The organism is Bryocella elongata, from assembly GCF_900108185.1.
Classification (GTDB): domain Bacteria; phylum Acidobacteriota; class Terriglobia; order Terriglobales; family Acidobacteriaceae; genus Granulicella; species Granulicella elongata.
On record NZ_FNVA01000002.1, the window covers coordinates 517,131 to 698,657 of the forward strand.

165 protein-coding genes, 1 tRNA gene and 1 other RNA gene (1 of these 167 cut by a window edge) are annotated in these 181,527 nt (G+C 63.1%); 69 read left to right on the top strand and 98 right to left on the bottom strand.

The features are described 5' to 3' along the window. Nucleotides 1-952, bottom strand: partial view of a glycoside hydrolase family 30 beta sandwich domain-containing protein gene (locus C4S68_RS08455; RefSeq protein ID WP_103932604.1) — the beginning only. It extends 971 nt beyond the left edge of the window; 952 of the gene's 1,923 nt are visible here — the first part of the coding sequence; the start codon lies at nt 950-952; the stop codon falls past the left edge of the window. Between the two features lie 185 nt (nt 953-1,137). Between C4S68_RS08455 and C4S68_RS08460 the strand changes: the two genes are divergently transcribed. Next, nucleotides 1,138-1,986, top strand: a complete 849-nt coding sequence (locus tag C4S68_RS08460) for a sugar phosphate isomerase/epimerase family protein (protein WP_103932605.1) — start codon at nt 1,138-1,140, stop codon at nt 1,984-1,986. A 3-nt stretch (nt 1,987-1,989) separates the two neighbouring features. Here C4S68_RS08460 and C4S68_RS22915 read toward each other — a convergent pair whose 3' ends face one another. Next, the gene (locus tag C4S68_RS22915) at nt 1,990-2,802 is read right to left on the bottom strand and encodes a helix-turn-helix domain-containing protein (RefSeq protein WP_160115065.1); all 813 of its coding nucleotides are present in this window, start codon (nt 2,800-2,802) and stop codon (nt 1,990-1,992) included. A 72-nt stretch (nt 2,803-2,874) separates the two neighbouring features. Between C4S68_RS22915 and C4S68_RS08475 the strand changes: the two genes are divergently transcribed. The 4 genes from C4S68_RS08475 to C4S68_RS08490 all read left to right on the top strand — a co-directional run bounded on the left by C4S68_RS08475 (nt 2,875) and on the right by C4S68_RS08490 (nt 9,716). After that, nucleotides 2,875-3,693 (top strand): phytanoyl-CoA dioxygenase family protein, encoded by an 819-nt coding sequence (locus C4S68_RS08475; RefSeq protein WP_103932606.1) that lies wholly within the window; start codon nt 2,875-2,877, stop codon nt 3,691-3,693. Between the two features lie 142 nt (nt 3,694-3,835). Further along, complete coding sequence (locus C4S68_RS08480) at nt 3,836-5,209, top strand: MFS transporter (protein ID WP_160115066.1); 1,374 nt, start codon at nt 3,836-3,838, stop codon at nt 5,207-5,209. Next, the gene (locus C4S68_RS08485; RefSeq protein WP_103932608.1) at nt 5,206-7,698 is read left to right on the top strand and encodes a glycoside hydrolase family 31 protein; all 2,493 of its coding nucleotides are present in this window, start codon (nt 5,206-5,208) and stop codon (nt 7,696-7,698) included. The genes C4S68_RS08480 and C4S68_RS08485 overlap by 4 nt, the downstream gene beginning before the upstream one ends. Continuing rightward, nucleotides 7,695-9,716 (top strand): right-handed parallel beta-helix repeat-containing protein, encoded by a 2,022-nt coding sequence (locus tag C4S68_RS08490; protein WP_160115067.1) that lies wholly within the window; start codon nt 7,695-7,697, stop codon nt 9,714-9,716. Before C4S68_RS08485 ends, C4S68_RS08490 begins: the two co-directional genes overlap by 4 nt. Before the next feature lie 44 nt (nt 9,717-9,760). On the opposite strand, the gene C4S68_RS08495 is transcribed toward C4S68_RS08490, so the two are convergent. Continuing rightward, complete coding sequence (locus tag C4S68_RS08495) at nt 9,761-10,180, bottom strand: hypothetical protein (RefSeq protein WP_103932610.1); 420 nt, start codon at nt 10,178-10,180, stop codon at nt 9,761-9,763. A 188-nt stretch (nt 10,181-10,368) separates the two neighbouring features. Between C4S68_RS08495 and C4S68_RS08500 the strand changes: the two genes are divergently transcribed. Beyond that, on the top strand, nt 10,369-11,202 hold the full coding sequence (locus C4S68_RS08500) for a methyltransferase, TIGR04325 family (protein ID WP_103932611.1): 834 nt from the start codon (nt 10,369-10,371) through the stop codon (nt 11,200-11,202). A gap of 38 nt (nt 11,203-11,240) precedes the next feature. Here C4S68_RS08500 and C4S68_RS08505 read toward each other — a convergent pair whose 3' ends face one another. From C4S68_RS08505 to C4S68_RS08520, 4 genes are all read right to left on the bottom strand, one after another. Then, entirely contained in the window at nt 11,241-11,459 is a 219-nt protein-coding gene (locus tag C4S68_RS08505) for a hypothetical protein (protein ID WP_103932612.1), read from the bottom strand. Between the two features lie 70 nt (nt 11,460-11,529). Then, the gene (locus C4S68_RS08510; protein WP_146072079.1) at nt 11,530-11,916 is read right to left on the bottom strand and encodes a hypothetical protein; all 387 of its coding nucleotides are present in this window, start codon (nt 11,914-11,916) and stop codon (nt 11,530-11,532) included. A 127-nt stretch (nt 11,917-12,043) separates the two neighbouring features. Beyond that, a complete protein-coding gene (locus C4S68_RS08515; protein WP_235011459.1) occupies nt 12,044-12,853 on the bottom strand; it encodes an ABC transporter substrate-binding protein in 810 nt (269 codons plus the stop codon). A 51-nt stretch (nt 12,854-12,904) separates the two neighbouring features. Further along, nucleotides 12,905-13,189: a DUF167 domain-containing protein gene (locus C4S68_RS08520; protein ID WP_103932613.1), complete on the bottom strand. Its 285-nt coding sequence runs from the start codon at nt 13,187-13,189 to the stop codon at nt 12,905-12,907. A 175-nt stretch (nt 13,190-13,364) separates the two neighbouring features. On the opposite strand from C4S68_RS08520, the gene C4S68_RS22920 reads away from it, so the two are divergent. Next, entirely contained in the window at nt 13,365-13,580 is a 216-nt protein-coding gene (locus C4S68_RS22920; protein WP_146072080.1) for a hypothetical protein, read from the top strand. On the opposite strand, the gene C4S68_RS08525 is transcribed toward C4S68_RS22920, so the two are convergent. Next, a complete protein-coding gene (locus C4S68_RS08525) occupies nt 13,567-14,268 on the bottom strand; it encodes a hypothetical protein (protein ID WP_103932614.1) in 702 nt (233 codons plus the stop codon). The genes C4S68_RS22920 and C4S68_RS08525 overlap by 14 nt on opposite strands. A gap of 171 nt (nt 14,269-14,439) precedes the next feature. Here C4S68_RS08525 and C4S68_RS08530 point away from each other — a divergent pair, with 171 nt between their 5' ends. After that, the gene (locus tag C4S68_RS08530) at nt 14,440-15,177 is read left to right on the top strand and encodes a TIGR03435 family protein (protein WP_103932615.1); all 738 of its coding nucleotides are present in this window, start codon (nt 14,440-14,442) and stop codon (nt 15,175-15,177) included. Between the two features lie 133 nt (nt 15,178-15,310). On the opposite strand, the gene C4S68_RS08535 is transcribed toward C4S68_RS08530, so the two are convergent. The 7 genes from C4S68_RS08535 to uvrB all read right to left on the bottom strand — a co-directional run bounded on the left by C4S68_RS08535 (nt 15,311) and on the right by uvrB (nt 20,760). Then, a complete protein-coding gene (locus C4S68_RS08535) occupies nt 15,311-15,508 on the bottom strand; it encodes a hypothetical protein (RefSeq protein WP_103932616.1) in 198 nt (65 codons plus the stop codon). A 282-nt stretch (nt 15,509-15,790) separates the two neighbouring features. Next, on the bottom strand, nt 15,791-16,135 hold the full coding sequence (locus C4S68_RS08540) for a DUF488 domain-containing protein (protein ID WP_103932617.1): 345 nt from the start codon (nt 16,133-16,135) through the stop codon (nt 15,791-15,793). Between the two features lie 104 nt (nt 16,136-16,239). Next, entirely contained in the window at nt 16,240-16,380 is a 141-nt protein-coding gene (locus C4S68_RS08545; RefSeq protein WP_103932618.1) for a HepT-like ribonuclease domain-containing protein, read from the bottom strand. 56 nt (nt 16,381-16,436) lie between these two features. Further along, nucleotides 16,437-16,796, bottom strand: a complete 360-nt coding sequence (locus C4S68_RS08550) for a nucleotidyltransferase family protein (protein WP_160115068.1) — start codon at nt 16,794-16,796, stop codon at nt 16,437-16,439. A gap of 70 nt (nt 16,797-16,866) precedes the next feature. Beyond that, nucleotides 16,867-17,583: a hypothetical protein gene (locus C4S68_RS08555; RefSeq protein WP_146072081.1), complete on the bottom strand. Its 717-nt coding sequence runs from the start codon at nt 17,581-17,583 to the stop codon at nt 16,867-16,869. A gap of 341 nt (nt 17,584-17,924) precedes the next feature. Next, nucleotides 17,925-18,641 carry a hypothetical protein gene (locus C4S68_RS08560; RefSeq protein ID WP_103932621.1) on the bottom strand — a complete coding sequence of 239 codons (717 nt, stop codon included), beginning with the start codon at nt 18,639-18,641 and terminating at the stop codon, nt 17,925-17,927. A gap of 124 nt (nt 18,642-18,765) precedes the next feature. Continuing rightward, nucleotides 18,766-20,760, bottom strand: coding sequence for an excinuclease ABC subunit UvrB (gene uvrB, locus C4S68_RS08565; RefSeq protein ID WP_103932622.1), 1,995 nt, complete (start codon nt 20,758-20,760; stop codon nt 18,766-18,768). A 223-nt stretch (nt 20,761-20,983) separates the two neighbouring features. Between uvrB and C4S68_RS08570 the strand changes: the two genes are divergently transcribed. After that, nucleotides 20,984-21,934, top strand: coding sequence for a DUF2157 domain-containing protein (locus C4S68_RS08570; RefSeq protein ID WP_103932623.1), 951 nt, complete (start codon nt 20,984-20,986; stop codon nt 21,932-21,934). After that, on the top strand, nt 21,931-23,136 hold the full coding sequence (locus C4S68_RS08575) for a hypothetical protein (RefSeq protein ID WP_103932624.1): 1,206 nt from the start codon (nt 21,931-21,933) through the stop codon (nt 23,134-23,136). Before C4S68_RS08570 ends, C4S68_RS08575 begins: the two co-directional genes overlap by 4 nt. A gap of 213 nt (nt 23,137-23,349) precedes the next feature. On the opposite strand, the gene greB is transcribed toward C4S68_RS08575, so the two are convergent. Then, nucleotides 23,350-24,003, bottom strand: a complete 654-nt coding sequence (greB, locus tag C4S68_RS08580) for a transcription elongation factor GreB (protein ID WP_103932625.1) — start codon at nt 24,001-24,003, stop codon at nt 23,350-23,352. 625 nt (nt 24,004-24,628) lie between these two features. On the opposite strand from greB, the gene C4S68_RS08585 reads away from it, so the two are divergent. Then, nucleotides 24,629-25,513 (top strand): RluA family pseudouridine synthase, encoded by an 885-nt coding sequence (locus tag C4S68_RS08585; RefSeq protein ID WP_103932626.1) that lies wholly within the window; start codon nt 24,629-24,631, stop codon nt 25,511-25,513. Nucleotides 25,514-25,550: 37 nt separating this feature from the next. Here C4S68_RS08585 and C4S68_RS08590 read toward each other — a convergent pair whose 3' ends face one another. Together C4S68_RS08590 and C4S68_RS08595 are read right to left on the bottom strand one after the other, a co-directional pair. Beyond that, a complete protein-coding gene (locus tag C4S68_RS08590) occupies nt 25,551-26,732 on the bottom strand; it encodes an acyltransferase family protein (RefSeq protein WP_103932627.1) in 1,182 nt (393 codons plus the stop codon). Between the two features lie 109 nt (nt 26,733-26,841). Further along, nucleotides 26,842-28,419, bottom strand: a complete 1,578-nt coding sequence (locus C4S68_RS08595) for a DHA2 family efflux MFS transporter permease subunit (protein WP_103932628.1) — start codon at nt 28,417-28,419, stop codon at nt 26,842-26,844. A 32-nt stretch (nt 28,420-28,451) separates the two neighbouring features. Here C4S68_RS08595 and C4S68_RS08600 point away from each other — a divergent pair, with 32 nt between their 5' ends. Next, on the top strand, nt 28,452-29,264 hold the full coding sequence (locus tag C4S68_RS08600) for an AraC family transcriptional regulator (RefSeq protein WP_103932629.1): 813 nt from the start codon (nt 28,452-28,454) through the stop codon (nt 29,262-29,264). Here C4S68_RS08600 and C4S68_RS08605 read toward each other — a convergent pair. Next, nucleotides 29,261-29,668: an ArsR/SmtB family transcription factor gene (locus tag C4S68_RS08605; protein WP_235011460.1), complete on the bottom strand. Its 408-nt coding sequence runs from the start codon at nt 29,666-29,668 to the stop codon at nt 29,261-29,263. The genes C4S68_RS08600 and C4S68_RS08605 overlap by 4 nt on opposite strands. 103 nt (nt 29,669-29,771) lie before the next feature. Between C4S68_RS08605 and C4S68_RS08610 the strand changes: the two genes are divergently transcribed. After that, nucleotides 29,772-30,503 (top strand): SDR family NAD(P)-dependent oxidoreductase, encoded by a 732-nt coding sequence (locus tag C4S68_RS08610; protein ID WP_103932630.1) that lies wholly within the window; start codon nt 29,772-29,774, stop codon nt 30,501-30,503. Nucleotides 30,504-31,464: 961 nt separating this feature from the next. After that, nucleotides 31,465-32,901 carry a DUF418 domain-containing protein gene (locus C4S68_RS08615; RefSeq protein WP_103932631.1) on the top strand — a complete coding sequence of 479 codons (1,437 nt, stop codon included), beginning with the start codon at nt 31,465-31,467 and terminating at the stop codon, nt 32,899-32,901. A 410-nt stretch (nt 32,902-33,311) separates the two neighbouring features. Here C4S68_RS08615 and C4S68_RS08620 read toward each other — a convergent pair whose 3' ends face one another. Continuing rightward, nucleotides 33,312-34,178 carry an SDR family oxidoreductase gene (locus C4S68_RS08620; RefSeq protein ID WP_103932632.1) on the bottom strand — a complete coding sequence of 289 codons (867 nt, stop codon included), beginning with the start codon at nt 34,176-34,178 and terminating at the stop codon, nt 33,312-33,314. A 162-nt stretch (nt 34,179-34,340) separates the two neighbouring features. Between C4S68_RS08620 and C4S68_RS08625 the strand changes: the two genes are divergently transcribed. The 5 genes from C4S68_RS08625 to C4S68_RS08645 all read left to right on the top strand — a co-directional run bounded on the left by C4S68_RS08625 (nt 34,341) and on the right by C4S68_RS08645 (nt 38,390). After that, entirely contained in the window at nt 34,341-34,736 is a 396-nt protein-coding gene (locus tag C4S68_RS08625) for a winged helix-turn-helix transcriptional regulator (protein WP_103932633.1), read from the top strand. Nucleotides 34,737-34,912: 176 nt separating this feature from the next. Further along, on the top strand, nt 34,913-36,031 hold the full coding sequence (locus C4S68_RS08630) for a methyl-accepting chemotaxis protein (RefSeq protein WP_146072082.1): 1,119 nt from the start codon (nt 34,913-34,915) through the stop codon (nt 36,029-36,031). Between the two features lie 67 nt (nt 36,032-36,098). Then, complete coding sequence (locus tag C4S68_RS08635; RefSeq protein WP_235011461.1) at nt 36,099-36,881, top strand: cytochrome b/b6 domain-containing protein; 783 nt, start codon at nt 36,099-36,101, stop codon at nt 36,879-36,881. Next, complete coding sequence (locus C4S68_RS08640; protein WP_103932636.1) at nt 36,878-37,639, top strand: molybdopterin-dependent oxidoreductase; 762 nt, start codon at nt 36,878-36,880, stop codon at nt 37,637-37,639. The genes C4S68_RS08635 and C4S68_RS08640 overlap by 4 nt, the downstream gene beginning before the upstream one ends. A 139-nt stretch (nt 37,640-37,778) precedes the next feature. Then, nucleotides 37,779-38,390 (top strand): protoglobin domain-containing protein, encoded by a 612-nt coding sequence (locus tag C4S68_RS08645; RefSeq protein ID WP_103932637.1) that lies wholly within the window; start codon nt 37,779-37,781, stop codon nt 38,388-38,390. Nucleotides 38,391-38,405: 15 nt separating this feature from the next. On the opposite strand, the gene C4S68_RS08650 is transcribed toward C4S68_RS08645, so the two are convergent. Continuing rightward, a complete protein-coding gene (locus tag C4S68_RS08650; protein ID WP_103932638.1) occupies nt 38,406-39,233 on the bottom strand; it encodes an AraC family transcriptional regulator in 828 nt (275 codons plus the stop codon). 102 nt (nt 39,234-39,335) lie between these two features. Between C4S68_RS08650 and C4S68_RS08655 the strand changes: the two genes are divergently transcribed. From C4S68_RS08655 to C4S68_RS08665, 3 genes are all read left to right on the top strand, one after another. After that, a complete protein-coding gene (locus tag C4S68_RS08655) occupies nt 39,336-40,757 on the top strand; it encodes a dihydrolipoyl dehydrogenase family protein (RefSeq protein ID WP_200821508.1) in 1,422 nt (473 codons plus the stop codon). 54 nt (nt 40,758-40,811) lie between these two features. After that, nucleotides 40,812-41,786 (top strand): zinc-dependent alcohol dehydrogenase family protein, encoded by a 975-nt coding sequence (locus C4S68_RS08660; RefSeq protein ID WP_103932639.1) that lies wholly within the window; start codon nt 40,812-40,814, stop codon nt 41,784-41,786. A gap of 124 nt (nt 41,787-41,910) precedes the next feature. Next, nucleotides 41,911-42,792, top strand: a complete 882-nt coding sequence (locus tag C4S68_RS08665; RefSeq protein WP_103932640.1) for an alpha/beta fold hydrolase — start codon at nt 41,911-41,913, stop codon at nt 42,790-42,792. Nucleotides 42,793-42,921: 129 nt separating this feature from the next. Here the strand turns inward: C4S68_RS08665 and C4S68_RS08670 are convergent, their stop codons facing one another. The 6 genes from C4S68_RS08670 to C4S68_RS08695 all read right to left on the bottom strand — a co-directional run bounded on the left by C4S68_RS08670 (nt 42,922) and on the right by C4S68_RS08695 (nt 48,525). Continuing rightward, a complete protein-coding gene (locus C4S68_RS08670) occupies nt 42,922-43,644 on the bottom strand; it encodes an MBL fold metallo-hydrolase (protein ID WP_103932641.1) in 723 nt (240 codons plus the stop codon). 66 nt (nt 43,645-43,710) lie between these two features. Beyond that, nucleotides 43,711-44,490, bottom strand: coding sequence for a TIGR03435 family protein (locus C4S68_RS08675; RefSeq protein WP_103932642.1), 780 nt, complete (start codon nt 44,488-44,490; stop codon nt 43,711-43,713). A gap of 4 nt (nt 44,491-44,494) precedes the next feature. Continuing rightward, entirely contained in the window at nt 44,495-45,319 is an 825-nt protein-coding gene (locus tag C4S68_RS08680) for an alpha/beta fold hydrolase (protein ID WP_103932643.1), read from the bottom strand. Nucleotides 45,320-45,392: 73 nt separating this feature from the next. Next, entirely contained in the window at nt 45,393-46,091 is a 699-nt protein-coding gene (locus C4S68_RS08685) for an alpha/beta hydrolase (RefSeq protein ID WP_235011462.1), read from the bottom strand. 505 nt (nt 46,092-46,596) lie between these two features. Continuing rightward, nucleotides 46,597-47,517, bottom strand: a complete 921-nt coding sequence (locus C4S68_RS08690) for an AraC family transcriptional regulator (protein ID WP_103932645.1) — start codon at nt 47,515-47,517, stop codon at nt 46,597-46,599. Between the two features lie 228 nt (nt 47,518-47,745). After that, the gene (locus C4S68_RS08695; RefSeq protein WP_103932646.1) at nt 47,746-48,525 is read right to left on the bottom strand and encodes an alpha/beta hydrolase; all 780 of its coding nucleotides are present in this window, start codon (nt 48,523-48,525) and stop codon (nt 47,746-47,748) included. Between the two features lie 55 nt (nt 48,526-48,580). On the opposite strand from C4S68_RS08695, the gene C4S68_RS08700 reads away from it, so the two are divergent. Next, nucleotides 48,581-49,603, top strand: coding sequence for an AraC family transcriptional regulator (locus C4S68_RS08700; RefSeq protein WP_103932647.1), 1,023 nt, complete (start codon nt 48,581-48,583; stop codon nt 49,601-49,603). 203 nt (nt 49,604-49,806) lie between these two features. On the opposite strand, the gene C4S68_RS08705 is transcribed toward C4S68_RS08700, so the two are convergent. Next, on the bottom strand, nt 49,807-50,859 hold the full coding sequence (locus C4S68_RS08705) for a rod shape-determining protein (RefSeq protein WP_103932648.1): 1,053 nt from the start codon (nt 50,857-50,859) through the stop codon (nt 49,807-49,809). A 219-nt stretch (nt 50,860-51,078) separates the two neighbouring features. Here C4S68_RS08705 and ald point away from each other — a divergent pair, with 219 nt between their 5' ends. Next, nucleotides 51,079-52,188, top strand: coding sequence for an alanine dehydrogenase (gene ald / locus C4S68_RS08710; protein ID WP_103932649.1), 1,110 nt, complete (start codon nt 51,079-51,081; stop codon nt 52,186-52,188). 378 nt (nt 52,189-52,566) lie between these two features. Here ald and C4S68_RS08715 read toward each other — a convergent pair whose 3' ends face one another. From C4S68_RS08715 to C4S68_RS23155, 3 genes are all read right to left on the bottom strand, one after another. After that, nucleotides 52,567-53,700 carry a c-type cytochrome gene (locus C4S68_RS08715; RefSeq protein ID WP_103932650.1) on the bottom strand — a complete coding sequence of 378 codons (1,134 nt, stop codon included), beginning with the start codon at nt 53,698-53,700 and terminating at the stop codon, nt 52,567-52,569. 360 nt (nt 53,701-54,060) lie between these two features. Next, nucleotides 54,061-55,923, bottom strand: coding sequence for a molecular chaperone HtpG (gene htpG / locus C4S68_RS08720; RefSeq protein WP_103932651.1), 1,863 nt, complete (start codon nt 55,921-55,923; stop codon nt 54,061-54,063). Between the two features lie 385 nt (nt 55,924-56,308). Then, entirely contained in the window at nt 56,309-57,343 is a 1,035-nt protein-coding gene (locus C4S68_RS23155; protein WP_160115069.1) for a VTT domain-containing protein, read from the bottom strand. A 195-nt stretch (nt 57,344-57,538) separates the two neighbouring features. Between C4S68_RS23155 and C4S68_RS23160 the strand changes: the two genes are divergently transcribed. After that, nucleotides 57,539-58,318, top strand: a complete 780-nt coding sequence (locus C4S68_RS23160; protein WP_160115070.1) for a hypothetical protein — start codon at nt 57,539-57,541, stop codon at nt 58,316-58,318. A gap of 75 nt (nt 58,319-58,393) precedes the next feature. On the opposite strand, the gene C4S68_RS08735 is transcribed toward C4S68_RS23160, so the two are convergent. The 3 genes from C4S68_RS08735 to C4S68_RS08745 all read right to left on the bottom strand — a co-directional run bounded on the left by C4S68_RS08735 (nt 58,394) and on the right by C4S68_RS08745 (nt 61,490). After that, nucleotides 58,394-60,295 (bottom strand): DUF885 domain-containing protein, encoded by a 1,902-nt coding sequence (locus C4S68_RS08735; protein ID WP_103932654.1) that lies wholly within the window; start codon nt 60,293-60,295, stop codon nt 58,394-58,396. A gap of 243 nt (nt 60,296-60,538) precedes the next feature. After that, nucleotides 60,539-61,117: an energy transducer TonB gene (locus tag C4S68_RS08740; protein WP_103932655.1), complete on the bottom strand. Its 579-nt coding sequence runs from the start codon at nt 61,115-61,117 to the stop codon at nt 60,539-60,541. 296 nt (nt 61,118-61,413) lie between these two features. Then, nucleotides 61,414-61,490: transfer RNA gene (locus C4S68_RS08745), tRNA-Met, on the bottom strand. A gap of 337 nt (nt 61,491-61,827) precedes the next feature. On the opposite strand from C4S68_RS08745, the gene C4S68_RS08750 reads away from it, so the two are divergent. The 5 genes from C4S68_RS08750 to C4S68_RS08770 all read left to right on the top strand — a co-directional run bounded on the left by C4S68_RS08750 (nt 61,828) and on the right by C4S68_RS08770 (nt 68,247). Then, a complete protein-coding gene (locus C4S68_RS08750; RefSeq protein ID WP_103932656.1) occupies nt 61,828-63,114 on the top strand; it encodes a BON domain-containing protein in 1,287 nt (428 codons plus the stop codon). 366 nt (nt 63,115-63,480) lie between these two features. Beyond that, the gene (locus C4S68_RS08755) at nt 63,481-65,463 is read left to right on the top strand and encodes a peptidylprolyl isomerase (RefSeq protein WP_103932657.1); all 1,983 of its coding nucleotides are present in this window, start codon (nt 63,481-63,483) and stop codon (nt 65,461-65,463) included. A gap of 376 nt (nt 65,464-65,839) precedes the next feature. Continuing rightward, nucleotides 65,840-67,354, top strand: a complete 1,515-nt coding sequence (malQ, locus tag C4S68_RS08760; RefSeq protein WP_103932658.1) for a 4-alpha-glucanotransferase — start codon at nt 65,840-65,842, stop codon at nt 67,352-67,354. Between the two features lie 117 nt (nt 67,355-67,471). Then, nucleotides 67,472-67,666 (top strand): hypothetical protein, encoded by a 195-nt coding sequence (locus C4S68_RS08765; RefSeq protein ID WP_103932659.1) that lies wholly within the window; start codon nt 67,472-67,474, stop codon nt 67,664-67,666. Between the two features lie 8 nt (nt 67,667-67,674). Next, nucleotides 67,675-68,247: a 3-hydroxyacyl-CoA dehydrogenase NAD-binding domain-containing protein gene (locus C4S68_RS08770; protein ID WP_103932660.1), complete on the top strand. Its 573-nt coding sequence runs from the start codon at nt 67,675-67,677 to the stop codon at nt 68,245-68,247. Nucleotides 68,248-68,494: 247 nt separating this feature from the next. Here the strand turns inward: C4S68_RS08770 and C4S68_RS08775 are convergent, their stop codons facing one another. From C4S68_RS08775 to C4S68_RS08790, 4 genes are all read right to left on the bottom strand, one after another. Next, nucleotides 68,495-70,483, bottom strand: coding sequence for a M1 family aminopeptidase (locus tag C4S68_RS08775; protein WP_103932661.1), 1,989 nt, complete (start codon nt 70,481-70,483; stop codon nt 68,495-68,497). Nucleotides 70,484-70,681: 198 nt separating this feature from the next. After that, on the bottom strand, nt 70,682-72,007 hold the full coding sequence (locus C4S68_RS08780; protein ID WP_103932662.1) for a lipid-A-disaccharide synthase: 1,326 nt from the start codon (nt 72,005-72,007) through the stop codon (nt 70,682-70,684). Between the two features lie 261 nt (nt 72,008-72,268). After that, nucleotides 72,269-73,294, bottom strand: coding sequence for a ferritin-like domain-containing protein (locus C4S68_RS08785; protein WP_103932663.1), 1,026 nt, complete (start codon nt 73,292-73,294; stop codon nt 72,269-72,271). Between the two features lie 23 nt (nt 73,295-73,317). Further along, nucleotides 73,318-74,214, bottom strand: a complete 897-nt coding sequence (locus C4S68_RS08790) for a ferritin-like domain-containing protein (protein WP_200821509.1) — start codon at nt 74,212-74,214, stop codon at nt 73,318-73,320. Between the two features lie 165 nt (nt 74,215-74,379). On the opposite strand from C4S68_RS08790, the gene C4S68_RS08795 reads away from it, so the two are divergent. From C4S68_RS08795 to C4S68_RS08810, 4 genes are all read left to right on the top strand, one after another. Next, nucleotides 74,380-75,195, top strand: a complete 816-nt coding sequence (locus C4S68_RS08795; RefSeq protein ID WP_235011463.1) for a YdeI/OmpD-associated family protein — start codon at nt 74,380-74,382, stop codon at nt 75,193-75,195. A 317-nt stretch (nt 75,196-75,512) separates the two neighbouring features. Then, nucleotides 75,513-76,127 (top strand): RNA polymerase sigma factor, encoded by a 615-nt coding sequence (locus tag C4S68_RS08800; protein ID WP_235011464.1) that lies wholly within the window; start codon nt 75,513-75,515, stop codon nt 76,125-76,127. A gap of 37 nt (nt 76,128-76,164) precedes the next feature. After that, the gene (locus C4S68_RS08805) at nt 76,165-76,530 is read left to right on the top strand and encodes a hypothetical protein (protein WP_200821510.1); all 366 of its coding nucleotides are present in this window, start codon (nt 76,165-76,167) and stop codon (nt 76,528-76,530) included. An 8-nt stretch (nt 76,531-76,538) separates the two neighbouring features. Then, nucleotides 76,539-76,742, top strand: a complete 204-nt coding sequence (locus C4S68_RS08810; protein WP_160115071.1) for a hypothetical protein — start codon at nt 76,539-76,541, stop codon at nt 76,740-76,742. Nucleotides 76,743-76,898: 156 nt separating this feature from the next. Here C4S68_RS08810 and C4S68_RS08815 read toward each other — a convergent pair whose 3' ends face one another. Next, nucleotides 76,899-78,191 carry an MFS transporter gene (locus tag C4S68_RS08815; protein WP_103932665.1) on the bottom strand — a complete coding sequence of 431 codons (1,293 nt, stop codon included), beginning with the start codon at nt 78,189-78,191 and terminating at the stop codon, nt 76,899-76,901. Nucleotides 78,192-78,330: 139 nt separating this feature from the next. On the opposite strand from C4S68_RS08815, the gene C4S68_RS08820 reads away from it, so the two are divergent. After that, nucleotides 78,331-80,010, top strand: a complete 1,680-nt coding sequence (locus C4S68_RS08820) for an alpha-L-fucosidase (RefSeq protein WP_200821511.1) — start codon at nt 78,331-78,333, stop codon at nt 80,008-80,010. A gap of 4 nt (nt 80,011-80,014) precedes the next feature. Here C4S68_RS08820 and C4S68_RS23595 read toward each other — a convergent pair whose 3' ends face one another. Further along, entirely contained in the window at nt 80,015-82,225 is a 2,211-nt protein-coding gene (locus tag C4S68_RS23595; protein ID WP_235011465.1) for an ABC transporter ATP-binding protein, read from the bottom strand. Between the two features lie 165 nt (nt 82,226-82,390). On the opposite strand from C4S68_RS23595, the gene hemW reads away from it, so the two are divergent. After that, entirely contained in the window at nt 82,391-83,623 is a 1,233-nt protein-coding gene (gene hemW, locus C4S68_RS08835; RefSeq protein WP_103932793.1) for a radical SAM family heme chaperone HemW, read from the top strand. A gap of 165 nt (nt 83,624-83,788) precedes the next feature. Next, nucleotides 83,789-84,838, top strand: a complete 1,050-nt coding sequence (locus C4S68_RS08840) for a threonine aldolase family protein (RefSeq protein ID WP_103932667.1) — start codon at nt 83,789-83,791, stop codon at nt 84,836-84,838. Nucleotides 84,839-84,840: 2 nt separating this feature from the next. Here the strand turns inward: C4S68_RS08840 and C4S68_RS08845 are convergent, their stop codons facing one another. The 5 genes from C4S68_RS08845 to C4S68_RS08865 all read right to left on the bottom strand — a co-directional run bounded on the left by C4S68_RS08845 (nt 84,841) and on the right by C4S68_RS08865 (nt 95,038). Continuing rightward, a complete protein-coding gene (locus C4S68_RS08845) occupies nt 84,841-86,631 on the bottom strand; it encodes an ATP-binding protein (RefSeq protein WP_103932668.1) in 1,791 nt (596 codons plus the stop codon). Nucleotides 86,632-86,639: 8 nt separating this feature from the next. Continuing rightward, nucleotides 86,640-87,017 carry a response regulator gene (locus tag C4S68_RS08850; protein ID WP_103932669.1) on the bottom strand — a complete coding sequence of 126 codons (378 nt, stop codon included), beginning with the start codon at nt 87,015-87,017 and terminating at the stop codon, nt 86,640-86,642. Nucleotides 87,018-87,211: 194 nt separating this feature from the next. Next, complete coding sequence (locus tag C4S68_RS08855; RefSeq protein ID WP_103932670.1) at nt 87,212-90,931, bottom strand: UvrD-helicase domain-containing protein; 3,720 nt, start codon at nt 90,929-90,931, stop codon at nt 87,212-87,214. Continuing rightward, nucleotides 90,924-93,770 carry a PD-(D/E)XK nuclease family protein gene (locus tag C4S68_RS08860; RefSeq protein ID WP_103932671.1) on the bottom strand — a complete coding sequence of 949 codons (2,847 nt, stop codon included), beginning with the start codon at nt 93,768-93,770 and terminating at the stop codon, nt 90,924-90,926. The genes C4S68_RS08855 and C4S68_RS08860 overlap by 8 nt, the downstream gene beginning before the upstream one ends. A 50-nt stretch (nt 93,771-93,820) precedes the next feature. Next, nucleotides 93,821-95,038 carry an MFS transporter gene (locus C4S68_RS08865; RefSeq protein ID WP_103932672.1) on the bottom strand — a complete coding sequence of 406 codons (1,218 nt, stop codon included), beginning with the start codon at nt 95,036-95,038 and terminating at the stop codon, nt 93,821-93,823. 272 nt (nt 95,039-95,310) lie between these two features. Here C4S68_RS08865 and C4S68_RS08870 point away from each other — a divergent pair, with 272 nt between their 5' ends. The 5 genes from C4S68_RS08870 (at nt 95,311) to C4S68_RS08890 (ending at nt 99,479) form a co-directional block, all read left to right on the top strand. Further along, a complete protein-coding gene (locus C4S68_RS08870) occupies nt 95,311-96,300 on the top strand; it encodes a copper-binding protein (protein ID WP_235011466.1) in 990 nt (329 codons plus the stop codon). A gap of 87 nt (nt 96,301-96,387) precedes the next feature. Next, entirely contained in the window at nt 96,388-96,771 is a 384-nt protein-coding gene (locus tag C4S68_RS08875) for a hypothetical protein (protein ID WP_235011467.1), read from the top strand. 143 nt (nt 96,772-96,914) lie between these two features. Then, nucleotides 96,915-98,822 carry an ABC transporter ATP-binding protein gene (locus C4S68_RS08880; RefSeq protein ID WP_103932673.1) on the top strand — a complete coding sequence of 636 codons (1,908 nt, stop codon included), beginning with the start codon at nt 96,915-96,917 and terminating at the stop codon, nt 98,820-98,822. A gap of 1 nt (nt 98,823) precedes the next feature. After that, nucleotides 98,824-99,093 carry a type II toxin-antitoxin system VapB family antitoxin gene (locus C4S68_RS08885; protein WP_160115072.1) on the top strand — a complete coding sequence of 90 codons (270 nt, stop codon included), beginning with the start codon at nt 98,824-98,826 and terminating at the stop codon, nt 99,091-99,093. Then, complete coding sequence (locus tag C4S68_RS08890; RefSeq protein ID WP_103932675.1) at nt 99,093-99,479, top strand: type II toxin-antitoxin system VapC family toxin; 387 nt, start codon at nt 99,093-99,095, stop codon at nt 99,477-99,479. The genes C4S68_RS08885 and C4S68_RS08890 overlap by 1 nt, the downstream gene beginning before the upstream one ends. Here the strand turns inward: C4S68_RS08890 and C4S68_RS08895 are convergent. Next, nucleotides 99,476-101,608, bottom strand: a complete 2,133-nt coding sequence (locus C4S68_RS08895; protein ID WP_235011468.1) for a S9 family peptidase — start codon at nt 101,606-101,608, stop codon at nt 99,476-99,478. The genes C4S68_RS08890 and C4S68_RS08895 overlap by 4 nt on opposite strands. Nucleotides 101,609-101,760: 152 nt before the next feature. Here C4S68_RS08895 and C4S68_RS08900 point away from each other — a divergent pair, with 152 nt between their 5' ends. From C4S68_RS08900 to C4S68_RS08910, 3 genes are all read left to right on the top strand, one after another. After that, complete coding sequence (locus C4S68_RS08900) at nt 101,761-102,273, top strand: DUF4142 domain-containing protein (protein ID WP_103932676.1); 513 nt, start codon at nt 101,761-101,763, stop codon at nt 102,271-102,273. 166 nt (nt 102,274-102,439) lie between these two features. Beyond that, nucleotides 102,440-103,237 carry a TPM domain-containing protein gene (locus C4S68_RS23380; RefSeq protein WP_200821512.1) on the top strand — a complete coding sequence of 266 codons (798 nt, stop codon included), beginning with the start codon at nt 102,440-102,442 and terminating at the stop codon, nt 103,235-103,237. 56 nt (nt 103,238-103,293) lie between these two features. Then, the gene (locus C4S68_RS08910) at nt 103,294-103,878 is read left to right on the top strand and encodes a LemA family protein (RefSeq protein ID WP_103932678.1); all 585 of its coding nucleotides are present in this window, start codon (nt 103,294-103,296) and stop codon (nt 103,876-103,878) included. Between the two features lie 59 nt (nt 103,879-103,937). Here the strand turns inward: C4S68_RS08910 and udk are convergent, their stop codons facing one another. Beyond that, nucleotides 103,938-104,690: a uridine kinase gene (udk, locus tag C4S68_RS08915; protein WP_235011469.1), complete on the bottom strand. Its 753-nt coding sequence runs from the start codon at nt 104,688-104,690 to the stop codon at nt 103,938-103,940. Between udk and C4S68_RS08920 the strand changes: the two genes are divergently transcribed. After that, complete coding sequence (locus tag C4S68_RS08920; protein WP_235011470.1) at nt 104,689-106,206, top strand: M20/M25/M40 family metallo-hydrolase; 1,518 nt, start codon at nt 104,689-104,691, stop codon at nt 106,204-106,206. The two genes, udk and C4S68_RS08920, sit on opposite strands and share 2 nt — an antisense overlap. A 216-nt stretch (nt 106,207-106,422) precedes the next feature. Here the strand turns inward: C4S68_RS08920 and C4S68_RS08925 are convergent, their stop codons facing one another. Together C4S68_RS08925 and C4S68_RS08930 are read right to left on the bottom strand one after the other, a co-directional pair. Next, complete coding sequence (locus C4S68_RS08925) at nt 106,423-107,289, bottom strand: purine-nucleoside phosphorylase (RefSeq protein ID WP_103932679.1); 867 nt, start codon at nt 107,287-107,289, stop codon at nt 106,423-106,425. A 102-nt stretch (nt 107,290-107,391) separates the two neighbouring features. Continuing rightward, entirely contained in the window at nt 107,392-107,805 is a 414-nt protein-coding gene (locus tag C4S68_RS08930) for a winged helix-turn-helix transcriptional regulator (RefSeq protein ID WP_103932680.1), read from the bottom strand. A 160-nt stretch (nt 107,806-107,965) separates the two neighbouring features. Between C4S68_RS08930 and C4S68_RS08935 the strand changes: the two genes are divergently transcribed. Further along, on the top strand, nt 107,966-108,718 hold the full coding sequence (locus tag C4S68_RS08935) for an SDR family oxidoreductase (protein WP_103932681.1): 753 nt from the start codon (nt 107,966-107,968) through the stop codon (nt 108,716-108,718). A gap of 54 nt (nt 108,719-108,772) precedes the next feature. Here the strand turns inward: C4S68_RS08935 and C4S68_RS08940 are convergent, their stop codons facing one another. Continuing rightward, entirely contained in the window at nt 108,773-109,210 is a 438-nt protein-coding gene (locus C4S68_RS08940) for an MmcQ/YjbR family DNA-binding protein (protein ID WP_103932682.1), read from the bottom strand. Between the two features lie 233 nt (nt 109,211-109,443). Between C4S68_RS08940 and murD the strand changes: the two genes are divergently transcribed. The 3 genes from murD to murG all read left to right on the top strand — a co-directional run bounded on the left by murD (nt 109,444) and on the right by murG (nt 113,155). After that, the gene (gene murD / locus C4S68_RS08945) at nt 109,444-110,865 is read left to right on the top strand and encodes a UDP-N-acetylmuramoyl-L-alanine--D-glutamate ligase (protein WP_103932799.1); all 1,422 of its coding nucleotides are present in this window, start codon (nt 109,444-109,446) and stop codon (nt 110,863-110,865) included. Between the two features lie 50 nt (nt 110,866-110,915). Continuing rightward, entirely contained in the window at nt 110,916-112,010 is a 1,095-nt protein-coding gene (ftsW, locus tag C4S68_RS08950; RefSeq protein ID WP_103932683.1) for a putative lipid II flippase FtsW, read from the top strand. Nucleotides 112,011-112,084: 74 nt separating this feature from the next. Beyond that, the gene (gene murG / locus C4S68_RS08955) at nt 112,085-113,155 is read left to right on the top strand and encodes an undecaprenyldiphospho-muramoylpentapeptide beta-N-acetylglucosaminyltransferase (protein WP_103932684.1); all 1,071 of its coding nucleotides are present in this window, start codon (nt 112,085-112,087) and stop codon (nt 113,153-113,155) included. Between the two features lie 123 nt (nt 113,156-113,278). Here murG and C4S68_RS08960 read toward each other — a convergent pair whose 3' ends face one another. After that, the gene (locus tag C4S68_RS08960; RefSeq protein WP_235011471.1) at nt 113,279-114,397 is read right to left on the bottom strand and encodes a YXWGXW repeat-containing protein; all 1,119 of its coding nucleotides are present in this window, start codon (nt 114,395-114,397) and stop codon (nt 113,279-113,281) included. Nucleotides 114,398-114,684: 287 nt separating this feature from the next. Here C4S68_RS08960 and murC point away from each other — a divergent pair, with 287 nt between their 5' ends. Then, on the top strand, nt 114,685-116,106 hold the full coding sequence (gene murC / locus C4S68_RS08965; protein WP_103932801.1) for a UDP-N-acetylmuramate--L-alanine ligase: 1,422 nt from the start codon (nt 114,685-114,687) through the stop codon (nt 116,104-116,106). A 143-nt stretch (nt 116,107-116,249) separates the two neighbouring features. On the opposite strand, the gene C4S68_RS08970 is transcribed toward murC, so the two are convergent. The 10 genes from C4S68_RS08970 to C4S68_RS09015 all read right to left on the bottom strand — a co-directional run bounded on the left by C4S68_RS08970 (nt 116,250) and on the right by C4S68_RS09015 (nt 125,800). Next, nucleotides 116,250-116,927: a class I SAM-dependent methyltransferase gene (locus C4S68_RS08970; protein WP_103932685.1), complete on the bottom strand. Its 678-nt coding sequence runs from the start codon at nt 116,925-116,927 to the stop codon at nt 116,250-116,252. Nucleotides 116,928-117,039: 112 nt separating this feature from the next. Further along, complete coding sequence (locus C4S68_RS08975; protein ID WP_103932686.1) at nt 117,040-118,134, bottom strand: alginate lyase family protein; 1,095 nt, start codon at nt 118,132-118,134, stop codon at nt 117,040-117,042. Between the two features lie 99 nt (nt 118,135-118,233). Next, complete coding sequence (locus C4S68_RS08980) at nt 118,234-119,184, bottom strand: Fpg/Nei family DNA glycosylase (protein WP_103932687.1); 951 nt, start codon at nt 119,182-119,184, stop codon at nt 118,234-118,236. A gap of 54 nt (nt 119,185-119,238) precedes the next feature. Beyond that, nucleotides 119,239-119,640 carry a hypothetical protein gene (locus tag C4S68_RS08985; protein WP_103932688.1) on the bottom strand — a complete coding sequence of 134 codons (402 nt, stop codon included), beginning with the start codon at nt 119,638-119,640 and terminating at the stop codon, nt 119,239-119,241. A 36-nt stretch (nt 119,641-119,676) separates the two neighbouring features. Beyond that, nucleotides 119,677-119,883 carry a hypothetical protein gene (locus C4S68_RS08990; RefSeq protein WP_103932689.1) on the bottom strand — a complete coding sequence of 69 codons (207 nt, stop codon included), beginning with the start codon at nt 119,881-119,883 and terminating at the stop codon, nt 119,677-119,679. 38 nt (nt 119,884-119,921) lie between these two features. Next, a complete protein-coding gene (locus C4S68_RS08995) occupies nt 119,922-120,305 on the bottom strand; it encodes a DUF779 domain-containing protein (protein ID WP_103932690.1) in 384 nt (127 codons plus the stop codon). 79 nt (nt 120,306-120,384) lie between these two features. Beyond that, nucleotides 120,385-121,908, bottom strand: coding sequence for an aldehyde dehydrogenase (gene adh / locus C4S68_RS09000; protein WP_103932691.1), 1,524 nt, complete (start codon nt 121,906-121,908; stop codon nt 120,385-120,387). A 194-nt stretch (nt 121,909-122,102) separates the two neighbouring features. Then, the gene (locus C4S68_RS09005) at nt 122,103-123,125 is read right to left on the bottom strand and encodes a carotenoid biosynthesis protein (protein ID WP_103932692.1); all 1,023 of its coding nucleotides are present in this window, start codon (nt 123,123-123,125) and stop codon (nt 122,103-122,105) included. Between the two features lie 12 nt (nt 123,126-123,137). Next, the gene (locus tag C4S68_RS09010) at nt 123,138-124,724 is read right to left on the bottom strand and encodes a sigma 54-interacting transcriptional regulator (protein WP_103932693.1); all 1,587 of its coding nucleotides are present in this window, start codon (nt 124,722-124,724) and stop codon (nt 123,138-123,140) included. 242 nt (nt 124,725-124,966) lie between these two features. Further along, nucleotides 124,967-125,800: a hypothetical protein gene (locus tag C4S68_RS09015; protein ID WP_103932694.1), complete on the bottom strand. Its 834-nt coding sequence runs from the start codon at nt 125,798-125,800 to the stop codon at nt 124,967-124,969. A 180-nt stretch (nt 125,801-125,980) separates the two neighbouring features. Here C4S68_RS09015 and C4S68_RS09020 point away from each other — a divergent pair, with 180 nt between their 5' ends. Next, a complete protein-coding gene (locus C4S68_RS09020) occupies nt 125,981-127,603 on the top strand; it encodes an amidohydrolase family protein (protein WP_103932695.1) in 1,623 nt (540 codons plus the stop codon). A gap of 73 nt (nt 127,604-127,676) precedes the next feature. Here the strand turns inward: C4S68_RS09020 and C4S68_RS09025 are convergent, their stop codons facing one another. The 4 genes from C4S68_RS09025 to C4S68_RS09045 all read right to left on the bottom strand — a co-directional run bounded on the left by C4S68_RS09025 (nt 127,677) and on the right by C4S68_RS09045 (nt 132,480). Further along, nucleotides 127,677-127,976: an ABC transporter gene (locus C4S68_RS09025; RefSeq protein ID WP_146072086.1), complete on the bottom strand. Its 300-nt coding sequence runs from the start codon at nt 127,974-127,976 to the stop codon at nt 127,677-127,679. Between the two features lie 383 nt (nt 127,977-128,359). Next, complete coding sequence (rho, locus tag C4S68_RS09035) at nt 128,360-129,610, bottom strand: transcription termination factor Rho (RefSeq protein WP_103932802.1); 1,251 nt, start codon at nt 129,608-129,610, stop codon at nt 128,360-128,362. A 394-nt stretch (nt 129,611-130,004) separates the two neighbouring features. Continuing rightward, nucleotides 130,005-130,217: a hypothetical protein gene (locus tag C4S68_RS09040; protein WP_103932698.1), complete on the bottom strand. Its 213-nt coding sequence runs from the start codon at nt 130,215-130,217 to the stop codon at nt 130,005-130,007. A 622-nt stretch (nt 130,218-130,839) separates the two neighbouring features. Then, nucleotides 130,840-132,480: a YifB family Mg chelatase-like AAA ATPase gene (locus tag C4S68_RS09045; protein ID WP_103932699.1), complete on the bottom strand. Its 1,641-nt coding sequence runs from the start codon at nt 132,478-132,480 to the stop codon at nt 130,840-130,842. 259 nt (nt 132,481-132,739) lie between these two features. On the opposite strand from C4S68_RS09045, the gene C4S68_RS09050 reads away from it, so the two are divergent. Together C4S68_RS09050 and C4S68_RS09055 are read left to right on the top strand one after the other, a co-directional pair. Beyond that, nucleotides 132,740-133,732, top strand: a complete 993-nt coding sequence (locus C4S68_RS09050; RefSeq protein ID WP_160115073.1) for a HEAT repeat domain-containing protein — start codon at nt 132,740-132,742, stop codon at nt 133,730-133,732. Nucleotides 133,733-133,866: 134 nt separating this feature from the next. Continuing rightward, nucleotides 133,867-135,360: an L-serine ammonia-lyase gene (locus tag C4S68_RS09055; protein WP_103932701.1), complete on the top strand. Its 1,494-nt coding sequence runs from the start codon at nt 133,867-133,869 to the stop codon at nt 135,358-135,360. A 94-nt stretch (nt 135,361-135,454) separates the two neighbouring features. Here C4S68_RS09055 and C4S68_RS22925 read toward each other — a convergent pair whose 3' ends face one another. Beyond that, nucleotides 135,455-135,727 carry a hypothetical protein gene (locus C4S68_RS22925; protein ID WP_146072087.1) on the bottom strand — a complete coding sequence of 91 codons (273 nt, stop codon included), beginning with the start codon at nt 135,725-135,727 and terminating at the stop codon, nt 135,455-135,457. 5 nt (nt 135,728-135,732) lie between these two features. Between C4S68_RS22925 and C4S68_RS23945 the strand changes: the two genes are divergently transcribed. Together C4S68_RS23945 and C4S68_RS09070 are read left to right on the top strand one after the other, a co-directional pair. After that, nucleotides 135,733-136,011, top strand: coding sequence for a type II toxin-antitoxin system RelE/ParE family toxin (locus tag C4S68_RS23945; RefSeq protein WP_103932703.1), 279 nt, complete (start codon nt 135,733-135,735; stop codon nt 136,009-136,011). Between the two features lie 90 nt (nt 136,012-136,101). Next, nucleotides 136,102-136,623, top strand: coding sequence for a hypothetical protein (locus tag C4S68_RS09070; RefSeq protein WP_103932704.1), 522 nt, complete (start codon nt 136,102-136,104; stop codon nt 136,621-136,623). On the opposite strand, the gene C4S68_RS09075 is transcribed toward C4S68_RS09070, so the two are convergent. Then, nucleotides 136,620-137,393, bottom strand: a complete 774-nt coding sequence (locus tag C4S68_RS09075) for a class I SAM-dependent methyltransferase (RefSeq protein ID WP_160115074.1) — start codon at nt 137,391-137,393, stop codon at nt 136,620-136,622. The two genes, C4S68_RS09070 and C4S68_RS09075, sit on opposite strands and share 4 nt — an antisense overlap. An 80-nt stretch (nt 137,394-137,473) precedes the next feature. Between C4S68_RS09075 and C4S68_RS09080 the strand changes: the two genes are divergently transcribed. Further along, nucleotides 137,474-137,854 carry a VOC family protein gene (locus C4S68_RS09080; RefSeq protein ID WP_103932706.1) on the top strand — a complete coding sequence of 127 codons (381 nt, stop codon included), beginning with the start codon at nt 137,474-137,476 and terminating at the stop codon, nt 137,852-137,854. Between the two features lie 22 nt (nt 137,855-137,876). Here C4S68_RS09080 and C4S68_RS09085 read toward each other — a convergent pair whose 3' ends face one another. Then, nucleotides 137,877-139,073 (bottom strand): acetyl-CoA C-acetyltransferase, encoded by a 1,197-nt coding sequence (locus C4S68_RS09085; RefSeq protein WP_103932707.1) that lies wholly within the window; start codon nt 139,071-139,073, stop codon nt 137,877-137,879. A 593-nt stretch (nt 139,074-139,666) separates the two neighbouring features. Between C4S68_RS09085 and C4S68_RS09090 the strand changes: the two genes are divergently transcribed. Beyond that, nucleotides 139,667-140,377 carry an RsmE family RNA methyltransferase gene (locus C4S68_RS09090; RefSeq protein ID WP_103932803.1) on the top strand — a complete coding sequence of 237 codons (711 nt, stop codon included), beginning with the start codon at nt 139,667-139,669 and terminating at the stop codon, nt 140,375-140,377. Between the two features lie 201 nt (nt 140,378-140,578). Here the strand turns inward: C4S68_RS09090 and dnaJ are convergent, their stop codons facing one another. The 5 genes from dnaJ to C4S68_RS09115 all read right to left on the bottom strand — a co-directional run bounded on the left by dnaJ (nt 140,579) and on the right by C4S68_RS09115 (nt 145,235). Further along, on the bottom strand, nt 140,579-141,718 hold the full coding sequence (gene dnaJ / locus C4S68_RS09095; RefSeq protein WP_103932708.1) for a molecular chaperone DnaJ: 1,140 nt from the start codon (nt 141,716-141,718) through the stop codon (nt 140,579-140,581). Between the two features lie 59 nt (nt 141,719-141,777). Continuing rightward, entirely contained in the window at nt 141,778-142,344 is a 567-nt protein-coding gene (locus C4S68_RS09100) for a nucleotide exchange factor GrpE (protein WP_103932804.1), read from the bottom strand. Nucleotides 142,345-142,504: 160 nt separating this feature from the next. Beyond that, entirely contained in the window at nt 142,505-143,572 is a 1,068-nt protein-coding gene (gene hrcA, locus C4S68_RS09105) for a heat-inducible transcriptional repressor HrcA (RefSeq protein ID WP_103932709.1), read from the bottom strand. 180 nt (nt 143,573-143,752) lie between these two features. Next, nucleotides 143,753-144,586, bottom strand: a complete 834-nt coding sequence (locus C4S68_RS09110) for an Mrp/NBP35 family ATP-binding protein (protein WP_103932710.1) — start codon at nt 144,584-144,586, stop codon at nt 143,753-143,755. 118 nt (nt 144,587-144,704) lie between these two features. Next, nucleotides 144,705-145,235, bottom strand: coding sequence for an acyl-CoA thioesterase (locus C4S68_RS09115; RefSeq protein ID WP_103932711.1), 531 nt, complete (start codon nt 145,233-145,235; stop codon nt 144,705-144,707). A 57-nt stretch (nt 145,236-145,292) separates the two neighbouring features. Between C4S68_RS09115 and C4S68_RS09120 the strand changes: the two genes are divergently transcribed. After that, nucleotides 145,293-145,586 (top strand): tetratricopeptide repeat protein, encoded by a 294-nt coding sequence (locus tag C4S68_RS09120; protein ID WP_235011472.1) that lies wholly within the window; start codon nt 145,293-145,295, stop codon nt 145,584-145,586. Nucleotides 145,587-145,773: 187 nt separating this feature from the next. Here the strand turns inward: C4S68_RS09120 and C4S68_RS09125 are convergent, their stop codons facing one another. The 4 genes from C4S68_RS09125 to ftsY all read right to left on the bottom strand — a co-directional run bounded on the left by C4S68_RS09125 (nt 145,774) and on the right by ftsY (nt 149,730). Further along, complete coding sequence (locus tag C4S68_RS09125) at nt 145,774-146,541, bottom strand: TIGR03435 family protein (protein WP_103932713.1); 768 nt, start codon at nt 146,539-146,541, stop codon at nt 145,774-145,776. Nucleotides 146,542-146,581: 40 nt separating this feature from the next. Beyond that, nucleotides 146,582-147,250, bottom strand: a complete 669-nt coding sequence (locus C4S68_RS09130; RefSeq protein ID WP_103932714.1) for a riboflavin synthase — start codon at nt 147,248-147,250, stop codon at nt 146,582-146,584. 234 nt (nt 147,251-147,484) lie between these two features. Beyond that, on the bottom strand, nt 147,485-148,660 hold the full coding sequence (gene ribD / locus C4S68_RS09135) for a bifunctional diaminohydroxyphosphoribosylaminopyrimidine deaminase/5-amino-6-(5-phosphoribosylamino)uracil reductase RibD (RefSeq protein WP_103932715.1): 1,176 nt from the start codon (nt 148,658-148,660) through the stop codon (nt 147,485-147,487). 65 nt (nt 148,661-148,725) lie between these two features. Continuing rightward, on the bottom strand, nt 148,726-149,730 hold the full coding sequence (gene ftsY, locus C4S68_RS09140; RefSeq protein WP_103932716.1) for a signal recognition particle-docking protein FtsY: 1,005 nt from the start codon (nt 149,728-149,730) through the stop codon (nt 148,726-148,728). 131 nt (nt 149,731-149,861) lie between these two features. On the opposite strand from ftsY, the gene C4S68_RS09145 reads away from it, so the two are divergent. Next, nucleotides 149,862-151,724: an APC family permease gene (locus C4S68_RS09145; protein WP_103932717.1), complete on the top strand. Its 1,863-nt coding sequence runs from the start codon at nt 149,862-149,864 to the stop codon at nt 151,722-151,724. 135 nt (nt 151,725-151,859) lie between these two features. Next, nucleotides 151,860-152,417 (top strand): Uma2 family endonuclease, encoded by a 558-nt coding sequence (locus tag C4S68_RS09150; RefSeq protein ID WP_103932718.1) that lies wholly within the window; start codon nt 151,860-151,862, stop codon nt 152,415-152,417. A gap of 23 nt (nt 152,418-152,440) precedes the next feature. Here C4S68_RS09150 and C4S68_RS09155 read toward each other — a convergent pair whose 3' ends face one another. The 3 genes from C4S68_RS09155 to C4S68_RS09165 form a co-directional block, all read right to left on the bottom strand. Continuing rightward, a complete protein-coding gene (locus C4S68_RS09155; RefSeq protein ID WP_103932719.1) occupies nt 152,441-153,436 on the bottom strand; it encodes an NAD(P)H-dependent glycerol-3-phosphate dehydrogenase in 996 nt (331 codons plus the stop codon). 8 nt (nt 153,437-153,444) lie between these two features. Beyond that, entirely contained in the window at nt 153,445-154,074 is a 630-nt protein-coding gene (gene plsY, locus C4S68_RS09160) for a glycerol-3-phosphate 1-O-acyltransferase PlsY (RefSeq protein WP_103932720.1), read from the bottom strand. Nucleotides 154,075-154,147: 73 nt separating this feature from the next. Further along, nucleotides 154,148-155,416 (bottom strand): competence/damage-inducible protein A, encoded by a 1,269-nt coding sequence (locus C4S68_RS09165; protein WP_103932721.1) that lies wholly within the window; start codon nt 155,414-155,416, stop codon nt 154,148-154,150. A 159-nt stretch (nt 155,417-155,575) separates the two neighbouring features. Between C4S68_RS09165 and C4S68_RS09170 the strand changes: the two genes are divergently transcribed. Next, nucleotides 155,576-155,989: a hypothetical protein gene (locus C4S68_RS09170; protein WP_103932722.1), complete on the top strand. Its 414-nt coding sequence runs from the start codon at nt 155,576-155,578 to the stop codon at nt 155,987-155,989. Here C4S68_RS09170 and C4S68_RS09175 read toward each other — a convergent pair. The 3 genes from C4S68_RS09175 to C4S68_RS09185 form a co-directional block, all read right to left on the bottom strand. Further along, a complete protein-coding gene (locus tag C4S68_RS09175; protein ID WP_146072088.1) occupies nt 155,958-156,782 on the bottom strand; it encodes a hypothetical protein in 825 nt (274 codons plus the stop codon). The two genes, C4S68_RS09170 and C4S68_RS09175, sit on opposite strands and share 32 nt — an antisense overlap. 128 nt (nt 156,783-156,910) lie before the next feature. Further along, nucleotides 156,911-157,984 (bottom strand): SMP-30/gluconolactonase/LRE family protein, encoded by a 1,074-nt coding sequence (locus tag C4S68_RS09180; RefSeq protein ID WP_103932724.1) that lies wholly within the window; start codon nt 157,982-157,984, stop codon nt 156,911-156,913. A gap of 46 nt (nt 157,985-158,030) precedes the next feature. Further along, nucleotides 158,031-158,531 (bottom strand): phosphatidylglycerophosphatase A family protein, encoded by a 501-nt coding sequence (locus C4S68_RS09185; protein WP_103932725.1) that lies wholly within the window; start codon nt 158,529-158,531, stop codon nt 158,031-158,033. A gap of 152 nt (nt 158,532-158,683) precedes the next feature. Between C4S68_RS09185 and dcp the strand changes: the two genes are divergently transcribed. After that, nucleotides 158,684-160,816, top strand: a complete 2,133-nt coding sequence (gene dcp, locus C4S68_RS09190) for a peptidyl-dipeptidase Dcp (protein WP_235011473.1) — start codon at nt 158,684-158,686, stop codon at nt 160,814-160,816. 282 nt (nt 160,817-161,098) lie between these two features. Next, nucleotides 161,099-161,407 (top strand): hypothetical protein, encoded by a 309-nt coding sequence (locus C4S68_RS09195; protein WP_103932726.1) that lies wholly within the window; start codon nt 161,099-161,101, stop codon nt 161,405-161,407. Between the two features lie 139 nt (nt 161,408-161,546). Here C4S68_RS09195 and C4S68_RS09200 read toward each other — a convergent pair whose 3' ends face one another. The 9 genes from C4S68_RS09200 to ffs all read right to left on the bottom strand — a co-directional run bounded on the left by C4S68_RS09200 (nt 161,547) and on the right by ffs (nt 171,296). After that, nucleotides 161,547-161,786, bottom strand: a complete 240-nt coding sequence (locus tag C4S68_RS09200) for a DNA gyrase inhibitor YacG (protein WP_103932727.1) — start codon at nt 161,784-161,786, stop codon at nt 161,547-161,549. 102 nt (nt 161,787-161,888) lie between these two features. Beyond that, nucleotides 161,889-163,193, bottom strand: coding sequence for a glycosyltransferase family 4 protein (locus C4S68_RS09205; protein WP_407641101.1), 1,305 nt, complete (start codon nt 163,191-163,193; stop codon nt 161,889-161,891). A gap of 185 nt (nt 163,194-163,378) precedes the next feature. Next, nucleotides 163,379-165,043, bottom strand: coding sequence for a 30S ribosomal protein S12 methylthiotransferase RimO (gene rimO, locus C4S68_RS09210; RefSeq protein WP_407641102.1), 1,665 nt, complete (start codon nt 165,041-165,043; stop codon nt 163,379-163,381). A 110-nt stretch (nt 165,044-165,153) separates the two neighbouring features. Next, nucleotides 165,154-165,483 (bottom strand): hypothetical protein, encoded by a 330-nt coding sequence (locus C4S68_RS09215; protein ID WP_103932730.1) that lies wholly within the window; start codon nt 165,481-165,483, stop codon nt 165,154-165,156. A gap of 64 nt (nt 165,484-165,547) precedes the next feature. After that, nucleotides 165,548-167,590 (bottom strand): M13 family metallopeptidase, encoded by a 2,043-nt coding sequence (locus tag C4S68_RS09220; RefSeq protein ID WP_103932731.1) that lies wholly within the window; start codon nt 167,588-167,590, stop codon nt 165,548-165,550. A gap of 68 nt (nt 167,591-167,658) precedes the next feature. Beyond that, nucleotides 167,659-168,801, bottom strand: a complete 1,143-nt coding sequence (locus tag C4S68_RS09225; RefSeq protein WP_103932732.1) for a hypothetical protein — start codon at nt 168,799-168,801, stop codon at nt 167,659-167,661. Between the two features lie 46 nt (nt 168,802-168,847). After that, nucleotides 168,848-169,885, bottom strand: a complete 1,038-nt coding sequence (locus C4S68_RS09230; RefSeq protein ID WP_103932733.1) for a pectinesterase family protein — start codon at nt 169,883-169,885, stop codon at nt 168,848-168,850. A 109-nt stretch (nt 169,886-169,994) separates the two neighbouring features. Further along, nucleotides 169,995-171,011: a beta-ketoacyl-ACP synthase III gene (locus tag C4S68_RS09235; protein ID WP_103932734.1), complete on the bottom strand. Its 1,017-nt coding sequence runs from the start codon at nt 171,009-171,011 to the stop codon at nt 169,995-169,997. A gap of 186 nt (nt 171,012-171,197) precedes the next feature. Further along, nucleotides 171,198-171,296, bottom strand: an RNA gene (ffs, locus tag C4S68_RS09240) — signal recognition particle sRNA small type. Nucleotides 171,297-171,444: 148 nt separating this feature from the next. Between ffs and C4S68_RS09245 the strand changes: the two genes are divergently transcribed. Then, nucleotides 171,445-172,122, top strand: coding sequence for a PadR family transcriptional regulator (locus tag C4S68_RS09245; protein ID WP_103932735.1), 678 nt, complete (start codon nt 171,445-171,447; stop codon nt 172,120-172,122). Continuing rightward, entirely contained in the window at nt 172,112-172,810 is a 699-nt protein-coding gene (locus tag C4S68_RS09250) for a DUF2306 domain-containing protein (protein ID WP_103932736.1), read from the top strand. The genes C4S68_RS09245 and C4S68_RS09250 overlap by 11 nt, the downstream gene beginning before the upstream one ends. Here the strand turns inward: C4S68_RS09250 and C4S68_RS09255 are convergent. The 4 genes from C4S68_RS09255 to C4S68_RS09270 all read right to left on the bottom strand — a co-directional run bounded on the left by C4S68_RS09255 (nt 172,807) and on the right by C4S68_RS09270 (nt 177,573). Next, the gene (locus C4S68_RS09255) at nt 172,807-173,487 is read right to left on the bottom strand and encodes a YqaA family protein (RefSeq protein WP_103932737.1); all 681 of its coding nucleotides are present in this window, start codon (nt 173,485-173,487) and stop codon (nt 172,807-172,809) included. The genes C4S68_RS09250 and C4S68_RS09255 overlap by 4 nt on opposite strands. A gap of 73 nt (nt 173,488-173,560) precedes the next feature. Further along, the gene (locus C4S68_RS09260) at nt 173,561-174,172 is read right to left on the bottom strand and encodes an outer membrane protein (protein WP_103932738.1); all 612 of its coding nucleotides are present in this window, start codon (nt 174,170-174,172) and stop codon (nt 173,561-173,563) included. Nucleotides 174,173-174,407: 235 nt separating this feature from the next. Further along, nucleotides 174,408-176,312 (bottom strand): hypothetical protein, encoded by a 1,905-nt coding sequence (locus C4S68_RS09265; protein WP_103932739.1) that lies wholly within the window; start codon nt 176,310-176,312, stop codon nt 174,408-174,410. Between the two features lie 169 nt (nt 176,313-176,481). Further along, entirely contained in the window at nt 176,482-177,573 is a 1,092-nt protein-coding gene (locus tag C4S68_RS09270; protein ID WP_103932740.1) for an energy transducer TonB, read from the bottom strand. A gap of 368 nt (nt 177,574-177,941) precedes the next feature. Here C4S68_RS09270 and C4S68_RS09275 point away from each other — a divergent pair, with 368 nt between their 5' ends. Further along, the gene (locus C4S68_RS09275; RefSeq protein WP_103932806.1) at nt 177,942-178,517 is read left to right on the top strand and encodes a DUF421 domain-containing protein; all 576 of its coding nucleotides are present in this window, start codon (nt 177,942-177,944) and stop codon (nt 178,515-178,517) included. Between the two features lie 7 nt (nt 178,518-178,524). On the opposite strand, the gene C4S68_RS09280 is transcribed toward C4S68_RS09275, so the two are convergent. Continuing rightward, nucleotides 178,525-178,719, bottom strand: a complete 195-nt coding sequence (locus C4S68_RS09280; RefSeq protein WP_103932741.1) for a hypothetical protein — start codon at nt 178,717-178,719, stop codon at nt 178,525-178,527. Between the two features lie 45 nt (nt 178,720-178,764). Continuing rightward, nucleotides 178,765-179,016, bottom strand: coding sequence for a hypothetical protein (locus C4S68_RS09285; protein ID WP_146072090.1), 252 nt, complete (start codon nt 179,014-179,016; stop codon nt 178,765-178,767). Between the two features lie 148 nt (nt 179,017-179,164). On the opposite strand from C4S68_RS09285, the gene acs reads away from it, so the two are divergent. Beyond that, complete coding sequence (gene acs, locus C4S68_RS09290) at nt 179,165-181,132, top strand: acetate--CoA ligase (protein ID WP_103932807.1); 1,968 nt, start codon at nt 179,165-179,167, stop codon at nt 181,130-181,132. Nucleotides 181,133-181,256: 124 nt separating this feature from the next. Continuing rightward, nucleotides 181,257-181,527 (top strand): helix-turn-helix domain-containing protein (locus tag C4S68_RS09295; protein ID WP_146072091.1); only part of this gene is annotated, 271 nt, incomplete at its 3' end.

Sequence of the window (181,527 nt, forward strand, 5' to 3'; positions counted from 1 at the left end):
GCTTCCACGGCACGATGGCCCACGTTGGCAGCGCCCACATCTCGTAGATCACCTCGCCGCCCAGAGCGAGCGCATGCTTGCTGTAGTCGAAGTCCGAGACCTCGCCGTTGGGGAAGTTGTCGCCGTAGTAATGCGGCGTTGCATCGGCGAGGGTGTCAATGTTGGAGAGATCGCGCTTGAGCTCCGTGCCCATCGGGTACTCACGATCGAGCAGCAGGTTGTAGCGCTTCATCATCTCCCAGTACTGCCGCTTGCCCGCAGCGCTGAGCCCTGCATACGCCGGCACGCTCGGGCTGCCGCCAAAGCCGAGCATCGTCTGCCGGTGCTCCTCGGGATGAACCGTCAGCGTGGCTTGTGCGATCTCGGGCTTCAGCAGATGTCCTGTCACTACGTCATGATGCGTGCGCGGCGCCCGGTACATCAGCTGGTGCCGCGTGAGATCGAAGACCAGGTGCGCCGTGAGAATCGTCTCGCCATTCAGCTGAACATTGACACTCAGATGCGAGTCCACCACGACGCGTAGCGAGCGAGCGGCGCCCGTATAGGCGCGCGATTCCTCCGCGATGGTCTTGCTCGGATACGTGCCTCCATCGCTCAGTGCCACGGAGTTGTAATAGCGTTCGTTCAGCCGAACCGTCGTTGGCGTCAGCGTCACCGTGAATCCGGCATGCGGACCGGTGAAGATCCATTCGAGCGAACCTCCGTCCGGGATCGGCGCATCCAGCTCCAGCGTTCTCGTGAAGAAGGCCGGCAGCGGCTCCGGAAAGTACACGCGCGCAATCTCGTCGGGCCTCGTCCAGCCCGGGCCCTTGGGGCCATCGGCGACGAATCGAAAGCTCTGCTGCGCCTCGGCAGCGGATGCGTGAAACGCGGGAACAGAGACAGCTACCTGCGCCAGAGATGGAAGCGCAGCCAGTGAGAGTGCAGAGAGGAGGAACGCATAACGCTTCATAGGAAGGGACGATCGAAGTTCGCTCGGTAGATGTGGAAGAACCACGGCAACGAGTCCTTGTTGCCGCGCCCGTCACGTGCACTTTGTACGTTTTAGTTTTGCGCATGTCAAATGCATCGCGAAGTTGAATTCAGCGCTGCCGAGCTTGCATGATAGGCAGAAGCGGAGACGCGGAAAGCAGACAGATGAAGACCATTGCAAATCTCTGGACCCTGATGGGCCACCCTATAGCGCAGGCGGAGTGGCCGTTGGAGTGGAAGCTGGACGCCATCGCCGAAGCCGGCTTCGATGGTGTCTGCTGGGGGCCGAGTGACGAGCTGACGCGGGGCGCAGCTGAGCGTGGCCTGATCTTCGTCGGAGGCATGGCCTCGGGGGATGCCGCTGCCTTTCCCGGGATCCTCGACGACCTGAAGCGCTCCGGCACGATAGACGTCAACGTGCAGCTCGCACATGATGAGACGTCCACAGAGGAAGCATTGCAGCTCACGCTGAGCCTTATGGAACTCGCTCATTCGTTGGGTCTGCGCCCTGCCATCGAGACGCATCGCGGGACCTGTACCGAGACACCCGAGAAGATGTACGCGCTCGCAGATGCCTACGAGCATGCGACCGGAGAGAAGTTGGACATCTCGTGGGACTTCTCGCATTTTGCCGTTGTCAAACACCTGCTGCCGCAGGACTTTGAGCGCCGCCTGCTGGTTCGACCCGACCTCATCCAGCAAAGCGTGCAGTTCCACTTTCGCCCCTTCAACGGTCATCACGTGCAGGTTCCGATCACGCGGCTCGATGGTTCGCTTACGGCCGAGGCTGAAGCCTGGCGGCCCTTCGGCAAGGCTGTGATGCGCTTGTGGCTGCAAGGCAATCACGACTCACGCCGCGAGATGTTCCTCTGCCCCGAGCTCGGCCCCGTTGAGGGAGGCTATGCGCTTGAGAGCTTCCCGAACAGCTGGGAGGATGCGAAGCGTCTCCGCGAAGAGATCGTTGCGATGTGGGACGAGGTCGTGGCTGAGGAGCCAGCGAGGAAGCCAGCTTAGAACTCACTCGAGGTCACGGCGGTAGTCGCGTGGAGAGCGCCCCATGATGCGCGTGAAGACCCGATGAAACTGCGGGTAGCTGCCAAAACCCGCGCTCAGAGCGGCATCCAGCATGGAGAGACGGTGGCCCGCGCCGTAAAGCTCGAGGAAGCGATCGAGCCGCACCCTGCTGCGGAAGTCTGTGAGAGCGTATCCCGTTTGTGCCTTGAAGAGCCTGCTGAGCCGCGCTGCGCTGAGTCCGCTGCGCCTGGCAATGCGAGGCAGCGATGCCGTCTCCGGATCTTCGCGCAGTAACTTTGCGGCACGCTCCACCGCAGGATGAAGATCGTGCGTTCCCATCCCGGTGGCGCGCTCGAAAGATTGCCACGCAAGCAGCATTGCATAACGCAGCCCCGCGTTGAGTACATCCGGACCGGTGCCATCGGCGCTAAGCTCGCGCAGGAGAACCTCGAGCCGTTGCATGTCGTCGCCGAGCAGCCGACGGCTGGCTCCTGTTTCCAGGTCCTTCTGCAGAAGAGCCCGCGAAGCCTCGGTCGTTGCCGCAGCGCGAATGGACTTCCGGCGAAACACAGCAACCCACATGGAGAAGTCCGCGCTCTGCTCGAAGAGTACGTGTTCCTGGGCAGGGAAGAGCCAGATCAGGTCGCCGCGCCGGATTCGATACCTTCGGGCACCGACAAAGTACGTTCCGTAGCCGTGTGTCACGAGGTTCAGCTCCAGCTCGGCGTGCGTGTGCCGCCGGTTGGCGCTGGCTGCATGAGCATAACGCCACAGTGCGCCTTCCTGATTCGACGGAATTTGGAGGCGAGCCCTCACGACAAAAAACGATAACAAGTCGACAGGAAAATGAGAAGCCCATCGTATAGCGAGGAGCTTAGAGTTCCGGACATGATCATCACCGACCAGCAGCGCGCTCTGTACAAGGAAGAGGGCTACATGATTCTGCCGGGAGTCATCCCGCAGGATATGCTTGCCATGCTTCGCGAGGAGTGCTCCTACTACCTCGGCTACTACGACTCGATCATGGACGCCAAGGGCGTGCAGACGGAGAACCTCAGCCATCGTGGCAAGCGGTACTTCATCAACAACCGCTACCGGCTGAGCAACCGGCTCTGGAAGTTCGTCTTCAGCGACCTGATGGCCGAGGTGGCACGCGCTACCGTGGGTGATGAAGCCTACCTCTTCCACGAGCAGTGGGTGGTCAAGGGCGCTGAGCAGGGCATGAAGTTTGCATGGCACCAGGACTCGGGTTATGTGAAGTGGTACAACCCCGCCACGGAGCACAAGCCTTATGTCACCTGCTGGTGCACGCTGGATGACGTGAGCGAAGAGAATGGGACCGTGTATCTACTGCCGCATTCGCGCGCGAACACGAAGGGGCAGATCATCAACCACACCAAGGAAGATGGCACCAACGACCTGATCGGCTATACGGGCAGTGATCCAGGGGACCCGGTGATCGTGCCTGCGGGAAGCATCGTGGCTTTCGATAGCTTCGTCTTCCATCGCAGCGGGCCGAACACCACCGATCGCATGCGCCGCATTTATCTGCCACAGTATTCGGCAGCTCCCATCGATCGCCCTGATGGCAAGCCATGGGCCATGGCAACGCCCTTCCTGCACGAAGGCGCAAACATCTACAACCACGATCTGGATAAGCCGGAGAGCTTTGGTCCCTTCCCGGACAAGGCAAAGGACGTAGCGTAAGAGGATCCCGGGCGCTTCAGACGGGCGATTCGTCGCCGGAATGAAGCGCCTTTTTTTTGCGCACAACGATCACCTCTTGCCGGTTGTATCGCGGACGCTGGCACAATACTCGAGACGCAACGACCGGGAGCGTCCAGCAAGTATGCAGCGCGAAATCATGAAGTCGCGGCTCAGCTACACCGCCAGCGAGGTGGCTGGCCAACTTGTCTTCTGCGTCATCTCGTTTTACCTGCTCAAGTTCTACACCGATGTTTACGGTATCTCTGCTGCTGCCGCCGGCGGCATCCTGCTCGTGGCGCGCTGCATCGATGCGATCGACGCCCCGGTGTGGGGCGTCATCTTCGATAGGACTGCCAGCAGGTGGGGCAAGAGCCGTCCGTGGTTCTTGTGGTTGTGCGTGCCTTACGCCATTACCGGAGTTCTCACCTTCACAACGTTCCACCTCGGTCCCACGGCAAAGATCGCATACGCTCTGTGCACCTACGTGAGCTGCAGCGTCCTCTATACGGGCATCAATACACCGGTCACATCGATCCTGGCATCGCTGACCCCCTCGAGCGACGAGCGGATGACGCTCACAACCTTCCGCATGATTGGCTCCAAGGGCGGAGTGCTCTTTGTCAATCTCACGCTGCTCAAGGCTGTCCAGTGGTTCGGCCACGGCGATGCGCAGCGCGGGTTCATGATCGCTGTTCCGGTTTACGCCTGCGGAACCATCGTGCTGTATCTCACGGCCTTCCGCAACCTCCGTGAAACGGTCGAGAGCGAACGCGTGCGTGTACCGTTCCGCACCAGCCTGCGAGCCGTGCGTGGCAACAGTCCGTGGCTCATCATCTTCTTCAGCAGCTTGCTCTTCTGGATCGCCTTCACTGCTCGCATCGCGGCTGCGCCGTACTTCTTCGAGTACGTGATGCACAACGGCGCCATGACTTCGGTTGCCGACAGCCTTGATGTGGTCTCTCTCGCGAGCATCCTGTTGCTGCCCTGGTTCTGCCGCATCAGTTCGAAGCGGACCGTATGGGCGACCAGCCTCGCGTGGTCCGTGGCTGGACAGATCGTGATGGGCTTTGGTGTTCGCTCACACTCGATGCCGATCGTGCTTGCTGGCTGGATCGTCGGCTTCCTTGCTTGTGGTATCGCGATGGCGATTCCATTCTCGATCCTTTCGGACAGCGTGGACTTTGGGGAATGGAAGAGCGGCATTCGCGCCACGGGCCTGCTCACTGCGGTGGGTGCAGCCTTTTGCCTCAAGGCCGGAAGCGGCCTTGGAGGCGCGCTGCCCGCGTGGATCATGGCCCACTTTCACTACGTCGCGAATGCAACTCAAAGCTCGCGGTCCCTCGCCGGTATCGACCTGAGCTTTCTCTGGCTGCCGGCGCTCTGTTACGGGCTTGCGATTCTTCCCGTTCTCTTCTATGCCCGCTACGAACGCATGGAACCGGAGATTCAGTGCGAGCTTGAGCGCCGTCGCGCGATCGCCGCGGCCGTGGCGGCAGAGATGAGTGCCAGCGTATGAGTGTGTCGATGAGCACCGACGACCTCACCACAACCGCCGCGCGCTTTGTCGAGTTCGTTCACCAGGGAACGCATGTGCGCGTCGGCTTCGTGCAGCCGAGCGTGGTGCGCATCACCTGCACGCAGCGCGAGGCGTGGCTCGAGAAACCGAGCCGCATCGTCGCGGCAAGGGAGTGGTGTTGGTGCGAACTCACGGAGAGCGGCGATGCTTATTTGCTTACCACCTCTGCGATGCGCCTGTTCATCGATCGCGAGTCGGGAGCGATGCGTTTTGAGCTAGCGGATGGGACGCCTCTGATGTATGAGCCCGCGGGTGCTCGTTCTCTCATCGAGAAACCTGTCTATCGCAACGTCTACGAATCGGATGCAGAGGTCGCATTCGCGCAAAGCGTTGATGGTACCCGCGCCATCGCGACGCCGAAGGAACAAAGGCTCGACCGGATGGCGTACGAGGCCACGCTCTCGTTGCAATTCGCCGAGGATGAGGCCATCTATGGTCTCGGTTCCCATGAAGAAGGCCACGGCAATCTTCGCGGCTGCACCCGCGATCTGTATCAGCAAAACATGAAGGCCGTCGTGCCGATGCTGGTCTCGACGCGCGGCTATGGCATCCTGATGGACTGCGGTTCGCTGATGTTGTTTCGCGATGCTCCGCGAGGTGCGGAGTGGTGGTGCGACGTCGTGGACGAGCTCGACTACTACGTCCTCGGTGGTGGCAGCTTCGACGGTGTGACCCGTGCTTACTTCGATCTGACCGGGCCAGCGCCCATGCTGCCAAAGTGGTCGCTGGGTTATGTGCAGTCGAAGGAGCGCTACGTAACCGGTGCGGAGATGCTCGAGGTCGTGCGGGAGTATCGGCGTCGCTCGATTCCGCTTGACTGCATCGTTCTCGATTGGAAGTCCTGGCCCAACGGCGGCGCCTGGGGACAGAAGTCGCTCGATCCTCTGCGCTTCCCCGACCCCGAAGGCCTATCGCGAGATCTGCATCAACTCGGTGTCCGTTGGATGGCCTCGATCTGGCCCATCATGACGGGTGGTTGTGAGAATCAGCGCGAGCTGCTGCAGCTTGGCGGCATGCTCGGTAACCAGTCCACGTATGACGCCTTCCATAGCGATGCACGCGGCAGCTATTGGCGGCAGGTTCAGCGCGGACTTTTCGATCGCGGCGTCGATGCCTGGTGGTGCGACTGCACTGAGCCCTTCGAAGCCGATTGGGCGGGTGTGCAGAAGCCTGAACCCATAGAGCGCATGCGCATCAATACTGAAGCCGCGAAGCTCTATCTCGACGCGGGCGAGCTCAATACCTACTCGCTGGAGCACTCGCGCGGCATCTACGAGGGCCAGCGCTCCGCGACGAATGCGAAGCGAGTGCTGAACCTTACTCGAAGCTCGTATGCCGGACAACATCGGTATGGCACGGTGACGTGGAATGGCGACATCTGCGCGCGCTGGGATGTTCTGCGTGCCTGCATTGCAGAGGGCTGTCACTTCACCGCCGCAGGCGAACCGTACTGGACCGTTGATATTGGTGGCTTCTTCGTGGGGGCAAACCCGGAGCTCTGGTTCTGGAAGGGAGATTACAACGCTGGTTGTCGTGGACTGACCTCGATGGACGCGCTGCAGCCTGACGCGAACGATACCGGTTGCACCGACCTTGGCTACTGGGAACTCTACACGCGCTGGCTGCAGTATGCAGCGTTTCTCCCGATGTTTCGATCGCACGGAACGGATGCCCCACGCGAGATCTGGCGCTTTGGCGAACAGGGCTCTCCGTTCTACGACACCATCGCTCGCTTTATTCGGCTCCGTTATGAGCTGATGCCTTATCTTTATTCGCTCATGGCCGCAGTCACGCGGGATGGCTCGATGATGATGCGGTGCCTCGGGCTGGAGTTTCCGCACGACGTGCGTGCTCATGCGGTAGACGATCAATTTCTCCTGGGGCATGAACTCCTCGTCTGCCCCGTGACGAAGCCGATGTACTTTGACGTTGCATCCGTTCCGATTGAAGGGGTGGAGCGATCGCGCGAGGTCTATCTTCCTGCAGGTGCGGATTGGTATGACTTCTGGACTGAGCAGCACATTACTGGTGGTCAGAGACTGCCTGCGTCAGCGCCGCTTGAGTTACTTCCGGTCTATGTGCGTTCCGGTTCCATCCTCGTCACCACCGAAGCCATGCAATTTGTGGATGAGCGTCCCGAGGCTCCCTGGGAGATACGGGTTTACATAGGCGCCGACGCGCGTTTCACGCTCTATGAAGATGCAGGCGATGGCTATGGCTACGAGCAGGGCGAATCCTCTGCAGTCGATCTCCTGTGGCTTGAGCGCGAGCGGCGCTTGAACATAGGCGCACGCTTGGGAAGCTTCCCTGGCATGGTCGCAGAGCGCACCATAGAGGTGGTCTTCATTGGGGCGAGAACGCGAAGGAAGAGGCGGTTCACCTATCGAGGTGAAGAAGTCCGCGTGGAGCTAGAAGAGGAATGCGCATGAACAGAGCGATGTGGATCTCCGCGACGATGGCGCTCGCGCTCACTGTCAGCGGGTTCGCAGAAGATACACCCTTGATCAAGCCCCGGCGTTTCAAGGAAGGCATCGTCTTCGCCATCTCGCCTCAAGGCGACGATGCTTCGGATGGATCTCCTGCGCATCCCTTCCGCACCATCGAACGCGCACAGGCTGCGGTCCGGAAGGTGAATGCTGCGAACGATGTGACGGTGAAGCTTGCCGATGGCCTATATCGAATCGACAGGTCAATCGTCTTTCGCGCCGAAGACGGTGGCCGCAACGAACATCATGTGGCTTGGGAGGCGATGGACGGTGCGAAGCCACAGATCTCTGGTGCAGTGCGCATCGAAGGCTGGAAGATCTTCGATCGCTCGAAAGGCATCTACGTTGCGGACGTGCCGGCGGGGGTTGACACTCGCCAGCTGTGGATTGACGGCAGGTTGGCGCACGTGGGACGTGTCGAGGTCCCGCGCAAGGCGGTCGAGTTCTCGGAACGGGGCTTGTTCGTCAAGGACCCTGCGTTCGCGTATCTCACGAAGGTCGCGCATCCGGAACGCATGGAGCTGCACGCGACGGGCTTCTTCACGGAACGCATCTCGCCGGTCGCGCGTGTTGACGGTGCTTCGCTGCTGATGAAGCAGCCCGCATGGGACAACAACCTGTGGGGTTATGACACGGTGGAGAAGCCCTTTCATCCAGAGCTCTCACATCTCTATCTCGCAAATGCGCTCGAGTTCGTCAGCGAGCCGGGTGACTGGTACCTTGACCCGGCAAAGCACAAGCTCTACGTGAAATTCCCGAGTGGTGCGGATCCTCAGGCGATGGACGTTGAGCTGCCGCGCCTAACGGTGCTCCTTGCGGTCACCGGGACCCTCGACGCTCCGGTCGATGAATTGAGCTTTCGCGGCATCACCTTCGAGCACACGACGTGGCTTGGGCCTTCGGGGGATGAAGGCTACGCCAGCCAGCAGAGTGGTTCGTTCGTCACCGGTCATGCGGATACGTTTCCGGCCGACGTGGTGAAGTCCTGTCCTCAGGGATGCACGCAGTTCGAGCGCACCCGCAGTGAGTGGAGCCAGATGCCCGCGTCGATCCAGGTCGCTGCTGCGGAGCGCATCACGTTCGACCATGACACCTTTGCTCACCTCGGCCAGTATGCGTTGGGCATCGGTAACGATGCCGACGCTGTCGTCGGCGGTGTCGGTCTCGCCACGGGCGATGTGCAGGTGTTGCGCTGCGAGTTCTTCGACGATGCCGGAGGCGCGGTGCTTGCCGGTGGCGTGCAGCATGACGCGCACCATCCTCGCGATCCACGAATGACAAACCGTGCGCTCGTCATCGCGAACAACGCGATCCATGATGTGAGTAAGGACTACGAGGACAATGCCGCCATCCTCAGCACCTATGTTGAAGGCGCAGCCATCGTGCACAACGAGATCTCAGCGGTACCCTACGATGCGATCGACATTGGCTATGGTTGGGGCATCAACGATCCGGGCGGGAATGCGAATTACCGTTATCGGATGCATGGCTACGACTACCCCCAGAACGTCGTCTATTCCACACCCACGACCCATCATGATGTCGTCGTCGCCAGCAATCGCATTCACGATGCGAAGCGGCTCTTTCAGGATGGAGGTGCGATCTACAACCTTTCTGCAAGCGCCGGGACATTGATTACGGAGAACTACATCTACGACAACCACGGTCAGATTGGCCTGTATCTCGATGAGGGATCGCATGGCATCACGGTACGTCGCAACGTCGTCGATGATCCGAAGTCGGAGTGGCTCAACGTCAACACGGTGAAGGCGTTCTACCCGCTGCGCGTCTCAACCGACAACACTGCCCTGGGCAACTGGCACAACGGCACGAAGGTCGGTGGCATGTGGACCAACTACCAGAACGATCTCATCCTCGACGATCATCTCGTGATGGGCGGGCAATGGCCGGCCGAGGCGCAGGATGTGATGAAGGCTTCCGGCATCGAAGCTGAGCACTGAGGCGTGCGCTTCAGGTTGTGATTTGTCCTCGGCCTTACCTGCGGTCACTCCTTCGGCGCGCCGTCCTGCCAACCGCCGGGAGTCTTGTGCTTCTCGATCGCTTCCATGGATCGTGTGCGAGCGTGATTGACCTGTTCTTCGCACTGCTGCGTCGAGTCCCCTCCGCGTGCCGTGATGTGGCAGGCAGAGATGGCGAAGATCATGTCGTTGAGGGCCTGCGAAACGTCAGTCTCGCGCTGGTCCTCCGCCATCGACTTCAAGCGATCGTATGCGGTGCGCACCTGCTGCATCTGCGCACTGAACTCCGTGTCGTCGGCATGGATCTGGACCGTGTCGGCAGTATCGATCACGTCCTCGGCCGCGGAGGCGAAGCTGTTGCGCAGCGGCCCCCGATGAAACGGCACATTGGTTTGTGGAACGATGGAGAGAGCGGCGGCCAGAAGAAGCAGGGGAGTCGACGTCATGAAACATCCTTTCGCGTCATCCAGCGGATGGAAGCAACGGAGAATTTGTGGAGAGCAGGCCCAATCGTTGAGATGCGGTGGAGACGGCCCAGGTTGAAGCGTGCGTCCCGCAAGATTTCTCTCAAACGTGCATCTCTCGATGTATAACAGCGGTACCGAACGTCATCCAGAGTGGAAGGAGCCAGCGCATGGGAGCGTGGAAGAGCCTGCGGCGTGCGCAGGTGCGTCACACAGCCCGGCTGCTGCTCGCGGCGCAGAAGCGCTTGCCGGGAGTGAGGCCGTTGCTGGCCTGGGCAGGCGGCAACCGCTTCCTGGATGAGGCTCTTGTCGGGTACCGAAGGGCTTTCTATACCCGGGCAGCCGCCGAATCGCGCGTGCGCAGGGAAGGTTCCATCGGGCACCAGGATCCTCGCGCGATTGCACTGCACCGCAGCTTCGAAGAGACACCTCGACCCAGCGATCACGACGCCATGCAGCAGCTAGGCTCGGTGCTTCCGCAGGTGAAGCGGATCGTTGATGTGGGCGGTAGCGTTGGAAACATCTACTACCTGTACTCGAAGCATCTTGCATTTCCTCCCGGGCTCGAATGGGTAGTCTGCGAGCTCGGTGAATCCGTCAAGCATGGCAGAATGCTGGCCGCAGAGCGTGGCGCAGCGAATCTACGCTTTGAGCACAGCCTCGATCGCTGTGGGCCGGCCGACCTGGCGCTGTTCTCCGGATCGTTGCACTACTTCGACGAGCCGTTGCCGCGATTCCTGGCGCAGCTCGGGAGTCTGCCGAAGTATGTGCTGGTGAATCGCTCGCCGATGGCAGAGGTGGAGCCGCTGTTTGCGGTGCAGGATGCCGGCGATTGGTTCACGGCGGCCAAGGTCCTGCAGCGCGGAACTCTCCTCAAGGAGATGTCGGACGCCGGCTATTCACTGGCAGCGGAGTGGAAATGCCCCGAACTCAACGTACGCTTCCCATTGCACCCGGAGCATTCAGCGGAGCACTACAGCGGGCTGTTCTTCGTGCATGACTAGGCTTGCCCTGCCAGTTCGCGGCTTTCGCTGCGAACTGGTTAGGTCGCCTTGCGCTGGAATGCGGTCTTACGGGCTACGTTGGACTTTGCCTGGAATCCGCCGCCCGTAGCGGGGGTTGCACCGGGCTTTGCGCCGGAGGCCTTATCAGCCGCAGCGAGCTTTTCACGCAGTGCCTGCAGCTTCTGTTCCTTCGGGCTAAGTCCGGTGGTGCGCTTGGGCGCCGGGGTGGAGTTTGTGGGAATATCGGTCTTCGCCATGAAGCCGATTGTCGCATGTCCAGTGCCCCGCAGGCCAACCTTCGGCGGCCCGCAGGGCACGCAGAGCGGGTTACTTCGCTGGTTTCAGCAGGACGCGAAGCGGCGCCAGGGGACCGAGTGGCATGAGCGTGAAGCTCATCAGGTGGGCCTGTCCGAGCGGGAGCTTCTCCAGCAGCGCATGCGCCTCTTCCACCGAGGTCACATTCATCAGGAACACGACGCCCTTGCCATCCTGGCGAAACCACCACTGGTCGATCTTTCCATCAAGGTAGAGCTGCACGGTGTCGGGAACCTCGTGCGGCATGATCGTGGCGCGCTCTTCCGGCGTCAGCGGGTGCGTGATTTCGCCGATTGCGAGCACCTTGGTGGTGGGGACGGGCCCTGGGCCTGGGCCTTGCGTAAGGCCGACCGCGCAGAGGGAGAACAGAAGGAACAGGAGCAGAGACGAACGTCGCATGACACCTCCATCGCTCCACAAAGCGGAGCGGAACCAATGCAGAATGCTCGCAGTTTATCCGCGAGCTGATGGTCTGTCAGTAGAAAAGGGACCGATTGGTCTCTTTTTTGAGGGGGGGGGGGATTCGTCAGCGCACCGCAAGCTGGATCAGCCGCTCAGGTCTGACTACCCGATCGGGATGCAGCGTTGCGCTGATGCAGGCAAGCCCCTTGGTCAGCGATGGTATCGCGGGGGTGTTCAGGTACTCGTCCGGGATGCAATAGACGCGGCGCTCCTGCACAGCACGGAGACCCTGCCAACCGCGCTGCTCGATCACCCGCTCCAGCGGAACGCGGTCGCCCGCGCCACACCAGGCGAACAGCAGCACGTCGGGATCGCTGTCCTCAACTTCCTGCGTGGTCGTCTGCGCGCCCGGCGCGCCGACAAATTTTCCGTGTGCCGCTTCGATCAGCTCTGCTACCCAGCCTTGAGAACGGATGAGCGGCTTGCCCCATTCTTCGCAGTAGACGCGTGGCCCCGGAGCTTCACCGAGAGCCGCGGCTGCGCTCTCGTTTGACGATTGAAGCAGCACGCGAAAGCCCGCAACAAGGCATTCCGCCGCGTCGTGACGGTCGACCTGTGCGCCCATAAGTCGCGTGTCGGCGAAGATATCCTCAAGCGTCTTTGGCGCGAGTGCCAGCACGGGGAAGCCTGCTTTGAGGATCGCTGCCAGCGACTCAATACGGTAAGGAACGGAAGCGATGACCAGGTCGGGCTTCACGGCAGTAAGTTCATCGGTGTTGGTTGTCCAGGAGTCCTGCAGTAGAGGCAGTCCAAGCGTGGCAAGCTCCGGCAGGGCTTCGGCGCAGTACCTGGTATGAGCACACAGTTTGTTAACTGCGCCTAATGCGGCGAGCGTGACGGTGATGGACGGCTGCAGGCTTGCTATACGCATCATTTCTTCCATGTGGTCGTCAACGTTTGTGCTTCCTGAGTCCGCGGCGGGCAGTCATTCGACGGTCGTCAGCGCGCGGAGGACTTCCTGTGTAGAGAGACCCTCGATCCGAACAACCTTCGAGCGCGAAGTCTGGCCAGAGACGATCTCAATCCTGGCTCTAACGATGCCAAGTAGCGACGCGAGAAGGCGGATGAGTGCTTCGTTCGCCTTGCCATCGACGGCAGGTGCGGCGATGGCAATCTTGAGTGCATCTCCATAGGCGCCGACCACGCCTTCGCGCTTCGCGCCTGGTTGAATGCGGAGCGAGAGAGTTGCGGAGGTGGGCAAGGGCTTCATGGCACTACAGCGAGTGTACGAATTCCAGTCTCAGAGCTGATACCGGCGGCTTACGACCGGCGCGGCGGGCAAATACAGCGTAGGCTGGTAACAGCCCGCCAGTCCTCTCGCCTTAAACCATCCAGGATGAGTTCCGGAACACACGCTGCATTCACCCTGTTCCACTGGAGCTCCCTTGCGTTCCGCTAAAATCCATAGTGCTCTTGCGACTGGCATCAACAAGTTTGAGATCTGCAGAATGACCGCGCGGGGCCTGCATGCGATGCATCGCCAGGGTACCCGAACGGAAGAGACGATCGACCGCGTCCTGGAGATGATCGGGCCGGGTTCGATGGTGCGCACTCCTCCCATGCTGCCGGTCGGGCGCCTCAAGGCTGTCATTGCCAGATAACCTTGTATTTCTCAACGATCGCCGGATCGCTCTCCCGTTCTTTGAAGTTCTTGCCTTCGAAGCCTTTCGTGTCGAGGGTGATCCGAAAGGTCTCATCTCCTTTTATGGGCAAGAAGTTCTGTGAAACTGGCGTTCGATAGCAGGTCACGCGAATATTCAGGAACTTCAGGCTCTTGAGTTCCGCAACAAGCTGGGCGGCCAACGGGAGGATTCTCGTCTCGAGGCTGCCCTTCACGTTGCTGTCGAACTGCTTCAGGTCCTTCTTCTCCTTGTTCCACAAGACCAACTTGTCTTCGAACTGAACCTTGTCTTTGCGCTCCAGCATCTGGAGTTCCTTGATCATCGGGCTCCGCCTTTGGAAGTTCGCTTCATCTGAGAGCGACGATCCGGCGTTGCAGACAAGGAGGACGATCTCGCGATGATTCTTTCGCAGCGAGTTCTTTTCGAGGAGCTTCGCCATCTCCGGCCCGGTCCATTTCCCCAGCCTGGTCTGGAAGACGGGAAAGATGGGGTTGCCGTGAGACATGATGAAGAGTGTTGTCTCTTTGTCGACCTGTTTTAGCGACTTCGTGGAACCTTTGCCGTCGTGGACATCCTTCTGGAGCACCCACTTGGCGGTGACCATCTTCTCGATCGCTTCGCGCATCTCCTGATCGACGCCCGGACAAAAGACCGCAGTACGTGCCACGATGAATCTCCTTTGAGGTCGGTGTGCGAAGCGTATCACGCTGATCACACTCCGGTTGGGGCATCTGTAGTTGCCGTTGCGGGAGCCAGGATTCTTCGGAACGGATGCGGTCGCGGCTTCGTATGAGGGAGGAGACACCGCAGGTTCAACCGCGAACACCGGAGAGACGTGATGAAGGCTTGGCTCTTGTTGGCAGCAATATTCAGCAGCGGTATGGCTCACGCGCAGGCTTCGTTTGCGGTCGCTACGATACGGCCGAGTGCGGCGCAGGTGCGGTTCGAGAGCGATGGTGAGACGATTCTGCTTCCGGCATCGATAAAAATGCGGGATGTTTCGATTCAGACGTGCATCAAGTGGGCGTATGGGGTGCAGCGGGCGCAGGTGCTGGGGCCGGGGCTGCTGACGAGCGAGAAGTACGATATCGAGGCCAAGGCAGATGGGCCGGCGACGGAAGACCAGATGAAAGCGATGATGCAGGCGCTGCTGGCGGAGCGGTTTGGGCTGGCGTTTCACCGGGAGAAGAAGGAGCTGCGGTCGTTTGCGCTGGAGGTGGCGAAGGGCGGCCCGAAGCTGGGGGAGAAGTTCAAGCAGGCGACGAGCGATGAGGTTCCGTGGCGGGCGAACTCGGCGATGGGGACGACGGCGCGGGCGTTGACGATGCAGGAGTTTGCGGACTTTCTCTCAGGGCCGACGGAGAAGCCTGTGGTCGACAAGACGGGCCTTGCGGGGCGGTGGGATTTCTCGTTCGACTTCTCGAAGTACATGCTCGACCCGCCGAAGGGGCTGGATGATTTCCTGCTGGTGCTGAACACGACGCTGCAGGGCGAGATGGGGCTGAAGCTGGAGTCGGAGAAGGATGTGGTCGAGGTGATGGTCGTCGATAAGGTGCAGAAGGCCTCGGCGAACTAAGGGATTCGACTGCGAGGACGGCTGTGGGGCGTTGGGGGGCATGGTGCCCCCCCTCCCCCTGGCGGCAAAATATTCGATTCAGGGACTTTACGGGTGAAGTCCCCGGGGAGGGTAGGGCCCAGGGTGAGGGGCCTCAGTGAACGCTGCGGGGGGTGGTGACCTTGTGAGCTGGGATCGGCCGGGGTTTGGCGGCTCGTGCGATGCGGGGCTTGGGGCCGGGGATGTTGGGCAGCGCGGCGTTGTGGCGGCGGCGGGCGGCGGCGCGCTGCTCGTGCGCGGGGAGGTGGAGGGTGGGGGCGGGCTTGTGAATCTTGATGCTCTTCCTGGTCATGGTTCTCTCCGTTGGTGAATTTGAAGTTCAAGGGCAAAGGAAAGAGGCTGTCCGGACGCTGGATGCGTCCGGACAGCCTCTTTGTGCTCCCACATACCAGTTTAGAGAGTTCGGTGGGGTGATTGCGCCATGGGGCGAGGTGCGGGATGGCCTTTGGATTGTTGGGGTTGCGGGGTGGGGTAGGGAGTCAGGGGGTTGACAGGGCCGGATCCCCCAAAAGACGTGGACGGCCTCGCGCTGGGCCCGACTGCAAACGGGTTCCTTCAGGACGGACTGGTCGATTCACTTCGATTGCAGGAGTTTCTGGAGGACGACGGCTTCGTTGTGCTGTTCGTCCCGCGCGCCGTAGACGAGGGTGACGGGGCCGTGGGCTGCCTGTTGCCGGAGGGTGTGGATCAGGTCGTTGTGGAGCTTTAGCTCGTCGAGATAGCGGGACTGGAACTGCGACCACCGGGCGGCGTCGTGCGCGAACCATTTGCGGAGTTCGGTGGTGGGGGCGATCTCCTTCATCCAGAGGTCGACCTTGGCTTTTTCCTTGGTGAGGCCGCGGGGCCAGAGGCGGTCGACGAGGATGCGGGTTCCGTCGGTGGGTTCGGGTTCGAGATAGACGCGCTTGATTTTGAGCATGGGGGTGCCCTCGTGGGTTGGATGGAGGGCTGGGGAGTTTGGTTTCGGGTGTGTGTGTACTGGCTGAGAGCGGACGTTTGCTGGGCGCAAGCGTCTGCTCCCGTCTACTGTGAGTCTGCAGTTGGGAAGTGGGTCGTCAGGGCTAGTGCCACCGCTTGCTTCAGAGGTGGAAGATCATCCTGGATCGTGTTCCAGATGGTTTCCTCTTCGATGCGGTCATAGGCGTGGCGCAGGATGTTGCCCATCCCTCTTCGATCAGCCCGATGGCCTCGAGCATGTCGCGGAAGTGAAGGGCCGGCCTCTAAAAGACATGGACGGCCTCGCGCTGCGCGCGGGTGCGAACGGCTTCTTTCAAGGCCGTGGAGGAGGACAAGTCCACCTCTGCTCCGAGCAGGTCGCTGAGTTGGAGCCGGAGGCCGCTGAGGGTGAGCAGGGAGACGCGAGTGCCCGGAGCGAAGTCGGTGAGGAGGTCGATGTCCGAGCCGGAGGTGGCTTCGTCGCGGGCGACGGAGCCGAAGAGACGCAGGTGGACGAGGCCGGAGGCACGGAGCTCGGCGGCGTGATCACGGAGCGTGGCGAGGATGGCTTCGCGGGACGGCATCGGCCTGGGGAGATTGTGCTGCGGGGAGTTTGTGGTTTGGAGCGGTCGCTTGCTGGGCAAACGATACCCAACCTTTTCAGGGCGACAGGATCTTGGAGGAGAGATGGGCTGCAGAGGATATAGCGACAAACTACACGTCGTCGTGGAGTCCCCTCGGTGGAACTGGGAGCGGGCTCTCATCCGATATACCTCGAAATTCGCTTGCGGCGATGGGATCGATACCCGTCAGTCTCTGCCTCAGCTTGGCAATATCTCCGTCGAGGGCCCTAGCTATTGGCTCCATTATTCGGAGCGACTGACGATCAAACCAGATGAATGCACGGATCGCATCGGAATATTCACTTTCTGTCACCGTGAGATCACTTAGGCACTTCGGATGGGTCACGCGGTCGCGTACTCTTATTGCTCTTTGTAGGCATTGCCAACCGTTCGAGTTCACGTCGAGCGTGAAGTCAGCCCCGTACGCTGCGGCGAGCAGACGAAAAGCGAACCGCACGTTGCTCATTGTTCTGACCTTGGCCTTCTTCTTGACGATTCTTCCGGCTTCGGTGACCTCAGCTGAGAGTTCTTCCGCGATCAATAGCTCGCTTGCATCCCATTGATCATGGTTCGCTCGAATGTGCCGAAGAGCATTCGCCTTCATTACAAAGGACAGAGCCTCAACGAAGCTGAAGACGCACCGAACTAAATTTCGTCTCGCGCGGTGTGTCACGGATGCCGGGTCAGGGACTCTGCCGTCGTCTCCAATATCGGCCAGCCAGCAGAATTCATCTCGAAGCTCGCGGCCGATTTTAGCTATCGAGACCTCTTCGTCGAAGGGCTGCGCGGGTTGTTTTTCGACTTGCATGTTGATAGCTCTTATCAAAATCAGGAATATGGCTTCAGAGTGCCCGGTCGCGCATTTACAAAGGTTCTTTGCTAATAAACCGGAGTCGTGGAGCGATTGCGAATCGTTGGTTTCGGCGACGAATCCCGCGAAGCCCGAGCATGGCATCACTCGGCGCGAGTACAAGGATGACGCAAGGGCTTTGAGATATGGGTAACAGGCGTATGAGTGGGATTGGTGATGCGGGGGAACGGTGGGAGTGGGAGCGCTCTCTCCCACTCCCACCCGTCAGGATGCGACCATCACGGATTGTGCATCCAGGCTCCACTCGGCCGGCATGAGCGGGCTCCAGCACTTGTCGGCTATCGATTGACCTTACAGTCGCGCCCTTGCTTGTTCTCTATTTCCTCGATCTGGATCGTGGCTGGAGCTCTTACAGAATGCATTGCGGAGATGTTGTGTTGTGGGTGAGATCCGTCGGTCTGTTCTTGGGCTTCTACTGCGTAGAGGGTGACTTGAACCCTCCCGTCACAGTCGGCGACACCATAAGCAGGAAGTTCCGCTGATGAAGATGCCTGGGGGAGCAACCTCCATCCGTTCGTTGAATTATCGGAAATACCCCCGGATGGGATAGGGGTGGATGACGTGATCTTAGGTATCACCAAATTCTTGGGTGCCTGCTGCATGCCGTGGCAGTCGGGGTCGCTCCCTAAGTAGCATGCAGAGACGTAAGCTCTCGGAAAATCTCCCTTGAACTTGAGCGCCATAATGACGTAGGGAGCGCCATCTGTGGAGAACGTTCCCCAAATCCGTGCCGACACTGCGGCACCCCGAGTGACAGTACAGTAGTAGGTGCGAGCTGAGAGGCCTGGCTCGGACAGATTCCCTCCCGGGCCAATCGCTTTGACTCCGACAAATGCAGCCGCGCCGGGCGCACCGGTGAGGTTGTAGGTGCATCCCTTCAGCGGCGGAGCCGCCGCTGCTGCGAGGGAGAACGTGGCCAGAAGTCCCATTACGATCATCGTTGCGATGCTGGGCGATAGACGCGTTCGCGCGGGGCTGTGCTGCTCAACTTTCATAGAGCCTCTCCTTCATGGGAAGTGCGGATCGAAGAAGTCTACCCCGATACCGCGGCCTCCGCCACCAATTCGAGCGATCAACTGTTTGCCGCCAAGAAGATTTTTCCTGGCACGTCGCGAGTGTCTAGCTGAAGAGGAACTCCTTTTCCCGGAGTTCTTTGATTGCGTCTCTTAGTTTGGCGGCTTTTTCGAACTCGAATTTCTTGGCGGACTCTCGCATTTCGGTTTCTAGTTTCAGGATGTGGTCGTCGAGTTCGCCCTGGTCGCGGAAGTTCAGGGAGTCGGTGTCCATGATCTCTTCGGTGGAGTCGTGGTAGTCGGCTTTCAGGATGGTGGCGAGGGAGTCGTCGATGGAGCGGATTACGGTTTGGGGCGTGATGTTGTGTTCTAGGTTGTAGGCGACTTGTTTTTCGCGGCGGCGGTCGGTTTCGTCGATGGCGCGGCGCATGGAGTCGGTCATCTTGTCGGCGTAGAGGATGGCGCGGCCTTCGAGGTGGCGGGCGGCGCGGCCTATGGTTTGGATGAGCGAGCCCTGGGAGCGGAGGAAGCCTTCTTTGTCGGCGTCCAAGATAGCTACGAGGCTAACTTCGGGTAAGTCGAGGCCTTCGCGGAGCAGGTTGATTCCGATGAGGACATCATACTCACCCTTTCTCAGGGCGCGGAGCAGGCGGATGCGTTCGAGGGTTTCGATCTCAGAGTGCATGTAGCGGCAGCGGACGCCGACTTCGGTGTAGTAGTTGGCGAGGTCCTCGGACATGCGTTTGGTGAGGGTGGTGACCAGGACGCGCTGGTTGATGGCGGCGCGGTCGCGGATCTCGGCGAGGAGGTCGTCGATCTGGCCTTTGACGGGGCGGATTTCTATCTGGGGGTCGACGAGACCGGTGGGGCGGATGATCTGTTCGACGACCACGCCGGCGGACTTCGTAAGTTCGTAGGGGCCGGGTGTGGCGGAGACGTAGATGGTCTGGCCGACGCGGCCTTCCCACTCCTCGAAGCGGAGGGGGCGGTTATCCATGGCGGAGGGGAGGCGGAAGCCGTAGTCGACTAGATTTTGCTTGCGGGAGCGGTCTCCGTGCCACATGCCGTGGATCTGGGGGACGGTGACGTGGGACTCGTCGATGAAGGTGATGACGTCGCGGGGGAAGTAGTCGAGGAGTGTGGGGGGCGGCTCGCCGGGGAGGCGTCCGGAGAAGTGGCGCGAGTAGTTTTCGATGCCGTGGCAGTAGCCGACGGACTTGATCATCTCGAGGTCGTAGCGGGTGCGCTGGTGGATGCGCTGGGACTCGACGAGGCGGCCTTCGTGCTCGAGCTGGGCTTCCCACTCGGTAAGCTCGGCGACGATGGAGTCGACGGCGGTCATCTTGCGCTCGGGCTGGACGACGTAGTGGGACTTGGGGTAGATGGGCAGGCGGGAGTACTTCTGGCGGATGGTGCCGAAGAGGGGATCGATCTGGGAGAGGGTTTCGATCTCGTCGCCGAAGAGCTCGATGCGGAAGGCGTTCTCGTCGTAGGTGGGGAAGACTTCGATGACGTCGCCACGGACGCGGAAGGTGCCGCGGCGGAAGTCGTAGTCATTGCGCTCGTAGAGGATTTCGACGAGGCGCTTGGTGATGTCTTCGCGCTTGATGCGCTGGCCTTTTTCGAGGAGCAGCAGCATGCCGTAGTAGGCTTCCGGCGAGCCGAGGCCGTAGATGCAGGAGACGGAGGAGACGATGATGACGTCGCGGCGCTCGAAGAGGGAGCGGGTTGCGGAGAGGCGGAGCTTGTCGAGCTCGTCGTTGATGGTGGCTTCTTTTTCGATGTAGAGGTCGCCGGAGGGGATGTAGGCCTCGGGCTGGTAGTAGTCGTAGTAGGAGACGAAGTACTCGACGGCGTTGTTGGGGAAGAACTGTTTGAACTCGTGATAGAGCTGGGCGGCGAGGGTCTTGTTGTGGGCGAGGATGAGCGCGGGGCGGTTGCACTCGGCGATGACCTTGGCCATGGTGAAGGTCTTGCCGGAGCCGGTGACGCCGAGGAGGACCTGGTCCTTCTCGCCGGCGTCGAGGCCGCCAGTGAGCTGGGCGATGGCGGTGGGCTGGTCGCCCTGGGGTGTGTATTCGGAGACGAGTTGGAAGTCCATCACTGTTAAGTGTAGATGGGCGGGGTGTCAGGATGTGTCAGGAGAGATGGCCGGGCCGGAGGGGATGGGGGTGCGGGGTGTTGCCGCCAGTCCATTTCTCTGGCGGGCTCTGGGAACTACGGGGCCTCAGCTCAAGGGAACGGCCGGGGATTGTCCCGGCATGTACTATCGGAATCGACAATTGGAACCGACACACTGCTTCATCGCCGGAGAGTGCAGAGTCATGAACATCCTGGCCCGTCTGGAGAGCTGGAAGAAGCAAGGGACGATATCGCCTGAGCAGCAGGCTGTTTTGGCGAGCTTTGTTCGCGAAGAACCCTTCTCGCTCTCGCTCGAGATCAACATTCTCCTTTACGCAGGGGTCGTGGCGTTCGTTGCCGGGCTTGGTTGGACGGTCTCGACGTGGTCGCAGCAACTTGGCGACGTCCTCATCCTGATTGCTCTCTCGGGCCTGCTTGCCGCCACTTCGTGGTACTGCTTTTCTCGCGCCAGTGCCTGGTCGCCTGCGGAAACGGCTACTCCGACTCCGATCTTCGACTACGTGCTCTACCTCGGCAGCCTCGTCTGGTGCGTGGAGCTCGCTTACCTTGAGAGCCGCTTCCACATCCTCTCCGGACAGTGGGATAACTATCTCCTGGCGACTGCCTTTCTCTTTTTCTTCCTGGCTTATCGCTTCGACAATCGCTTCGTTCTCTCGCTCGCCCTGTCCTCCCTCGCCGGATGGTTCGGGCTCAAGATTTCGCACTGGCCGTCCTTTCAGAACGGGGCGTACCGGCAGTATGCCCTCCTATATTGCCTCGTAGTCGGCGCCAGCGGAGTTATGCTTCAGCGCCGCAAACTGAAGCCGCATTTCTTTGGCACGTATCTCCATATCGTGGCAAACGTTCTGTTCTGGACAACGCTCTCCGGTGTTCTCGATCATCAGGGCTACGGCCCATGGTTCCTCGGCCTGCTGATCGTTTGCGCTGCGTCTCTGGCCTGGGGCTTGCAGCGGCGTCAATTCGTCTTCGTTGCGTACGCCGCCGTCTATGGCTACATCGGTGTGAGTTCGATGTTCCTCCGCAACATGAACGACGGCACCTTGATCCTGATGTACTTCGTAGCGACCGCCATCGCCATGCTCGTCGCGCTCGTGCTGATTGCGCAGCACTTTGGAAGGGGGAGGCAGGCATGAAGCTCTACACAGAATCGACCCAGGAGAGCCTGCGCGCCCGCAAGCTTGTTACCCAATGGAATGACGACGGCCTCGTCAGCAAGGAGCAGTACGAGCAGCTCGAACAGGACACGGTCTCCGACCTGCGCACCACCAACATCTTTCTCCGGCTGGTGCTGTTGCTGTTCACTCTCGTTGCAGTGGGCGCCGCCGTCGGGCTCTTCTTCCTGCTCGCAGGCGCCGCACCCTCCCGGTCATTCATCGGTATATGTCTTCTCGGCTTTTCCGTCTTTTGCTATATGTCCGCCGAGGCCGCTGTCACCGGTGGCCGCTTGTATCGCTACGGAATCGAAGAAGGACTTGCCATCGGTTCCGTAGCTTTGGCCTGCAGCAGTGTGGCCTCTCTCTTTTCCGACAGCGGCCTCCCCTCCGAACATCGTGTGATGTTTCTGGTCTGTTGCGCCGGTGCAGGGTTTTCGCTCTGGATCTGGTATCGCTTTGACCTCTGGTATGCGTTTCCTGCCGCGATGATTTTCACCCTCTTCCTGCCCGGGTACTGGACGCCATCCCACACATGGCAGCGTTGTTGGATCTGCGTTTTGTATGCAGCTGCGCTGGCTTGTATCGCGGCTATTCGCTCGCGTCATCGCTTCGACTACCTCGAACAGGAATATTCGCTCGCGGAAGCCTTTCTCTGGCTGGGAATCTACCTGGTGCTCAACCTCAAGCTCTCAGCCATCAGTTCACCCGCCGAGTTGTGGACCAATATGCATCCCACCTCGGAGTTTGCAGCACCGTTCTACTGGACGACGTGGGTGCTGCTCTGGTGCCTGCCGCCCATCCTCCTCGCGCGCGGCGTGCGCCGGAAGGATCGCTTCCTTCTCGCGGCCGGAATGATCAGTATGGTCCTCACGCTGGTCACCAACAAGCCGTACCTGGGTTGGCAGCGGCATACCTGGGACCCGATGTTGCTTGGCATTGCGCTGATTGCTGTTGCCGTATGGCTTCGCCGCTGGCTCGCTCAGGGTCCCGACGGAGTTCGCCACGGCTTTACTGCGGCGAACATGTCGGGGAGACACAAGCACGCGTTGGGTGTGGCTTCGTCCGCACTCGGCCTGTTCTCTCCGCATCCCATCGCTCCAGCTTCGCAAGCGGGGAGCCCGGAGTTTGGATCCGGGTTTGGTGGCGGATCGGGCGGCGGCGGCGCGAGTGGGGACTTCTGAGAGCTACGGGGAGTCTTCGCGCTTGATCGCCCTTTGCGTGCTGTCGATTTGCTCAATCAAGGGATGAAACTCAAATCGATGGCGCGGACAAGCCGGCTTCTCGCCAGCGATGCGCCCTGCCACGTGGTGATTGGCGAATTTTGTAACTGACTCGTTTCTCCTCGTGCGCCTTTCTCCTAACTGCATGGGCGCTCTTTTTTGCGAACCGTGTTTTCAGGATTCTTCTATGTCATCTGGCTCGGTCGCGGATTGGTTTGCTTGTAGAGGGTCAGCGGTCAGGTCCGTTGGCGACACTTCGGAGCCTAGAGGTACGCGGAAGGGTTCCACGTCTATGCGCTCGTAGCGCACTTCGAGGACGGTGAGGGTTTCTGTGCCGCCGGGGGCTTGGAGGACCACTTCGTCGTCCTCTGCGGCTCGCATCAGGGCTCGGCCCAGGGGGGAGGCCCAGCTGATGTGGTTGCGGTCGAGGTCGACCTCGTCGGTGCCGACGATGCTGACGGTTCGCTGTGTGCCGGCGGAATTCGCGAAGCGGACGGTGGCTCCGAAGAAGACCCTTGTGGCGCGCTGGCCGGTTCGGGGAGCTTCGGGATCGATGACCTCTGCGGCTTCGATTCGCTTGGTGAGGAAGCGGACCCGACTGTCGATCTGCCGGAGGCGTCGCTTGCTGTACTGATAGTCGGCGTTCTCACTGCGATCGCCATTGCCCGCGGCCCATGCCACCACCGCGACTACGGCGGGGCGCTCTTTGGCGAGCAGGAACTGGCGCTCGTCTTTGAGGCGTTCGATGCCGCCGGGAGTGATGTAGTTGGTGCCGTGGCTCGGCGCGGGCTCCTGTGCTTTCGGTCTTCGGGTAAAGCCTTTTTGCATGCTGCGGCTCTTTCTTTAAAGCAGGTAGTGTGGTGAGTTAGAGATTCGTGCAGGATATTGTGTCGGGCTTTCAGCCCTCCAAGCAAGGCAAGGAATTTCTGACTCGGGACACCAGGGAAGCTCTGCATACGTTACAGCCAGCATTCCCCCAGGGGCTAAAGCCCCCTTGATTACGAGCGCTTACGGCACGGCTGAAGCCGTGCCCTTAACGAGACGTGACTGAAGCAAGGTCTGATCGAGTTTTGAGCGTTCCCTCCGGGGCCCAAGCCACTGTATTGCGCGGATGTTTGTGGCGGGACTGAAGTCCCGCCCCGACAAAGCACGACCCGTTCGTTCCTGACAAAGCACGACCGGTTCTTTCCTGGCAAAGCATGACTCGTTCGTTCCTGATAAGGCACAACTCGTTCGTTCCTGACAAAACGTGACTTGTTTCGACCTGACATGGCGCGGCTTGTAAGGAGGCCACTTCATGAGATCTGAACGATCAGCATGACTCGATACTAATCGGGAGGGCTTGCCATTCGCATGGAGAACGGGCCTGCAGTCATCAACGATTGTTGGCGTGCTGCGGGTGTTGATTGGAGCGGAGTACGTGTGGGCGGAGGTCGTCGCTTAGACTCGAAGGATGCTCAACCGGGGCTATGCCTACGCGACGATCATCGGCGGCAGAGAGCATGGGCAGGCGTTGGTGGATCACCTGGCGAGGCTTTATCCGCACTCCACTGCGCAGGCATGGCTGGAGCGATTGGAGCGCGGCGAGGTGACTCTGGACGGCGTTGTGGCCAGCGGGAGCGAGTTGGTTGCTGCGGGTCAGGGCCTGGTGTGGAACCGTCCGCCGTGGGTTGAGCCGGAGGCTCCTCGGGACTTTGCGGTGTTGCTGGAGGATACGCACCTGCTGGCGGTGTACAAGCCGAGCGGGCTGCCTACCCTGCCGGGGGCCGGGTTTATGGAGAACACGCTGCTGCGACTGGTGCAGAGGCAAAGCCCCGATGCGAATCCTGTTCATCGGCTGGGGCGAGCTACGAGCGGCATCGTCCTCTTCGCGAAGACGACAGAGGCGGCCGCGAGGCTGAGTGCGGACTGGAACACGGCGAAGATTCAGAAGATTTATCGAGCGCTGGCGCAGGGCGTGGCGGAGCGGGATGTCTACGAGATTGTTACGCCGATTGGCCTTGTACCGCATCCGCTGATCGGTTCCGTGTGGGCTGCAAGTGCGGGCGGCAAGACGTCTAAGTCCGTGGCGAAGGTAATTTCGCGCACAATAGATACAACGATGTTTGAGGTAAGTCTGTGTTCGGGGCGGCCGCACCAGATACGAATTCATCTGGCGTCGATTGGCCATCCGTTGGTGGGCGATCCGCTGTATGGCGCAGGTGGGCAGCCTCTGGAAGAGCTTCCCGGACTGCCGGGGGATGGTGGCTATCTGCTGCACGCTCAGTTTCTGAATTTCCAACATCCAGTTACCGGAGAGGTCATCCGGGTTGAGGCGGATTTGCCTGCTGGATTCTGATTGCGGGCGATGGTTCCATGCGTGACGAGAGATTTCGTCAGAGGGCGGGGTCTCGGCGCATGTCGGCTTCGAGGGCGGCGGTGTTGTGGTGGGGCTGGTGGCGGTCGCGGAGGCGGAGGAACGGGCGTTCGATGGCGATGTGCAGGAGCCATGCGGTGGCGAAGATGGTTGTGGCGTAGAGCAGCCATGATGCAGGGCCGTGGGGTTTGGTGATGGTGGGGACGTGTTCCATGAGGAAGTGGCCGACTTCTTTGTGAGTGAGATAGAGGGCGAAGGCCAGGGCGGCGATGGTTTGGGCTCCGGGGATGCGGTAGCGGGCGATGAGGCCGTTGCGGCTCATGGCGGATGCGGTGATGAGGCCGAGGCCGAGTGAGAGCAGGGGCAGGCCGACGATCATGCCCCACTTTGCGGAGCCTTCGTCGCTGCCGAGGTCGAGGTTGCGGAACATCCAGATGACGGGAGCGACGCAGGCGATGCCGGCGAAGAATAGCGTGTGGCCGCGCTGCATGAGGCTATCCCAGGTTGCGGGGCGAAAGGTTTTGAGGAGGGCGAGAGTAACTCCTGCGGTGAGGCCGTCGAGGCGGGAGTAACTCGTGTAATAGACCTTCGTATAGATTTCGTCGGAATAGCGGGCGATGAGCCAATAACGCAGAGCGAGGCCGCCGAGGACGACGAAGGTGATGGTGCATGCGGTCTTGCGGGCGGAGGGTTTGCGCATCAACAGCGCGACAAGCACGGGGAGGACGAGGTAGAAGTGCTCTTCGACGCAGAGGGACCAGGCGTGGGAGAAGGCCCGGCGGCGGAAGCTGAAGCCGAAGTTCATGGTGAAGGTGAGGAACTTCCAGAGCGGGCCGATGGTGGGGGCTTCGCGCCAGGCGGGCACGAGGAAGTAGAGCGCGACGACGACGAGATAGACGGGCAGGATGCGGTAGGCGCGGCGGAGATAGAAGGCTTGCACCGAACTGCGGATCGACGGGACTTTGCCTTCTGCGTAGGGCTTGAGTAACTGCTGGCCGATGAGAAAGCCACTTAGGACGAAGAAGAGGTCGACGCCCATCCAGCCGTGATAGGTGACGGGGAGGAGACGCTGGGGCAGCTCGCCGAAGATGGTGAGGTGATAGAGCATGACGGCGAGGACGGCGAAGGCGCGCAGGGTGTCGAGCCCGTGCAGACGGGGGCCGACGCCGACGTGGCGAGGAGCGGGGCGATGGGTTGTCATGTGCGGTGTGGCGGAGAGGCGAGCCGCTTCAGAGTAGCGCGAGTGGCTTTGTGGTGGTGGGTGTGGTGGGGTGGCAAGTTTGGTTCAGTTGAGGATGCTGCGTCTCCGGTCACTTCGCAACGGACTGCGTGACGGTTGGGCCCGATCGCTCTCGGACCAGGAAGAAGAATGCGACGGGCGAGAGCGCGACGGAGACATACATGAGGAGGCGGAAGCAGTCGGCGTAGCAGAGTAGAAGTGCCTGCCGATTGATCTCGTCCTGGATTTGTCCGAGGGCGCGCCGGGCTGCATGGGTGCTGGAATCTCCGGCGAAGGCGTGCAGGTAGGAAGCTCGTGCCTGAACTGCAGCGGCTAACTCCATCGACGATGGGGGCAGGTTTTGGACCAGATACGTACGGTGGATTTGGACTCCACGCACGAGCATGGTGTTCACGATAGAGATACCGATGGCGGAGCCCAGATTCCGGAAGAGACCGTACAACGAAGCGGCGGCGTCGTTCTTGCCGGATTTCAGCCGGGAGAATGCGAGCACGCTCAAGGGAGTAAGAAAGAGCGCGACTCCTGAGCTTTCGAGGATGCGGAGTTTGACGATGGTTCCGTAATCGACCTGCAGCGTGAGGCCGGTTAGCTGGTGGAATGCAAACGTGGTTACCATCAAGCCGCTGACGATCAGGATGCGATGGTCGATGCGCTTCATGAGCCACGTGGTCAGCGGCAGAAACAGCAGCAGGGCGAAGGACCCCGGCGAGAGCACGAGGCCGCTCTCGGTTGCGGTGTAGCCGAGCATGCCGTGGGTGAACTCCGGAAGCAACGCGGTGCTGGCGTAGCGGGCGAAGTAAGTGAAGAAGGCCATGCCGCAGGCCAAGGCAAAGTTGCGATTGGTGAGCAGGCGCATCTGAAGCACCGGATGCTTCGCGCGGAAGAGCTCGTGGTGGACCAGGAAGAGGAGGGCGACGCAGGACAGGATCGCCGCGGTAGAGATTGCGGGCGATGCGAACCAGTCGGAGCGCTCCCCGCGATCGAGCACGTACTCGAGGCAACCGAGGCCCACAGCGATGCCGAGGAGGCCGGCGTAGTCGATGGGAGCATCTCTGGTGTGATCCTGCGGTGCCTCAGGTTGCAGGGCGCGGTTGAGGAAGTAGGCGGCGATGCCGCATGGGATATTCAGGAAGAAGATCCAGCGCCAGCCCCAGTGGTCGCTGAGCCAGCCGCCCATTACTGGTCCGAGTGTGGGCGCGAGGACAATGACGACCGAGTAGAGCGTGAACGCGGCGGCGATCCGTTCTTTGGGAAAGAGGTCGGCCAGGATTGCCTGCGTGGTGGGCTGGAGGCCACCTCCGCCAAGCCCCTGTAATACGCGAAAGAGGATGAGGATTGGGAGGCTTGGCGCGATGCCACAGAAGAACGAGCTCAGGGTGAAGAGCAGGATGGAGAGCAGATAGAAGCGCTTGCGCCCCATGCGGCCTGAGATCCAGCCGCTGACCGGCAACACGACCGCATTGGCAACGAGGTAGGACGTGAGCACCCACACCGATTCGTCGAGCGACGCCGAGAGATTGCCCGCGATGTACGGCAGGGCGACGTTGGCGATGGAGGTATCGAGCACCTCCATGAAGGGTGCGATGATGGCGACTCCTGCAATCAGCCATAGATTGTGATTGGTGGAGGTGGTGCGTTCGCCACTCATATACTGGAAGGCTAGGGCGGCTGAACGGCGATATGCGGACAGAAACTATCGACATCCGGACAGACAAGGCGCTTGCAGAGTGCCTGGAGGTAGATCGTCCCGTTGCGGCGCTGGCATTTGACTATGCTGCGAACGACCATGTTCCAGCGCACGAGCATGTGAAGGCGCAACTTCTCTATGCCATCGAGGGCACGATGGTGCTCTCAACCCGCGAAGGCAAATGGGTATTACTCCCTACGCGCGCTTTGTGGGTGCCGGCGCATACGCGGCACTCGATTCGCATGCGTGGCCCGGTTCGGATGCGGACGCTCTTTCTGGATGACACCGCGAATATTCCGATGGCGAGTTGCGCAGCGGTGAGCGTATCTCCCCTGTTGCGGGAGCTTATCGTGGGCATGCTTCAGGAGCCGCCTCGTTATGCTCCTGCGAGTCGCGGTGCGCAGATGGCGGCGTTGATCGCAAGTGAGCTTCGCGTATGCCAGAGCTTGCAGTTATCTCTGCCGTGGCCCAAAGATCAAGGACTTCGCAAGGCCTGCGATGCGATGCAGCGAAATCCTACGCTGGCGGGAGATATGGAGTACTGGGCGTCGCGACTTTCTGTAAGCAGCAGAACGCTGGCGCGCCTGTTTCGGAGTGAGACGGGCATGAGCTTTGGAGAATGGCGAGCTCAGCTTCTCCTGCTGGAGGCGCAGGTTCGACTGGCGCAGGGGCAGTCCAGCTCGCGAGTTGCAAAGGCGCTGGGATATGCGAGCCATGCGGCATTTTGTGCGATGTTTCGCAAGGCAACGGGCTTTACGCCGATGGAGCATCCGGAGCGCGAAGCGCGGATCCGGCCTGATGACTAAGCTGAGCGGGGGGACCGCTTTGTGGTGGACTTTGCGGAGTGTCTTGCGGGAATTTTCTTTGCGGCGGCTTGTTCGAGTTCGATCATGTGGGCTTTGACGATGGAGGCCATGAGGCCTGGGAAGCGGGCGTCGACTTCGGCGCAGCGGGAGGTGTTGCGGACTTCGACGCCGTGGCGTTCGCTGTGGATGAGGCCGCTTTCGCGGAGGATCCGGAAGTGCTGCGAGAGGGTGGACTTGGGGATGGGGCGGTTGAGGACGTGGAGGAAGGTGGAGCAGTTCTGGGCGCAGTCCTGGGCGACGATGTTGGCGTAGATGGCGACGCGCACGGGATCGGAGAGGGCGTGGAGCAGGCTCTCGACGGTGATGTCTTCGATCGCGGGATGGAGGAACGGTCGCACTGTCATTGAGAGTAGGTGAGGGAAGCGGAAGGTTCAATAGTTCGTATTTTCGGAACTATTGAATCTCCGAACTTCATGGGTCCATCTACTGCTGCAGGAGGGCAGACCCATGGGTAAGCTCGAAGGCAAAGTAGCGGTGATTACGGCGGCGACGTCCGGCATGGCGCTGGCGACGGCGAAGCAGTTTGTGGCGGAGGGCGCGTATGTGTTCATCACGGGGCGCAAGCAGGATCAGCTGGATGCAGCGGTGAAGGCGATTGGGCGCAACGTGACCGGAGTGCAGGGCGATGCATCGAAGCTCGAGGACCTGGACCGGTTGTACGCAACGGTGAAGCGCGAGAAGGGGAAGATCGATGTGCTGTTTGCGAGCGCGGGCACGGGCGAGTTTGCGACGCTGGAGCAGGTGACGGAAGAGCACTTCGACAAGACGTTTGATCTGAACGTGCGCGGGACGTTGTTTACGGTGCAGAAGGCGCTGCCGCTGTTCAACAAGGATGGCGCGATTATCATCAACGGGTCGATTGCGAGCATCAAGGGATTTCCTTCGTTCGGCGTGTACAGCGCGAGCAAGGCGGCACTGCGCGCGTTGGCGCGGACGTGGCTGCTGGAGTTGAAGGACCGTGGGATTCGCGTGAATCTGCTCAGCCCGGGCACGATCGATACGCCGGCGCTTGATCCTTTGGGGGAAGAGGCGAAGAAGGGATTTGCGGCGATGATTCCGCGTGGCACGATGGGGCGGCCGGAGGAGATTGCGACGGTGGCGACGTTCCTGGCGTCGAGCGACTCGAGCTTTGTGAATGGGATCGAATTGTTTGTTGATGGTGGCACGGCGCAGATCTAGAGCCTTCCTCCTGTTGCCGGGTATCCAGGGCGTGGCGTTTTCGTTGGGAAAGCGCCTATAGAGAGTGAGTCATGGCTCTGCACCTATAGGAGGACGCTCTAACGACCGAGGAAGTGCAATGAGCCGAAGCTGCGAGACGCGGCTTCGGCTTCTTTGCGCGTGGGAGCGGGAGAGATATCAATAGACGGGAACGCGGGGCCTTCCACGAGGGCGTTGTGGGCGGCCGAAAGGGAGCCAGGTGGGGATTGCGGACTCAGCTTTGAGATTTTGCAGATCGTTTTTCTGTAGAGGGATGAGGGGAAGAGGTCGCCGCGCTTTGCGGGCTTGAGGTTTGAGGAAAGACGGTGTTTGCGTGGGTGCCGTGGCTAGAGAGCCAGATGGAGGTTCCGGGCTGGCTTTGAGATTTTGCAGATCGTTTTTCTGTAGAGGGATGAGGGGAACAGGTCGCTCGCTTTGCGGGCTTGAGGTTTGAGGAAAGACGGTGTTTGCGTGGGTGCCGTGGCTAGAGAGCCAGGTGGAGGTTGCGGGCTGGCTTTGAGATTTTGCAGGTCGTTTTCTGTAGAGGGATGAGGGGAACAGGTCGCCCGCTTTGCGGGCTTGAGGTTTGAGGAAAGACGGTATTTGCGTGGCGACGTGGCTAGAGAGCCAAGTGGAGATTATGGGTTAGCTTTGGGATTTTGCAGGTTGTTTTTCTGTAGAGGGATGAGGGGAACAGGTCGCTCGCTTTGCGGGCTTGAGGTTTGAGGAAAGACGGTATTTGCGTGGCGCCGTGGCTAGAGAGCCAGGTGGGGATTGTGGACTCAGCTTTTGAGATTTTGCAGGTCGTCTTTCTGTAGAGGGATGAGGGGAAGAGGTCGCCCGCTTTGCGGGCTGGAGGTTGGGGGAAGACGGTGTTTGCGTGGTAGTCTTTCCGCACAGGATTACCCCAATTTCAGCTGAGCGATTTCTTCGAGGTGAGCGTATGAGCACTCCCGTTGTCGCTGTTGATTCGAGCCCGATCGCCCCAGGGGCGAATGAGGAGCTGGCGGGGCCACCGCACGTTGTACCGTTTGCACCGGTCTCGCGGCAGGAACGCATCAGCACGATGGATACGTTGCGCGGGTTTGCGCTGATGGGCATCCTGCTGATGAACATTACGGACTTCGCGCTGGGGTTCTACGACTATAACTGGCCGCTCTCGACGGAGAAGCCGGTGTTCGACGGACCGCACTGGAAGATCAACACAGCGCTGTGGCTGGCGCGGTGGGTGTTTGCCGAAGGCAAGATGCGCGGCATGTTCAGCATGCTGTTTGGCGCCGGTGTGGTGCTGCTGACCGAGCGTGCGGAGAAGCGCGGCGTCGGGCTGCGGGTGGCGGACATCTGGTTGAGGCGCAACATGTGGCTGGTGCTGCTGGGCATGCTGCATGGGTATCTGATCTGGAATGGCGACATCCTGTTTTATTACGGGCTGGCGGGATTGCTGTTTCTGTTCCCGTTCCGGGGGTTGCAGCCGAAGAAGCTTTTGATCTGGGCGGGATGCGTGCTGCTGTTCAACGCGGCGGTCGTCGATGTGGGCTTTCAGACGATGATGCCGTACTCGATCCACAAGAAGGGCGAGGCCGCGAAGGCCGCTTACGCGAAGAACCATGTGGTGACGGAAGACCAGCGCAAGGCGATCGACGCCGAGGACAAGAGCGAGGGGAACTATCGCAAGAGCGTGAAGGACCGCCGGAAGGACATCGCGGAGCAGCAGAAGAGTTACGGGTCGGCCCAGGGGGCGCGAGCGCAGAACGTAGCCAAGGGAGAAGCGCTGGGAGCGTACGCCGGCTGGGGCGACTGGCTGGGCATGATGCTGCTGGGCATGGCCTTGTACAAGAATGGATTTCTGCCGGGCAAGCTGTCGACGCGGACTTACGTGTGGTCGGCGATCGTTGGGCTGGGTATAGCGTGGCCGCTGATTTCGGTGGGAGCGTACGAGGCCTGGAAGAGCCACTTCGACCAGATGAAGACGCTGTTCTGGATGCAATCGACGTACAGCGTGGGGCGTGTGTCAGGAGCGGTGGGAACCGCGGCGTTGCTGATCCTGATTATTCGCTCGGGCGCGCTGAAGTGGTTGATGTCGCGGGTTGCAGCGGTGGGACAGATGGCGCTATCGAACTACCTGCTGACGAGCCTGAGCATGCAATTCCTGTTTGTGTGGGGACCGACGCACTGGTACGGCTACATGGAGTACTACAAGCTGTACATCGTGGTGTTGTGCATGTGGACGGTGAACCTGGTGTGGAGCCCGATCTGGCTGAAGTACTTCCAGTTCGGCCCGGTGGAATGGTGCTGGCGGTCGCTGACGTACTGGAAGCGGCAGCCGATGAGGCTGCAGCCGGGCGGCGAAGGGGTTGCGACGACAGCTTCTGCTGCGTAGGACACGAGAGGTGCAACGGCCCGGGAGAGCGATCTCCCGGGCTGTTTTGTGTTCTGGTGAGTGGGGCTTCGTGGGAAGCTTGCGGCGCTAAGCGCGAAGGCGCCCGCCCCGGGATTTGTGCTGGGCTAGTTTTCTGTAGAGGGATGAGGGGAACAGGTCGCCCGCTTTGCGGGCTTGAGGTTTGAGGAAAGGCTGCGGTGAGCGGGTGGCGTCGGTGACAGGGAGTGTGGTGAGGGATTGTGGTGTTAGGCCTCGAGATTTTTGCGGTGGGCTTGTTTTCTGTAGAGGGATGAGGGGAACAGGCCGCCCGCTTTGCGGGCTTGAGGTTTGAGGAAAGGCGGTGTCTCGGGCGGACTGGGTGCGAGCCCACGTCTCGGAGGCGAGACGTGGGGCACCCGATTTGTGCGGCGTCAGGCGAGGGGTTTGAGGGCTGTGGCAACGGCGTCGGCGAGGGTGGTGGTGGGGCGGCCGATGAGTTTGCTGAGATCGTGCGAGTTGTCGTCGAGGGCGCCGTTGGCGGCGTGGGCTTCGGCGTCGGCGATGATGTGGGCGACGGGGGGCGGAAGGAAGGTGGCGAGGATCTTCTCGTACTCGGCTTCGGGAAGGTTGTGATAGCCGATGGTCTTGCCGGTTTGTTTGCTGACCTCGGCGGCGAGTTCGGCGCGGGTGTAGGGGACGTCGCCACCGAGCTCGTAGGTGGTGTTGGCGTGGGCTTCTGGATCCTGGGTGGTGAGGACGACGGCTGCGGCTTCGGCGTAGTCGGCGCGTGTCGCTGCGGCGAAACGGCCTTCGCCGGAGGCTCCGATGAAGGCACCCTGCTGCAGCGCGGGAGCGATGGCTGCGGTCTGGTTCTCGAAGTACCAGCCGTTGCGCAGGAGCGAATAGGGCAGGCCGCTGGCGACGAGGTACTTCTCGGTGGCGAGGTGCTCGGTGGCGAGGGCGAGGGGTGACGTGTCGGCGTGCAGAAGGCTGGTGTAGGCGAGGAAGGTGACGCCGGCGGCTTTTGCGGTGTCGATGACGGCGGCGTGCTGTGCGATGCGGCGGCCGACTTCGCTGCTGGAGATGAGCAGGACCTTATCGACGCCGGCGAAGGCGGAGGTGAGGGTTTCGGGACGGTTGTAGTCGGCCTCGCGGACGTGGATGCCCTTTGCGGCGAGGGCCGCGGCTTTGGCCGGGGTGCGCACGGCGGCGACGATCTGGTCTGCGGGGACTTTCTTCAGCAGGGCTTCGATGACGAGGGTTCCGAGCTCTCCGGTGGCTCCGGTGATGGCGATCATGATGTTCTCCTTGAGGTTCTGGCCGGCGTGTCGCCGGGGCTTGCTGAAAATATCGATCGAGCTTCGAGTCGCGGGTTTTGTGCTTCGAGTTCCGCGATGAGATGAGATTAGCCCCAGGAGCTTACTTTACGTAAGTACGTACCTCGGGGTAAGCTCTATGACATGCCGTGGCCGAAGAGTACGAAGACTGTTCGCATCCGTAAAGGGAACCTGTATGCAGCGGATTGCCCGACGCGGGATGTGCTGGACGATGTGACGTCGCGCTGGGGATCGCTGGTGCTGGTGTTGTTGCTGGAGAGCAGCTACCGGTTCAGCGAGTTGGCGTACCTGATTGGCGGTGTGAGCGAGAAGATGCTGGCGCAGGCGCTGCGGGTGCTGGAGGCGGATGGGTTTGTTCTGCGGACGGTGCATGCGACGAAGCCGCCGAAGGTGGAGTACAGCCTGACGCCGTTCGGACGCGAGGTTGCGGAGCCGATGAAGGTGCTGACGGAGTTCGTGCAGAAGAATGTGGGCAAGGTGATGGCGCATCGCGAGCGCAGCAAAGCGCGCGTGGCGTAAGTGATCGTGGTCACAACATAAGCCCGTACGGACATCATTTTTCGCGATGATTTCCTTTGTGTTATCCCGTTATGGGAAGTAGTTACCAGAGTTAGCTGGCTGGGCGATGACCGGCTCAAGCAAGTGCATGCAGCGCCGATATCAACCCGTGAGATTTGCACACGGGAGAGATGTTGGTGGCTAACTGGACGTTACGGGCAAAGATGTTGTCGATGGTCACGCTGGTGGCCGCAGTAGGAACGGCGCTGGGGATGCTGGCGTTTCTGTTGGCGACGGGATTGCAGATTCAGGGGCAGGCGGCTGGTGGGGGATTGCTTGATCCGATTGCTTTGGCGGTGTCGCAGCATGCGGGTGTGGTGAAGATTGCGGTCGTGCTGCTGGTGCTGTGTGGGACGGTAGCCGGGCCGGGATCGCTGTGGTTTGTGGTGCAGATCGAGTCCGGGTTGCGTGGCGTTGTGGATGAGTTGAGCCAGGGCGCGGCGTATGTTGCGGAGGCGGCGACGCAGGTTTCGCAGTCGAGCCAACAGCTGGCGCAGACGGCGACGCAGTCTTCGGCGGCGATCGAAGAGACGTCCGCGGCGACGCACCAGGTGAATACGCTGACGTTGCGAAATGCGGAGAGCGCGGCGAAGGCGCTGGCCGTGGTGGACGAGGCGACTGCAAAGGCCGTGGACAGTGGCCAGGCGATTTCTGAGTGCGTGCAGGCGATGAACGCGATTCGTGATTCGTCGGCGGAGATCCAGAAGATCATCGATGTAATCGACAAGATTGCGTTTCAGACGAACATCCTGGCGTTGAATGCAGCGGTGGAGGCGGCGCGGGCCGGCGAGCAGGGGCTGGGGTTTGCGGTGGTGGCGGATGAGGTGCGGACGCTGGCACATCGCTCGGCGGATGCGGCGACGGAGACTGCGGCGTTGATTCAACGGTCGATCGGGTTGGCGTTGAGTGGGTCGAGCCGTACGGAGACGTTGCTGGATGCGAGCAGCCGGTGCAACAGCGCGTTCGAGCGCGTGGGCGAGCTGGTGAGGGAGATTGCGACGGCGTGCAGTGAACAGCGGGATGGCATGAGCGGAGTGTCGGGATCGATGGACGAGCTGAGCCAGGCGACGCAGAATGGCGCGGCGCATTCGGAGGAGACTGCAGCGGCGGCGGAGGAGTTGAACAGCCAGTCGTTCGCGTTGCAGCACCTGGCGAGGGTGCTGGAGCGGATGGTGCAGGGGGGCTCCGGGGTGGCGCAGGAGGACGAGAACTTCAACCTGCGGCAGGCCGGCGAGATGCGGATGATGCAGAGCTAGACGTCAGTAGAAATGAGCGAAGCGAAGGCGGGCGAGGTGCTTCGCATACGACGTGCCGGGGCGATCGTTGCGTGCTATTCTTCTGCGCATGCAGCCACAGCCGGATGCGCGCGTTGTCGCGGGACCACGCCATGGTGTGGTGGTGCGTGTGACGCACTGGCTGACGCTGGTGGCGTTTGTGGCGCTGGTGATCAGCGGCGTGGAGATTGTGTTTTCTCACCCGAGGTTTTACCTGGGGGAGACGGGTAATGTGAATATGAAGCCGCTGTTTACGCTGCCGGTGGCATCTTCGCGCGACACCGTGCCCACGGCGTACAAGTACATTCTTCCTGACCAGAATGGATGGAGCCGCTATCTGCACTTTGAGGCAGCATGGCTGCTGCTGTTTGTGGGCGCGGTGTACGTGGTGAGCGGCTGGCGCAGCGGGCGGTTCCGGCGGGAGATTGTGCCGCAACGCAGTGAGCGCAACTGGCGGAGTTACTGGGGTGTGATCGGCGGCTATCTTCGAGTTACTCCCAGGCGGGAGGAGTCGAAGACGAGTTATAACGTGCTGCAGCGGACGGTGTACTTTGCGGTGATCTTTGTCGCGTTTCCGCTGATGATCTGGACGGGGCTGGCGATGTCTCCGGCATTTACGGCGGTTGTGCCGTGGTGTCCGCTGATTGTGGGAGGACGGCAGACGGCGCGGACGCTGCACTTTTTCCTGACGTGGGGGTTGGTGCTGTTCTTCATCACGCATGTGGCGATGGTGTCGACGTCGGGCTTTGTGGCTCGGATGCGGGGGATGATTACGGGCGGAGATGGGGCGGTTTGTGCAGATGCCGTGGATGCAGTGAAGGAGGGAGCATGAAGAGCTTCTCGCGCCGCAGGATGTTGACTGCTGGAATCGCGGCTGCGGCAGGCGCAGCCGGAGTGATTGCAGCGCCGAAGGTGGTGCGGCGGTTTGGTCTGGCTGCACCGGACTGTGCGGGGCCTTACGGACCGGGCGAGGCGCTGACGTATGCGGCGAGCAGGATCATTGCGCCGAATGCGATGGCGCGGGAGTTTTCGCGCAGCTGGATCTCGAAGGAGCCGTTCGCGAATTCGCTTTATGGGCCGATTCCGGCGGAGTTTACGAAGCACAAGGCCGAGGGTTTTGCGAACTGGAAGATTGCTGTGGGTGGGATGGTGATGCATCCGACGGAGTTCTCTGTGCCGGACCTGAAGCAGATGGGGCGGAGCAGCCAGATTACCGAGGTGGCTTGCGAAGAGGGCTGGTCGTACATTGCGGAGTGGATTGGCACGCCGCTGGCGCTGGTGTTGCAAGAGGTGCAGCCGCTGGCTCCGGCGCGATACCTGGTCTACACGTCGATGCGGGATGGGTTGTGGGATTCGATTGACATGCACGACGCGCGGCATCCGCAGACGTTGCTGACGTGGGGGATGAACGACGGCGATCTGCCATTCGGCTTTGGGGGACCACTGCGGATGCGGCTGCCGAAGCAGCTGGGCTATCGCAATGTGAAGTACGTCCACAAGATGGTGTTTACGGACTCGCTGAAGGGGTTTGGCAAGGGGATGGGATCGGCGAACCCGGAGTATGGGTATAGCTGGTACGCGGGGATCTGAAGCGGATGGGTGTGTTTCGGGGAGATGGCGAGATGTTTTGGGTACGCGGGGGAAGTGAGTTGAGACTCACGGGCAACGGGTAGCGACCGGGGTGAGCGAGTGTGATGGGAGATCGATCGCCACGTACAGATGAGGATGCATGAAGAAGGTTGCCGAAGAGATTCCCGCTTACAGCTATGGAGATGTTGAGGTCGCGGCGTCGCCTGTGTCGCTGGCAGAGTTGGAGCAATTGAAGGAGACGGCGGGATTCAGCCCGCAGGATGAAGCGTACCTCCGGATGGCTGGAGAGGTGCTGGCGGATCAGACACAGGAGATTGTGGCTCACTGGCGGAGCGGGATTATCGCGAGTATTCCGCATCTTGCGAGGCATTCGCGCACGCCGGAGGGGGAGCCGATTCCGGAGTACCTGGGCCGGAGCAACCTGCGATTTCAGCAGTGGATTCTGGATACGTGCCTGCGTCCGTATGACCAGGAGTGGCTGAACTATCAGCAGGAGATTGCGCTGCGGCATACGAGCGTGAAGAAGAACCAGGCGGATGATGTGCGGTCGACGGCGTATGTGCCGTTCCATGACATTGTGGGATTTGTCGCGGTGATGAATGACACGATCAAGCCGTACCTGGCACGTAAGGGGCACGGCGTGGAGGATGTCGAGGGGATGCATGGTGCGTGGCGGAAGTCGCTGCAGATGCAGATTGCGCTGTGGTCCCGGACGTATCTCGACGTGGCGAAGAAGAGCAATGAGTGGTAGCGCGTTGAGCCGGGGTTAAGGGATGCTCGCGGGCTGCTGGGCGGCGAGCCAGCTCATGGGTGGCATTCCCATATGCAGGGTGAAGGCGCGATTGAGGGCGGCTGCGCTGGCGTAACCGACGGCAGGGGCGATCATTTTGAGCGGTTCGCCTTTGCGGAGGAGCGACTGGGCGACGGCGATGCGCCAGAGGACGAGGTATTCGAACGGAGTCTGGCCCATGATGGTGAGGAAGTGCGCGGCGAAGCGTGCGCGGGACATGCCAGCGATGTGTGCGAGCTCTTCGAGGGACCAGGAGCGTTCGGGATGTTGGTGCATGGAGGAGACGGCGCTGGCGAGGTGTTTGTCCGAAAGTGCGGTAAGAATTCCGCCCTGAATGATGTGGGATTCGAGGGCGTGGCGGAGCAGGATGACTAAGAAGTATTCGGCGAGGCGATCGACGGCGACCTGGCGGCCTTCTCTTTGGCTGAAGGCTTCCGCGAAGAGGAGGTCGACGGTGGGAGTGAGCTCCGGAGCGGAGGACAGCGGAACGCTGAGCAGCCTGGGTAGTGCCGCGATGAGGGGATTGGAGGTGCCGGCTCCGAAGTCGACGAAGGCACAGACGATGTCGGCGCCTTCGGTCTGGAAGGTATGTTCGCCGGGCCTGGGGTAGAGGAGGACGGTCGGCTCGCGCAGGACGGTCGGCGCGCCTGCGGGATTCAGGATGCTGAGCACCCCGCTGCGGAGGACATGGAGATGGCCGGCGCTCTTTGTGACGTGATCGGCGGTTGTGCCGCAGATGTGGCCTGAGAAGAAGACCCGGACCGAGAGCGTGAAGCGTGCGAAGAAGGGATTGAGCCTATCCAATTCGATACTCCGAAACAGCTTCGAGAGACTCTGGGTAACTCCCAGTATAAGGATCTCGCGGAGGATGGAGAGGTGGGCGCATGCGTTTGACTGGAGGCGGCGATGATGCAGATGGCGGCGGACGAAGTGGTGGTGGAAGAGTATGACCTTGTGGTCCTGGGCAGTGGAGAGGGATCGAAGTTTGTGGCGTGGACGCAAGCGAGGCAAGGGAAGCGGGTGGCTGTGATCGAGCAGCGTTGGGTGGGAGGATCGTGCCCCAACATTGCGTGCCTTCCGAGCAAGAATCTCATTCAGAGCGCGAAGGTGGCGTCGTACTTTTCGCGGGCCGCGGAGTTTGGCATCGAGACGGCGGGCTACAAGGTGAAGATGGGCGGGGTGATCCAGCGCAAGCGCGGCATGGTGAAGGGGCTGGTGGATATCCACCTGCGTAACTTCGAGACCAGTGGCGCGGAGCTGGTGCTGGGGCACGGAGTGTTTGTGGAGCCTCGCTTGATCGAGGTGAAGCTGAACACGGGTGGTGTGCGGCGGTTGCGCGGCACAGACGTGCTGATTGGAACGGGCACGCATGCGAGGGTGGAAACGATTCCGGGATTGGCAGCGGCGAAGCCACTGACGCATATCGATGCGCTGGAGCTGGAGACGCTGCCGGAGCACCTGATTGTGCTGGGGGGTGGTTACATCGGGCTGGAGTTTGCCCAGGCGCTGCGGCGGCTGGGAAGCCGCGTGACGGTTGTGGAGCGGAATGGATCGCTGCTGCATCGCGAGGATGCGGACGTGACGGCCGGGCTGCAGGGTCTCTTCGATGAGGAGGGGATCGAGGTGATTTTGCATGCGACGGTCGAATCGGTGCTGGGTACCTCAGGTGAGGGCGTTGCAGTTCGCTATCTGCAGGGCGGGGAGGAGAAGACCCTTGAGGGCACACACCTGATGGTGGCGCTGGGCCGCACGCCGAACACGAAGGGCATCGGACTCGAGCTTGCGGGCGTGGATCTGGACGAGCGCGGGTACGTGAAGGTGAATGCGCGGCTGGAGACGACCGCGCCGCATACGTGGGCGCTGGGTGACGTTACGGGGAACCCGCAGTTCACGCACGTCGCGTTCGATGACTTCCGGGTGGTTCGCGACAATCTGGCCGGCGGCGACCATGTAACGACGGGCCGGCAGGTGCCGTTCGTGATGTTCACCGATCCTGAGTTGGCGCGGATTGGGTTGAGCGAGGCGGAGGCGAAGGCGAAGGGGATTTCGTATCGGCTGTTCCGGATTCCGATGGCGGCGGTGCTGCGGACGCGAACGCTCTCGGAGACGCGGGGTTTCATGAAGGCTCTGGTGGGCGAGGATGATCGCATCCTGGGCATTACGGTGTTTGGTGTGGACGGCGGCGAGATTATGTCGGCGGTGCAGATTGCGATGCTCGCGGGCCTGCCATACACAACGCTGCGCGATGCTGTTCTGGCGCACCCGACATTGATGGAGGGCCTTGTGGTGCTGTTCTCGTCGACGCCGGTTGTGGTGAAGCCTGACTGATCGGGAGTAACTCCTGCTGGGCACGGATTCATCGAATTGAGAAAGGAGCGCGCGATGAAGGCATTTGTTGTTGAGGTACCGCACGGGGAGTTTCGTAAGGTTGAGCTTGAGACGCCCACGCCTGCGGCGGATCAGGTAGTGGTGAGGATTCTTGCGAGCGGGATCAACCCGCTGGATACGAAGATTCGTGCGGGCGAAGCCGGGCACGCGAAGCAGCCGTTGCCTGCGGTGTTGGGGCTGGATATGGCTGGCGTTGTGGAGTCGGTGGGCGCGCATGTGACGGCGTTCCGGGCTGGCGACGAGGTGTACGGCATGGTGGGCGGCGTGGGCGGGCAGCAAGGGACGCTGGCGGAGTTTGTGGCGGCCGATGCGGCGCTGCTGGCGCACAAGCCTGCCAAGCTCACGATGCGGCAGGCGGCTGCGTTGCCGCTGGTGACGATCACGGCGTGGGAAGGCCTTGTAGACCGGGCCAAGGTGCATGCCGGGCAGACGGTGCTGGTGCATGCAGGGGCTGGCGGCGTGGGTTATGCCGCGGTGCAGATCGCGCTGGCTTATGGGGCGAAGGTGTTTGCGACGGTGTCGGAGGACAAGCGCGGGATCGTGGAGAGCCTGGGGGCGGTTGCGATCGACCGGAACACGGCAGTGACGGATTATGTTGCCGAGCATACCGGTGGTGAAGGCTTCGACGTTGTGTATGACACGCTGGGTGGAGCGGTGCTGGATGCGTCGTTCGTGGCGGTGAAGCGCTATACGGGGCACGTGGTGAGCTGCCTGGGCTGGGGCACGCATGCGTTGGCGCCGCTGTCGTTCCGAGGGGCTACGTACTCGGGCGTGTTTACGCTGATGCCTTTGCTGACGGGCAAGTATCGCGCGCATCACGGGCACATTCTCGAGGAGGCGTCGAAGCTGGCGGAGCAGGGGAAGCTGAAGCCGTTGCTTGCGGAGCAGGCGTTCGGACGCGACGAGATTGGGGCAGCTTATGACCAGGTTGCCAAGGGCAGCAAAGGCAAGGTGGTCATTGAGCTTTGATGGCGGGCCGGGCATGGATCGCAGACGGTTCCTGGGGGCCGTGTCATTTGCTGGTTTGCACACGATTATGGGGAAGGGTGAATCGCTCGACCCCATGAAACCATCCGATCCACGGAGGACGGCTATGTCGAATGTTCCGAATATTCCGCTTACATCGCACCATTATGTTGAAGCGGACGGTGTGCGGGTGTTTTATCGCGAGGCTGGTCCGGTGGATGCGCCGGTGGTGCTGTTGTTGCATGGTTTTCCGACGTCGTCGTTTCAATATCGCGAGCTGATACCGCGGCTTGCGGACCGGTATCACGTGATCGCGCCGGACCTGCCGGGGTTCGGGTTTACGAAGGTTCCTAAGGAGCGTGGTTATGTGTACACGTTCGATTCGATTGCGCACACAATCTTTGCATTCACGGAAGCTTTGAAGCTGAAGCGATATGCGATGTACGTGTTCGACTATGGCGCGCCGACGGGATTCCGGCTGGCAATGATGGCGCCGGAGCGCGTCGCAGCGATTGTTTCGCAGAATGGCAATGCGTATGAAGAGGGGCTGGGCGATGCGTGGCAGCCGATTCAGCGCTACTGGCGCGAGCCGACGCTGGAGCATCGCAATGCCATCCGGGGAGCGTTGACTGCGGAGGGGATGCGTCATGAGTATGGCGTGGGCATACCTAACCCGGAGCTGATCAAGCCGGAGGGATATACGCTGGATGCCGCGCTGCTGGCTCGTCCGGGTAACGTGGATATCCAATTGGATTTGTTTCTCGACTATGCGAATAACGTGAAGCTGTATCCGAAGTTTCAGGAGTACTTCCGTAAGTCGCAGGTGCCGCTGCTGGCGGTGTGGGGTAAGTTCGATCCGTACTTTATCCCTGCGGGAGCGGAAGCGTTTCGGCGGGATCTGCCGCATGCGACGGTGGAGTTTCTGCCGACGGGGCACTTCGCGCTGGAGACGCACCTGTTGGAGGTGACGAGTGCGATGCGTGGGTTCTTAGCGGCGAACGGCGTTTGAGTTTGCGGCTCGCGTGAGGTCGGCTTTTCATCCAGCTTATGGCGGGGCTAAAGTCCCGCCCCTACAAAGCGGAGATAGATTCGCATGCGGAGATACGTTCGCGAGACGCGGACGGGTGCTGAGGGTTCTCTAGCGGACGGCGGAGGTGCGGGCGAGGGCTTCGGCGTGGCGGCGCACTTCGCGGTAGTCGAGTGCGCCGCCGTGGCCGACGTGGAAGCGGTCGAAGCCAGCGTCGATGAGGCGAAGCAGCTCTCGCGACACGGCTCGAGGATCGTCTTCAAACGGGGGCCTGATGGCGTGGCCGGTGCGGATGAGACCACCGATGAAGATGCCCGAGGCGAGGAGGTCTCCGACCATGGCCTGATTGTGTTCGAGCTCCACGGAGACGGAGCCTTTGGTGTGGCCTGGCGTGTGCTTTACGGTGCCTGTGACGCCGTAGGGTGAGAGGTCGAGGGTGTCGTTGTTGGAGAGCAGGATGTCGGGCTCGAAGGCGGTGTAGGGCTCGTGGGGCAGAGGCGTCCGGAAGAAGACGCGTCCGGCCCAGCCGGTGGGGCAGAAGGTCATGGGGCGCTCGCGCTTGTAGTAAGGGAGGTCATCCTCGTGGGCGATGAGGGGAGCGCGCGACCGCTCGCGGAGTTCTGCTGCGCCGCCGGCGTGGTCGACGTGGGCGTGGGTGATGACGATGGCGGTGAGGTCTTTGAAGGAGAGCCCATTCTTCGAGAGGGCCTTCTCGATCTTCGGCACGGTTCCTGGAAGTCCTGCGTCGATGAGGACGGCGCCTTTGCTGCCGAGGAGCAGGTGGGCGTTGGAGATTTTGAACGGCAGGATGGGGATGCGTACGATGCGGGACATTGCGGGTCTCCGTGTTGCAGAGTTCTTGCTGCGCCGGGCTGCGTGAGTGTGCGTGGCTCGCGGGTGTCAGTTGGGGGTGGGTTGACTGACAGAGGCGACGCGGAGCACTTCCGTTGCGGCGCGGGTGGGCTTGAGGCGGAGACCGAGCTGCTCCTGGATGGCGGTAAAGATGTTGGGGGCTTCGGGAGGGGTGTTGGTCTGCGAGGAGGCTTGGGCATCGTGCGGAGCATCCACGGGGGTGAAGTGCAGCTCGAAGTCGTAGTGGCCTTGTATGCCGGTCTGGTCGACGATGGGGCGATCAATCTCCGGCGGAGCGTATCGCTGGAGGAAGTGGGTGAAATCGGTGACGGTTCCGTGGCCGACGAAGAGGGAGCCGGGTGGCGTGAGGCCGCCTGAAAGGTATACGTCCGGGCTGTCATCCTTCTTCAGCTTCGGCTCCTTGCTGGTGCGTTGGAGAGCGAAGACGGGGATGAGCTGCTGCTCGTGCACGAGGACGAGCTGAAAGCGGTTGGCGAGCAGCTCGGCGACCATCGCGCGGAGCTCTTCCGGCGAGGGACGCTTTTCGGTCTCGGGATCGGCCATGGTGTCGAACTTCTGGGTGTGGATCCACGCGGGGCCAGCGATGATCTGCGTGGCGTGGACGCCATAGGCGAACTTGATGAGGTCTTCGAGGGTTGTTCCCTCGGACACGAATCGGCTGCCGCGGATCTGCGTGTGACGCTCGGCTTCGGGTGCGCTGGGCTTGACGGTGGATACCTGGTAGCGCTGCTGGGCGGTGGCTGCGAGGCAGAGGATGATGCCGAGGAGTGAGGCGCGGCGCGCAGAGCGAAGATAGGACGGGTTCACGCTGTTACCTCGGACCGGTGTGGCCGCTGCCGGATAGCGCGGGTGTGGCGTGGGTCAGCGAGTGACTCGTGAGAAAGCTGTCGATCTCGTGGGCCACGCGGATTGGCTCATCGATGGGCAGAAGATGGCCGCTGTGGGGAACGATCGCGAGAGTGGCGCCGGGGATTCTGGCGATGACTTCGCGGCGATGCTGCTCGACGGAGTCGAGGCGATCGACTTCACCGGCGAGGACGAGGGTGGGGACGCTGATCTTTGGGACCTCGGCGGAGATGTCTTCGAGGATCGCCGCGGAGGGCCATGCGAGCTTTGCTTCGGGTGTTCCGCTGAGGCTGTCTTCGATGATCTGCTCGACTGTTGCGGGATCGGGTGTGCGGGCGGTGAGGAAGGCGATCGTCTGCAGTACGGTCTCGCGATTGTCGTAGGCGTGAAGCTGCTGCTGGCGGGCTTCTTCTGGGAGGCGCGTGGGGGTGGGAGTTGCGGGGGCTACGAGGATCAAGCCGACGAGTCCTTGCGGTTGGCGGGAGGCGACGAGCTGCGCGACCTTGCCTCCCATGGAGTGGCCGACGAGGACATAGCGGGTGAGCTTGAGGTGGTGGATGAGGGCGAGGGCTTCGTCGGCCAGCGCGGCGATGGAGTAGTCGTCCGACGCAGCCGATTGTCCCCAGCCGCGTATGTCGTAGGTGACGAGCCGGCAGGCCGATTGAAGGTGAGCGACGACCTGGCGCCAGGTGCGATGTGTTCCTCCCCAGTAGTGCAGGAAGACGAGGGAGAGGTCGCCGGCGCCCTGCTCTTCGACCTCGAGGGATACGTTGCCGATGAGGAGTTTCATGTTGTGCTCCGCTGAAAAGGTGAGGCGAGCGCGAGGCGTGGTGCCTGGCGCTCGCCTGGGTTGGATCGGGTGACTACTTTGCGCTGGTGGCGGCGTCTTCGATGACCTTGGCGACCTCTGCGGGGTGCGACAACATGACGACGTGGCTGGAGGGCAGGGTTGTAGTGGTGGCCTTCATCTGCCTGGCCATGCTGGCTTCCTGCTCGGGAGCGATCATGTGGTCGTGGGAGGCGACGATGTACCAGTTTGGCTTAGTGTGCCATGCCGCCTGCGTGGGCTGCGCGCCGAAGATGGCGCCGGCGGTCTGCGGCTGGACGGCGGTGATGAGGGCCTTCTCTTCCTTGCTGAGGTCCTGCGCGAAGGCGGTTTCGATGCCGTCGGGCGAGAGCAGCAGGAAGCCGTCAGGCTGGGGAACGAGCTTGTCCATGCCGAGCGGCTTGGGGAAGCTCTTGCTGATGTCGACGATGGACTGGCCGGCGTCGGGAGCGAAGGCAGCGACGTAGACGAGGCCAACGACCTTGGGATCATTGCCGGCTTCGGTGATGACGACACCGCCGTAAGAGTGGCCGACGAGGATGACGGGGCCATCCTGCACAGCGAGCGCGCGCCTGGTTGCGGCGACGTCTTCCTGGAAGGAGGTGAGTGGAATGGCAACGGAGGTGACGTGGTACCCCTTGGCCTGCAGCAGGGGAATGACCTTGGACCAGCTGGAGCCATCGGCGAAGGCGCCGTGGACGAGGACGATGTTCTTTACGGTGGGGGTCTGGGACATGAGGGTTCCTCCGGTGGTCAAGATGCAAAGGACAAGGAGCGAAAGGATTCGCTGCCACTTGTGGCGCATAGGTTTTCTCCAAGAACGCGGGTGGGCTCGGAGCCGCTGAGGGGAAGACCCTCAGCGGCTGCCTTGCAGGACTTTGTTGCTGAGGCACAGATGGAGGAAGACAGCTCTGCAAGTCCGAACCTGGTGGCTGCGCTCATGCGTGATTCGATGTGGCGGTTTGAAGGGGCTGTTACCGAATCTTGCGGTGGGATGACGTTTGCTGCGGTTATGTGGGAGGTTTGATCACGCATTCCCTCAGCGGGTAAAGTCGCATGGCGAATGGGCCGGTACGGCGGGGCTGAAGCCCCGCCCCAACAAAGCGAGATCTTGCCGACGAAGCAAGAGGGAGCCTGACGAAGCCATAAGGCGTCTGAGGATGCGAGAGGTTGCCTCATGCGAGAGGTCGCTTGACGAAGCGAGATGCATCCTGGCAATGCGTGGCTTGCGCAGATGCTTCCTAGAGGCTGCTTCGGAATGTGGACGGAGGCATGCCGACGGCGCGGCTGAAGGCTCGCGAGAAGTGGCTGGCGTGTTCGAAGCCGATGTGGATGGCTATCTCCGCGATGCTGAGCGTGCTGTTGATGAGCAGGCACCTGGCGCGTTCCATGCGGCGTTCGATGACGTACTGGCATGGTGTGACTCCCACGCTTTGCTTGAAGGCACGAAGGAAGTGGAAGGAGCTCAGTCCGGCGGTCTCAGCTAAGTGAGCGAGTGTGATGGACCGCTGCAGATGATCGTCGATGTAGGCCTGGACGGCGCGCAGTTGCCTTGGGGCGAGCCGTGCGCCGGACTTTGCGGCGGGCTGGGCGGCGATCGTTGTGGCCCTGGCGTGTTGGCTCAGCGCGAGCGCGATGGCGGTGGCGATGCACTCGAGGGCGAAGTGGTCTTCTGTGCTGGGCTCGAGGCTTTCATAGGCGAGGGCGCGCATGAGGTGTTCGATCCTGGGCGGGCTGGCGGCGAGCGACTGAACGATGGTGGTGGAGCAGGAGCCATCGGCGGACTGCACGAGGGTCTCGAAGCGGCCGGGGTCGAAGGCGAGCGCGACGCCTTCGACCCTGGTGTGTCCCTGGAAGCGAACGGAGTGGCGGCTGCCTTGGGGCATGACCCAGAAGTCACCGGGGCGAACCCAGCGCAGGCCTGTGAACTCAGGGCTCTTGATCTCGGCCTGCACGGCGGGGCCGGTGTGCAGGTAGAGGTTGTGCTGCTGGGGCTCGCGCTCGGGATACTCCGTGGGCTCGTTGGCATGATGCTCGACGTGCAGCCCTCTTGCGACGAGGCAGGGATGCCTGTGCACGACGTTGGAGACGATGGGAATGACCTGCGTACCCTGTCGCACCGAGATTGAATCGCTCAAGCCTGCCACCCCTTGATGGGCCATCAAAGACCCTCTTCAAGGGTTGAAGACTGCAGGCCTTGGCACAAGCGGAGATCGTGGTGAGTTTGTACCCTCCCTTTGAGCCTCCTTCCTATGTCGGGGCTTCCGAGAGGGGCGTGCTGTGGCGTTTTCATTGGGAAAAACGGCCATCACGAGCACCACCCGCGCACTCGCAGGGAAAATGCTTCAGCGGATGTGTCCGCCGAAGGAATCTAGACGGTTCAGACTCCTTCAGCCCTTTGTGTTCAGGCAAATCCACTTCAGGATGGCACCTGCTACCTCTTCCCAGCCGGGCTCGGCGATGAGCCAGTGGCTGCGATTGGCGAACTCAAGGATGTCGGTCTGGCTTGGTGCCTTGCAATGCTTGCGATACATAGCCCGCACCATGGAAGGTGTGCTGGTGCGGTCTTCCGCGGCGGCGGTCAGCAAGAGAGGCGGGCGCTTAGGGTTTTTGAAGTTGACGGCGTTTCCGAGACCCAGAGCCGCCTGGAAGTAGATTCTGCCGGGCGCAGGAACGATGTGCTCGGCGTAGGTGTCGCGTTGCTGTGAGGGGATAAGCGTGTTCGCGAAGGTGGTTGAAAAGCCCTTGAACGACATGGACAGAACGCGGGACCAACCACGCCATGCCAACAGTACGGGGAGTGCGGATTTGATGGCCGTAGGACTTGGGAGAACGCCGCGAGGCGGGCCTGCGTCGATGGCGACACCTGCAGCACCGAGGCCACGATCCAGCAGCATCTGCACGATGAGTCCGCCGAAGGAATGACCGATCAGGATGGGATCTTCGGGGAGCGATCGAATGTGGTTGTCGAAGTGGTCGACGAGATCCTTGATCGTGAGTTCTTCGACTCGTGGGTCGGGGAGGTTCCTCAGCGCATCAACGGGGCGATCCATGAATGGCCAGGCGGGGACGACGACCGTGTAGTTCTGAGCCTCAAAGAAGTCGCGGAACCCGTCCCAGCAATGGGTGGTCACCCAGGCCCCATGGATCAACATAATTGTCTTTGACATTTGGAATCTCCCTGTGATGATTTGTCCAGCGTAACAATGGGGGAATGGATCACCAATGATTCACGAGCCGGATTTTCATGCTGAAACGCCAGAGGCGCTGGATGATCTGCGCGATCCGTTTGCTTTGGAGCGCGATGCGATGTCGGACGTGCTGGAACTGATTCGGGTGCGTGGGAACACGGTGTTTACGTGTGCTGCGGAGGCTCCGTTCGGTATTCACTTCCCGGCAGGGAAGCATCGGCTGCACATCATCCGCAGTGGTTCGGTCGTGATCTCTGTCGATGGACTGGACACTGTGTTCCAAGCGTCACAGGGGGATCTTGTGATGCTGATGCATGCCCACGGTCATACGATTTCAGACCAGGCTGGTTGCGAGGCCGTTTCGCTTCATGACCTGGCGTCACGTGAGTACGACCGGGAGCGCCTGGTGCTTGGCCGAGGAGATACGAACTGGCTCTGTGGAGACTTCGGATTCGACGGCATACTGGCGCAACGAGTTCTGGCGGTGTTACCCCCGGTGATTGTTTTGAAGGGGCTGCGAGACCGGCCCTTCGAATGGCTGGAACTCAGCTGCCACTTCATTCTTGACGAGGCCTTGCACCTTCGGGCGGGCGCTGCGGCGATGATCTCCCGGCTGCTCGATGTGATCTTCATGCAACTGCTGCGCACGTGGGCGTCGAATGGCGAGGTAGGGCGTGGGTGGCTCTCCGGTGCGATCGATCCAAGGGTCAACAAGGCGATATCGGCGATGCATGCGAGGCCGGGCCACGATTGGAACGTCGTCGAACTTGCGAAGTTATCGAACCTGTCGCGGTCGGCCTTCGCGGATCACTTTCAACGCATCGTGGGTCAAGCGCCTATGGCGTATCTGACGGCGTGGCGTCTTGATCGGTCGGCGGAGTTATTGCGCCATGGTCGCGCGCAGGTCTCAGAGATAGCGCGGCGCGTGGGCTATACGTCCGAGGCGGCATTTAGTCGCGCCTTCAAGAGCCGGTTCGCGATGTCGCCTCTTCACTGGCGACGAACGGACTGCCTCTTGATGGAGGCGCAGGATCGCGATGCGGCAGTGGATCTTTGATCGCTAACTGTTGCGGAGGGCGGCTGCGCTCTTGAGGCGGGACACAGATTCCCTTCGGGGACGACGAGCAAGAGAGGTAACTGCAACAACGAAGGCCACCTTGTGGGCGGCCTTCGTTTGGTAGGAAGTTTGATCGAGTGATGAGTTGGGAGCTGGGAGTTATGCGGTATCAGTTTTCCAGATGCCAGTTCTCCAGATGCCAGTTAGTCGATGGAGATCTTGCGGAGGAGGCGGAAGTCGGAGAGCATCTTGCCGGTTCCGAGGACGACGGAGGCGAGCGGATCGTCGGCGATGGAGACGGGGAGGCCGGTTTCTTCGCGGATGCGCTTGTCGAGGTTCTTGATGAGCGCTCCGCCGCCGGTGAGGACGATGCCGCGGTCGGAGATGTCCGCGGAGAGCTCGGGCGGGGTGCGCTCGAGGGCGACGCGGATGGCGTTCATGATGGTGGCGATGCACTCGCCGAGGGCCTCGCGGATCTCGGAGTCCTCGATGGTGATGGTCTTGGGGACGCCTTCGATGAGGTTGCGGCCCTTGATCTCCATGGTGAGCGGCTTATCGAGGGGATAGGCGGAGCCTAACTCGATCTTGATCTGTTCCGCGGTGCGCTCGCCGACGAGGAGGTTGTACTTGCGCTTGAGGTAGGTCATCACGGCTTCGTCCATCTGGTTGCCTGCCATGCGGACGGAGCGTGAGTAGACGATGCCTGCGAGGGAGATGACGGCGATGTCGGTGGTGCCGCCGCCGATGTCGACGACCATGTTGCCGCCGGGCTCGGTGATGGGCAGGCCGGCGCCGATGGCGGCGACCATGGCCTGTTCGACGAGATGGACCTCGCTGGCTTTCGCGCGGTAGGCGCTGTCCATGACGGCGCGCTTTTCTACCTGCGTGATCTCCGAGGGCACGCCGATGACGATGCGGGGGTGCACCATCATCTTGCGGTTGTGTGCCTTCTGGATGAAGTAGTTCAACATCTTTTCGGTCTGCTTGAAGTCGGCGATGACGCCATCCTTCATGGGCTTGATGGCGATGATGTTGCCGGGGGTTCGACCCAGCATGTCCTTGGCTTCCTTGCCGACGGCTTCGACTTCGCCGGTGACGCGATTGACCGCGATGATGGAGGGCTCATTGACGATGATGCCCTTGCCGAGCGCGTAGACGAGGGTGTTTGCCGTGCCCAGGTCGATGGCCAGGTCGCTGGAGAAGAGCGAGAAGATGCTGCGCATGCCGCCGCGCGAGGAGAAATTCTTCGATGACATTGTTTCTGGGGAATCCTCTGGTTCGGTGCCGGAATTCGGTCAATTTCTATTGTAGAGGCTTGGAGGGGCGCGGGCGCGAACCGGGGAGGTTGGGAAGCGAAGGGAATGTTGGCGTAGGAAATACGTTTGCAGCGAGAGTGGTGCATAGCGGCGGCGAGTGGTGAGGGGGTGGCCGGCTGGTATGGGGTGGCCTACAATCTCAGAGGAGAAACTGAACCGATGATTATTGGTGTACCGAAGGAAGTGAAGGACCACGAGAGCCGGGTAGGCATTACACCTGCCGGCGTGAAGGCATTGACCGAAGCCGGGCACACGGTGCTGGTGGAGACAAATGCCGGCGCACTCTCGTCCTTTCCGGACGCGGAGTATGTGGCGGTAGGGGCCGAGATGAAGGCTACTGCAGCCGAGGTGTGGGCGGCCGATATGGTCGTGAAGGTGAAGGAGCCGGTGTCGAAGGAGTATGGCTACTTCCGCGAAGGGCTGGTGCTGTTTACGTACCTGCACCTGGCTCCGATCAAGGAGCTGACGGACGCGCTGCTGAACGCGAAGGTGACGGGCATCGCGTACGAGACGGTGAAGGACAAGGCTGGCACACTGCCACTGCTGACGCCGATGAGCGAGGTGGCGGGCCGTCTTAGCGTGCAGGTGGGCGCGGCGTACCTGGAGAAGGAGCATGGCGGACGCGGTGTGCTGCTGGGCGGCGTCCCGGGTGTGCCTCCGGCGAATGTGTGCGTGATTGGCGGCGGCATTGTGGGCACGAACGCCGCGAAGATCGCTGTGGGCATGGGCGCGAAGGTGACGCTGCTCGATCTGAGCCTGAACCGTCTCCGCGAGCTGGACGATATCTTCAACGGCAAGCTGTTCACGCTGTACTCCAATAGCTACAACGTGGAGCGCGCGGTGAGCGAGGCTGACCTGGTGATTGGCGGCGTGCTGATTCCGGGCGCGGCGGCGCCGAAGATCGTGACGAAGGCCATGGTCGCGAAGATGAAGAAGGGCGCGGTGATCGTGGATGTGGCGATCGACCAGGGCGGCTGCATCGAGACGGCGAAGCCGACGACGCACTCGGACCCGAGCTATGTGGTGGATGGCGTGGTGCATTACTGCGTGACGAACATGCCCGCCGCGGTGCCGAACACGAGCACGCTGGCGCTGACGAATGCGACGTTCCCGTACGTGATGCAGCTGGCGAAGGTCGGGGCTCGTGCGGCGGTGAAGGCGAATGCCGGGCTGGCCGAGGGCGTGAATACGATCGACGGCAAGCTGACGTACAAGGCTGTGGCGGAAGCTCAGGGCCGGGAGTATACGGAGCTGGTTAGCGTGCTTTAGTTCGTTGTCCGTTATCAGTTGGAAAGGCGAAGGCCGCGCGGTTGCGCGGCCTTTGTGTTTTTGGTGGCTGGTATGTGGCGTTCGTCAGCGGATGTTTGTTGAGCGACGAGGAGTTGAGCTGCGAGCTACGGGGAGGGGCGGCTGGTGTGACGCCGTGCATTAGGAGCGCTTGTTGTCTGTAGAGGGATGAGGGGAACAGGTTGCCCGCGTTGCGGGCTGGAGGCTTGAGGGAGTCGGCTGGAGCGCGCTGGTTGCAAAGCAACCCCGGGTCCCTTGAGGGACCCGGATTGTGGGTGGGATTTGGGGGGATTGCTGGTGCGGTAGAGACCGACTGATCGAGCTTCGGGTTGTGAGTTTCGAGTCTCGAGTTGCCAGTGGTTACTCGGCGGCGGGTTTGCCGGTTTTGAGGAAGGCGATGAGGTCGTCGACCTGGGCGTCGGTGAGTTTTTCGGCGAAGGAGGGCATCATGGGCCGGGCGTCGGGCTTGCCTTCGTGGATGGTGGTGCGCACGTGGTCCTCGCCGGTGCGGGCGACGATGTTGAGGATGGCGGGGATCTTGGGGGGGCGGCCTTCGAGGGTGTCCTGGTGGCAGATGGAGCAGTTGTCGAGGTAGACCTGCTTGCCTGCGGCGGCGTTGGCTTTGGGTGGAGCGGGCGTCGCGGTGGGCTTGGTGGGGCCGGTTGAGGCTGTGGCTGCGGTCGGGCTGGGCTTCGGGGTTCCAGATGCCGGTTGTCCAGATGCCAGGGGGCCAGTTGTTGCGGTGGCCGCGGTGCTGGAGGGGACGCCGGGTACGGGGCCGGGGTGGAGGGAGGCGACCTCGCCAGTGGTGTAGGTGGGGAGGTTGGCGACGCTGGAGGTCCAGTGGCGGGTGTTGGCCCACTCGGCGGGCTCGCCCTGGGTGGTGGCGATCTGGGTAAGCGGCTTGATGGCGGCCGGGGTGGGGGCGTCGGAGTCTTTGGCGTTCTGGCTGAGCTGGAGGGCTCGGATGTAGGCGGCGATGGCCCAGCGATCTTCGGGGGCGACCTGCGCACGGTACTCGGGCATGGCGCCGAAGCCATTGGTGATGACGGCGAAGAAGTGGCCGAGGGGAGCGTCGCGGAGGCGGGTGGAGTGGAGGTTGGCGGAGGCCTCGTAGCCTCGCTGGACGATCATGCCGTGGCCGTAGCCGGTGCGGGAGTGGCAGGGCGTGCAGTAGATGTTGTAGCGCTCCTGGCCGCGGGCGATGAGCTGGGGGGTGAGGGGCAGCGGGAGGCCGTCGCCTTCCTGGAGGCCGTGGGGGCCGTCGATCATGCCGGTGAGGAGGTAGCTGGTGGGGTCGCCCTGTTCGCGGGCGACGGTGCCGGCCTCCTGGGGGCGGACGGAGCGGCCGTCGGCGTAGAAGGTGGTGCCGCGCTGGGGGAAGAACTTGGGCTGGTCGTGCATGTCCTGGCGGCAGCCGGCGAGGGTTACGGAGGCCAGCAGGGCGATGGCGGCTGTGGCTCGCTGCGTCTTGGACGACTGGGTAAGGTTCATGCGCGACACGCCATGCTTTGAGGATCTCCGGGCGGCCAACGAATGGAGCTGCGAACTGGTCCGCGTGCGAGGCGGGCGGGCAGTTTCAGGGAGTCGTTGGGCGCGAACACCCACAGGATATATGGGGTGGGTGAGATGGCGAAGCGGGAAACGGTATCCGCGCGGATATCGGAGCCAGAATGGCGGATGTCGCTAGCGGATTCGTGTTTTCTGTAGAGCGATGAGCGGAACAGGTCGCCCGCGATGCGGGCTGGAGGCTTGAGGAAAGGCCTCGTTTCGAGCGGGCATCGCGCAAAGCAAACCCGGGTCCCTTAAGGGACCCGGGGCACCCGGATGGGAGCTAGAAGGTTTGGTTGAGGACTACACCGTCTGGTTGAGGACTCTGTTGAGTCTTTGGACGAAGGCGGCGGGGTCGGGGAGGGCTACGCCTTCCATGAGGAGGGCCTGGTCGTACAGGAGCCAGGCGGCGTCGTCGGCGATTGCGTCGGTGAGGCGGCCGGAGAGCTTCTTGACGATCTCGTGGTCGGGGTTGATCTCGAGGGTGGGTTTGAGCTCGGGGAGCTTCTGGCCCATGGCCTTCATCATCTGCTGCATGCGGAGGGTGGGTTCGTCTTCGTCGGTGACGAGGACGGAGGGGCTGTCGGCGAGGCGCGAGGTGATGCGGACGTCCTTGACGCGGTCGCCGAGGATGGCCTTGAGCTTGTCGATGAGGGGCTGGGTCTGCTCGGACTTTTCGGGCTCGGTCTCGTCCTTGAGGTCGTCCGAGGTGGAGGACTTGTTGACGGACTTGAGCTCGGTTTCGCCGTAGGTGTCGATCTGCGAGAAGACGATCTCGTCGATGTCGTCATCGAGGATGAGGACTTCGTAGCCCTTCTTCTTGTAGATCTCGAGGAGCGGCGAGGTGCGGAGGAGGGATTCGGCACCGCCGGTGATGTAGTAGAGGGCGGTCTGGCCTTCCTTCATGCGCGACTTGGCGTCGGCGAGGGAGGTGAGGCCTTCGACCGCGGTGGACTTGAAGCGGACGAGATCGAGGAGGGCTTCGCGGTTGGCGAAGTCGCCGTAGAGGCCTTCCTTGAGCAGGCGGTTGTACTGCTCGATGAAGAGGGCGTACTTGGCTGCATCGTTCTCGCTGAGGTTCTTGAGCTCGGAGAGGATCTTCTTTACCGAGGCGGTGCGGATGCTGTTAAGGATCTTGTTCTGTTGCAGGATCTCGCGGGAGACGTTGAGCGGAAGGTCTTCGGAGTCGATGATGCCGCGAACGAAGCGGAGGTACTGGGGGAGCAGCTCGCGTGAGTCGTCCATGATGAAGACGCGCTTGACGTAGAGCTTGACGCCGGCCTTGTAGTCCTGCTGATAGAGGTCGATCGGGGCCTTGGCGGGGATGAAGAAGAGGGTGATGTATTCGAGCGAGCCTTCCGCTTTGGTGTGGAACCAGACGAGCGGGTCTTCGAAGTCTCCGGTGAGGGACTTGTAGAGCTCCTTGTAGTCTTCGTCGGTGAGCTCGGACTTGGAGCGACGCCAGAGGGCCGAGGCGGAGTTGACCTGCTCGGTGGTGCGCTCGGTGACGGACTTCTTCTCTTCCTCGTTCCAGTTGGACTTGTCGTAGGTGAGGAAGATGGGGAAGGCGATGTGGTTGGAGTACTTCTTGACGATGTCCTTGAGGCGCCAGGCGTTGGCGTAGGGTTCACCGTCGGCGTTGAAGTGGAGCAGGACGGTGGTGCCGGGGGTGGCGCGCTCGGCGGGCTCGATGTCGAAGCCGGTCTTGCCGTCGGAGGTCCACTTCCAGGCGGCGTCTTCGCCGGCCTTGCGGGAGATGACTTCGACCTTGTCGGCGACCATGAAGACGGAGTAGAAGCCGACGCCGAACTGCCCGATGAGGTTGGAGTCCTTCTTGGCGTCGCCGGACAGCTGGTTGAGGAAGTTCTTGGTGCCGGAGCGCGCGATGGTGCCGAGGTGCGCGATGAGGTCTTCCTGGTTCATGCCGATGCCGTTGTCGGCGAGGGAGAGGGTCTTGAGGGTCTCGTTGAGCTCGAGCTCGATGCGGGGATCGAAGGTGAAGCCCTTGAAACGCTCGTCGGTGAGGGTGAGGTAGCGGAGTTTATCGAGCGCGTCGGAGGAGTTGGAGATGAGTTCGCGGAGGAAGATCTCCGGGTGAGAGTAGAGCGAGTGGATGATGAGCTGAAGGAGCTGGCTGACTTCTGTCTGGAACTCTTGTTTTGGCATAGATGTGGGTCTTCCCTGGGTCTTTCCAAAGATCAGTATAAAAAAATGCGGGCGGGTTCGCCTGGGTGGGTCGGCGTTCCGGGAGAACAAGGTGGGAGCTGCGCAGAGGCTCCCAGGATTTGAAATTTGCGGAGGGCCAATATGTCGGGCTTTCAGCCCTCGGCCTATCGTTGGCACCTTACCTAGGCCTTCGGCCTAGGCTAGGATGTTGCGGGCCTTCGGCCCTGAGATGTCATCTACAGGGAGACTGCTCTGAAGTCCCGTCCTGACAAAGCCGGGACGGTAGGCCCTGCTCTGACAAAGCCCGACCTGTGGAGAGGTTCCCTGAAGTCCCATCAACATAGCGGAGATTTGTGGGGGAGATGTGCGGGCGTAGATTACCCGGTTATCGCGACGGTGAAGGTGCCTTATGGTGGACCGGCTTGCGGTGGCGGAGGTCGTCCTGCGGGCCGGGGAACCGAATTCCGAGGCGTTCGGCGACTTCGTCGCGGGTGCTGAATTCGTGGGAGAGCGGAAGGTCGAGGGCCTGCCAGGCGGAGAGGCCGCCATCGAGCACCCAGACGTTTTCGACGCCGATACGGGAGAGTGCGAGAGCGACGCGGGCGCTGACGATTTCGCGCTTTGAGGAGCAGCAGAGGACGAGCGAGACGTCGTCGGGGACGATGACTGCTTGCGCGGCTCGGAGGCCGGCGGGATCGACGCGCACCGAGCCGGGGATGCCGAGCGGGAAGTCGTCGCCATCCTCGAAGTTGAGGAGGTCGAGGACGGCGATCTTCTCGTGGGCTTCGAGCTTGCGGTAGAGGAGAAGGGGGCTCATGCGGCGCAGCCGGAGTTGGCGGATCATACGGACGAGGGTGATGCCGCGCCAGAGGATGTAAGCGAGCAGAGGGATGCCGACGACAATAGCGACGAAGTGTCCGAACTGGTGCGCGACGCGGCCGACCGCCTGCAGCTGGTGGGCGAAGAGGTATCCCAGCAGCGTGTAGAAGCTGGACCAGAGGAGGCCGCCGAGAGCGTCGTGGGCGAGGAAGCTGAGGATGGGTGCACCCTCGGCTCCGGCGAGGGGAGGGGTGACGCCGTCGAGGCCGGGGACGAACTTGGAGACGACGAGGACGCGCAGTCCCCACTGATCGAAGAGGCGGTGCGCCTTGAGACCCGCGGCGCGCGGATCACTGCTGAACCGGCAGATGACGCGGACGATCTTGCTGCCCCAGCGACGACCGAACCAGAACCAGACGCCATCTCCGCCCATGCAGCCGAGGACGCCCATCAAGAGCACGAGGCTGAGATGCAGGTGGCCTTCTGCTGCGAGTGTTCCCGCGGTCATGAGGAAGAGGATGGCCGGGACGGGCAGGCAGAGCTGGCGCGCGAGTACAGCGAGGCACAAGCTCCAATAACTGACTTCCGAAAAGGCGCTCATCCGGGCTCGATTCCTGCCACGAGCTTGACGCGCCGGTGTAGCGGCGGCCCAAAGATGGCATCCACGACCATCGTACAGTTTGTGGCGTGACCAAGTTGCGAGCTGGAAGGTGCACGTGGAGGCTCGCAGAGACAGGCGTCTCTGCCGCGCTTCGGTGCCGTTCGCGTTTTTCGGGTACGCTGTTCTCCAACTCCCATGGCGAATACCAACAACAAGCCGACGATCATCAGCATGGCTGTGCTGGCCATTGCGATCTCCTCCGTGCTGCATGAGGGGCTGGGGCACGGTGTGGTGGCCTTGCTGCGCGGGGATATTCCGACGGAGCTGACGAGCAATCATCTGTCGGACCTGCGTCCCGATCGGCTCGTGGATGTGGGTGGAACCCTCGTCAACCTGGTTGCAGGAGGCCTTTGCCTGTTTGCCTCCCGAAGGCTGGGCGAGCGGGCCAATCTGCGCTACTTTCTGTGGCTGGTGGGGTGCTTCAATCTGCTGGATGGCGCAGGGTACTTTCTGTTCTCGGGAATCCTGGGGCTTGGGGATTGGGCGGCGGCGATTGAGGGGCTGCCGCATCCGTATGTTCTGCGTGTCGTGATGTCAGTGCTGGGCGCTGCGCTCTACCGCTTCGTGGTGTGGGCGATGGCGCGGAGCATCGAGCCGTTCTGTCCAGATCGAGGGAGCAACCGTGACCTGTACAACACGGTGGGGCGGCTGCCGTACTACGCTGCCTGCGGCTTCTACTGCGTGGCGGGCGCGTTCGATCCTCTGGGGCCGAAGCTGCTGTTCCTGTCGACGATCCCGGCGGCGTTTGGAGGGCTGTCCGGCATGATGTGGGCGGATGTGTTTCTTCCGAAGGTTGCCGCGAATGCGCGCGAGCCGCTTGCGGTGGCCCGCCAGCCAGCGTGGTGGATTGCGGCCATCGTCGTTGGGCTGGCGTACATCGTGATCCTGGGGCGCGGCGTGACCTTTGCGCACTGAGTCGCAGAAGTCAGCCTCTGCTTAAATGCGAATGGGCACGCTATGGGCGTGCCCATTCGCGTTGTGCCGCTGGAGTTACTTTTCCATGTCGGGGTAGGGGCCGATGCCGCCGCCCTTGATCCACGCTTCGAGGTACTCGTGGAGCACAGGGAGCGGGACGCCGCCTGTGGCGAGGACGGCGTCGTGGAAGGCGCGGAGGTTGAACTTGCGGCCCAGCACCTGCTCGGCGTGGTGGCGCTCGTTCAAGAGCTCGGTCATGCCCATGTAGTAGCTGAGTGCCTGGCCGGGCCAGGAGATGTAGCGGTCGACCTCCTCTTCGATGTCGTGCTCGGAGAGGACGGTGTTTTCACGGAGGTACTGCTGGGCCTGCTCGCGGGTCCAGCCCATGGCGTGCATGCCGGTATCCACGACGAGGCGTGAGGCGCGCCAGGACTGGAAGCTCAACATGCCGAACTTTTCGTAGGGCGTGTGGTACATGTCCATCTCGGTGCCGAGGCGTTCGCAGTAGAGCGCCCAGCCTTCGCCGAAGGCCGAACCGCCACCGCGGAAGCCGTCGGGATCGGCGTGCTCGCGCGCGATGAGGCCCGCCCACGAGTGCCCCGGAGCAGCCTCATGCAATGTCAGCGCGGGCATGCCGTAGAGCGGACGCGACGGCAGGTCATAGAGGTTGATGGAGAAACCGCCGGGACCGCCGAAGCCCGCGGGCTGGTAGGGAGCGACCTCGTCCGGGACCGGGTGAACGCCGAAGCGTCCGCGGGGCATGTAGCCGAAGTAGCGGTCGGCCTTATCGTCGAACTCCTTCATCATGTACGACACCGCGCCGAGGAGTTCTTCCTTGGTCTTAGGGTAGAACTGTGGATCGGTGCGGAGGAACTTGAGAAAGGCCGGGAAGTCGCCCTGGAACTTGGCCTCCACCATGGTGTCGAGCATCTCCTGGTGGATCTTCGCGACCTCGGTGAGGCCGAAGGCGTGGATGTCTTCGGCGGACATGTCGAGCGTGGTGTAACGCTTGATCTGGGCCTTGTAGTAGGCCTTGCCGTCGGGGAGATCCGTGGCCGCGATGGACTTGACGGTATTGGGGTAGTAGTCGTTGTTCCAGAAGAGAAGGAGCTTCTGGTAGGCGGGGATGACCTTGGCTTCGATGACCTGCTTGCCTTCGGCGCGCAGGCGGGCCTGCTCGGCGAGGTTGATGGTGGAGGGCATGTGCTGGAAGGCCTTCCAGTAGGGCGTGTCGTCTGCGCTCTTGGCGTTGGCGATGGGCGCGATGGTCTGGTCGCGGCCGAGGAGGGTGATCTTGGGCGGGGTGAAGCCGCGAGCCAGGCCAGACTTCATGTTGGCGGTGTTCTCGTCAAAGAAGCGCGGGAGATCGGAGAGCCACTCCATGTAGTTGAGGTAGTCCTGCTCGGTGCGGAAGCCGCGCTGGCCGGTGCCCTGGGCGCCTGTCCAGAAGGTTTCGAGCGAGTTGACGGGCTTCTCCCACTCCTTGAACTTCTGGGAGTCCAGCTGGGTGCCGATCTGATACTGGTAGATCTCGAGGTTGATGCGCTCGGGCTCGGTCATGCTGGCGATATCGAGCTTGTCGAGCTGGGCGGCGACGCTCTTGAGGTGCTCGTACTCGCTGGCCTGGGTGGCGGGATCGACGGAGCGGAACTCCTTGGGCTGGATGCGGCCGAAGCGGCGCGGATCGACGTATCCACGCTGGGTCTCACGCCACTTGCGGTCGGCGGTGTGGATCTCCCTGAGCTCGAGGCCAGCTTTGGTCGGCGGACCTTGCGGGAAGGGCGAGACCGGGGCCGGGCTGCCCTCGTCTCCTGCTGCGGCGGACGGCGCGTCGGTGGGAGCAGGCTTCGCGGAAGGGGTCGCGGCTGCTGGTGCTGCGGGCTTCGCTGCGGGAGCCTGAGCGGCTGCAAGGCCCGCTAACGACAAGATCGATACCGCGACCGTCGACACGGCTACGGAAACACGTGCTGCACGCATGTGATGTCCAGAAAGAAAGTGGATTTGGGTGCCTACGGTACTTATACGGGCTCGCGAGCGAAAGGACGCGGGGCAGCGGAGATTCGTCAACGGAGAGGCGATGCGATGTAGCCGTGAGGTACGGAAGTTCGAGTCTGAAGGCTTCCATCTGCCTTGGCTACCGAAGCCCTTTCGGGGTCCTTCGTCTTCGTGCTGCTGCGCAGCACTCCGCGCGGGATGACATCGGAGAGAGCGCCTTTCGCACTACGCGCGTTCGAAGTGGAAGAGGAGCCGCTGCTTGCTGGGGACGGGCTTGCCGGACTTGGTGGCGGGGTAGAAGGTCCAGGTCTGGAGGACAGCGAGCACTGCCTCGTCGACGCCGTGGCCGAGGCCCTGGTCGACCTGCGTGTCGACGACTTTGCCGTCTTGATCGATGACGATATCGATGACGATGTCGCCGCGCGTGCCGTGGGGAAGGGCGGCGAGGTCGGGCTTGGGATCGGGGAAGAAGCTGGCCATGGCGAGCTCGACGTCGGCATCACCGGTGGGATCGCCACCGCTGCTGGGCGGAGGCGGTGGTGGTGGCTCCTTCATGGCGAGCTTTGGCTCTTCTTTCGGGCGGATGATCTTCGGCTTGGGCGGGTGAACCACCGCGGTGTGGCCGGGAGCGTACGGCACCAGGATCCTGGCGTCGATGTGGGGATGGGCTGGAAGCCTGGCGACGCCGCGGATCTGGTACGTGAGGGCGGCGATCACAAGGAGATGCAGCACCACGGACGCAGCCTTCTGAAAAGACTTGCCACCGTGATCAGGGTGTGTCGCATTCAGGGAGACCAGTTCCATACGACATCATAGCCAGCACTTGCCGGACCGCAAGAAAAGAATTTCAGCGGAAGATTGCAGAAGGCGGTGTGCTCCAGGGGGTGGCGCTGGGGGATAGTGGTCACGGTGGTTGGCATGTGACGGGAAGGTGAAGGGGCTCTGTCGGGGGCGCAAAAAGCGGGTCAGTGTGAAGAGAATTCTCGGGACGCGAGGGGGAGGGAATCCCAGGGCGAGAAGTGTGGCTATGCGACCACGGTTCCAGACGCAGAAAAACCCCACGGCTTGGGTGGGGTCCAGGCTGGTACAAATCTTGTAATTGGTTGCGGGGGCAGGATTTGAACCTGCGACCTTTGGGTTATGAGCCCAACGAGCTACCGGGCTGCTCCACCCCGCAAAATCAGTATAGGACGGATCAATGCCGTGGGTCAAACGAGTGACTGTTTGGCGAAGATGCGTCGAAAGAATGGGCTTTGTGGGGTGATTCTGTGGGTTGGGATTGGGAGCGGAAGGTCCTATCGTGAGATAACGGAACTTTTTCCTCTGCCTCGCGTCTTTGCAAGTGGCTACTGACGCCGTTGCTTCGGTATGTTCCCGCATCCAATGGAGAGAGTGGACGGGCCGAGTGACGAGATGGCAGGTCTCGACCTGGGGTTGTGGTTCAGGGTCGAGACGGGGCCGGGTTTTTATGCCGTGCGGGCGCGAGTCGTCTGCATGTGCCAGGAGGAAGAACGATGCGATCGCACAGGATGATGGGAGCTCACGGCGTGATGGTGCTTGCTGGAGGTCTCATGCTGGCAGCAGCGGCGGGTGCCCAGACGCAACCGACCACGCAGCTGACGGATGCCGAGATTGAGTCGAATGTGCTGCGTGCACTGGCCGGAGCTTCCGACCTGTCGACGCAGAACATCCAGACGTCGACGGTGTATGGCGTGGTGACCTTGTCCGGCAACGTGAACAACGAAGCGCAGCGGACGAAGGCGGAGAACCTGGCGGCGCGGACGAACGGTGTGAAGAAGGTGGTGGATGAGCTGACACTGGGCGATACGCCGGCGCAGCCACCGGCGGGATCGAGTTCAGCAGATCAGGCGCCGCCTCCGGGCTGGGTGCTGCAGTCGGATGGCACGTATGCACCTCCGGCGGGCGATCAGCCGACGGGGGGATCGCAGCCGGCGCAGGCTTCGGCGAGCCAGCCGCAGCCTTCCTACAGCCAGCAGCAGCCGGCGTACTCGCAGTCGCAGGCGCCGCAGGGCTATCCGCAGCAACAGGGTTATCCGCAGCAGCAGTATCCACCGCGTCAGCCGATGTATGCGGGACAGCAGGGGCCGTCGTATGTGCCGCCTCCGGGCGCCGCGGCGGGTCAGCGCGCGGGGATTCCGGCGACGGTGGTGCAGGGCTCGACGCTGCAGATCCGGATCAACAACGGGCTGGACTCGAAGCACACGCAGCCGGGCACGGCGTTCAGCGGCACGGTGTTGAATGACATTGTCGCGAACGGTGTGGTGGCGGTGCCGCGTGGGGCGCAGGTCTCGGGCGTGGTGGTGGATTCCAAGTCTGCCGGTGCGCTGAAGGGTCGTGGCGAGCTGGCGCTGCAGCTGAACAGCCTGACGATGGGCGGACAGTTGTATCCGCTGAACACGGATGTGTGGCAGCGTGAGGGCGCCGACAAGACGAACCGCACGGTAGGCAGCGCGGTGGGTCTGGGTGCTTTGGGAGCGCTGTTTGGTGCAGTAGCTGGCGGCGGCGCGGGCGCGGCGATCGGTGCGGGCGTGGGTGGAGCAGCCGGTGTGGCGAGCTCGGCGGCGTCCGGCGGCGGGCAGATTGTGGTTCCACCGGAGTCGGTGCTGACCTTCCATGTGGCGCAGCCGCTGCCGGTACGCACGGTGTCGGAGCAGGAGATGGCCCGGCTGGCGTATGGCGCGGGGCCGGCACCGCAAGGTCCGCAGCCGATGCGCCGGTACTGCCGCCCTTACTATGGGTGCTATTGGGGACCGGCTCCTGTGCCGCCTCCGGGATACTAAAGCGTACGAAGAGATCGAACGCGGCTTCAGTCTTCGGGGACCGAATATCCCGGAGGCTGAGGCCGTTTTTGTTTCTGGGGGGCCTGATGACCCTGGGCGTTCTGGGCGGTGCGACGGAAAACAGGGGTTCCTCGGCTACGCTTCGGAATGGCGAGTGAAGGGGAGTGCGACCTCTGGCCAGGTGTCAATCGGGGCGGATCGGCGCAAAAGCGCGTCACTGCTGATTTATACTTCTCCCGAGCCCCTGCACGCAGGCGTGGCGCGTCCTGTGGAAGCAGGCGTTGGATGGCCGTGCGCAAAAACCCGGGCTGAGCTCGGTCTCGCGAGAGTGCGAGGCCGCCTCGATATGAAGGTCGTCAGCCAAGCATGATTCGCATTCTGCAAAGAGACAACGCGTTCACCAAGGTAATTTTTGCGCTGATTATCGGCGCCACCATTGTGCTCATGGTGATCTTCCTCGTACCCGGCATCTTTGACAATGGCGCTGCCGGCGACGCGACGCTGTTTGCCACGGTGAAGGATCCGGGCTGGATGGGCCGGCTTTCGAGCGGCACCCCGGTGACGATGCAGGAGGTGCAGAACCTGGCTCGTCAGCAGGCTGCGCGCCAGCAGATTCCTCCGGCCTACGTGCAGCAGCTGATGCCGATGCTGATGAACCGCGCGGGACAGATTGAAGTGGAGCGCCAGGTGCTGGTGCACGAGGCGGATCGCCTCGGCCTGCAGGTGAGCGATTCCGACCTGGCGACGTTCCTGCAGCATGGACCGTACGCGGATGCGCTGTTCCCCGAAGGCAAGTTCATCGGTCAGGACAAGTACATCAATTTCGTGGAACAGTTCGGGCTGTCGGTTACCGACTTCGAGACGCAGCTGAAGATCGACCTCGAGCTGCAGCGTCTTGAGTCGCTGATCACAGGCGGCGTGACGGTGTCTGACGCGGCGGTCCACACCGAAGCGCTGCAGGCCGGCACGAAGGTGAAGTTCGACTACGCGGTGCTCTCGGGCGACGATGTGAAGAAGAGCATCAACCCGAGCGATGCGGAGCTGGAGACGTTCTTCAAGCAGAACGCAGCTCGGTATGCCAATGCGGTGCCGGAGCAGCGCAAGATTTCGTTCTTTGCGTTCGACAACTCGCAGCTGCCGGGCGGCGCGCCTGCGGTGAGCGATGCGGACGTGCAGAGCTACTACAACGGCCACGTGGCGCAGTACAAGACGGAAGAAGAGGTCAAGACGCGTCACATCCTGATCACTGTCGCCAAGGGTGCGGACGCGAAGACCGACGCAGCGGCCAAGGCGAAGGCGCAGGATGTGCTGAACCAGCTGAAGGGCGGAGCGAGCTTTGCCGACCTGGCGAAGAAGTACTCGGAGGACCCGGGTTCGAAGGACACGGGCGGCGAGCTGCCGATGATCCCGACGAGCGGTCTGGATCCGGCGTATGCGCAGGCTGCGATGAAGCTGAACCCCGGTCAGACCTCCGACCTGGTGCGCTCGAGCTTCGGATATCACATCATCCAGACGGAAGAGAAGCATGGCGCTGGCGCCAAGCCGCTGAGCGAGGTCAAGGACCAGATCAAGGCCCAGCTGGTGAGCACGAAGGCTGCAGCTGCGGCGCAGAACTATGCCGGTCAGCTGGTGGCTGAGGCTGGCAAGAACGGCCTGCAGAAGACTGCGGAAGCGCATCACCTGCAGGTGACGACGACGGGCTTCCTGAAGCCGACGGACGTGGTGCCGAGCCTTCCGGACTCGACGCAGCTGATGCAGAGCGCCTTCGTCGCAAAGAAGGATGCCGCGCCGCAGATGGCGTCGACCGGGGAAGGTTTTGCGATCTTCCAGGTGGCTGACATTCAGGCCGCGCATGCACCGAACTTCGCGGACGCGAAGGCGCAGATCCTGGACAACTATCGCAGCCAGCAGGTTCCTGAGATTCTTCAGGCGCAGCTGATCAAGCTGTCGAACCGGGCGAAGGAGCTTCACGATCTGAAGAAGGCTGCGGCCGAGCTGAAGATTCCTGTGAAGTCGAGCGACCTGGTGGGCCGCGACGCGCAGGTGCCGGATCTCGGCTCGATGGGCGGCCCGGCTGCCGTGGTGTTCTCGCTGCCGCAGGGTGGCATCTCGGCTCCGATCAACACGGGCACGATCGGCACGGTGATCGAAGTGAACGAGAAGCAGGAGCCGACCGCGGACGATCTCGCCAAGGCTGTCGCGCAGACGCACGACAAGATGCTGCAGGAGAAGCGGAACGAGGTGTTCGGCATCTTCGTGGGCACGCTGGTCGAGCGTTATGCGAAGAACGGCGGCATCGTCTACAGCAAGAAGCAGCAGGCAGCGCAGCAGAGCCCGTTGGGGCAGTAAGGGCTGGATGGTGGCTGCTAGCCGCTAGCTATTAGCTCTTAGGAAAAGCGAAGGGCGTCCGATGTTCCGGACGCCCTTTGTGTTTGTGGGCAGGTGTAGCTGTTGAGCGTTGCGGGGACTTGCGAAGACATTTGTGGTCAGAAGCTCTCCGGCGGCCTTCGGCTACGAGGGATGTGGCAGGTTCTTTCGGCATCGCTCAGGATGACAATTTCGGGTATCGGGTATCGGGTTGCCATGGGGCTGCTTCGCGGCGGATCGCACTTCATCGCGTATGTTGCATCTGTTGCGAAGTTTCGGTGGAATGAATGCAGCATCTCCGCCGCCGGTCTGCGCGTCGAACGCAGGGTGAGCTTGTGGGGCTCACGAAGGAGGTCCTTTGGACCCTGAACGTCTGTCCGGCGTGCTGTTGCACGTTACTTCGCTGCCATCGTATGGCGGCATTGGCGACTTTGGCCCGGCGGCTTATGGCTTTGTCGACTTTCTTGCAGCGTCGAAGCAGAGGCTTTGGCAGGTGCTGCCGCTGAGCCCGACGGGGTATGGCAGCTCTCCGTATTCGGCGATCTCGGCGTTTGCGGGGAATCCGCTGCTGATCAGCCTGGAGCTGCTGGTTCGCGATGGCTGGCTTTCTGCGGAGCGCATTGCGGGGCTGGCCGGGCACGAAGGCGATGTGGACTTCGGGACGGTGTATGCGACGAAGCTTCCGCTGATTGAAGAGGCGGCGGCGAACTTCCTGGATCGTGCGAGCGATGAACAGAAGGCGCGCTTCCAGACGTTCTGCAAGGACAACATCTCCTGGCTGACGGACTATGCGTTTTACAGCGTGCTGCGGCGGCGGTTCAGCTATGCGAGCTGGATCACGTGGCCGGAGGCGTACGCGTTCCGGCAAAGCGATGCGTTGACGGCGCTGTTGAACGAGGCTGGGCGGGAGCTGGCGGTTGAGCAGGTGGTGCAGTTCTTCTTCACCGAGCAGTGGCAGGCGTTGCGAGCGTACTGCGCCGAGCGCAAGGTGAAGATCCTGGGCGATGTGGCGATCTTTGTGAGCTACGACTCGGCGGACGTGTGGACGCATCCGGAGATCTTCGAGCTGGACGAGCTGAGGAAGCCGATCCGGGTATCGGGCGTACCGCCGGACTACTTCTCGGCGACGGGGCAGCTGTGGGGCAATCCGCTCTACAAGTGGTCGCTGCTGGAAGAGCGTGGGTTCGACTGGTGGGTGGCGAGGATCCGGCGCTCGCTGGCGCTGTATGACGCGATCCGGCTGGACCACTTCCGGGGCTTTGAAGCGTACTGGTCGGTGGCGGCGACGGAGACGACTGCGATCAATGGGAGCTGGGTGAAGGCTCCGGGGCATGCGTTGTTTCAGCGGCTGCGTGAGGTCTTTGGGGAGCTTCCGTTTATCGCGGAGGACCTGGGGATCATCACGCCGGAGGTGGATGAGCTTCGGGAGCACTTCGGGATGCCGGGGATGCGGATTCTGCAGTTCGGCTTTGGGGATCGCGGAGGGCATGTGTACCTGCCGCACAAGTTTGTGCCGAACACGGTGGTGTACACGGGCACGCACGACAACAACACGACGCTGGGGTGGTGGGTCGACGACCTGCATGATGGTGAGAGGGCGAACGTGCAGGCATACCTGGGGCCGATCAATCCGGAGCACGAGATTGTGTGGTCGATGATCCGCTCGGCGGCGGCGTCGGTGGCGACGCTGTGCATCTTCCCGCTGCAGGACATCCTGGAGCTGGGGACGGCGGCGCGGATGAATCGCCCGGCGGCGGCGGAGGGGAACTGGGCGTGGCGGTACCCGATGGGTGCGCTGCGGCCGGATCATGCGTCGCGGCTGGCGGCGGTGATGGAGATGACGGACCGGGATGGCTGGGTGAAGGCGGAGTAGCGCTTCGCGTTAGCCGCTGCGCGGGTAGCGGCTTCGCCGTTGGCGCTTCGCGTCAGCGGGGTGTTGCCGCACAGGCGGCTGCTCTACACTAGGGAGAAGAACAAGGAGATTCCCCCAGTGCCACTGTCCGGTGAAGCGATCCGCACGATGAACTACTTTGACGATATTTCGGTGACCCTGCGTCGCATTCTCACCGTGCTGCCTACGCTGACGGCGGAAGAGAAGCAGCGGGTGCTGGAGCATATCCAGAAGTCCGAGCCGAGCTACGAAGGCGTTGTGACTGCGTTTACTGCTGTTGCAGCGAAGGAGTAGCGCCCGCGATGGGCGCGACGTCCGGCATCTCCGTAAAGACGATTGCTGTGATTGGCGCGGGCGACCAGGGCCGGGCCCTGGCCGCTGCTGCGGCTCGTGCGGGCTTTACGGTGTATCTCGAAGACGTGATGCCGGTGAAGCTGCGTCATGCGCAGGAGGCTCTGGGCGACCTGGCGGGCGTGCATTACGTGTCGACAGTCGAGGACGCGGTACACGATGCGGACCTGGCGATCGACTTTGTGCCGGATGAGCTGGAGTCGAAGCTGGAGATCGTGTCGCTGCTGGACCGCATGGCTCCGCCGCGGACGCTGCTACTGATCCCGACGCGGGCGCTGAGCATCACGGACCTGGCGAGCTGCACGTATCGTGCGGCGCAGTGTGTGGGGGTGAAGCCGGGCGATCCTGATGCGCCTTACCGGACGAACCTGGTGTCGGCGCCGGTGGAGATTATTCGCAGCAAGTTTGTGACGGAGGCGGCGCTGCGTGCGGCGCAGGCGTTCTTTGCGGCGATGTCGATCTCTTCGGAGATTGTGGAGGATCGTTTGGAGCCGATGCTGGTCAAGAATCAGCAGAACAGCTGATTCGCAGAACAGCAGAACAGTGAGTAAGGCGCGGCTTCGGCTGTGCCTTTTTTGTTGGGTTTTGGGGTTTCAGCGGGTGACGTTGTGCGGGCGCTGGATCTTGTGGCGGGGTGGGATTCGGTGAGGTGTTCTGTAGAGGTATGAGGGGAATAGGTATGAGGTTTGAGGAAAGGCGTTTCGGGCGGCAGGGGCACGTTTGTTGGGGCAGATCCTCCTGGAGGATGATCGCAACGACAACAGCTGAGAGCTAGCTGCCGCTGGCCTCTTCGTCGCGCTTGAAGGGATGAGCCATGAGGGAGCGGGCTTCGTTGATGGCGCCCTGGGTGTTGTCATTGGTCTGGACGGCCAGACGGTACTCGTTGACGGCTCGTTCGCGCTGGCCGGTGATGTCGAAGATCTTGCCGAGGTTGATGTGGCACCAGACCTCGGTCCACTTCGGTTCGCCATCGCCGCGGAGTGCGTCGCGGAAGCTGTTGGCGGCGGCCTGGTAGTTGTGCTGCATCATGAAGATCTCGGCGAGGCGGTAGTTGGCGAGGGAGCTGCCGCGGTCTTCGGCGAGGGCTTTCTGATATTCGGCGATGGCGCCGAGGAGGTCGCCCTGCGCGACGGACTGCTGGCCGCGAAGGACGGCTACCTTTACTGACAGATCGGGTGTGGTCTTGAGCAGCCAGTTGTCGGGGTCGAGGATGATGTGGCGTGGGCGGCCGAAGGTCTCGACGGTGTAGTGGGATTCGGTGCCGGCCAGGTCGACGCGGCGGTCCTCGGTCTTGCCTTCGGTCTCGATGCGGAGCTCGACGGGCATGGAGAAGAGGTCGAGGTCCTGCGTGACCGAGCCTACGGTGCGGAAGCCTTTGCCCTTGCCCAGGCGATAGACCTGGAAGTTATCGCCGAAGCTGGGGGCGCCGGTTCCTTCGACCCACTGCGAGAAGAAGGAGGTCAGGTCGAGCTTGGAGGCGGCTTCGGCGACCTGCTTGACGTTGGCGGTGCGGACGCTCTTGTCGGAATACTGGCTGAGAATCCCCCGTAAGAATGCGAGGAACTGGTCGTCGCCCATCTCCCAGCGGAGCATGTGGAAGACCATGGCGCCCTTGTCGAGGACCATGTTCTGGAACTGGGGCGAGAAGGGATCGGTGCGGCCGAGGGTGCTGAGCGGCTCGGTGTCGTAGGCGAGGGCAGCGGCTTCGGAGTCGTTGACGGCGTTCTGCATGGCCGTCTTGCCGCTCTGCTCTTCGATGTAGAGCAGCTCGGCGTAGCGATCCATGCCGAAGGTGATCCAGGCGTCGTTGAGGGTCGCGGGGGAGACCTGCGAGCCCCACCACTGGTGCGCTACGGTGTTGGCGAGGAGACGGGTGTTGGCGCGGTCGGGACGGATGGCGATGATCTCGGGCGCCCAGAAGGCGGAGACGGAGTCGGCGGGGAGCTCGACGATCTCGAGACGGCCGGACTGGGCCTGACCGAAGGCGGTGGTCATGAACTCGAACTCACGCGCGACGGTGACGGCCATGTCCTTGGCGCGGGTTTCGTTGGCCTTGGTGACGAAGGCGCGGATGTTGGGGATGCCGGGGGGCGTGATGGGGGCGAGAAACTTGCCGGCGACGATGGTGCCGGCGAAGCCGGGCTTGTCCCACTTGAAGTCGTACTCGGAGCGCTCACCGGGGAGCTTCTTCTCGCCGCCAACGCCGCCGCTGCCGACGACGCGCTCGCCAGTGGGGACGGTCACCTGAAGGTCCATCGTGAAGCGGTCGGTGAAGAGGCCGGGCATGGAGATGGGGAACCAGCGGCCGGGGTAGAGCAGGATGCTGACGGGGTCGGTGATCTGGAGGAACTTGATGCCATCGACGGGAGACGTGGTGACGGAGGGCGCGCCGGCGTAGGTGAAGTTCCAGGTCGCGGAGGAGCCCTTGGCGAGGATGGCAGAGGGCGTGACGCGGATGGTGGAGTCGGTGACGTTGCGCTCGCTGGTGAGGACGGCCCCGGTGGCATCGGTGATGGAGCTGACGGCTAGGCCGTTGTTGAGGCCGAAGACGGCGACGTTGAGATCGTCGAGCGCCGTGAAGGTGACGGCGGCGGTGGCGTTCATGCGGCCGGTGGCGGGATCGAGGTCGGTGTGGATCACGTAGCCGGTGACGTCGATCTGAGCGCGCACGGGAATGGCGGCGCGCAGTTGAGCCGCAGTGGCGCAGAGGCTCAACAGGGCGAGGACGCGGCCGGGTTTCGGCTTGAAGGGATTCAGCATGGGGTGGGTTTCCTTGGCCCGCGGGGCGCGTCGCGCCAGCCGAAACGACGCCGGGCGTGCCCCGTAAGACACCTACTTAGACGATGATTGTACGGCTTCGGTTGAGGCGGTGGGTGAAGGAGATCTGCGTTGTAGCGGGGTGAATGCTCCTGGCAGACCCACATCTCAAAATCGAGATGTGGGGCACCCGGGGTGTTGCTAATTGAGGGCGGTGACGACGGCGTCGGCGAGGCGAGAGATGGCATCGGCCGGGGTGGGAGCGGCGAGCTGGGCGCGGACGGCAGCGAGGGCGGCGATCTGGGCTTCGCGCTCGGGGGAGTCGACGAGTAGCGGCGAGAGCGCGGAGGCGACGTTGGCGGCGCTGAAGTTGTCCTGGAGGAGCTCGGGGACGATGCGGCGTCCGGCGATGAGATTGACCATGGAGACGGGCAGCAGGCCGTCGCGGTCGCGGCGGAGCTTCATCTCTTCGGGGTACTCGACGAGCTTCTTCGCGAGCGCGAAGGTGAGCGGTGAGACTCGGTAGACGACGACGAAGGGATTGCCGACGATGGCGGCGAGGACCGTGGCGGTTCCGCTGGCGACGACGGAGGCGCGGGCGTGCTCGAGGGCCTGGCGTGCGGCGTCGGGGCCGGTGAGCAGGGTGAGGCGAATGCCTGCGGCCTCGGGGCCGAAGTACTTGAGGTGCCCGCGATTGAGCTCGGCGAGGAAGTCGGCGAGCTTGCGGGGATCGATGGTGGAGGCGACGGGCAGCAGGAACTCGAAGCGGGTGTGCGCGGCGGGGTTGACGGGCAGCTCGAGGTGGGTGCCGTTGGCGAAGGTATTATCGGCGGCGGCGTGGATGAGATCGCTCATGGCGAGCTCATGCATGGCCGGGAGGTTGGCGCGGATCTCCTTCCAGCGGGAGCCGGGGAGCAGGGCGATCCAGGTCTTGTTGGGGTCGAGGTTGTGGGCGTCGGCGAAGCCTTCGCGGGTTTCGAGCACGGGATTGGCGAAGTGGCGGGCCTGCTCGACGGCCTCGAGGAGGGGGTGGCCGACGAACTCGGCGTCGACGCCACGCTCGCGGTAGAACTGCTCCTCGAAGGGGAAGATGACGAGCATCTTGGAGACGCGCTCCTGCACCCAGCGGAGTCGGCCACGCTTCCAGGCCCAGAGCTGGGGTGAGACGAACCAGATGACGGGTACGCCGGCGCGGTTGAGGTGTTTGGCGAGGCGGAAGTTGACGTCGGGGAAGTCGATGAGGACAGCGACGCCGGGGCGGTCGCGCTTGATGGAGCGGACGAGGCGTCGATAGCTGGCGTAGATCTTCGGGATGTGGCGAACGATCTCGGAGATGCCCATGACAGCGACGTCTTCGGCGCGGACGGTCTGCTGCTGGCCTTCGCGAGCCATGGCGGAGCCTCCGAGGCCGGTGTAGGTGGCGGCGGGAATGCGTCGCTTGAGCTCTGCGATGAGGGTGGCGCCGTAGGCGTCGCCGGAGGCTTCCCCGGCGGAGAGGAAGATGCGCGGATTGGTCGGCGTGCTGATGGTTCAAGTGTAGCTGGGAGGGGTGGTGGGAATTGTGTAGGGGGTCACGGCGGGTCGCGGCAGTTGGATGCGCTGGTGGGCTGGGGGAATAGGGATGATCGAGTTTTGAGTTTCGAGTTTCGGGTTGGGTTTCAGTTGCCAGGTTTTCAGATACCAGATGCCAGTTGGGTTGCGGCTTGAGGGCACAAGAAAAGCCCGGGTCCCTTGAAGGGACCCGGGGCACCCGGGTGCGTGCCGGGATAAGCGGAACTGAATGCGGGCTTACTTGACGTTGCCGTTGAGACCGGCGCGGAAGAAGCCCTGATTGCTGGTGGTGGTGCCTCCGGCGTAGACGATGCCGAGGACCTGGGCCGCGGTGCGAGCAAAGACCAGGGAGCCGGCGGTGCCGGTGGATCCGGCGGCGTTGATGGAGCCGGTGGTGGACGCGTCTACGAGGGTGGAGGCGGTGAAGCTGGAGCTGGTGTTGAGGGCGACCGTCTGCGTGCCGAGGCCGATGTCATCGCCCTGGGCGCGGGAGGAGGTGGTGGAGTTGGAGCCATCGGCCGAGGCGCGGACCTTGGAGATGGCGGTGGCGACGGCGCGGGCGGTTCCGGCTGCGCCAAGCGTGGTAGCGGATTGGTCGAGGCCGTAGATGGTGGTGCGGACCATGCCCGCGTGGTATGCCTCAACGGCCTGGATTCCGGCGGCGGCGTCGAGGTTACCGCTGACCGTGAGCGCGGGGGCGGCTCCGGTGTAGGCGGTGACGCCGACGTCCTCGAAGATGTAGGAGCCGAGGAGGAAGTTGATGTCGTTGGCGAAGGGATCGAACGAGGTGAGTCCGAGGCCGAGGAGCGTGGAGAGGTAGTTGAAGCTGTTGACGAGATCGATGGCAGGCTGAGCGACGGCGGCGGTGCCGAGAGCGCTGCGCAGGAAGGAGACGTGGTTGCGTTCTTCGAGGGCGATCTCTGTGGCGTAGCTTTGGACGATGGTGTTGGCGAATGGAACCTTGCAGGCGGTGTAGCCGCCGGCCTTGACGGTGACGGTGCCCTGGGTGCCGGTGCCGGTGATGCCGAGGCCCATCTGGTCGATGGTCATGCCGGAGACGGCGAGGGTGTAGTACTGGGCTTCGAGGTACTCGAGGTTGAGCGCGAAGTTGAGATAGTCGGCGTCGGTGAGGGTGGTGGTCTGCGCGTCGGCGGCGATGGCTGACAGCGCGAGGCCGGCGATGGCTGCGCCGCCCATGGTGAGCATGCGGCGACGGCTGCTGGCGATGACTTCATCGAGTTGCTGTGTTTCTAGGGTAGGCATGATGTTCTCCGGTTCTCCTGGCGTTAGGCCGCGGTGACGCTGATGTTTCCGTTGAGTCCGGAGGGGAAGAAGACTCCACCCTTGACTCCTGCACCGCCGCCGGTGCCGTAGACGATGTGCAGCACCTGGTCGGTGGTGCGGTCGAAGGCAATGGAGGTGGTGGCGCTGGCGGCGACGACGCTGGTGGCGCTGAGCGTGGTCTCGTTGCCTCCACCGAGCGAGGAGCGCACGCCGGAGACCGCGTTGGCGGTAGAGATGAGCGACGAGCCGGAGGCTACGATCTGCGAGCGGATGGAGCCGGCGTGGTAGGCCTCGACGGCCATGATCTCGGCTGCAGCGGTGAGGTTGGTCTTGCTGGTGAGGAGCTTGGCTGCGCCGTGATAGGCGGTGACGCCTACGTCCTCAAAGATGAAGGCGCCGATGAGGAAGTTGGAGAAGTTCAGGAAGGGATTGAAGCTTGCACCGAGGCCCGCGGCTGAGGCGAGGGTGTTGAAGCTCGCGGTGAGCTCGATGGTAGGGGCTGCGACTGCGGAAGAGCCAAGGGCAGAGCGGAGGAAGCGTACGTGGTCGAGCTCGTTCTGCGCGATCTCGTAGATGTACTGCGACTGCACGGAGGTAAGTCCGGAGACCGCAGCGCCGCCGGTGGTCTTGCTGGTGCTGTTGCCGGTGTCCGCTGCAGCGAGGCCGCTGCCTGTAGCGGCGCGGAGGTAGAACTCGGCCTCGAGGTACTCGAGATTGAGAGCGAAGTTGAGGTAGTCGGCGTCGGTGAGTGCGGTGGGTGTGGTCGGTGTGCTGGTTACGGGTGTGGAGTTGTCACCGCAACCGGCGAGGACGGTTCCCGCTGCTACTGCACTCACGCCGGTGAGGAAGCTCCGGCGCGAAAGGGCCTTGTCGATCAGGCTGCTGATTTTAGGTTGCAAGGTACACACTCCCGTTTCGATGAATCGCGGACTTTGAGGATTGGCCTGGGTGGTGATCGTCAAAGTCAGCTCGATTGCGTTCGTTGGGGAAACGGTGCTCGAGGTGGATTGGATTGGAAGATTGCGAAAGATTTCTTGCCGAGGCGGAGATAAGATTGCTGGTCTATGGCGCTGACGAAGAAGGCTGTGAAGAAGAGCGCGGCGCGGACAACGGCGCAGAAGAAGTCCGCATCGAAGCGCGCGGGCGTGGCGGCGCAGATGGCGGGGGAGTCCACGTCTTATGAAGCGCGGGAGTTTGAGGCAGCGCTGGAACGAGCGCCGGGTTACCTGGGATGGACGATCGCGCGGGTGCCCTTCGATGTGCACAAGGCGTTCTCGACGATGCTGCGCCTGCGGGTGAAGGGGACGATTCGGTCTCGCCATGCCAAGGGGGAAGGGACGGCCTTTCGGACGTCGCTGTTTCCGGTGCGCAGTCTGAGCGAACGAGAGACTCCGGATGGGGCGGGGGCGTTTTTTCTGCTCGTGAACAAGGCGATGCAGCGGGGTGCAGGAGTGAGCGCGGGGGATATGGCGCACTTCGTGCTGGAGGCTGATCTTGGGGAGCGGCCGGCGGAGCTGCCGGATGCCCTGGCGGCGTTGCTGGACGAGGAGCCGGGCCTGCGGGCGTTCTACGACGAGCTGTCGGAGTCGTGGCGGCGGGAGATCGGCAAGTGGATTCACGGAGTGAAGAGCGAAGAGGCACAGCTGGGCCGGTGCGAGCAGATGGCGGAGCGGCTGCTCAACACCATGGAGGCCGAGGTGGAGCTGCCTCCGCTGATCGATAAGGCCTTCCGGTTGCGACCGAAGGCACGCGCCGGATGGGCGAAGATGACGCCGACGCAGCGGCGGCAGGGGCTGCTGGCGGTGTTCTACTACCGCACACCGGAGGCCCAGCAGCGACGGCTGGACAAGCTTTGCGGGGAAGCGGAGGAGCGGGCGTAGTGCAGCTCTGCACGGGAATCAGTTGGTCGAGGAACGTGGGCCTCAGGGGCTGAAGCCCTTGATTGTGGGGCGTTTATGTAGGGGCTGAAGCCCCGCCCTGACAAAGCTCCGCCAGGAGAGCGTGGCTCTTCCGGAGGTTCGATCATCCAGGGGAGTGCCACCCGAGCGCTCTGAAGGGTCGCTTCGACCCCCCTCGAAAAGGATGGATGGATTCTGCAATATTCTCCCCGGCGCCTCGTTAACGATAGGGAAGACGCACAAAGGAGCCGCGGCTGAGCTGGACGGACCTCCTCGCTTTCATGGTGCGGGAGGGTGAAGTGGCTTCGGTCGTGGCAGAGGCTCAATTCGGAATGGCTGGATCGGAGTGGACGCTCGCCGAGCAGGACCATGCGGTGGCCGAGGCGGTCGCCCGCGACGAGCCGCGCCTGCGCCGGTTTATCCGCAGCCGCGTGATGGATACGGGCGATGCCGAAGATGTATTGCAGGATGTGCTGTACGAGCTGGTGTCCACGTATCGGCTGATGAAGCCTGTGGAGCAGGTGACGGCGTGGATGTATCGCGTGGCGCGGAACAGGATTACGGACCTGTTCCGGAAGCAGAAGGCGGTATCGCTGGATGAGCCGGCGGGGCTGGAGGCCGATGCGCCGTCGCTGGCGGAGCTGCTGCCGAGCGCGGATGCGGGACCAGAGGCGGCGTATGCGCGCAAGGTGATGGTGGAGGCGATCGAAGAGGCGCTGGCGGAGCTGCCGCGGGCGCAGCGCGAGGTGTTCGTGGCGCACGAGATTGAGGGCCGCAGCTTCAAGGATCTGGCGGCCGAGACGGGTGTCAACCAGAACACGCTGCTGGCACGGAAGAGATACGCTGTGCTCCATTTGCGCAAGCGCCTGGAGCAGATGCGGAAGGACTTTGGGATTGTGAAGGAAGAGAGGTAGGTACATGCGATTTCTGCGTGGACTAAAGATTTGTGTGATGGTCGTGGCGATTCTTGCGCTGGTCTCCCTGGTGGTGGAACACCTGTGGAACTGGCTGATGCCATCGATCTTCCACCTGCGGCTGATTACGTACTGGGAGGCGATGGGCCTGCTGGTGCTGTCGAAGCTGCTGCTGGGCGGGTTCCACAAGCACGCTCCGGGTGGGAACAGGTGGAACGAGCGCCGCGAGTGGAAGCGCCGCATGAAGGCGCGCTGGGCCGGGATGACCCCGGAGGAGCGCGAGCGCTTCAAGGCGGGGATGGATCAGTTCAAGTACGACGTGAAGTCGCGTTGGGGATGCCATATACCGCGCGAACAGGGCCCGAACCAGGAGGCGCCGGCTGGCGCGAGAGGAGAGGCGTAATGAGCGCGATGAGTTTGGCATTTGGACCTGGCTTCGGTCCTGCGACGCGGGAGACGGAGCTTACGCAGTCACATCGCGGGGCGGCAGTGGCCGCTTTGCCCAGCGTGCAGCAGGAGACCAAGGTGAAGAGAAGGATTGAAGATCTGGCATTGAACGAGCTGCTGTACCACGCGCTGTATGGCGATTTGTCGCAGTTCAGCATTGACGTGTAGCGGGGACGGTATCGTTGTCCCGAAGATATGGCCCGGGTCCGGAAGTTTCGGAACCGGGCCTTGTGTTTTTGGGAATGGAATGCGGCTGCTCACCTCGGGCATCTGTGGCAGATTAGCCCGGTCCCTTGAGGGACCCGGGGCACCCGGCTTTGGTGGTTAGTCAATTGGCGCGGCTACGGAGAGGTCGAGGTTCTTTGTTTCGGGGATCATGAACAGGCCGATGAGCGTGAGCAGGGCTGCTGCGGTGAGGTAGTAGCCGACCCAGGGCAGGCCTTTGTGTCCGGCGAGATACTGCGCGGCGTAGGGCGTGGCCGAAGCTCCGATGACGCCGCCGATGGAGAAGGCGAGCGAGCTTCCGGTGTAGCGGACCGCAGTGGGGAAGAGCTCGGAGACGAGTGTTCCCAATGGCCCATACGTAAGCCCCATGAGGAACAGCCCGATGGCGAGCATGGCCATGGTGGAGTGGGTGTCGGTGGTGAAGAGGCGCGGCATGACGAAGCCGAAGGCCGCGATGGCGATGGTGATGGCGATCATGAGGCGCTTGCGGCCTTTTTCGGCGGCGAGCGCGGAGATGGGGATTCCGATCGCGAAGAAGAGCATGGAGATGAGCTGCAGGATGAGGAACTGGTTGCGCGAGAAGTGCAGCGCGGTGGTTCCCCAGGAGAGACAGAAGACGGTGGTGAGGTAGAAGAGCGCGAAGGTGGCGACGCAGGCGAGGACGCCGGCGACGACGGTGCGGGCGTGGCGGGAGAAGACGACGCCCAGGGGGACGGCGACGTGCTCGTTGCGGGCCTGCGCGGCCTGGAAGGTTGGGGTCTCGGTGATGGTGAGGCGGACGTAGAGGCCGAGCAGAACGAGCACGGCGCTGGCGAGGAACGGGAGACGCCAGCCGAAGCTCAGGAACTGGGCGTTGGAGAGCACGCGCGAGAGCAGAAGGAAGATGCCGCCGGAGCAGAGGAAGCCGATGGGGGCTCCGAGCTGCGGGAACATGCCGTAGAGCGCACGGCGGTTGGGTGGGGCGTTCTCGACAGCGAGCAGGACGGCGCCGCCCCACTCGCCGCCAAGGCCGATGCCCTGGAAGAAGCGGCAGAGCGCGAGCAGCAGAGGAGCGGCGAGGCCGATGGTCTTGTAGCCGGGCAGCACGCCGATGATGAACGTCGAGAGGCCCATGGTGGAGAGCGCGAGGACGAGAGTGCGCTTGCGGCCGATGCGGTCGCCGAAGTGGCCGAAGACGGCGGAGCCGATGGGGCGCGCGAAGAAGGCGACGCCGACCGTGGCGAGCGAGAGCAGCATCGCGGCGGCTGGGTTCGAGGCCGGGAAGAACTGCTTCGGGAAGACGAGCGCGGCGGCGGTGGAGAAGATGTAGAAGTCGAAGAACTCGACCGTGGTGCCGACGAGGGAAGCGAAGAGAACCTGGCGGGGGGAGTTGAGGGTCTTGATTTTCGACATGGGACTAGCGGATAGCCTACCGCGAAGAGCGGGCATCGTACAGCGCGGCGGGGATTTGAAGGGTGCGGGGTATCCTTGCAGGATGTCCCGCTCTGTCCGCTCCCTGATCGTGTTTTCGCTCGCTGCGTGCTGCGTTCCAATGGTTCAGGGACAGACCCTACCCGCGCCAGCGCCGATGCCGGAGGTTCGCGCGACGCAGCCCGAGAACTCGATCACGATGCAGGATCCCGCGACCTTCGCGGAGGTCAAGATGGACTTTCCCATCGCGGCGGGGCCGTTTGAGCCGACGTGGGAGTCGATTGCGAAGAACTATCCCGGCACACCGGCCTGGCTGCGTGAAGCGAAGTTCGGCATCTGGGTACACTTTGGGCCGCAGGCGGAAGGGCGCAGCGGGGACTGGTATGCGCGCAAGATCTATCAGCCGGGCACGACGGCCTATGCAAATCATGTTCGCGACTTCGGGCCACCGTCGCAGACCGGCTACATGGATGTGCTCCATGCGTGGAACCCGACGAAGCTTGATCCTGCGGGGCTAGTTAAGTTGTATGACGAGGCGGGAGCGAAGTTCCTGATCGTGCAGGGTGTGCATCACGATAACTTCGACAACTGGAACTCGAAGTATCAGCCGTGGAACTCGGTCAACGTCGGGCCGCATCGGGACTTGCTAGGAGAGTGGTCGAAGGCCGCGCATGGAGCGCACATGCGGTTCGGCGTGGCTTTCCATCACGAGTACACGTGGTGGTGGTATCAGCCGGCGTTTGGCAGCGATACGACCGGGCCCGACGCGGGCAAGCCGTACGATGCTGCGCGGCTTACGCTGGCAGACGGCAAGGGCAAGTGGTGGGAGGGGCTCGATCCGCGCCTGCTCTACGGCATCGATCTCCGCGCGTACAAGGATGTGGCCAACGTGCAGTACCGCCCGGAGAAGGGCATCTTCCAGGATCATCTCGACTATGCGCACTGGTACACCACGCGGTGGTCGCTGCGCATCATGGACGTGATCCACAAGTACGACCCTGACTTTATCTATACCGATGGCGACTCTTCGGGGCCGTTCAGCGGCGACAAGACGGGGACCGGCTACAAGTGCGATTGCGTGCAACGGGTGATCGCAGACTTCTACAACCACACGCTGGCGACGCGTGGGAAGGTCGATACGTTCTCGATCATCAAGTTTCATCATGCGGCCAACGGCATCGTGAGCACGGTGGAGAGCAAGTATCCGAAGGACATCAAGACCGATCAAGACTGGATTGGGGAGAACGCTGCGGGAGACTGGTTCTATAAACCGGACATTGTCTATAGCTCGCGTGCTCTGGAGCTCTATCTGCTGGAAGAGGTGTCGCGCGATGGCTCGTATGCGGTGAATATTCCGATCAGCCCCGAGGGTGCGATTGATCCCGGCGCAGCCACGATGCTGCGGGAGATGGGCGTATGGATGCGGATCAATGGTGAGGCGATCTATGGCAGCCATGCGTGGAAGAGGTTCGGCGAAGGTCCGCTGGATGCGAATGGCAAGCAACGGCTGCTGCCTACGGGAGCGCTGAACAAGCCGCAGGCCGAGTATCACTTCACGACGAGCGACTTCCGGTTCACGGTGGGCAAGGATGGCAGCCTGTATGCCTTCGTGCTGGAGAAGCCGAAGCCGGGCGAGATCCTGAAGATCACGTCGCTGGCGAGTCCGGATAAGCCGATCACGTCGGTCAAGCTGCTGGGCAGCAGCGCGACGGTGGCGTTCAAGCTCGCTGCTGATGGCCTGGAGATCATCATGCCGCAGCATCTTCCAGAGCAGGATGTGCTGGGGTTCAGGATTCAGTAGGACCTTAGGCGGTGGCGGGTGAGCCTGTTGCCGTGAGAGCGGCCAGCTCCTGGTCCTTGTATTGCAGCTGGTAGAGCTTGTAGTAGAGACCGCGGTGGGCGAGGAGCTGCTGGTGGGAGCCTTGTTCGCGGAGCTGGCCTTTGTGCATGACGAGGATGGTGTCGGCGCGCTGGACGGTGCTGAGGCGGTGCGCGATGAGGACGCTGGTGCGGCCGGTGATCATGCGGGCGAGGGCAGACTCGACGCGGAGCTCGGTTTCGGTGTCGACGGAGCTGGTGGCCTCGTCGAGGATGAGGATTCCGGGGCGATGTGCCAGTGCGCGGGCGAAGCTGATGAGCTGCTTCTGGCCTGTCGAGAGCGTCGCGCCGCGTTCGATGACGGGCGTGTTGAAGCCTTCGGGGAGTGAGCGGATGTAGTCGGCGACGTTGACTTCTTCTGCCGCGCGCTCGACCTGCTCGTCGGTGATGGACTCGGTGCCGAGGCGGATGTTCTTCGCGATGGTTCCGGTGAAGAGGAAGGAGTCCTGCAGCACGATGCCGAAGCGGAGGCGCAGTGCGTGCACGTCCTGCTCGCGGACATCGACGCCATCGACGAGGACGGTTCCGGATTGCACATCGTAGAAGCGCATCATGAGCGCGGTGATGGTGGTCTTGCCGGCTCCGGTGTGGCCGACGATGGCTGCGGTGTGGTCGGGCTCGATGGTGAAGGAGACGCCGCGGAGGATCCACTCGATGTCGCGGAGGAGGGGGTGGTCGGCGGGGGAGTTGTTGGTTGTTGGTTGTTGGGTGTTGGGGTTCGAGGTGGAAAGGGTTTGAGCGGTTGAGGTGAGATGGGCGGCTTCGGGGTTCTTCGACTCCGCTGCGCTGCGCTCAGAATGACGGATTTGTGATGAGGCGTTCTCGCGACGGATTTGTTGCAGGGCGGCTTCTTGGTCGGTGGTGAGTTGCTGGTAGGTGAACCAGACGTTGCGGAACTCGATGCGGCCGGAGTGGTCGCCTGGGATGATCTTCGCGGGGGCGGGGATGTCGGGGACGGTGTCGATGAGCTTGAAGATGCGTTCGGCTGCGGCCATGGCGGCCTGCAGGATGTTGAACTTGTCGCTGAGATCCTGGATGGGATAGAAGAATCGCTGCGCGTAGCGGATGAACGCGATGAGCGTGCCGAGCGTGACGATGTTGCCGAAGAGGCTGTAGGCCGAAGCTCCGCTGGCTGTGACGTAGAGATGGTGCGAGAGCCAGGTGTGTTGCGTGGCCCCGAGCACGGCGATGCCGCCGCGCCAGATGACGAGGGCGATGGCGATGGAGGCGAGGAACTCGACGACCGGGTAGTAGAGCGCATAGGCGAAGATCGCGTCGGTCCAGGCTTCTTTGTTCTCGAGATTGACGGCGGAGAAGTCACGGAAGGCGCGCTTCTCTCGGTTGAAGAGCTGCACCACGCTCATGCCGCTGACGTACTCCTGGGTGAAGGAGTTGATCTTCGCGGTGGCGGCGCGCTGGCGGCGATAGCTGTCGCGGACGTGCTTGCGGAAGAGGTGCGTGGCGTAGGCGATGCCGGGGATGACGGAGATGGTGAGCAGCGCGAGCGGCCAACTCATGGAGAGCATGACGACGATGATGAACGAGAGGGAACAGATGTCCTCAAAGATGGCGAGGACACCGGAGGTGAACATGTCGTTGAGCGCGTCGACGTCGGAGGTGACGCGGGTGACGAGGCGGCCCACGGGATTGCGGTCGAAGAAGGCGATGTGCATGCGCTGGATGTGGCGGAAGATCTGCGAGCGCAGGTCGAACATGATCTTCTGGCCGGTCCACTGCATGAGGTAGGTCTGCACGAACTCGAGGCCGAAGGTGATGGAGAGCGCGGCGAGGTAAAGGAGCGCGATCTCGGTGACGCCGGTGAGCGGGGTTCTGCTGAGAAAGTGCGTGAGCCAGTGCTGCTTGCCGGCCTCGGGCGCGAGGTAGGTGTCGATGGTGACGGCGAGCAGGAACGGGCCGGCGATGTCGGTGAAGGCCTTGAGGAGGATGGCGGCGGCGGAGACGCCGGTCTGGAGCTTGTAGGGCGCGAGATAGCCGGCGAGGCGGCGCATGATGCGGCCGTCGTAGGCCTTGCCGACGACATCGTCGTCGGGCTTGGTGGTGGCCGGTTTGGGAGGCGCGGCCTTCTTGTCGCCCTTGGTGGGAGCGTGATCGGGCTGCGGGCTGGCGGTCTCGGGCATTGGTTTGATTTTAGTGGGTCGCGGCGAGATGTCCGGAAGGAAGTGGGGAGGGAGGGCGGTGGTGGTGTTGCCTGGAACGTCGTGGCTCGGAGAGAGCCGCAAATACAGGGGTTCCTCGCTCTGCTCGGAATGACGATCTTCGAAGGCCGCGTGAAAGAATGGGATATGGCTGATTTGCGCCCGGAATTCGCGGAGAACGGTGCTTTGGGCGTGTATGTGTCGGTGCCGTTCTGCCGGGCGAAGTGCAGCTTCTGCAACTTTGCTTCGGGTGTTGGGACGCCGGTTGCGATTGAGCGGTATGTCGAGTCGTTGTGCGCTGAGATTGGATCGGTGGGGAAACGTGCTGAGTCGCTTGGGGCGATGCTTCCTCGCAAGGCCGACACGGTGTACTTCGGTGGCGGCACGCCGAGTCTGCTGGAGCCCGCGCAGCTGAATCGGATTCTTGCGGCGATTCGCGGGCAGTTTGATGTGGCGGCCGATGCGGAGATCACGATGGAGGCGGCTCCGGGGCAGATTTCGGACGAACTGCTGAAGGCGGCGCTGCGGCTGGGCGTGAATCGCGTGAGCCTGGGCGTGCAGAGTTTTATCGACCGCGAGGCGGCCTCGGTGGGGCGATCGCACACGGGTGAGAGCTGCGTGGCGGAGATTGCGCGGCTGCGGCGCGCGGGTGTGGGTAAGGTCGCGGCGGATCTCATCGCAGGGCTACCGCACCAGACGGACGCGAGCTGGCAGCGGTCGCTGGACGCGGCGGTGGCGAGCGAGTTGGATCACCTGAGCGTGTACCTGTTCGAGGTGGATGAGGGCTCGCGGCTGGGGGCGGAGGTGCTGGGCGGCGGCGCGCGGTTTTATGCGCCCGAGGTGCCGAACGAGGAGCGGGCGTCGGCGATGTATGAGCGCGCTTGTGCGTTCCTTCCGGAGCATGGGTTTGGGCAGTACGAGATCTCGAACTTTGCGCGGGCAGGGTTTCAGGCGAAGCACAACCGCAAGTACTGGGAGCGGGCGCCGTATGTCGGCTTCGGGCTGGATGCGCACTCGATGCTGAAGATCGAGGGTCCAGGGCTCGGGGCTCAGGGGCCAGAGTGCGCGGTGCGGTTTGCGAATGCGGATGAGCTGGCGCGGTACGATGGTCGTGAGCCTGCAGAGATTACAAGAGTGGATGCGCGGGGAGCCTTTGAAGAGGCGCTGTTCCTGGGGCTGCGGCTGGTGGAAGGTGTGAGCGTCGCGGCGTTGCGGCAGCGGTTCGATGCAGGCTGGGTGGATGAGGCTGCGGGGATCGCGCGGGAGCTGGCTGCGGGCGGTTTGATGGTGGTGGATGGCGAGCGTTGGGCGCTTACGTCGCACGGGCGGTTGGTGTCGAACGATGTGTTTGGGCGGTTGCTGGAGAGTGTTGCGGTTTAGAGGAACGTTGGGTTTTGTCGCAGGCCAAGGTCTGCACCGCTTGGGCCGAGCGAATGCGGATTTCTGTAGAGGTATGAGGGTTTCAGGTTGCCCGCGTTGCGGGCTTGAGCGATGAGGAGGGGGATGCCCCCGTCATCGAAGCGACTTGCGATAGGGAGAAGTGGAATGAGTACAGTGATCGATTTGCGCAGTGACACCGTGACGAAGCCTACAGCCGCGATGCGGCAGGCGATGGCCGAGGCCGAGGTGGGCGATGACGTCTATGGCGAAGACCCGACGATCAACAAGCTGGAGCAGCGTGCGGCGGAGGTCTTTGGGCGTGAGGCGGCGATCTTTGTGCCGACTGGCTCGATGGGCAACCAGATTGCGATCAAGCTGCATACGCACCACGGGCAGGAGGTGATCTGCGAGTCGCGGGCGCACATCCTGGACTGGGAGATGGCGACGATGACGAGCTTCTCCGGCGTGATGCCGCGGACGGTCCCGGGCGATCGAGGCGTGCTGCGGTGGGCCGACATTGAGCGCGCGATTGCGCCGAAGATCTACTACCGTGCGCAGACCGGCCTGATCGAGATGGAGAACACGCACAACATGGCGGGCGGCACGTGCACGCCGCTGCCGGTGCTGGAGGAGATCTGGGCTGGCGCGAAGAGTGTGGGGCTGCCGACGCATCTCGATGGAGCGCGGGTGTTCAACGCGGCAACGCACCTGGGTGTGAGCGTGGCAGAGCTGACGCGGGGTTTCGATTCGGTGATGTTCTGCCTGTCGAAGGGGCTGGGAGCGCCGGTGGGTTCGATGCTGGTGGGCTCGCGGGAGTTCATCGACCGGGCCCGCGCGATGCGCAAGGTGATGGGCGGAGCGATGCGGCAGGCAGGTGTGCTGGCGGCGGCGGGACTGATCGCTCTGGAAGAAGGCCCGGGGCTGCTGGCGGCGGATCATGCCAATGCGCGGATGCTGGCCGAGACGGTCGCGGCGTGCGAGGACGCGGAGATCGACTTGTCTGCTGTGCAGACGAACATCGTGATCTTCACCCTGAAGGCGAAGGGCACGGCGCCTGCTGTGGTTGCCGCCTTGAAGGCGGAGGGGATTATCGCGAGTGCGATCAACCCGGATGCTGTGCGTCTGGTGACGCACCGCGATGTCTCGCGTGGGGATTGTGAGCAGGCGGCGGAGGTGCTGACACGCCTGTTGCATGGCGCCGGGGTGGCGGCCTAAGGCTAGATCCCGGAGCCATGTTCCGAGGGAAGGACGGCGGCGCCGAAGGGGAGGAAGACGGCGATGGTGGTCCCGTGATGCTCGGTGGTGACGTTGGTGTCGATGTGGATGGAGCCGCCGTGCTTGTGCACGATGCCCTGGCTGACCCACAGTCCGAGCCCGGTTCCCTGCTCTCCCTTGGTGGTGAAGAAGGGCTGGAAGAGCTGTGCCATGTCTTCCAGCGTGATGCCGGTGCCCTGGTCTTTGACGGTGACCTCGAAACCAGCGGGCCCCCCGCGCAGGCTGTAGGGCCTGGTCCGGACATCGATGACACTTCCTGTTGCCGAGACGTCGAGTGCGTTGGTGAGCAGGTTGGTGAAGACCTGGCGCAGTTCGGCGGGGAAGCCGGTGACGACAGAGCCAGGAGCGTAAGTGACGTTGACTGTGACCTGCTGGTCGGAGATGCGTCGCTCCAACAGCAGGAGGACACTGGAGAGCACCTCTTCCAGGTCGACGGCGACGGGTGTGCGGGACTCGCGGTACATGCCGAGCATGGCGCGGCTGATCTGGGTGACGCGGTCGAGCTCGGAGGCTGCCATCTCCAGGAACTGAGCGGCCTCCTCCGGAGTGGAGCCCTGGCGGAGGAGATAGATGATGTTGACGACGGCATCGAGCGGGTTGTGGATCTCGTGCGCGATGGTGGCGGCGAGGCGGCCGGCGACGGCGAGCTTCTCGCTGGCGAGCAGGGCCGCCTGGGTGCGGCGTTGCTCGCTGACGTTGCGGAAGACCAGGACGATGCCCGCGAGGTCGCCGTTGAGGTCATAGATGGGAGCGCCGCTGGTATCGACGTGGAGCTCGGTGCCATCGTGGCGGACGAGCAGAGCGTGTGATGACGGCCCGATGAGGCGGCGCTGATCACGGACCTGCTCGAAGGGCGTTGGGATGGGATCGTGGGTGTTCTCGTCGAGGAGACGGAAGACGTCGCCGACGTTGCGGCCGGTGGCGGACTCCTGGTTGAGGCCGCAGAGATCCTGCGCGACGGGATTGACGAGTTCGATGGAGCCGCGCGGGTCGCAGACGATGACGGCGTCTCCGATAGCGGCGAGGATGGCACGCAGACGCTGCTCGTTCTCGAAGGTGGACTGCGCGTTGTTGCGCAGCTTGATGAGCGAGTCCTGAAAGGCTCCGGAGACGGCATGGAGGCGGCTGCGAGCGAACAGGCCGATGAGCAGGCCTGTGAGCAGAGCGAAGACGACGATGCCGATGAGCGTATCGCGGAGCTGCTGTTGCCAGTGATCGACGAAGAGGGTGCGCTGGTACTTCTGACTGGCGACGATGGAGGCGAGCGCACCGCGCACGTTGTCCATGTAGGCCTTGCCACGAAGGTTGAGTCCGGGATCGCGTGTGTCGGCGCCACTGCGGACCATCACGATCATGGGTTCGGCGATGGTGTTGACCCAGCGGCGATGTGCGGCCATCAACGAGTCGAGCTGGGAGGTATCGCCATGTTGCGCGGCGATGCCTTCGTGGAGTCGAGCAAAGCTGCCCTGGATGGGAGCGACGGCGAAGTCGTAGGGCTGGAGGAAGATTTCGTTGGCGGTGTTCTGATAGCCGCGGATGCCGGCTTCCTGATCGGCGATGAGGGCGGAGAGGTAGTTCGCGGTGGCGATGTTGTTGTCAGCGAGCTGGATCTGCGCGACGGTCGCCTTTGCGCTGAGGATCTGCCATACGAGCACGCCGGAGACGACCATCAGCGCTACTACCGGAAGGAGCAGGGTCTGGAGCAGAATCCGGTTGAGTTTGCTCAGGTTCAAGGGCTATCTCAGGCGGTCGATTTCGAATCGGGGAACATGCTGGAGAGCTTGTCGAGCAGAGCGGGTGCGCCTTCACCCTTGGTCATGTAAACGTTCACGAGCTGAGTGATCTCAGGCGGAAGACCGAGGTAGGCGGAGAGGAGCAGGATGGGGACCTCGGGCTTAATCTGCCGCATCATCGCGGCGACCTCGCCGCCGTGCATGCCGGGCATGGCGTAGTCGAGGACGACAGCTTCGACGGGATTGTCTTCGAATACCTTGAGGCCGGTGGGACCGTCGGGTGCGGTCAAAACTCTATAGCCTGAGCGCTCGAGGAGAAGGCGCCGGACCTGCAGGCCCACCTTCTCGTCGTCCACGCACAGTATCAAGTGTCCCGAAACAGACATGCGAATCCTTCTTGTTGATGGTCATGGACATAGACACGATTCGCGTGCCGATGTTGCTATTATCCGGCTCGAGACAAACGCTAGGCAAGCGATGTTGGCCAAGGTGGAGTTTGTTGCTGTGACCAAAGATTGTCGGGATGAGGCGAACATTTTTTTTGTGCGGATAGCCCGCAATCTTCGCGCCCGAAGCAAGGTCATGCAGTCTTGGACGCAGATGGGTTGGAAGCGTGCCACCAGAAAAGCTTCTTCGCCTCTGGATAGTAAAGAGCCAAAAGGATGGGCTGCGGCGTGGTGTTGAGCGCGGTGAGGGACGCCGCGTAGAACTCGAGCTGGGTGCTGTAGCGAGCGCGCTGCTGCTGCTCGAAGAGCGCGTCTGTGCGTGATCCCTGCTCGGCGGTCTTGAAGTCGATGATCCAGGTGGCTGGGTTGGATGTTTCGAATGCCGCCTCGAGTCCGGGTGGGGGTGTGCTGGTGACAAAGATGCGGTCGGCGCGCAGGTTGCGGACGGCAGCATGCTCGCCAGCGAGCATGAGTTCGTGCTCGCTGGAGGACTGTGTATGCGGCGAGAGGATCCAGCGGCCGATGGGGTCGCCGAGGGCGCTGGCGAGGACGGCTCTGGCGCGTGCTGCCTCGCGCTGGGCCTGGGCGAGGGTGAGACCTTCACCGCGCAGGCTGGCGAGAAGACGGGGCTCCCACGATGCGATGTCCTGTGCCATCGCATCGAGATCGGAACCAGCGTCGAGTTGCTCGGCGATGCGTTGCAGGTAGCGATGGACGACGTTGCCATAGGCACGCACAGCGAAGGAGCCTTCAGGGCGGTCGAAGGCGGGAGCAGATGGCAATGCAGCTGCTGATGCGTAGGGAAGGCGATGCTCCTCTGCTTGCTGGAAGGGAGCGTTGAAGTCGAGCGAGGCGGGTAGCCGCTCGAGGATGAGTGGAGCCTGCGTCTCGGAGGCGGAAGCTGCGAGGGCGAGGCCATGTTCTTGTTCGTGCTCCCACGGATCGCGAGCAGTCACTTCGAACTCCTGCGCGGGTTCGAGCGATGGCACAGGCCGCTGGGCTTGTTCCTCGAAGACGGTATGCGCGAAGGGCCAGCAGGCCTGCAGCAGGCTACCGTGCGTGGGCTTACCGATGGCTCCATCCTGCTTGCGACGGACGGCGCCGAAGAGATGAAGCTCTTCGCGGGCGCGGGTGCAGGCGACGTAGAAGACGCGGCGGCGCTCTGCGGCCTCGCGGCGGGCGCGTGCGGCCTTGAGCCAATCGTTGAGTCGGGAGTTGTCTTCGCCGGCGCCCGAGATGGGAGCGAGCAGCACGCTGGAGCTGTCCGCGCCGTCCTGCTCGAGCTCGATCCAGTTGAGCAGCGGCTCGCGATCGCCGCCGGGCTTGCGATCGAGCGAAGGCACGAGCACGACGTCCCACTCGAGGCCCTTGGCCTTGTGCATGGTCATCAGTTCGACTGCGTTGTCGGCGGGCGCGGGCTCGGCGTAGAGCTTGGCGAGACGCGTTTCGAGCAGGCTGAGGTCGATGGAGGGATTGTCGGCGGTGAGCTCGGAGAGCAGCGCGAAGAAACGGCGGACGTTATCACGCGCCGCGGCATCGAGCGGGAGATTGCCGCCGAGGGAGCGCCAGGTGCGCTCGATGTGAATGGCGAGCGGCGTTGCGCCGAGGGTACTTGCGGCTGTGGCGAGCACGGGCCAGGCGCGCTGCAGCAGGTGCTGGCCTTCGATGCTGAGCAGTTCGGCGCGATGCGCGACGAGCCAGGGGATGGTGGCTTCGGCTAACGCGTGGGAGTTGGGATCGACGCCTTCGCCGGTGAGCGCGAGGAGGTCGGCCATGGTGAGGCCGCACCATGGAGCGCGCAGGACGGCGAGCCAAGCTACTCGGTCGGCGGGATGCAGCAGAGCGCGGGTGAGCGCGAGGACGTCGAGGACTTCGGGGCGCAGGCCGAGGGGATCGATCTCGACGGCGCGATAGGGGATCGTGCCGTGGCCGCGATCGAGTTTGAACTCGGCGATGACGGGCTGGAGCTGCGTGCGCGAGCTGCCGAGGACAGCGATGCTCCAGGGCTTGGTGCGGCCTTCGGGAAGCGGTTGTAAACGCCATTTTTCGATGACGGAGCGCAGCTCAAGAGCTTGCTGGGCGCGGGTGTCGGGGATGTCGTCTTCGGTGCTCGCGTCGGCGTCACCGGGGCCGCTGCGTGCGGGGGCGGGGAGCACGGTGGGATGCCAGACCATAGCTTCGGCGAAGTCGGAGGGCTTGCGAACGGGTGTTGCGGAGACGAAGGCGATCTCGCCGCTGGGGGGTGTTGTGCCTTCGTCGAGGCTGGCGAAGAGGGGCTGGAAGGCGGTGTTGAAGTCGTCGACGAGCTGCGCCTGGGAGCGGAAGTTGGAGGTGAGGCGAAGGACGTCGAGGTCGATCTCGCCGAGGCGGCCAGCTTCGAGGGTGTGCAGGAAGCGTTCCACGCGGGCCTGGCGGAAGAGGTAGATGGACTGCTTGGGATCGCCGACGAGGAAGAGCGTCTGGCTGTGGCCGTCGAAGGAGCGTGTGAGCAGGGTGATGAGTTCGTATTGGCCAGCGCTGGTGTCCTGCATCTCGTCGACGAGGAGATGGCGGAGACGGCCACCGTAGGCGAGCGCGAGGTCGGGCGCGGCCAAGTCGGTGCGGAGGGCCTGGCGGGCGTTGAGGGCGAGTTCGCTGAAGTCGCACTGGCCGCGTTCGGCGAAGAGCAGGCGGAGCTCGGCGAGGGCGTGGCGGAGGACGTGGAAGAGCGCGCGGGCGACGGCCCATTGCTCGTCGGGATAGCGCGCGGGCGGGAGCTCGCGCACGGCGGCGAGAGCCTCGCGCAGGGCGTCGGTGGCGATGCCGGGAACGAGGTCCTTGAGGCGCTGCTGGGAGAGCTTGTCGATCTCGACCTTGAGATCGTTCTTCTGGAAGCGGGCGCGCCAATCGTTGTCGCTGGGCTTGAGGACGAGGGAGATGAGCGCTACCCAATGGTCGAGATGGCTGGCGATGGCCTCGGGCGGTTCGTTCTTGTTGGCACAGTGAGCAAAGGGCGATGCGCCTGCCGTGCCGGGAGCATCGCCTAGCGCGGCGGCGATCTGCGTGAGCTCGTGAAGGACACCGGAGGGCAGCAGGCGGGCGGCGTGGGCGAGGCCGTCGCAGACGATGGTCTCGAGCAGGCGCTCGAGCTTCGGCCGCACGGTGCGGTCCAGCTCGGCGTCGTCGAGCTCGCCGGGGGTGAGGGGGACGAGCTCGCCCCATTGCTCGCGTTTGGCGAGCATGTCGGCGAGCAGGCGCTCGCAGTCGCGGAGGTTGGCGTCGCGATGCAGGAGCACGAGGCGCAGAGCGTCGTTGAGCGCGGAGTCGGTGCCGCCGAGTTGCTGCAGGGTGCGGTGCGCGGCGGCGTGATAGAGCGGCTGGGGATCGGTCGCCGGGGTTCGTGGAGCGCCCGCGCCGGAGACCAGCGGTAGCGAGTTGGCGATCTCGGCGGAGAGAGAGTCGATGGTCCGCAAGTTCAGGCGCTGCGGGCGGTCGAGGAGGTTCCAGCCAAGGATGGCGTCGCGGGCGAGGACCTGTTCGGCGAAGAGGCGTGTCTGCTGCTGGAAGGCGTCATCGGTGAGGGGCTTGGCGTCACGGGCGGCGTGGAGCTGTGCATTTCTCGCGAAGTGCAACTGCTCTAGGACGCGCTCGCGCATCTCGGCGGCGGCCTTGTTGGTGAAGGTGACGGCGAGGATCTCTTCGGGCTCGGTGACGGCTTCGTCGGTAAGGAGCTTGAGGAAGCGCTGCATGAGCAGTCCGGTCTTGCCGGAGCCCGCGGGAGCTTCGACGATGGCGGAGCGATGGGTGTCGAGCGCGAGGCGGCGGGCCTCGGCGTCGGCGAGTGGCAGCGGTTGCAGATCGAAGAGGTCAGGCATTCATCCCTCCTTCGAAGTCGCCGTCCATGTCGCCGTCGTTGTCGAAGAGGCCGTTGTCGTCAGAAGCTCGAAGGGCCGCGGCGTCGCGGCGGCAGAGGAGACGCTGGGCGCAGCGGGCGCAGTTGATGTTCACGGCCTTGGGATCGACGTGGGCGCGACCGGCGTGGAAGTCCTCGGCGAGATGGGTAAGGACGTCGCGCCACTCTTCGGTGCGGGTCGCGAGGTCGGCGACTCTTTTGCGCTTCATGGGGAAGATGTCTTCCTCGGTTTGGAGGCCGCTCCAGGCGGCGTCCTTGCCGGCGCGGACGTTGGCGTAGAGCAGGGCGCGGAGCTTGCCGGGCTCGGCGAGGAGAGCGTAGAGCGGGAGCTGGGGCTCGTCGGGGCGGTCGCCGTCCCAGGCCTTGGCGTCGGCTTTGCCGGTCTTGTAGTCGACGTAGGCGATGCCGCCCTCGGGCAGGGCTTCGATGCGATCCATACGGACGTTGAGCTTGAGCGGGCCTAGCTGTAGCTCGCGCTGGGTCTCGATCTCGAGGACGGTGAAGGGGCCGCGCTTGAGCTCGTGCTCGAGCCAGGCCTCGAGCACGCGGAGGGTGCGGGCGCGGACGAGATCGACGTAGGCTTCGCTCCAGCCGGATTCGGTGGAGAGGTGCTTGAGCTCGTCGTCGATGAGGGTTTCGAGAATGCCGGTGCGCTCGGCGGGGCTGAAGGCTTCGAGGGCGTCGCGGGTCTGGACCTCGCGCCAGAAGGCTTCGAGGACATGGTGCATGAGGTTGCCGCGCTCGCGGGGATCGAGGCCGGCCTCGCGGGTCTCTGGAGCGGCGGCGCCGAGGCGAAGCTCGGCGAAGGCGAGGAAGCCGCAGGCGGCCTGGAGCTTGAGAAGGTGCGAGCCGCCGCGCAGGGTCGCGTCGGGCAGCGCGGGAAGCTCCATGGCGTCGATGGTGTCGAGCAATGGAATGGGAGCGATTGGGGCTGCGGGCGCGATGAGGTCTGTTAGCTCGTGCTCGGGCAGGTGGAAGGAGGTGAGCAGCGGCGACGGGCGAAGGTGTCCGTCGGCGTTCTCCTTGGCGCAGGTGAAGAGGACGTGGGGGGTGTGGGCGAGGAGAGCGGCCATCGTCGCGCGGGCTTTGGCGAGAGCGAAGTCGGGGGTCGCGCCGGGCATGGCGGCCTCGCGCTGCAGCGTGCGGGACAACAACGGATGAGGGCGGGTGGCGGCGGGCCAGTTGGCGTCCGTGGCGTGGAGGAAGATGACGGCGTCGAAGGCGCGGCCTTCGAGCTCGTTGGGAGTGAGGACCTCGACCAGCGCGTTGCTGGCGACGGGCTGCTGCTGGGTGCGGCGCAGCTGGCGTTCCAGCGTGTGCAGCGCAGTGGCGAAGGAGACGCGCTTGGTGCGGTCGCCGGAGATGGCGGCAACCGCGTCCAGGGTGGCGATGGAGTCGAGCGCAGCGTCGAGGGCGCGAGTGGCGGCGAACTCGGTGGCGGTCAGAACGCGGTCGCCGGGCCAGCCTGCAGCGTGTGCGATGGCGCGGACGACCTCCATCCACTCGGCGTAGGTGCGGGGGCGCAGGCGATCGTGCTGCAGGAGGTCGAAGAGCTGGGGCTCGCGGCGCAGGGCATCGTGCAGGGCGTTGACCCAGGAAGGCAGCGCGGCGTGCGTGGTGCGGGGTGGGGTGTGTTTCTGCAGCTTGCGCTCGGCGCTGCGTGCGAGTTCGAGGAGGTTGTGGAGGGTGAGCTCGGGTTCGAGGAGCTGGGCGGAGCGTAGGACCTCGAAGTCGAAGACGGCCGCGGCGTCGCGCTCGGCGGTGAGGCCGAGGTAGGGCGAGAGCAGCAGGCTGCCGATGCTGGCGACGGGCAGCGCGCCGAGCGTCCAGCGGGCGAGGTCGAGGACGCAGCTGATGAGCGGAAGCGAGGCGAGGGGCGCGCCGGTCGAGAAGCTCCACGGGGTGGAGGAGAGATCGGCGGCGATGGCGTTCAGCTCGGGCGCGAGCGTGGAGCGGAGGACGGCTTCGAGGGCGACGCGCTCGGTGTCGAGCGAAGGGACGATGAGGGCGGCGGTGGGGGAACGTCCATCGCGGGCGGCGGATTCAAGGAAGTCGCGCAGCCAGCGGGCGGCCAGGTCGAGCTCGTCGCGCTCCGAGGGGCAGACGGTCCAGGCCTGGAGTTGGGGCTCGGCGGCGGTGGGGTTGTGGTGATGGAGGGTGATGCCTAGCTGGGTGAGGGCGTCGAGGAGGAGCTGCTGCGAGGGGCTGGGGTTGGCGAGGTCGAAGAGGTGAAGTGTGCCGGGGAGCTGAGGGTGGTTCTTCAGTGCGCCCGCTTGCGCATGCTCGGCGAGGGCGCGGTTGAGCAGGGCGGCGGGCAGGTAGGCTCGGCGGGTGCAGCCGCGGCGGAAGAGCTCGGCCCAGCGGGCGAAGGAGCGCTCGTCGCGGCTAGTGGCCGATGGGCGAATCTGATCGAGGACACCGTGGTCGGCGGCGAGGGCGAAGGCGGACTGGGCCAGCTCGGCGAGGTCGGCGATGGAGTCGGTGGAGAGCGCAAGGTTGGAGGCCTCCTCGTCGGCGGAGATGACCTCGGTCCAGAGAGCGAGCTCCTGCGGGCGGCTGAGGGGCAGGCGGTCTTCGGCGCCGGCGACGACGAGTTCCGAGAGGAGGGCAGCGGTCCACTGCGGCCAGGCCAGGACGCGGGCGGGCTCCCAGGCGCGGAGTCCGGCTGCGCGCTGGCGCTCGTCGAAGGCACGGCGGAGGGCCTGCGCGGAGCGCGCGGAGGGAGTGATCACCAGCTCACGGGCGTCCAGCAGGTTCAGGATTTCGTGGAGCGAGCTGTCCCGGAGATGCACTTCCGCCATAGGACTTTTATACGCCCGGTCTTCGATGAAATTTCGCCTTGCTGTGGTCGTCAGGCGGGGCCGGCTGTGGATGATCGGGCGCGGACGATTAGGAGGCTGAGCAGGAGCAGTCCGAGGGCTAGTCCGAGGGGGACGATCATCGCGTTGCGCAGCGAGCCGGTGTGGGTGGAGACGAGGCCCATCAGCCAGGGGAAGAGCGCTGCGCCGAGGCCGGAGACTGCCAGGATGATGCCCGCCGTGCGGGCTGAAGGGCGGCGGCGGAGCAGGATCGCGAAGGTCGTGGGGAAGAACGGGGCGAGGCTGAAGCCGAGGAGCAGGCAGAGTGCGGAGATCATGGCGCCCTGATGCGCGACGGCGAGCAGAGCGATGAACACGGCGGAGAGCACGAGCGCGATACGTTGCAGTGTGGCTTCGCTGATCCAGCGCAGGAGCGCGGAGGTGAGCAGGCGGCCTGCGGTGAGCGCGGCCCAGAGGAGCACGAGCGCGGACTGGCCGCCGAGGAGTTTGGTATCGGAGAAGCGGAGGGTGAAGGTGGTGAGCCAGCCCGTCATGCAGGTCTCGAGGCCGCCGTAGAGGAAGAGGCAGAGGCCGAAGAGGACGAAGAGGTCTCGCGGGAGGGGTGACTCCTGGGCGTTTGATGCGGCGGTGGCTCCGGGGCTGTAGCCGCGGCCGGAGGACATTACGAAGCCGCCGAGGCCGGTGACGAGGAAGATCGCGGCGAAGATCAGCAGCGGGCTTCTGAGGCCAAAGCGGGGCATTACGGCCGCAGCGACGACGCCGGTGATGATGGCTCCGAAGCTGAAGAAGAAGTTCAGCGTGGAGAGCGCGGAGCCCGTGCCTTCGGGATAACGGCGGCCGGCGAGGATGTTGCTGGAGGCGATGATCTGGCCGAGGCCGAGGCCTCCGACGAAGAGTGTGGCGCAGCCAGGGATGAGCCCCTGGTTGAGGCTGGTGATGAGTGCGAAGGCTCCGAAGCCCGCGCAGCTGAGGACCATGCCGCCGAGGATGCCGAAGCGTAGGCGGCGGGGGACGGTCATGCCGCCGAGAAAGGAGCCGATGAACTTGGCCTGGAAGAGCCAGCCGCTCTGCTCGTCGGTGAGACGCCACTGGTGGGCGAGCGAGGGCAGCACGGGGCCGAGCATGACGGTGCCGAGACCGGCGAGGAGGAAGCCGAAGGCGAGCCAGAGGACGGCGGGGCCGAAGGCGCTGTCGTCTGCGGTGGAGGCTGGTTGATTGGGGGCGACGGAGGTCGATTCGCTGACTGTCATTTTGCTGTGGTTTACGGAACGCAAAGGCGCGGAGAGGGCGCGTGGCGGAAGGGGTGCGTTCCTGACGGGCCCGCGAGCAAGGTAGCCGCCGCACCGGGTCGACTCCAAAGGGCCACTGACTCCAAAGGGCCACTGACGAGAGTGATGCTAGCACGCAGGCGAGAGCGGGACCGTGGATGGCGGTGACTATGATGGAGTGAGAGGCCGCGCCCGGAGACGGAGCAGCGCAGCAGGTGCGTTGCGATGAACGGCGGTCGGCCCGGGAGCCTATCTTGCAGAGACCGATTCGCCGCGCCGTCCGCGTGGCTGCGCTGGCCATGACGTTCGCGCTGGCCGTGCCTTTTGCCGCTCTTCTGAGCGGATGCAACAGCAAGCCTTCGAGCACGGCGGGGCCGGTGACCAAGTCGTATCCGGTGCGGGGATTTGTCGTGCGGGTGAATCCGAATCAGCAGACGATGCTGCTGAATCACGAGAATATTCCCGGGCTGATGGAAGCGATGGCGATGGAGTACAAGGTCGCCGATCCCGCGGTGATGACCGAGGTGCATCCCGGCGACCGGATTACGGCGACGATGCTGGCAGACGACAGTCCGGACGGTCCGGTGCATCTGCGGCTGAAGGATGTGGTGGTGATTCAGCAGGCGAAGCCGGACTACAAGCCGGCGACGCAGTACCACGTGCCGGCGGCAGGGGACGATGTTCCTGACATCGCGATGCGCAACCAGTCGGACAAGATGATCCACCTGGGGCAGTTCAAGGGCAAGGTGCTGCTGATGACGTTCGTGTACACGCGTTGCGCACTGGCGGACTACTGCCCGCGGATGAGCCATAACTTCGCGCAGATCGACAAGGATCTGGCAATGGAACCGAAGCTGTATGCGAAGACGCATCTGCTGAGCGTGAGTTTCGATCCTGCGTATGACACGCCAGCGGTGCTGAGAAGCTATGGCGGAGCGTACACGGGCCAGTACACGAAGGAGAACTTTGCGCACTGGGACTTTGCGGCTCCCCGGGAGAATGACCTGAAAGCTATGGAGGAATGGTTCGATCTGGGCATTACTCCTGCTCCGGGGAATACACTTGCACACTCACTGGCGACAGTGGTTGTAGGGCAAGATGGGAAAGTAATCGCTTTCTATCCGAATAATGACTGGAAGGTTGCGGACGTGGAGGCGCAGGTGCGCCAGGCTGCCGGCGCCGGGATGATCCCTGCTGGCAACGCCGCGGCGCGAAGCTCCTCGAAGGCTCAGATCGTCAAGTAGAGAGTCGCTGCAGCTCGAATTGGTTTCAGGATCCGGAAACGTACCAAAATCTTGTACGCGCAGCGGACCTGCGCACCGAAGGAGACGATGATGGCGAAGATCACGATGATGGTGGGTTTTGTGCTGGTGGCGCTTGGGTTCGCCTACTGGGGTCTTGCGGGGCGCACGGCTCCCACGGCACTGATTCCGGCTTACTTTGGGATCGCGCTGATGATCTGCGGCGCGCGTTCGCGGACCGAAAACAACAAGACGCGCATGCTGTTCATGCATGTTGCGGTGACGATTGGCCTGCTGGGCTTCCTGTTTCCGGGGATCCGGGCGATCATGACGATGATGAAGGGCGCAACGCTCTCGTCGCTGGCGGTGCAGGAGCAGCTGGTGATGTCGGTCGTGTGCCTGGTATTCACGGGGATGTGCGTGCGTTCGTTCATCGCGGCGCGGCGGACTCCTCCGGCGGAAGCTGCTGTCTAGGTTTTGTGGATCTTGTATGGAAAAGGGCGCGATCTGCAGAGATCGCGCCCTTTTGCGTGCGTAGACGGATGAATCTGCCTGCAGGGCGTCGCATCGAAGATAGAGCGAATATTGGGCAAAAGCTGCTCTAGACTGGATGAACGATGGGTGGATTTTCACGTGGTATGGGCGGCGGGATGGGGGCGGCTGACCGTCCCGGGCGGCACGGCGGCGGCGCGAGTCGCGCAGCCAGTGCGGATCTGACGAAGAAGCGGCCCAAACCCAAGTTTCGCGATATCTGGCCCGAGATCCGGGCGCTGATTCTGCCGCGCCGCTGGCTGCTGGCGGCAAGCTTCTGCCTGATGATCGTGAACCGGGCCTGCTCGCTGGTTCTTCCGATGTCGTTCAAGCCTCTGGTCGACACGGTGTTCATCAAGCACCAGATGCAGGTGTTGCCGATCGTGGTGGGTGCGGTGATGCTGGCGACGCTGGTGCAGGGTCTTACCTCGTACACGCTGACGCAGCTGCTTTCGAAGTCGGGGCAGAAGCTGATTGCGGAGCTGCGCGTGCAGGTGCAGAAGCACGTGGGGCATCTGCCGGTCGCGTTCTATGACGAGAACCGTACGGGCACGCTGGTGGCGCGGATCATGTCCGACGTGGAAGGTGTGCGCAACATCATCGGCACGGGCGTGGTGGACTTTGTGGGCGGTGTGCTCACGGCGATCTTCGCGTTCGTGTACCTGATGAAGCAGAGCATCCCGATGACGCTGGTCACATTCACGATCATGATCGCGTTCGCGGGTGTGATCCAGAAGGCGTTCAAGGTGATCCGGCCGATCTTCCGCGAGCGCGCGAAGATCAACGCCGAGGTCACTGGAAGGCTGACGGAGTCGCTGGGCGGTGTGCGCGTGGTCAAGGGCTATCACGCGGAGTCGAGCGAAGCGAATGTTTTTGCGGGCGGTGTGGAGCGGCTGCTGGCGAACGTGGTGAGCTCGCTGACGGCGCAGTCGATCATGACGCTGTCGTCGACGGTGATCCTGGGCGTGGTGGGCGGCGTGGTGATGTACATGGGCGCGCGCTTGAACTACGCAGGCAAGATGACGCCGGGCGGGTACTTCTCGTACGTGATGATCCTGGCGTTCATGACGGCGCCGATCGTGCAGCTGGTGAACATCGGTACGCAGCTGACCGAAGCGATGGCCGGACTGGATCGCACGCGCGAGATCATGGGCGAGATGGAAGAGGACGCCGATCCGGCGCGGAGCTTCGAGATTGGGCCGATCGAAGGCAATGTGCGCTTCGTGGATGTGGGGTTCTCTTATGTGCCGGACAAGCCGGTGCTGCACAACATCAACTTTGAGGCGAAGCCGGGGACGGTGACGGCGCTGGTGGGATCGAGCGGCTCGGGCAAGTCGACGGTGATCAGCCTGGTGTGCGGCTTCCACACCGCGCAGTCGGGCGCGGTGCTGGTGGATGGCCATGACCTGGCGAACGTGAAGCTCTCGAGCTTCCGCTCGCAGCTGGGCGTGGTGCTGCAGGAGACCTTCCTGTTCGATGGAACGATTCGCGAGAACGTGTTGTTCTCGCGGCCGGATGCGAGCGACGAGGACTTTCAGCGAGCGTGTTCGATTGCGCGCGTGGATGAGTTTGCAACTCGCTTCCCGGAAGGTTACGAGACGATCGTGGGCGAGCGGGGTGTGAAGCTTTCGGGCGGGCAGCGGCAGCGGTTGTCGATTGCGCGAGCGATCCTTGCGGACCCGCGCATCCTGATTCTCGATGAAGCGACGAGCTCGCTGGACAGCGAGAGCGAAGCGATGATTCAGCATGGCCTCAGCTTCCTGATGCAGGGGCGCACGACCTTCGTGATCGCGCACAGGCTCTCGACGATTCGCCGTGCGGACCAGATTCTGGTGGTCGAGCAGGGACGCATCGTGGAGCGGGGCACGCATGATGAGCTGTATGTGCTGCACGGGCGCTATCGCGAGCTGTACGACCGGCAGCATGGGCTGGAGGAGAATCTGTTCCTCGCGCCTGGCGAGGGGGATGTGGTGGTGGAGGAATCGAAGGCGTAGAATGCCGCCTATGATCGTTGAGATCACAGACCGAGAAGCTGTTGCAGAGATCGAGCGGCGTGCGGCCCAGACGGGTAGATCTGTTGCCGAGGTGGTGGTCGAGGCGGTCAGGCCTCCCCTGAAGCCCGTTCGGAAGAGACGGCATTCGATCGAAGAGATGCTCGCCGCTGCGGAAGATCTGCAGCAGTGGTATGCGGCGCATCATGATCCGAAGGACCTCCGTACTCCCGATGAGATTGTCGGGTATAACGAGCACGGTCATTTCGACTGATGGTTATCGACACCCCGGTACTGATCGCCATCATGCGTAGGGAGGATGAGGCACAAGCCTTCCTGCGGATGATCGCCGATGCGAGTCCCGTGTCGCTTTCCGCCGCGAGCTACTTTGAGGCTTGCATGGTGATTGCTGGTTCGAAGGATGACGGCGCGTTGCAACGTCTCGATGTCCTCATCGAGACCTCTGACATTGAGATTCAACCCGTGACGCGCGAGGACGCCGAGCTGGCGCGAGATGCGTTTTTGCGCTTCGGCAAAGGCCGTCATCCGGCGGGGCTCAACTTCGGCGATTGCTTCTCGTATGCGCTTGCGAAGCGGCTCAATGAGCCGCTTCTGTTCAAGGGCGACGATTTTTCGAAGACAGACGTTCAACCTACCTAATCTGAAATCGTCTCCGCCACTCGCAGCTCGGTGAGCAGGAAGGCGTGGTCGAAGGCGATCTCCTTCAGGTAGTCGTAGCGGCCGGAGGCTCCGCCGTGTCCAGCGTCCATGTTGATCTCGAGCAGCAGGGGAGCGGCATCGGTCTTCAGCGTCCGCAGTTTGGCCACGTACTTTGCGGGCTCCCAGTACATGACCTGTGAGTCGTTCAGGCTGGTCTTGACGAGGATGGCGGGCAGCGGCTTGCCGGCGAGTGACTCGAGGTTGTCATAGGGCGAGTAGCTGCGCATGTAGGCGAAGGCTTCGGGCTCGTAGGGGTTGCCCCACTCTTCATATTCGGCGACGGTGAGCGGCAGGCTGGCGTCGAGCATGGTGTTGATCACGTCGACGAAGGGCACGTGCGAGAGCACGACTCGGAAGATCTCCGGCTTCATGTTGAGCACGGCGCCCATGAGCAGGCCTCCGGCGCTTCCGCCTTCGATGGCGACGCGCTTCGGGTCGCCGTAGCCTTCGCTGGTGAGGTGCTCGACGGTCTCGATGAAGTCGGTGAAGGTGTTGCGCTTGACCATCATCTTGCCGGCATCGTGCCAGGGGTCGCCGAGCTCGCCACCGCCGCGGATGTGCGCGTAGGCGACGACGAGGCCGCGATCGAGCAACGAGAGGCGGGCGACGCTGAAGCCCAGCGGCAGAGCGTATCCATACGAGCCATAGCCGTAGACGTAGAGCGGGCGCGAGCCGTTCCGTTCGAAGGCGGGCAGGCCCTCGCCGCTGATGCGGTACATCAGCGTGACGGGGACTTCGGTGCCATCGTGTGCGCTGAACCAGAGGCGCTCGGCGCGATAGTTGGAGGCATCGAAGCCGCCGGGGACCTCCTGCTGCTTGAGCAGGGTGCTCTCGCCGGTGGCGACGTTGTATTCGAAGATGGAGCCGGGCCGCACGGGCGATTGATAGGCGTAGCGATAGACGGTGGTGTTGAAGTCGCGATTGACATCGCCATCGGCCTCATAGGCGGGATCAGGGAAGCTGATGTCGCGTGGCTGGATGGGAAGGCCTGCGGCATCGAGATCGAAGACGCGCAGCACGGGCAGGCCGCGCTCGCGATAGGTCGTGACCATGAAGCCGGCGAAGAGATCGAAGTCCTCGAGCGGAGCGTCGGGCTGCTCGGGAAGGATTTCCTGCCAGTTGTCGCGCGAGGTTGCGTTGACGGGCGTGCGCACGAGCTTGAAGCGATCGGCGCCGCGGTTGGTCTGAATGTAGAAGAAGCCTTCGCGATGATCTACGGCGTACTCTTCGTCGTCGACTCGTTCGGCGAACAACGTGAAGAAACCTTCAGGTTGTGCAGCGTCGAGGAACCAGGCCTCGCTGGTGGTGTGGCTGCTGGCGTCGAGGAGGAGGTACTTGCGATCGCGGGTGCGGCCGAGGCCTACGTTGAAGCGCTCGTCTTCTTCGTGAAAGATCTCGGCATCGTCTGACTGCGGGGAGCCAACGACGTGGCGAAAGACGCGGTCCTGACGCTTGGTCTGTTCGTCTTCGGTGGAGTAGAGAAGGGTCTTCGAGTCATTGGCCCAGACGATGGAGCCGACGCGGTGGGCGGTGTCGGCGAGGGTCGCGCCGGTCTCGAGGTTCTTGATTGCCAGCGTGTACTGACGGAAGCCGGTGTTGTCGGTGGAGTAGGCGAGGAGCTTGCCGTCAGGGCTCATGGCGAGGCCGCCGATGGCCATGAAGGGCTGGCCTTCGGCGAGCTGGTTGACGTCGAGGATGATGGCTTCTTCCTCGGGCTTGCCGGCGGGATAGCGGCTGAAGCGCGCGTACTGCTTGCCCTTCTCGGTGCGGGTGATGTACTCCCACGCACCGTCGCGATAGGGGTAGGAGACGTCGTCTTCCTTGATGTGCGAGAGCATCTCGTCGTAGAGGCGCTGCTGGAGCGGCTTCGTCGGAGCCATGACGGAGGCGGTGTGGGCGTTCTCGGCCTCTAGATAGGCGGTGACGCGGGGCGAGCCCTTGTCGCGGAGCCAGGCGTAGTCGTCGTGCAGCTCGGTGTCGTGGATCGGAATTGCCTTGGGCTCGCGTTCGGCGACGGGGGGCTGCAGGGACTCGGCTGTGACGGTGCGCTCTAACATTGTTGGCTGCATGAAAACTCCAAGGAACAGGATACGCACTTCGTACGGCTGCTGTGCAACGCTGCAGGTCGTTGAGGACTCATACGTTGTCGAGAGCAGGGAAGCGCGGGTCCGCTGCACGGTAACGAACTGCGGCTGACGCGCTCCACTCCGGAGGATTGATCATGAAGAACATTTGGAAGTTGATCGCACTTAGCTCTGTTGCTGCCGCTGCGATGCTGCTGCCGGCCTGTTCCCACGCGCAGGCGACGGACGACGACAAGACGTTTCTCGCGAACGTGTCGCAGGCCGGCGTGAACGAGATCAAGCTGAGCCAGCTGGCGGAGGAGAAGGCGTCGGACCCGAAGGTGAAGGAGTTCGCGCACAAGATGGTTGTGGAGCATACAGCGCTGGGCAAGTCGCTCCAGCCCTATGCGGATTCGTGGGGTGTGGCTCCGGCGACGGACCTCGACGACTCGCACAAGGACGATTACAAGAAGTTGAGCGGGCTCAGCGGCAAGGACTTCGACAAGGAGTACATCGCGGACATGGTGAGCGACCATAACAAGGCGGAGAGCCTGTTCAAGAGCGAGATCAAGGACACCAAGGACATGAAGTTCCGCAAGACGGTGGAGTCGGGGTACTCGCACGTTGTTGCGCACGACAACATGGCGAAGTCGTTGAAGAAGCAGATGTAGCTGAGGCAGTCGAAACGCAGGCCTCCCGATTCATCGCAAACCCTCCCGTACCAACGGGAGGGTTTTGCTTTGGGGAACCTGGTGATGGAAACGTGCGTATGCTTGAGTGGTGTACTGCGCTTCTTCCATGCCGGTTCGGATTTTGAGGTCCAGGCGAGCCTGGCTGTTGCTCCTTGCTTTTGTCTTTTGTGTCTCGGGGCGTGCGGAAGATCCAGACAAGCTGCCAGCTCCCAACGGCAACTATGTTTCGGACTTTGCGGGCGTGATTGATGCCGGCACCAAGCCGGAGATCGAGGCGCTGAGCCGCGAGGTGTACGAGAAGGCTCACGCGACGATCGTCGTGGTGACGGTGAATTCGCTCGATGGCGACACGATCGAGGACTTCACGACCAAGCTCGAAGACAAGTGGAAGGTCGGGCCGAAGAACACCGATCGCGGCGTGGTGATGATCTTTGCGATCAACGACCACAAGCGTCGCATCGAGGTGGGCTACGGGCTTGAGGGCATCCTGAACGATGCCAAGGTGGGCGACATTGGCCGCTCCATGGTGCCGCAGCTGCAGCAGGGAGATTACGGTGCTGCGATCCTGGGCGGCGAGCGGCAGATCGCGCAGGTGATTGCGGACGACTCGCATGTCACGCTGGATACGACGGTCAAACTGCCCGCGCAGCATACGTATCACTACGAGACCACGCACCATCGCTCGAGCGGCGGCGGGTGGGTGGGGATCATCATCTTCATCGTCATCATCCTGCTGATCTCGCGTGGTGGACGCGGCGGCGGTGGTGGCGGGTGGATGTGGTTCCTGCTGGGCAACCTGCTTGGCGGCGGTGGGCGTGGTGGTGGATTTGGCGGCGGTGGCGGGCTCGGCGGAGGCGACTCTGGCGGCGGCGGTGGCGGTGGGGACTTCGGTGGTGGATTTGGCGGCGGCTCCGGCGGTGGTGGAGCGAGTGGCGACTGGTAGTGAAGGGCTTGCCGTAGGATGAGAACGACCTGTAGGAACGAACGAAAGGAATAACGATGCGTGGAATGATCGCAGTGCTGGGCGTGGTGGGTGTTCTGGTCGTGCTGGTGCTGATTGGTGGCTACAGCTACGTGAGCACGAAGAACAACCTGGTTGGGCTGAACGAGGCTGTGAACCAGTCGTACTCGCAGGTGGATGTCGAGCAGCAGCGGCGGCTCGACCTGATTCCGAACCTTGTGGCCAGCGTGAAGGGCTACGTGAAGGAAGAAGAGGTCGTGCTGACGAACATCGCGAACGCTCGTGCGGCGGTGGTTGCGGCTTCGAGCGACCGGGCGAGCTCGATCGACGCGAACAAGCGGCTCGATGTGGCGATCAGCCCGTTGCTGCGGCTGCAGGAGACTTATCCGGAGCTGAAGGGCAACGATCAGTTCATGCGGCTGGAGGATGAGCTGGCGGGGACGGAGAACCGCATCCAGGTTTCGCGCATGCGCTACAACAAGGCGCTGGAGACGTACAACGTCGCGGTGCAGCAGTTCCCGGCCAGCATCTGGGCGAACATGGCGGGCTTCAAGTATCGCGACCAGTACTTCAAGGGCAATCCGGAGAACAAGGTTGCGCCTACGGTGGACTTCTCGAAGTAGGGGAATGCAGTGAGTAGTGAGTAGAGATGTGGCGGTCGCGCTTGTTTGCGCGGCCGCTTTCATTTTGCGGGTAGTGGGTCCAGGAGGCCGCGGGATTTCATGGTCTTGAAGATGAGCTCGATGGACCAGTCGAGGGCTTCGGTGCCCTGGACGACGATGGAGGCGCGCTCCTGTGATGGGACAACGTAGAGCTCCGCCATGGGGCGTGCGGTGGCTTCGAACTGTGCGATGACGGACTCCTCGGTGCGGCCGCGTTCGCGCATGTCGCGATAGATGCGGCGACGCAGGCAGATGGCGTTGGGTGCATCGACATAGATGGAGAAGTCGTAGAGCGGGAGCAGCTCTTCGTAGTGCAGGCCTAGAATGCCTTCGACCACGAGATAACGCTGCGGATGTACGGGCTCGAACCTGCCGGGAACGCGCGAGTGGATGCTGAAATCGTAGACGGGCCGCTGGATGGATTGGCCCTGCTTGAGGGTGCGGATGTGCTCGATGAAGAGCTCGCTTTCGAGCGAGTCGGGGTGGTCGAAGTTCTGCTTGTCGCGCTGCTCGAAGGGGAAGTGCGAAAGGTCGCGGTAGTAGAGGTCGAGCGGAAAGACGGTCGCATCGAGCTGGCGGGCGAGCTCGTGGGCGAGGGTGGTTTTGCCGGAGCCGGAGCAGCCGGCAATCCCAATGACTACGGGGCCGATGACTGCGGGGCGGACCGGGGCAGGTGCGGATGAGGCGTCGGGCGGAAGTTCCACAGAGAAAGCGTAATGCATCGCGCGGAGGTTTGTGCTGCGGCCTGCGCGCCGTGCTAGTTTTGGGAGCATGACCCCCGTTCGTGTGTGCCTTCCCTGGCTGCTTGCTGCAGCTTCCGTTGCTGGCGTGTCTCCGGCCGTGTCCACGATGCTTGCGCAGGCTCCCGCGACGACCGCGCAGACCGCTGCTGTGGCGAAGGCGTATGCGTCGCCCAGGCACGAGGAGCTGACGAAGCAGTTTGAGGAACTGCTGTCGATGCCGAACGTGGCGGCTGATCCTGAAGGGCTGCGGAAGAATGCGGACTACCTCGAAGCGCAGCTGAAGGCGCTGGGCGCGGAGACGAAGCTGCTGACGGCGCCGGGGCTGGAGAAGTATCCGCGCGTGGTGTGGGGCGAGGTGAAGAGTCCGGGCGCGACGCGGACGATCGTCTTCTACGCGCACTATGACGGGCAGCCGGTGACGCCTAGCGAGTGGGATGGCGGCAAGCCGTTTGCACCGTATCTGAAGACCGTGGACGGTGAGCCGCGTGTGTATGGCCGCGGCGCGGGTGACGACAAGGCGACGATCATGGCGCAGCTCACCGCGTTGAAGGCGATTCGCGACGCGCATGTGAAGTTGAGCGCGAACCTGCGATTCATCTGGGAGGGTGAAGAGGAGAACGGATCGGAGCACCTGGAGGAGATTCTCAAAGCGAATCGTGAGCTGATTACGGGCGACATCTGGCTGGTGTGCGATGGGCCGGTGGACCAGTCGCGGCGGCAGTCGCTTGCGTTTGGAGCGCGCGGCGATGCGCATGTGCAGATCACGGTGTATGGGCCGAGCCATCCGCTGCATAGCGGGCACTACGGCAACTGGGCGCCGAACCCCGCGCTGGAGCTGGTGCAGTTGCTGGCGGGCATGAAGGATGCGAACGGGCACGTGCTGATCCCGCATTACTACGACGGCATCCAGCCCCTGGGGCCGGTGGAGTTGAAGGCGCTGGCGGATGCTCCGAAGAACGACGAGATGCTGCGAAACGAGCTGGCGCTGGGGCACACGGATGGCAGCCCGCGGCACCTGCTCGAGCTGCTGAATGAGCCGTCGCTGAACATCAATGGCATCTCGGCGGGACAGACGGGGGCGCACTCGACGAATGCGGTACCTTCGACGGCGATTGCGAACCTCGACATCCGGTTGGTGGTGGGCAGCGAAGGCAAGCTGGAGCAGCAGCGCGTGGTGGACTACGTGAAGTCGCAGGGCTTCTTCGTGACGTCAGCTGAGCCCACCAAAGCTGAGTTGCTGGGGCATGCGAAGGTGGCGCGCATCGAACTGGGCGGCGTGGAACCGGCGGTGCGTACGCCGATGGATCTGCCGATTGCGAGTGAGGTGATCGCGGCGGTGAAGAGCGCTCGTGGCGAGGTGGTGCTGCTGCCGACGATGGGTGGGACCGTGCCTCTCGACGCGATGGAGCGGGCGTCAGGGACGCGGACGATCACGGTGCCTATTGCCAATCATGATGACAATCAGCATGCGGCGAATGAGAATCTGCGGATGCAGAATCTTTGGGATGGGATTGAGACGATGGCTGCGTTGATGGCGATGAAGTAGGGGCAGCGGGTCAGCTGGCTGGCGAGTTAGCGAGTCAGTGGCGCGAGTAGCGCCTCGGATGTGTCATCTCGAGCGACTGGCATTCGTAGCGGCACAGATGCAGGTCTCTCCACTGCGCGTGACGGTGAAGCTGTCCCGCTCCGGTCGAGATGACACATCATCGCAGATGAGCCCGGGTCCCTGGAGGGACCCGGGGCACCCGATCTCTGCGCGGTTCTAGGCGGCGGAGACTTGCGGGATTAGCGCGACGAGCAGCGAGGTGAACTGGCGTTCGACGCGTTTGCCGATTTCCATGACCTCTTCGTGATTGATGGCCTGGTCTAGGACGCCGGCGGCCATGTTGGTGACGAGTGAGAGGCCGAGGACCTCGAGGCCCATGTGGCGGGCGATGATGACCTCGTGCACGGTGCTCATGCCGACGAGGTCGGCGCCGAGGGTGCGGAAGGCGCGGATCTCTGCGGCGGTCTCATAGCTGGGGCCGAGTACGGCGAGGTAGACGCCTTCGGGCAGCGGGATGTTCTGCTTCTCGGCCTCGGCGTGGGCGAGGGCGCGCAGGGTCTTCGAGTAGGCCGTCGTCATGTCGAAGAAGCGAGCGCCAGCGTTGGGCTTTGTGGCGAAGCGTGGCTCGTTGGGGCCGAGCGCGGCGTTGTGGCCGGTGAGGTTGATGTGGTCGGAGATGGCGACCAGCGTGCCTTCGCCGTAGCTGACGTTGATGCCGCCGGCGGCGTTGGTGACGATGAGCTTCTCGCAGCCAAGCAGGCCGAGCACGCGGGTGGGGAAGGTCACCTCGGTCATCGCGTAGCCTTCATAGGCGTGGACGCGGCCCTGCATCACGGCGACTTCGACGCCGTTGATCTTGCCGAGGACGAGCTTGCCGGAGTGGCCTTCGACGGTGGAGAGCGGCCAGCCGGGGATGTCGGCGTAGGGAACGACGGTGGGGTTTTCGACCTGCGAGGCGAAGTTGCCGAGGCCGGAGCCGAGGATGATGCCGAGCGTGGGCTTCGCGGCGTGACGCGCGCGGATGGCTTCGACGGCGGCGAGGCAACGGGAGTAGTGGTCGGGAGTTTCGGTCGTCTGGGACATGGAGCGAGTAGTGTAGCGCGGGGAGCGGAGGCTTCGCCGTTAGCGGTCGCGCGGGGCGCTCCCGATAGCCGCTGCGCGGTTGGCGCTGCGCGTTAGCCCGCGTTACAGTTTCGTTGCTTTCATGGCGTGCTGGTCGAACTTCGCGCGGGATTTCTCGATCTTCTTCAGGTTCTTTTCGGCCCATTGCCAGACGCCGCAGAAGGCTTCGCCCAGCGAGGCGCCGATGGTGGTGAGCTCGTACTCGACGCGTGGGGGGATGACGGGAAAGACGGTGCGGGTGACGAGGCCGTCGCGCTCCATCTGGCGGAGGGTTTGGGTGAGCATCTTCTGGCTGATGCCGGGGACGGCTTCCGCGATGCGGGTGAAGCGGAGCTTGCCCTGCGTCTCGAGGACCTCGAGGATGAGCATGGTCCACTTGTCGGCGACGCGGCCGATGACCTCGTCAACGAGGGCGCCGACGACGGGGTCAAGCTCTTCATACGAGGGCGACGGTTTGTGGAGTAGCTTGGCTGGCATGGAATCGCCTCTTTCGGGTGGCGCTGACACTCTCTTTCCGGTAACTATAAAACTTGAAAGTGCCTACTTACGAAAAGAGAGTGACTGGCATAGAGTACGTGATGTGGCCGTCGAAGGCCAGAAAACATTGAGTGTCTGGAATAGAAGCGAGGAGAACATCATGAAGCTGACAGGGAACACGATCTTTATCACGGGCGGCGGTTCGGGCATTGGGCGGGGTCTGGCCGAGGCGCTGCACAAGCTGGGCAACCAGGTGATCATCTCCGGCCGCCGTCAGGCTGTGCTGGCGGAAGTGATCGCGGCCAATCCCGGCATGCAGTCGGTGGAGCTGGATATCCAGGACCCGAGGAGCATCGCCGCGGTTGCCGAGAAGCTGATCGCGGAGTATCCGGCGCTGAATGTGGTGATCAACAATGCCGGGATCATGTCGCCGGATGCGGTGCAGGGTCCGGTTGACGATGCGCAGGTGGCGGCGATTCTAACGACGAACGTGCTGGGGCCGATCCGGATGACGTCGGCGTTCATCGAGCACCTGAAGGCACAGCCTGCGGCGTATGTGATCAACGTGACATCGGGGCTGGCGTTCGTGCCGCTGGCGATCACGGCGACCTATTGTGCGACGAAGGCGGCGATGCACTCCTACACGCTGTCGCAGCGCTATCTGCTGAAGGATACGAGTGTGAAGGTGCTGGAGCTTCCTCCGCCGTATGTGCAGACGGAGCTGATGGGACCGGGGCAGGCCAGCGATCCGCGTGCGATGCCGCTGAAGGACTTTATCGACCAGACGATCGAGGCGCTGGGCACGGATGCGCCGGAGGTCAGTGTGGCGAATGTGGCGTTCCTGCGCAATGGTGCGGGTCCGGGCGATGTGGAGTTTACGGGCAAGTTCAACGACATGTTCGCGGGGCACTGAGGGCCAGGGCTCTCAGTTTTCAGTTGTCAGTTCCTGGTTGTTAGGTGTTTGGTGTTAGGTGTTTGGCTTGGGCGTCCGCTTTTTGGCGGGCGCCTTCGCTTTTGTCGCGGTCTTCTTCGCGGCACTCTTCTTGGCAGCCTTCTTCGCAGGCTTCCTGTTCGCGCTGGTTGTCTTGCTGTTCTTCTCCATGCGGAGGATCCAAGCTACGCGGAGTGCGTCGGAGAGTTCGGCCTCGGTGGCGGAGGCGAGGCGGATGTGGGTGGCGCCCATGCGGCCCCAGCCGCCGGGTACGGGGAGGAAGAGGTGCGGGGCGTCGGCGAGGAGGTCCTGCTGGGCTTCGGGGGTGAGCATCAGGTTGCCGTAGCCCTGTGCGGCGTGGGCGAGGGTGGCGAAGATGCGGCCGCCGACGCGGAAGTCGATGGCGCCCATGTGCGCGCCTTGTTCGGCTCCGGGGAGGGCGAGTGCGAGGCGTTGGAAGTCGGCTGGGGTCATGGGAGGTGAGGCGTATCCAGGAAGATCAGGAATCCAGTTCTCAGTTCTCAGTTCTCAGTTCTCAGTTCTCAGTTCTCAGTTCTCAGTTCTCAGTTCTCAGTTCTCAGTTCTCAGTTCCCAGATTCCAGTTTCGAGCTGCGGGTTTTCTCGGGGAATTGTAGCTCCAGGTTTCGGAGGTGCATGGTCACATCCAATCGACGCGGGCTTCGATTAGGCTGTTAGGCATGGCAGCGATCGACGTGAAGAACAAGCGGGTGTTGGTGGTGGGGCTGGGAGCGAGCGGGTTGGCCGCGGCGCGGTTCCTGAAGGCGCGTGGAGCGAAGGTAACGGTCAGCGACTCGCGGCCGGCGACGCTGATCACGGAGCTGACGACCCTGCTGGATGAGGGCTTCATGGTCGAGACCGGGGGCCATGGGCTGCTGACGTTTCGGCGGCAAGAGCTGATTGTGGTATCGCCCGGCGTGCCGCAGACGGTGCCGGAGCTGAAGCAGGTGCGGGCGCTGGGAGCGCACATCATCGGCGAGCTGGAGCTGGGCGCGGAGTACCTGCAGGGCGAGATCGTGGCGGTGACGGGATCGAACGGCAAGACCACCACAACGACGCTGATCGGCGAGATCTTCAAGGCGGCGGGACGGCCGACGCTGGTGGGTGGGAACATCGGCAGGCCGGTAACGGCGATGGTGGATGAGAGCCTCGCATTGGGCGGAGGGAGTTCTGGAGAAGCAGGTCCTTCGCCTTCGGCTCAGGATGACAAGGCTACGGTGTGGAGTGTGCTGGAGGTTTCCAGCTTTCAGCTGGAGACGGTGGAGAGCTTCAAGCCGCGCATTGCGCTGGTGCTGAACATCACGCCGGATCATCTCGACCGGCATGGGACGTTTGAAGCGTACTGGGCGGCGAAGGCGCGGATCACGGAGTTTCAGGATGCGGGGGACTTCCTGATCCTGAACGGCGAGGATGTGGAGACGCAGAAGGTCGCGGCGAAGACGAAGGCGCAGATCTACTGGTTCAGCGCGAAGCGGCAGATCAAGCAGGGAGCGTTTGCGTATGGCGAGAGCGTGTTCTTTGCGGCTCAGGAGGGCAAGGCTCCGGAGCCGGTGATGCCGCTGAGCGAGATTCCGCTGGCCGGCAAGCACAACGTGGAGAACGTGCTGGCGGCGGTGTGTGCGGCGAAGCTGGCGGGGATCTCGACCGAGGTGATCCGCGAGACGGTGAAGAGCTTCAAGGCAGTCGAGCATCGTCTGGAGTTCACGCGGGAGCTGGATGGGGTGCGGTACTACAACGACTCCAAGGCGACGAATGTGGACGCGACGATGAAGGCACTGGAGTCGTTTGCGGGAGGCATCTGGTTGATTCTCGGGGGCAAGGATAAGGACTCGGACTACACGACGCTGACGCCGCTGATTCGCGAGCGGGTGAAGGCGGTTATCACCATTGGTTCGGCGGCGGAAAAGATTGAGCGGCAGCTGGCAGGGATCGCGAAGATAGAGAGTGCCGGGACGATGGACCGCGCGGTGGGCTATGCACGCGCGCAGGCCGCGGCGGGAGATACGGTGCTGCTGGCGCCGGCGTGCGCCAGCTTCGACCAGTTCAGGAACTACGAGGAACGCGGACGGGTCTTCAAGGCGCTGGTACAGGGATTAGGGATTAGGGATTAGGGATTGGGAAGCCAATCGCGTTCATCCCACGTCCGCAGGCGGGGGGCTGAATGGCGAAGCGGGTCGGCGCGGACAAGTGGTTATTCGGGACGGTGCTGCTGCTGGTGCTATTTGGGCTGGTGAGTGTGTTCTCGGCCTCGGCGGTGATGGCCCAGGCGACGATGGGCTCGCCGTATGCCTTTGTGATCAAGCAGGCCGCGTATGTGACCGTGGGCATGGTCATCCTGTTTGTGCTGATGCGGGTGGACTATCGCAAGTACAACAACCCGCGGATCATCTTTCCGGCGATGGCGATCACGGGCATCCTGCTGCTGCTGGTGTTCTTCATGCACGGGATGAATGGAGCGCACCGCTGGGTGCGGTTCGCGGGTGGCTTTACGCTGGAGCCCAGTGAGCTGGCGAAGCCGATGACGGTGCTGTTCCTGGCGTGGTGGCTGCAGACGCGGCTGCACCAGATCGACAACGTGAAGGACACGATCCTGCCGGCGGTGCTGCCGCCGCTGCTGTTCATTGCACTCATCCTCAAGGAGCCGGACCTGGGCACTGCGCTGGTGTGCGCGGCGGTGATGATGATGATGCTTTACCTGGCAGGCATGCAGATGAAGTGGATCGGGGTGGCGCTGGCGGTGGCTGCGCCGGTGCTCTACTGGATGCTGTTCCACGTGGCCTTCCGCCGGAAGCGCATGCTGGTGTTCCTGGATCCGGAGTCCGACCCGAAGGGCGCGGGCTTCCACATTCTGCAATCGCTGATCGCGGTGGGCTCGGGTGGAGTGAGGGGACGCGGGCTGATGGAAGGCGTGCAGAAGCTGTTTTATCTGCCGGAGCCGCACACGGACTTTATCTTCGCGAACATCTGCGAGGAGCTGGGGATGATTGGCGGATTGTGTGTGCTGGCGGCGTTCTGCATTCTCGGGTATCGAGGGCTGCGGACGGCGTTTTTATCGCGCGATCCGTTTGCCCGGTTCCTGGCGTTCGGGCTGACGTCGGTGCTGCTGGTGCAGGCGTTCTTCAACATGAGCGTGGTGCTGGCGCTGCTGCCGACGAAGGGAATTCCGCTGCCGTTTATCTCGTCGGGTGGCACGAGTGTGTTGGTGACGCTGGCGACGATGGGCGTGCTTCTGAATGTGACGCGGGAGGTGGAATGACGCTTCGCGTCCTTCCACCAGTGAAAAGTGAGTCGTGAATAGTGAGTAGAGGATCCAACAGCGCTCTGCGGGTGATGATCGCCGGTGGCGGCACGGGCGGGCATGTGATCCCGGCGCTGGCGATTGGTCGCGAGCTGCGCGACAAGCATGGCGCCGAGGTGATCTATGTGGGCACGGCGCGGGGCGTGGAGACGAAGCTGGTGCCGGAGGCTGGCTTCCGGCTGGAGCTGGTGAAGAGCGGGCAGCTGAAGAATGTGTCCCTGGCGACGCGGCTGAAGACGATGACGGACCTGCCGCTGGGCATCTTGCGGTGCATGGGGCTGATTGGCAGCTTCAAACCCGCGGTGGTGGTGGGTGTGGGCGGGTATGCAAGCGGGCCGGCGATGATCGCGGCGGTGCTGCGGGGCGTGCCGACGCTGGCGTACGAACCCAACGCGGTGCCGGGATTTACGAATCGCGTGCTGGGCAAGCGGGTGAGCGCGGCGGCGGTGAACTTTCCTCAAACGGCGAGCTTTTTTCGCAACGCGCAGGTGACGGGCGTGCCGGTGCGGCCGGAGATCTTTGCGGTGACGTCGAAGGGCGCGGGCGAGGCTCCGCGACTGCTGGTGACGGCGGGCAGCAATGGGGCGCAGGTGTTCAACGAGACGCTGCCGAAGATTGCGCTGCGGTTGATGGAGGCGGTGCCGGGGTTGACGATCGTGCATCAGTCGGGCGTGAGGCAGCTGGAGGCGACGCAGGCGGCGTACGCTGCGAGCGGAGCGGACCCGGCACGATGGACGGTAGCGGCGTTCCTGACGGACATGCCGGCGCAGTATCAGGCCGCAGATGTGGTCCTGGCGCGTGCGGGCAGCACCGTGGCGGAGCTGGCGGCGGCAGGAAAGCCGAGTGTGCTGGTGCCCTTGCCGACGGCGGCGGACGATCATCAGCGGAAGAATGCGGAGCTGCTGGTGCAGGCGGGCGCCGCAGAGATGTTGCTGCAGAGGGCTGTCACCGAGGAGTCGCTGCTGGGGGCTCTGGTGGGGTTGCTGAACGACGCGCCGAGGCGCGAGGCGATGTCTGAGGCGGCGCGGGCGATGGCGAAGCCCGGAGCGCTGGAGCGGATCGCAGGGATGGTTCTGGAACTCGCGGGAATCGCTGCGCGTTAGCGATTCTCGGCAGCGGCTTCGCCGTTAGCGCTTCGCGTCAGGATCGGACCATTTCTAACAAAGCGAAAGGGCTGAGGTTGTTGACCTCAGCCCTCGGCTGTTTCGTACTTGTGAAGCTGCAGCTTAGTGGTGTCCACCACCGCCGCCACCGTGCGATCCGCCGCCCCCACCACCGTGGAAGCCACCACCACCGCCACCAGCGCTGGGACGGGCACCGCCGCCTCCTCCTGAGTAGCTGGGACGGGCTCCGCCACCACCACCGGAGTAGCTGGGTCGTGCGCCGCCGGAGAAGTTGGCTCCGCCGTTAGGAGCAGCGAAGTGACCGCCGCCCTGGACGTTGCCCTGGGGGCGAGCTCCGCCCTGGTAGTTGCCGCCGGGGCGGGCTGCCGAGGTTGGGGAACCGCCGCGATAGCCGGAGACGGCACCACCGCCACGGAAGGCGCCTTCGTTGCCGCGGGCAGCGTAGCCTACGGGACGACCACCTGCTCCGACGCGGGCAAAGCCTGCACCGCCAGCGCGGTAGCCGCCGCCAAAGCCGGCATAGACGTGGTTGTAGAAGTGGCCGCCGAAGCCTGCGCCGAAGTGGCCGTAAGCGCGGTTGTACCAGAAGTGATTGCCGTACCAGTAGCCACCGAAGAAGCCGAGGCCGAAGTAGCCGAAGCCGTAGTTGATGCCGCCATAGTAGCCGACGCGGTAGCCCCAGTAGCCGGGGTACCAGCCGTAGAAGCCGTCATACCAGCCCCAGTAGCCGGGGGTCCAGAGGCCGTTGGCGTAAGGAGGCATGACCCAGGCGCCGTTGACCCAGTAGTAGCCCTGCGGGCCCCAGGCCCAGTAGCCGGGCGTCCACAGGTAGCCGTCGCCGGGGCAGGGAGGCTGGTACTGGTCCGCCGGGATCGCCGGCGGAGCGTACTGGGCCGTGACCTGCGGCTGCGTGACGGGGTTCATCTGGTTGGGATCGTAGTTGTCGGGGTACTGGGGATCCGAGTAGCCCTGACCCTGGCCCTGATCCGCATAAGCTCCGTTCGGGTCGCCGTAGGGCTGCTGCTGCTGACCGGCGTATCCCTGCTGGGGAGCGTATTGCGGCTGCCCCTGATACTGGTCGTACTGCTGTTGCTGCTGAGGAGCGTATTGCTGCGCAGCGTACGGATCCTGCGCGAAGGCGGACTGGACGGGAGCGGCAGCGAGCGCTGCAACGGCAGCGGCTGCGAGAAAAGTGTTGCGCGATGTGCGTGGCGTGATCATTCGATCATCCTTCCCGGCCGACCTTCGGTTGCTGCACCACCCGCAGTTGCGAGGTGTGGTCCGGGAGTTGAGCCGGGGAATCTGCTTGTTCCCGGGCGCTCAATCGATTAGACACGCAAGTGCCGGAATTTGTTGCGCCAAAGTGAAGGGCTTCTTGCGGTGAACGCGGTGAATGGTTCCGCGGCATCTAAGGGGTGCAAACACAGTATTTTGGGCGAAAGGGTCTACCTTAGTAGGAGCCCAGCAGTGAAGGAGCAAGACCGCAGATGAGTCTGCCAGAGCATGCCATGTTCGCGCCCGCGCAGCGCGTGCACTTTATCGGAATCGGCGGGATTGGAATGAGCGGGATCGCGGAGATCCTGTTGACGATGGGGTACAGCGTGTCAGGGTCGGACCTGAAGGCGAGCCCGGCGACGGAGCGGCTGAAGGGTCTTGGCGCGACGATCTTCGTGGGCCATGAGGGAAGGAACTCCGCGGCGAGCGATGTGGTGGTGACGAGCTCGGCTGTGGCGCGAGACAACCCCGAGGTGCTGCAGGCGCGGCTGCGGAAGATTCCGGTAATCCAGCGTGCGGAGATGCTCGCGGAGCTGATGCGGCTGAAGTATGGCATCGCCATTGCGGGGATGCACGGCAAGACGACCACGACCAGCATGGTGGCGGCGGTGCTGGCGGGTGGCGGGCTCGATCCGACGGTGGTGGTGGGTGGACGCGTGGGGGCGATGGGCTCGAATGCGCGACTTGGTACCAGCCGGTACCTTGTGGCTGAAGCGGACGAGAGCGATCGCAGCTTCCTGAAGCTGCCGCCGATTCTTTCGGTAGTGACGAACCTCGACCGTGAGCACATGGACACCTATGCGGATATGGCGGACGTGGAGAATGCGTTCCTCGAGTTCATGAACAAGGTGCCGTTCTATGGAGCGGTGACCGCGTGCATCGACAACCCGCGGCTGAAGTCGATCCTGCCGCGCGTGACGCGGCGCGTATACACGTATGGCGAAAGCCCGGATGCGGACTTCCGGCTGCGCGTGCTGCCGATGGCCGGTGCGGTGAGCAAGGACGAGCCGCTGGGGGCTGATCTCGGGTCTCGGGCGGTGTCGCGCTTCGAGGTGAACACGCTGGGGCTCGTGCTGGGGCCGTTCGATCTGCATGTCCCCGGCAAGCACAACGTGCTGAATGCGACGGCGGCGATTGCGATCGGCGTGCAGGTAGGCATTGCGCCGGCGAAGATCGCGGAAGGGCTGAAGACGTTTCGTGGTGTTGACCGGCGGTTTCAGGTGAAGGGCGTGGTGAACGGCATCACGGTCGTTGACGACTATGGGCATCATCCGACGGAGATCAAGGCGACGCTGGAAGCTGCGCGGCAGTGCGGCTATGGTCGTGTGCTGGTGCTCTTCCAGCCGCATCGTTACACGCGAACGCGTGATCTGATGGACGAGTTTGCGAATGCCTTTGGCGATGCGGATGCGGTGAAGGTACTGGACATCTATGCGGCGAGCGAGGAGCCCATCGAAGGTATCACCGGCGAACGGCTCGCGGACGTGATTCGCGAGGTGAACGGAGGCCGCGTGTACTACACGCCGACGATGCAGGAGGCGGTGGAGCGGCTGGCACAGGATGCAAGGCCTGGGGACCTGGTGATGACGCTGGGTGCGGGCAGTGTGTCGCAGGCGGGACCGATGCTGCTGGAGAGGCTGCAGGCGACCGCGTAGGAGCGCGCTCTCCCCGAAGCTTGAGGGGCGTCGCTACCGGCCTCTTTCCATGGTTCACTACAGGGTCAGAGGACGACGATTGAGCTTCGGGTTTCGAGCTTCGGGTTTCGAGCTTCGGGCTTCGAGCTTCGGGCTGCGAGTTGTTACGCGACTGGCCGGACCCCCGCGAGGACAGCGAAGCGGTTGTCCTTGAACCAGCAATCGACGTCGATGAAGCCGGCCTCGCGCATCCATTGCAGCTGGTCTTCGACGGAGGCGGAGCGGTCTTCGGCCTGGCGATAGAGTGAGTCTTTGATCTGCTGCTCGGTGGCTCCGGCGGCGCGGACCTGTTCAAGCCACAGGCGCTTGTAGGTCTCTTCGAGATGCGGCGTGGGGCCGGCGACCTGCTCCGCATTGATGAAGATGCCGCCGTGCTTGAGCGCAGGCACGAGTCGCGCGAAGAGTTTGCGCTTGTTCCCATCTTCGAGGTGATGGATGGAGAGCGCGGAGACGATGGCGTCCCAGCCTTCACCGAGAGTTGCGGTGTTGTAGTCCGCGACCTCGAAGCTCACCATGTCGTCGCCTGCGAGGCGCGTCCGCGCGCGATCGAGCATGGCTGCAGAGAAGTCGAGCAGGTGAACGCGTGATGCCGGATGATGACGGCGCACCAACTCACTGAGGATGCCAGAGCCTGCGCCGAGATCGAGGATGCGCAGCGCGCCTGCGGGGATGAGCTCGATGGCCTTGCGATAGAAGGCATCGTTGCAGGGGATCAGCTTCGCGCGGTCGGTGTCGTAGGTGGCGGCTGTGGTGTCGAAGAGCTCTTGCGTCAGCGTCGTCATGGCATCAGCGTAGACCGCATGCCTGCGTGCTGTCGCGCGGAATAAGCACTATTCATGCGGGGATTCGCGATGTCACTGGCGCTGATACAGGCATAAGGTGCGAGCCTGCGGGTTACTTTGCGGCCATGACCGTGGTGCTGCCACCGATGCGCGTCTCGAAGACAGGCTCCTTCAATCCGTTGGTGATGGTGTTGCCGAGATCGTCGTTACCAAAGCGCGCGGCGTAGAAGACGAAGGGAGCGAAGTCGCTGCCTGCGAAGTCGATCATCTGCGCGTCGCTGGTGTAGGACTTCACGATGGTGGGATCATCCATGGCGTGGCCGAGGAAGCGGACGGCGTCGCGCAACGTGCGGCCGTTCTTTGCGTAGGCATACAGGTCGATGTGTTGGTGCTCTGCGAACTCGGCGATCATGACAAGCGGTTGCAGCGCGAAGGACTGGTAGTGGATGGCGCGCTCGTGCCGGGCCATTTCTAGGGGGAAGGCACCGTTCTTGTCGATCTGTGCGACAGCATCCTTGTAGGCAGTCACGCCGAAGTCGAAGAGGGAGTTATCTTTCGTGACGACGCCGATGGAGATAGCTGCGAGGGCACGCCAGTCGTGATGATTGTTGATGTCCTTCGGGCCTTCGAAGCCGATCATCCTGTGCGCGGAGGCGTTGAGCCATTTTTCGACGCGCGCGAGCTTTGCAGGGTCGAGGGCCTGGTCGTTGACAAGCACCGAGAGGGTGGTGCCGAGGCTGGAGAGCGTCCATTCGACCTGGAACCAGGACTGGCTGTTCTGGTTCACATGCGGGTCATAGTCCATGAGGGTGTTGGCCCTGGCCCAGGCGTCCATCTGGTCTAGCGCACATTGGGCTTCGGCGTGGCTGCCTGTCGCGAGGTACTGGTTCATGCCGGCAGTGGTGCGCCGCTCGAACGCACCGTAGACCTCAGTCTGCTTCTTCTCTTCAGGATTGGTGGGGCCGTGCGAACCGCTGAGGTAGTGATGCGGGATCTGCATGGGGCCTGAGGGAGGAGTAATGGGTGCTGTCGCGACGCAGGACTTGAGGCCTTGGATGGCCGAGCGCTGCAGGGGATCGCTCGTGGACCGTAACAACGCGATCCGGGAGGGGACGCCGATCACGGAAGCTGTGGTCGAGGTCACATGCTGCGCGCTGGCGAGGGCCGGGACGAGGGCGAGGGCGACGAGAAATGGAGCCTTGAGCATGTTCCTCCGAAGAACGAGACCATCTTAGTTCGGAGTCCGGACGATTGGATAGCGAAACGTGCAAAGAAAGCGTTTGTCTCGAAGTTCAATCGGGCCGAACTACTTCCGCCGCAAAGCTTCCAGCTCGTCCAGCGTGCGTGGCCAATCGGAACCGAGGAGGCGGGAGAGTGAGCGATCGGCAAGGACCTTGCCTTCGGTCTGGCAGGTGGCGCAGTAGTTGGTCTCGTTGTCGGCGTAGCGGATTCGCTGCACGGGTGAGCCGCAGCGGGGGCAGGGAAGGTTGTGGCGTCCGTGTACGGCCATGTCGGGGCGAAACGCGGTGACCTTCTCGGGGAAGGACTTCGCGGCCTCGGTGTTGAAGCGCTCGATCCAGACCGTGAGCGTCTCGCGCGTGGCGTTGTAAAGGCTCTGCCACTGGGCATCGGTAAGCTTGCGCGTCTGCAGCAAAGGAGAGAGCTGCGCGGCCCAGAGGATCTCGTCCGAGTAAGCGTTGCCGATGCCGGAGAGGACGCGTGGATCGGTGAGGGCGCGCTTGAGGGTGCGGTTCTCCTGCGTGAGTGCGGCGCGTAACTCTTCGAGTGTGAGGGCGAAGATGTCGAGGCCTCCGGGATCAAGGTCATGCAGTGCCGCTTCGCCGCGGACGGCATAGAGGGAGGCGCGGCGCTTCGATCCCGCCTCGGTTAGCGTGAGCGTGCCGTTGGGGAAGTCGAAGGCGGCGAGGTTGCCTTTGGTCGCAACCTTGGGCCGCGGCTTCTTCGGCGTGAGGTCATGCCAGTGAAGGCGGCCGGCGATCATCAGGTGCAGGACCAGGAACAGGGGGGCTGGGGTCAGGGCGGAGGGCCCAGAATGCGGATCGTCTTCGAACTCGAAGACGATCCGTTTTCCGATGCGGCGAAGAGCCTTGACGGGCTTGCCTTCGAAGGCGGCGAGTGGTGGATCGACGGTGCGCAGCAAAAAGGGCGAAGCGATGCGGATGAACTCGAGGGGCTGATCGATCACGCGCGGCGCGAGGGCTGTGAGGTAGGCCGTGATGTCGGGGAGTTCGGGCATAGGCGCCGTTCATCCTGTGATTCGCAAGCGGAAGGTACAGCCATCAATGCTGTTCTATTGCAGCTCCACGATCTTCTGGTCGGGTGTTGCGGGATCCCAGCGGACGAAGCACTGCTTCCCTTTGATGGCATCGGCTTCAGCGTGCGCTGCTTTGTCTGCTTTCGGCGATTCGGAGAGCGGCAGCCAGTCCTTGTGGGGCGCACCGTTCACGGTGTAGCTGGCGAGGACGTAGGTCTCGTAGAGAGGCTTGCTGCCATATTCAAGGGCGAAGCGGGAGACGGGCTGGAGGCGGACATCGTCGGCCGTTGCGTTGGTTGTTGTCCACGAGGTCAGTTGCCGATGCTTGTAGGCGTGCTCCTGATACACAAAGAAGCCGATGCAGAGCAGGGCCAGGACCGGCGGCGTCCAGATGCGGACGTGCGACTTCCAGCTGCGGGGCCGGGAATAGCGTGGCATGAGGGTGATTGTAGCGAAGGGACGGTGAGGGTTCGCTCAGTTGTCGAGGCTGTTGAGATTGTTGCGGCCGGTGGCTGCATACCAGAGGCAACGGATTGCCAGATAGCCGAGCCCGGCCATGGCAATATCGCCATATAGATCAAAGAAGCCGACGAACTCCCAGACGCCGATGACGAGCCCGAGGGCTGCGATGCCGCATACGAACTGCAGCCAGCGGCCAAAGGTATCGTCAGGTCCCCACATGCGGCTTTGTCCAGGCTCCCGGCCTATGAGAGCCGATTCTAAATGCGGCCCGAGGCGCGGAGGGTGGCAATCTCTTCGTCGGTGAAGATGCGGGAGCGGATGTGGAAGCGAACGCCTTCACCGTTCTCGAGCGAGAACATGCCGCCGCGGCCATTGACGACATCGAGCGTGAGCTGCGTGTGCTTCCAGTACTCGAACTGCGGAGCGGAGATGTAGAAGGGAGTACCGTTCAGCTTGCCCAGGAGCACGTCGTGATCGCTCAGAGGGAACTCGCCCTGGGGATAGCACATGGGCGAGGAGCCGTCGCAGCAGCCGCCGGATTGATGGAACATGACAGGACCGTGCTTCGCTGCGAGCCTGTCGATCAGCTCGAGCGCAGCGGGGGTGGCTTGAACCTGGGCGGGTTGGATCGCGGTGGTCATGCGTTAGCGGGAAGGGCTATGTGGCAGGTTAGCCCGGGTCCGAGAGTCCGGACCCGGGGCACCCGATTCGGACGTTGGTCTAGAAGAAGCCGAGCTTGTTGGGGTTGTAGCTGACGAGGATGTTCTTGGTCTGCTGGTAGTGGTCGAGCATCATCTTGTGGTTTTCACGGCCGATGCCGGACTGCTTGTAGCCGCCGAAGGCCGCGTGCGCGGGATAGAGGTGGTAGCAGTTGGTCCAGACGCGGCCGGCCTCGATGCCGCGGCCCATGCGGTAGGCGCGGTTCATGTCGCGCGTCCACAGGCCGGCGCCGAGGCCGTAAAGCGTGTCGTTGGCGATCTCGAGGGCTTCGGCTTCGTCCTTGAAGGTGGTGACGGAGACGACGGGGCCGAAGATCTCCTCCTGGAAGATGCGCATCTTGTTATGACCTTCGAAGATGGTGGGCTGTACGTAGTAGCCGTTGCGCAGGTTGCCTTCGAGGATGTTGCGCTCGCCACCGGTGAGGACCTTTGCGCCTTCCTGCTTGCCGATGTCGATGTAGCTGAGGATCTTCTCGAGCTGTTCGGACGAGGCCTGTGCGCCGATCATGGTGTCCTTCTCGAGCGGCGAGCCCTGCTTGATGGCTTCGACGCGCTTGATGGCGCGCTCCATGAAACGGTCGTAGATGGACTGCTGGATAAGCGCACGCGAAGGACAGGTGCAGACCTCGCCCTGGTTGAGCGCGAAGAGTGCGAAGCCCTCGAGTGCCTTGTCGAAGAAGGCATCGTCTTCGTTCATGACGTCGGCGAAGAAGATGTTGGGGCTCTTGCCGCCGAGCTCGAGCGTCACGGGGATGAGGTTCTGCGAAGCGTACTGCATGATGAGGCGGCCGGTGGTGGTTTCACCGGTGAAGGCGATCTTCTTGATGCGTGGGCTGGTAGCGAGGGGCTTGCCGGCCTCGAGGCCGAAGCCGTTGACGATGTTCAGGACGCCCGGAGGAAGGATGTCGTCGATGAGCTCCATCAGGATGAGGATGGAGAGCGGTGTCTGCTCCGCAGGCTTGAGGACGATGCAGTTGCCCGCGGCCAGCGCTGGAGCGAGCTTCCATGCAGCCATGAGGATGGGGAAGTTCCATGGGATGATCTGGCCGACGACGCCGAGGGGCTCGTGATAGTGATACGCGACGGTCAGCTCGTCGAGCTGCGAAAGGGCGCCTTCCTGCGCACGGATGCAGCCGGCGAAGTAGCGGAAGTGCTCGATGGCGAGCGGGATGTCGGCGGCCATGGTCTCGCGGATGGGCTTGCCGTTGTCCCAGGTTTCGACTGTAGCGAGCTCGATGAGGTGTTCGCCCATACGGTCGGCGATGCGCTCGAGGGCGCGGGCGCGGTCGGCGGCAGAGCTGCCACCCCACGCGGCGCGGGCGGCGTGGGCTGCGTCGAGGGCGAGATCGACATCCTGCGTGTTGGAGCGAGCGATCTGGCAGAGGACTTCGCCGGTGACGGGAGTGACGTTGTCGAAGTACTGGCCACTGACGGGCGCGACCCAGCGACCGCCGATGTAGTTGTCGTAGTGCTTGCGAAGATTGAGGGTTCCGGTGGCGGGATTGACGAGCGAGCTTGTGGCCATGGGGAGGCTCCTTGGATGATTCCGGATGGATCGCGCGTGGGCTGACCTTCGTGGCGTGCGAAGGTGAAAGACCCGCCGCGCGCAGAATCATACGCTCCGGGAGTGATGGCTGGACACGGCCCGGCAAGCGGCTTTGACGGCGGCCACGAGGACGCACTCACTGTTTCAAGACGGTGAATTTCAGGTGTGGAGGTTCAGGCTGATGCCGGTTCCGTCGAGGAGCCTTGGATGGCTTCCCTGGCCTTCGCGGAACTCTTTGTGAAGGGCAGGAGATGCAGCAGGATGCCGAGTGCTCCGTTGCTGCAGGAGACGGCGGTCATCCAGCGGCTCTCGCGGTAGAAGCCGAAGGCGAAGAACAACATCAGGAAGAACAGGTGGAAGTAGACGGGCGCGAAGGTGGCGAGTGAGGGGATGGTGCGGCGCGGTCTGGGTCTGCGCGCCCAGCCTGTGACGGCGGTGATCAACAGCAGCGCGGCGAAGAGAGAGAAGCGTCGCGGGGAGGTGATGCTGAGGTGACGCGCGACGAAGGGGTAGAGAAGTACTTCGTTGAAGGTGAGCACGAGCTGCGAGGCGATGAGGCTGAGTGCTGCGACGAGTGGGAACTGCCAGGCGGCGATCCTGTGGTGCTGGGTGTGGTCATGGCGGACGATGAGTCGCTCGAACCAGCGGCTGAAGAAGGAGTAGCCGAAGACCACGGTGATCCAGCCGACGAAGTTGCCGTAGGGGATGCCGAACCACTGCGTGGTGAGCGCGTTGTATTGCGGGGGCCAGTTCCAGTGCCACATGTGCAGGCGGTAGGCGACGACATCGAGCGAGAGGTCAACGTTGAGCGCGAGCAGCGTATCGAGCGCGGCAGCGGCCTGCCAGGGCAGGCGAAGGGCGTCGCTGAAAATGCGCGAGACGTACATGATGACGGCCCAGTCGCAGCCGATGCAGAGAGGGATGTTGAACGGAGCGTGGCCGAGCATGATGCCGAAGTGGCCGTAGGTGTAGCTGTGCGAGCGGACCTCGAGGTACTCGAGCAGAAGACCGAAGCCGAGCCCGCCGAAGATGTACGAGAGTGAGCCGATGCGGCCGCGGCGGATGGCGTGCGCGAGGCAGAGCGCGAGCATCGCGTAGCTGGAGAGCTCGAACGCGGGAAAGACCCACGCGGGCGCGGGGCCATAGGGAATGCCAGGGAAGGGCAGCATGGCTGCGGATAGTGTAGCCGCAGCCATGCGGGCAGCAGGCTAGTTGAAGCCGCGGCGGGTGCGGTTGAAGGCCTTTTCGGCGAGGGCTTCCTTCTCGCGTTCGCGGGAGCGTTCGCCCATGTTGGCGGCGTCTTCGTTGCGGCGGCGTTTTTCGCCGGCGGTGAACGTGCGGGCTTCGGAGCGGGAGATCTTCTTGTGGGCGGTCATGCCTTCGAGGAGGAACTCTGCGGCGGAGACGGCGACCTCGACGGGTGTGCGGCTGGTGACCTTGAGCGGCGTGAGCTTGTCGAAGAGGCCCTGGATCTCCTGCATGGTGGTGAAGATGGTCTGCGAGGGCTGCTTGTCGTTGAGTTCGACGGCGCCGCCGAGGTTGAACCACTGCTCGATCTGCTGGGTGTTGGTGTCGGCGAAGTAGCCATCGTAGATCTGCGCGACGGCCTGGCGGATGATCTCGCGCACCACGATCTCGGAGCCCTTGAGCTCGCCTTCGTACTCGAGCTCGATCTTGCCGGAGATACCGGGGAGTGCGGCGTAGATGTCGCCGACGCGGGGCACGACGAGCGACTCGCCATGGATCAGGGCGCGGCGTTCGGCGTTCGAGAGCACAAGCTCCATCGTCGAGATGGGGAGCCGCTGCGAGACGCCGGAGCGCTTGTCCACCTTCTTATCATCGCGCGCGATGAAGGCGATCTGCTCGACGATCTGGCGGATGTAGTGCGGGATCTGGATGTTCTCAATGGTGGGGCCGGACTGCTTGGGCACATCGACGTAGGTGCGTGCGGTCCAGGCCTCCTGCGCGGTGATCTCGATGGCCTCTTCGACGGACTCGGGATAGTGCGTGCGAATCTCAGAGCCGATGCGGTCCTTGAGGGGGGTGACGATCTTGCCGCGCGCGGTGTAGTCCTCGGGGTTCGCGGAGAAGACAATGGCCACGTCGAGCTCGAGGCGGACGGGGTAGCCCTTAATCTGCACGTCGCCCTCCTGCATGATGTTGAAGAGGGCGACCTGGATCTTGCCCGCCAGGTCGGGGACTTCGTTGATGGCGAAGATGCCGCGATTGGCACGGGGCAGCAGGCCGTAGTGCATGGTGAGCTCGGAGCCGAGCTCGTGGCCGGAACGTGCGGCCTTGATGGGATCAACATCGCCGATCAAGTCGGCCACGGTGACGTCGGGCGTGGCGAGCTTTTCGACGTAGCGGTCTTCGGGAGTCAGGTACTCGATGGGGGTTTCGTCGCCGAGTGCGGCGATGAGGTCCTTGGAGAACTTGCTCAGCGGCTTGTAGGGGTTGTCGCGCAGCTCGGAGCCGGCGACGTAGGGCGTGAAGGGATCGAGCAGGGCGGTCAGCGAGCGCAGGATGCGGGACTTGGCCTGACCGCGGAGGCCGAGCAGGATGAAGTTGTGCTTGGAGAGCACGGCGTTGACGACCTGCGGAATGACCGTGTCGTCGTAACCGACGATGCCTGGGAAGAGCGATTCTCCGGCTTTGGAGCCACCGGGCGCGATCTCGCGCAGGCGGCCGATGAGGTTGTCGCGCAGCTCATCCTTGACGCTGCGTCCCACGCGTTCCGGCGTGAATTCCGAGGTGCGAAGCTGGCCGAGGGTGCGCGGGAGGGTGGGAATCGCCATGTTCTGAGTATAGATGTGGCGCGAAGGTCAAAGTTGCGCGCGGAGTGCTGGCGAGGCGTTTGGGATGCGCGATGCGCACGCAATGGCGCAACGGCATCGCCGCATGGAACGGCGCACGGATGCCGGAGCTTTCGTCCTGGCGTCGATCGTGTTGAGTGATCTGTAGCCTGCAATGCCGTTTGGGCGACAGACTGGCGTATTCGGTCGGAGGCAGAAAGGTCCCAGGCGCGGGTGTCAGCCCGCTAGCAGTTGTCGGCGCCCGCGAGGCAACGACTATCCGGTGGAACCTGAGGCGGAGTTTCGTCGACGAGCTTGTAGTCGGTAGGCACCTGCATCATGTCGGCCGAAGGCTCCGCGCGCTCGATCTGGGTGACGGCGACGAGTTGCTCGCCGGTGCGGGGATCGTTGTGCCGAATGATGAGGTAGATCGAGAGCTCGGCCGAGTACCAGTACTCGTCGGTGATGGTGACGGGTTTGCCGGTGCCGCTCTGGTCGGCGGGGACGATGCGGGTCTTGCGGGTTCCGGTGAGGGTAACGCCGCCGAGGTTTTGATCGCCGAGAGCCGTGACGGTGACGCCGGGAAACTTAGGCTGCTGGTCTGGCGGACGCATCATTGCCGGCGTTGACGGAGGCCGCGGCAGTACGCTCTGGCGCGCGATGTGCGTTGCCGTTTCGGTGTAGATGTTCTCGCGCGTGTTGGGGTCGTAGAAGTGCGCGGAGATGAGCCGGGGTTTGCCGTTGAACGTGGAGGGTACAAGCGCGCGGCGCTCGTTGCGGATGCGTCCCGAGGAGGAGCGCGCGATGTGGTTCTCCGTCTTGACGACACGCTCGGTGCCGTCGGGCATCACCTGGTGGGAGACGATCTGGACCGAGGCAGTGAAGGGCGCGTTGGGGATGGGGGTGACGAAGATGCCGTCGATGTGGATCTGTACGCCACGGTAGTCGCGGGGCATAGGAGTGCGCGGGGTGGCCGGGGCGTTGGGCGCGGAGGTGATTGAGGGCGTCTGCGCGTGGCTGGTCAGCGCAGCGGAAGCGAAGAGGACAGGAGCCAGCAGAAGCCAGGCGCGACGCAGCATCACAGGGGACCTCAGGAGATTGACGTCGCGAGAAGAATATAGCGCGCGGGCTTCCGGGTGAAGAGGCAATTTGCGAAAGGTGCGGTTTCGTGTTGACGCCAAGTCCCGAAGGAAGGCCGTGGCCGGCGTCTGCGCGGTTATACTCGCAGCACATCAACACTTCAGCTGCTCGGGAGACGTATGCGCCAGCGTGTTCGCGGTGGACTTGTCCTTGTTGCCTTGGTTGCGGTCGCGCTTGCCCATGGGCAGAAGTTGACGCCTGCACCTCCGCGCTCGCCGAGCGATGGCGGAGGCCCGTACACGCGGCTGGTGATTCGTGGGATCACGGTGATCGATGGCACGGGCGCGGCGCCGATGGGGCCGGTGGATGTGGTGGTGGAAGGCAATCGCATCGTGGATGTGGTGAGCGTGGGCGTGCCGCATCGGCCGATACGGGACAAAGGACGGCCAGCGAAGGGTGAGCGGGAGATCGATGGTACCGGCAAGTACCTGATGCCGGGATTCGTCGACACGCATGTGCACTACGGCACTCCGGACAAGGCTCCGGATGCGGAGTACATGAACAAGCTGTGGCTGGCGAGTGGTGTGACGACGGTGCGTGGCGTGCCGGGCGGCGGGCTCGACTGGACGCTGAAGGAGCGCGAGCGCAGCGCGAAGAACGAGATCACGGCGCCGAGGATCTATGTCTATCAGCCGGCGTTTACGGGCGATGGATGGAAGGACAAGCCGGAGAAGACTCCGGAGCTGGGGCGGGAGTGGGTGCGGTTCCTCGCAGGCAAAGGCGCGGATGGCATCAAGCTGTTTGGCGGAGATCCCGATGTGGTCGCGGCGATCCTGGATGAAGGCAAGAAGTACAAGCTGGGATCGCTGGCGCACCTGGGACAGGAGAGCGAGCCGCGGCTGACGGCGATCGACGCGACGAGGCTGGGGCTGCGCACCGTGACGCACAGCTATGGGTTGTTCGAGTCGATGCTGACGCAGACCACGGTGCAGGATTATCCCGCGGACCAGAACTACAACGACGAGCAGATGCGTTTTGGGCAGGTGGCGAGGAACTGGGACAAGATTGCGCAGCGCGGCAGTCCGCAGTGGAATGGATTGATCGACGAGTGGGTGAAGGGCGGCACGGTGCTGAACCCGACGTTCACGATCTACTCGGCCGGGCGCGACCTGATGCGCGCCTACACTGCGGAGTGGCACGACCAGTACACGCTGCCGTCGCTGATGCAGTACTACCAGCCCAATCGCGAGAACCATGGATCGTTCTTCTATAACTGGACGACCGAGGATGAGGTCGCGTTCAAGAACTACTTCCGCATCTGGATGGAGTTCATCAACGACTTCAAGAACGCGGGTGGGCACGTGACGGTGGGCACCGACGCGGGCTTCATCTATCAGACGTATGGGTTCACCTACATCCAGGAGTTGGAGATGCTGCGCGAGGCGGGGTTTACGCCGCTGGAGGTGATCCGGTCGGCGACGCTCTATGGCGCCGAGGAACTGCAGAGCCCGAAGCAGGACACGGTGGACTTTGGGATCATTCGCCCGGGCAAGCTGGCGGACATGGTGATCGTCGGGGAGAACCCGCTGGCGAACCTGAAGGTGCTGTATCCGACGGGATGGATGCGGCTGAACGATGCGACCGGAAAGACGGAGCGCGTGGGTGGGATCGAGTACACGATCAAGGATGGCATCGTGTTCGACTCGAAGAAGCTGCTGGGGGATGTGGCGGAGATGGTGGCGAAGCAGAAGGCCGCGATCAAGGGGCCGGTTACGTTGCAGGGGGTCAGTAAGACTTACTAGAAATTGGGGCTGCCGACGTCGCCGTTGGTTTGACTAACAATTCATGAGACCGCAGGCACTGACGTGTCTCCGGCTACCGAAGCTCGAAGGACTCCAGACTTTGGGGATGGAGCGGTACGTAGTCGTCCTCGTTGAAGTCACGGTATCCGGCCCTCAGTTCCGCTCCGGGGCGCGCGCCCTCGATGATCGCCAGAGTTTTCTCAAACGTCGGTTCGGGCGTGTTGGTGTGAATGAAGATGTTGAAGATGCCCGTGCCGAAGTCATGTCCGTCGACCAATACATCCGGATCGTCTCCGAAACCGGAACGGAGTAGTTCCTCAAGGGGCTGCAGTTCGTTGAAGCTTTCCATTGTTGAAGATTCAAACTCAATCACGAGTTGATGCTGTGGGGCGCCCATGCCCGCATTATCGCTACCGAATTTTGGGACCACAAGCCAGGTGCGCAGAAAGATACGTGCGGTCGTGGCTGAAACGGTTGATTCGTGTCGGTGCAGTGAATGACTTCGGGGTCCTTCGGCTTCGGCTCGCAAAGGCGCGAGCCTTCGCTCAGGATGACAATTTTGGGGGAAGAAAGCGAAAGGGCGCAGCTTGTTGGCTGCGCCCTTCTTCCTCTCAGTACCACCCGAGAGATGCCGGTGAACGCTTGGCTCGCGGTTGCGAGGGCGTTCGATTTGGTTTGAGCTCGTGTTTGAGGGCCCGGGGCTGAAGCCCTTTTCCGGGCGGCCTGTTCCGCGAGCTAACGCCCGCTGCTACTCCCTTACAGCGAGCTCATGTTGTGGAGGAACTCCTGGTTGTTGCGGGTCTTGCCGAGCTTGTCGGAGAGAAGCTCCATGGCTTCGACCGGCGAGAGCGGGTTGAGGACCTTGCGGAGGATCCAGGTGCGCTGCAGATCGTCCTTGGGGATGAGCAGCTCTTCCTTACGGGTTCCCGAGCGCTGGATGTCGATCGCGGGGAACACTCTCTTATCGACCAGCTTGCGGTCGAGGATCACTTCCATGTTGCCGGTGCCCTTGAATTCTTCGAAGATGACTTCGTCCATTCTGGAACCGGTGTCGACGAGGGCGCTGGCAATAATCGTCAAGCTACCACCTTCCTCGATGTTGCGGGCCGCGCCGAAGAAGCGCTTTGGCCTTTGCAGCGCGTTGGAATCGACACCGCCGGAGAGGACTTTGCCTGAGGGCGGGACGATGGTGTTGTAGGCGCGGGCGAGGCGGGTGATGGAGTCAAGCAGGATGACGACGTCGCGCTTGTGCTCGACGAGGCGCTTGGCCTTTTCGATGACCATCTCGGCGACCTGGACGTGGCGTGCTGCGGGCTCGTCGAAGGTCGAGCTGATAACTTCGCCCTTGACGCTACGCTGCATGTCGGTGACTTCTTCCGGGCGCTCGTCGATGAGCAGGACGATGAGGACGACTTCGGGGTGGTTCGCGGTGATCGAGTTGGCGATCTGCTGCATCAGGACGGTCTTGCCGGTGCGCGGCGGAGCGACGATGAGACCGCGCTGGCCCTTGCCGATGGGGCATAGCAGATCCATGACGCGGCCGGAGATGGCCTCGCGCACGGTCTCCATCTTGATGCGCTCCTGCGGGTAGAGCGGCGTCAGGTTGTCGAAGAGAATCTTGTTGCGGGTCTCTTCGGGCGACTCGAAGTTGATGGCCTCGATCTTAACCAGGGCGAAGTACTTTTCGCCTTCGTGGGGGCTGCGGACGTTGCCGCTGATGGTGTCGCCTGTCTTGAGGTCGAACTTGCGGATCTGCGAGGGCGAGACGTAGATGTCATCGGGGCCTGGCAGGTAGTTGTAATCGGGCGAGCGGAGGAAGCCGTAGCCATCGGGGAGGATTTCGAGCACTCCCTCGGCGAAGATGTGGCCTTCTTTTTCGCTCTGAGCCTGAAGGATTTTGAAGATGAGGTCCTGCTTGCGCAGGCCGCTGGTGCCGGCGATATCGAGGGCGCGGGCCAGCTTGCCGAGCTCGGCAATGGACTTCTCTTTAAGCTCGGCGATGGTCATGAGTTCCTGGGTGCTTTCAGTGGACATGGTTCAACTTTTCTTTGGAAGGGGATATGGGTCTTGCAGGGAGCGGGAACCCGCTCGGGTGTTGCGGCAAGGATGTTGCAGAGGAACGAACGGACGACAGATGAGAACAGCAACAGCGGACGTGCTCAAACCTGAAAGGTCTTGGCAACCTCAGCGCAGAAGGTAGGAACTAGGAAGATTGGAGACAGCCTAGCAGAGAAGCGTTGCTTGCGAAAGAGCCGCGATGCCTCCCGGAGTGCCCTGATTTGCACAGGATGGGTACTTCCGGGAGGTGGGAGCGCCACGGTTCGGTCCGGTTGGACCTCGTTGGCGGGCGGCGAAACGACAAGCTGATCAAGTCTGTGGCTGGAGTCTGAGTGGAGTGAAACTAAGCGGCACGCCGGGAAGGAATCGCGAGGTCCGCCTCGACCTGCTCGCTCATCGGGACGGTGTCCTTGAAGCGATCGAGAACCTCATTGGTGGTGTCCTGGAGGCGGGTGTTCGGCTTATGCAGCTTGCGGGTCGCCTTGGAGGCGAGCTGGCAGAGCTTATAGCGGTTCGTGACGTGGGTGAGGGCTCCAAAAATCAGATCTGAGCGCATGAGATGTTTTCTCCTTGGCAAGGGATTGGCCTGGGTCGTCTTGTCCGTTTGGGACCCTTTGGGCGAATAGCTTGAGCGGTGATTCAGCTGGGGACGTTCGTACTTGCAACAGGGCTGCACGCTGAGGATCCCGCTTCGCTGGCGAGGCCAGCTTCTTGATCCTCGTTCCTTGATTAGACGTGTCCGGAGGGTGCAAGGGCGCAAGTCCTTTGCGAGCCGGACAGGCGATAACGTCATCGGCCCAGGTCCGCCTGCTGATCAGGCCTGTTCCTCAAACTTTATCGGGTTCCCGCAGATACCCAGAACTCGAGCATGCACACGAAGGGGTAAACCGCCGATCGGGGGCGAGCACTACGAACTGAGGCTGGCTGTGGGGATGCAGCAGAGCCGCTGGTGTCAGTCAAAGGAAAGCCCGGGAAGCGAACCGCAAGGAACGCAGACGGGAGGAATTTCGTGCCTCTGGCTGACTACCTTATGCACCATACCGCTTGCTATGGCTCGGGTCAATCCCTTTTTCTGTTGGAAAGATCGGGGGAAATTCCAAAATCGGGAGGTTTTGGAAGCGGGAATCAAACAAGGGCTTTGTTTTTCAGTGGGATACCTGATGACGCGAGTGATCGTATCACGACCAATGGCTCCGGTCGAGGGTCCTGTATTGAATGGCTTCGGCGAGGTGCTGGACGGTGATGGAAGGTGCGGCGGCCAGGTCGGCGACGGTGCGGGCGACCTTGAGGATGCGGTCGTGGGCTCGGGCGGAGAGCCCCTGGGAGACCATGGCGCGTTCCAGCAGGCGCTCGGCTTCGCTGGAGAGCTCGCAGAAGATTCTGATCTGCTGGGTCGACATCTGGGCGTTGGAGAAGACCTTTTGCCTGGGTGCGGTGCGGGAGGAGCCTCGACTGCGGGGATCGGAGGCCGGTGGGGGAGGCTGTCTGCCGGAATCCGGAGCGTTGGCGTGGAAGCGGGCGTGCTGGCGCTCGCGCGCGGCGAGGACGCGGGAACGGATCTCGGCGGAGCCTTCCTGGGCGGAGCCGCCGCGCAGCTCCTTATATTGCACGGCTGGGACCTCGATATGGATATCGATGCGGTCGAGAAGAGGGCCGGAGACGCGGGAGATGTAGCGCTGGATGAGGGGCGCAGTGCAATGGCAGCGGCCGGAGGGATCTCCGCGGTAGCCGCAGGGGCAGGGGTTCATCGCCGCCGCAAGCATGAAGCGCGCCGGGAAGCTGAGCGACATGGAGGCGCGGGCGATGGTGACCTGCCCGTCTTCGAGCGGCTGGCGCATGACCTCGAGGACGTTGCGGGGAAACTCGGGGAGCTCGTCGAGGAAGAGCAGGCCGTTGTGGGCGAGAGAGACCTCGCCGGGGCGGGGGATGATGCCTCCGCCGATGAGGCCTGCGTCGGAGACGGTGTGGTGAGGCGCGCGAAAGGGGCGCTGTGTGACGAGGCCCGCATCCTTATCCAGCACGCCCGCGACAGAGTGGATCTTGGTGGTCTCGAGGGCTTCCTCGAAGGTGAGCGGAGCGAGGATGGAGGGCAGCCGCTTGGCGAGCATGGTCTTGCCGCTGCCGGGCGGGCCGATCATGAGGATGTTGTGGCCGCCAGCTGCGGCGACCTCGAGGGCACGTTTGGCCACGAGCTGTCCCCGGACGTCGCGGAAGTCGGGGAGCGCATGCTCGGAGCCCGCGAGAAGCTGTTTCGTGTCGACGCGCAGTGGCTTGGCGAACATGGACTGCTTGCCCGAGGCAAAGCCGTTGAGGAGCTCGCGGACCTCGAGCAGCGAGCGGACGGGGAAGACGTCGACTCCATCGACGACGGCGGCTTCGCGGGCGTTTGCGGCGGGCAGGATGACGTTGCGGATGCCGGCGGCTCGCGCGGCGATGGCGATTGGAAGCACGCCCTGGACCTCGCGGAGGGTGCCGTCGAGTCCGAGTTCGCCGACGAGGACGAAGTCGTGGACTTCCTTGATCGTCAGCGCGCCATAGGCGCCGAGGATGCCGATGGCGATGGGGAGATCGAAGCCCGAGCCTTCCTTCTTCAGGTCGGCGGGCGCGAGGTTGATGGTGATGCGGGTGGTGGGGAGATCGAAGCCGGAGTTGCGGATGGCGGAGCGGACACGGTCACGCGACTCGCGTACGGCGGCATCGGGCAGACCTACGGTGGAGAACTCGTCCTTCTCGGTCTTGTATCCGGCGAAGTCGATCTCAACGTCGATGAGGTGCGCGTCGATCCCATAGACCGCGGCGCTGCGAGTCTTGAAGAGCATGATTTGAACCGGTACTCGGAGTAGGAAGCGGTTGCGGGTGAGTGTAGCACCCGGTACCGGCGGTGGAGGGAAGTTGTGGGCGACGGTCGTCGTGGGATGGGGTAGGCTGTGGGCTGAGAAAACAGCGGAAGGGCCGGTGAACCAAAGGAAGGCTGAGCCGCATCGAAGTCCCTGACCCGTTTGTGACGCATGATGTTGAAGGGCAAGGCCGATTGCTGCTGCGGCAGCCGGACGAAAGAAGGTGGCGAAGGTGAACGAGATGACGACGAGGAAGTACACCGGGCCCGTGGCGGAACTGCGGGGGAGCCTCGCATGGCGCCGCGTGCCGCGGCTGGGATTGGCGGGCGTTGCGGCGATGGCGCTGATGAGCGTGGCCGCGGGCGTAGCGCAGGGACAGGGCAAATCGAAGCCTGCAACGAGCAGTGCGGACGGGGCCGTGGTGGGCGAGGTGACTCGCACCAAGGCCGACGCTATCGCGCAGTCGTGGCAGCTGCTGTCCGACGCGGTGCATGACGACAAGCACGTGGATCTTCAGATCCAGGCGCTGGGTGCGCTGGGCACGCTGGGTACAAACTCCAAGGCGGCTGAGCTGATCACGGATGCTTTCTCGGCGAAGGATGTTGATACGCGAACCGCAGCGGTGCTGGCGGCCGGGCAGACAGGGAACCACGCGCTGGATGGGCACCTGCGCGAGGCGCTGAATGCTCCAGAGCCGCAGGTGGCGTTTGCCGCAGCGACGACGCTGTGGAAGATGGGCGACCACTCGGGAGAGGACCTGCTGCTGGCCGTTGTCGATGGAGACCGCAAGGCCTCGGCACCGCTGGTGGGTGGAAGCATGCACCAGGCGAGTCGCGAGATGCACAACCCTGCGTCGATGGCCAAGCTGGGTGCGGAGACGGGAGCTTCGCTGCTGCTGGGGCCGTTTGGTTTCGGCGTGACGGCGTATGAGTACATCAAGAAGAACGGCGGCGATACGGCGCGGGTGCAGGCGGTGGAAGACATCGCGCAGATACATCTGCCGGAGACGCGAGCCACGCTGGAGGCGGCGCTGGAAGACAAGGACCCGACGGTTCGTGCGGCGGCGGCCAAGGCGATGCGCAGCTATCACGATGAGAAGGCGCAGCACTCGCTGGCGCAGCTGTACTTCGATACGAAGAAGCCGGTGCAGTTCAGCGGAGCGGCGGCGTACCTGGTGAGTGCGGGTGCGGTCGCGATGCCCGCGCCGAGTCCTGCGGACCACACGGGCAACTGAGCGGGGAAGACTAAGGGGCGTCGAGGCGGGTCGGAGTATCGGCCCGCCTTGTTGTGTTTGGTTCGTCCGACCAACCGGTCTGAGGATGGGACGTGGAGCGCGCAGCGCCCTACAATGGAGCATCGGGCGGGTGCATGCAGACAAGTCTCTTCGAACTCTTCAAGATTGGTATTGGACCTTCGAGCTCACACACGGTGGGACCCATGCGCGCGGCGCTGGCGTTCGTGCGCGAGCTTGCGCGTCGTGCAGAGTATGGCTCGAGGATCACGGTGGACTTGTATGGTTCTCTGGCGCTGACAGGCGTGGGACACGCGACGGATCGCGCCATCGTGATGGGGCTGCTGGAGGAGTCGCCGGACACGGTGGACCTCGATGGCATTGAGGCACGGATCGACGCGCTGAAGGAATCGAAGACGTTGACGTTGCTGGGCAAGCATGCGATCGCGTTTGATCCCGCGACGGACCTGCGCTTTCATCGCGACCGGATGTATCCGGATGGCGTGGAGACGCACCCCAACGGGATGCGCTTTGCGACGCTCGATGAGGCCGGAGCGGTTCTCTTCGAGCAGGTGTACTACTCCATCGGAGGCGGGTTCATTCTTACGGCTGAGGAGTTCGCGAACAAGGCCAGTGCTGCAGGGGATCGCGTAGTGCCGTATCGCTTCACGAGTGCAGCGCAGTTGCTGCAGCTTGGCGTCGAGCATGGCAAGACCATTGCGGAGATGGTGCTCGCGAACGAGGTCGCACTGCTGAGTGATGCGACGATCGCGCGCCGCATCGACCGCATCGTGTCGCCGTTTCGTCCGGGGAATGAAGCTCCGCCATCGCTGGAATCGATGACCCCGGAGGAGCAGATTGAGGCTGCCGTGCTGACGTTGTGGCGGGCGATGGAGGACTCGATTGAGCGCGGCAAGCAGACGGAAGGCACACTGCCGGGTGGGCTGAATGTGCGGCGTCGTGCTCCGGGTTTGGCTCGCCGGCTAGCGAGGATGGATGAGGCGGGAGCGCATCGCGACCCGCTGGCTCCGCTGGATGATGTGACTCTGGCCGCGATGGCGGTGAACGAAGAGAACGCTGCGGGGGGGCGCGTGGTGACTGCACCGACGAATGGCGCGGCAGGTGTTGTGCCGGCGGTGGCGTACTACTTTCTGCGCCATGCTTCGCACGGACTGAGCGATATCGAGAAGGAACGCGGGTTGCTGCGATACTTCCTGGCCTCGGCTGCGATCGGCGTGCTCTATAAGGAGAACGCGAGCATCTCCGGTGCGGAGGTTGGCTGCCAGGGTGAAGTGGGTGTGGCGTGCTCGATGGCGGCGGGTGGTCTTGTTGCGGCGCTGGGTGGCGACAACGACGCAGTAGAGCATGCGGCTGAGATCGGCATGGAACATAACCTCGGGATGACGTGTGATCCGATTGCGGGGCTGGTGCAGATTCCGTGCATCGAGCGCAATGGCATGGGCGCGGTGAAGGCGGTCAATGCCTCGCGCCTGGCGATGAACGATCCGGGCGTGCACAAGATCTCGCTGGATCAGATCATCGATACGATGTACCGCACGGGGATGGATATGCAGTCGCGGTACAAGGAGACTAGCCTCGCGGGGCTGGCGCTGAACATCATCGAATGCTGAGGTTGTGACGAGGGGCGTGCATCTGCATTTTCATCCTGTCCCTGAATGGAGCGCTGGCCTAGCCGCCATGCGGATGACGCTCGTCATGGCTTCGCTATGCCTCAGTGGCGGCTTGACTCGGTAAACGAGGGGGGGCTAGTTTTTTCTTATGTCGGTCGCCCTTACCCCCGAACAGGAACAACGACTGCAGCACCTGGCCGCTCAAACATCCCTCTCGCCTGACGAACTGGCGCAGAGGGGTGTTGACCGATTCCTCGATCAGGAAGAAGAGTTGCTCCTTGCGGTGAAGCGCGGAGATGAAGACATCGCGGCAGGCCGGACAGTTGAGCACGAGGTCGTTGTGGCTCGAATCGAGAACCTGCTTCACGGCCGATGAGAATCGTCTGGACAGAGAGCGCGGCGGACGATCTTGCTTCGATTGTGGAACACATCTCTGAAGATAGTGTCGAGGCTGCAAGATCGGTGGCTCGGGCCATCTTTGCGGGCGTTCTGAACCTACGCCAGATGCCGCATGTTGGACGAAAACGATCCGCGGACAATTCGAGAGAACTTGTCTTTGCTCCGTGGCCCTATGTGGTCTTGTATGAGGTCTCCGGCGACCGGATCTACGTGAAGGCGATCCGACACACCTCACGCGACTGGTCCAGATAGGCTTCCACGCTACAAGGAGACGAGCCTTGCGGGGCTTGACGCAACATCATCGAGTGCTGAGCGCGTCGAGGCTGTGATACCGTCTTTCGCATGCGATGGCAGAGCCTGATCTTCGCCGCAGCGCTTCTCTGTGCGCGCATGGCCGTGGCACAGGGCAATCGGGGGCCATCGACTGCGGCCGAGCGTGCGCGGGCTCTCGCTGCGATTGGGGATCTGGAGCAGCACCCTTTGGGCGACAAGGCGCAGGAGGAGCGGTCATGGCTGCTTCGGTGGTTGACCGAGGTTCCTGATGTGCATGTGCTCACGTGCATCGTGGTGCCGGGCATGAGCAAAGGGAACAACCGTACGGGGTCGCTGATCCTCTTCCAGATGATGGCGGGCGGAGCGCGCTATGCGATCGAGCACAAGGACGAGCCGGACAATCCTGTGGCCCAGTTTCAGGCTGGAGTGCGCAGCGGCCTGAGGGCGTACGAGATGGTAGTAGCGGCGAACCCGAGCAATCGGCAGGCCGGGATGGAAGAGGTTCTGCAGCTGAGCAAGGCAGGCGAACTGGACGCGTGGGTGGCGCAGCGAGTCGCGACGGTCTGCATGTCCGCCCCGAAGGGTCACTAGAACCGGCCGACGTTGATCCAGTAGCGTGTCGCGAGGGTGATGCGGTCCTCGACCGCATAGCGTGAGAAGACGTCACGAAGGCGGCCTTCGAATTCGGGGAAGCGTGGATCCTCTGGTAACGGGGAGTGCGACAACGAGCGCATGAGACCCAGGAGTTCAGGCCAGGTGAGGAGCATTGCGCCTTCGATCTGTTCCTGGCGATAGTCGCGGACGAGGAACTCCGGGAGCCTTGCGTACTTCGCGTAGGCGTCGCGTGTGCTGTTGCCGCTCGAGGTCATGGAACGGAGCAACGCCTCGATAGCGAGGTTGGCGTCGAGCGCATCATCGGCGCGTCCGAAGGCGACGCTGACGAACCAGCCATCGGTCCTGAGGATGCGGCGGGCTTCGGCCATTGCCTGGTCGACATCGAACCAATGGAAGGCGCGGCCGCAGCAGACGAGATCGATGCTGTGCGCGGCGATGGTGGTGGCTTCGGCGGTTCCATCGACGACCTGGAGAAGATGCTGACCGGGGTGAAGCAGGATGCAGGCCCGACGCATCTCGGCGTTGGGTTCGACGGCGAAGACCGAGTTGCCGTTGGCGAGGAAGATGTCGGCGAGCATGCCGGTGCCTGCACCGATGTCGGCGATGAGCCAATCCGGCGTGAGGTCGCACCATTCGCGAAGGCGTGGCAGCACGATCGATGCGTCGTAGCGCTCGCGATACTGGTCGTAGTCGGCGGCGCGACCAGTGAAGCGGCGGGTGTTGTCGAGCATGGAAGTTTGACCCATGGAGGTTTGACGCATGGAAGTTTGACGCATGGAAGCGCAGCGACGCACGCGTTTCGGATGACTATGATGGATGGCGAATCATGATGACCTTCGATCACCTGGCGATCTTTGTTGTGGACGTGGAGCGCAGTGCGGCGTTCTATGAGCAGGTTTTCGGCTTTGCGCGAATCGCTGAACCCTTCGAGGATGGGCTGCACATCTGGCTCGAGATCGGGCCTGGGAACTCACTGCATATTGTTGGAAATGCGGCGACCGCGAAGACGCAGGAGATCACGCATCACATGGCGTTTCGCACGGACGATCTGCGCGGCTTCATGGAGCGCCTGGATGGGATGGGCGTGGTGTACCGCAACTTTCGAGGCGATGGGAAGGTTGGGCCGCGACGGGACGGAGTGCGACAGCTCTACTTCCAGGATCCAGACCAGTACTGGATCGAAGTGAACGACGGACCCAAGGCGTAGCTTCCGAAGGCAACGGAGAGAGTCAGCAGCGCTCGAGGGCCATGGCGACGGAGTTGCCGCCGCCGAGGCAAAGGGCTGCGATGCCTTTGCGTGCATCGCGGCGCTGCATCTCGTAGAGCAGTGTGACCAGGACGCGAGCGCCACTGGCTCCGATGGGATGACCGATCGCGACTGCGCCACCGTTGACGTTGACCCGAGTGAGATCCAGACCGAGTTCCTTCGTGACGCCAAGGGCCTGCACGCTGAAGGCCTCGTTGAGTTCGAAGAGATCGACTTCGTCGATGGCCCAGCCAGCGCGAGCGAGTACCTTCTGCACACCGGTGACGGGAGCCAGGAGCACCCACTTCGGCGCGACGCCGCTTGTGGCCTGTGCGCGGATCGTTGCAAGCGGCTGGAGGCCGAGCTCGCGTGCTTTGTCCACTGACATGAGGATGACGGCTGCGGCAGCGTCGTTCACGCCGGGGGAGTTGCCGGCGGTGACGGTGCCGTCATTTTTGAAGGCAGGCTTAAGGGAAGCGAGTGCCTCGAGGGATGCATCGTCCCGGATGCTCTCGTCGTGTTGCACGACGGTGGGATGGGCCCCGCGCTTTGTGGAGGGGATGGTGACGGGAACGATCTCTGCGGCGAAGCGACCTGCAGCGCGAGCGGCGGCAGCTTTGCGATGTGAGGCGAGTGCGTACTCATCCTGTTGCTCGCGGGTGATGTTGAGTTTCTCGGCGACGAGCTCGGCGGTCATGCCCATGTGCCAATCATCGCAGGCGCACCACAGGCCATCATGAATCATGGAGTCGATGGCCTGGGCGTCTCCCATGCGTGCGCCTTTGCGCATGGATGGAAGAAGATAGGGCGCGTTGGACATGGACTCCATGCCGCCGGCGACGACGATTTCGCTGTCGCCCTGCGCGATGGCTTGCGCTGCGAGGCCAATGGCCTTGAGCCCGCTGCCGCAGACCATGTTGATGGTGAGAGCTTCCACCGTGTTGGCGAGACCACCACGTAGTGCAGCCTGTCGCGCGGGGTTTTGTCCGAGTCCGGCGGGAAGCACGCAGCCCATGATGCAGTTGTCCGGATCAGAAGAGTGGATGCGGGCACGTTCGACGGCGGCACGCACGGCGATGGCACCCAGATCGATGGTGGTGAGCGAGCTGAGTGCGCCGAGAAATTTTCCGACCGGCGTTCGTGCGGCGCTCACGATGACGACGTCGCGTGATGAAGACATGCGATGCGACTCCTCTACGATGCGAAGCCTTCAGCCTCGGCGCGACAAAGTATACGGCGCAGAGTGGAGCTCTAGCGAGTGGGTTCCGCTCTTGCGGGCTTGATGAAGAATCGCCAGTGTTTATGGGGTGATTTGCGCGCAGGGCAAAGCGAGTGCGTCGAGTGAAGAGCCTCTCGTTGCATCTTCATGCAGGAGGTCGAAGCTGACCGGTGTGATCGGCGACACACGTGACGCACGAAAGTTGCGCGCATGAGGAGGTGAACTCGAGTTCGAATGGATCACTTGCATCGCGACGTGCAACCGTTCCTGCGTGCGTTCGCATGCATTTTTTTCTTGACTCTGTGTCGCGCTAAATCTATACCTTCGTTAGTTGCATCACTGCTCGTGATCGCGACATGGGAGCGCAGGCAAACGCAACCAAGGCAAGGCAACCAAAAAAGGCAACACACTCGGGGACGCCATAGGCGTCCCCGAGGTGTTTAAGAAATGTGCGGACAGTAGACAGTAGAGACGTAGGCAGAGAGAAGAGATGAGCGGAAAGCGATGCGAAGGGTGACGGCGTGATCGCCGAAGGGACGCAGTATCCTGTTGGTATGACGCGACGTCGATGGATCGCCGATGAGTGGAACGACACAACCGCAACGCTGACGGGAGACCAGGCAGTGCATCTCGCGCGTGTGCTGCGTGCGCAGGCCGGGCAGGTGTTCGATGTGGTCGCAGGTGGATTTCTCCGCCGCGCTGAGATCACGAGTGTGGGTGAGCGCGAGGTGGTCTTCTCGCTGGGCGAAGAGCTGGAGATGGATGCATCGTTGCCGGTGCATCTGCTGATGGCGGTGTTCAAGTTCGATCATCTGGAGTGGGGGCTGGAGAAGGCGACGGAGCTGGGCGCGGCGCGCATTACTCCGGTTCTCGCGCGGCGCACGGAGAAGCACCTGGCGCAGGCAGCGGCGAAGCGTGTGGAGCGGTGGCGGAAGATTGTGCGCGAGGCCGCGCAGCAGTCGCGACGCAGCGATGTGCCGGTGGTGGATGATCCTCTGGTCCTGAAGCTCGTAGTGCCTACGGTGGAAGCGACGACGAAGCTGCTGCTCGCGGAGACGGAGCAGGAGAACTCGTTGAGCAGCGTGCTCGCGAGTCAGCCAGTCAGCGAGTTGGCGATGGCCATCGGACCCGAAGGTGGTTGGGCTCCGGATGAGATGAAGCTGTTTGATGAGTCGGGATGGAGAGCGGTGACGCTCGGGCCGCGGATTCTTCGCGCGGAGACTGCGGCGATCGCGGCGCTGGCGGTTTGTGGGGCATTGCTCTAGCTGGTTTCCTGGGGAGTTCAAACCAGATTGCTGTAGAGGTCTGAGGTTTGAGGGGAACAGGTATGAGGTACTCAGCGCTGCGGGGTGGTGTGCATGGGCGGAACGAATTCGGGGGTCCTTCGCCTGCGGCTCAGGATGACGACGAAAGACAAGAAGGGCGGCCGCATGGCCGCCCTTCTGCATTGCTGTTGAGTGTCCGAACTAGCTGAACATCTCCTTGACCTTGTCGAAGAGTCCGCGCGAGGTGGGGGTGTTCTCCATCTTGATCTCGTCGGAGAGCTGCCGAAGGAGATCCTTCTGCAGCTTGTTGAGTTTGGTTGGCGTCTGCACGCGGACCTCGACGATGAGGTCGCCCTTGCCATAGGAGCTGAGGTGCGGCACGCCCTTGCCCTTGAGCTTGAACTCCTTGCCGGACTGCGTACCTTCGGGGACCTTGAGGGTCTCCTTGCCGTCGAGGGTCGGGACTTCGATCTCCGCGCCGAGGGCGGCCTGCGTAAAGCTGATGGGGATCGAGCAGTGGATGTCGTCGCCATCGCGCTCGAAGAACTTGTGCGCTTTGACGGTGAGGACCACGTACAGATCGCCGGGTGCGCCGCCGAAGCGGCCCGCATCGCCTTCGCCGGTGTAACGGATGCGTGTGTCCTGCTCGACGCCGGCGGGTACCTTGACGAGGATCTTGTGCTCGCGCTGAATGCGGGCTTCGCCGTGGCAGGTCTTGCAGGGGTTGCGGACGACGGTGCCGGTACCGCTGCAGATGGGGCACGTGCGCGCGATGGAGAAGAAGCCCTGCTGCGAGCGGACCTGTCCTCGACCGCCGCACTGCTGGCAGGTCTCGGGAGCCTTGCCACCTTCGGAGCCTGAGCCTTCGCAGACTTCGCAGGCTTCGGCGCGACGGATGGTGACTTCGCGCTCGACGCCGAAGACGGCTTCTTCGAACTCGAGGCGCATGTCGAACTTGAGGTCGCGGCCACGCTGCTGACGCGAGGCGCGTCGTCCACCCTGGCCGCCCATGTTGAACATCTCGCCGAAGAGATCGCCGAAGATGTCGTTCAGGTCGGCGCCCTGCTGGAAGGGGCTGCCCTGTCCACCGGGGAAGCCACCGGAGCCGTTGACGCCGGCGTGGCCATAGCGGTCGTAGGCGGCGCGCTTGTCGGGATCGCTCAGTACCCCATAGGCCTCGCTGCAGGCCTTGAACTTCTCTTCGGCCTCAGGATTGTTGGGGTTGCGATCGGGATGATACTGCATCGCGAGCTTGCGATAGGAGGTCTTGATCTCCTGGTCGGAGGCGGTGCGCTCGACGGAGAGGATCTCGTAGTAGTCAAGTTTCATCGTAGGGGGCATGAATCGATTCCAGTGAGTAGAGAGTAGTGAGTAGAGAGTAGAGAAAGACGGTACGGAGACTACTCGCTCTTCTGGGCTGGGTTGATGGCGATGCGTACAAGTGCGGGACGGAGGAGCTTGTCGCGCAGCTTATAGCCGCGGCGGATCTCTTCGAGTACCGAGTGGTCGGGATGCTCGAGCGTCTCGATGCTGCCGAGGGCCTCATGCACGCGGGGATCGAACTCTTCGCCAACGGTTGCGACGGGCTGCACGTTCAGGTTGCGAAGCGCGTCTTCCATCTGCTTCAGGATGAGCTCGACGCCGGTGCGAAGCTGTGCGGCGTCGCCCTTACTGTTGAGCGCAAGGGCGAAGTTGTCCATGACGCCGAGGAAGGGCTCGACGGTCTGCTGGACGGTGTAGTCGCGCGCGTCCTGGCGCTCCTTGGCTTCGCGCTTGCGGGCGTTGTCGAATTCGGCCTGCAGACGAGCGAGGCGATCCTGCGACTGGAGGAGCTGCGAGGCGAGCTGGTCGCGCTCGCCGCGAAGCTGCTCGAGCTCGGCGTGGCTCTCGTTGGTGTTTCCGGCTTCGGCCTGGGCAGCTTCGTGCGCTGCTTCCTGCTCGGGGGTAAGGGTGGTGTTTTCGGACATGTTCTGTTCCTTTCCGTCTTGTCCGCGCGACCAGCGCGCGAAGCGATCTTTGAGGCCTTCGGAGTTGAGCGGTGGCATATCGCTTCCTGTTCATCGCAGCACTTGGACTGCGGGGATTCGCTCGGGCTCGAGAGGCCGGTTGCAGAGAGTTGGATGTTGGCTACGGCGTTGCGGGATCACGCAGCCGGTCGAAGACCTCTGCGACATAGCCCACGGCGTCGATGGTGCGGTTGTACTGCATACGGCGCGGGGCGAGAACGCCCACGGCGCCGGAACTTCCGTCGGCCACGCGCGCTGGCGCGGCGACGAGGACGAGGCCTGCCATACCGGGCTGCTGGTCTTCGAGATCGAAGACGACGCGAACGCTGGTTTCGCGGGCATCGATGTAGGCGTTGAGGAGTTCGACGAGGCGCTGCTTTTCTTCGAGCGCGGCGAGCAGGGCGCGAAGGCGCTCGCGGTCCTGCGGATGCGCGAGCAGATTGGTGATGCCGTCGAGGTAGACGACGGGCTGCGACGCGGAGGCCGGGATCGCACTGGCCCAGAGCTCGATGGCGTCGTGGAGTTCCTGGTAGGTGTGGCGCTCGGTCTCAAGACGCCGTGCCAGGTCGGCACGGACGCGTTCGATGTTCCAGCCGCGAAAGTGCTCGTTGAGGAAGTTGGAGGCGCTGTTGAGCTCGACGGGAGTGAGGTCGCGGCTGAGCGCGAGGACGCGATCGCGCACCATGCCGCTGCGCGTGACGACGACGGCGAGGATGCGGCTGGGAGCGAGCCGCGAGAAGTGCACATGCTCCAGGAGATCGGCAGCGGTGGAAGCTCCGATGGCGAAGCCCACGCCGGAGCTCAGCGCGGCCAGTACCTGGGAGGTGCACTCCAGCAGGGCATTTGCGCCGGCGACGCCGGCGAACTGCGAGTCGATCTGGGACCTCAACTGGGAGCGGACCTCGGCCTGGCCGGCGAGCTGCGCGGTCGTGGGCGAGACCTTGAGCTGCGAGACGTAGAGACGGAAGCCGGCAGCTGAGGGGATGCGGCCTGCGGAGGTATGGGGCTGGTCGAGAAGCCCGGCGTCGGCGAGCGATGCCATCTCGTTGCGGATGGTGGCGGAGCTCATCGCGTGGTCGAAGGCGACGTGCGCGAGCGTACCTGAGCTGACGGGCTCGCCGGTCTCGATGTACTGCTCGACGATGGCGATGAGGATCTCGCGCTGCCGGGTTGTAAGAGGGCCGGACATAAGGGGTCTCGGGCGGAGAGAGCGCCGCTATGTCTATTTTACTGATGTTGTCAAAAGGGCGAGGGGTCAGGGCCCAGGGCTTAGGGTCCAGAGGGACTGGGTTCAAGGTTTTCCGTGATTTCGGTGCAACGCAAGCCCGGGTCCCTTGAGGGACCCGGGGCACCCGATTCGGTGGCCGACTTAGCTGATCTCGAGTACGTCCTCGGTGCTTTCGGCTATCTCCTTGGAGCGTGCTGCGACCTTTTCGGCGATGGCAATGAACTCCTGGCCGCGTTTGGTGGCGCCGCCGGCGAGGGCAGCGGGCAGGCCACGGTCGCCGCCTTCCCGGACGTGCGGATCCATGTCGATGGAGCCGAGGAACGGCAGCTTGAACTGCTTTGCGGTCTGTTCGGTGGCGCCAGCGCCGAAGATATCCATGATCGTGCCATCGGGCAGCGTCATCTGGCTCATGTTCTCTACAAGTCCCATCACTTCCACGTTCACCTGCGCGAACATGCCGAGGGCCTTGCGCGCGTCTTCCAATGCGACCGAAGATCCGGTCGAGACCACGACAGCGCCGGTGAGGGGTACCGTCTGTACCAACGAGATGACGACGTCGCCGGTGCCGGGGGGCAGGTCTACGAGGAGGAAGTCGAGCTCGCCCCAGGCCACCTGGGTGAGGAACTGGCGGATGATCTGGTGGAGCATCGGTCCGCGCATGACCATGGGCTTGTCGCCGGGAGCGATGAGGCCGATGGAGATGAACTTGACGCCGTGCGCGGTCAGCGGCTCGATGGTGTTCTCGCCGACGATGTTGGGCTGGCGCGTAGCGCCGAGCATGGTGGGCACGTTGGGGCCGTAGATGTCGGCGTCGATGAGGCCGACCTTGTAGCCCAGCTTGGAGAGCGCGATGGAGAGGTTCACCGCGACGGTGGTCTTACCGACACCGCCCTTGCCGGAGCCGACGGCGACGATGTGGCGGATGCCACGAAGAGGAAGGGGAGCGGGGGGAGCTGGTGCGTGTCCGTGTGCCATGGAAACCTCAAAGTGAGTAGAGAACAGTGAGTAGTGAGTAGTGGTTTTGCGGTGCGTACTGCTTCTGGTCAGCGAGAAGGAGTCTACTCACTACTCACTGCCGTCTGCTCACTCGCTTCTAGACGTGCCACTCCGGCGGCAAGGTCGCGCGGAGCTGTTTCTTGCGCATCACCTCGGCGGAGCGCATCTCGCGGCGGCGGCCTGCATCTTCGAAGCGGCGCTTCTGGTGGTTGGTCTCAGGGATCACCTGCGGTACGGGGACGCGGTTGCCGAGGGGGTCGAGCGCGACGAAGGTGAGGTAGGCGGAGGAGACGTGGCGCAGGATGTTGCCGCGCGGCTCTTCGACCATGCACTTCACGCCCACCTCCATGGAGGTGTTGAAGGCGCGGTTGACGCTGGCCTTGAGGATGAGGATGTCGCCGACACGGACGGGTGCGACGAAGTCCAGGTGGTCCATGCTGACCGTAACCGGGATGGCGTGCGAGTGGCGGCTGGCGGTGAGCGCGCCGACGAGGTCGATGAACTGCATCAGGCGGCCTCCGAAGAGGTTGCCGAGAGGGTTGGAGTCGGCCGGAAAGATGATCTCGCTGCGTTCGGACTGCGACGCGGAGACGAGACGCGGCGCGGGGGCTTGCATCGCTTCACTCATAGCATCTTTATTCTATCGGTCCGTTGTCTTTATGCTATCGACATGGACAGGATTGCGATGTTGCGAGAGATTCTTGCCGCCAACCCGGCGGACGCGTTTGCCCGCTATGGGTTGGCGATGGCGTTGGCTGGCGAAGGCAAGACGGATGCGGCGCTGGATGAGTACAACGAGATCATCGAGCGAACGCCGGACTACGTTCCGGCGTACCAGATGTCGGCGCAGGTGCTGGTGAAGCTGGGGCGGATCGACGACGCGAAGGCGCGGATTGCCGCGGGGCTTGAGGCTGCGGAACGGACGGGCAATGCTCATGCTGCCAGCGAGATGACCGGGATGTTGGACGAGCTGGGGTAGCTTGCCTGCGTGGTGGGTCTGGGATTTCCTGGGCGATGTGTCGGGCTTTCAGCCCTATGCCATCTCTTGTGCCGCAGCCTGGGCCTTCGGCCCAGGCTAGTATCTGTCGGGCCTTTGGCCCTGCTACATGACGCGCCGATGGACAGCGTTGCGCTGCGAACAGTTCCGCGATTTGTGGGGCGGGGCGCTAGTTCGGTGTTGGCACGGCGTCGACGCTGTCGATGACCAGCACCTGGACGGGGACCTTGGCTGCGTTGAGCTTGAGGCCGCAGGTCTCTTCGAGCGCGGTGAAGAGCGACGGGAGCGTCGAGGTCGCGTCGTCGTCGCGGGCGAACTCGATGCTGAAGTCGTACCTGCCCGTGAGGCCGGTGCGGTCGACGACGGGCTTGGCGATCAGCGATGAGGTGTAGGTCGCGAGGTCGGTCATCGACCAGTTGAGGCCCTTCAGGTTGCCGGGATTGACGTTCTGACGGAAGCCCGGGAAGGTCGCGCCGTGCGTGGGCGTCAGCTTCGCTCCGTGCTTAGCGATGACGAGGATGTAGCCGGGTTCGTCGCGCGTTTCGGTGTGGCAGACGAGGTGGAAGCGCTGCTGCAGCAGGTCCTGCAGGCGCGGGCGCAGCTCTTCGCGCGAGAGGGCGACGCCGGCCTCGGGCTTGGCTGTGATGTCGTAGAGGTTGCCGGTGAGCCAGCGGGGCTCGTTGAGGATCTGCTTCGCATCGACGCCATAGGCGAGGCGGATGAGCATCTCCAGCGAGAGGTGTGAGGCCTTGAAGGTACCCATGCCGGGGCGCGACCAGCTGCCTTGCCGGGGATCGCCGTCGGGATCGGGGCGGATGGTGGCGACTTCGAAGGCGGGCAAGGCTGGTTTGTCGGTAGGAGCCTGCGCGGAGAGGCTGCAAGTCAGGATGCAGCAGAGCGGGATCGCGAGGAAGCGATGGCAGCGGCTGAGGGGCATGGTGGAGTGTAGACGCTGCCTGCGGCCGAAGAGTAGCGGATTAGTAGCCGCGTGCGAGCAGGGAAGCTGCGGTGAGTTCCGACGTGGACTTCGATGCGTGCATCTGGGCGGCGTACTTGGCGAGGGCGTCGGTCTCGATGTTGACCTCTGAGCCCGTCGCGAGCGCGTGCAGATTGGTGACCTGGTAGGTGTGCGGGATGATGGCAATCTCGACGAAGAAGCCGTCTGCCTCGTTGCGGACTTTGGCGACGGTGAGGGAGATGCCGTTGACGGTGATCGATCCCTGGGAGATGACGCCCGCTGCGAGCTCGCGGGGGAGTTCGAGGGTGAGCCGCCAGTCGGTGGTGGTCAGGTCGTCGGTGAGCGGAACGAGGGAGATGAACTTCGCGGTGCCGTCGACGTGGCCCTGCACGACATGGCCGCCGAGCGGCGCGCCGGCGGGCGTGGGCAGCTCAAGGTTCAGCACCGAGCCGTGGGGGATCGCGCCGAGCGTGGTGCGGGCCAAGGTCTCGGCGGCGAGGTCTGCAGCGAAGTGCGTGGGGTCGCCTTCGACGACGAGCGCCGTGAGGCAGACGCCGTTGACGGCGATGCTGTCGCCCTCGCGCCAGCGACCCGCCAGCGAAGGCGCGTTGACGATGAGCAGGGGAGCGCCGCCGGTGTGGGCGCGCGAGACGAGCTTTCCAGTGGCTTCGACGAGGCCGGTAAACATAGTTCTAGGGTAGCAAGGTGGTCAAGAGGTCGCGGAGAGTTAGGCTGGATCGACCTATGCGGCTCCGCATGGTGTGTCATTTCGACCGGAGCGGTGCAGTTTCATCGCACCGCGTAGTGGAGAAACCCGCATCGTTGCTTGCATCGGCAAACTGCAGCTCCCTCGGCTTCGCTCGGGATGACACAGCTTGCTGAGAACAAAACCAAAGAGCCCAGATATATCTGTCGATACGTCCTAAACCTTCGCCCACGGGTTGTGAAGGTAGCCGGTGATGCGGACGTCGTCTTCGGTGCCGATGGGATCGCCGTGCGGGAAGGTCGAGCGGGTGACCTCGGTGAGGCTCTCCTGCAGCTTGTACGGCGAAGGGAAGCGCGTGGAGAAGGGGATGGCGTCGCTGCCCAGCTCGGTGTCGGCGTAGTACAGCACGACGTGGTCGACCAGGTTGCGCTGCAGGAGCGCGTCGGTGAGCCCGGTGCCTGCTTCGACGATGACGCTGGTCATCTTGAGCTCTTCGTAGAGCTTCCGCAGCGTGAGATGGATGTTGGGGCGATTGGCCTCGGTGGGCAGCCGCCAGATATCCGCGCCCGTGGCTTTGAGGGCTGCATCGCGATCCTCATCGGCGTTCTCCGCGCAGACGAGGATGGCGTTGCCTCCAGCCAGGACTTTTGCATCGGCAGGCGTGCGCAAGGCCGAGTCGAAGATGACGCGGAGCAACGGGCGGCGGCGCGGAAGGCCGCTGCGGTCGGTGAGTGAAGGATCGTCGGCGAGGATGGTGCCCACGCCGGTCAGCAGGACGTCGGAGGCGTGGCGCAGCTGCTGTACGCTCTCACGGGCTGAGGGGCCGGTGAGCCAGTGTGGCGAGACCTCGCTACGCGTGGATGCGGCGGGAGCGATCTTGCCGTCGAGGGAGACGGCGGACTTCAACGTGACGAAGGGCCGCTGATTCTGGATGGCGAAGGCAAAGGCGTCGTTGAGCTCGCGCGCCTGCTTTGCCTGCGGTGAGTTGCGGCCCGCGACGTCAACGGTGAGGCCGGCGTCGCGCATCTTTGCGAGGCCCTTATTGCGGGTGAGCGGGTTGGGGTCGATGGCAGCGACGACGCAGCGCTGGATACCGGCGGCGATGAGTGCCTCCGAACAGGGGCCGGTGCGTCCATGGTGGGCGCAGGGCTCGAGCGTCACATAGGCGGTCGCTCCGGCAACATCATGGCCTTGCGTTGCGGCCTGTTTGAGCGCGGCGATCTCGGCGTGGTCGAATGCGTCGTAGTGGTGCGCGCCTTCGCCGAGCACTTCGCCCGTGGGGGATGTGATGACGCAGCCAACGGTGGGATTGGGCGAGGCGAGGCCGACGGCTGCCTGCGCGAGATCGAGCGCGCGCTGCAGGTGGATCTCGTCCTGGGGAAGAACTGGCATGGGGGCCTTACTGAATGTTGGCGGTGCGGCGACTCGAGCCGAGTGAGCTATTCGAGCCGCGTGAGCTACTCCAGCATGGAGTCGACGAAGGCTTCGGGCTCGAAGGGGAGGATGTCGTCGATCTTTTCGCCGACGCCGGCGTAGAGCACCGGCAGGCCGAGCTCATGCGCGATGGCGACGACGATGCCGCCCTTGGCGGTGCCGTCGAGCTTGGTGAGAACGATGCCGGAGACCTTCGCGGCCTCGGTGAAGAGGCGGGCCTGTTGCAGGCCGTTCTGTCCAGTGGTGGCGTCGATGACGAGCAGCGTCTGGTGCGGCGCGCCGGGGATGATCTTGTTGGCGGTGCGCACCATCTTGTCGAGCTCCTTCATCAGGTCGCTCTTGGTGTGCAGACGTCCGGCGGTGTCGACGATGAGGATGTCTTTTCCCCTCGCCTTGGCTGCCGTAGCTGCGTCGAAGAGCGCGGCGGAGGGGTCGCCACCCTGCTTGGTTTTAATGAGCTCGACGCCGGAGCGCTGCGACCAGACTTCGAGCTGCTCGATGGCTGCGGCGCGGAAGGTGTCGGCGGCGCAGAGGAGGACGCTGCGGCCTTCGGGGAACTCGCGTGTGGGCTTGCGGAAGAGCGCGGCGAGCTTGCCGGTGGTGGTGGTCTTGCCGGTGCCGTTGACGCCGACCATCATGATGACCTCGGGCGGCGTGGCGGGGTGCGCGACGGGGTGGGCGACGGCATCGAGGATGCGGAGGATCTCGGACTTGAGTGCCTGCTTAAGCTGGGCACCGTCGGAGATGCCCTGGCGGAGGGCGCGGTCGCGCAGGCGGGCGATGATCTCCTGGGTGGTGGGCGCGCCGATGTCGGAGGCGAGGAGCGCGAGCTCGAGGTCGTCGAGGGAAGCGTCATCGACCTCGCGCGTGAGGGCGACGACGGCGGAGAGCGACTGCGAGAAGGAGTCACGCGTGCGGGTGACCGCCTTCTTCATGCGGTCGAAGAAGCTGCGGGGTGCCTCTGGTTCGGAGTTGTTAGCCGCCGGTTCGGGCTCGCGGTCGCGCTTGCCGAAGATTGAGAAAGCCATCGCCCTCTAGTGTAGCGTTGCCGCGGCGCGGAGGTGGATTTGCCAGCCTTTACGGCTTCCTGTGGACGTCTTTACGGACTTTTAGCGGGTTGCGGCCCTAGATTGACGGATGGCGCAGAGGAGCGCCGCGCGTGTCCTTCTTCGATGTGGTGTTGGGCCGTCCGATTGCGACGGTGGATGAGCATGGTGAACACATTGGCCCGATTGCGGGCATTCCTGTCTTTGGGCTGGATGCGCTGAGCTCGGCGGCATATGGCCCGGAGGCCGCGCTGACGCTGCTGATCCCGCTGGGGCTGGCGGGATTGCACTACATCCTGCCAGTGACGGCGGCGATTCTTGTGCTGCTGGTGATCGTCTTCTTCTCATATCTGCAGACGATCGACGCGTATCCGAACGGCGGCGGCAGCTACACCGTGGCGACGGAGAACATGGGCGAGCGGGCGGGACTCTTGGCCGCCGCGGCGCTGATGATCGACTACATCCTGAACGCGGCGGTGGGTATTTCGGCTGGCGTTGGAGCGATCATCTCGGCGTTCCCTGCGCTGCAGCCGCACACAACGATCCTGTGCCTGGCTGTGCTGGCGGGGCTGACGTTGGTGAACCTGCGCGGGATCAAGGATTCGGGGCTGGCGTTTCTTGCGCCGACGTATCTCTTCTGCGGCTCGTTACTGTTTGTGATCGGGCTGGGACTTTGGCGTGCGTACCAGGCTGGTGGGCATCCGGCGGCGATTGTGGCGCCGCCGCATCTGCCGATCGGTGTGGGCATGCTGCCGCTGTGGCTACTGGCGAAGGTGTTTGCCTCGGGCTGTACGGCGATGACTGGCGTGGAGGCGGTGTCGAACGGTGTGATGGCGTTTCGCCAGCCGGCGTGTCGTAACGCCAAGAAGACGCTGACGATGATCATTCTGCTGCTGATGGCGCTGCTGGCGGGTATCGCGCTGCTGTGCCGCGCGTATGGCATTGGAGCGACGGACCCCAGCGGCGCAGGCTATCAGAGCGTGCTCTCGCAGCTGATTGGTGCGGTGATTGGGCGGGGATGGTTTTACTACGTCTCGATGGGCTCGATCTTCGCGGTGCTGGCGCTTTCGGCGAACACTTCGTTCGCGGACTTTCCGCGGCTTACGCGGGCGATTGCGATGCATGACTTTCTGCCGCACGTGTTTCTCATTCGCGGACGCAGGCTGTTGTTTTCGCATGGCATCTACGCGCTGGTGGGTTTCACGGCGCTGCTGCTGATCATCTTTCAGGGCGTGACGGACCGGCTGATTCCGTTGTTTGCGATTGGCGCGTTCCTTGCGTTCACGTTGTCGCAGGCGGGGATGGTGGTGCACTGGCTGCGCGTGGGCGGCCCGCGCGCGAAGCTGCGCATGGTCGTGAATGGCCTGGGCGCGGTGGCGACCGGGGTGACGCTGCTGGTTGTGTTGGTGGCCAAGTTCCGCGAGGGCGCGTGGGTGACGGCGCTGTTGATTCCGCTGCTGATCCTGCTGATGGCTTCGGTGCGGCGGCACTACGATGGCGTGCGTGAGGAGACGACGATCGATCGGCCGATCCACACGGACAATCTTGTTGCCCCGCTGGTGATTGTGCCCGTGGATCGCTGGTCGAAGATTGCGGAGAAGGGCCTGCGGTTTGCGTTGAAGCTGAGCGATGAAGTCGAAGCGGTGCATGTGGATGCGGAGGACCGGCTGAGCGAGCTCGAGCAGCACTGGGAGGCGAACATCGCCGATCCGATCCGTGCGATCGGGCGCACGCCGCCGAGGCTGATCTCGCTGCCGTCTCCGTTCCGATTTGTGATGTGGCCGCTGCTGGAACACATCCTGGCGGTGGAACGCGAGCACCCGGAGCGGCAGATCGCTGTGCTGATTCCGGAGCTGGTGGTGAAGCACTGGTGGCAGGCTCCGCTGCACAACCAGCGGTCGCAGATGTTGAAGTTACTGCTGCTGGTCAAAGGGAATCAACGAATTACGGTCATCAATATCCCGTGGTATCTGTGAACACGATTTCTCCTCGACAGCAAGTGGTCGAGCAACCCTTGCCGGACCGCACCAAAATGGGCCAGATGTGCGCGAAATCACCGACATTCGTACTGTAACCGGGAGTATGCTTGCCGCAACGGGAGGTACGCGATCATGTCAGCGATTCCCTCAGGTGCAGTACAGAGCGCGCCAACGACGGCGCGGCGGGCACTGCCCGCAAGTGTTCGTGGTGGAGATATCGGCACAGCGCGGGAACCTCGTGAGCGCGCTGTCGGCGAGATGCACCACGCGAGCGTATTGAAGTTCCTCACCATCCATCTTGGTCAACATGAACGCGAGTGGCAGATTCGTGTTCTGCCGCGGCAGAACGTGCAGGTGAGTCCGCACGCAACGCGCGTGGCTGATCTCGCCGTGGCTCGCCGCGAGACGCGCTACGAGTCGCCACTGGCTACGCCGCCGTTGCTGGTGGTGGAGATCCTGTGCGACGAGGACCGCATGTCAGGCTCGCGGGAGCTGATTGAGGACTACGTCGCGATGGGAGTCGAGACGGTGTGGGTGCTCGATCCGAAGCGGCGGCGTGCCTACGCGGCGGAGAAGGGCGGCGTGCTTACCGAAGAACGTCATGTTCTGACGGTGGAGGGGACGCCGATCCATGTCCCGGTGCGTGAGTTGTTCTCCGAGCTGGACGAGATGGAGTTCGTCGTCGAGTAGAGGGCTACTCCAACAACTCTTTGTTATTCGGTGCGACCGGGGCGGGACATCAGCTCGCGGATCGCTTCCTGCGGCGACGTGTGGTCGAGCAGGATGGCGTTCATCTGCTCGGTGATGGGCATCTCCACGCCGTAGCGCGCGGCGAGGCCGAGTGCTGCGGTGGTGGAGCGGACACCTTCGGCGACCTTGCCGTTGAGCGAGGCGAGGATGGCTTCGAGCTTGCGCCCGCGACCGAGTTCGATGCCGACGGTGCGATTGCGCGAGAGATTTCCGGTGCAGGTCAGCACCAGATCTCCAACGCCGGAGAGGCCGGACATGGTGTCGCGACGTCCACCGCAGGCTACGGCGAGGCGGGTGATCTCGGCGATGCCGCGCGTGATGAGAGCGGCGGCGGCGTTGTGTCCGAGTTCGAGGCCGGTGACGACGCCAGCGGCGAGCGCGATGACGTTCTTGAGCGCGCCGCCAAGTTCTACGCCGGGCACATCGTCATTGCGGTAGACGCGGAGGGACGCGGAGCCAAGGTCGTCCTGGAGACGTTTGCTGAGGGGCTCGTTGTCGATGGCGACGGTGAGCGCGGTGGGCATCGCTGCTGCTACTTCCTGTGCGAAGGAGGGACCTCCGAGGACAGCGATGGGGTTTTCGGGAGCGAATTCGCAGAGCACCTGCGACATGCGCAGGAAGGTCTTTTCTTCGATGCCCTTGGCTGCGGAGAGAAGGACCTGGGCTTTCTTCAGGCTGGGAGCGATCTGCTGAATGACTGGGCGCAGGGACTGCGAGGGTGTGGCAAAGAGGATGATCTCCGCGCCTTCGACGGCTGCGGCGAGATCGGCGGTGACGTTGACCGTGGCGGGGAGTACGAATCCCGGCAGATAGCGTTTGTTCTCCCCGCTGACGAAGAGTTCTTTCGCGTGGTCGGCGGTATGGGCCCAGAGGGTCAGCTGATGTTCGGTGCGGCGTGCAAGACTGACGGTCAGCGCGGTGCCCCAGGCCCCGGCGCCGATCACAGAGATGCGGCTCATGCGTGCTCCTATCTGGAGGGGGCAGCTTTGTTGCTGCCAAACTTGCTTTCAGTGCCACTGAGCAGACGGCGAATATTGGCGTGGTGTTTCACAATGCTCAACAGCGAGATGAAGCTGACACCCGCGAGAAGCACAGGCGCTCGCGTTGGAACGAGAAGCCAGGTGAACAAAGGCACGCTGAGCGCTGCCAGGATAGATGCGAGCGAAACGTAGCGAGTCAGTGCGAAGACGACAATAAAAACTGCGAGACAAGCGAGAGCCATCATTGGCAATAAGGCAAGAAAGACGCCAAGAGCCGTCGCAATGCCTTTGCCGCCTTTGAATCCCAGCCAAACGGTAAAGATGTGCCCGACGACAGCTGCCACAGCGGCAGCGACTGCAAGGTTTGAAGGGACGCCGTTCAGCCTCGGTGCGAAGTGCAGCGCGAGCAGGACAGCGGCCACCCCCTTCAAGGTGTCCAGCAACAGTGTAAGCAGACCGAGGCCCTTGCCGCCAGAGCGCGCCACATTTGTTGCGCCTATATTTCCGCTTCCGGTCTGACGCACATCCTCGTGCTTGAGCATCCAGACCAGCACAAAGCCAAAAGGTATGGAACCAAGGAGGTACGAGACGACGAGAATGGAGGTCCAGAGGATCATGGGCTGAAGGTTGAGTGTAACAAGACACAGGGGATAGATCGCCCTGCAATCGATGAATCGATGCCGGTCTTTGTTACTCGAGGGTGCGGCGCAGCAGCTCCAGCGCATGTTGCGTGGCCCACAGACGCACGCGATCGCGGTCGCCGGGGATCTGGACCTGCTTCACCTGGGTGTCCTCTCCATCGGACAATCCGATGAAGACGAGCCCGATGGGCTTGTCGGCATCGGGGCCTTCGCCGCCTGCGGGACCTGCGAGCCCGGTGATGCTTACGCCGATGGAGCTCCCACTTATCGCACGTATGCCTTCCGCCATGGCTCGGGCCACGGGGGCACTTACCGCGCCATGCTCTTCGAGCAGATCTTCAGGGACATGGCAGAGCATGACCTTCTGATCGTTGGCATAGGGCACGACGCCGCCATCGAAGACCCGCGAGGCGTTGGGAATGGCTGTGAGGCGCGAGGCGAGCAGGCCGCCGGTGCAGCTTTCGGCGACGCTGAGCTTCATGCCGCGCATGCCCAGCATGAGCAGGACGATCTCTTCCAGGGATTCCCCGTGCGAAGAGAAGATGTCGTCGCCCATCTCGCGCTCGATGAGTTCGGCGAGCTCGTCGACGCGCTGTTCGGCTTCTTCCTGCGTGGGGCGGGTGCAGCGAAAGTGGAGCTGGATCTCGCCGGAGCCGGCGAGGATGGTGGTCTCGACGTCGGTGTACGGCTGGTAGATGGGAGCGCAGCGGGCGTCGACCTGGGACTCCGGGATAAGAGCCATGCGCAGCATGCGGGAGGCCATGAAGTAAGCGGGCAGTACCTGCCGGAGCCGAGGCGCGGCTTCTTCGTCGAAGAGCGGCTTGAGCTCTTTGGGTGGGCCGGGAAGCAGGATCACGAGCTTGCGATGCACCTTGCCGGAGGGGCCGCCGTAGACGGTGTCGAGCCACTGGCCGGGCGCGCTGCCGTTGCGGTTCTGCAGGACGATGGCGCCGTCGAGGACTTCGGTCTGGCGAATGTTGTTGGGCGGCATCGCCATGCGCCGCGCGGCAAAGCGCTGCTGCAGCGCATGCATCACGTCTGCGTCTCGATGCAGCCCGAGTCCGAGCGCTTCGGCGACGCACTCGCGCGTAAGGTCGTCTTCCGTGGGCCCAAGGCCGCCTGAGAGCACGACGATGTCTGCACGTGAGAGAGCAATGCCGATGGCAGAGGTGAGGTGCTGGCGGTTATCTCCGACGATGGTCTTGAACGCGACGCTGACGCCGAGCGCGTTGAGGCCAGCGGTGAGGTAGAGCGAATTTGTGTCCTGACGATGCGGGGTGAGCATCTCGGAGCCGATGGCGATGATTTCAGCGAGCATGCGATCGTCTTGTGAGCGGAGATTGGGTTGTGGCAGGCAGAGCGAAGACCTGTCTTCGATGATACTGTCTCGGCTGCGCGGGACCGGCGGGAATCGACTTACCCGTCTCTGTACGATTCGAGCGCGGAACCTCAGGTTGCGGGGCTATACTTCGCAAAAATGCAGACACTGCTGAAATACCTTGAGGTGGTACTCACGGCCGCGGGCGTGTGCGTCGTCGCGATGGTGTTTCTGGTGTTTCGCGATATCGCTCCCTGGAAGGCTGCGGCGATCTGCGCCGTGGTCGTGGGCGTGCTCCATGGTGCGATCTTCTTTACGGTGCGGAATTCGCAGCGCGAGGCGCGCAAGGCAGCGCTGGAGGACATTCGTCACAAGCTCGATGACCTGGTGCGGAACAAGCTGCAGGTGGTGCTGTTCGCGAGCGAGATCCAGCATGAGGACTGGCGGCCTGCGGCGCAGCAGGCGGTCGAGGAGATCAGTTCGCGGCTGGACCTCATCCAGAGCGAGGCTCTGCGGTTGAAGTCGCAGCAACGCACGAAGCTTACCGGCGGACGGGGTTCGACTCTGCACTAAGCAGCGACTCAAGCTTCATGCCCTGGTCCGGCCGCTTGATGCGGCTGAGGTCGAGATCGTACTGACGCATAGCCATGCCGATGCGGCCTTTGACCCGCGCGGCCATCTCGGCGAGCAGGTCGCGGCCGGCGAGCGAGGCCTGGATGCAGCTGCGTTCGAGGTCCGCGAGTTGCGAGGCGGCGAGGTTGGCGTGATCGGCCTCAGCGGACGCGATGTCGCGGCGCGTCTGCGCGATTGAATCGCGGGCTTCGGCGAGATCGGCTTCGATGTCGCGAACGAAGAAGGCGCCGCCGGGGTCGAAGCCGTGCAGCATGCGCCGCAGGATGCGGAGATCCTTGCGGCGAAAGGCATCGTTAGCCTGGGCCATAAGGCGGGTGCGGCGCGCTTCGTCGCTGGCATCCAGCGCGTGGTCGGGATGAATGCGAAGGGCGAGCTCGCGGAAGAGCGCACGGAGCGTGAGGGCCGGTCTGGGGTCGCGCGGGGCACTCTTTGCCGGCTCGGACGCGCCCGCCTCCGGATAGGCTTCTTCCTGCTCGGTGAAGGCTTCCTCGCGCTCGGGGTGCAGAGCTGCGACACGCTGCTCCCACTCATCCAGCTGCTTGTAGAGCTTGCCGACCTGGCGGATGTAGCGGCCTTCGAAGCTGATGAGGTGGCAGCGCAGATCGTCGAGCGCCTGCTCGCGGGCGGCGAGAGTAGACCGCAGCAGCGAGAGCTCCGCTCGCAGGCCTGCCAGCTCGGCCTCAGCCGGGGATGGAATGCGGAAGATGGCCGTGAATGGGGAGCTGGCGCGCACTGCTTCCATTATCCGCGAGGTGTGCGCGTTGCAGGACCCTCGGGGAAGGTCGAGACCAGACGTGAGATCGGGTTTCGGGTCGTGAGTCTCGAGTTGCGGGTGGATTGCGACGCCAGATCCCTGCGCCGCTAGATCAGCGAGCGTCCGGTGATGCCGAGGTCGGCGTGGAAGAGGGTGTTGTTGGTAGCGAGGGCAGCGCAGCCATCATCGAGGAAGCAGAGTCCGACGAGGTCATTGCCGCTGACGGTAAGCTCCGCGTCGCCATACGGGGTGATGCGAATGATGCCGCGCTGTCCGCGCCAGGAGGCGGCGACGTAGAGGTTGTCGTCCTCATCGAAGGCGATGCCCTGCGGGCGACCCAGGCCGCGGAAGAAGACGCTTACGCTGCCGTCGGGGTCGATCTGGTAGATGGGCTGGTTGGAGGAGGTGGTGGGAGCGCTGACGAAGAGCTTGCCGTCGGAGCGGAAGGCGAGGTGGTAGGCCGCGACCGAGGGCTCAAGCGTGGCGAAGACGAAGATCTCGCGGGTGGCCGGGGCGTCGGGGGTCGCGCCTGGCCGTTCGTCGATCTTGAAGATGGTGCCCGAGCGGTCGCCCACGTAGAGTGAGCCTTTGGCGTCGAAGGCGAGGCCGGTGGCGACGCCCATGCCTTCCGCCCAGGCTGAGATCTCGCCCGTGGGGGTGAGGCGATAGACGGTGCCTTCCTGGCGGGAGCTGGCGAAGAGATTGCCTTCGCGGTCGAAGGCGAGTGCAGAGATGTTCATCAGCTCGCGGGCGAAAGGGCGAATCTGAAGGTCCGGCGCGATCTTGTAGATGGCGATCGCGGTGCGCTCGCCGCGCGGGCCGCTGACCATGGCGAAGACGTTGCCTTCGGCATCGATCGCGGGGTTCGAGACGAGGTGCAGGTCCTCGGCCATGGGGACGCCGATGGAGGCGTGCAGGGGATTGCTGGCGTGGCCCTGGTGCTTCACGATGAGGTCCGAGGAGATGGCGCCTTCGGGCACGCGGACCAGCGCGCGGGAGGGGCGAACCATATCGAAGGTGGCTTCGATCTCGCCGAAGAAGGCGTTCGGGAGCTGCGGGCCGTCGTTGGTGATGGGCATCAGGTGGGAGCCGATCACCTCGAAGCTGCCGCCGGGGATGGCGGCACGTGGAGCGAGCCTGTCGAGGTGAGGAACGTCGGGCCTGTTGTAGAGCAGCGGCATTGCGGTGATCGTAAGCCGGACTGAAGCCGGTTGCAAATGGACGGTGCTAGTAAAACCGGGCGACGAGGTGTGCCACGAGCAGGGCGAGCAGCCCGGCGCCAATGTCGTCGAGCATGATGCCGGTGCCTTCGGGCAGGGCTTCGAGCTTGCGGATGGGCCAGGGCTTGGTGATGTCGAAGGCGCGGAAGAGCAGGAAGCTGACGGCGGCGTGCTTCCAGTCGGGCGCGATGGCGATGAGAGCGACGAGCACACCGGCGGCCTCGTCCACGACGACGAAGCCGGGATCCTTGCGGCCGGACTCGCGCGCGACGATGGTGGAGGCCGGGATGCCGATGAGCGTCACGACGAGCGCGGCCACGGTGGTGGCGATGGTGAGGGTCAACGGTGCAGGCGCGAAGGCGTGAACGGCGAAGTACCAAAGGAGCGTCGCGGCAGCCGAGCCGTAAGTGCCGGGGCCAGGCTTGAGCAGGCCGGTACCGAAGAAGGTGCCCAGCACCCAGGCCCAGCGAGTCCTGTGGGCGGTTCGATCAGATGAAACGGAAGACATCGTTCTGATTGTACGAGGCGAAGGCGCGAGTGTCCGAAGGTCGTCCGGTCGTTGGCCAATTCGCTGCGCAGGCGTGACACTGAAGGCAGGAGATTCACAGCATCATGTTTTGGGGCTTGGCAGTCTGGCAGCGGGGCACGAGGAGATTCAAAGTGGCAGAGGTAACGGTAGCAGCGGCGGCGATGTTGGCGGCGAGTGGAGCGGCGGCACAACCGCAGGACGTGGCAAGGATGTTCGGGCCGCAGAACCCCTTCTATGCGGAGAGCAAGCTTCCGTTCCAGGCGCCGGACTTCGCGCATATCCACGACACGGACTATCCGCCGGCGATTGAGGCGGGCATGACGCAGCAGCGACACGAGTGGTCGAAGATCGCTCACAATTCCGCGCCGCCGACCTTCGACAACACGCTGGTCGCGCTGGAGCGGTCGGGTGTTCTGCTGAATCGTGTTCTGGCGGTCTTCAATGGTCTCGCCGGGGCGAACACGAATCCTGTGCTGCAGAAGATGCAGGAGCTGGAAGCGCCGCGGCTGGCTGCGCATTCGGACGCTCTGTATCTCGACGCAAAGCTGTTCGCGCGGGTGGAGACGCTGTACAACGAGAGGGCGTCGTTGAAGCTGAACGACGAACAGGCGCGGTTGCTCGACCAGACGTACCTGGCCTTTGTGCACGCGGGAGCCAAGCTGAGTGAGGCCGACAAGACCAAGCTGAAGAGACTGAACGAGGAAGAAGCGACGCTCTCCAGCGTGTTCGTGAACAAGCTGCTGGCGGCGACGAAGGCAGCAGCGTATGCGACCTCGGACAAGGCTGCTCTGGCGGGGCTGAGCGAAGCCGAGTTGCATGCGGCAGAGCTTGCCGCGAAGGAGCGCAAGACGGCGGGTTATGTCGTCCAGCTGCAGAATACGACGCAGCAGCCGGACCTTGCCCTGTTGAGCGATCGTACGACGCGGGCGGCGCTCTTCAACGACTCATGGACGCGCGCGGAGCGCGGCGGCGAGAACGATACGCGAGCTACCGTCGCGCGGCTGGCCGAGGTGCGCGCCGAGAAGGCTGCGCTCCTGGGCAAGAAGAGCTACGCCGCGTGGGCGCTCGAGACCCAGATGGCGAAGACTCCAGAGGCGGCGCTGAAGTTCATGGATGACCTGGTGCCGGCAGCCACGGCGAAGGCTCATGCCGAGGCTGCGGAGATCCAGAAGCTGATTGACGCGCAAAAGGGGGGCTTTCAGCTTGAAGCATGGGACTGGAACTTCTATGCCGAGCAGGTACGCAAGGCGAAGTATGACCTTGACGAGAGCCAGGTGAAGCCGTACTTCGAGATCAACCGCGTGCTCGAGGATGGTGTTTTCTACGCGGCGACGCAGCTCTATGGCATCACGTTCAAGGAGCGGCACGATATCCCGGTCTACAACCCGGATGTGCGTGTGTTCGAGGTCTTCGACGTCGATGGCAAGCCGCTGGCGCTGTTCTACACGGACTACTACAAGCGCGATAACAAGAACGGCGGCGCGTGGATGGACCAGTTCGTGGGCCAGTCGAAGCTGCTGGGGACGTTGCCGGTGGTGTTCAACGTGGCGAACTTCGCCAAGGCCGCGCCGGGGCAGCCGCAGCTGCTGAGCTTTGATGACGTGACGACGATGTTCCACGAGTTCGGCCACGCGCTGCATGGCCTGTTTTCGAACGTCGAGTACCCGTCGTTGTCAGGCACCAACGTGCCGCGGGATTTTGTGGAGTTCCCGTCGCAGTTCAATGAGCACTGGGCGACGCAGCCGCAGGTGTTTGCGCACTTTGCGCGGCACTACCAGACGGGCGAGCCGATGCCGCAGGAGCTGGCGGCAAAGCTGAAGCAGTCTGCCGGGTTCAACCAGGGATACGGGCTGACGGAGCTGCTGGCTGCGGCTGAGCTCGATATGCAGTGGCACACCATCCCAGCGGGCCAGCCTGTCGCGGACGTGGATGCGTTCGAGCGTGCGGCGCTGGAGAAGACGAAGCTGGCGTTGAAGACCGTGCCGCCGCGCTACCGGTCGAGCTACTTCATGCATGTGTGGGGCAACGGCTACGCGGCGGGTTACTACGCGTACCTGTGGGCGGAGATGCTGGACGACGACGCGTACCAGTGGTTTGAGGACAACGGCGGACTGACGCGAGCCAACGGCGACCGTTTCCGTTCGATGGTGCTATCACGCGGTAACAGCGAAGATCTTGGTCCGATGTATGAGCGGTGGCTGGGAGGAAAGCCCAGCGTGGCTCCGATGCTGAAGCAGCGCGGGCTGACCGGCACGGAGCGTTGATCCGGTGGATTCGCTTCGTTTATCGCCCAGAGGCGCTCCGCGAAGTTTCTATTTGGTGAAATCCGTAAGCCTATATTTTTCAATGGTTTGAATTTGTCCGGCTAACTCAGCCGGACATTTTCTTTGTCAGTGCCGTAAAAAGTGACCCAATGTGACAAATTACGTGCTCGGCACCCTTGCAAGATGTCATTGCTTAGGCGTAATGTCGCACGTGGTTCAGGGCAAATGTGCCCGCCAAGCAAGTAACAATGCAGTAACAGGAAGTAATGAAGTAGAGGATCTATGAAGAAGCTCATGTTGTTTACACCACTGATTGCAGTGGCGATGATGACCAGCGTACCGATGTCGTCGCTGGCCGAGAAGACCGCGGAGACCAACACCGCGGCCTCGAACGTAAAAGTCGACCAGAATTCGCTGGGTTACCGGAACGGCGTCGAAGCGTACCAGCTCGACAAGCTTGCCGGCCGCCAGATCGGAGCGAAGACGTCGCACCTGTACAAGAATCCCCCGGTGAAGTCTGGTCCGGAGCGTGATGACTATCGCGCCCAGTTCGAGGCCGGCTACAACGCCACGATGAACCAGGGCAGCTAAGCCTGGTGGGATTCAAAACCCGCAAACCATAAAGCCCCGGTAAAGAGCTGCCTCCAAAGCGAGGAGCTATTTGCCGGGGCTTTCGTGTGCCTGTTGGACTGCCCAAGGATTTGCCTGGGCGGCCTGATTCCGGAACGGGTCAGTTCTTCCAGCGGGACTGGTGCAGCTCGTCTTCCTGCATCAGGAGGCCGGCGTGTTCGCGGGCACGGGCTACCTCGTCCAGTACTTCGGGGTCATAGATGGGAGTCGAGATGGTGTACTCGCCGGAACACCACTTTCCCAGGTCGATGAGTTTGCAGCGCTCGGAACAAAACGGGAAGTCGTGCTCGGTCGGAGCGACGATCTTCTTGCAGGTCACGCAGGGGATAGGCTTCGCCATGACAAGTCCATTTTAACCGATTGCAAAAGGTTGAGCGACGTCGCGATTTACGACAACCCGCAGGCGACGTGTTCCATCGCGTCCTGAGTGGAGACGATGCCCTCAGGCGGTTTGTTGCTCCGCCTCCGGGAGCAATTCCGCAGCGTGGGGTAATTGCGAGCCGACGTGCCGTGCCAACAGATCGCGCAGGCGGCTTGCGACCGACGGGCGGCTGAAGTGGGCGTCGTAGGTAGCACGCCCCGCGTCGCCGATCGCTTTGAGGCTCGTTGAGTCCTCAACCAGCTGACGCAGGCAGTTGGCGAATTGGAGTGGCTCGTCGACGAGGAGGATGTTGTGCCCGGGGGCCAGTTGTTCGACTCCGCCAGCGCCGACCGTCGTGCTCAGGACCGGAAACCCCATCGCCCACGACTCGATGATGCGGGTACGTACACCGGTGGCCTGCTGCGAGGCGACGAGCTGGAGGTGGTTCCGCCGGTACACGGCCTCGAGGTCTGGCGCGAACCCTGTAAATCGAACCTGGGGGTAGGGTCGCGCCATCGCCATCACCGCTTCGACGCTGGGGTCGCCGATTTCAAGCTTGCCGACGACATCGAGTTCGAGTTGGGAGAGCGTTGCGGCGTCCAGCAGGGGAAATACCCTGGTGAGCAGAAACTCGAGCGACGTGAGAGTGGGAAAATGGGCCACCTCGCCGAGGTGCAGGAGGCGCAGCGGTTCTCCCGGAGCGCGCACGGTGGCACCGATGGTGCGAGTGTCGTTCGCAACACTCAACGGAAGATACGCTGCATTCGAGATGGCCCACCGACGGTTGATCTGGCAGGCCTCCGCGGCAGAGACACACAACACCAGCTTCGCTTCGGAGACAACCTGGCATTCCATCTCTTCCACCCGTCGCAGCTTTCGTCTCTCCCATCGCAGGATGCTCCGCCCTTCGGCGGCACGGACGATGGCGTAGCTGCGCTCCAGGTATTCGGTCTCGATATCGTGGCACGCAAAGATGGCTCGGGTCTTGGGCAAAGCCGGGATGATATGTGCAGTCACAAGGTAGTTGAATACGTGCAATGCGTCGGGGTCTTTACGGATACGAGCACGCGCTTCCCGCAGCAAGGAACTCCTTCCGAAGAGCGGCCGCCAATTGAAACGCCGCGGCCACCCGACCAGGTAGAGAAGGCGCACGTAGAACGGGACCTTGCCAATCTGGAGCGGGATCGCCGTATACGAAATTTCCTTGAAATGGCTTGGCGGTGCAGAGGGCTTGACCTGCAGGTGCACAAAATCGACCTCGAAACCGAGATCGAGAAATGCCTGGATCTGCGAGCAGATAGCGAGACCTGGCCCTGTCGTATTCGGAGCCGGCGAGTGATGGCTGTAGATGTGCACTCGGGGTGGAACCTGGCGCGAGGGTGACACGGGGTTGATCAAGAAATGCCATTCCCGAAGAAGCAGTCGTGCCTCAGCGTCTGCCTAGTCTACTTACCGGTCAAACTCTGCGATGAAGAAATCCTTGCCGTGGAACCGTTTTCGTATCGCGAAGTCAGCACGTCGCTGCAAGACGCGTCGAATGCGGCGGCTAGCGGGGTGGACAGAGTCGCAGCCTAATCGAGGATCTCCGCCACCACGTCATAGTCGTGGGATTCGGTGATGCGGGCGCGGTAGAAGGTGCCGGGGACGAGCTCCTCGTGGGGGCCGAAGTCGTTGATGAGGACCTTGCCGTCGATCTCGGGAGCCATGTTGAGCGCACGGCCCTGCCAGAGGAGGTCGGTCTCTTCGCTGGGGCCCTCGACGAGGACTTCGATCTCACGGCCGACCCACTGCCTGCGCTTCTTCCTGCTGATGGTCTGCTGGAGCTTCATCAGCTTGCGGCGGCGGGCTTCGATCGTCCTCTTCGGAACCTTCTCGTCGAGGTCGAAGGCCCTGGCGCCTTCTTCGTCGGAGTAGCTGAAGACGCCGAGCCAGTCGAGCTGGGCCTCTTTGACGAAGGCGAGCAGCTCTTCGAAGTCTTCCTCGGTCTCGCCGGGGAAGCCGACGATGAAGCTGGTGCGCAGGGTGAGATCAGGGACGATGTTGCGGGCCTTGTCGATGATCTGGAGGAAACGGTCGGCGGTGCCTCCGCGCTTCATGCGCTTGAGGACGGCGGCAGAGGCATGCTGCAGCGGCACGTCGAGGTACTTGGCCACGTTGTCGTGCTTCGCGATGGACTGGAGCAGGCGCGTGGTGATCTTGTTGGGGTACGCGTAGAGGAAGCGCAGCCAGTGCAGGCCCTCGATGGGGGCCAGCGCGTCGAGCAGGTCAGCTAGCTCGGGACGCTTGCCGGTAGCTGGATCCTTCGGGAGATCCTCGCCGAAGCAGGTGGTGTCCTGGCCGATGAGGGTGATCTCGCGGACGCCCTGGGCGATGAGCTGCTTTGTTTCCTTGACGATGGAATCGATGGGCCGCGAGCGGAACTTGCCGCGCAGCTGCGGAATGATGCAGAAGGTGCAGGGGTGATCGCAACCTTCCGCGATCTTGATGTAGGCGGAGGCGCGCGGCGTGGTGAGGATGCGCGGGGTCTCTGCGGTGTAGAGGTAGGTAGGTAGGGCAGCGGTGGCGCCGTCCCAGCTCTCGCGGGAGAAGCGGCCGGACTGCTCGCGGGCGTCGCCTTCGGGTCTTGAGGCCGCTGCGCCGGAGGCCGTAGCGGCTCCTTCCCACATCTCTTCGAGATGTGGGGCACCCGCCTCATGCTGGATCTGCGCGCCATTGCCTTCAGGGCGGGAGTGCTGGTTCACTGCGGAGGCGTGGCGGGCAATCTGGGCGCTAGAGAGGATCGCGAAGGGCGAGTCGGTGGGCGTCGGAGCGGGTCTGGAGAGGCCTGCGGCCTCGAGGATGGCGTCGAGCTCGCCGGTGCCGACGACGGCGTCGACCTCGGGGATGTTCTTGCGGATCTCATCGCGGTAACGCTCGACGAGACAGCCGGCGACGATGAGGCGCTTCGCGCGGCCGCCGTTGGCGATCTTGTGCTGGACCATCTCGAGGATGGTGTCGACGGACTCCTGCTTGGCGGAGTCGATGAAGCTGCAGGTGTTGACGACGAGGATGTCGGCGTCCTCGGCTTTGGGCGTTAGTTCGCCGCCTGCCGAGTGGATGAGGCCCATCATGACCTCGGAGTCAACGAGGTTCTTGGGGCAGCCGAGCGAGACGAATCCTACCCGGGGAGTTCCGGGGATCTGCAGATCGAGGATGTCAGTCTCGGGAGCGGCGGAAATTTCGGCCGTGGGGGAGATACTCACTGGGGTTATTTTACCAGCCCGGGGCGATATCCGGTGCTGCGGCCGAGTTAGCCCGGGAAACCGGGTACGGCGAAGTCCTGCACGGGCGGCAAAGCCTTGTGTCCCTACATGATGTGGCGTGGAGGTAAGGGAAGCTCGATGGGCTCGGTCCTGGTGTGGGCAGTTACCGCGACGCCGTTGGTGTCGAAGTGGGTGACGCGGTGGCCTGCTCCGTGGCCACGGTTGATGGCGCGCTGGAGCAGCACGATGAAGCGGCGGGAATCGTCTGCGAAGAAACGGTCGGTGGCCCAGTCATAGGGAGCGACGAGGGAGTAAGCCGCTTCGCACTTGGGGCAGTAGAGCCAGGTATCGAGCGTGCGATGAAAGCTGGCCGGGGGCAACGGTCCCACGGGGTCGGTCCCAAGCTTGATGGCTGCGAGGTGTTGGTGCGGCATCCTGATAAGGATACGAGATGCGAGAGACGAGATGCGAAGGTTTGCATCTCGTCTCTCACCATGGTTACCAGATGCGTACGCGCTGCTCAGGTGTGAGGTAGAGCTTGCCGCCGGGCTGGACGTCGAAGGCCTTGTACCAGGCGTCGAAGTTGCGCACGGTCTCGGCGCGGTACTGGCCGGGAGCGTGAGGGTCGGTGAGCAGGCGGGCGCGCTCGGTGGCCTCGCGCATCTTCGTGCGCCAGATCTGGGCGAAGGCGAGGAAGAACTGCTGATCGCCGCTGAGGCCGTCGATCTCTTTTGCGGGCTTGCCCTTGAGCGCGGCGTGGAAGGCATCGTACGAGGCCGCAACGCCGCCGAGGTCGGCGATGTCCTCACCCAGCGTCTGACGGCCGTTGACGTGGATGCCGGGGAACGGCTCGTAGCCATCGAACTGCGCTGCGAGCGCGTCGGTGACCTGCTTGAAGTGCGCGAAGTCGGCGGGTGTCCACCAGTCGCGAACCTTGCCCGTGGAGTCGAAGGCCGCGCCTTCGGAGTCGAAGGTGTGCGAGATCTCGTGGCCGATGACGGCGCCGATCGCGCCGTAGTTGTAAGCGTCGGGAGCGCTGGCATCGAAGAACGGCGGCTGCATGATGGCTGCGGGGAAGTTGAGGCCGTTGTCGAGCGGCAGGTTGACCGCGTTGACCAGCTGCGGCTCCATGCACCACTCGGCGCGGTCGACGGGCTTGCCGATGCGCGAGAGGCTGTAGTGGTAGTCGAAGAGGTTGGCGCGATAGATGTTGCCAGCGAGGTCGTCGGACTTGATCTCGAGGCCGGTGTAAGAGCGCCAGTGATCGGGATAGCCTACGCCGACCTTCAGCGCATCGAGCTTCCTGATGGCTTCGGCTTTGGTCGCCGGCGTCATCCAGTCAAGCGCCTCGAGCCGCTTGTGGAAGGCGAGCAGGAGGTTCGCGACCATGGCCTGCGCGCGCTGCCTGGCCTCGGCGGAGAAATAGCGTTTCACGTAGATCTGCCCAACGGCATCGCCCATCGCGCCGTTCGCAAAGGCCACAGCGCGCTGCTCGCGAGGACGCTGCTGCGGCGCGCCAGTGATCACGGTGCCGTAGAAGGCGAAGCGCTCGTCGGCGAGGGCCTTGGAGAGCCCTGCGGCGTGTGTATCGAGCAGGTGCAGCAGCAGCAGGTCCTTCCAGGCGTCGATGGGATCGGAGGCGACCAGCGCTGATTCGCCGATGATGGCGGTGGGCTGCCATACGTAGAACTGCTTCTGCGTGCCGAGATCTGCCGCAGAGAAGAACGCCTTCCAGTCGAGCCCCGGAGCCTTCGCAGCGAAGTCGCTGGTGTTCCAGAGATTGTTGGCCTTCTTGATGTCTTCGGAGTCCGCGAGCGAGAGCTGAATCTTCGCGATCGCTGTCTCGAGGGCGAGAACGCGAGCGGCGCGGGCATCGGCATCGCCGAAGCCTGCGAGCGCGAACATCTTCGCGGCATGCTTCACGAAGGCCTCGCGGACGGACTTCATCTTGGCGGAGCCGGAGAGGTAGTAGTCCGGCGATGGCAGGCTGCCCCCGCCCTGCATCAGGTAGGGCGCGTAATGTTCGGAGTCGTTGAAGCCCGGAGCGACCCACAGGCCGAAGATGTTTGCGGTGTGGAACTGCGTGTTGTTGAGCGCGTCGGTGTCGGCGCGCAGGCTCAGACCAAGCGCGTGTGCGAGTTCGGCGCGGGTCTTGATGCCTTCAATCGAGGCGAACTTCGGCTTGAAGCTGGCGAGGCCATGCGCTTCCATCGCAGCTTCGTCCATGTAGCTGGCATAGAGGTCGGCGACCTTGTGTGTGTCCGAGCCTGCGGCGCCGGGGTTCTTCGCGAGCTCCGCGAAGATCTCCTTCAGCTGGGCGTCGGTCTTATTGGCCACGATGCTGAAGGCGTCGACGCCGGTGCGGTCTGCCGGGATCTCGGCGCTCTTCTGCCACTCGCCGTTTGCGTAGAGATAGAAGTCGTCGCCGGGCATGACGGAGCGGTCGATGTCCTGGACACGGACGCCGGTTGGTTGCTGGGCGAAGACGAGGGTGGAGCAAAGACAGGCGGCGAGGACGAGTGGGCGGGCGAAACGGGACATGGGTGCTCCTATGCACCGTCGATTGTAGGTCTTCTGCCGAACTTGCATCTATTCACTCTTTCTGCCGGCTAGTTGCCTGCCCACAGCACGCTCATATGGGCAACGGAGCGAAGGGACGTGGCATCGATGGGCCCCAGCAGCAGGAACCACGCCAGCCAGAGCAGTGGAGTGGAATCGGAGGCCCAGGCGCGAAGCTCTGCGCGAGCTCGTTGATCCGTCACTGCGAGCACCAGGAGGAAGAAGGTTGCGTCGATCGCGCAGTCACTCTGCCAACGGCCCACGTCGTGGCCGAAGGCGCATAGCGCGAGTGGAGTAAGGAAGAGCGCGCAGAGGATGACGAGGTCCAGGGTGGTAGCGTGAAGCGCACGGAGGACACGTCGCAACAGTTGCAGCAACAGCCACGCGTAGGGCAGCGTGAAGGCCAACGAGACTGCGAGCAGGATGCGGAAGTCGTGGCCCGCGTAGAAGTGCGCGACGAGCTGCTGTTGCTGCGCGAGCGTGGAGTGCATGACGTCGAAGACCTGCCGTTGGATGGGCACATCGCTGCGACGTGCAGCGTCGGCAAGGATGACTTCGGGAGCGACTCGCAACGTGCCGAAGTGAAGGATCGCAAGGAACGCAGCCGTGACGAGCGCGACTTGGAGGACTGCGATCCACCACGCGAGTCTGCTTTGCCTGCATGCGATCCAGAGCGTCGCGACGACGAAGGGATACAACGCAAGCGAATAGCCTTCATGAGCCAATAGCGCGACGCAGGATAGCAGCGTTGAGACGAAGGCTGCGGTTGTTGGGTTGAGGCGCATGAAGGCTGCGGCGATGACGAGCAGCAGCAGAAGCAGCGTGACGTCGGGCTGCTCAAACATGATGGCGATGTGCGAGAAGATTGCCGGGCCCGCGAGCAGGACGCCAGCGAAGACGCGGTCTTGCGTGCTGCCGAAGAGCAGCTCGCGGAAGACCCAGTAGGTCGCCGCGAAGAGCGCGAAGGTGAAGGCAAATTGGATGGTGCGCAGGCCGCCCGCGCTGAAGTGTGCGAAGGGCAGAAAGAGCTCGCCCACGAGGCCACGCTTTACGAAGCCGTGCGCATAGCTGAGGAAGTACAGCGCGATGCCGTAGTTGTAGGCGATGGGGCCGTAGCTTGCGGCCAGTCCTGTGAGGAGCGGAGCCCAGGTGAGCAGGCGCTCGGGCGCGCGCTTCGCGTCAGCAATCTGCATGCAACGTGAGATGCGAAGTTGGCCGAGTTTGTCGCTATGTCGGAAGCTAGGGGAGTCGCGCGGCCTCTGCGATCGGGTCCCACTTCACAGGCATGGATCGACCGTCGGCGCTGGGCTTTGCAAGGAAGGAACGTGGCTCGAAGGCTGCTGCTTCCTTCGCGCTGAGGATGTGCGCCCACGAGGCGCGCTCCCTGGGCTTCCATCCCGGGCCGCTGTTGTTGAACTCCGCATAGAAGGCCTTCGTCGAGGTGTCGCCGCGATTCCAGAGAGACCAGCCTGCCGCGGTGAGGTCGGCGGGCAGCTCGGAGTTCATCACGACAACGCGGGAGTAGTCGCGCCACGGGCGGCCAAGGCCGAAGCCCTCCTGCGCCTGCTTGCCCGGAGGCGGTGGCAAGGGACGGTGCTCGATCGTCGAATGGTCGATGACGTAACCGGAGCTCTGCTCTTCCATGGTGCGCGACTGCGCGGTGATCTGCCCGCTGCGGATCTCCACGATGGTGCTGTGATCGAAGACCGCGGTGGCGTTGCCGAAGATGAAGTCGACGCCGCCCTCAACGTAGCTGTCGACGTAATACTGGCGGCCCCAGTCGGAGAAGAGAGTGTCCTGATCGCCGAGGAAGCGGCAGTGCTTGAAGACGGCACGGTCAGAGCGCACGGAGGCTGCTACGGCCTGTCCTGTCGGCCCGGCATCGTTCTGGAAGGTGATGTTGTCTGCCTCGAAGTTGTCGCCGTTGATCTCTGCGGTCTCCGTGAAGAAGGTGCCGCCGGCCATCTTCGCGTTCTGCCCTGCAACGATGACGACGTCTTCGGGCTTTTCGCCTTTGCCCAGCAGGGTCACGCGCGGACGGTTCTGCGTGACGTGGATGCGCTCGCGGTAGATGCCGGGGACGATCTCAATGTAGATGCGGCCATGCGGCGCATCCGGCGCGTGGTCCAGCGCCTGTTGGATCGTCGTGTAGTCGGTGGTCGAGGCCGTGGAGCCGTGACCGTGCGGATCCACCTTCACATGGACGTCCTGTGCGAAGGCTGTGGAGGCTACGAAGGTTGTGGAGGCGGCGAGGGCGAGCAGCTGGAGTCGCGTCATGACAGACTCCATCATCAGGCAACGAGCCTGCCTTGAGCCACAACGAAAAGCGGCACACCCAAAGGCGTGCCGCTTGACGGAATCATTGATCGAATCGCTGACGCAGAGCCTAGAACTCCCAGCGCAGCAGCGTGGACCCTATGGTGTAGCCGCCACCGAAGGAGGCGAGAAGCACGAGGTCGCCCTTCTTCAGCAGCTTGCGCTCGAGCGCGGTGTGCATCGCCAGCGGGATGGTGGCGCCGGTGGTGTTGCCGTACTCGTCGATGTTGATGAGCACCTTCTCTTCGGGCATGCCAAGGCGCTCTGCCGTGGCTACGATGATGCGGCGGTTGGCCTGGTGTGGGATGAAGAGCTTGATGTCTTCGGCGGTGATCTCGTTGCGGCGAAGAACTTCTTCTGCGAGCTCGGCCATCTTGCGGGTGGCAACCTTGAAGACCGCTCCGCCGGACTGGTGGACGAAGTGCTTGCGGTTGTCGACGCTCTCGTGGCTGGCGGGCAGAGCGCTTCCGCCTGCGGGCATGTAGAGGGACTCTGCGCCCGAGCCATCGACCTCATGCAGGAAGTCGATGAGGCCGGTCTCGCCCTCTTCGCAGGGCTCAAGGAGCACTGCGCCGGCGCCGTCGCCGAAGAGGATGCAGGTGGTGCGGTCCGTGTAGTCGAGGATCGAGCTCATGACGTCGGCGCCGATGACGAGGACCTTCTTGTGGGCTCCGCTTTCGATGAGCTTGGCGCCCATCTGCAGTGCGTAGATGAAGCCTGAGCAGGCTGCGGAGAGATCGAAGCCCCAGGCTCCGATGGCGCCGATACGATTCTGCACAAGGCAGGCGGTGGCGGGGAAGAACATGTCGGGCGTAACGGTGCCGACGATGATGGCTTCGACTTCCTTGCCCTCGATGCCGCGCCTGGCCAGGCAATCCTTTGCTGCTTCCACTGCAAGATCGCTGGTGGCGACGCCCTTGTCTACGATGTGACGCTGCCGGATTCCGGTGCGCTCGACGATCCACTGATCGTTGGTTTCGACCATCTTCTCGAGATCTGCGTTGGTGAGCAGACGAGGCGGAACATAGGTTCCGACTGACGAGATCTTTGCACGCACGGACTTGCGAGGCTGCAGGGTGAGACTCAAAGCTTGGGACCCTCCACGGACACCACTAGAAATCTTAGCTGACGGAAGGCCGTCTGGGCGCGTGAGAGCCGCGTCGGAGACGTTGTGGCAGCAGAATCTTGCGATGGACAAGCCTGATCGTACGCGCAGGAGTACACGAGCGCGAGAGATGGATGGAGTTTTTGGGGTTTGGAGCAGAGAAAGAAAATGTACCGGGTTACCCTACTGCGCCCGCGATGGCCCGTTACCGTTGCTTCCTTCCGGACCTGGCGGGGTTGGCGGGATCGCGTCACGTAGGACCCGGCACTGGTTCAGTTTAGCAGAGTATGGCCGGGATTGCCGAGGCCCACGGCTGGGGCAGGAGGGAAGCATATCGGAGAGCGAGGGGAGTGGATTTCGGGCATCGGCATCAATCTGGTTGACATGTATCTGGCAGATAGCTAGTGTACTGCTCATGCCATCCAAGAAGAGCCGATCGGAGCGTGCGTCGAACCGTCGGGAAGACTCGAGCGCGTCGAGCGCATCGAGTGCGGAGGATCCAGTTCCCATCCGCACCACGGCCACCGAATCGCTGCTGGGGTGGTTGAGTCTTGGGCCGATGTCGGGCTATGACATCCGGCAGAAGATCGAAAGTTCGACCGCGAACTTTTGGAGCGAGAGCTTTGGGCAGATCTACCCCGCGCTGAAGAAGCTGAGCAATGAAGGCCTGGTGACGATGCGGGAGCTTCAGCCTGAGGGGCAGAGGCTGCGCAAGGAGTACAGGATCACTCCCGCGGGGAAGGTGCGGCTGCGCGAATGGCTCGCAGAGCCTTGCGGGTTGCAGGTTCGGCGGGAAGAGCTGCTGCTGAAGCTGTTCTTCGGAGACAAGGCCCCGAAGGGCGCGATGCGCGCGGCCGTGGAGCAGCGCCTGGCCGTTGCGAAGCGCGAACTGGAGAGCTACGGGCCTATCGAGCGCGAGCTTGCAGCAAAGATGCTGACACATCCGGCAGCGCCGTACTGGCAGCTGACGCTGGAGTTCGGCAAAGCGCAGGCGGCGGCGACCAGAGCGTGGTGCGAGCAGACACTACGCGAACTCGACAAGCTGGAGAAGGCAAAGACGAGGGACAAAGGAGGAAGACGTGATGCACGTTGATCCGCTATGGATGAAGGCCTTTCTCGCGATTCACATCACCGCCGGTGCGCTTTCGTTCGGGCTGGCGCCGGTCGCCTTGATGACAGCGAAGGGCGGCAAGCAGCACAAGCGCTGGGGCATGGTGTACCTGTGGGCGATGGGAGTGGTCGCGGCGACGGCGTTGCCGATGGCGCTGTATCGGCCGGTGCTGTTCCTGGCGCTGGTGGCGGTGTTCAGCTTCTACGCGGCGTTCTCGGGCTACAGGGTGACACGGTGGAAGAACCTGTCGAGCGGCGGTAGCGCACAGCCTGTCGATTGGATCGCAGCGGTGCTGACGTTCGCGGCGAGTTTCATGCTCGCGTTTCTGGGAGCGTTTCACAATGAGATGGTGCAGAACTTCGGCATCGTCGCCATTGTGTTCGGGCTGCTGGGGATGCGGCTTTCGTCGGTACAGATGACGCGGTTTGTGAGAAAGCCCAGGGAGAAGATGTGGTGGTGGTATGACCACCTTGGGAACTTCATCGGCAGCTACATCGCGGCTTGGACGGCGTTCAGCGCGGTGACGCTCTCACAGGTGATCCACATCCAGCATGCTCGATGGATCATCTGGCTTTGGCCGACGGCGGTGGGAGTTCCTGCAATCTTCCTCACGATTGCGTATTACAAGCGAAAGTTCGCGCCACGCAGGACTGCAGCGACGGCTGCTTAGGCAGCACGCCGCAGATCCATCGACTTTGAGGTTTTCCAGAGCTGCCAGATCCCGATCGCGGTGAAGATCAGGATGAAGCTCCACAGGCCGATGAGGATGGGCTTTCCCCATTGTGCGGAAAAGTGCTTCCACACGCGCAGCACGGCGCGGCCATAGTGCACGCCGAGCCACGCAGCGAAGGAGTGGCGCGCAAGCCTGCTGAGCGTGAAGGCCCACATGAACTTCTTTCGCGACATATGCACTGCGCCCGCGGCGAGTACAAACGGCGATAGTGGCATCGGTGGCGGAAGGATCGCGGGCAGTGAGACCGCGAGGATCGCGTGGCGTTCCATCCATGCCGTGACGCGCTTGAGGATGCGCGGCGGCACGTGCTTTTGCAGGAAGGCCATGCCACCGGCTCGCCCGACGGCGTGGGAGAAGAGTCCACCGGCGGCTGAGCCCAGCGTCGCCACGAGCACGAGCAGCACGACGTTCTCCTTGCCCGCGGCATAGAAGATGATCATGATGTCGGTGACGCCGGGGATGGGGAGCGGGACAAACGAGCTGTCGACCGCTGAGATGAAGAGCAGGCCGACCAGTCCGAGGTGAAAGAAGAACCGCAGAGCATCATGCGGCGTCTGGGCCGCTCGTGCTGCCAGGTTCGAAGCTTCAGTGGCAATCCCGGGCGCGTGAATCATGCTGCCTCTTGAGACGTACGGTAGAGTGCTTGAGTCGCGCGATCTTTCGGTTGGTTCTTAGGCCGCGATCGGTCTAGTGGTTGTAACCCACGGGGCGTCCGGCGGGGAAGTGATACGCAACGCCGATGGAGATGATCTGCGGCGTGAGGCCGTTGGTGAGTCCCGGGCCGGAAAACCACTTCTGGTACTCGTAGTCGACGCGCGCGTTCACGCGCGGCACGATGGAGATATCCACGCCGGCACCGCCCACCATCATGTTGTAGGCGAGATTGAAGTTCGTCTCTTCGAGCTGGTACGTACAGGTACCGGAGGTGCAGGCCACTTGAACGTAGTAGTCGTAGACGGGGGAGTTGAAGACGCCGCGTCCGTAAAGGCCCTTCACGTAGGGCCGGAAGCGGCCGTAGTCACGGAAGTAGCGTGCGCCAGCCTCGTAGGTCCGCTCGTATACGGGGCTGTTGGGGTCTGAGATCTGGTGGAAGTTGAGCTCCACGCCGATGTGCCGCATGAAGTCGGCGTCGGCATAGATCATGAAGCCGCCGAGGCGGTTGAGGGTGTAATCCGACTTGCCGTTGGAGTAGCCGCCGCCGACCTGGAGGTCGAGCTTGCGGCTGGCGGTGCTTCCAGCCTGGCCCAGGGCGGCTGCGGCGCTGAGACTCAACAGCAGGGCAGTAAGAATGCGCTTCACTTCAGGATCTCCCGGAGGTTCCTATCGTCAGGAACGGTGGCATCGTTGATAGCGTGATGAGAGTTCATGAACCACCTGCCTGCTGATTTGTCCCGCTTGCAATCTAACTGAAAATGCGTTGGCTGTCAGCGATAGCGCTCAACGTACGAGCGAGGCCAAAGGTTCGTCTTCTGACAAGAGCGCCCCGCAAGTCCGGTCTGACCTACGGGGCGCCTGGTGCTGATCTGCTGCGAGCTTACTGCTGTGGCGGAGGGTTGGAGGTGCCGGTCGCTGGAGGCGCGGTCTGCGCACCTGCCGTCGCATCTGCGGGCTGCGTTGCAGGGGCAGCGACCACATCCGACGGCTGTGCCGCAGGAGGAGCGCCTGCGTCCGCGGGCTGGGCCGTCGCCGCTGCAGGGGCAGCTGGCGGGGGAGCCGGTGGCTGCCAGTAGCCGAGCTTCACGTAGACCGGGGTGATCTCAAACGGCATCTTGTCGCGAGCGCTCAGCAGAGGCTCGTACGAGGTGTGCATCTGGATCACCTGGTCGGTCCAGGGGTCGAAGCGGAGGAACTGGCCGAGGGGTTCAGCCGCGACTTGCTTGAGGTCGTTGTTCGCGAGCTTGGGTCCCTTGGCAACGAGCTCCTGCATCCAGAAGGTGCCATCGGACTTCACGAGCGAGTCGCCCATCTGCGGTGTGTTGAGCGACTTGAGACCCTTCTGGCGGGCCTGCAGCTGCTGCAGGTAGAGCCCGAAGAACGGAGCGCCATCGGCGAGTTCCTTGGCTCCCAGGAGCTTCATCGCTTCCTTGGCGGCCTCGGCGTTGTCCTTGTCGGTGTGGCCCATCGGGAGACGCTGGAAGGCGGACTCGGGTGGGAACATCAGGCGATCAGAGAAGGCGTACTTGGTGTCGATGCGGTGACCGAGGATGATGTGCGCGATCTGGAAGGCGAGTACAGCGTTCAGATTGCCCATCTGCTGCGCGCCATCAGCCGAAGCGACGGCGGTGGTGTCGATGAGGCTCTTGGAGACCAGGATGGTGTTGCCGATCGAGACGGATTCCAGCGGCTCGGTGAGCAGGGTGCGGACACGAAGCGGACGGGAGGTCTGGATGTTGTTGTAGACGAGGATGTTGTTCGCCAGCGCTTCGAGGGTCTTGTCGAAGGGCGAAGGAGCATCGATGAGGCCAGCGGTGTAGAGGCGCTCGATGACGTTGTCTTCGGCCTGCTGGACCCACTCGCGCTGGGCGCCGAGGGGGGTGAGATCGGTGGCCTGATTGCTCTCGTCGTTGGCGCCGATCACGGTCTCGGACTCGTTCTCGCCCGCGTTCTCAGGCACGCGCAGCTGGTAGCCCCAGATGTGGTTGATCGCGCGGAAGTTCAACACGTGAGTGGGGCTCTTGGGATCGGTCTCCTCGATGTAGACAGCGGTCGGGAGCCAGAGGCCTTCCTGCACGTTGGTGCGCCACGAATCGAAGTGGTAGAACTCGCGGCGGTCGGCGTCGGAGCCGGCGAAGTCACCATCGAAGCGGACGATGTTGCCGCCGTTGCGCTCGACCCAGATGCGGCCGAAGAAGCGGCCATAGGCGTTGTTCTTGGTCGGCTTGACGTCGAAGACCACCGTCGGGACCGTGCCGAGGAACTCATTGCGCACGAAGGAGAAGGTGTAGGTCTGGCGGTTGTAGCTGTTGGAATCCACCAGCAGCATGGCTACGAAGCCCGACTGGTGGAAGGTCAGGTGCAGCGTGTTCGAGAGCCCCGTGATGTAGCTCATCGAGTGCTTGAACTTGCCGAAGAAGCCGGTCTTCTTCTCTTCGACACCCTTGCCCTGGGCATAGGCGGTGTCGTCGATGACCTTGCCGAAGTTGACGCGGCCGAGCATGTGCAGATCGGACTCGGGCGACTGGAACATGATCGGGTCGGCCTTCATCTTCTGGACGTAGGTCTCGACCAGCGGGAGGCGGTCCTTGAGGGTCTTGACCACGAGCTGTTCGCGGACGATCGACTTGTCGACCAGCGCACTTTGGGCTGGGGTGAGCTTGCGGGCGTAGGGATCTTCCTGGACCTTTTTCTTACCGAGGATCGGGAAGGCGTGGGCCCCCATTGCGGGCGCGAGCACAGCGGCCAAGGCCACAGCAGTGGTGAGTTTCGTCCGGAGGGTCATAGAGAGTAAGGCTCCTTCAACGTTGCAGGGATACCCTTCGGCGAGGGGCTATCCGTTCGAGCATGCCGAGCGTTGAACTCGGGGTCGGCAGCCTGTCACGACCGGAGTGGTTTTTCCGGGTTGTGACAGGATATCGCTTTCGTTAGACGCGGTTTGTGAGAAAGGCGGGTCAGCTCAGCTGGAACTGAAACTGAACGATGCCCTCCCACGGGACGGGGTGACCCTGCGCGTCGGTGGCAGGCTTGAAGCGGGTTCCGCGGGCTGCGTTTTCGGCCGATTGATCGAGGCCGTGTCCCAGGCCGCGGCCGGGGACGATTCCGAGAACTTCGACTGAGCCATCCGGCATGACGCGAATCCTGACCTGAACGATGCCCTCGATGTGCTGGGAGCGGGCCTCTTCGGTGTAGGTGGCCTTCGGCTTGAAGATGGTGGTCGGGACGGCCGTGACAGGCGAAGTGGCGATGCGTGCGACCTGCTGCGCCGGGGCCTGCTGCGTCTGCAGCTGGACGTTGACGGGCTGGTTGGTCCGGTTTGTGGAGTTCAACGGCCCGGTACCGCCGGGAACGCCGAGTTTGACGCCGGCAACACGAGCACTTCCGGAGTCGCGCCCGTTCATGTTCTGGCAGTTCGGGCAACCGCTGCCGAGCTGCACAGAAGCAGCGCGAGGGCCGTTGCCGACGTTGCTGGCGCTCATGCCCGGGGCTCCGCTCACTCCCAGGTTCACGTTGGAGACGGCGGGGCCGGTAAGCGGCTTGAGGGGATTATCCGTCGCGCCGAGACGTACCGCAGAGGGATGCGCATCGTGGTTCGGGACGGACACCGGAGCTGCGGCCAGGTTCACCTTCACCGGAGCCGGTGGAGGATTCACAGCCTTCGGGGGGGCGGGAGCCGGAACGAAGGGCTTCGGCTTCGGCACCTCGATGGGCTTGATCTCGGGCGGTGGCTCGATGGGCTTCGGCATGTCGATCTTGCGCTCCACCACGGGGGGCGGCGGCAGGATGACAGGAGGGGGCGGTGGTGGCGGAGGGGGTGGTGGCGGCTCGGCGACCTTCACGTACGTCAGATCCTTGACATCCTTCTTCGGCGCAACGGCGTTCTTCACGACGCTACCCACGAGGATCAGGAGGAGCAGGATGGAGACGTTGGTGACGATGGACGTGACAAAAGCGCCCTTGTTTCGTGTCCCATCATCGAGCACGCCGAAGTGGGAGAACTGGACGCTTTTCGGGTTTGGATCTTCGCTGCGGAGTGGCTTCGGCATGCGGTGTGAACTTTCTTCGTTGAGGGCCCGGCAACGGACTGCGAAGTTACCAGAACAATATCAGAAATACGCGCAAAAACCGGGTAAATCCCGGAGTACGACGAGTCGCGTTGCGTAGGATGGAAGGCTCAAGGAGCGATACCTTCCATCAGTAGTGAACCCGTTTCGCTGCGCGTTAGGTCGGTTTTTCCGGGACTTTGGTTTCAACGGCATGTCCGGATTTCATGCACTTTGGCCGTACCAGGGAAGCCGGGAGTGTTCGAAAATGCAGCAGGCCCGCTCAAATTCTCTATCGACGCCCTGGCCGTCACGTTTAGTCGTTTTGCGCATCCTACAGGAGCGAAATGTCCCACACCGTGCTACAGACCATGTCTACCAACATGTTCCACCTTCCCGTTCCGGTCCTGGAGAAGATTATCCGGCCGGTGCTGGTCTACCTTTGCCTGATCGTGTTCCTTCGGCTTTTCGGGAAGCGTGAACTCGCCCAGTTGAACCCGTTTGATCTCGTAGTGTTGCTAAGTCTTTCCAACACCGTGCAAAACGCCATCATTGGTGACGATAACAGCGTGACGGGCGGAATACTCGGCGCCTTCTCACTGCTGGCCATCAATTGGATTTTGATGCGGATTCTCTACAGCGCGCCCAAAATCAACGAGGCTCTGGAGGGCCGTTCGACCACGCTGGTGCAGCGGGGCAGGATCGACGAGGAAGCGCTGAAGAAGGAGACGCTTACCATGGAGGAGCTGTATTCGGTGCTGAACAAGAACGGGTTTACCGATCCGGCAGAGGTCGAAATCTGCGTGCTGGAGCCCAATGGGACGTTCTATGTCAGAGGGTTGCACCCGTCGATCGAGGAAGTTCACTCGTCGAACCTGATGAAGGCCATCGAGGAGCTGTCGGCCGAGGTGCGATCGCTGCGGGCGGAGATCGCAGCAAAAAATTAGGGAAGAGCTAGGGGTGGGATTGCGCTGAGGCGAGCTTGGCCCGCTGCTTCAGGAGCCGCTCCGGCGCCTCGGGCAGGGCCGCGTCGCGGACGGCAGCACGATATCCACCCAGGTAGATGGAATACATCACGGCCAGGGCACAACCGACGCCGAACGCGAAGCCGAGGAAAAAGCCGAAGAAGGGTGCCAGCAGGGAGCTCATGTGTTCTCTGAGAATGGCACACCGAGCCGACCGCCGCCGTGACGGCTATTCCAGGTGCGATTCAGCGTTGCGTGATACGTGGAAGGCAACGATCGCCGGGGTGAAGATCATCGCGGCGAAGGAGAGGGCGAGGAAGGCATCGTACATAGCGAGGTACCTATCGGCCCGCGCGCATGTGACTTTAGTGTGTGCCAGTTTGAGCCGATCGTGCCATACCAAAACGGTACAGCCCTGAAGCTGGACAGAGGCCGGGCCGGGTTGTCCAAGGGGATGGATACTCATCAGCTTTGTTTTCATCAGTTCCCGGTGACCGGTTGCCTCTCGCTGGTGGGTTCACGTAACTTTGTGGCTCTTAGATTTCTTTCGGAGATGAACGCCTCCCTTGTCTTCCCCAGGTACTGAAAAGCCCGTCATTGAAGCTGTTTCGCAGACCTTCGACTCGCTGATGCGCGAGGATCGGGTCTTTCCGCCGCCCCCGGAGTTCGCCGCCAAGGCTTACATCGGTAGCGCGGAGGCCTACGAGCGCATGTATGCGGAGAGCATCGCCGATCCGAATGCGTTCTGGGCGAAGGCCGCCGGGGAGTTGGAGTGGTTCGAGCCGTGGACTTCGGTGCTCGAGGGCTCGGGCGCGGACGCTACGTGGTTTGCGGGCGGCAAGCTGAATCTGAGCCACAACTGCGTCGATCGCCACGCGCGGGGTGCGCGGAAGGATAAGGTCGCCCTGCTATGGGAGGGCGAGCTGTGCGGCGAAGATGGCAGGCCGAAGGAGATTCGGAAGCTGACTTATGGGCAGCTGCATGAGGAGGTCCAGCGTTTCGCCAACGTGCTGAAGGCGCAGGGAGTGAAGAAGGGCGACCGCGTCGCGATCTACATGGGCCTGGGGCCCGAGCTGGCGATTGCGCTGCTCTCCTGTGCACGCATCGGGGCGATTCACTCGGTCATCTTCGGTGGGTTCGCGGCTCATGCCATCTCGGACCGCGTAAACGACTCGGACTGCCAGATCATCCTGACGCAGGACATCAGCTATCGCCGGGGCGGCGAGGTGAAGCTGAAGCAGATCGTCGACGAGGCGATGGCGAAGTGCCCGAACGTGCGGCGGGTGATCGTGTATCAGCGCGCGCCTCACGCGGCTTCGGGAATCTCGATGACTCCGGGGCGGGACGTGTGGTGGCACCAGGAGATGGCGAAGGTTTCGGGCTTCTGCCCGGCAGAGCCCATGGACTCCGAGGATCCGCTGTACATCCTGTACACCAGCGGGACGACCGGCAAGCCGAAGGGGCTGGTCCATACGACGGGTGGCTACTCGGTGCAGACCTACCTGACGTCGAAGTACATCTTCGACCTGAAGGAAGAGGACGTGTACTGGTGCACCGCGGACATTGGCTGGGTGACGGGCCACAGCTACGTGGTCTACGGCCCGCTGCAGAACGGTGCGACCGTGCTGATGTATGAGGGGGCACCGAACTATCCGGCGAATGATCGCTTCTGGCAGATCGTGGACGACCACAAGGTGTCGATCTTCTACACCGCACCGACGGCGATCCGGGCGTTCATCAAGTGGGGCGACGACTGGGTGAAGAAGCACGACCTGAGCTCCCTGCGGTTGCTGGGCACGGTGGGCGAGCCGATCAATCCTGAGGCGTGGATGTGGTATCACCGCGAGATTGGCAAGGAGCGCTGCCCGATCGTCGACACCTGGTGGCAGACGGAGACGGGCTCGATCCTGATTGCGCCGATCCCGGGCGCGGTATCGACCAAGCCGGGCTCGGCGACCAAGCCGTTCTTCGGTGTGGCGCCGCAGATTGTGACCAAAGAGGGTGAGCCGGTTCCGGCGGGGCAGGGCGGTCTGCTGGTGATCTCGAAGCCCTGGCCTTCGATCGCAAGGACGATCTGGGGTGACCACGAGCGGTATGTGCAGACGTACTTCTCCGAGGTAAAGGGGCACGACGGCAAGGGCATCTACTTCACCGGCGACGGAGCCCGGAGGGACGCCGACGGTTGCTTCTGGCTGATGGGTCGCGTGGATGACGTGATCAACGTGAGCGGCCACCGGCTGGGCACAATGGAGATCGAAAGCGCGCTGGTGGCGCATGGCAAGGTGGCCGAGGCTGCCGTGGTGGGGCGTCCTGACGAGCTGAAGGGACAGGCGATCGCCGCGTTTGTGACGCTCGAAGAGGGCAACGAGCCCACCGAAGAGCTACGGCAGGAGTTGCGCAAGTGGGTCGCGAAGGAGATTGGAGCGCTGGCTCGGCCGGACGACCTGCGCTTCACGCAGATGTTGCCCAAGACGCGCTCGGGCAAGATCATGCGGAGGCTCCTGCGTGAGCTGGCGACCACTGGCGAGGTGAAGGGCGATACGACCACGCTGGAGGATTTTGGCGTGCTGGCGAAGCTGCGCGAGAACGACGAGTAGCAGCTTGCGAACGCGTACACGGCGATGGCACGGCTCCGGTCGTGCCATCGCTGTTTGTGAGCCCTGCGATGCGCTGTAAATGTGAGTTTGCATCAGGTTATTGTCTTTTCAGGGAGATTTTCTGATGCGATCTCATCCTTTGGCTCGGACGACGTTTGCGATTCGGAAGCAGCTGGCGAAGGCGGTTGTGGCTGGGCGGTTGAGCTTGAGCGAGGCGGCAGCCGAGTTCAAGATCAGCCGCCAGAGCGCGGGCAAGTGGGTCAGGCGGTATCGCGAGTTGGGTGTGGAAGGGCTTGCCGACCGGAGTTCGCGGCCACATCGGCTGCGTCATCAGACCTCGCCGGAGATGATCGAGCGCGTCGCGACGATGCGGCGTGAAGGCTGGACCGGGTTGC

Excerpts from the sequence above, each read along its gene's own strand:
- C4S68_RS08460 (WP_103932605.1), top strand. The coding sequence starts at position 1,138 with ATGAAGACCATTGCAAATCTCTGGACCCTGATGGGCCACCCTATAGCG.
- C4S68_RS08475 (WP_103932606.1), top strand. The coding sequence starts at position 2,875 with ATGATCATCACCGACCAGCAGCGCGCTCTGTACAAGGAAGAGGGCTAC.
- C4S68_RS08480 (WP_160115066.1), top strand. The coding sequence starts at position 3,836 with ATGCAGCGCGAAATCATGAAGTCGCGGCTCAGCTACACCGCCAGCGAG.
- C4S68_RS08485 (WP_103932608.1), top strand. The coding sequence starts at position 5,206 with ATGAGTGTGTCGATGAGCACCGACGACCTCACCACAACCGCCGCGCGC.
- C4S68_RS08490 (WP_160115067.1), top strand. The coding sequence starts at position 7,695 with ATGAACAGAGCGATGTGGATCTCCGCGACGATGGCGCTCGCGCTCACT.
- C4S68_RS08495 (WP_103932610.1), bottom strand. The coding sequence starts at position 10,180 with ATGACGTCGACTCCCCTGCTTCTTCTGGCCGCCGCTCTCTCCATCGTT.
- C4S68_RS08500 (WP_103932611.1), top strand. The coding sequence starts at position 10,369 with ATGGGAGCGTGGAAGAGCCTGCGGCGTGCGCAGGTGCGTCACACAGCC.
- C4S68_RS08505 (WP_103932612.1), bottom strand. The coding sequence starts at position 11,459 with ATGGCGAAGACCGATATTCCCACAAACTCCACCCCGGCGCCCAAGCGC.
- C4S68_RS08510 (WP_146072079.1), bottom strand. The coding sequence starts at position 11,916 with ATGCGACGTTCGTCTCTGCTCCTGTTCCTTCTGTTCTCCCTCTGCGCG.
- C4S68_RS08515 (WP_235011459.1), bottom strand. The coding sequence starts at position 12,853 with ATGATGCGTATAGCAAGCCTGCAGCCGTCCATCACCGTCACGCTCGCC.
- C4S68_RS08520 (WP_103932613.1), bottom strand. The coding sequence starts at position 13,189 with ATGAAGCCCTTGCCCACCTCCGCAACTCTCTCGCTCCGCATTCAACCA.
- C4S68_RS08530 (WP_103932615.1), top strand. The coding sequence starts at position 14,440 with ATGAAGGCTTGGCTCTTGTTGGCAGCAATATTCAGCAGCGGTATGGCT.
- C4S68_RS08535 (WP_103932616.1), bottom strand. The coding sequence starts at position 15,508 with ATGACCAGGAAGAGCATCAAGATTCACAAGCCCGCCCCCACCCTCCAC.
- C4S68_RS08540 (WP_103932617.1), bottom strand. The coding sequence starts at position 16,135 with ATGCTCAAAATCAAGCGCGTCTATCTCGAACCCGAACCCACCGACGGA.
- C4S68_RS08545 (WP_103932618.1), bottom strand. The coding sequence starts at position 16,380 with ATGGGCAACATCCTGCGCCACGCCTATGACCGCATCGAAGAGGAAACC.
- C4S68_RS08555 (WP_146072081.1), bottom strand. The coding sequence starts at position 17,583 with ATGCAAGTCGAAAAACAACCCGCGCAGCCCTTCGACGAAGAGGTCTCG.
- C4S68_RS08560 (WP_103932621.1), bottom strand. The coding sequence starts at position 18,641 with ATGAAAGTTGAGCAGCACAGCCCCGCGCGAACGCGTCTATCGCCCAGC.
- uvrB (WP_103932622.1), bottom strand. The coding sequence starts at position 20,760 with ATGGACTTCCAACTCGTCTCCGAATACACACCCCAGGGCGACCAGCCC.
- C4S68_RS08570 (WP_103932623.1), top strand. The coding sequence starts at position 20,984 with ATGAACATCCTGGCCCGTCTGGAGAGCTGGAAGAAGCAAGGGACGATA.
- C4S68_RS08575 (WP_103932624.1), top strand. The coding sequence starts at position 21,931 with ATGAAGCTCTACACAGAATCGACCCAGGAGAGCCTGCGCGCCCGCAAG.
- greB (WP_103932625.1), bottom strand. The coding sequence starts at position 24,003 with ATGCAAAAAGGCTTTACCCGAAGACCGAAAGCACAGGAGCCCGCGCCG.
- C4S68_RS08585 (WP_103932626.1), top strand. The coding sequence starts at position 24,629 with ATGCTCAACCGGGGCTATGCCTACGCGACGATCATCGGCGGCAGAGAG.
- C4S68_RS08590 (WP_103932627.1), bottom strand. The coding sequence starts at position 26,732 with ATGACAACCCATCGCCCCGCTCCTCGCCACGTCGGCGTCGGCCCCCGT.
- C4S68_RS08595 (WP_103932628.1), bottom strand. The coding sequence starts at position 28,419 with ATGAGTGGCGAACGCACCACCTCCACCAATCACAATCTATGGCTGATT.
- C4S68_RS08600 (WP_103932629.1), top strand. The coding sequence starts at position 28,452 with ATGCGGACAGAAACTATCGACATCCGGACAGACAAGGCGCTTGCAGAG.
- C4S68_RS08605 (WP_235011460.1), bottom strand. The coding sequence starts at position 29,668 with ATGACAGTGCGACCGTTCCTCCATCCCGCGATCGAAGACATCACCGTC.
- C4S68_RS08610 (WP_103932630.1), top strand. The coding sequence starts at position 29,772 with ATGGGTAAGCTCGAAGGCAAAGTAGCGGTGATTACGGCGGCGACGTCC.
- C4S68_RS08615 (WP_103932631.1), top strand. The coding sequence starts at position 31,465 with ATGAGCACTCCCGTTGTCGCTGTTGATTCGAGCCCGATCGCCCCAGGG.
- C4S68_RS08620 (WP_103932632.1), bottom strand. The coding sequence starts at position 34,178 with ATGATCGCCATCACCGGAGCCACCGGAGAGCTCGGAACCCTCGTCATC.
- C4S68_RS08625 (WP_103932633.1), top strand. The coding sequence starts at position 34,341 with ATGCCGTGGCCGAAGAGTACGAAGACTGTTCGCATCCGTAAAGGGAAC.
- C4S68_RS08640 (WP_103932636.1), top strand. The coding sequence starts at position 36,878 with ATGAAGAGCTTCTCGCGCCGCAGGATGTTGACTGCTGGAATCGCGGCT.
- C4S68_RS08645 (WP_103932637.1), top strand. The coding sequence starts at position 37,779 with ATGAAGAAGGTTGCCGAAGAGATTCCCGCTTACAGCTATGGAGATGTT.
- C4S68_RS08655 (WP_200821508.1), top strand. The coding sequence starts at position 39,336 with ATGATGCAGATGGCGGCGGACGAAGTGGTGGTGGAAGAGTATGACCTT.
- C4S68_RS08660 (WP_103932639.1), top strand. The coding sequence starts at position 40,812 with ATGAAGGCATTTGTTGTTGAGGTACCGCACGGGGAGTTTCGTAAGGTT.
- C4S68_RS08665 (WP_103932640.1), top strand. The coding sequence starts at position 41,911 with ATGTCGAATGTTCCGAATATTCCGCTTACATCGCACCATTATGTTGAA.
- C4S68_RS08670 (WP_103932641.1), bottom strand. The coding sequence starts at position 43,644 with ATGTCCCGCATCGTACGCATCCCCATCCTGCCGTTCAAAATCTCCAAC.
- C4S68_RS08680 (WP_103932643.1), bottom strand. The coding sequence starts at position 45,319 with ATGAAACTCCTCATCGGCAACGTATCCCTCGAGGTCGAAGAGCAGGGC.
- C4S68_RS08685 (WP_235011462.1), bottom strand. The coding sequence starts at position 46,091 with ATGTCCCAGACCCCCACCGTAAAGAACATCGTCCTCGTCCACGGCGCC.
- C4S68_RS08690 (WP_103932645.1), bottom strand. The coding sequence starts at position 47,517 with ATGGCCCATCAAGGGGTGGCAGGCTTGAGCGATTCAATCTCGGTGCGA.
- C4S68_RS08695 (WP_103932646.1), bottom strand. The coding sequence starts at position 48,525 with ATGTCAAAGACAATTATGTTGATCCATGGGGCCTGGGTGACCACCCAT.
- C4S68_RS08700 (WP_103932647.1), top strand. The coding sequence starts at position 48,581 with ATGATTCACGAGCCGGATTTTCATGCTGAAACGCCAGAGGCGCTGGAT.
- C4S68_RS08705 (WP_103932648.1), bottom strand. The coding sequence starts at position 50,859 with ATGTCATCGAAGAATTTCTCCTCGCGCGGCGGCATGCGCAGCATCTTC.
- ald (WP_103932649.1), top strand. The coding sequence starts at position 51,079 with ATGATTATTGGTGTACCGAAGGAAGTGAAGGACCACGAGAGCCGGGTA.
- C4S68_RS08715 (WP_103932650.1), bottom strand. The coding sequence starts at position 53,700 with ATGAACCTTACCCAGTCGTCCAAGACGCAGCGAGCCACAGCCGCCATC.
- htpG (WP_103932651.1), bottom strand. The coding sequence starts at position 55,923 with ATGCCAAAACAAGAGTTCCAGACAGAAGTCAGCCAGCTCCTTCAGCTC.
- C4S68_RS23155 (WP_160115069.1), bottom strand. The coding sequence starts at position 57,343 with ATGAGCGCCTTTTCGGAAGTCAGTTATTGGAGCTTGTGCCTCGCTGTA.
- C4S68_RS23160 (WP_160115070.1), top strand. The coding sequence starts at position 57,539 with ATGGCGAATACCAACAACAAGCCGACGATCATCAGCATGGCTGTGCTG.
- C4S68_RS08735 (WP_103932654.1), bottom strand. The coding sequence starts at position 60,295 with ATGCGTGCAGCACGTGTTTCCGTAGCCGTGTCGACGGTCGCGGTATCG.
- C4S68_RS08740 (WP_103932655.1), bottom strand. The coding sequence starts at position 61,117 with ATGGAACTGGTCTCCCTGAATGCGACACACCCTGATCACGGTGGCAAG.
- C4S68_RS08750 (WP_103932656.1), top strand. The coding sequence starts at position 61,828 with ATGCGATCGCACAGGATGATGGGAGCTCACGGCGTGATGGTGCTTGCT.
- C4S68_RS08755 (WP_103932657.1), top strand. The coding sequence starts at position 63,481 with ATGATTCGCATTCTGCAAAGAGACAACGCGTTCACCAAGGTAATTTTT.
- C4S68_RS08770 (WP_103932660.1), top strand. The coding sequence starts at position 67,675 with ATGGGCGCGACGTCCGGCATCTCCGTAAAGACGATTGCTGTGATTGGC.
- C4S68_RS08775 (WP_103932661.1), bottom strand. The coding sequence starts at position 70,483 with ATGCTGAATCCCTTCAAGCCGAAACCCGGCCGCGTCCTCGCCCTGTTG.
- C4S68_RS08785 (WP_103932663.1), bottom strand. The coding sequence starts at position 73,294 with ATGCCTACCCTAGAAACACAGCAACTCGATGAAGTCATCGCCAGCAGC.
- C4S68_RS08795 (WP_235011463.1), top strand. The coding sequence starts at position 74,380 with ATGGCGCTGACGAAGAAGGCTGTGAAGAAGAGCGCGGCGCGGACAACG.
- C4S68_RS08805 (WP_200821510.1), top strand. The coding sequence starts at position 76,165 with ATGGTCGTGGCGATTCTTGCGCTGGTCTCCCTGGTGGTGGAACACCTG.
- C4S68_RS08810 (WP_160115071.1), top strand. The coding sequence starts at position 76,539 with ATGAGTTTGGCATTTGGACCTGGCTTCGGTCCTGCGACGCGGGAGACG.
- C4S68_RS08815 (WP_103932665.1), bottom strand. The coding sequence starts at position 78,191 with ATGTCGAAAATCAAGACCCTCAACTCCCCCCGCCAGGTTCTCTTCGCT.
- C4S68_RS08820 (WP_200821511.1), top strand. The coding sequence starts at position 78,331 with ATGGTTCAGGGACAGACCCTACCCGCGCCAGCGCCGATGCCGGAGGTT.
- C4S68_RS23595 (WP_235011465.1), bottom strand. The coding sequence starts at position 82,225 with ATGCCCGAGACCGCCAGCCCGCAGCCCGATCACGCTCCCACCAAGGGC.
- hemW (WP_103932793.1), top strand. The coding sequence starts at position 82,391 with ATGGCTGATTTGCGCCCGGAATTCGCGGAGAACGGTGCTTTGGGCGTG.
- C4S68_RS08840 (WP_103932667.1), top strand. The coding sequence starts at position 83,789 with ATGAGTACAGTGATCGATTTGCGCAGTGACACCGTGACGAAGCCTACA.
- C4S68_RS08850 (WP_103932669.1), bottom strand. The coding sequence starts at position 87,017 with ATGTCTGTTTCGGGACACTTGATACTGTGCGTGGACGACGAGAAGGTG.
- C4S68_RS08855 (WP_103932670.1), bottom strand. The coding sequence starts at position 90,931 with ATGCCTGACCTCTTCGATCTGCAACCGCTGCCACTCGCCGACGCCGAG.
- C4S68_RS08860 (WP_103932671.1), bottom strand. The coding sequence starts at position 93,770 with ATGGCGGAAGTGCATCTCCGGGACAGCTCGCTCCACGAAATCCTGAAC.
- C4S68_RS08865 (WP_103932672.1), bottom strand. The coding sequence starts at position 95,038 with ATGACAGTCAGCGAATCGACCTCCGTCGCCCCCAATCAACCAGCCTCC.
- C4S68_RS08875 (WP_235011467.1), top strand. The coding sequence starts at position 96,388 with ATGATGGCGAAGATCACGATGATGGTGGGTTTTGTGCTGGTGGCGCTT.
- C4S68_RS08880 (WP_103932673.1), top strand. The coding sequence starts at position 96,915 with ATGGGTGGATTTTCACGTGGTATGGGCGGCGGGATGGGGGCGGCTGAC.
- C4S68_RS08885 (WP_160115072.1), top strand. The coding sequence starts at position 98,824 with ATGCCGCCTATGATCGTTGAGATCACAGACCGAGAAGCTGTTGCAGAG.
- C4S68_RS08890 (WP_103932675.1), top strand. The coding sequence starts at position 99,093 with ATGGTTATCGACACCCCGGTACTGATCGCCATCATGCGTAGGGAGGAT.
- C4S68_RS08895 (WP_235011468.1), bottom strand. The coding sequence starts at position 101,608 with ATGCAGCCAACAATGTTAGAGCGCACCGTCACAGCCGAGTCCCTGCAG.
- C4S68_RS08900 (WP_103932676.1), top strand. The coding sequence starts at position 101,761 with ATGAAGAACATTTGGAAGTTGATCGCACTTAGCTCTGTTGCTGCCGCT.
- C4S68_RS08910 (WP_103932678.1), top strand. The coding sequence starts at position 103,294 with ATGCGTGGAATGATCGCAGTGCTGGGCGTGGTGGGTGTTCTGGTCGTG.
- C4S68_RS08920 (WP_235011470.1), top strand. The coding sequence starts at position 104,689 with ATGACCCCCGTTCGTGTGTGCCTTCCCTGGCTGCTTGCTGCAGCTTCC.
- udk (WP_235011469.1), bottom strand. The coding sequence starts at position 104,690 with ATGCTCCCAAAACTAGCACGGCGCGCAGGCCGCAGCACAAACCTCCGC.
- C4S68_RS08925 (WP_103932679.1), bottom strand. The coding sequence starts at position 107,289 with ATGTCCCAGACGACCGAAACTCCCGACCACTACTCCCGTTGCCTCGCC.
- C4S68_RS08930 (WP_103932680.1), bottom strand. The coding sequence starts at position 107,805 with ATGCCAGCCAAGCTACTCCACAAACCGTCGCCCTCGTATGAAGAGCTT.
- C4S68_RS08935 (WP_103932681.1), top strand. The coding sequence starts at position 107,966 with ATGAAGCTGACAGGGAACACGATCTTTATCACGGGCGGCGGTTCGGGC.
- C4S68_RS08940 (WP_103932682.1), bottom strand. The coding sequence starts at position 109,210 with ATGACCCCAGCCGACTTCCAACGCCTCGCACTCGCCCTCCCCGGAGCC.
- ftsW (WP_103932683.1), top strand. The coding sequence starts at position 110,916 with ATGGCGAAGCGGGTCGGCGCGGACAAGTGGTTATTCGGGACGGTGCTG.
- murG (WP_103932684.1), top strand. The coding sequence starts at position 112,085 with ATGATCGCCGGTGGCGGCACGGGCGGGCATGTGATCCCGGCGCTGGCG.
- C4S68_RS08960 (WP_235011471.1), bottom strand. The coding sequence starts at position 114,397 with ATGATCACGCCACGCACATCGCGCAACACTTTTCTCGCAGCCGCTGCC.
- murC (WP_103932801.1), top strand. The coding sequence starts at position 114,685 with ATGTTCGCGCCCGCGCAGCGCGTGCACTTTATCGGAATCGGCGGGATT.
- C4S68_RS08970 (WP_103932685.1), bottom strand. The coding sequence starts at position 116,927 with ATGACGACGCTGACGCAAGAGCTCTTCGACACCACAGCCGCCACCTAC.
- C4S68_RS08975 (WP_103932686.1), bottom strand. The coding sequence starts at position 118,134 with ATGCTCAAGGCTCCATTTCTCGTCGCCCTCGCCCTCGTCCCGGCCCTC.
- C4S68_RS08980 (WP_103932687.1), bottom strand. The coding sequence starts at position 119,184 with ATGCCCGAACTCCCCGACATCACGGCCTACCTCACAGCCCTCGCGCCG.
- C4S68_RS08985 (WP_103932688.1), bottom strand. The coding sequence starts at position 119,640 with ATGCCACGCTATTCCCGGCCCCGCAGCTGGAAGTCGCACGTCCGCATC.
- C4S68_RS08990 (WP_103932689.1), bottom strand. The coding sequence starts at position 119,883 with ATGTGGGGACCTGACGATACCTTTGGCCGCTGGCTGCAGTTCGTATGC.
- C4S68_RS08995 (WP_103932690.1), bottom strand. The coding sequence starts at position 120,305 with ATGACCACCGCGATCCAACCCGCCCAGGTTCAAGCCACCCCCGCTGCG.
- adh (WP_103932691.1), bottom strand. The coding sequence starts at position 121,908 with ATGGCCACAAGCTCGCTCGTCAATCCCGCCACCGGAACCCTCAATCTT.
- C4S68_RS09005 (WP_103932692.1), bottom strand. The coding sequence starts at position 123,125 with ATGGCTGCGGCTACACTATCCGCAGCCATGCTGCCCTTCCCTGGCATT.
- C4S68_RS09010 (WP_103932693.1), bottom strand. The coding sequence starts at position 124,724 with ATGGCGATTCCCACCCTCCCGCGCACCCTCGGCCAGCTTCGCACCTCG.
- C4S68_RS09015 (WP_103932694.1), bottom strand. The coding sequence starts at position 125,800 with ATGCTGCGTCGCGCCTGGCTTCTGCTGGCTCCTGTCCTCTTCGCTTCC.
- C4S68_RS09020 (WP_103932695.1), top strand. The coding sequence starts at position 125,981 with ATGCGCCAGCGTGTTCGCGGTGGACTTGTCCTTGTTGCCTTGGTTGCG.
- rho (WP_103932802.1), bottom strand. The coding sequence starts at position 129,610 with ATGACCATCGCCGAGCTTAAAGAGAAGTCCATTGCCGAGCTCGGCAAG.
- C4S68_RS09040 (WP_103932698.1), bottom strand. The coding sequence starts at position 130,217 with ATGCGCTCAGATCTGATTTTTGGAGCCCTCACCCACGTCACGAACCGC.
- C4S68_RS09045 (WP_103932699.1), bottom strand. The coding sequence starts at position 132,480 with ATGCTCTTCAAGACTCGCAGCGCCGCGGTCTATGGGATCGACGCGCAC.
- C4S68_RS09050 (WP_160115073.1), top strand. The coding sequence starts at position 132,740 with ATGACGACGAGGAAGTACACCGGGCCCGTGGCGGAACTGCGGGGGAGC.
- C4S68_RS09055 (WP_103932701.1), top strand. The coding sequence starts at position 133,867 with ATGCAGACAAGTCTCTTCGAACTCTTCAAGATTGGTATTGGACCTTCG.
- C4S68_RS23945 (WP_103932703.1), top strand. The coding sequence starts at position 135,733 with ATGAGAATCGTCTGGACAGAGAGCGCGGCGGACGATCTTGCTTCGATT.
- C4S68_RS09070 (WP_103932704.1), top strand. The coding sequence starts at position 136,102 with ATGCGATGGCAGAGCCTGATCTTCGCCGCAGCGCTTCTCTGTGCGCGC.
- C4S68_RS09075 (WP_160115074.1), bottom strand. The coding sequence starts at position 137,393 with ATGGGTCAAACTTCCATGCTCGACAACACCCGCCGCTTCACTGGTCGC.
- C4S68_RS09080 (WP_103932706.1), top strand. The coding sequence starts at position 137,474 with ATGATGACCTTCGATCACCTGGCGATCTTTGTTGTGGACGTGGAGCGC.
- C4S68_RS09085 (WP_103932707.1), bottom strand. The coding sequence starts at position 139,073 with ATGTCTTCATCACGCGACGTCGTCATCGTGAGCGCCGCACGAACGCCG.
- C4S68_RS09090 (WP_103932803.1), top strand. The coding sequence starts at position 139,667 with ATGACGCGACGTCGATGGATCGCCGATGAGTGGAACGACACAACCGCA.
- dnaJ (WP_103932708.1), bottom strand. The coding sequence starts at position 141,718 with ATGCCCCCTACGATGAAACTTGACTACTACGAGATCCTCTCCGTCGAG.
- C4S68_RS09100 (WP_103932804.1), bottom strand. The coding sequence starts at position 142,344 with ATGTCCGAAAACACCACCCTTACCCCCGAGCAGGAAGCAGCGCACGAA.
- hrcA (WP_103932709.1), bottom strand. The coding sequence starts at position 143,572 with ATGTCCGGCCCTCTTACAACCCGGCAGCGCGAGATCCTCATCGCCATC.
- C4S68_RS09110 (WP_103932710.1), bottom strand. The coding sequence starts at position 144,586 with ATGGCACACGGACACGCACCAGCTCCCCCCGCTCCCCTTCCTCTTCGT.
- C4S68_RS09115 (WP_103932711.1), bottom strand. The coding sequence starts at position 145,235 with ATGAGTGAAGCGATGCAAGCCCCCGCGCCGCGTCTCGTCTCCGCGTCG.
- C4S68_RS09120 (WP_235011472.1), top strand. The coding sequence starts at position 145,293 with ATGTTGCGAGAGATTCTTGCCGCCAACCCGGCGGACGCGTTTGCCCGC.
- C4S68_RS09125 (WP_103932713.1), bottom strand. The coding sequence starts at position 146,541 with ATGCCCCTCAGCCGCTGCCATCGCTTCCTCGCGATCCCGCTCTGCTGC.
- C4S68_RS09130 (WP_103932714.1), bottom strand. The coding sequence starts at position 147,250 with ATGTTTACCGGCCTCGTCGAAGCCACTGGAAAGCTCGTCTCGCGCGCC.
- ribD (WP_103932715.1), bottom strand. The coding sequence starts at position 148,660 with ATGCCAGTTCTTCCCCAGGACGAGATCCACCTGCAGCGCGCGCTCGAT.
- ftsY (WP_103932716.1), bottom strand. The coding sequence starts at position 149,730 with ATGGCTTTCTCAATCTTCGGCAAGCGCGACCGCGAGCCCGAACCGGCG.
- C4S68_RS09150 (WP_103932718.1), top strand. The coding sequence starts at position 151,860 with ATGTCAGCGATTCCCTCAGGTGCAGTACAGAGCGCGCCAACGACGGCG.
- C4S68_RS09155 (WP_103932719.1), bottom strand. The coding sequence starts at position 153,436 with ATGAGCCGCATCTCTGTGATCGGCGCCGGGGCCTGGGGCACCGCGCTG.
- plsY (WP_103932720.1), bottom strand. The coding sequence starts at position 154,074 with ATGATCCTCTGGACCTCCATTCTCGTCGTCTCGTACCTCCTTGGTTCC.
- C4S68_RS09165 (WP_103932721.1), bottom strand. The coding sequence starts at position 155,416 with ATGCTCGCTGAAATCATCGCCATCGGCTCCGAGATGCTCACCCCGCAT.
- C4S68_RS09170 (WP_103932722.1), top strand. The coding sequence starts at position 155,576 with ATGCAGACACTGCTGAAATACCTTGAGGTGGTACTCACGGCCGCGGGC.
- C4S68_RS09180 (WP_103932724.1), bottom strand. The coding sequence starts at position 157,984 with ATGCCGCTGCTCTACAACAGGCCCGACGTTCCTCACCTCGACAGGCTC.
- C4S68_RS09185 (WP_103932725.1), bottom strand. The coding sequence starts at position 158,531 with ATGTCTTCCGTTTCATCTGATCGAACCGCCCACAGGACTCGCTGGGCC.
- C4S68_RS09195 (WP_103932726.1), top strand. The coding sequence starts at position 161,099 with ATGAAGAAGCTCATGTTGTTTACACCACTGATTGCAGTGGCGATGATG.
- C4S68_RS09200 (WP_103932727.1), bottom strand. The coding sequence starts at position 161,786 with ATGGCGAAGCCTATCCCCTGCGTGACCTGCAAGAAGATCGTCGCTCCG.
- C4S68_RS09215 (WP_103932730.1), bottom strand. The coding sequence starts at position 165,483 with ATGCCGCACCAACACCTCGCAGCCATCAAGCTTGGGACCGACCCCGTG.
- C4S68_RS09220 (WP_103932731.1), bottom strand. The coding sequence starts at position 167,590 with ATGTCCCGTTTCGCCCGCCCACTCGTCCTCGCCGCCTGTCTTTGCTCC.
- C4S68_RS09225 (WP_103932732.1), bottom strand. The coding sequence starts at position 168,801 with ATGCAGATTGCTGACGCGAAGCGCGCGCCCGAGCGCCTGCTCACCTGG.
- C4S68_RS09230 (WP_103932733.1), bottom strand. The coding sequence starts at position 169,885 with ATGACGCGACTCCAGCTGCTCGCCCTCGCCGCCTCCACAACCTTCGTA.
- C4S68_RS09245 (WP_103932735.1), top strand. The coding sequence starts at position 171,445 with ATGCCATCCAAGAAGAGCCGATCGGAGCGTGCGTCGAACCGTCGGGAA.
- C4S68_RS09250 (WP_103932736.1), top strand. The coding sequence starts at position 172,112 with ATGCACGTTGATCCGCTATGGATGAAGGCCTTTCTCGCGATTCACATC.
- C4S68_RS09255 (WP_103932737.1), bottom strand. The coding sequence starts at position 173,487 with ATGATTCACGCGCCCGGGATTGCCACTGAAGCTTCGAACCTGGCAGCA.
- C4S68_RS09265 (WP_103932739.1), bottom strand. The coding sequence starts at position 176,312 with ATGACCCTCCGGACGAAACTCACCACTGCTGTGGCCTTGGCCGCTGTG.
- C4S68_RS09270 (WP_103932740.1), bottom strand. The coding sequence starts at position 177,573 with ATGCCGAAGCCACTCCGCAGCGAAGATCCAAACCCGAAAAGCGTCCAG.
- C4S68_RS09275 (WP_103932806.1), top strand. The coding sequence starts at position 177,942 with ATGTCTACCAACATGTTCCACCTTCCCGTTCCGGTCCTGGAGAAGATT.
- C4S68_RS09280 (WP_103932741.1), bottom strand. The coding sequence starts at position 178,719 with ATGAGCTCCCTGCTGGCACCCTTCTTCGGCTTTTTCCTCGGCTTCGCG.
- C4S68_RS09285 (WP_146072090.1), bottom strand. The coding sequence starts at position 179,016 with ATGAAAACAAAGCTGATGAGTATCCATCCCCTTGGACAACCCGGCCCG.
- acs (WP_103932807.1), top strand. The coding sequence starts at position 179,165 with ATGCGCGAGGATCGGGTCTTTCCGCCGCCCCCGGAGTTCGCCGCCAAG.